Source organism: Longimicrobiales bacterium, from assembly GCA_028823235.1.
In the GTDB taxonomy this organism is placed as follows: domain Bacteria; phylum Gemmatimonadota; class Gemmatimonadetes; order Longimicrobiales; family Gaopeijiaceae; genus UBA2589.
The window spans coordinates 1-192,080 of record JAPKBW010000005.1; the positions used below are offsets into that span (position 1 = coordinate 1).

169 protein-coding genes and 1 pseudogene are annotated in these 192,080 nt (G+C 61.3%); 64 read left to right on the forward strand and 106 right to left on the reverse strand.

Features of this window, described 5'->3' with window-relative positions:
* Positions 1-117: 117 nt before the first annotated feature.
* The 6 genes from trxB to OSA81_03845 form a co-directional block, all read right to left on the reverse strand.
* Entirely contained in the window at positions 118-1,131 is a 1,014-nt protein-coding gene (gene trxB / locus OSA81_03820) for a thioredoxin-disulfide reductase (GenBank protein ID MDE0898121.1), read from the reverse strand.
* Positions 1,132-1,154: 23 nt separating this feature from the next.
* Positions 1,155-2,162 carry an NAD(P)/FAD-dependent oxidoreductase gene (locus OSA81_03825; GenBank protein ID MDE0898122.1) on the reverse strand — a complete coding sequence of 336 codons (1,008 nt, stop codon included), beginning with the start codon at positions 2,160-2,162 and terminating at the stop codon, positions 1,155-1,157.
* A 90-nt stretch (positions 2,163-2,252) separates the two neighbouring features.
* Positions 2,253-3,515, reverse strand: a complete 1,263-nt coding sequence (locus OSA81_03830; GenBank protein ID MDE0898123.1) for an AI-2E family transporter — start codon at positions 3,513-3,515, stop codon at positions 2,253-2,255.
* Between the two features lie 59 nt (positions 3,516-3,574).
* Positions 3,575-4,063: an NUDIX domain-containing protein gene (locus OSA81_03835; protein MDE0898124.1), complete on the reverse strand. Its 489-nt coding sequence runs from the start codon at positions 4,061-4,063 to the stop codon at positions 3,575-3,577.
* A 47-nt stretch (positions 4,064-4,110) separates the two neighbouring features.
* Positions 4,111-4,464: a hypothetical protein gene (locus OSA81_03840; GenBank protein MDE0898125.1), complete on the reverse strand. Its 354-nt coding sequence runs from the start codon at positions 4,462-4,464 to the stop codon at positions 4,111-4,113.
* A gap of 183 nt (positions 4,465-4,647) precedes the next feature.
* Positions 4,648-5,808, reverse strand: coding sequence for a site-2 protease family protein (locus tag OSA81_03845; GenBank protein ID MDE0898126.1), 1,161 nt, complete (start codon positions 5,806-5,808; stop codon positions 4,648-4,650).
* Positions 5,809-5,903: 95 nt separating this feature from the next.
* Here OSA81_03845 and rho point away from each other — a divergent pair, with 95 nt between their 5' ends.
* A complete protein-coding gene (rho, locus tag OSA81_03850) occupies positions 5,904-7,163 on the forward strand; it encodes a transcription termination factor Rho (GenBank protein MDE0898127.1) in 1,260 nt (419 codons plus the stop codon).
* On the opposite strand, the gene OSA81_03855 is transcribed toward rho, so the two are convergent.
* A complete protein-coding gene (locus tag OSA81_03855) occupies positions 7,160-7,318 on the reverse strand; it encodes a hypothetical protein (protein ID MDE0898128.1) in 159 nt (52 codons plus the stop codon). The two genes, rho and OSA81_03855, sit on opposite strands and share 4 nt — an antisense overlap.
* 460 nt (positions 7,319-7,778) lie before the next feature.
* Here OSA81_03855 and OSA81_03860 point away from each other — a divergent pair, with 460 nt between their 5' ends.
* Positions 7,779-8,219: a hypothetical protein gene (locus OSA81_03860; protein ID MDE0898129.1), complete on the forward strand. Its 441-nt coding sequence runs from the start codon at positions 7,779-7,781 to the stop codon at positions 8,217-8,219.
* Between the two features lie 15 nt (positions 8,220-8,234).
* Here the strand turns inward: OSA81_03860 and OSA81_03865 are convergent, their stop codons facing one another.
* Positions 8,235-10,028 carry a DegV family EDD domain-containing protein gene (locus OSA81_03865; protein ID MDE0898130.1) on the reverse strand — a complete coding sequence of 598 codons (1,794 nt, stop codon included), beginning with the start codon at positions 10,026-10,028 and terminating at the stop codon, positions 8,235-8,237.
* 262 nt (positions 10,029-10,290) lie between these two features.
* Between OSA81_03865 and OSA81_03870 the strand changes: the two genes are divergently transcribed.
* Positions 10,291-10,539 carry a hypothetical protein gene (locus tag OSA81_03870; GenBank protein ID MDE0898131.1) on the forward strand — a complete coding sequence of 83 codons (249 nt, stop codon included), beginning with the start codon at positions 10,291-10,293 and terminating at the stop codon, positions 10,537-10,539.
* 52 nt (positions 10,540-10,591) lie between these two features.
* Positions 10,592-12,802: a DUF5916 domain-containing protein gene (locus OSA81_03875; GenBank protein MDE0898132.1), complete on the forward strand. Its 2,211-nt coding sequence runs from the start codon at positions 10,592-10,594 to the stop codon at positions 12,800-12,802.
* Positions 12,803-12,841: 39 nt separating this feature from the next.
* Here the strand turns inward: OSA81_03875 and OSA81_03880 are convergent, their stop codons facing one another.
* The 3 genes from OSA81_03880 to OSA81_03890 are packed head-to-tail and all read right to left on the reverse strand — an operon-like array spanning position 12,842 to position 15,112.
* Positions 12,842-13,336: an asparaginase domain-containing protein gene (locus OSA81_03880; protein ID MDE0898133.1), complete on the reverse strand. Its 495-nt coding sequence runs from the start codon at positions 13,334-13,336 to the stop codon at positions 12,842-12,844.
* Positions 13,337-13,349: 13 nt separating this feature from the next.
* Positions 13,350-14,141 (reverse strand): metallophosphoesterase family protein, encoded by a 792-nt coding sequence (locus OSA81_03885; GenBank protein ID MDE0898134.1) that lies wholly within the window; start codon positions 14,139-14,141, stop codon positions 13,350-13,352.
* Complete coding sequence (locus OSA81_03890; protein ID MDE0898135.1) at positions 14,138-15,112, reverse strand: radical SAM protein; 975 nt, start codon at positions 15,110-15,112, stop codon at positions 14,138-14,140. The genes OSA81_03885 and OSA81_03890 overlap by 4 nt, the downstream gene beginning before the upstream one ends.
* Before the next feature lie 150 nt (positions 15,113-15,262).
* On the opposite strand from OSA81_03890, the gene OSA81_03895 reads away from it, so the two are divergent.
* Complete coding sequence (locus OSA81_03895; protein MDE0898136.1) at positions 15,263-16,630, forward strand: NAD-dependent succinate-semialdehyde dehydrogenase; 1,368 nt, start codon at positions 15,263-15,265, stop codon at positions 16,628-16,630.
* 3 nt (positions 16,631-16,633) lie between these two features.
* Here OSA81_03895 and thyX read toward each other — a convergent pair whose 3' ends face one another.
* The 4 genes from thyX to OSA81_03915 form a co-directional block, all read right to left on the reverse strand.
* Positions 16,634-17,611, reverse strand: coding sequence for an FAD-dependent thymidylate synthase (gene thyX / locus OSA81_03900; GenBank protein ID MDE0898137.1), 978 nt, complete (start codon positions 17,609-17,611; stop codon positions 16,634-16,636).
* Between the two features lie 61 nt (positions 17,612-17,672).
* Positions 17,673-17,939, reverse strand: coding sequence for a hypothetical protein (locus tag OSA81_03905; GenBank protein MDE0898138.1), 267 nt, complete (start codon positions 17,937-17,939; stop codon positions 17,673-17,675).
* 75 nt (positions 17,940-18,014) lie between these two features.
* A complete protein-coding gene (locus OSA81_03910) occupies positions 18,015-18,260 on the reverse strand; it encodes a hypothetical protein (GenBank protein ID MDE0898139.1) in 246 nt (81 codons plus the stop codon).
* Between the two features lie 692 nt (positions 18,261-18,952).
* Positions 18,953-20,737: a hypothetical protein gene (locus OSA81_03915; protein ID MDE0898140.1), complete on the reverse strand. Its 1,785-nt coding sequence runs from the start codon at positions 20,735-20,737 to the stop codon at positions 18,953-18,955.
* A 204-nt stretch (positions 20,738-20,941) separates the two neighbouring features.
* Here OSA81_03915 and OSA81_03920 point away from each other — a divergent pair, with 204 nt between their 5' ends.
* A complete protein-coding gene (locus OSA81_03920; GenBank protein ID MDE0898141.1) occupies positions 20,942-22,429 on the forward strand; it encodes a glycosyltransferase in 1,488 nt (495 codons plus the stop codon).
* Positions 22,430-22,439: 10 nt separating this feature from the next.
* Complete coding sequence (locus tag OSA81_03925) at positions 22,440-23,309, forward strand: hypothetical protein (protein MDE0898142.1); 870 nt, start codon at positions 22,440-22,442, stop codon at positions 23,307-23,309.
* A 53-nt stretch (positions 23,310-23,362) separates the two neighbouring features.
* On the opposite strand, the gene OSA81_03930 is transcribed toward OSA81_03925, so the two are convergent.
* Positions 23,363-26,485, reverse strand: a complete 3,123-nt coding sequence (locus OSA81_03930) for a glycosyltransferase (protein MDE0898143.1) — start codon at positions 26,483-26,485, stop codon at positions 23,363-23,365.
* A gap of 9 nt (positions 26,486-26,494) precedes the next feature.
* A complete protein-coding gene (locus OSA81_03935) occupies positions 26,495-26,617 on the reverse strand; it encodes a hypothetical protein (protein MDE0898144.1) in 123 nt (40 codons plus the stop codon).
* 197 nt (positions 26,618-26,814) lie between these two features.
* Here OSA81_03935 and OSA81_03940 point away from each other — a divergent pair, with 197 nt between their 5' ends.
* The 5 genes from OSA81_03940 to OSA81_03960 all read left to right on the forward strand — a co-directional run bounded on the left by OSA81_03940 (position 26,815) and on the right by OSA81_03960 (position 32,306).
* Complete coding sequence (locus tag OSA81_03940) at positions 26,815-28,317, forward strand: acyl-CoA synthetase (protein MDE0898145.1); 1,503 nt, start codon at positions 26,815-26,817, stop codon at positions 28,315-28,317.
* Positions 28,314-29,792, forward strand: coding sequence for a sodium/solute symporter (locus OSA81_03945; GenBank protein MDE0898146.1), 1,479 nt, complete (start codon positions 28,314-28,316; stop codon positions 29,790-29,792). Before OSA81_03940 ends, OSA81_03945 begins: the two co-directional genes overlap by 4 nt.
* Before the next feature lie 76 nt (positions 29,793-29,868).
* Entirely contained in the window at positions 29,869-31,479 is a 1,611-nt protein-coding gene (locus OSA81_03950) for a hypothetical protein (protein ID MDE0898147.1), read from the forward strand.
* Between the two features lie 66 nt (positions 31,480-31,545).
* Positions 31,546-31,920, forward strand: a complete 375-nt coding sequence (locus tag OSA81_03955; GenBank protein MDE0898148.1) for a hypothetical protein — start codon at positions 31,546-31,548, stop codon at positions 31,918-31,920.
* Complete coding sequence (locus OSA81_03960) at positions 31,920-32,306, forward strand: hypothetical protein (GenBank protein MDE0898149.1); 387 nt, start codon at positions 31,920-31,922, stop codon at positions 32,304-32,306. The genes OSA81_03955 and OSA81_03960 overlap by 1 nt, the downstream gene beginning before the upstream one ends.
* 28 nt (positions 32,307-32,334) lie before the next feature.
* Here OSA81_03960 and OSA81_03965 read toward each other — a convergent pair whose 3' ends face one another.
* From OSA81_03965 to OSA81_03990, 6 genes are all read right to left on the reverse strand, one after another.
* Positions 32,335-33,522, reverse strand: a complete 1,188-nt coding sequence (locus OSA81_03965; protein ID MDE0898150.1) for a DUF1343 domain-containing protein — start codon at positions 33,520-33,522, stop codon at positions 32,335-32,337.
* A complete protein-coding gene (locus tag OSA81_03970; GenBank protein ID MDE0898151.1) occupies positions 33,519-34,115 on the reverse strand; it encodes a peptidylprolyl isomerase in 597 nt (198 codons plus the stop codon). The genes OSA81_03965 and OSA81_03970 overlap by 4 nt, the downstream gene beginning before the upstream one ends.
* Positions 34,112-36,814 (reverse strand): hypothetical protein, encoded by a 2,703-nt coding sequence (locus tag OSA81_03975; GenBank protein MDE0898152.1) that lies wholly within the window; start codon positions 36,812-36,814, stop codon positions 34,112-34,114. The genes OSA81_03970 and OSA81_03975 overlap by 4 nt, the downstream gene beginning before the upstream one ends.
* Positions 36,815-36,938: 124 nt before the next feature.
* Positions 36,939-38,702 (reverse strand): carboxypeptidase-like regulatory domain-containing protein, encoded by a 1,764-nt coding sequence (locus tag OSA81_03980; protein MDE0898153.1) that lies wholly within the window; start codon positions 38,700-38,702, stop codon positions 36,939-36,941.
* A 391-nt stretch (positions 38,703-39,093) separates the two neighbouring features.
* Positions 39,094-40,542, reverse strand: coding sequence for a M20/M25/M40 family metallo-hydrolase (locus tag OSA81_03985; GenBank protein ID MDE0898154.1), 1,449 nt, complete (start codon positions 40,540-40,542; stop codon positions 39,094-39,096).
* A 54-nt stretch (positions 40,543-40,596) separates the two neighbouring features.
* Positions 40,597-41,157, reverse strand: coding sequence for a nitroreductase (locus tag OSA81_03990; protein ID MDE0898155.1), 561 nt, complete (start codon positions 41,155-41,157; stop codon positions 40,597-40,599).
* 123 nt (positions 41,158-41,280) lie between these two features.
* Between OSA81_03990 and OSA81_03995 the strand changes: the two genes are divergently transcribed.
* Positions 41,281-42,633, forward strand: coding sequence for an amino acid permease (locus tag OSA81_03995; protein MDE0898156.1), 1,353 nt, complete (start codon positions 41,281-41,283; stop codon positions 42,631-42,633).
* Positions 42,630-43,736 (forward strand): pyridoxal phosphate-dependent aminotransferase, encoded by a 1,107-nt coding sequence (locus tag OSA81_04000; GenBank protein MDE0898157.1) that lies wholly within the window; start codon positions 42,630-42,632, stop codon positions 43,734-43,736. Before OSA81_03995 ends, OSA81_04000 begins: the two co-directional genes overlap by 4 nt.
* A 5-nt stretch (positions 43,737-43,741) precedes the next feature.
* On the opposite strand, the gene OSA81_04005 is transcribed toward OSA81_04000, so the two are convergent.
* On the reverse strand, positions 43,742-44,083 hold the full coding sequence (locus OSA81_04005; protein MDE0898158.1) for a hypothetical protein: 342 nt from the start codon (positions 44,081-44,083) through the stop codon (positions 43,742-43,744).
* A 267-nt stretch (positions 44,084-44,350) separates the two neighbouring features.
* On the opposite strand from OSA81_04005, the gene OSA81_04010 reads away from it, so the two are divergent.
* A complete protein-coding gene (locus OSA81_04010; protein ID MDE0898159.1) occupies positions 44,351-45,922 on the forward strand; it encodes an amidohydrolase in 1,572 nt (523 codons plus the stop codon).
* On the forward strand, positions 45,919-47,424 hold the full coding sequence (locus OSA81_04015) for a CRTAC1 family protein (protein ID MDE0898160.1): 1,506 nt from the start codon (positions 45,919-45,921) through the stop codon (positions 47,422-47,424). The genes OSA81_04010 and OSA81_04015 overlap by 4 nt, the downstream gene beginning before the upstream one ends.
* Positions 47,425-47,752: 328 nt before the next feature.
* On the opposite strand, the gene OSA81_04020 is transcribed toward OSA81_04015, so the two are convergent.
* A complete protein-coding gene (locus OSA81_04020) occupies positions 47,753-51,262 on the reverse strand; it encodes a UvrD-helicase domain-containing protein (GenBank protein MDE0898161.1) in 3,510 nt (1,169 codons plus the stop codon).
* A 250-nt stretch (positions 51,263-51,512) separates the two neighbouring features.
* On the opposite strand from OSA81_04020, the gene OSA81_04025 reads away from it, so the two are divergent.
* Positions 51,513-52,043, forward strand: a complete 531-nt coding sequence (locus OSA81_04025) for a hypothetical protein (GenBank protein ID MDE0898162.1) — start codon at positions 51,513-51,515, stop codon at positions 52,041-52,043.
* On the opposite strand, the gene OSA81_04030 is transcribed toward OSA81_04025, so the two are convergent.
* Positions 51,997-53,055 (reverse strand): aldo/keto reductase, encoded by a 1,059-nt coding sequence (locus OSA81_04030; protein ID MDE0898163.1) that lies wholly within the window; start codon positions 53,053-53,055, stop codon positions 51,997-51,999. The genes OSA81_04025 and OSA81_04030 overlap by 47 nt on opposite strands.
* Positions 53,052-53,393: a TIGR04076 family protein gene (locus tag OSA81_04035; protein MDE0898164.1), complete on the reverse strand. Its 342-nt coding sequence runs from the start codon at positions 53,391-53,393 to the stop codon at positions 53,052-53,054. The genes OSA81_04030 and OSA81_04035 overlap by 4 nt, the downstream gene beginning before the upstream one ends.
* Before the next feature lie 187 nt (positions 53,394-53,580).
* On the opposite strand from OSA81_04035, the gene OSA81_04040 reads away from it, so the two are divergent.
* On the forward strand, positions 53,581-54,933 hold the full coding sequence (locus OSA81_04040; protein MDE0898165.1) for a hypothetical protein: 1,353 nt from the start codon (positions 53,581-53,583) through the stop codon (positions 54,931-54,933).
* A 56-nt stretch (positions 54,934-54,989) separates the two neighbouring features.
* Here OSA81_04040 and OSA81_04045 read toward each other — a convergent pair whose 3' ends face one another.
* Both OSA81_04045 and OSA81_04050 read right to left on the reverse strand, forming a co-directional pair.
* Positions 54,990-55,406, reverse strand: a complete 417-nt coding sequence (locus OSA81_04045; protein MDE0898166.1) for a DUF126 domain-containing protein — start codon at positions 55,404-55,406, stop codon at positions 54,990-54,992.
* Positions 55,394-56,713, reverse strand: coding sequence for an aconitase X catalytic domain-containing protein (locus OSA81_04050; GenBank protein MDE0898167.1), 1,320 nt, complete (start codon positions 56,711-56,713; stop codon positions 55,394-55,396). The genes OSA81_04045 and OSA81_04050 overlap by 13 nt, the downstream gene beginning before the upstream one ends.
* Positions 56,714-56,812: 99 nt before the next feature.
* On the opposite strand from OSA81_04050, the gene OSA81_04055 reads away from it, so the two are divergent.
* Positions 56,813-57,313, forward strand: a complete 501-nt coding sequence (locus OSA81_04055) for a thioesterase family protein (protein ID MDE0898168.1) — start codon at positions 56,813-56,815, stop codon at positions 57,311-57,313.
* On the opposite strand, the gene OSA81_04060 is transcribed toward OSA81_04055, so the two are convergent.
* Entirely contained in the window at positions 57,310-58,521 is a 1,212-nt protein-coding gene (locus tag OSA81_04060; GenBank protein MDE0898169.1) for a DUF819 family protein, read from the reverse strand. The two genes, OSA81_04055 and OSA81_04060, sit on opposite strands and share 4 nt — an antisense overlap.
* A 60-nt stretch (positions 58,522-58,581) precedes the next feature.
* Here OSA81_04060 and OSA81_04065 point away from each other — a divergent pair, with 60 nt between their 5' ends.
* Positions 58,582-59,601: a pyridoxal-phosphate dependent enzyme gene (locus OSA81_04065; protein MDE0898170.1), complete on the forward strand. Its 1,020-nt coding sequence runs from the start codon at positions 58,582-58,584 to the stop codon at positions 59,599-59,601.
* 40 nt (positions 59,602-59,641) lie between these two features.
* Here the strand turns inward: OSA81_04065 and OSA81_04070 are convergent, their stop codons facing one another.
* On the reverse strand, positions 59,642-62,773 hold the full coding sequence (locus tag OSA81_04070; GenBank protein ID MDE0898171.1) for a PD-(D/E)XK nuclease family protein: 3,132 nt from the start codon (positions 62,771-62,773) through the stop codon (positions 59,642-59,644).
* Positions 62,774-63,239: 466 nt separating this feature from the next.
* Here OSA81_04070 and OSA81_04075 point away from each other — a divergent pair, with 466 nt between their 5' ends.
* Positions 63,240-63,746, forward strand: a complete 507-nt coding sequence (locus tag OSA81_04075) for a YaiI/YqxD family protein (protein ID MDE0898172.1) — start codon at positions 63,240-63,242, stop codon at positions 63,744-63,746.
* A gap of 48 nt (positions 63,747-63,794) precedes the next feature.
* Here the strand turns inward: OSA81_04075 and OSA81_04080 are convergent, their stop codons facing one another.
* Complete coding sequence (locus OSA81_04080) at positions 63,795-65,975, reverse strand: glutamine synthetase III (GenBank protein ID MDE0898173.1); 2,181 nt, start codon at positions 65,973-65,975, stop codon at positions 63,795-63,797.
* A 205-nt stretch (positions 65,976-66,180) separates the two neighbouring features.
* On the opposite strand from OSA81_04080, the gene OSA81_04085 reads away from it, so the two are divergent.
* Positions 66,181-67,524 carry a hypothetical protein gene (locus OSA81_04085; GenBank protein MDE0898174.1) on the forward strand — a complete coding sequence of 448 codons (1,344 nt, stop codon included), beginning with the start codon at positions 66,181-66,183 and terminating at the stop codon, positions 67,522-67,524.
* An 83-nt stretch (positions 67,525-67,607) separates the two neighbouring features.
* Here OSA81_04085 and gyrB read toward each other — a convergent pair whose 3' ends face one another.
* The 4 genes from gyrB to OSA81_04105 all read right to left on the reverse strand — a co-directional run bounded on the left by gyrB (position 67,608) and on the right by OSA81_04105 (position 71,954).
* Positions 67,608-69,539: a DNA topoisomerase (ATP-hydrolyzing) subunit B gene (gyrB, locus tag OSA81_04090; GenBank protein MDE0898175.1), complete on the reverse strand. Its 1,932-nt coding sequence runs from the start codon at positions 69,537-69,539 to the stop codon at positions 67,608-67,610.
* 36 nt (positions 69,540-69,575) lie between these two features.
* Positions 69,576-69,899 (reverse strand): DUF721 domain-containing protein, encoded by a 324-nt coding sequence (locus tag OSA81_04095; protein ID MDE0898176.1) that lies wholly within the window; start codon positions 69,897-69,899, stop codon positions 69,576-69,578.
* Positions 69,899-71,089, reverse strand: a complete 1,191-nt coding sequence (gene recF / locus OSA81_04100) for a DNA replication and repair protein RecF (GenBank protein MDE0898177.1) — start codon at positions 71,087-71,089, stop codon at positions 69,899-69,901. Before recF ends, OSA81_04095 begins: the two co-directional genes overlap by 1 nt.
* Positions 71,090-71,168: 79 nt before the next feature.
* The gene (locus OSA81_04105; GenBank protein MDE0898178.1) at positions 71,169-71,954 is read right to left on the reverse strand and encodes an enoyl-CoA hydratase-related protein; all 786 of its coding nucleotides are present in this window, start codon (positions 71,952-71,954) and stop codon (positions 71,169-71,171) included.
* A gap of 178 nt (positions 71,955-72,132) precedes the next feature.
* Between OSA81_04105 and ssb the strand changes: the two genes are divergently transcribed.
* A complete protein-coding gene (gene ssb, locus OSA81_04110) occupies positions 72,133-72,594 on the forward strand; it encodes a single-stranded DNA-binding protein (protein MDE0898179.1) in 462 nt (153 codons plus the stop codon).
* A gap of 40 nt (positions 72,595-72,634) precedes the next feature.
* Here the strand turns inward: ssb and OSA81_04115 are convergent, their stop codons facing one another.
* The 3 genes from OSA81_04115 to OSA81_04125 form a co-directional block, all read right to left on the reverse strand.
* Complete coding sequence (locus OSA81_04115) at positions 72,635-72,985, reverse strand: hypothetical protein (protein ID MDE0898180.1); 351 nt, start codon at positions 72,983-72,985, stop codon at positions 72,635-72,637.
* Between the two features lie 122 nt (positions 72,986-73,107).
* Positions 73,108-73,293 carry a hypothetical protein gene (locus OSA81_04120; protein ID MDE0898181.1) on the reverse strand — a complete coding sequence of 62 codons (186 nt, stop codon included), beginning with the start codon at positions 73,291-73,293 and terminating at the stop codon, positions 73,108-73,110.
* A 954-nt stretch (positions 73,294-74,247) separates the two neighbouring features.
* Positions 74,248-75,135 (reverse strand): hypothetical protein, encoded by an 888-nt coding sequence (locus OSA81_04125; protein MDE0898182.1) that lies wholly within the window; start codon positions 75,133-75,135, stop codon positions 74,248-74,250.
* Between the two features lie 180 nt (positions 75,136-75,315).
* On the opposite strand from OSA81_04125, the gene OSA81_04130 reads away from it, so the two are divergent.
* Together OSA81_04130 and rpsU are read left to right on the forward strand one after the other, a co-directional pair.
* The gene (locus OSA81_04130) at positions 75,316-75,999 is read left to right on the forward strand and encodes a hypothetical protein (GenBank protein ID MDE0898183.1); all 684 of its coding nucleotides are present in this window, start codon (positions 75,316-75,318) and stop codon (positions 75,997-75,999) included.
* Positions 76,000-76,067: 68 nt separating this feature from the next.
* Entirely contained in the window at positions 76,068-76,283 is a 216-nt protein-coding gene (rpsU, locus tag OSA81_04135; GenBank protein ID MDE0898184.1) for a 30S ribosomal protein S21, read from the forward strand.
* A gap of 53 nt (positions 76,284-76,336) precedes the next feature.
* Here the strand turns inward: rpsU and OSA81_04140 are convergent, their stop codons facing one another.
* From OSA81_04140 to OSA81_04190, 11 genes are all read right to left on the reverse strand, one after another.
* Positions 76,337-76,474, reverse strand: a complete 138-nt coding sequence (locus OSA81_04140; protein MDE0898185.1) for a hypothetical protein — start codon at positions 76,472-76,474, stop codon at positions 76,337-76,339.
* 735 nt (positions 76,475-77,209) lie between these two features.
* A complete protein-coding gene (locus OSA81_04145; protein ID MDE0898186.1) occupies positions 77,210-78,085 on the reverse strand; it encodes a 3-hydroxybutyryl-CoA dehydrogenase in 876 nt (291 codons plus the stop codon).
* A gap of 60 nt (positions 78,086-78,145) precedes the next feature.
* Entirely contained in the window at positions 78,146-78,994 is an 849-nt protein-coding gene (locus OSA81_04150) for a hypothetical protein (GenBank protein MDE0898187.1), read from the reverse strand.
* 21 nt (positions 78,995-79,015) lie between these two features.
* Positions 79,016-80,224, reverse strand: coding sequence for an acetyl-CoA C-acetyltransferase (locus OSA81_04155; GenBank protein MDE0898188.1), 1,209 nt, complete (start codon positions 80,222-80,224; stop codon positions 79,016-79,018).
* 101 nt (positions 80,225-80,325) lie between these two features.
* Positions 80,326-80,475, reverse strand: a complete 150-nt coding sequence (locus tag OSA81_04160) for a hypothetical protein (protein MDE0898189.1) — start codon at positions 80,473-80,475, stop codon at positions 80,326-80,328.
* Positions 80,476-80,489: 14 nt separating this feature from the next.
* Positions 80,490-81,554 (reverse strand): isocitrate/isopropylmalate dehydrogenase family protein, encoded by a 1,065-nt coding sequence (locus OSA81_04165; GenBank protein MDE0898190.1) that lies wholly within the window; start codon positions 81,552-81,554, stop codon positions 80,490-80,492.
* 84 nt (positions 81,555-81,638) lie between these two features.
* Positions 81,639-82,136, reverse strand: a complete 498-nt coding sequence (locus OSA81_04170) for a hypothetical protein (protein MDE0898191.1) — start codon at positions 82,134-82,136, stop codon at positions 81,639-81,641.
* Positions 82,133-82,984 carry a zinc ribbon domain-containing protein gene (locus OSA81_04175; GenBank protein MDE0898192.1) on the reverse strand — a complete coding sequence of 284 codons (852 nt, stop codon included), beginning with the start codon at positions 82,982-82,984 and terminating at the stop codon, positions 82,133-82,135. Before OSA81_04175 ends, OSA81_04170 begins: the two co-directional genes overlap by 4 nt.
* A gap of 4 nt (positions 82,985-82,988) precedes the next feature.
* On the reverse strand, positions 82,989-84,089 hold the full coding sequence (locus OSA81_04180; GenBank protein ID MDE0898193.1) for a tetratricopeptide repeat protein: 1,101 nt from the start codon (positions 84,087-84,089) through the stop codon (positions 82,989-82,991).
* Positions 84,090-84,202: 113 nt separating this feature from the next.
* A complete protein-coding gene (locus OSA81_04185) occupies positions 84,203-84,541 on the reverse strand; it encodes a hypothetical protein (GenBank protein ID MDE0898194.1) in 339 nt (112 codons plus the stop codon).
* Between the two features lie 227 nt (positions 84,542-84,768).
* On the reverse strand, positions 84,769-85,029 hold the full coding sequence (locus OSA81_04190; protein ID MDE0898195.1) for a hypothetical protein: 261 nt from the start codon (positions 85,027-85,029) through the stop codon (positions 84,769-84,771).
* Positions 85,030-85,143: 114 nt separating this feature from the next.
* On the opposite strand from OSA81_04190, the gene OSA81_04195 reads away from it, so the two are divergent.
* Genes OSA81_04195 through OSA81_04210 form a run of 4 tightly spaced genes read left to right on the forward strand, consistent with a single transcriptional unit; the run spans position 85,144 to position 89,113 of the window.
* Entirely contained in the window at positions 85,144-86,748 is a 1,605-nt protein-coding gene (locus tag OSA81_04195; protein ID MDE0898196.1) for a hydantoinase B/oxoprolinase family protein, read from the forward strand.
* A 9-nt stretch (positions 86,749-86,757) separates the two neighbouring features.
* A complete protein-coding gene (locus OSA81_04200; protein MDE0898197.1) occupies positions 86,758-87,171 on the forward strand; it encodes a hypothetical protein in 414 nt (137 codons plus the stop codon).
* Positions 87,171-87,995: a hypothetical protein gene (locus tag OSA81_04205; protein MDE0898198.1), complete on the forward strand. Its 825-nt coding sequence runs from the start codon at positions 87,171-87,173 to the stop codon at positions 87,993-87,995. The genes OSA81_04200 and OSA81_04205 overlap by 1 nt, the downstream gene beginning before the upstream one ends.
* Positions 87,992-89,113, forward strand: a complete 1,122-nt coding sequence (locus tag OSA81_04210) for a glycosyltransferase family 9 protein (GenBank protein MDE0898199.1) — start codon at positions 87,992-87,994, stop codon at positions 89,111-89,113. The genes OSA81_04205 and OSA81_04210 overlap by 4 nt, the downstream gene beginning before the upstream one ends.
* Before the next feature lie 265 nt (positions 89,114-89,378).
* Here OSA81_04210 and OSA81_04215 read toward each other — a convergent pair whose 3' ends face one another.
* The 7 genes from OSA81_04215 to OSA81_04245 are packed head-to-tail and all read right to left on the reverse strand — an operon-like array spanning position 89,379 to position 96,676.
* Positions 89,379-89,930: an isoprenylcysteine carboxylmethyltransferase family protein gene (locus OSA81_04215; protein MDE0898200.1), complete on the reverse strand. Its 552-nt coding sequence runs from the start codon at positions 89,928-89,930 to the stop codon at positions 89,379-89,381.
* Between the two features lie 3 nt (positions 89,931-89,933).
* Positions 89,934-90,893 carry a DUF3108 domain-containing protein gene (locus OSA81_04220; GenBank protein MDE0898201.1) on the reverse strand — a complete coding sequence of 320 codons (960 nt, stop codon included), beginning with the start codon at positions 90,891-90,893 and terminating at the stop codon, positions 89,934-89,936.
* Complete coding sequence (locus OSA81_04225; GenBank protein ID MDE0898202.1) at positions 90,890-91,678, reverse strand: glycosyltransferase family 2 protein; 789 nt, start codon at positions 91,676-91,678, stop codon at positions 90,890-90,892. The genes OSA81_04220 and OSA81_04225 overlap by 4 nt, the downstream gene beginning before the upstream one ends.
* Positions 91,679-91,705: 27 nt before the next feature.
* On the reverse strand, positions 91,706-92,617 hold the full coding sequence (locus tag OSA81_04230; protein MDE0898203.1) for a lysophospholipid acyltransferase family protein: 912 nt from the start codon (positions 92,615-92,617) through the stop codon (positions 91,706-91,708).
* Positions 92,614-94,434 carry an ABC transporter ATP-binding protein gene (locus OSA81_04235; protein ID MDE0898204.1) on the reverse strand — a complete coding sequence of 607 codons (1,821 nt, stop codon included), beginning with the start codon at positions 94,432-94,434 and terminating at the stop codon, positions 92,614-92,616. The genes OSA81_04230 and OSA81_04235 overlap by 4 nt, the downstream gene beginning before the upstream one ends.
* Before the next feature lie 25 nt (positions 94,435-94,459).
* Positions 94,460-96,034, reverse strand: a complete 1,575-nt coding sequence (locus OSA81_04240) for a response regulator (GenBank protein MDE0898205.1) — start codon at positions 96,032-96,034, stop codon at positions 94,460-94,462.
* Between the two features lie 9 nt (positions 96,035-96,043).
* On the reverse strand, positions 96,044-96,676 hold the full coding sequence (locus OSA81_04245) for an arsenate reductase ArsC (GenBank protein ID MDE0898206.1): 633 nt from the start codon (positions 96,674-96,676) through the stop codon (positions 96,044-96,046).
* A 99-nt stretch (positions 96,677-96,775) separates the two neighbouring features.
* Between OSA81_04245 and OSA81_04250 the strand changes: the two genes are divergently transcribed.
* Positions 96,776-97,108, forward strand: coding sequence for a hypothetical protein (locus tag OSA81_04250; protein ID MDE0898207.1), 333 nt, complete (start codon positions 96,776-96,778; stop codon positions 97,106-97,108).
* A 13-nt stretch (positions 97,109-97,121) separates the two neighbouring features.
* Positions 97,122-97,337, forward strand: a complete 216-nt coding sequence (locus OSA81_04255; GenBank protein MDE0898208.1) for a hypothetical protein — start codon at positions 97,122-97,124, stop codon at positions 97,335-97,337.
* 40 nt (positions 97,338-97,377) lie between these two features.
* Here the strand turns inward: OSA81_04255 and OSA81_04260 are convergent, their stop codons facing one another.
* Positions 97,378-98,046, reverse strand: a complete 669-nt coding sequence (locus OSA81_04260) for a hypothetical protein (protein MDE0898209.1) — start codon at positions 98,044-98,046, stop codon at positions 97,378-97,380.
* A 14-nt stretch (positions 98,047-98,060) separates the two neighbouring features.
* On the opposite strand from OSA81_04260, the gene OSA81_04265 reads away from it, so the two are divergent.
* From OSA81_04265 to merB, 4 genes and pseudogenes are all read left to right on the forward strand, one after another.
* Positions 98,061-98,294, forward strand: coding sequence for a hypothetical protein (locus OSA81_04265; protein ID MDE0898210.1), 234 nt, complete (start codon positions 98,061-98,063; stop codon positions 98,292-98,294).
* Positions 98,295-98,390: 96 nt separating this feature from the next.
* The gene (gene cyoE / locus OSA81_04270; GenBank protein MDE0898211.1) at positions 98,391-99,278 is read left to right on the forward strand and encodes a heme o synthase; all 888 of its coding nucleotides are present in this window, start codon (positions 98,391-98,393) and stop codon (positions 99,276-99,278) included.
* A 51-nt stretch (positions 99,279-99,329) separates the two neighbouring features.
* Positions 99,330-100,517: a P1 family peptidase gene (locus OSA81_04275; protein MDE0898212.1), complete on the forward strand. Its 1,188-nt coding sequence runs from the start codon at positions 99,330-99,332 to the stop codon at positions 100,515-100,517.
* Between the two features lie 191 nt (positions 100,518-100,708).
* Positions 100,709-101,185 (forward strand): annotated as a pseudogene (gene merB / locus OSA81_04280) (organomercurial lyase).
* Between the two features lie 23 nt (positions 101,186-101,208).
* On the opposite strand, the gene OSA81_04285 reads toward merB, so the two are convergent.
* The 6 genes from OSA81_04285 to OSA81_04310 are packed head-to-tail and all read right to left on the reverse strand — an operon-like array spanning position 101,209 to position 107,184.
* Entirely contained in the window at positions 101,209-102,414 is a 1,206-nt protein-coding gene (locus OSA81_04285) for a CoA transferase (GenBank protein MDE0898213.1), read from the reverse strand.
* Positions 102,415-102,418: 4 nt separating this feature from the next.
* A complete protein-coding gene (locus OSA81_04290) occupies positions 102,419-103,198 on the reverse strand; it encodes an enoyl-CoA hydratase-related protein (protein ID MDE0898214.1) in 780 nt (259 codons plus the stop codon).
* Positions 103,195-104,481: a TRAP transporter large permease gene (locus tag OSA81_04295; GenBank protein ID MDE0898215.1), complete on the reverse strand. Its 1,287-nt coding sequence runs from the start codon at positions 104,479-104,481 to the stop codon at positions 103,195-103,197. Before OSA81_04295 ends, OSA81_04290 begins: the two co-directional genes overlap by 4 nt.
* Complete coding sequence (locus tag OSA81_04300; GenBank protein MDE0898216.1) at positions 104,478-104,954, reverse strand: TRAP transporter small permease subunit; 477 nt, start codon at positions 104,952-104,954, stop codon at positions 104,478-104,480. The genes OSA81_04295 and OSA81_04300 overlap by 4 nt, the downstream gene beginning before the upstream one ends.
* Positions 104,955-105,010: 56 nt before the next feature.
* Positions 105,011-106,015 (reverse strand): TRAP transporter substrate-binding protein, encoded by a 1,005-nt coding sequence (locus OSA81_04305; protein MDE0898217.1) that lies wholly within the window; start codon positions 106,013-106,015, stop codon positions 105,011-105,013.
* The gene (locus tag OSA81_04310) at positions 106,012-107,184 is read right to left on the reverse strand and encodes an aminotransferase class V-fold PLP-dependent enzyme (GenBank protein MDE0898218.1); all 1,173 of its coding nucleotides are present in this window, start codon (positions 107,182-107,184) and stop codon (positions 106,012-106,014) included. The genes OSA81_04305 and OSA81_04310 overlap by 4 nt, the downstream gene beginning before the upstream one ends.
* 130 nt (positions 107,185-107,314) lie before the next feature.
* On the opposite strand from OSA81_04310, the gene OSA81_04315 reads away from it, so the two are divergent.
* Positions 107,315-110,260: an FAD-binding protein gene (locus OSA81_04315; GenBank protein ID MDE0898219.1), complete on the forward strand. Its 2,946-nt coding sequence runs from the start codon at positions 107,315-107,317 to the stop codon at positions 110,258-110,260.
* 122 nt (positions 110,261-110,382) lie between these two features.
* Here the strand turns inward: OSA81_04315 and OSA81_04320 are convergent, their stop codons facing one another.
* The 6 genes from OSA81_04320 to OSA81_04345 form a co-directional block, all read right to left on the reverse strand.
* Positions 110,383-111,495 carry an alanine--glyoxylate aminotransferase family protein gene (locus OSA81_04320; GenBank protein MDE0898220.1) on the reverse strand — a complete coding sequence of 371 codons (1,113 nt, stop codon included), beginning with the start codon at positions 111,493-111,495 and terminating at the stop codon, positions 110,383-110,385.
* Between the two features lie 104 nt (positions 111,496-111,599).
* On the reverse strand, positions 111,600-112,112 hold the full coding sequence (locus OSA81_04325) for a deaminase (GenBank protein ID MDE0898221.1): 513 nt from the start codon (positions 112,110-112,112) through the stop codon (positions 111,600-111,602).
* A gap of 34 nt (positions 112,113-112,146) precedes the next feature.
* Positions 112,147-113,601 (reverse strand): fused MFS/spermidine synthase, encoded by a 1,455-nt coding sequence (locus OSA81_04330; GenBank protein MDE0898222.1) that lies wholly within the window; start codon positions 113,599-113,601, stop codon positions 112,147-112,149.
* 57 nt (positions 113,602-113,658) lie between these two features.
* The gene (locus OSA81_04335; protein MDE0898223.1) at positions 113,659-114,177 is read right to left on the reverse strand and encodes a thioredoxin family protein; all 519 of its coding nucleotides are present in this window, start codon (positions 114,175-114,177) and stop codon (positions 113,659-113,661) included.
* A gap of 631 nt (positions 114,178-114,808) precedes the next feature.
* Positions 114,809-116,653 (reverse strand): translational GTPase TypA, encoded by a 1,845-nt coding sequence (gene typA / locus OSA81_04340; GenBank protein MDE0898224.1) that lies wholly within the window; start codon positions 116,651-116,653, stop codon positions 114,809-114,811.
* 149 nt (positions 116,654-116,802) lie between these two features.
* Positions 116,803-117,876 (reverse strand): Wzz/FepE/Etk N-terminal domain-containing protein, encoded by a 1,074-nt coding sequence (locus OSA81_04345; GenBank protein MDE0898225.1) that lies wholly within the window; start codon positions 117,874-117,876, stop codon positions 116,803-116,805.
* A 190-nt stretch (positions 117,877-118,066) separates the two neighbouring features.
* Here OSA81_04345 and OSA81_04350 point away from each other — a divergent pair, with 190 nt between their 5' ends.
* Positions 118,067-119,407, forward strand: a complete 1,341-nt coding sequence (locus OSA81_04350; protein ID MDE0898226.1) for a M20/M25/M40 family metallo-hydrolase — start codon at positions 118,067-118,069, stop codon at positions 119,405-119,407.
* A gap of 3 nt (positions 119,408-119,410) precedes the next feature.
* On the opposite strand, the gene OSA81_04355 is transcribed toward OSA81_04350, so the two are convergent.
* The gene (locus OSA81_04355; GenBank protein MDE0898227.1) at positions 119,411-120,385 is read right to left on the reverse strand and encodes a deoxyhypusine synthase family protein; all 975 of its coding nucleotides are present in this window, start codon (positions 120,383-120,385) and stop codon (positions 119,411-119,413) included.
* 112 nt (positions 120,386-120,497) lie between these two features.
* Between OSA81_04355 and OSA81_04360 the strand changes: the two genes are divergently transcribed.
* Positions 120,498-121,265 carry an enoyl-CoA hydratase/isomerase family protein gene (locus tag OSA81_04360; GenBank protein ID MDE0898228.1) on the forward strand — a complete coding sequence of 256 codons (768 nt, stop codon included), beginning with the start codon at positions 120,498-120,500 and terminating at the stop codon, positions 121,263-121,265.
* Between the two features lie 65 nt (positions 121,266-121,330).
* On the opposite strand, the gene OSA81_04365 is transcribed toward OSA81_04360, so the two are convergent.
* A complete protein-coding gene (locus OSA81_04365) occupies positions 121,331-122,905 on the reverse strand; it encodes an amidohydrolase family protein (protein ID MDE0898229.1) in 1,575 nt (524 codons plus the stop codon).
* A 310-nt stretch (positions 122,906-123,215) separates the two neighbouring features.
* Here OSA81_04365 and OSA81_04370 point away from each other — a divergent pair, with 310 nt between their 5' ends.
* Complete coding sequence (locus OSA81_04370; GenBank protein MDE0898230.1) at positions 123,216-125,978, forward strand: pitrilysin family protein; 2,763 nt, start codon at positions 123,216-123,218, stop codon at positions 125,976-125,978.
* Positions 125,975-127,801 (forward strand): hypothetical protein, encoded by a 1,827-nt coding sequence (locus tag OSA81_04375; GenBank protein ID MDE0898231.1) that lies wholly within the window; start codon positions 125,975-125,977, stop codon positions 127,799-127,801. The genes OSA81_04370 and OSA81_04375 overlap by 4 nt, the downstream gene beginning before the upstream one ends.
* 61 nt (positions 127,802-127,862) lie before the next feature.
* On the opposite strand, the gene OSA81_04380 is transcribed toward OSA81_04375, so the two are convergent.
* The 3 genes from OSA81_04380 to OSA81_04390 all read right to left on the reverse strand — a co-directional run bounded on the left by OSA81_04380 (position 127,863) and on the right by OSA81_04390 (position 129,123).
* On the reverse strand, positions 127,863-128,075 hold the full coding sequence (locus OSA81_04380) for a hypothetical protein (protein ID MDE0898232.1): 213 nt from the start codon (positions 128,073-128,075) through the stop codon (positions 127,863-127,865).
* A 93-nt stretch (positions 128,076-128,168) separates the two neighbouring features.
* Positions 128,169-128,609 carry a Co2+/Mg2+ efflux protein ApaG gene (apaG, locus tag OSA81_04385; GenBank protein MDE0898233.1) on the reverse strand — a complete coding sequence of 147 codons (441 nt, stop codon included), beginning with the start codon at positions 128,607-128,609 and terminating at the stop codon, positions 128,169-128,171.
* 205 nt (positions 128,610-128,814) lie between these two features.
* Positions 128,815-129,123 carry a hypothetical protein gene (locus OSA81_04390; protein MDE0898234.1) on the reverse strand — a complete coding sequence of 103 codons (309 nt, stop codon included), beginning with the start codon at positions 129,121-129,123 and terminating at the stop codon, positions 128,815-128,817.
* A 166-nt stretch (positions 129,124-129,289) separates the two neighbouring features.
* On the opposite strand from OSA81_04390, the gene OSA81_04395 reads away from it, so the two are divergent.
* A complete protein-coding gene (locus tag OSA81_04395; GenBank protein ID MDE0898235.1) occupies positions 129,290-129,970 on the forward strand; it encodes a metal-dependent transcriptional regulator in 681 nt (226 codons plus the stop codon).
* Between the two features lie 22 nt (positions 129,971-129,992).
* Here the strand turns inward: OSA81_04395 and OSA81_04400 are convergent, their stop codons facing one another.
* The gene (locus OSA81_04400; protein MDE0898236.1) at positions 129,993-130,934 is read right to left on the reverse strand and encodes a hypothetical protein; all 942 of its coding nucleotides are present in this window, start codon (positions 130,932-130,934) and stop codon (positions 129,993-129,995) included.
* The gene (locus OSA81_04405; GenBank protein MDE0898237.1) at positions 130,931-133,228 is read right to left on the reverse strand and encodes a TonB-dependent receptor; all 2,298 of its coding nucleotides are present in this window, start codon (positions 133,226-133,228) and stop codon (positions 130,931-130,933) included. The genes OSA81_04400 and OSA81_04405 overlap by 4 nt, the downstream gene beginning before the upstream one ends.
* Before the next feature lie 349 nt (positions 133,229-133,577).
* On the opposite strand from OSA81_04405, the gene OSA81_04410 reads away from it, so the two are divergent.
* The 3 genes from OSA81_04410 (at position 133,578) to OSA81_04420 (ending at position 136,695) form a co-directional block, all read left to right on the forward strand.
* Entirely contained in the window at positions 133,578-134,435 is an 858-nt protein-coding gene (locus tag OSA81_04410; GenBank protein MDE0898238.1) for a histone deacetylase, read from the forward strand.
* On the forward strand, positions 134,432-135,424 hold the full coding sequence (locus OSA81_04415; GenBank protein MDE0898239.1) for a pyridoxal-phosphate dependent enzyme: 993 nt from the start codon (positions 134,432-134,434) through the stop codon (positions 135,422-135,424). The genes OSA81_04410 and OSA81_04415 overlap by 4 nt, the downstream gene beginning before the upstream one ends.
* Positions 135,425-135,852: 428 nt before the next feature.
* Positions 135,853-136,695 carry an ion transporter gene (locus tag OSA81_04420; GenBank protein MDE0898240.1) on the forward strand — a complete coding sequence of 281 codons (843 nt, stop codon included), beginning with the start codon at positions 135,853-135,855 and terminating at the stop codon, positions 136,693-136,695.
* Positions 136,696-136,732: 37 nt separating this feature from the next.
* Here OSA81_04420 and OSA81_04425 read toward each other — a convergent pair whose 3' ends face one another.
* Positions 136,733-136,873: a hypothetical protein gene (locus OSA81_04425; protein ID MDE0898241.1), complete on the reverse strand. Its 141-nt coding sequence runs from the start codon at positions 136,871-136,873 to the stop codon at positions 136,733-136,735.
* Between the two features lie 319 nt (positions 136,874-137,192).
* On the opposite strand from OSA81_04425, the gene OSA81_04430 reads away from it, so the two are divergent.
* Positions 137,193-137,459 carry an Lrp/AsnC ligand binding domain-containing protein gene (locus tag OSA81_04430; GenBank protein ID MDE0898242.1) on the forward strand — a complete coding sequence of 89 codons (267 nt, stop codon included), beginning with the start codon at positions 137,193-137,195 and terminating at the stop codon, positions 137,457-137,459.
* Positions 137,456-139,024, forward strand: coding sequence for a benzoate-CoA ligase family protein (locus tag OSA81_04435; GenBank protein ID MDE0898243.1), 1,569 nt, complete (start codon positions 137,456-137,458; stop codon positions 139,022-139,024). Before OSA81_04430 ends, OSA81_04435 begins: the two co-directional genes overlap by 4 nt.
* A gap of 6 nt (positions 139,025-139,030) precedes the next feature.
* Here the strand turns inward: OSA81_04435 and OSA81_04440 are convergent, their stop codons facing one another.
* The 3 genes from OSA81_04440 to OSA81_04450 all read right to left on the reverse strand — a co-directional run bounded on the left by OSA81_04440 (position 139,031) and on the right by OSA81_04450 (position 142,457).
* Positions 139,031-139,537 carry a DinB family protein gene (locus OSA81_04440; GenBank protein ID MDE0898244.1) on the reverse strand — a complete coding sequence of 169 codons (507 nt, stop codon included), beginning with the start codon at positions 139,535-139,537 and terminating at the stop codon, positions 139,031-139,033.
* A 48-nt stretch (positions 139,538-139,585) separates the two neighbouring features.
* Positions 139,586-141,097: a peptide MFS transporter gene (locus OSA81_04445; GenBank protein ID MDE0898245.1), complete on the reverse strand. Its 1,512-nt coding sequence runs from the start codon at positions 141,095-141,097 to the stop codon at positions 139,586-139,588.
* Between the two features lie 148 nt (positions 141,098-141,245).
* Positions 141,246-142,457 (reverse strand): cytochrome P450, encoded by a 1,212-nt coding sequence (locus OSA81_04450; protein ID MDE0898246.1) that lies wholly within the window; start codon positions 142,455-142,457, stop codon positions 141,246-141,248.
* Between the two features lie 125 nt (positions 142,458-142,582).
* Here OSA81_04450 and OSA81_04455 point away from each other — a divergent pair, with 125 nt between their 5' ends.
* Positions 142,583-142,768: a hypothetical protein gene (locus tag OSA81_04455; protein MDE0898247.1), complete on the forward strand. Its 186-nt coding sequence runs from the start codon at positions 142,583-142,585 to the stop codon at positions 142,766-142,768.
* Here the strand turns inward: OSA81_04455 and OSA81_04460 are convergent.
* The 9 genes from OSA81_04460 to OSA81_04500 form a co-directional block, all read right to left on the reverse strand.
* Entirely contained in the window at positions 142,765-143,607 is an 843-nt protein-coding gene (locus OSA81_04460) for a DUF5777 family beta-barrel protein (protein ID MDE0898248.1), read from the reverse strand. The genes OSA81_04455 and OSA81_04460 overlap by 4 nt on opposite strands.
* The gene (locus OSA81_04465; GenBank protein ID MDE0898249.1) at positions 143,607-144,062 is read right to left on the reverse strand and encodes a hypothetical protein; all 456 of its coding nucleotides are present in this window, start codon (positions 144,060-144,062) and stop codon (positions 143,607-143,609) included. The genes OSA81_04460 and OSA81_04465 overlap by 1 nt, the downstream gene beginning before the upstream one ends.
* Positions 144,063-144,258: 196 nt before the next feature.
* On the reverse strand, positions 144,259-145,635 hold the full coding sequence (locus tag OSA81_04470) for an SLC13 family permease (GenBank protein ID MDE0898250.1): 1,377 nt from the start codon (positions 145,633-145,635) through the stop codon (positions 144,259-144,261).
* Between the two features lie 44 nt (positions 145,636-145,679).
* Positions 145,680-146,534, reverse strand: a complete 855-nt coding sequence (locus tag OSA81_04475) for a hypothetical protein (protein MDE0898251.1) — start codon at positions 146,532-146,534, stop codon at positions 145,680-145,682.
* A gap of 13 nt (positions 146,535-146,547) precedes the next feature.
* The gene (locus tag OSA81_04480; protein ID MDE0898252.1) at positions 146,548-148,638 is read right to left on the reverse strand and encodes a S9 family peptidase; all 2,091 of its coding nucleotides are present in this window, start codon (positions 148,636-148,638) and stop codon (positions 146,548-146,550) included.
* A gap of 59 nt (positions 148,639-148,697) precedes the next feature.
* Complete coding sequence (locus tag OSA81_04485) at positions 148,698-150,455, reverse strand: amidohydrolase family protein (GenBank protein ID MDE0898253.1); 1,758 nt, start codon at positions 150,453-150,455, stop codon at positions 148,698-148,700.
* 95 nt (positions 150,456-150,550) lie between these two features.
* Entirely contained in the window at positions 150,551-151,345 is a 795-nt protein-coding gene (locus OSA81_04490; protein MDE0898254.1) for an endonuclease/exonuclease/phosphatase family protein, read from the reverse strand.
* Complete coding sequence (locus tag OSA81_04495) at positions 151,345-151,596, reverse strand: MaoC/PaaZ C-terminal domain-containing protein (GenBank protein MDE0898255.1); 252 nt, start codon at positions 151,594-151,596, stop codon at positions 151,345-151,347. The genes OSA81_04490 and OSA81_04495 overlap by 1 nt, the downstream gene beginning before the upstream one ends.
* Positions 151,597-151,959: 363 nt before the next feature.
* Positions 151,960-152,136, reverse strand: coding sequence for a hypothetical protein (locus OSA81_04500; GenBank protein ID MDE0898256.1), 177 nt, complete (start codon positions 152,134-152,136; stop codon positions 151,960-151,962).
* A 100-nt stretch (positions 152,137-152,236) separates the two neighbouring features.
* Between OSA81_04500 and OSA81_04505 the strand changes: the two genes are divergently transcribed.
* Both OSA81_04505 and OSA81_04510 read left to right on the forward strand, forming a co-directional pair.
* Entirely contained in the window at positions 152,237-153,592 is a 1,356-nt protein-coding gene (locus OSA81_04505) for an aldehyde dehydrogenase family protein (protein ID MDE0898257.1), read from the forward strand.
* Positions 153,592-155,199, forward strand: coding sequence for a beta-N-acetylhexosaminidase (locus OSA81_04510; GenBank protein MDE0898258.1), 1,608 nt, complete (start codon positions 153,592-153,594; stop codon positions 155,197-155,199). Before OSA81_04505 ends, OSA81_04510 begins: the two co-directional genes overlap by 1 nt.
* 9 nt (positions 155,200-155,208) lie before the next feature.
* Here the strand turns inward: OSA81_04510 and OSA81_04515 are convergent, their stop codons facing one another.
* The 3 genes from OSA81_04515 to OSA81_04525 are packed head-to-tail and all read right to left on the reverse strand — an operon-like array spanning position 155,209 to position 157,913.
* Positions 155,209-156,069, reverse strand: a complete 861-nt coding sequence (locus OSA81_04515) for an arginine deiminase family protein (GenBank protein MDE0898259.1) — start codon at positions 156,067-156,069, stop codon at positions 155,209-155,211.
* A gap of 36 nt (positions 156,070-156,105) precedes the next feature.
* Positions 156,106-157,263: an endonuclease/exonuclease/phosphatase family protein gene (locus tag OSA81_04520; GenBank protein MDE0898260.1), complete on the reverse strand. Its 1,158-nt coding sequence runs from the start codon at positions 157,261-157,263 to the stop codon at positions 156,106-156,108.
* Positions 157,260-157,913, reverse strand: coding sequence for a hypothetical protein (locus OSA81_04525; GenBank protein MDE0898261.1), 654 nt, complete (start codon positions 157,911-157,913; stop codon positions 157,260-157,262). Before OSA81_04525 ends, OSA81_04520 begins: the two co-directional genes overlap by 4 nt.
* Before the next feature lie 593 nt (positions 157,914-158,506).
* On the opposite strand from OSA81_04525, the gene OSA81_04530 reads away from it, so the two are divergent.
* The 4 genes from OSA81_04530 (at position 158,507) to OSA81_04545 (ending at position 163,310) form a co-directional block, all read left to right on the forward strand.
* On the forward strand, positions 158,507-158,647 hold the full coding sequence (locus tag OSA81_04530; GenBank protein MDE0898262.1) for a hypothetical protein: 141 nt from the start codon (positions 158,507-158,509) through the stop codon (positions 158,645-158,647).
* Between the two features lie 123 nt (positions 158,648-158,770).
* Complete coding sequence (locus OSA81_04535; protein MDE0898263.1) at positions 158,771-159,520, forward strand: c-type cytochrome; 750 nt, start codon at positions 158,771-158,773, stop codon at positions 159,518-159,520.
* The gene (locus tag OSA81_04540) at positions 159,517-161,805 is read left to right on the forward strand and encodes a tetratricopeptide repeat protein (GenBank protein ID MDE0898264.1); all 2,289 of its coding nucleotides are present in this window, start codon (positions 159,517-159,519) and stop codon (positions 161,803-161,805) included. The genes OSA81_04535 and OSA81_04540 overlap by 4 nt, the downstream gene beginning before the upstream one ends.
* Positions 161,802-163,310: an amidase gene (locus tag OSA81_04545; GenBank protein ID MDE0898265.1), complete on the forward strand. Its 1,509-nt coding sequence runs from the start codon at positions 161,802-161,804 to the stop codon at positions 163,308-163,310. The genes OSA81_04540 and OSA81_04545 overlap by 4 nt, the downstream gene beginning before the upstream one ends.
* 150 nt (positions 163,311-163,460) lie before the next feature.
* Here OSA81_04545 and OSA81_04550 read toward each other — a convergent pair whose 3' ends face one another.
* The 3 genes from OSA81_04550 to OSA81_04560 all read right to left on the reverse strand — a co-directional run bounded on the left by OSA81_04550 (position 163,461) and on the right by OSA81_04560 (position 167,406).
* Entirely contained in the window at positions 163,461-163,859 is a 399-nt protein-coding gene (locus OSA81_04550; GenBank protein MDE0898266.1) for a hypothetical protein, read from the reverse strand.
* A gap of 75 nt (positions 163,860-163,934) precedes the next feature.
* The gene (locus OSA81_04555) at positions 163,935-164,450 is read right to left on the reverse strand and encodes a hypothetical protein (protein MDE0898267.1); all 516 of its coding nucleotides are present in this window, start codon (positions 164,448-164,450) and stop codon (positions 163,935-163,937) included.
* 43 nt (positions 164,451-164,493) lie between these two features.
* Positions 164,494-167,406 carry a prolyl oligopeptidase family serine peptidase gene (locus OSA81_04560; GenBank protein MDE0898268.1) on the reverse strand — a complete coding sequence of 971 codons (2,913 nt, stop codon included), beginning with the start codon at positions 167,404-167,406 and terminating at the stop codon, positions 164,494-164,496.
* A 96-nt stretch (positions 167,407-167,502) separates the two neighbouring features.
* Here OSA81_04560 and OSA81_04565 point away from each other — a divergent pair, with 96 nt between their 5' ends.
* The 3 genes from OSA81_04565 to OSA81_04575 all read left to right on the forward strand — a co-directional run bounded on the left by OSA81_04565 (position 167,503) and on the right by OSA81_04575 (position 169,939).
* On the forward strand, positions 167,503-169,425 hold the full coding sequence (locus OSA81_04565; GenBank protein MDE0898269.1) for a PQQ-binding-like beta-propeller repeat protein: 1,923 nt from the start codon (positions 167,503-167,505) through the stop codon (positions 169,423-169,425).
* 58 nt (positions 169,426-169,483) lie between these two features.
* Positions 169,484-169,639: a hypothetical protein gene (locus tag OSA81_04570; GenBank protein ID MDE0898270.1), complete on the forward strand. Its 156-nt coding sequence runs from the start codon at positions 169,484-169,486 to the stop codon at positions 169,637-169,639.
* Positions 169,640-169,741: 102 nt separating this feature from the next.
* Complete coding sequence (locus OSA81_04575; GenBank protein MDE0898271.1) at positions 169,742-169,939, forward strand: hypothetical protein; 198 nt, start codon at positions 169,742-169,744, stop codon at positions 169,937-169,939.
* Positions 169,940-169,969: 30 nt separating this feature from the next.
* Here the strand turns inward: OSA81_04575 and OSA81_04580 are convergent, their stop codons facing one another.
* Positions 169,970-170,323, reverse strand: a complete 354-nt coding sequence (locus tag OSA81_04580; GenBank protein MDE0898272.1) for a cupin domain-containing protein — start codon at positions 170,321-170,323, stop codon at positions 169,970-169,972.
* 25 nt (positions 170,324-170,348) lie between these two features.
* On the opposite strand from OSA81_04580, the gene OSA81_04585 reads away from it, so the two are divergent.
* Positions 170,349-171,302 (forward strand): alkaline phosphatase family protein, encoded by a 954-nt coding sequence (locus OSA81_04585; protein ID MDE0898273.1) that lies wholly within the window; start codon positions 170,349-170,351, stop codon positions 171,300-171,302.
* A 189-nt stretch (positions 171,303-171,491) separates the two neighbouring features.
* On the opposite strand, the gene OSA81_04590 is transcribed toward OSA81_04585, so the two are convergent.
* A complete protein-coding gene (locus OSA81_04590; protein MDE0898274.1) occupies positions 171,492-171,626 on the reverse strand; it encodes a hypothetical protein in 135 nt (44 codons plus the stop codon).
* A gap of 187 nt (positions 171,627-171,813) precedes the next feature.
* Positions 171,814-173,073 (reverse strand): DEAD/DEAH box helicase, encoded by a 1,260-nt coding sequence (locus OSA81_04595; GenBank protein MDE0898275.1) that lies wholly within the window; start codon positions 173,071-173,073, stop codon positions 171,814-171,816.
* Positions 173,074-173,514: 441 nt separating this feature from the next.
* Between OSA81_04595 and OSA81_04600 the strand changes: the two genes are divergently transcribed.
* Positions 173,515-174,009: a low molecular weight phosphotyrosine protein phosphatase gene (locus tag OSA81_04600; protein ID MDE0898276.1), complete on the forward strand. Its 495-nt coding sequence runs from the start codon at positions 173,515-173,517 to the stop codon at positions 174,007-174,009.
* A 35-nt stretch (positions 174,010-174,044) separates the two neighbouring features.
* On the opposite strand, the gene OSA81_04605 is transcribed toward OSA81_04600, so the two are convergent.
* Entirely contained in the window at positions 174,045-175,244 is a 1,200-nt protein-coding gene (locus OSA81_04605; GenBank protein ID MDE0898277.1) for a pyridoxal phosphate-dependent aminotransferase, read from the reverse strand.
* 119 nt (positions 175,245-175,363) lie between these two features.
* On the opposite strand from OSA81_04605, the gene OSA81_04610 reads away from it, so the two are divergent.
* The 3 genes from OSA81_04610 to OSA81_04620 are packed head-to-tail and all read left to right on the forward strand — an operon-like array spanning position 175,364 to position 177,817.
* Positions 175,364-175,939, forward strand: a complete 576-nt coding sequence (locus tag OSA81_04610; GenBank protein MDE0898278.1) for a DsbA family protein — start codon at positions 175,364-175,366, stop codon at positions 175,937-175,939.
* A gap of 32 nt (positions 175,940-175,971) precedes the next feature.
* Positions 175,972-176,274 carry a hypothetical protein gene (locus OSA81_04615; GenBank protein MDE0898279.1) on the forward strand — a complete coding sequence of 101 codons (303 nt, stop codon included), beginning with the start codon at positions 175,972-175,974 and terminating at the stop codon, positions 176,272-176,274.
* A 10-nt stretch (positions 176,275-176,284) separates the two neighbouring features.
* Positions 176,285-177,817, forward strand: coding sequence for a DbpA RNA binding domain-containing protein (locus OSA81_04620; protein ID MDE0898280.1), 1,533 nt, complete (start codon positions 176,285-176,287; stop codon positions 177,815-177,817).
* Positions 177,818-177,954: 137 nt separating this feature from the next.
* Here the strand turns inward: OSA81_04620 and OSA81_04625 are convergent, their stop codons facing one another.
* The 3 genes from OSA81_04625 to OSA81_04635 form a co-directional block, all read right to left on the reverse strand.
* Positions 177,955-178,239: an HU family DNA-binding protein gene (locus OSA81_04625; protein ID MDE0898281.1), complete on the reverse strand. Its 285-nt coding sequence runs from the start codon at positions 178,237-178,239 to the stop codon at positions 177,955-177,957.
* A 512-nt stretch (positions 178,240-178,751) separates the two neighbouring features.
* Positions 178,752-178,967: a translation initiation factor IF-1 gene (gene infA, locus OSA81_04630; GenBank protein MDE0898282.1), complete on the reverse strand. Its 216-nt coding sequence runs from the start codon at positions 178,965-178,967 to the stop codon at positions 178,752-178,754.
* 130 nt (positions 178,968-179,097) lie between these two features.
* Positions 179,098-181,518, reverse strand: coding sequence for a DUF5916 domain-containing protein (locus OSA81_04635; GenBank protein ID MDE0898283.1), 2,421 nt, complete (start codon positions 181,516-181,518; stop codon positions 179,098-179,100).
* A 324-nt stretch (positions 181,519-181,842) separates the two neighbouring features.
* Here OSA81_04635 and nudC point away from each other — a divergent pair, with 324 nt between their 5' ends.
* Complete coding sequence (gene nudC, locus OSA81_04640) at positions 181,843-182,673, forward strand: NAD(+) diphosphatase (protein MDE0898284.1); 831 nt, start codon at positions 181,843-181,845, stop codon at positions 182,671-182,673.
* Here nudC and OSA81_04645 read toward each other — a convergent pair.
* Both OSA81_04645 and OSA81_04650 read right to left on the reverse strand, forming a co-directional pair.
* Positions 182,670-183,656 carry a hypothetical protein gene (locus OSA81_04645; protein MDE0898285.1) on the reverse strand — a complete coding sequence of 329 codons (987 nt, stop codon included), beginning with the start codon at positions 183,654-183,656 and terminating at the stop codon, positions 182,670-182,672. The genes nudC and OSA81_04645 overlap by 4 nt on opposite strands.
* Positions 183,656-185,611 carry a hypothetical protein gene (locus OSA81_04650; protein MDE0898286.1) on the reverse strand — a complete coding sequence of 652 codons (1,956 nt, stop codon included), beginning with the start codon at positions 185,609-185,611 and terminating at the stop codon, positions 183,656-183,658. Before OSA81_04650 ends, OSA81_04645 begins: the two co-directional genes overlap by 1 nt.
* A 94-nt stretch (positions 185,612-185,705) precedes the next feature.
* Here OSA81_04650 and OSA81_04655 point away from each other — a divergent pair, with 94 nt between their 5' ends.
* The gene (locus tag OSA81_04655; protein ID MDE0898287.1) at positions 185,706-186,179 is read left to right on the forward strand and encodes a peptidylprolyl isomerase; all 474 of its coding nucleotides are present in this window, start codon (positions 185,706-185,708) and stop codon (positions 186,177-186,179) included.
* A 229-nt stretch (positions 186,180-186,408) separates the two neighbouring features.
* On the opposite strand, the gene OSA81_04660 is transcribed toward OSA81_04655, so the two are convergent.
* Entirely contained in the window at positions 186,409-188,715 is a 2,307-nt protein-coding gene (locus OSA81_04660; protein MDE0898288.1) for a DPP IV N-terminal domain-containing protein, read from the reverse strand.
* A 327-nt stretch (positions 188,716-189,042) separates the two neighbouring features.
* Here OSA81_04660 and OSA81_04665 point away from each other — a divergent pair, with 327 nt between their 5' ends.
* A complete protein-coding gene (locus OSA81_04665; protein ID MDE0898289.1) occupies positions 189,043-191,790 on the forward strand; it encodes a prolyl oligopeptidase family serine peptidase in 2,748 nt (915 codons plus the stop codon).
* Positions 191,791-192,080: the final 290 nt, after the last annotated feature.

Consider the following 192,080-nt stretch of genomic DNA (forward strand, 5'->3'; position numbering starts at 1 on the left):
CGCGTCGGCACCCCGGACGATGTCGTGGCCGCCGTGCTCTACCTGATCGAGGCCAACTTCGTCACAGGCCAGATCCTGCCGGTTGCTGGCGGACGTTTGCTGTAACGACCCCGCCCGTCAGTCTGCGGCGGCGACCGTCTCTTCCGCGTGCGCGGCGGCACCACCGTGTGCGAGCCATCGCTCTGCTTCGAGAGCCGCCATACATCCGGTGCCCGCAGCGGTGACCGCCTGACGGTAGTAGTCGTCCATGACGTCGCCGGCGGCAAAGATGCCGGGGACCGAGGTCTCGGTGCGCCAAGAAACGGGCGTTCGCACATATCCGTTGTCCTTCAGGTCGACCACACCCTGAAGAAAACCGGTGTTGGGTGAGTGCCCGATCGCGACGAACAGCCCACCCACATCGAGGTCCCGCTTCTCGCCGGTCGTCGTGTCTTCGAGTTGCAACCCGGTGATCACGTCATCGCCGTAGACATCGGTGACAACGGTGTTCCAGGCGAACGTGATCTTCTCACTCTCCTGAGCCCGCTCGGCCATGATTCGGGAGGCGCGCAGTTCGTCACGACGCACGACGACGACGACCTCTTTGGCAAATTTCGTCAGGTAGAGCGCATCCTCCATAGCGGTATCGCCACCACCGATCACCGCGAGCACCTGCTCTCGGAAGTGAGGTAGAGCTCCGTCACAAACGGCGCATGCGCTCACACCACCACCCGATTGCGCGAGTCGCTCCTCGTTGGGCAGCCCGAGCCAGTTCGCGTTCGCACCCGTCGCGAGGATCACCGTGTCGGCGAGGATCTCGGTGCCCTCGCTCGTGACGAGCCGGAACGGATGCTGGTTCGGATCTACCTCGACCACATCCTCCGTGAGCACGCGTGTGCCGAAACCGAGGGCTTGTTCCTTCATCTCCATCATGAGGGCCTGGCCATCGACACCCTCTCGGAAGCCAGGATAGTTCTCGACCTCTGTCGTGAACATGAGCTGCCCGCCGGGGATCATAGTTCGGCTGATCCCGCCCTCGACAACAAAGGGATCCATTTCCGCACGCGCGGCATAGATCGCTGCCGTCCATCCTGCAGGCCCCGACCCGATAATGACGACTCGCTCGTGCTGAACGGCTCCGTTCTCCGACATGTGATCCCTGTCCCTGTCCGGTGTCAGTCTTCTTTGAACACTTTCATGTTCGTCGAATGCCCCGGGTTCACCCGGGCGCTCGGGTCGACGAAATGCACTGCGTTGTTGACTGCGACCGCAGCCTCAGCAAAACCCGTCGCGATGAGGTCGAGTTTCCCCTCGTAGTTGACCAGGTCACCCGCCCCGAATACACCGGCCACCGAAGTCGCCATCAAGGCACTCACCTGGATGCGGTTCTTCTTGACCTCGAGTCCCCAGTTCTTGATTGGACCGAGGTCAGGCTTGAAGCCCAGACACGAGAGTACCTGGTCACACTCCAGCACGAGGTCCTCGTCCGTCCGGTTGTCAAAGACCGTGAGGCGTTCAACTCGGTCACTGCCGTCAATGGCCCGCACCTCGTAAAAAGTCTTGAGGTCGATCTCTCCAGCGGCAGCCGCTTCCTCGACCTGCGTGACCGTTGCGGCGTGTGCGCGCCAGCCGTCTCGCCGATGCACGAGCGTCATCGACGCGGCCATGTCCTTCAGCATCATTACGAAGTCCATGGCGCTATCTCCACCACCGACGACGACGACGTGCTTGTCACGGAACGCTTCGGGGTCCTTCACGGCGTACTCGACCCCGGCGTGCATGAACTGCTCGTATCCGTCGCACTTCAAGGGCATGGGCTCAAAGGCACCCTTCCCTCCGGCGATCACGACGGTCCGCGTCCGGTAGACCCCTCCGCTGCAACGCAGCTCAAAGTGGTTCCCCATCCATTCGAGATCCTGAACCTGCTCGTCGAGAACGACTTCCGGATCGAACTGGAGGGCTTGCTCAACCAGACTGCTCACGAGGTCCTTGGCGAGAACCTTGGGGAAGCCACCCACGTCATGGATGTACTTCTCCGGATAGAGAGCAGTCAGCTGTCCCCCCAAGTCCGGCAGCGAATCGACGATGCGACACGAGGATCCTCGCATGCCTGCGTAGAACGCGGCGAAGAGGCCCGTCGGGCCCCCGCCGATAATCGTGATATCCCTAATGTCGTCAGCCATTGCGGCCTGCAATCGTGGGTGCGTCGGCCCTAGACATCGGCCGCCGGAAGACCAGAAGTTTAACCGCTCGGAAGGGCCGAGCAACGGGGATCAACCCGACTCGGCCGACCCCTCTCCACGATAGAAGTCCGAGTCCCGGTAGAGCTCGATTGCATAACCCAAAAGCAGTTTCAGGATCGCGGCGGCTGGGACCGCAACCAGCAGTCCCACAACACCGAAAAAATACCCACCGACCGTCATCGCAAGGACCATCCATACCGTGTGAATGCCTACGGAGTCACCCACAACCCTGGGAGAAATCACGGATTGATCCAGGATTTGAATCGTCCCGAAGACGACTCCGACCTTAAGCAAGGACACCAGCACGTTCCCACTGACCAGCGCGATGAAGATCGCGGGGACAAGCGTGAAGACGACGCCGAGATACGGGACCACAGAGAAGACCCCGGCGACGAGACCCAGAGACGCCGCATATGGAAAACTCAGCAGCGCGAAGCCGATTCCAGTCAGGCAACCGATGATCGCAGCCACAGTAAGCTGCCCCCGGAGATATCTCGACACCAGCACGTCACATGCGGACCCGAAGTTCACGACCTGGTCACGGGAGTCGACGGGGATCAGGTCGACCATCCGCTCCTTGAGTCGATCCCAGTCACGAATCAGGTAGTAGGAGAGCACCGGGGTCAGCACGAGGTAGCCGACAACGGTCATGACCGATCCAAGGCCCCGCCCCAAGCCCAGGACGCCTCCCCAGACGTAGGCCGTGAATGCTGACTGACGCTCCTGGAGAAACTCAACCACCGCGTCCGCATCGAGCTGGCGCAACTGGGCTACTACTTCGGCACCATCGAAGAACGGCACGTCCAGTCCCAGCAGTCGCCCCTGGCTCCTTTCGAACCATTCACCAACGCGCTCGATGAGCACCGGAACGGACCCTAGAATCTCCCTGCCATGCTCGAACGCTGCCGGCACAAACACGAAGAGGAGCAGGCAGATAATCCCAATGGACGGCAGGATGAGCGACAACACCGCAATTCCGCGTGCGAGCCCCCGTCGCTCCAGCTTATCGACGAGCGGGTCGAGAACGTATGCGAGCACAACGGAAAGGACGAACGGTGAGAGTGTCGATCCGATGTTCGACAGAATCCAGAACAGCGTGAGGACCGCAGCAATCCCGAGGAGCGCCATGTGGCCCGGACGGCCTCGAAACGGAAGCAGAACCGCCCACAGCAACACAAAAAGGAGGACCGGATTCAGAATCGTCAAAGTCTCAAGCAGGAAGAAGCCCATGACAACCACAACGCCGGTGGCTTGAACCACTCTCCAGACGCTGAACTCCCCTCGCTCAGTCATGACACGCCTTCAATACGCAGTTTCGTCCGAGGTTTCGTCGAATCAGTCATGACACGCTCTCAATCCGCAGTTTCGTCCGAGGTTTCTTCCAACAGGAGCTGATGGGCAATCTGTATGACTTCACTTGCGTTTTCGTATGAGATTCGCTGGTGTGCCATGTGCAGGGGTACCCACTCACATTCCGTGATCCCTTCTCTTGTCTCCGGCACCGGCTCACCCGTGTCCGAGTACATGAGAAAGAAGGTGGTGTACTTGTGAACCTTTCGCCCCCGTGCCCGAAAGTGCCAGTCGATGGTCACCAGCTCTTCCGACGGCCTCAGGTCGGTGAGTCCCGTCTCCTCCGTCACTTCTCGAACCGCCGCCTGTTCAGGGGTCTCCTCGCCTTCCACATGCCCCTTCGGAAGTCCCCATTTCTTGTATGGGTCAAGGATGATCAGGACGTGCCGAACCCCTTCGATCATCCTTATCACAACGCCACCCGCGCTGGTTTCGATGGTCGTGGGTTGCGGCTGTGCGCCACGCTCACGTGCGGATTCGGGTCGGGCCATGGGAGGGAGCGGAGGTAGTTATAGGGAGCCTGTGCGAGTGCCTGCAGCTATTCGTCCGGCACATCCTCACTCTCAAGCGTGAATTCCACTTCTTCGAATCGCCCGGTCTCGCCGAGTACTTCGTACGTGATTCGGATTCGCTTCACGGCAGACCGCTGATCAGTCAGAGCGACTTCAAAGTCGACCGCCTGGTCGGACGAGAGAACGCGCGTGCGAATCCTGTCTCCGCGTGCCGCTTCCGGGCCCGTGGCCGGATTTCGGAACAACGTCTTTGTCGACTGTCTACCCGACTCCAGCTGGCGTGTCACCTTCACACGCTTCAACCAGTCGGGCTGATAGCTGATGCCATACTCGAAGCCACGCTGGTCGGCCCCGGTCCCCTCTCGGTTGTGTCTTGCCACGCCTGTCCCCTTCGAGCAGTGTCTTCATCACCTCGCGAACACTCCGCACAGGAATCGAGAAAAACCTGTGTCTTTGAATGTTTTTATCAGGTATCACAATGTCAAGAATTTTCACCTCACGGGTGGCATAAAAGCTTTTAACACTTAGACAAATCGGAGTCACGCCTGACGCGTTTTCCGTAATTACAGGTCGATTGGGACCAAGACAAAACAGGCTACAAAAACGAGAATTAGCACCCAGGCCAGGCCCGAGCGGACCCGACCCAGTCCTGGCTCGGGCTGCAGAACGGGTGGATGAACCACTTTTCCGCGGTGGAGGAAAAAGACCAGCACCGCCCATGCCCACCATCCCCACCATCCCGTGCCCAGCACGACTAGGATGCCCAGGAAAAGACGAGCCAGTCGCCCGTGTTTCGCCGGCGTCAACGCATACAACACGTGGCCGCCATCGAGTTGACCCAAAGGGAGAAGGTTCAGCGCAGTGACGAACAACCCGAGCCAGCCAGCGAGGGCGAGGGGATGCAAGAGGATCGCGGCCTCACCAACCGGGCCCGGACCAAACCAAGTAGTGAGCACATGCGTCAAGCCTCCGTTACCGAGCCATATGGGCTGTCCGGTAAAACGGACGACGAAGGGACTGGCGATCGAAGCCGGGACAGGCACAGTCCGCGACAGGCCCAACCCTGCGATGAACAAGGGCACCGACACAATGAATGAGGCAAACGGGCCCGACGCACCAATATCGAACAGGATCGATCTTCGAACGCTTGGCCCCCGGAGACGGATAAAAGCTCCGAGACTCCCGATGACCGATAGATACGGCGGGCACGGGATGAAGTACGGGAGGGTCGCCCGAACACCGTGGTATCGAGCGGCGCACCAGTGTCCCATTTCGTGAGCCAGAAGAACCGTGAGGAAAGGGATCGCGAACGCGGCGCCTCTCCAAAGGCGAGAGAGATCAAGACCAGTCGGATAGGGGAGCTGAAACGATCCCAGTTCGAACAAGTGCGTCCGGAAGGGATCGGCACCCGTCATCATAGCCCCGGACCCGAGAGTGGTGATCAGCGTCACGAACAAGAGCAACGCATGAACCCACGGAAATTTCCACGGCTCATTCTTCAACTGATAGACCAGCACGACCTCTGTACCGCCCGCCGTCTTCGAGATATACGCTCGAGCTGGCCACTGTCGTAAGACCTGGGCGACCTCAGGAGAATCGGAGCCAAATCCAGGCTTCAGGCGACCCTCCAGCACGGTGTCGTGCGGGAGCGAAAGCACCCGGTAGTCTTCCAGAAGCGACAGCCAAACCTCGGGATCAGCCTTGACCCCCTTTTCAGCCGCCATTAATCGTTCCTAGCAACGAATTCGTTCATTCTAACGAAGCCCCCCGACCGCGCGATCCCGTCAGCTCGTCCGAGCGACACGTGCGGGAGCCCCTCGTGGACATCGCTGAACTCAAGAGTAAGAACGTCGGAGAGCTGCACGATCTGGCTGAGGAGTTGAACCTCAGCTCGTTCACAGGCCTCCGCAAGCAGGATCTTCTATTGAAGATCGAGCAAGCCATGCTCGATCGCGGAGAGAGGCTCACGGCCGAGGGCGTCCTCCAGCTGTTGCCGGAAGGGTATGGGTTCCTGCGCTCGCAGGCGTGGAACTATATCAACAGCCCGGACGACATCTACGTCAGTCCCTCCCAGATGAAGCGGTTCAATCTGAGAACGGGCGATACGCTGATCGGCGAGGTGCGGCCGCCGAAAAAGGGCGAGCGCTACATCGCCCTGCTTCAGGTCGACTCCATCAACGGTCTCGACCCCGAAAAGACCAGCGACCGTGGGGAGTTCGACAGCCTCAGGCCGATGTACCCGGAGAAGCGACTGAATCTCGAAGTACCCGGTTCCGAAGGGTCGATCCCGATGCGAATGGTCGACCTGATCGCACCCATTGGGGAAGGCCAGCGCGGCCTGATCGTCTCGCCGCCGAAAGCCGGAAAGACAACGATCCTTCGACAGATGGCCAACGCCATCGCTACGAACTCTCCGGACGTCCACCTGATCGTCCTGCTCATCGACGAGCGGCCGGAAGAGGTGACGGAGATGAAAGAGAGCGTGAACGGTGAAGTGATCGCGTCCACCTTCGACGAACCTGCGCAGAGGCACGTACAGGTCGCAGACATGGTCCTCGAAAAGGCCAAGCGACTGGTTGAGCACGGCAAGGATGTAGTGATCCTGCTCGATTCGATCACGCGACTGGCGCGAGCTTACAATTCGATCATCAAGCACTCGGGTCGAATCATGTCCGGCGGCGTCGACGCCAAGGCCATGCAGCGCCCCAAGAAATTCTTCGGCGCTGCGAGGAATATCCAAGACGGGGGGTCACTGACGATCGTTGCGACCGCGCTGATCGACACCGGAAGTCGAATGGACGAGGTGATCTTCGAGGAGTTCAAGGGCACCGGAAACATGGAGCTCGTCCTCGACCGGGAGATATCCGACCGGAGGATCTGGCCAGCGATCAACCTCAACCGTTCGAGCACGCGAAAGGAAGAACTTCTCTTGAGTGACGTTGAGCTCAACCGCGTCTTCCTGCTTCGGAACTTCCTCGCCCACATGGATCCAGTCGAAGCGATGGAGTTCCTGATCGAGCGGATGCAGCTGTCGGAAACGAACGCCGAGTTCCTCGACGACATGACGCGAGGCGTCTAGTCGTCGATTACTCCTTCGTAGCGCGGATTCAAGACCAGATCATCTCCATCGAAGACCTTTCGGTCCCACGGAAGGATGACATTCGCATCCATGGTCAGAGCTGAGTAATCAGGCTGATAACCCGTCGTGCGCACAAACGACGTTGCCGTGCGCACCTCTTCCGGATGGACATCACGCGCGGCTGCCTGGGCCAGCCTAAGGGTATCTCCCGAAGTCGTGATTTCTTCCCAATAAGGAAGCGTCGCCCGCCAGCCTCACGCGGAGCCGCACTCATGATCTCCGGTCGCTCACGAACAATTCCATCGCCGTCTCGGCGGAAAATTCTTAGAAGTAGAAGTCGACGCGCAAAATCGACACAACTACTGCCGCCGGAATCACGCCGGCGCGAGCGATCCCCACGATGATCTCTGGGTCTTAGTCTCGAGGGACTTTCAGCGCGAGAGCCCAGCACAATTCGCTGAACATCGCCCACTCGACCTCGATGCGTTCGTTCGCCGTCACTTCGGCCTAGCCGAAAGCACGTGGATAATCCATGACTCAACCCACCAAGGGATTCCAGCCGGGATACTATGCGGCGCGTTGACGCTCCGTGCATACGTCGCAACTCTTTGAGCCATGCCCGACGACGTAACGAAACAGGCCGACCAGATCCTCCAGGCAGCCCTCGAGGCGACGGGAGCCCGCGATCCCCGCGAATTCTATCGCGACCGGCTCCAGGAGCTCAAGCAAGCGAACCCCGACGGCTACAGGGAGGCAGTCGCCTACTATCGGGAGAGGCTCCTTCCCAGCATCGCCAAGGGCACCGCTCCAGCCTTGGAAGCGTGGACCGAGTACGGTCGGCGACTGGCCGAGGCCGTGACGCCGGGACGGACCGTATCGGTAGACGACACGGGCCTCGCTCACGAATACGAAGATCCCGACCTGGACCGGCTCCACCTGCATATCCCTTCAGGCAAGGGCCGAGCCCTTCTCGTCGGACTCCCACCCAACCTCTCCGCCGCCCAGCGAGCGACGTATGACGTGCTCGTTGCCGGAAAGCAGAAATTTAAGAAGTAGGTCGTTCCAGCGGGGTCAATCCTCGACCATATAAGCGATGCCCCACGCCCCGACTCCGAGGTGCGTGGCGATGACGGGCGTCGCCGGGGCAGAAAGAATCTCCACCCTATCACCGTATTCGGACCGAATCCGGTCCGACATTTCGGCCACGATCTCCGGCATCCCGACGTGAACCACCCCGAACCGCACCTTCTCTGTGCCAGTAGGGATCTTCGTTCGGAGTACGCGTAGCATTTCACCACGCGCACGCCGAACTCCGAAGGCCTTCCCGAACGGGACGACTCGTCCCTCAGCCGACATGCCCATTATCGGCTTCACTCCCAGAAAACGTCCGACGAAGGCCTTACCTCGACCAACCCGACCAGATGCGATCAGGCGCTCGAACGAACGAACCGTGAAGAGAATTCCCGAGTGGGTCCGGATGCGCCCTAGCTCCTCAACGATCTCGTCGAGAGAACGACCCGCCTCCGCCAGTTCCGAGGCCTTCAACACTAGGAGGCCGAGCAGGAGCGAGGCCCCCAGTGAGTCCACGACTCGGAGTGGCACTGCGTCGAAGCGTTCGGCAGCCGCCTCAGCCGAAGTCACGGTACCCGACAGTGTCGAGGAGAGGAAGACGCCAACCACGGCCTCCCCTTCCTCTGCGGCACGGGCCAAGCCTTCGAGAATTGCAGCCGGGGTCGGTTGGCTCGTGGTAGGTAGCGATTCGGCGGACCCGAGGCGGTCATGGAACTCGGTCGCTGAGATGTCGACTCCATCCCGATAGGTCGTATTCCCATCGACGAGGGACATAGGCACGACATTGATACCGTGTGCCCGCACGATCTCCTCGGAAAGGTCACACGCAGAGTCTGTGACCACGGCAACTGGACGGCGAGCGAGTTGTATGTGCCCTGCTCCTGCCCCGATCGCGTCGTGCTGGGCCTTCATATCTTCAGCTTTGTGGGTGACCAACGACCCGACCGTACGGAGGTAGTCGAAGACATCTTCCGGCTCATCCGTATGGATGTGCACCTTCAGAATGTCTTCCGATCGAATCACGATAAGTGAATCACCGAAGTCGCGGAGGATCTCCCGCGCGGCCTTCTGGTCAGGAAGGGCATCGCCACGGACGAGCGCCTCCGTGCAGAACTGATACTGCTCCTCCGCGCTCGGATAATCGACCAGCCCCGCAGCCGCTGCCAACCCTCCGTCCTGCTCTGCATCCGCCGCCCCGGATCCCACCGCAATCGTCACTCCTTCGACGAAAAACAGCACGCCCTCGAGCATGCTGACGAATCCCTTCGCGCCCGCATCCACCACGCCAGCCTTCTTGAGAACCGCGAGTTGATCCGGTGTTCGAGCGAGAGAGTCTCGCGCCTGCTCCACGACATGGCTGACGAGCGGTACGAAGTCGGACTCGGCGTGACCGGACGCCGCAGCTGCATCGCGCATTACGGTGAGAATCGTCCCCTCGACCGGATCCTCAATGGAATCGTAAAGCTTTTCGAATCCAGTCGTCATCGCACTAGCGAACCCAACCGAGTCCACTCGATCCTGGCCTTCGAGACTTTCCGCAAAGCCGAGGAGAAAATGCGAGAGCATCATGCCACAATTCCCACGTGCGCCGAGCACCGCGCCCTGTGCCGCTTCGTGCGCAACGATACCCACGGACCGATCCCTGACAGTGCGCAGGTGGTCGGCCACGGCCCTCACAGTGAGCGCCAGATTAGTGCCTGTGTCTCCGTCTGGAACGGGGAACACGTTGATGCGATTCAGCTCAGCGCGCTGGCGCTGCGCGTGGTCGCACGCGGCGAAAAGAGACCGCCTCAACCGTGGCCCATCAAGGTACCGTATCTGCATCGCGGTAATCTACCAAACCCCGCGGGCCGAGGCACCTGAGAGTCCTATGTTACACCCGCCCCGCGAGCTTATACTTGTGGCCTGTCGCCGCGCAGGACTTGTATTGAGCCTCCCCTAAATGCACCGCTGAACGCCTTGTCGCCTGACGCACTCTTCGGAAACTGGATGGTCGCGGTCGAGAGCCGCCGCCTTCGTCGGTGCGTCGGATCTCGACGACGCCTCGGCGAGCCAAATGACGAAAGCGTGGCGACTGGTCCAAAAGACGGCTGACATATCGCTGGCGCAGCTTACCTCAGACATCGCGGCGGAGTCCCATATTTCCGTCGTGGATCTCGACCAGACGGATCTGCAATCTGCGGTTCTGATCCCTGCAGAGGTCGCCCACAGGCGGAACGTGCTTCCAATATCCTGCACAGAGAAGAACGTCTCGCTCGCGACGGCCAACCCGCTGGGCCAAGAGACCAAGAAACAGTTCGTCTGATTCAGGGCGTATAGTGACTCTCAGTCCATCCACCGGAAAGCGTTCGTCTCTCATGCCAATACGTCTCGTTTTTCTCTGCCTTCTGTTCGTCTTTTTTGGAGGCCTGCCGGCAATCGGCACGGCCCAGGAGTCATCTGACCCACTCTTGGGGGCGAGTGCATCCGGTCAGGTCGCTACGGCGCACCCGATCCAGGTCGCCCCGGATATCGACGGGATGCTCGACGAAGCGTTTTGGGACTCCATCCCGGTCATAAGCGGCTTTCTTCAGCGCGATCCGGTTGATGGAGCCGCCGCCTCGGAGCGAACCGAGGTGCGCATCGCCTACACACCTACCGCGCTGTACTTCGGCATGACGATGTACGACTCCGAGCCCGACCTCGTTCTGGGCAACATTCTCCAGCGCGGTGGATGGATCGACAAGGACGACAACGTCCGGATTGCGATCGATACGTACCACGACGGCCGCAATGCCTACCTCTTTGAAATTGGGGCGCTAGGTGCCCAGGACGACGCCCTCATATCCGACGAAGGCGGCCAGGACTGGAACTGGGATGGGATCTACACGACCGAAGCGAGGATCACCGACGAGGGATGGGTTCTGGAGGCCGAGATCCCTTTCACGACACTGAGGTTCGACGACCCGACTTCGCCCGAGATGGGTATCGCGATGTTTCGGTCGATCCGACGGAAAAATGAGTCCGTGTACTGGCCTCACATCGGCCAGGAGTACCGGGCGGGAATCTCGCAGGTCTCCCGCTACGCCACCCTCACGGGCTTCGAGAATCTCGAGAAGGGTCGGCAGATTCAGGTAAAGCCATTCGGCATCGCGGGAGCGACCAACACCTCGGCAGACGGCACCGACACCGAGGTCGATGCCGGCCTAGACGTGAAAGCGTCGATCACATCGAATTTCACGCTCGACCTGACCTACAACACAGACTTCGCTCAGGTCGAGGTGGACAATGTTCAGATCAATCTGACCCGATTCAACCTGTTCTTTCCCGAGAAGCGAGAGTTCTTCCTGGAGCGGGCAGGGCTATTCCAGTTCGGCGCACCGAAGGAGTCTGAGGTCTTCTTCTCAAGGCAAGTCGGGCTCGACGCCGACATCGTTGGAGGGGGTCGCCTGACAGGCCAGGCAGGCCCCATCTCGATCGGAGCCATGAGCCTGCGGACCGACGACGCTCTCCCGAACGGAAACACCGATCCAAACGACCCGACCGCTGTACCCGCCGCATGGAACTCAGTCGCCCGGCTCCGTGGTGATCTGATGGGGCGAACGACGCTTGGCGGCATCGTAACGAGCAAGGAGACGACGTCCGGTCACAACCGCGTAATCGGTGCCGATATCGAGTCTCGATTTTGGACGAGCAGTTCGTTTTTGCTGTGGGGCGCGAACGTCTCTGACACCAAACACATGGAGGGTGACGGCGAATCCTACGCCGCTCAGGCCGAGCTCATTCTGCAGAACGATCTGTACATCGCAGAGATCACCCGTACAGTGACCGGCGAGGCGTTCAACCCAGCTCTTGGATTCGTGCGCCGACCGGATCAGAAACGATGGGGCGGGCAGCTCGGCTATCGGCCTCGCTTCGAGCAGAGCGAGTGGGCCCGCCAACTCTCTCTGACGGCGGGAGCGAATCACATCACGGGTATCGACGGCGCTAAACAATCTCACCTCGGCCAGTTCGTGACCAACCTTTCGTTGCAGTCCGGCGACAACACCAGCGCCACGGCCCGAGAGCGCTTCGAGAGACTGACCGAGCCGGCCTTTATCAACGGACGTGAGATTCCGGTGGGCGACTACACCTTCCGGACGGTGTCGGCCAACTTTCGTCCGAATCGCGCCCGATCGCTCGGAGTCCGCTTCAGCGGCTCCTACGGCGGCTTCTGGTCCGGGACGCGCGCCGAGATCGGGGGCGGTCTCGTCTGGATCGCAAACAAGCATCTGACTGTGGATACGAACGCGAGCTGGAACAACGTCTCCCTTCCGGTGCCCGACGGTGACTTCTCGACCACGCTCGTCAGCACCCGCCTCGAGGCTGCACTCAATCGACGGCTCTTCGCGTATGCGCTGGTCCAGTGGGACGACGTGTCCAACACACTTCAGTCGAACATCCGGATCGACTGGATTCACACACCGGGAAGCGACCTGTTTCTGGTCTTCGACACCGGGTATATCACCGGCACGCTCGACGATCCACGGGACACGCGTTGGAATCGACGGACCGGGGTGGTGAAGCTGACGTACCTGAAGGCGTTCTAGGGGGACAGACTACGCAGCCGGGGCGACGATAGCTCGAGGCTACGACAGCCCTTCGAAGACCCCCGTGGCGTGGTTCTTCTTTACACCATCCCACGCGAAGACTCGGCCGTTCATGGTGATGTATACACCGGGTGGGAGCACCTGAACGACGGCGAGTGCACCGCCCAGATTGAAGAGGCCATCTGAGCTTCCAAACGCGATAGGAATCATCGCGCCAGTCAGGACCACCGTTTTGTTCGGCACAACCTCTACGAGTGCTCGGGCCGTGTCGACCATGGTGTCGGTCCCGTGCGTGATGACGATATGTGGCTCAGGAGCGTCACGGCAATTGCTCGCGATCAGCGCACGATCCGCATCACTCATGTCGAGCGAGTCCACCATCATGAGCGTCCGAACCCGAACGTCGAGCTTCGAGCGCCCCATCTCGAGCATCTGAGGAAGATGGGTGTCGCGAAACTGTAGAGAGCCATGAATCTCGTCGTACTCTTTGTCGAACGTTCCACCCGTCACGAACAAACGAATGGCTTCGCTCATCGGAGGATCGGCGCTAAAATCGCCCGGCAGCTCGCTCTTTTCCCGGCAAGATTTCCAAACATGTGGTCCACCAACCCGTAAGAATCGTCTCGACGAATTCCTCCGGAAGCTCTTCGTCTCGCATCTCCTTGGCCAGTGCCAGATGGTCATACGCGACGGAGACGAACTCGACGTCCATGTCGCGCGCCTCGGCCTGCAGGATCGCGTACCAAACGGCCGGGCTCCCATCGTTCGCCGGCCGGCCCAGGGCACCGACGTTTACGAAAGTGCGTTGCTCGCCCCAGCTCCGATTCCAGCGCAGACCCGTATGCGTACCCACGACGACATCGGCGGAGTAATCGGTCGCCAGCTTGTCGAGAAAGTGCGTGGGCGTGGTCGACTCCCACAGGAACTCATTTGTCTGCCTGGGGCTCCCGTGGCAGGCCAGGACGTCGAGATCGCCCAGTCGAAATCGGATCTCATAGGGAAGGTTGGACATCCAGACGCGATTTTCAGGTGACGTATTGTCGAACGTGTACCGGTACGAGATCCTCGCGAAGTGATTGTCTCGCGGGTCGGTATACCCGCACTGACAGTCATCGAGGCCTCTCGCGATTGAATCGTCGTAGTTGCCCTTCACCACCTCGATGTCGTGTTCGCGCAGCAGCGGGAAGACCCGATCAGGATGTGGACCAAACGCGCCCAGATCACCCAGGCACATCATTCCGTCGACGTCACGGCCGAGCGCGTCTTCGATGGCAGCCGAGAGTGCCAGATGGTTCGAGTACACACCGCCGAAGAGCGCTATGCGCCGATAGCTTCTCACGTCTGCTCCATCGCGAAGCCAGGCATGTTCGAGCAGATCGCCCCGTTCACCCAGCACGTATAGCAGGCCTGCTCCGCAAGGCGGGCGGGCACCGCGACCGCTTCGTCGAGCGTATCCGCCAGGCGACCCGATGAGTAGTCGAGGAGAATCGGACAAGCCCAGACTCCGGTCGACGTCACCAGTCGTGCGCTCGAACAGAGCAGTAAATCGGAGGGATATTCCGCCATCATGTCGACGGTTACGGCCTCAGCCTCATCATAGGGGCGATCTCGGCTCGCCTCGGACCCGATCCGCAGCGGTGGCAGAACCTTCAAGCGCGGCCGGTCATACCCGACGTCAGCGAGTACCTGGTGGAAGTCCTGGAGCATGGGGTCAGTTTCATGATCAGGCCACGACTGCATCGTAGTGATAATTGGAAGGAAGCCCGCGGCCGCGAGCCTCCCGACGGCTGCCACGGCGCGCTCGAAAGACCCAGGGCCTCGGATCGCGTCGTTCATATCTGCAGTGACGCCATCGATACTCACTCTGAGTTCAAGCGTGTAGCGTGAGGCTCGAGAGAGTTCTGCCAGGCGATCGACGACTCTTTGCGGCAGCAACGTCGCATTGGTCAGGACGGTGGCAGGGCCAATCTGTAGCGTGTCCTCGAGAATCCCCAGCATGTCGCGGTTCATGAACGGCTCCCCACCGGTGAAGTAGTACTCCTTCACCCCCAAGCGCACCGACTCAGCGAGCGACGCAGCGACCTGGTCACGGGACATGAACCAGAACGAGTGGTTCTCGGGGGAGCACGAAATGAAGCAGTGCTGACAGCGGAGGTTGCACACCGTCCCGGACACCTGGAACCAGAGTTGGTCGAGCGCCCGCAGTTCGACTTCCGGTACGATATCGGTACCGTTTCGAGCTGCGGGTCCAGCAGGCAAAACCGCGATCGCATGATCTCCCGGTCTGACCGTCGGTAATGCCTTCGTCATAACACCCCCGTTCGTTGACGGCATCGTACGCACCGCAAGGAATCCTTGCGAGGGCGCTCCGGGTTCCGCGAGGCCACTCCGGGTTCCGCCAAGGCTACCGGGAAGTAGGTTGACCATCTACGGATCGATTCTCCCACCCCGACCGCTCCTATGCACTTCGAATCAGTGAACCCCGCGACGGGAGAGCGCTTCGCCGAGTACGCACAGGCGTCACCACCCGAGATCGAAGCTCAAATCCAGAGGGCTCATGAAGCTCATCTCGAGTGGAGGAACGTGTCCGTCGAAGCCCGCACCGACCCCCTGCGGACCCTGGCCAGGCTCCTTCGAGAGCAAAAGGAGTTACACGGTAAGCTCATGACTCGGGAGATGGGCAAACCAATCACGCAGGCGATCGCCGAGGTCGAGAAGTGTGCCCTCGTGTGTGAGTACTACGCAGACATTGCGTCCTCCGCGTTGGCACCCGTTCCGGTCGAGACTGATGCATCGATGAGCTACTGGACCTATCGGCCGCTCGGCGTCGTTCTCGGCATCATGCCGTGGAACTTTCCTTACTGGCAGGTCATTCGATTCGCCGCCCCGGCACTCACCGCTGGGAACGCTGTCCTTCTAAAGCACGCCCCGAACGTACCAGGGTGCGCGTTCAGTATCGAGCGCCTGCTCTGCGAGGCCGGCTACCCGGAAGGGTTGTTCGTGCAACTCCGGCTCGATGTCGAAAACACTGGAGAGCTCATCGACGACGCTCGCATCCAAGGCGTCAGCCTGACGGGAAGTGTACGAGCCGGACGAGCCGTGGCAGCGAGAGCGGGAGCCGCCATCAAGAAATGCGTTCTAGAGCTGGGCGGAAGCGACCCGTCGATCGTGCTGGCCGACGCGGACCTGGATGCCGCGGCTGCAAGCTGCGCAACCGGACGCTTCATCAATTCGGGTCAGAGTTGCGTCGCAGCGAAACGGTTCGTGGTGGTCGACGCGGTGCGCGAATCCTTCGAGGAGAAACTGCTTCGGGCGATGGACGCTTGGCCACTTGGTGACCCACTCGACCCCTCGACAAGGGTCGGTCCCATGGCGCGGACCGATCTGCGCGACGCGTTGCATGGCCAGGTCGAACGCTCGGTCGAGGCCGGAGCGAGACTGATCGCGGGCGGGGTCGTCCCCGAAAGGCCAGGAGGGTGGTATCCGCCGACCGTGCTCGCAGATGTGGGTCCCGGGATGCCCGCCTACTCAGAGGAGTTGTTCGGACCGGTCGCCTGCATCGTACCGGTGGCGGATGAAGCTGAGGCGATCCGGGTGGCGAATGACACGGTGTTCGGCCTGGGTGCTTCGATCTACACCACGGACGTCGAGCGGGGTGAAGTCATCGCCGCAGATCTGATCGACGCGGGCAGCTGCTTCGTGAACGGAATCGTAAAGTCGGACCCCCGCCTGCCCTTCGGCGGCACGAAGGAGAGCGGCTACGGTCGAGAACTGAGCCCCTTGGGACTCCTCGAGTTCACGAATGTGAAAACGGTCTGGGTGAAGTAACCGCTACTCGAAGCTGTCCGGTACCGCCTCGAACATATCCGCTGCCATCTCATCGGCAGACTTCATCCTGCTCATGTCCAGCTCGAAGTCGGGGTGTCCCGGCGCTTCAAGCTTCTCAAGGAGCTCGCGAATCTCCCGTGCCGACAAACCCGCTGCCTTCATTTCGTCAGTTGAGACCGAAGCGCCATCGACTACCGTGATACCGTCATCGGCTCCCTGCACGAGCTTGGAGAGGACTTCCCGCTCCACTCGAGTTACCGGCTCAGCGCCGAGGTCATAGTCAATCCAGGCTTCGTAAGAAAGCGGCGCGACTCGCTTCACCATTGCTGCAATGACCTGAGCGAACTGCTGGATCTCCCATTGAGCTCTCGTATCCACACGCAGAGACAGGAAGTGGAGGAGATTGTGCAGATCGATTTTCCAGTACCATTGAGTATACGTCGATACAGGCAGGTCGATACGGGCGATCTCACGAGCTACGTCTTCTTCGAGCATCCACCGATACGCATCCCCTGAATCTGCGCGAAGCTTCTCCCAGCGCGCCGAGGCTTCACGATACACCTCTTCGGGCGCCCCACCGTCGCGGCCCTGATTGTTCGACTTGCTCTGCAGCGAGAACTGCTCCTGGTCCGGCATATAGAAGAGAAGCGGCATCAACGAGTAACGAGCGGACAGCTCGTTGACCGAGGCGGTCCGATGCCGAATCCACTGGCGTGCTACGAACATGGGCATGGCGCAGTGGAACTTGAACTCGACCATTTCCGACGGCGTCGTGTGTTTGTGCCGTCGGAGATACCGCACAAGTCCCCGAGTCGCCGAAACCTGTCGGGTACCGAATCCGTAACTCACCCGAGCCGCTCGCTCGACGTCTTCATCGGATCCCATGTAATCCACCAGCGACACGAAGCCGTGGTCGAGAACGGGGAAATATCCGCCGAGAATCTCCTCGGCCGCCGGGCTGGTGGGTCTCTTCGTTTCCATGACTATTCGTTCGAGGGTCTCTGGCTGATGCAGAATATACACACGGTGGCCAGCTCCGCTCTCATGCCGGCTCTAGGCCCCATGCTTGGAGGAAATCCTCCGGCTCGACGCCCAGGCCATCGGCCACTCGGGTGATATAGTTGAAGTAGCCGATGACCTGTGTCGCGTCATGAATCGCGCGGTCATCGAGCCCGAGTGAGCGGAGTTCGTCGATGTCTGGCTGGCCCGCGTCCTGTTGGTGGTGGGTCAGCTTCTCCGCATAGCGGCACAGTGCTTCTTCCGCCGCGCCCAGATCAGCAGTTCGCCAATCGCGAGTGACTGCGTGCACGAAAACATCCCGCTCCGAATCAGTCGCAAACAACTCCTCGACCTCTTCCCGGAGGTCATGCGCATGCGCCTGAGTTCAGTAAAAGCAGTCGTTCGCTTTCGAGGTAACGACCGCGAGCAGCTCTCTCTGCCAGCGCGTGAGCGGCGACGTCCCGAACATGATCGCGGCGTAGAACTTCATCGACGCATCCATCGCCGGGGGGTTCTGGCTCATTATGTGGACGATGTGCCAGATTCGACCCGCGCGTTCGAGCGCCTGATCGAAGAGCTTCTTGAGAAGGCCGGAAGCCTCCCCCACAGGGACCTGTTCGATGTAGGGCATGGCGGAACGTAGGGCGCGGAAAAGGCCGCGCCACCCTGAGAAAGGGTGACTCGGCCTAAGTACTCATGGGCCGTCGTCTGTCAGCCCGCCTGAGCCACATGTGAAGGCTCACGGCTGATTGTTTGGATGCGGGCTCCTGCGCGAGGTTCACGATCGCACGCTCGACGACGACGGCCGCGTCGATGCCACCTTCAGCTAGGGTCACGGGGCTTTCCACTCCGCAGCCTTGCAACCCCGCGGGGACCGCCAGAAGAGTGGGCGCATGATCTACCGAAGAGGGCTTTCTCCCGCATCGGTCCGTTCCGTGAGAGGCGCGTAGCGGTGGGTCCGCCCCTCCCCAGTGTGACCGCCACAACCCTCTCCTCGAGAATCCGGAAGACGGAGATGAGTGCCGCCGATTACAGGCCTCCGCGCGACCACTGAACCGAATGGGTCGTCGACCCGAAGTAAGTCTTAGGAACGCGAGCGGTCGACGGAGCGTGCAACGGAGAGGGCGATCATGGCTCAAAGAGCAAGAAGGGTGAGCAGTGCAAAAGGGACGCGAGCGGATCCGGCTCTTTCTGCACCATCCATCTAGAACAGGAAATTCGCGCTCGAACCGAGCTCACCGGCGACTTGGACAAGGATGCGATCATGAAGGCCGCGATCGGCTTTGTGATCGTGGGCGCACTTTTTCTCTTCCGGTTTCGCCGCTAGAAGTTGGCGGCGCCAAGGTCGAAGCGCCGACTCCTTAGTACGTCGGGCGTGTAGAATCCGGCACGCATCCGATTCAGCTCGAGGGTGACGCGAAAAATCGGACTACCTCCCGTGGGACCGACCGGGAAAGCGATGTCAGTCCGCCAGACATGACGCGTGTTGGCCGGCAGTCCGATCCGGAGACCGAAGCCTACTGCAGCCTTCCAGCCGGACTCGACCCCATACGGCGCATCGCCTTGCCAGACACGTCCCAGATCTCCGAATAGTGTCATGCCGAGATCGGCAGCGCCGCGGCTCGGCCAAGGGAAAAGGATTCGCTCCTCAACCACAAAGCGAGCCATTCGTCCGCCGGGGAACTGGTCCTCGACGAGGGACCGCACCCCTTCCCTGCCGCCTAGATTCAACTGGAAGGGAAGCGTGGTATTCCAGCCGCCTGCTACCGTCGCGCGAAGAAAAAGCGTGTGGCTCCGAAAGTTCTCGGACCGGACATAACCTACCAGGCTCGCATCACCGAGGACGTCCTTCCAGGCACCGTCATCCCGTCGAGTCTCGACGTTCACACCCCCGTGAAAGAACGACGACCCTAGTGGTGCCGTGAAGCTTCCGTAGGCGCGGCCGAAAAAGTCCTCGGTGCCCTGCACGTCGTTCGGGACGAGAAGCGCGAGGCCGGTGCCGATAGAGACGCCCGCGACGAAGCCAAGCCCGATGAGTCCACGATCTCGAAGCCCGTCGATGCCTTCGTACTCCTGAAAGCGCAGGCGAGTGGTACCAACATGCAGCGACACGCGAGTGGCTCCGGACTCCTGAAGATGATCGGAGAGCAGCGATGGAAGCTGGCCGGGGAAGTCCTGAAGCCCCTCGAAATCATCCTCAACTACGACCTGAGGCGTGCCGGGGAAGCGAATCACATCTCGCATTAGCGTGATGCCGGCAATGATGCTCTGTCCAGGTGATCCAAAACGCCGCGCTGCCGAGAGCTCGACGATCTCGCGAAACGAAGGGACGAGGACCTGGCTATAGGTCTCCTGTCCGTCGGTCGAGTACGCGAAGAACCGAGTCCCCTTCGAGTAGCCCTGTCGGATCGAGAACCGACCCGTCTCTCCGATGAACGGATAACGGACGAATTGATCAAAAACCTGGCCGGGTCGATCCCTCCCCCACCGAATACTGGCATCCGCCCGGCCGAAGAAACGTGGAGTCGACAGACGGACCGACTGGGCTCGAGTCTCCCGCCGCTCGCGATGACTGAACTCGGCAACGATGCCCTGGCCAAGGAAGTTCTTCTCGGCAATTGATAATTTTTCAAGATTCAGACTCGCGTCGTCATAGGTGACGCCGACATCGACCTGGGTCGACCATTCATCCTGTGTCTCGACCAGGACGGCCCGTCCGCCGCTGCCATCGTCTTCGCTGGTGATCCGGGCGCCGGCGAGAAAACCGTAGCTGTCGAGGAGCCGTTCGGATTCTCCGACCAGGAACGGATCGAAACAGTCTCCCACCTCGAACAGCAATTCGCTCCGGATGAACCGTGGGGCGGTACGGACGTGGAGCAAATTCATGAACCTGTACGTCCACGCCAGCGCTCCGACCTTAGTGGACTCCGGATCGAAGACGTCAGCCCGAGCCAGGTCGACGGACGTGACAATGCCGTCCATGCACTGCACGGGGGTGGGTTGAAGCTCCTGGGCCGCGGCCGGCTTCGGGAGTGCTAACAGCATCGCGACCACCCACGTACCAGCCAGCCAGGCCGGACGGCGCAAGGCGCGGTATCTCTCGATCAAGTCGGGTGCCTCGATGGATCCTCCAGAAGAGCACGATTCAGAGTTGAAAAGTAGCCGTCTGATTGGGGTTGAAGCGATAGGCCCGTGAGGTGGCTAGGCCAGTCCACATCGTCGCCTGAAAACCAGGGGGTGCCATCAATCTCCGAATTTGCATACCGTTTTTGGCTTCCTGTGTTGTGCCTAGTCACACCCTGCCTCAGCCTGATGCCCCAACTGATTACTGCGCTGTACGGCCTCGCCGCCCTCTTTGGAGCAGCGTTTGCCGCCGTAGAGTTGCGGATGCTCATCCGTTTTCTTCGTAACCGTAATGAGATCCGTGCGGGGACAACTTCCCGCGGAAGCGCTTCAACCTCTAGTGACGACCGCAAGGCCCCGCCAGTCACAATCCAGTTGCCTCTGTACAATGAGCGGACGGCCGCGAGTCGAATTATCCGTGCGGCGGCAGACCAGGACTACCCGAGGGATCGCCTCGACATCCAGGTCCTTGACGACTCCACTGATGAAACGACGGCGATCGTGGCAAAGGTCGTTGAAGAGGTGCGCGCGGAAGGGATCCAGATCGAGCACCTGCATCGCGAAGACCGAGTCGGCTACAAGGCCGGAGCACTCGCAGTGGGGCTTCAGCATTCTGAGGCAGACTTCGTCGCCGTGTTCGACGCAGACTTCGCTCCAGAACCGAGATTCCTGGCACGACTCCTCATCGATGACGCCCCGTTCGATGATCCCAAGGTCGCGTTCGTCCAGGCACGCTGGGCATGGGGGGCGGCAGAAACAGAAGGATGGCTGCCATCTGTCCTCGCGCTACTACTCGATCGACACTTCCAGATCCAGAAGCCAGTCAGGGCCTGGATCGGGAACGTCACGACCTTCAATGGCTCGGGTGGAGTTTGGCGCAGAGCGGCGATCGACGATGCCGGCGGATGGGCGGCAGACACCCTGACCGAAGACCTGGACCTGAGCTACCGAACGGCCCTGGCCGGATGGAAGGGACGTTACCGTCACGACGTGAAGGTCTTCAACGAGCTGCCCGGGCACATGCGTGCCCTAAAGCTGCAGCAGAGACGCTGGTCGAAGGGCAACGCTCAGTGCTTCAGAAAACTGACGCGCCAAGTGATGAGCGCCGGAGATGTCGTCGAGGACAAGTTGGACGAGGCCTTCATGCTGGCAGGGTACGCGATCCATCCCCTGCTGCTGGCCTCGTTGCTCCTGTGGCCCTGGGCCGTGATCCATGTGAACCGGGGGCTGTTCTGGGTGCTCCAGGGAATGATGTCACTGGGAATCGTCGCGGCGGTCTTCAGTTTCCTTCTGACGATTCGCGAACGTGAGCCGGAGTGGCGGTCCGGCGCCCTCTTCGAAGTGTTCATGGGCGTATTGGTGGGAATGGGCCTGATGGTGAACAACACCGTGGGACAGGTTCAGGGCTTCCTTTCAAACGGGGGCGAGTTCGTGCGGACCCCAAAGCTGGCAACCGTGAATGAGGACGAATCCCTCAGCGAACTGGGTGCCGATCTTCCTTATTCAAGTCCGCTCCACTGGACCTTCTTCCTCGAGCTGTTGGTCATGGGATATTGCGTCGCCGGCGCAGTATTTCTCGTCCAGCAGGGCCAGGGATTCTGGTCCGTCGCGATGATTTTCTGGGCGCTTTCGCTCGGACTGATGGTTCAGCAACAGGTCGCGACTCGGTCCGCCTGACCGCCGTCTTATGACGCTACAGCCGCGCGGCTACCTGACGATGGCGACCGGCCCCCGGGGCTTCCTCGAGATGGCCGTGGACATGGCTCTCTCTCTTCGAGAGCACACGACGTACCCGATCGGCCTAGCATGTGACGAGGGCCTCGCGGGCACCGTGAGAGACGAGTACGCCGGGGTCTTCGATGCGGTCACCAAGGTCCACCCACGATTTCTCGCGGGTCGAGTTCGGAAGTACGGTGCCGCGGAGGCGAGTCCATTCGAAGAGACGGTCTTCCTGGACGCCGACTGCATCGTCCTGGGATCGCTCGACCATCTGTTCGATCCTCTCCGGGAACACGGCATGGCGATGCTGGGTGAGCAGCTGACTCGCGATGATGACGAGAACCACCATGGGTTCTCCACGCGTCGCCTCATGACGCAGTTCGGACTCGACCGTTACCTGAAAACGAACAGTGGTATCTTCAGCTTCCGTCGCGAGGTGGCCCTCGACGTCATGGAGGATTGTCGTCGGTGTTTCCTAGAGGAAGCTCAGCCCCGACTGAAATGGTCGATCCTACTCGGGCGTTGGCTTGGGGACGAGATTGCGTTTGGGATCGTCGGTGGCCGGCGGGACCTCGGGACGATCCCGCTCCCCCACCCCATATACTGGCCTCCGGAGTTCGAGGGCATCGACCTCGCCGCACCGACAAAGCCACTCCTCCACTTCATCTGGCCGCCGAGGCCAGATCTGCTGGAGCAGCTCCTCACCGACATGCACACGCGACGAGAATCGGCAGGCATCGCAATTGACCGGTCGGAAGAGGTTTGGCGGGCGGAAGTCGTGAAGCTCGAAGCGATGAAACGGCGCCGTGCGTGGGCTGAGCGGTTGGGGTGGTGGTAGGGGACTGGTCCTAGGCCCACGAGTGGATCATACAGCGGGCCGAGCGTTCTTAATCACGCCCCGCGACCCACCACCTCTCGAAAGCATTCGGCATACTGCGCTGCGATCCGTGAAGGGCCGAGGCTCTCCCTGGCAAAGGAACAGATCCCTGGTCGCCGCTCCTTCCAGGCCGAGGCAGCCTCAGCGATTCCAACCAGCGCGTCCGCGACCGCGGCCTCATTCACCTCTCCTGCCAGAGAGGACGGGTCACGCATGGTGTCCTGTGTCACGTCGAACAACGAGCCGCACGGATTGGGCACGAGAATGCCACGCTCCCCATGCTCACCAACCAGTTCAGCACTTCCGCCCGTCTCGCTAAGGACGAGCGGCAGTCCTGACCACGCCGCCTCGGACGCGGCCACGCTCCAGCCTTCGTAGAAGGAATTGGACACGAAGCCGTCGGCTGCTGACAACACAGTCCCGACATCCTCGACCGGACCGATGTGACGGACAGCGCCTGACGAGAACAGGTCCGGGAACCGGCGCTTGAGTGTGTTAACTCGAGCGCTCTTGTCGTCGGGTCCAACCAAGAGGAGGAGGAGCCCGGGAGATCGTACGACTGCCTGCTCGAAGCCGGCCAGCAAGCCAAATGGATTCTTCTGCTCCGTCACCCGGCCGATCGAGCAAAACACCACGTCGTCCGGCGACAATCCATACCGGCGGCGGGCGAACGCTCGGGGCGCCGAAGCGACTCGCCCTGGATGGATCGCATTGGGGATCACCCGGAGCGATTGACGATCGGTGTGTCGCTGATAGTACTCCGCGACTCCCTCACTCACGGCCACGACTCCTGCGAGCCGATCGATACGACGTCGTTCCTCCTGCCACTCCGAGTCCCGGAACCACGCATAGGTGTTCTGAATAGTCTCGACCACGGGCACGCCTGTGTCCGCTAGGGCGCTGACGGTCTCGAGCGGTGCGAAGTGGCTCGAAACCACATCCAGATTCCTACTCTTCGCCCATTCCGCACACGAGGACGCTCGCCCTCCTCCTATCGTGACATCGACGCCGGCGTTGGTCAGACGATCCGCGATCGGCCCGCCTTCGTGGGAGCAAAGCAACGACGCCGACACCCCCGCCGCCGGCAGGGCCTGGGCTAGTAAGGCGACCACTTCCTCCAGCCCCCCTGTCCCCAAGGAACGCACGACGATGCCCGCCCTAAGTGCAGGCTTGGGTACACTTGCATCCGTGTATCGCGGAAGGCTTAGTAGAGAATTTTTCTCCACTGCCACACCGATGGCTCGAGCGGACGCGCGGCGCCCCACTCGACTCATGATGCCTCGACCCGACTGAGCCACAGCCCGGAACATCTCCCGCCGCTCTTCGTCGCCTCGGGCCTGACTCTCCAAAATCGTGTTCGAAGCATGAACTCGGTAGCGCACGTCGGTCAGCGAGTCTTCGTATACAACTCGCTCGGGGCACAGCTGCATGGCCCGCAGAAGAAAGTCGTAGTCATGCGTGTACCGGTACGCAGCAAAGCCTCCGAGTGCTTCCCAAAGCGCACGATGGAAGAAAAAATTGGAGGTGGTCACTGCCACGTTGTGTTTCTTCAACGCCGCGGCGAATGAAGGGGCGGTCTGCGCGAGCTCCCGGGCCTCGCGGTACCAGCGAGAGATCGGATGGGCCGGATCGACCCCGGCTCCGTCCGCGCCGACGAGACGGACAGAACCACACAACAGAGCCGCACCTGTGGCACGTGTGACTCCCCAGGCATGCTCGAGCCGTTCGGGCTCGAACGCATCGTCGGAGTTCAGGACCGCAATGTAGTCGCCCTTGCTCAGCGCGATCGCACGGTTGAGCGCGAAGTGGGCGCCTCGATTTTCCTGATAAATACTTCGGAGCCCAGTGAATCGATGAGCCTCAAGGACGTCTCGGCTGGAGTCCAGCGAGCCATCGTCCACTACGATCAGCTCGCTGGCCGGCAGTGTCTGATCGCGAACACTGTCGATCGCCTCGCCGATCCATCGCTCATGGTTGTACAGAGGAATCACGGCAGAGAGTGTCGCCCCGGTGTGGACTGCGGGTGCCTCGACGACGCGGTGTTCCGTCATCTCCAGAATCCGTTCGACACGAGCGCCCCAAGAATTTGCGGCCGAGAATCTGTGCATTTTAGTCGCCACGGCAGGGGTCGTCGTCGACCTCCGCACACGACCGACCAAATCGACAAAATCCATCTCATCGGTGGCTCGACGTACCCCCGGGATGCCTCGCAGAGGCTCTATGTCGGGACCTGCGACCGGCAGGCCTGCGGCAACGAATTCGTAGATCTTCAACGGACTCGTAGCTCTCGTGACGTCGCTCACACGCCACGGGAGAAAGGCCAGATCTGCGTGACCGAGGTAGGAAGGGAGATCGGTCTGCGGCTTGAGTCCCAAAAAGTGACAGTTCGCAGGCAAGCCTCGTCCTTCGCGTCTACGGTCTCCGACAAAGACGAAGGCAGTCCTCGGATGCGCCTGGGCCGAGCGTTTGACTAGGTCCCAGTCGAGCCAGCTTCCCCAAAGTGCTCCCACATACAGGGCGATTCGCTCTGCCTCGGGAAGGTCATCCGGGCGCTCGGCACGGAGGGCCTCCTTGGTGAACAGGCGCGCGTTGAAGGCATTGGGAAGCAACTCTGTCTCACGACCACTCAGGCGCTCGATGTGATCGACCAGCTCGTATGCCGAAGCCACCAGGTACTCGGAGTCGCGTGCCAACTCCGCCTCATTCTCAGACTGATACCAGCCCCACCCCAGCTCCGAGTCCCAACGATCAATGCAGTCGTACACCGTGGCCGCGCCCTTCTCCCGAGCCGTAAGAACGAAGGGAGTCCACTCGCGGACGGGGACCTGCGTGATCACCAGTGACCCGGGCTCAGATACGAACGTGTTGAGGGCTGAGACCACATCCGGGTCAAGCGCAGTATCCAGGCTCATCTCGACCAGGCGAGGCTGCTCATAGCAGAGAGCGAGGTCGACCGTCTCTGTGACTCGACCGTGACTGACGAAGACCACAGCGTAGTCTCGGGCCACGAGTTCCAGAGCGAGTTGGGCGCTCCGCTGACCTCCCCCCGTGTCATGCATGGGATTAGCCGAGAGAATCACTGCCCGGCGCCGTGCTCCGCTAGCAGCAGCCGCCAACCTGTCCAGGAGAGTGTTCACGTTAGCTCCCTATCCAACCGGGATGAGACCTTCTCTGCCGAGGTAGATCGACTCGGGGTCGGGAATGAACGAATAGCCATCGCGGACGTGCTCCAGATGTTCACGAACATGCGAAAAGTGCGGAATTTTCATGCAATTCCTTTCTGGGGTCCGCGGCTTAGGCGGGAGCTTCGCTGGTGGGCCCGGTCGAGAATCAGAACACGACCCTAAACCTTGCAGGACTCGGGCCACAAGCCCATTCCCGCTTGCGATCTGATCGGGGACAACGTTTGTTTCCGGTGGCCGCCTGCCGTACGACAACTCTCGACCCCATAGACGCTCCTACGCACGTGATAGAACTCGTCGAGCGAGCCGGACGCTACCCCGACCGTACAGCCCTCCTCGCTCCCGAGGGGGCGTTCTCTTACGACGACTTGCTGAGGGTGTCGGGTGCAGCGGCAACCCGACTGCTCGCTGGAAGGGACGACTTGGCTGGAGCGCGGGTCTGCTACCTGGTTCCCCCGGGCTGGGACCACACAGTCGCGCAGTGGAGCATCTGGCGCGCGGGTGGTCTGGCTGTACCCCTCGCGACTTCACACCCGCCCGCGGAACTGAGACACGTCCTTGACGACGCCGAACCCGAGGCGATGATCGTTCACCCAACGCTGCTCGGCCGCGTGGAGGCCGTGGCCGCCGAGCGACGCCTCCCTGTACTTCAGACGCCGGCCCTGCTCGCGGAAGGAGCCGCGGCCCCCCTACCGCGGGTCGACGAGTCTCGACCCGCGTTGATGCTTTACACATCGGGCACGACAGGCCGACCGAAAGGAGTCGTCCTAAGTCACTCGAATGTTCGTGCTCAGATCGAGTCGCTGAGCGAGGCGTGGGGATGGCAGGAGGACGACCACATCATTCTGCATCTCCCGCTCCATCACGTGCATGGCATCGTGAACGTGCTCTGCTCCGCGCTCTGGAACGGCGCCACGTGTGAGGTGCTGCCCAGGTTCCGGGCGATCGACGTATGGGAGCGCCTGGCTCGGGCAGATGCGACGCTCTACATGGCGGTCCCCACCGTGTACCGACGTCTTATCGACGCATGGGATGCTGCGGACCTCAATACACGGGAGGCCTGGACGGCTGGCGCGCGCGCGTGCCGCTTGATGGTATCGGGATCGGCTGCATTGCCCGTCCCGACGTTTGAACGCTGGGAGACGCTGACGCAACATCGGCTCCTGGAGCGTTACGGAATGACCGAAATCGGGATGGGACTTTCGAACCCACTTGAGGGTGAGCGTCGGCCGGGGTACGTCGGAACGCCGCTTCCGCAGGTCGCGGCTCGACTCGTGGACGATGACGAGCAACCGGTGGAGGACGGCGCCTCCGGCCACATTCAGATCCGTGGCCCGGCCATATTTTCGGAGTACTGGCGTCGTCCAGAAGAAACGAACGATGCCTTCACCGCCGACGGCTGGTTCAGAACCGGCGACCAGGCAGTAGTTGAGGACGGCGCCTGGCGTATTCTGGGACGGAGCAGCGTCGATATCCTGAAAACGGGTGGAGAAAAGATCTCAGCACTTGAGATCGAAGAAGTTCTCCGCTCCCACGATGCGGTGTCCGATTGCGCGGTGGTGGGCATCCCTGACGTAGACTGGGGCGACCGGGTCTGCGTGGCGGTGGTGTTGACCGATCAGGCCACGATCACCCCTGAGGAACTTCGATCATTTGCGAAGAGCCGCCTCGCACCCTACAAAGTGCCCAAGGACGTTCAACTCGTGGACGGCCTCCCACGCAACGCCATGGGGAAAGTGACCAAACCCGCGGTGCGTGACCTCTTTGCTCCGGAAAACGACGAATGATCGAAGCCGTTCTGGCAAACCTGCGTGAGTACTGGATGGTTTACACCCTCCTCGTGCTCTATTCGGTCATGCTCGCGCATCATGCGTGGACCGGGAAAAAAGAAACCAAGAACCTGGCCGACTACTACGTCGGTGGGCGCAACATGGGTGGCTGGACCATCGGTCTCTCGTTCTTCGCCACCTATGCCAGCACAAACTCATTTGTGGGCTTTAGCGGTCGCACCTATGCGTGGGGCCTGCCATGGCTCCTCTTCATTCCCACCGCCGTCGCCTTCAGCCTGTTCTCGTGGATCGTAGTCGCACCACGACTTCGGAGCTTCACTGCGGCGATGGACTCGCTCACGATCCCGGACTTCATTGGCTTCCGCTTCGGGAGCACCCCGGCACGGGTCTTCGCCGCCCTCATCGTGATCGCGGCTTCGTTCTTCTACATGACCGCCGTCTTCAAGGGGATTGGCAACCTTCTCGAGGTCTTTCTCGAGATCCCCTACAAGGTCTCCATCGTCATCGTCTTCTTCGTGGTCATGACCTACACGATGATCGGCGGCTTCATCAGTGTGGTGAAGACAGATGCGGTCCAGGGCGTGGTCATGATATTCGCAGCGCTCCTACTCTTCTTCGGAACTGTGGACGCAGCCGGTGGTTTCGCCTCCGCGCTGGAGGTCAGAAATCAGCCCGGTGGGGAGGAGCTCTTCACTTGGGGAGGCGGCGTCACGATTCCGCTTCTCATTGGCACCATGGTCGCCGGGCTCGTGAAGTTCGCGGTGGAGCCCCGACAGCTGTCGCGCTTCTTCGCCCTGGAAGGGGAGAAAGCCATGCGTACCGGGATGTGGGTCTCGTCACTCACGTTCGCCGGAGTTTTCTCTCTCCTCATTCCCGTTGGCATTTACGCACGAAAAATCTTCCCGACGGGGATCGAGGATACCGATCTGGTGGTGCCCACCCTCCTCTCCGAGGTCTTCGGGCAGGGCACGAGTTCATTCCTTCTCGTCGCTATGGTCGCGGCTGCCATGTCCTCCCTCGACAGCGTTCTGTTGGTCATGGCGTCGACCACCGAGCGCGACGTGGTGTCCGTCGTGCGGCCGGGGCGAACAGAGGCTCAGGAGATGTTCTGGACGAAGGGCTGGGTCGCACTCTTCGCATTCATCACGATGCTGATCTCGCTGAACCCACCGGGAGGCATCGTCGAACTGACAGCCTTCAGCGGCGCTCTCTACGGTGCGTGTTTCTTCCCAGCGCTCGTCCTGGGGCTGCACTGGAAGCGCGGAAACGGGCAGGCCGTGATTGCTTCGTTCATCGTTGGGATCGTTGTACTCCTTGGATGGACGTTCCTTCCGGGTTCGGAGGTGATCCACCAGATCTTCCCGGCCATGCTCCTTTCGACTGCGGCATATGTCGGCCTCTCAATCTCGGGAGAAGACGGCGCGAACGATCAGGTCGCGCAGCTGTTGGATGAAGCTGGAGCTCGACCATGAGGTCCGGGACCCCGAAGCAGTTTTCGCAGGTAGCAGGTAGCTCTGTCGCGACACCGCCGAACTTCCCGGATGCACCGTGAGCACGCTCGCACTCGCTGATCAGCAATCCACGATTCTGGCCTCACTACGACGACTAAAGGGTCGTGGTACCGTAGGCGATGTCATGGCAGATTCCGGCCTCGGCGCTGAACCCGCCCGGGCTGGCCTGAAGGCCCTTCTCGAGACTCATCGAGGGCATCTCGCCGTCGCTGACTCGGGCGAACTCGTATACGAGTTTGACCCCAAACTGATCGAACGCGGCACTGAGCCCGTCCTGTCGCGGATTGCGGGAAGCTTCAAACGGGCTGTGCACGTCGCGTTCAAGGTTTCGATCGTAACGATGCTCGTCGTCTACTTCGTAATTTTTGTGGTCCTCATGATCATGGCGCTTACGAGGGGTGGGGGACGCGGGTCGAACAACCGGGGGAGCGGGGGCTTCGGAGGAGGAGGAGGAGGAGGACACGGCATGGGCTTACACTCCTTCTACTGGATCTGGGGACCCCGCTGGCGGGTCGACAGACCCTATTACGGGCACAGATGGGAGAGCACACTCGACAAGGAAGATAGAGTGCCGTTCTACAAGAAGGTCTTCGCATTTGTCTTTGGGCCCGATCGCCCGACGCCTACCCAGCAGCAGCTCGACCGCGCCAAGCTCAGGCTGATACGTGCACGGCATGGCGTGCTCACGACCGCAGAGTTGGTAGAGCACACGGGTTCGACCTTCGACGAGGCAGAAAGCGATCTGGCCCGGATGGTCGGCGCCTATGACGGTGAGCCGCTCGCGTCACCGAATGGTGAGGTGGTCTACGTCTTCCCGGGCATCATGGCGTCGGTCGACGACCGTCGCCCGGCTCGGGAGCCGAATCCCGCCTGGTTGCGGCTCGAACACCCCCAAGAGCTTACAGGCAACACTGCGAGATCAAATGCTATGGTCGCCGGTATGAACAGCTTCACGCTCGCGGCCGCCGCCAGCGCACCGTTGTTCATATTTCCGCGCTTAGGTATCGGCGGCCCAGAAGCATTCGTCGCCCTAGTCTTGGTTCCTGTCGGCTACAGCTTTCTGTTCTTTGCGGGGCCGCTCATGCGTATGACTGGGGTGGTACTGGAGAACCGGCGACGGCGGCTTCGAAACGTGCGTCGCCTGCTGGTCGGCCTGATCTACGGCAGAGCGCTGGACGGAGACAAGCCGGTTCGTGAGTCCGAGGTGTTCAGTTTCCTCAAGAGTCGCCTGCCGGTTCGGTCCGTTTCCGAGGCCGAAGCCACGTCGGTGCTCCGCTCGATCACAGCAGAAGTGGATGCCAATGTCTCCACGGATGACAAGGGCGCACTCCAATACACATTCGGTGAGATACGTGCCCAATTCGCTGCCAGCGAAGCCCTACGAAGCAAACTACGCCTAGAGCGGAAAAGTATCGGTGACATCGTATTCTCGACCGCTGATACAGAGGAGACCGAGGGACAGCGCGACCTAGCTCTGTTCGACCAAACCCTCCTCGAGCTCGACGTGTCGCTTGATCGCAACCTGCCCAGCTTGGATCGCGTCTCGTTCGAGGACGACTTCTCGCTTGTCGATTTCGACGAGCAATTGAGGAATCGCGATAAAACCCGACTACTAACCGCTGATCAAGCGCAGGACCTCTATGGGTGACATCGTATTCTCGACCGCTGATGCAGAGGAGACCCGGCGATCCTGATGATTCGAGTGCTGGCATTAGTGGCATTTTCATTAGTGTCTCACGCGTGTGGGGTAGGGAACACAGTGCGAAACCCATTCGATGGCCCCGCGGTAGCGGGCTCTAACGCCACCGACAATCCGATTCGCATCGAGGTCCAGAACCGCAATTTCAATGACGTAACGGTCTGGACCAGCCGCACGGGCCGCCGCCTCCGACTTGGCCAAGTGACGGGCAAGACCGATAAGACTTTCACGGTCGGATGGAACGTGGCACTGCCCATTCAGTTCGACATTGATGTCACCGGTGGTCGAGCCTGCACGACCGCCAGCATCCCGGTAGATCGGAACGCAGTGGTGTGGATCGCCATACCAACTGCTGTAGGGAATCAGCCATGCAGGGTCGGGAGGCGATGATGAGGATCCCACAAATTGCTGCGGTTCTTTGCGCGGCGCTCATTGTAACCTTGGCTGCGTGCGCTTCCCCGAAAAGGAGCGATGCACCACGGCCTTTTGTCGAAGCTCGGCCGAGTACGGTCCAACTGCTCGTCCAGAATCGGAATTTCTCCGATGTACGGCTGTATGCGGAGCGCCACGGCACGCGGAAGGCACTGGGGACAGTCACGGGGAAGCAAGATGCCGAATTCACCCTGGACTGGCCGGGACACGACCCGCTTCAGATCGTCATCGACATGGTAGCGGGCCCGAGGTGTACGACCCCCGAGATGCTCGTGGACCCAGGAGACATTCTCGAACTTCAAATCGCGGTTGTCTTTTCAGACACGACCTGTCGACGGGGCTAGGCACTCGCAAGGTCAGTCGTACGACAAGTCAGTCATACAGCAAGTAGGGCTCGACCGAGGCTTCAAACGCCTCGATTTCAGTCTCCACCCCAGCGAAGATGTCGTCGACCGAAGCCCCCGCATCGATTCCGAGTCGCAGCCCATCGTTGCCCCACAAGATATCGATCGGGGGGGTCACTTCTTCGTATTCGTACGGGGGGGACCGCCAGGCAAACGCATCGCCCGCCAGGCGACGGCACGCAGAAAAGAGGGCCACGGTCGCGCGAACCGAACGGAACGAATCGCGATCGGTAACATGGAGCTGGCCTCCTCCACACACTTTGCCTGCGTACTTCTGGAAGGTCGGTTCAAAATGAGCCGGCCGCAGAACGACTCCCGCACCCAAGTGACTGCCAGATTGGTCCTGAAGCTCAGCCGCGAGAGCCTGGGGATTCAGATAAGGTGCTCCGAATAGTTCAAACGGGCGGGTCGTGCCGCGCCCCTCTGACAGATTGGTACCCTCTACCAGAACCATCCCTGGATACACGTCGCAGGAGTCAGGTGTCGGCAAGTTCGGACTCGGAAGCACCCAAGGCAGCCCTGTGTCCGTCCAGTGCATCCATCGACGCCACCCCTCGCACGTCACGACCTCCAGTTCGCAGCCTATGCCACGCTCCTCATTCAACCATCGGGCCAGTTCACCGGCGGTGAGCGCGTGACGCAGTGGAATGGGGTGGAGCCCCACGAACGACTCAAAGCCTGGTCGCAAGATGGCCCCCTCTCGAACGATCCCTCCAATGGGGTTCGGACGATCGAGTACGACGAAGCGCACACCCGCCTCGGCACACGCTTCCATCGCTAGCGCCATGGTCCAGACAAACGTGTACACGCGCACCCCTACGTCCTGCAGATCGAAGATGAGTGCATCGAGTCCGTCCAGCATCTCCGATGACGGCTTACGCACTTTGCTATAGAGAGAGTGCACCGGCAGATCCGTCACTGGATCTCGGTAATGATCGGACTCGATCATATTGTCCTGCTTCTCACCTCGGGCGCCGTGCTGGGGGCCAAATAGTCGGTCGATCTCGAAACCCGACGCCGAAAGTGCATCGACCGAGAAGGCCAACTCCGACGTCACGGACGCCGGATGGAGCACGAGTCCGAGCTTCAGATCGCGCAGGCTCGCTCCGTCGGAGAGAACGCGATCCACGCCGTGGCGCACTTTGGCCCTAGTCACGATAGACGCCGGATCGATTCAATTTGGACCGGCTCGATCAGGCGCTGTCCTTCGATGGCCCCGGCCTGGATTTGTCGAACGATATCCATTCCCTCTGTCACTCGACCGAAGACGGCAAAGCCCTGACCGTCGAGATTTCTGTGACCCGCAAAGTCGAGCGAGGGTTGCTCACCGATACACACAAAGAACTGCGAACGAGCGGTATCAGGGCCGGCACGCGCCATGGAAAGCGCCCCGTCCGTGTGACGGAGCCCGGTGTCACTCGTGCGCTCGAGCGCGATCGGGTCCCGGAGTCGTCCTCGGGTCGCAGGGCCATTCGGCCCACCCTGAATCACCTCGATCCGCACCGAATCGTTGGGCTGATTGTCCATTCTCACCGCGCGGAAGAAGGATCCTCCATCGAACAGCGCGTCATCGACATAGGTGAGGAAATTTTCGACGGTGACCGGGGCGTGATCAGGATACACCTCAGCGTGAATCATTCCGAGAGAGGTCTCGATCTGGACCCTGACGACCGTTCCTTCATTCTGGGCAGCAGCGGGGCTCAACACGCTGGCCCCGGCGACGACGGCCAGGAAGAGGGACCGAATCATTGGATGCTCGCCTCAACAAGGAGCGGTGTGACCATCTCGTGGCCATCGACCCGGAGCACGGCGTTGTAGGTGCCCGCCGGAACGAATGCACGCCGTGAGAAACGACCAGACCCTTGGCCATCACCTCGGTCGAGGGACCATTCGACGCGATTCAGTCCGGCGCGGCCGCTCGCCGCGAGTGTCCTAATGACCTGGCCCGCCGTGTCCCGGATCTCAAGCGAGACCTCAGCTTCGGCTCCCAGCCAGTAGTGAACAAATGCACTCTGTGGCGCACCCCGTCCGAATCCGCCGCGGCCCCCGGAGGGAAGGCGACCTCCCTCTCCTCCGAAGAGATGAACACTCTCGGCCAGCACTTCTGGAGTGAGTTGCTGAAGCTGACGCACATCCAGAGCGAACATGCCCTGACCGTGTGTGGCAGCGATCATCAGGTCCTCTTCGGGATGAATCACCAGGTCGTGCACATACGTGCTGGGCATACCGTTGGAGAGTGCCTGCCAGCTATCTCCTCGATCGAGTGACACGTAGACCCCAACGTCAGTGCCCAGGTAGAGAACGTTGGCGTTCTTCGGGTCCTCTCGCAGAATGTTCACGGGCCCGAAGGGCACTCCGTCCGCCAGGCTTTCCCAGTGCTCGCCATAGTCCTCGGACCGCCAGACGTATGCCGCAAAATCATCATTTCGACGGCCGTTTTGCGTCACGTAAGCGGTCGACTCGCTGTATGCCGACGCGACGATCTCCGATGTGAAGCGATCTGCGTGAAGACCTGATGTGATCTCCTTCCACTCGGTCTCGGGATTCCGCATGACGTGGACGTGACCGTCGTCGGTCCCTGCGTAGAGCAGCCCTCTCGTGAGCGGTGACTCAGCCAGCGCAGTGATCGTCTGGAACTGGATATCCCCCATTCTGTCGACGTCGTTGCTCGACAGATCTGGGGAGAGCCTCTCCCAGTCATCGCCCTGATTCGTCGACCTGAAGACGTAGTTCATCCCGTGGTATAACGTGTTCGGGTCATGCGGGGAGAGAATGAAATGAGCCAGCCACTGACCTCGGAGCGGCGGCTCTCCTGGATCCGGCAGTGGAACGATCGATCGCGTCTCGTTGGTCTCGACGTTTGTGCGACTGAGGCTTCCGTAGAATCCAGTCGAGTAAACGATGGCCGGATCTCGCGGATCGATCGCATGGTGGCTCCCCTCACCGCCCGGGGCGCTCTGCCAGGTGACGGCAGGAATGGCCTGGCGACCGGCGCTGAGGTCGACGACGCCACGATACGACCCGTGGTCCTGAATCGACCCGTACACCCTGAAGGGCGAGCCGAGGTCATGATTCACATTGAAGAAGGTCACCATCGGAAGCTCGACGAAGAACCTCCAGTTCTCGCCTCCGTCATAAGACACATAGGCGCCCCCGTCGTTGTTGTTGACCATGTAATCCGAGTTGTTCGGATCGATGTAGAGGCCGTGATGGTCCACGTGCATTCCTAGGAGACGCCGGTACGTCCGGCCACCGTCCTCGGACACATGGAGCTGCACGCCCATCACGTAGATCTTCTCAGCATCGTTGGGGTCGACCCGAATCTGACCGAAGACCCAGCCGTAGGTCCCGCCGAGTCCCTCCATGTACTGGTTCTGCTCGCTGCGTTGCTGCCATGACTCCCCGCCATCGTCCGAGCGGAACACGGTGGCCCCGCGGATGACCCCACCTCGGGGACGCCCGTACGCATCGGTTGACCCGGCCGGCGCCTCGCGAGCGATCTCATAGTTGTCCACGAACGCATACACCGTCTCGGGCGAGGAACGTGCGATGTCGATTCCGATACGCCCGCGATACCTGGCCGCAGGAAGGCCTTCGTTGACCTCCCTCCAGCTCAACCCGCCATCCGTCGACTTCCACACGCCCGATCCCGTGAAGTCTTCGTCCGAGCCTGTGAACGCCGGTTCGTTCCGCGGATCGTTGAAGGCTGCACGCCGTCGCTGCCATGTCGCAGCATAGAGGGTCTCTGGATCCTGCGGATGGATTACGAGGTCGATACCTCCGGTCATCTCGTCGACGAACAGGACCTTGTCCCAGCTTCGCCCACCATCGGCTGTCCTGTAGATGCCCCGATCCGGACTGTCCCGATACTCGTGCCCACCAGCCGCCACCCAGACGACGTCGGGATTCGTTGGATGCACGACGACCCGGGCAATGGTCTGGGTTTCCGTAAGCCCCATGTGCGCCCAGCTCTCGCCTGCGTCTTCGGACTTGTATATACCAGACCCCGCGTGCGAGCTGCGGAAAATGTTGGCTTCTCCCGTACCGACCCACACCTGCGACGGAGCAGATGGGGCAATCGCGATGTCCCCGATGGAAGCAGTGACCTGGTCATCAAAGACGTTCTCCCATGTGACACCCTCATTGCTCGTCTTCCAGACGCCGCCGGCAGCGCCCCCCACGTACATCGTGTAGGTATCGCCCCGGGGCTCGGCAACGGCGACATCCGTCACCCGCCCGCTGATGTTCGTCGGACCAAGGTGCTGCCAGGGCAGGGTTCCGAATGGAGACGCCTCCGTCAGTGCGCGGTGGGACTCGAAGCGATCCAGCCGCTCGGTCGCAGACATGCGCTCCACTTGGCCGACAGCAGGTGAGGTCACGACGACGAAAAGCGCAGTGACGAGCGAGGCACGGTAAAAGGATGCTTCTCCGGCGGTCGGCCGTCGCATTGATCTCACGAGCTCAGTCCAGTCGAATCGGCCACCTCTGAATGTGTGCTCAGCGGCGACCGGACCTGTTGGTGTGCGTGGACGCCGAAGCTAATGAGCGGCAACACGCTCCGGCCAGAAGGACCTAGTTTCGCCCCACCTCAAGCACTCTGAGCTGCCCGGTTTCGTAGTCGGGGATCTGTACTTCATAGTTCTCTGACTCCGAGTCCGACGTCGCTGCGTAAAGTCGCATGCGAATATTCGCCGGGACGCCGCAAAAGCGGAAGAAGCCGGTCTCACTGGCAGAGGTTTCGAAGCCGTCCGACGTCTCCGTCAAACCCGCGATATCACCATCCCTTGGGTTGATGCCACCTCCACCCATGACATTGTATCCGGTCCAGCTCACGCGCACGGTCGCACCTGGGACGGGGCGGCCTCGCGCGTCAACGACCGTCCCTGCGAGCAGAACCGATCTCTCGTTCCGCTCGATGCCCCGGCACGCTTCAAACAGCACATCCCCAATCGAAGGCATGTGGTATTCCAGTGCGGCGACTTCCCCACGAATGACGTCCTGAGTAACGGGCTCCGGGATGTAGCCGGCCTGCGCAAGGAGCCTGTCGACAAAGCGGACCTGATACCGCCCCTCGGTCAGGCCAATAATGCTGAATTCACCCAAGGCGTTCGAGAAGACCTCCTGGTTCGACCCAACGACACCGATGCGAACACCGGCAAGCACGGCACCGATACTATCCAGAACGACGCCCTCTATACCTCCGGTCTCCGCACGCTGTCCCAGACTGCGGCCGCCGGCTTCACGGACCTCGAGTACAAGTCCACCCGTCTGGTGATACTGCGCGATGTAGGGGCGTGGTCGGCCCTCGAAGTCGGTCTGGGTGGTCATGATGGGCATCCGAATCCACCACTCTGGCACGATCCAGCTCCCGTCAGGCATCCGGCGAAAATCAACCCGGCCACCAACCTCGTCCGATGTCATCTCAGGATCGAGGTACCGGTACTGATATTCGAGCCACCGAAGCTCGGCCGTCTCAGGGTCGAGCCACATGGTCCCCGCGATGTCCGGAACACGCTTGGTCTCGCCAGTCGGCTCGAACCCCAAACCGATCTCGCCCGCCTCACTCCTCCCACTTCTGTGCATCTTAAAGCAGTGAGTGTCGAGGAAGAAGTCCGATAGGAGAACGGTAGCATCCGGGGCGTAGTAGACGAACTCGCGGCCATCGCGCTGGACGAAGCCATTCATGGCCAGGTCCTCAGCCGGCCGACTCTCGAAGGGCGTGCTCATGTACCCATCTCGGCTACTCTGATCTTCGCTAAGTATGACGCCTGATCCTCGGTCGATCCGCCGGTCGTAGCGCATAGTCTCGTAGCGGTACGCGCCTCGTTGGTCCGTCAGAGCCGCGGCTTCCAGCGCCTTTCGGGCCTCATCCCAAACCGTGGCAACGAGCAATCCCTCTCCGTCCGGGCGAATTTCGCAGCGACCGGAATCGAGCTCGACCTCGATTCCTTCGAGCTGAATTGCACTCGATTGGAGACGCAATTCCTCGGTAATCGTCGCTCCAGCTGAAACCGAGAACATTGCGGTTTCAGCTGTAGCCATGCCGATCATCTCAGCCCGGACGATGTAGCTACCCGCTGGTATATTTATAAAGAGGGCCCTGCCCCGTTCATCTGTCAGGGCATTTTTCGCCATCTTGCCAGACCCATCGACCAGGTAAGAGATGGCCCCTACCATCGGCTCCGACCCCTCCGCGTTCATCACCCGGATGAGCACCGTCTGGGCGGAGCCAACGCCCGGTAACATGACGAGCGCCACGGTAAGACTGAGGAGGAGACGAAAAAAATTCATCGGACGTGGATGGTCAGAAACATGGGTGCTTCTTGATACGGACATCAGGGTTCTCGGTTCCGCTGCACCACACAACCCTCTATGCAGGCGCCTCGATTGTCACGCTTAGACTCGGCATTGGAGGCACGATCGCGGTCACCTCACTGGCCATGAAGATCCTGCAGCTTTTCCCTTCCTGGACGCTCAGAATCTGGTTGCGGGGTGGGAAACATGCCAAGGCGTCCGCCGATCGGTCGCGCCGGCGAACTACCTTGCCTGGAATAGAATCCGTTGTGCCGGTGGGTCAGGCCCGCCGGCACAACGGATATTAGTTCAGATCAGCAAATGTCGAAGCCGAGGTGCGCCTGAACCGTGAACGCCCTGTCCCTGTGCTTGAATCGGCGTCGAGAGTGCCGCCGTTAGCGCAACCGCTGCCCCAAGGCGCGCCTCATCGTCTTCATTGTGCAATCCCGCCTCCGCTAAGCGCCTTTACCAAGCGATAGAGGAATTCTTGTCCCTCGTAGAAGTGCTCGATCAAAATGCGTTCATCCTGACCATGAGCTCGGACGTCGTCCATTTCTCCAAAGATGCCACTGACGCCGTACACCGGGATGCCAGCGCGGCGCAGGTAGAGGCCGTCGGTCGCTCCGGTCGACATGATCGGGAGCACCCTGACGCCAGGCCACATCTGCTCCGTAACCCTCTCAATCGGCCCGAGAACCTCAGCCGTCAGCGGCGAGGGGGGGCTCGGCCGGGCCTGCCCCTGCGCAACGACCTCCACATCGAATGGCGCGGCGATCTCCTGCAGACTCGCCTGCACATCTTCCGGGTCGTGGGTCGGGAAGATCCGGCAGTTGACCGTGGCTTCGGCGAGCTGAGGCAGAGCGTTGCCCGCATGCCCACCTGAAAGCAACGTGGCAACGCATGTGGTGCGCAGCCTTGAGTTATATCCAGGCTCCTCGGCCAGAACGGCCAATGCCTGCTGATCTGCCGGATTCTCCACAATGCGTCGCATCGCCTCACCCATCTCACCACCCACGATATCGGCGGAGCCTACGAAAAACGCCTCCGAGATCTCGTGCATCATGACCGGGAATCCGAAGTCCTGCACCGCCAACAATGCGGACGACAGGTCGTAGATCGCATTCTTCCGGACGGGCAGCGATGAGTGTCCTCCGGGGTTCGTCCCACGGAACGTGAACGACTGGAATTTCTTCTCGGCGGCCTGAACGTTGTTCGAGATACGACGTCCGTCCTTCGCCATCCCGCCCCCGCCCTCATTCAGCGCATACGCAGCGTCGATGAGTTCAGGGTGTTCAGCAAGAAGAAATGCAACGCCATTATTGCCACCACCCTCCTCGTCGGCCGTCAGCGCCACGACGATATCGCGATCGGGCACGAAGCCTTCCTGCTTCATGCGAATGAAGTTCGCGGCATAGATGGCGGCTTCGTCCTTATCGTCCGTCACGCCTCGACCGTAGTAGTACCCGTCGCGCTCGGTGAAGGCGAAGGGGTCGAGATTGCTGCTCCAGTCCTCTGGGAGCGCCTCGACCACATCGATGTGAGCCAGAAGCAGAATCGGCTTCAACGAGCTGTCTCGACCCCGGTAGCGCGCCACGAGGTTTCCCTTCGTCGGAGCTTCCGCGGGCCATAGAACGTGAACGTCTTCGTCCGGAAAACCGGCCGCGAGCAGATGACGTTCGAGCGCCTGAGCTGCCAGCGTATTGTTCCCGCGATCGGACGCCGTCGTGTTGATCTCAATGAGTTCGGAAAAGATCTCCCGAGCGAGATCCATATACTCCGAGGGGGGCAGCGTCTGTGATTGAGCGGTGGCAGGTACCACTGCGAGTAGAGCTGAACACAGAGCGATCCACAGAATCGCAAGTTTACTCGTGATCTTGGTCATGAAAGTCGTTCCACTGAAGAAATTCGCTGTTCCCACCCCTTCATGCAGCTCCGCTCACGGCACCCATGTGGTAAAGTCCGCCGCGCTCTGTCGGGATTTCGGCGCCGGCATATCGGCCGGTTCGCCAAGACTGATCGTTGCCACGATACGCTCGCCCTCGCCTGCGCCGACGGCCGATCGACCGTTCGGGTCATCCATGATCGCGCCAGTCTTTACATGTGTTCCAAGGCCCATCGCGCACGCCGCGAGACAGAGGTTCTGAATCGCCATATACGTCGCGGCGTAATCCTCTTCGAGGATCTCCGGATTCTCGTCGCGCATCATGCTGACGGCCAGCATGGCGGGAAGAGCGCAATGCGTCGCCGAGACCTTCTCCACCACGTCCTGAGCAGCTTGAGGATCCTCGACTCGTTTCGCCTTTCGGAGCCCAAGCGCATGGCCGTACGCCGCGCGCGCTTCGGGGCCGAGGACATAGAAACGCCACGGCTCAGTCATGCGGTGGTTCGGCGCCAGGACGGCCATCGACAGCATCTGCTTAATGGACTCTTCGGAAATGGCTCGGTCGGTGAACCTCTTGATCGAGCGACGAGCTGTGATGGCGTCGAAAATATCCATGCAGTCTGAGTCCAGTCATGTTGAGATACGGGAGGGTAAGGTTGCCAATCTGCAGGGAGCGCCCCGACTGGAAAAGTCGCCGACCGTCACCTACTGTCGCCCATCCCGATTCGAGGAGTAACTGTGTCGTTCCGCAAGGAGCTGGGCCGCTTCGATACGGCGATGGTTGTCGTCGGCGGAATTATCGGTGCGGGGATCTTCATCAATCCCTATATCGTCGCGCAGCGACTCGACTCCCCGGCCCTGGTCATGGCCGCGTGGATCGCCGGCGGAGTCGTAGCTCTGGCCGGTGCACTCACCTTCGCGGAACTGGGTACGCTCTTCCCTAAGGCTGGCGGACACTACGCCTACCTGCGGACCGCCTACCACCCACTGGCAGGATTCCTCTATGGATGGGGCCTTCTGCTGATGATCGAAGGTGGAGCCATCGCGGCGGTCGGGATCACCTTCGCGGAGTACACACTCCGCCTCGTCGGCAGGCCTGAAACGGATGGTCGCGTGCTGACCGCATTGGCCATCGCCGTCGTCGCCGCGATCAACTACGTCGGGGTGAAGCCGGGAAGCAGGGTGCTCAACACATTCGTAGTCCTCAAATTGCTCCCACTCGGACTGCTCATTGGAGCGGGCCTGTTCCTCCCGCTCGGCGCGGAGGCACCCGGAGCTGTCGGAGCGGTGACCGGCAGCGGCGCCACGGGCGACCCGCCGCTACTTCTCTTTGCGTTTGGGGCGGCGATGATTCCCGTGATGTTCTCCTATGGTGGATGGCAGAATGCCAACTACGTCGCCGAGGAGATGAAGGACCCGGTCCGGGACCTCCCGATCGGACTACTGGCCGGGACCGGCCTGGTCGTAGTCGTCTACGGCCTCGTGAACGTCGTCTACCTGCGAACGCTGGGGCACGCCGGATTGGCGGCCACTCAGACGCCGGCGTCCGACGCGGCGCGGCTCCTGTTCGGAGACACTGGCGATAATCTGATTACGCTGGGCATCGCCGTATCCACGTTCGGATTCCTCAATCTCACCATGCTTGCACCGACACGAGTGTACTACGCCATGGCGAGGGACGGACTCTTTCCGGAGAGCGTCGCTCGACTCCACCCCAGATTCGCCACGCCGTCCGTGGCAATTGTGATCCAGTCCGTATGGGCAGTCGTGCTGGTCTTCACCGGGACCTACGGCCAGCTCGTCGACTACGTCGTGTCGGCGGACTGGATCTTCTTCGGAGCCGCGGGCGCGAGCCTGTTCGTGTTCCGGCGGAAATTCCCACTGGAGGATCGAGCCGAAGGCGTGTTTGTCACGCCACTCTATCCACTCGTCCCGGGCTTATTCGTTGCGGTGTCCATTCTGATCGTGGCCAGCGTCCTGTGGACGAACCCGGTGCGATCCGGTATCGGACTCGGCCTGCTCGCGGCCGGGGTGCCCGCTTACCTTTTCTGGAGTAGCCGGATCCAGCCCTCTTCGGGACACTCGGAATGAGCGACAGCAGTTGGCCCACCACCTGGGCGCCCTACATGACCTGGTCGAAGCATCATTCGAAGGCATCCTGTGACCTGACCGGATCGAATCTCCTGCCGTGTACACTGGACGAGCTTCCCGGGGCCCGGGAGGCCATGGATCTTTATGGTCGAAACGACGACGGGTGGCCACCGCTCGTGCGTGCGATCGCGACCCGCTACGGCGTCGACGAGGCCCAAGTCGGAACAGGGCCGGGGGCATCGGGCGCGAACTTCTTGGCACTCGCGGCTCTGCTACGCCCGGGCGACACGCTGCTCGCTGAGTGGCCGGGGTACGACCCACACATGGGTGCAGCGCGTTTTCTAGGAGCTCAGGTCAACACCTTCGAGCGCGGATGGGCACAGGACTTCAGCCTCGATCCAGCTCAGGTTGAGGCAGCTCTCACGAGTGATACCAAGGCCATTATTCTGACGAATCTACACAACCCATCGGGCGTGTACGCCGAGCCTGAAGCCTTGAGCGCAGTGGGTGATCTCGCGCGCTCCGTCGGTGCGAAGGTCATCGTCGACGAGGTCTATCTCGACGCCCTCGAGGGTGTAGAGCAGTCACCGGCCGCCACCCGAGATGACGTCTTTATTTCGACGAACAGCCTCACCAAGTCCTACGGCCTCGCCGGAGTTCGCGTTGGATGGATGTTGGCAGATCCTGAGACGACGGAGCGTGCGCTGCGTATCCGCGATGTGGTCGACGCAGTCGGATCGATTCCCTCTGAAACGATCGGGGTCCTGGCCTTTCAGCATCTCGACGCGCTTCTGGATCGAGCACGGGGCATCCTCGGACCGGGAGCGACTCTGTTTCGGACCTTCGTCGAAGGACGCGACGAGCTCGAATGGGTTCCTCCCTTGGGCGGATCGGTCGGGTTTCCAAGACTTAAGGGCGCCACAGATGCTACTCCGTTCGTCGACATGGCCATGTCCGACTTCGATGTGGGGGTGACGCCTGGGAGATTCTTCGGCGCTCGCGAGCACTTCCGTGTTGCCGTCGCCGGGGAGTACGAAGTGCTGGAACGGGGTCTGGTGGCCTTGGGCCAGGCGCTGGACCAATGGAGTGACCGAGGCGCCTGAGGACGCTACCCCGCGGTCGCGTCCGGCGAGCTCTGGATCGCTGCAACGGTGAAGCCAGCCGCGACTGACAATACAGCGCTGTAGAAGCCCCGGCCCAGGAGCATCGGCGCCGCCTTGATGGGCTCATCCATGGTGATGATATCGGGAAACGCCTCGGCGAGACCGTAGTTCCCCCCGTTACAGAGAACACCCCAGAAGACCGTGCCGGCCATGACTGCTCCGATCGTCTTACCCATCCTGTTCTCTCCAACTGCGGAGCCCTTGGGTCCGCGGACGGCTTCTGCAGCCAAGCCTCCTCCGTCGTTGAACGCCTTCAGAGCCCGACCAAGTTCGCGGTCATGCGGCACCTGAAGGTCCTCCCGGAAACCGGCCGGGTCGTCGCTATCCGAGCCAGGATTTCCGTTCCGGACTAGCTGCTGAGTTTGACGCGCTGAGCATGCATGGAATACCGTGGCTCTCCACTGATACAGCGGGACAAGCCCGCGGAGAGGATCATGGACACGTCGGGAAAAACGACCCGCGCTGTCGGACCCTTGGGCGATTCGCGTTGCCTGGGGCTCTGTCTGGGCATCGCCCTTAGCTCGGCCTGCTCAGATTATCGAGAACCCGTCGACTTGATTCTGACCGGCGGCTACGTGGCGGTCGTAGACGACTCGTTCTATGTGGCGGAGACGGTTGTCATCCGCGATGGCCGGGTGCTCGCAGTTGGTGGGAACGAACTCACCAACACGTACGTAGCCGAACGCACGGTAGAGCTGCTCGGACGGCTCGTTGTCCCCGGCTTCAACGACTCCCATACCCACATTCGAGGCAGCGCACCTAGACATATCGACCTCGGTGGTGTCGAGTCCATTGCAGCCATCCAGTCGCTGATCAGGGCAAAAGCCACCGAACTCGGTGAGGGAGAGTGGATCACTGGCTATGGATGGAGCGAGGATGAATTGGTTGAGGACCGGCGACCTCTGCGAGGGGACCTCGATGCGGCGGCACCCGCAAACCCGGTCATCCTCACCCGGGCTGGTGGTCACAGCGGCGTCGCGAATTCTCTCGCCCTGTCTCTCGCGGATATCGACGACAGCACGCCTCAGCCTGAAGGCGGAGTCATCGAGCTCGGCGACGACGGACGACTCAACGGTGTCATTCGAGAGCGGCATGGACTGGTCAGCCGCCACGTACCCGATGCGACGCCCGAGGAGATTCGTGCGAGCCAGATCGAGATGCTGAGGAACCAACTTGAGCTCGGGATCACGAGTTTCATTCAGGCCGGAGAAACGCCCAAGGGATACGCGCGGTGGAAAAGCATCTACGACGAGGTCGGAGAAGGACTCCCGCGTGCTACCGTTCAGATTCGATGGAGCAGTGCTGCCCGCCTCGCAGAGTTCGGTCAGATCACCGGAGACGGCAACGATCGCCTTCGCGTAGGCGCTATCAAAGTGCTCGTCGACGGTGGATTCACGGGACCCGCAGCATACACCCTTGAGCCCTACAAAGGAGAGTCGGAATACCGCGGTCTGCTCAATGTGCCGGAGAGCGAGTTACGGGCGTTGATCAGCGAAGCGCATGCCCTCGGCTGGCAGCTTGGATTCCATGCAATCGGAGATGCGGCGATTGAGCTCACCGTCGATGCCCTTACCGACGCACTCGACGAGAACCCTCGCACAGACCATCGGCACTACCTGAATCACTTCACCGTGCCGCCACCCGTTGAGACCCTGGACCTCATGGCTCAGTACAACATTGCCATCGCCCAGCAACCGAACTTCACCTACACGCTGGAGGGCCGGTACGTCGCGAACCTCGACGGCGACCGCCTGGCCCACAACAACCCGGTCCGCGGCCCCATGGACCATGGCATCTTCATGGCCTTGGGAAGTGACATTCTCCCGATCGATCCGCTTGTCGGCCTTTACGCGGCGGTGACACGAAAGGGAATGTCCGGCGAGGTGTTCGGTCCGGAGGAGGCGATCAGCATCGAGGATGCCATCCGAGGGTATACCGCGAACGGAGCCTGGCTGACCTTCGAGGAGGAATCCAAGGGCACTCTCGAGCCCGGGATGCTCGCCGATGTCGTCGTGCTTTCGGAGAATCTTCTCACCCTCGATCCGGAGAACATCATGGAGGTCGAAGTAGACATGACCATCGTAGGAGGTCGAGTCCTGTTCGAGAGGCCGGACGGCAACCAGTGACGACTTCTCGACTGCTTCTGCTCAGCGTGCTTATGACCGCGTGCGGCGGGGACCGAGAGCCTGAGCCGCTTCACTTTGCGCTTGTTCAGCCAGCGCTCTTCGAAGCAGGCGGTGCCCTGACTGACGCGTGGGCCGACATCGATCTGGACAACGACCCAGATCGTTTCGTCGGCTTCAACGACGCTCCGAGCCGACTCTACCGGAACGACATGATCGGCGGGTTTGCGGATATCGCACCCGAGATCGGACTCGCGATCGACCGCTCGATCCGCACATCGGCGTGGGGGGACTTTGATGCCGACGGGGATCCAGACCTGCTTCTCGGTTTTGCAGGAGACGCGCCGGTGACGGCCCTCTATCGCAACGACCGCGACGATGGATTCGTGAACGTGGCGTCCGAAGTGGGACTTGAGCTTGAAGAAGGCACGACGCGCCAGGCTTCCTGGATCGACTTCGATGAAGATGGAGACCTGGATCTGTTCCTTGGCATGCGTGATCGGGAGAACCATCTGTTCGAGAACAGAGGTGGCGACGGATTCCTGGATGTCGCCGAGGCAGTGGGCGTGGCGGACACTCGACGCACGGTGGGGGCGGTCTGGTTCGATACGGGTGGCGGACGACTCGACCTCATGGTCGCAAACATGAACGGCGACGCAAACGCTCTGTACTTCCAGACTGAGGATGGCTTTGTGGAGGCGCTTCATCTGTCCGGCCTGCGGGAAGGAGGGAGGGCCCTGGGCGACGAAGCTCAAGGGTCGGTTCGTCCCTGTGTCGTCGACTTCGACGGGGACGGCGAGCTCGATCTCTTCTTTGCGAACTATGGCCCGAACGGGCTTCTCGTCCTCCAGACCGATGGGACCTGGCTGAACGTGGCTCCCCGCTTCGGCCTCGCGATCGACTCTCGGTACGACACCTGTGCCTGGGGCGATTTCGACAACGACGGCTCGATCGACCTTTATGTGAACGGCACGGTAGGCGTGGAGCACTATCGGGACTGGCTCATGCGCAGGAACGACGGAGAAGCGTTCGTCGACGTCACTCCCCCGGAGATCCTAAACCTGAACGCGAGTCACGGGGCGACCTGGGTAGACTACGACCTCGATGGTGATCTCGACCTCGCACTCGCCGGAGCGGCCGAAGATGGAATGCATCACTTGGTCCAGAATTTGCTGCGGCCCGAATACTCCTGGCACTCGCTCAAGGTGCGGATTCTCGACGGTGATGGGCACGCGACCCGCGCCGGATCAGAGGTTCGGCTCTATGCGGCCGGGTCCGATCGCGTGCTAGGCACGCGTATCATGGACACCGGCTCGGGCTATGACTCGCAGTCCGATCTTCCGGTTCATTTCGGCGTTCCGGGCGGCCAGCCTGTCGATGTCGAGATCACGATTCTCGTTGCCGGACAACGGCGCTCGATTCGACTCGAGGGCATCGATCCACGTGACTTCAGAGGCGTTCCACTTTCCATCAAGATCGGTCCGAACGGTGTGATCAGCCCGTAGGCGATCACGACGCAGGGTAATCGACTTCCCGCGGCACTAGGCCTAAAAGGATCCCGTGACGCTCATGTGCCTCAGCCTAGCGGCACCGGAGTTCTCTCCCGTGTTCATGAAGAGAGCGGCCAGTCGACCCAAGGGAGTCGGAGGACCTGGCTCCGCGGTACCTACCCAACCGTGTCGGGCGAGTGAGAGCGCCCTGGGTGCGCTCGAGTCCTGGGGGAGGCCACCGCAGACCAGAACTCACGGCATCCGCAGAGGAGCCCGACAGACCTTTCGATACCTAGTCGTTCACTTCCATCCCCACTCCAGATCTCCACCTCTGTAGTCGGCTCTACCAGCTGTCGGTACGCCCCTGTGCCGTATAGAACAGTACCCGTTCCTTGACCGGCTCCCCTGTGAGTCGCGTCCACGCCTCCGCGTACAAGTCCACCTGTCGCCGGTACGACTCCGTCCGTGACGCAAAGTCAGGGTCAGTACCGACATCTGTCTTGTAGTCCGCGATCACCCAGCCACCGCGCTCGCGGAACGCGAGGTCAACGACCCCCTCCAGCACCACCACATGGTCGCCCTCGGCCGGCAACTCATCTGCCCTGGCCTCTTCGGCCAGCAGCTCTTCGCCGTCCTCGAGCCCCCCCTCGGTTGAGCGGCCCTGCTCGTGTGTGGATTCAGTCGGCGCCGCGAACATGTCCAACTGACGCCTACCCAGGCCTCCTCCACCGGCTGTCCCAGGCACGTGTCGCATCACCTGAGACGGCCGATCGACAGAGATGCCCGGTACGGCAAAGGCAACCTCGACCAGCTTGCGATCCGCCGATTCCGAACGGGCCCACAGCTTCGAAGCACGGACCGTCTGCACGAGGTCCAACAACTCCTTAAGCTCGATTGGCTCGCCGTGGTCGTCGAGCGGCCTTTGATGCTCCACTAGCAAATCTCGACACGCGGCGCGCAGTGCAGGGTCACCGGGGTCCGTTGCGGTAACAGCTAAGGCTCCGTGCACTGCAGACCCCCATGCGAATCCCCTGTAGTCACGAGAACGCGGGGCGCCGCTGGCCTCCGGAGTGTCCCCTTTCGAGGAAGCCGTGCCACCCGATTTCGCCAGATGGGTAACCGTGGTGTGCTCGTGCGTCGGAGTTCGTCTGGATTCCAACCGTTGCGTCGCCGCGGAAACCGCTTGTTCGACCGCGGTCGGATCCAGTTGGACTTCCTCTCGCTCCGGGGGAGGCTTCGGGGTCAGCTCCAGCCGCACGGCGTTGTCCAGAAGCCAGGGGTCCAGAGCGGCCCACACCGACCTGCCCTTCCCGTCCGGCCACTGTCCGATCACCAGCTCTTCTCGGGCGCGTGTGACCGCGACATACAGGAGACGAACCTCTTCCGCTCGCTCGAACGCAGCCTCGGTCGCTTCGAAACCAGACCAGCCCAACGGACGCGCCAAGTCGCGCGACCTAAACGCACCGCCCGACTCCGATACGCGGAGAAATCCTTCAGCAACGCCCGCCACGGACCGAGCCATGTGCTCATCGGGCGGGAAGATCCTTCGCTCGGTCGGATTCGCGAGAATCACGACCGTCCCCTCGAGCCCCTTGGCCTGGTGAAGATTCATGAGCCGTACTGCATCAAGCCGCCCCGGCTCGAGAGGGGCTTCGGCCTCCTTCAGTTCGAGCGCAGCGCGAAGGGCCGAGAGAGCTCCGGGCAGGGATGTATCTCCTGCGAACGCCGCCGCTCGGACAGCGTCCAGCGCATATAGAAGAGCGCCCGCACGCAGAGAGCCTAGCTCACCGGCCGCAGCGAAAGGCAACAGACCCAGCTCGCTCACCAGCCTGCCGACGAAGACGTCGGCTGGATCGGACACTGATGCACGCCACCAGGCATGAAGCGTTTTCAAGGCCTCGACCACCTCCGGATATCCCTTTTCCCCAGGCCTCATAACGTCAAAATTCCCATCATCGAGTCGATGGGCCACAAGCTTTTCGTAGTCGAGGCCAAAGAAGAGACCAACGAGTGCCGACACGACCTTCACTGGGTTGGTCGGGTCGATCATGCACTCGAGCAGTACTGCCAGCTCGTGAATCTCAGCTTCGACGCCGATTCCTGCCCCCGTGACCTGCACCGGCAGATCGCGCGCCTCGAGCTCACGGGCATACACATCCAGATTCCCTCGCTGCCGCGTGAGAATCAGGAAGTCCGCAGGCCGACGTTCACCGGCCTCAACCCTGTCCCGAATCCAACTCGCGATCCGCCGCGCGTCGTCCGTCGCCGCAGAGAACTTGTTTTTCTGCTCCGGATCGATGGCATATGTGAAGACGCCCTCGCACGGAACAGGCCCGTCGGGTGGGCGTGTGTCGAGTCGTTCGAAGGCTGCCTGAACCTCGGTCGCTTTCGTTGGGAAAAAGTCGGCGCCCCGAAACAGGCCATTTACCAAGTCGCCGATCGGCGGGCGGGAGCGAAAGTTCGTCGACAAGGTCAGGACTTCGCCGAAGTCCTCGAACCGATCCCGAACGAATCCGTAGAGCTGAATGTCGGCGCGCCTGAAGCGATAGATACTCTGTTTTGGATCTCCGACCACGAACAACGCACCCGGGCGGGGACGCTGGATACGCCAGTCTGCCGCCTCATCGCTGCCCCCCCCTTCTTCAGCGCTCCCTTCGGAACCCGCATCCGGGTCCGCCGAGAGCAACATCATGATCTCGGCCTGAAGCGGGTCCGTGTCCTGAAACTCATCAACGAGGAGCCTGCGATATCGTCCCCCCAGCTGAGTCCTGACCCGAGAATTCTCTCGCAGCAACCGAGCAGCGAGCACGAGGAGGTCCTGGAAATCGAGTTTTCCTATTCGGAGTCTGTGATCTGCAAAAGCGTCAGCTGCTGACTCGCATAGACGAAGCGCCAGCGCATACCGATGCGCGTACCACCGATCTACCAGTCGCCGGGCCGGCGTATCCCCGACGGCAAAGGCGTTCACATCTTCAGCCAGCGATCGAGTGAGCTCCTTCTCGCGCCAACGATTGAAGGTCGTCTTGTGCGGCGGCGGCGACTTGCAGAGAACGGCCAGTGCCTCGAGCAGGTCGGCCGGCTGCTTCCATGCCGTGATCTCACGCTCGAAGTGGAGTCGCCGAAGCTTCTTCTGCAGCGAATCCCATCCCTTCGCGGGGGGCATGTCGTCCATCAACTCCCAAGCGCGACTCACGAGGTCGTCGAGTTTCTCGCGAACAGGTCCGATGTCGCCGCTGACGGGCACGGTAACGGACTCGGCTGGGAAGTCGACATCCGGGTTCTCGACCAAGGTGTGGAACAGCCGATCCAGGCGGGCTGGGCGCAGACCCGCCGCTGACAATTCCTCTAGGATCGGATCACTGTCCCTCGCCAGACGCTCGAGGTAGGACTCCCAGAAGATCCGCCGAAGCACGGCTCGCTCCTCGACCGGCAGCTCCTCGAATCCGGGATCCAGTCCCACGTCGAGCGGGTGCTCTCTCAGCAGGCGTCCACAAAACGAGTGGATCGTGCCAATGAATGCCCGGTCGATCTCGTCGAGGGCCTGACCCAGCCGATCCGTCTCGAGTTCGTCAGCGTCAGGGTCGGCACGGGCTTCCCGCAATCTGGCCTCGAGGACCGCCTGGAAGCGTTCGCGTAGTTCAGCTGCGGCCTTCCGCGTGAATGTGACCGCAGCGATCTCCTCGACGGTCGCCGTGCCCGTGCGGATGAGCGCGACGAGTCGCCCAACGAGCGCAGTCGTCTTTCCCGACCCCGCACCCGCCTCGACGAGGAGGTTGGTATCGAGGTCAGAAGCGATGCGTTCGCGAGCGCCGTCGTCAGGAAGCGGCATTCGGATCACGGCAGATTCGGTCACGCCGCCAATCTGCGTTGGAGAGTTCGTTGAGGGAAGGTGTTCCACCACCGAAAACACCAGTCCCGGAAGCGAACAGTCCACGGTATCCACACAAACGTCATCAAATTGAATACATGCCCCTAAACGGCTTGGTGACAGCTTTTTACGGCCTTTCACTAACCGTGGCATGCGGCGTACTCTTACAGAAAAGAACGACGGGCCCGTCGCGCAGCGAGTCGACGGGATGTGCCGACGAGGTTGAGATCATGACGTGTGGACCCCGACCATCACCGGCCGCTCCACGCGCACGAGCACCCATTCTTCTAAATCCTTGTTCACGGGACTTTCCGAGAAGACTACGAGCAAGGGACGAGGCCGTGCGCCTCCACTTCCCTCATTTTCTAGCCCGATTTTCTATCCCGAGCATGAGTTACCCAAAGAAGCCTTTGTCGCTGACTGGCTCCGACAGATGCATGCCGAGCGCATGTCCTATGGCGCTGGATACACGGAAATCATGACGGGACGCCTCAATCTCTTCATGATGCGGCTCAATACCTCGTTTCTCACCCAAGAGCTGGAGATCGAGGCCAAAGAGATCGTCCTCGAGATGCGTGCCTACGTTGCCTCCTCCGAGCACCTCCGCTCAGAGGCGGCCGCCCCACCGTGGCTTGAGAGCCTTCACGAAATCCTTCACGAGAATTGTTGTGATCCGATTCACGTCTCTGATCAGGCGAACGAAGCGGGCGGGCGACCAGCTAGCCGACCCAGTAATCCTCTTTCTTGTTCAGATCGTATTTCATGATCCGGCCATGAGGCCCGTTGCGATCACGTTCGAGTTCGAAGACGTCGCCGAGGGGACCCGGCGCGGCGTCCACGAGCAAGCGGAGTCGCTCATGATCTTCGGCCGCGAGCTCACACGACAAAGCGGCGGCGTTTCGAGCCATCTGCCCGAACCGCGTCGCCCCGGTGATGACTGCCGCCACCATGGGCTGATCCAGAACAAACCGGACCGCCACCGCCGATGCCTCGACCCCATGTGACGTTCCGATAGCCTCCAGCTCGGCGAGCAGCGCTTGGTAGGCCGCCCACCCCCCGAACTCGTCGATGATGAGACGGTACTTCGTCAGAGATCGATTCTCGTGCTCATTGGGCGCCGAAGACGCCGTCCAGCGATCTGTGAGAAACCCTCCGGCGAGTGTCCCGAAACAGATCAGTCGTGTCTGGCCGTTTCGGCACCAGTCCGCGAGCCCGTGCTCGGGGCGCCGATCGAGCGCTGAATACTGGACCTGATTCGAAACGACCGAGACCCCCGCGTCGACGATGCGTTGAATACGAGGTGCGTCGAGGTTCGTCACTCCGATATGTCGAATCTTACCAGCCGTCTGCAAGTCGGCGAGCCATAGCGCGGCATCCTCCATGCCGGGCACGTCGTCCCGCCACCAGTAGTACTGGACGAGATCGAGGCACTCGACTCCAAGTCGAGTCAGAGACCGGTGGATGATCCCTTCCACGTACGCCCGGTCCACGCTCTCGAGGTCGGCATAGTCCGGAACGAACTTCGTGTGAATCTGAATCGGCGCGGCGATCGCCGTCGAATTCCAGCGCGTGAGAAACCGACCGCACAGCTCCTCAACTCCGGTATAGATGTCGGCACAATCGAAGGTGGTCATACCAGCTTCGGCAGACTCGATCAGAACTTCGACAGCGTCATCGAGTGCCGGCCCGGACATGCGGTGCCCTGCAGAGAATTGCCATCCCCCGTGGATCAGTCGGGAGATCGAATAACCTGGAGCGAGTTCAAATCGATCGCTCACGACGGGTCGAGCGGCACGAGCGTGATATCGGAGTGCCGAAACGTGGTCGTACCCGTGCGCGTGATCCTGAAGCGGGCCCCGCAGAGTGGATCCGGACAGGCAATTTCCATATCGGTGGTCATCCAGTCGTTCGGAGCGGTCTCTCGTTGCTTCGCGGGCAGGACCGGCAGAATCGCAGCGAGCGGATAGAGCGGGAACGTCTGTCCGGCTGGGAAGCTAAGGTTCTCCCCGGAAAGCTCGAAGTAGTCGCCCTCAGCGTGATTGCACACCATCGGGGCATTACTGCGTACGACCTCGACCCGCAGATCGTACAACTGGAACTCGTCTGAATGTGCCACGCGTGGCCTTCCGTTTTCGATGGGGGCGCCTGAGCCGTCTCGACGGATCCAGTTGAGGGAGTCCGTGCGATCAATGAAGGACGAACGTAGGATTGCACCGACTTCAGATCGACCCCTGCACTTCTTTTTCCTAACATCCAAAGGCACCGTCCTGAGCGTCACTTCCAATTCCAACGACCGATCGCCCTTGGCCTTTCATGGAGACTGGATCGGTGCTCTCGTGCCCTTCGTGGTCTTTCTCAGCGGGGTGTCGTGGCTCGGCCTTTCCGGCGCGCCCGACGAGACCGGCTTTGGACCGGTTCTGCTGACTGCGATCGGGGCGGGGCTTCTTCTCTCTCGGGACCGCGCGCGCTACGCGGAGGCCATCGTCGATGGTATGAGCAATCGCATCGTCATGCTGCTCATCCTTGCTTGGCTCCTCGCAGGTGTACTCGGTGCGCTGCTTCAGGCGAGCGGCCTCATCCAGTCGCTGGTGTGGGCGGCTGAGGTGTCAGGCGTCCAGGGCGGCGGATATGTCGTCGGGGTATTCCTGATATGCGCCGTGTTCTCGACGGCGACGGGAACGAGCCTCGGAACCATTCTCGTCTGTGCCCCCCTGCTCTATCCGGCCGCAGGAGCGCTGGGCGGCGACCCCGCTTATACCATCGGCGCAATCCTGGCGGGCGCCACCTTCGGAGACAATGTGTCACCGATCTCCGACACAACGATCGCCTCGGCAACGACTCAGGATGCAGACCTCGGCGGGGTGGTGCGTTCTCGGATGCAATACGCGCTTCCGGCCGCAGCAGTGGCGATCGGGGTCTTTGCCCTGTTCGGAAGGGCGACGGCAGGCACGCCTCTGATCGTGGCGGCCGGAACTCCTGATTCCCTGGGACTGATCATGCTCACCGTCCCCGCGTTCGTGCTCACACTACTCCTGCAGCGGCGCCATCTCATCGTCGGCCTCTTCTCAGGAATCGCTGCCGCGGTAGTGCTCGGCTTCGCCTTGGGCCGTTTTGGCGTTAGCGACCTGCTCTCGATTGATGGCGACAATTTCATCGCGTCCGGCATCCTTCTCGACGGAATGCGCCGAGCCTTCGGAGTGTCGATCTTCACACTGCTTCTCATGGGCCTCGTCGGCGGACTGGAAGCTTCAGGGTTGCTCGACCGACTGATCGAGTGGCTCCGCGGACGAGCCAAGGCGACCAGGGCCGCGGAATGGTGGATCTTCGGATCGATCTCGACCGCAACGATCCTCACAACACACTCGGCCGTCGCGATTCTCGCGGTAGGCCCCGTCGCCAAGAGCGTTGGGTCATCAGCCGGGGTCGGCGCCTATCGCCGGGCCAACATCCTGGACGTGGCTGTGTGCACATACCCCTTCCTGCTTCCGTTCTTCATTCCCACGATTCTCGCCGCGTCGATGACCGCCGGAGTGGAGGGTATGCCGCGTGTCTCCCCATGGGACGCCGGCCTCCACAATATCCACTCGTGGGGCCTGCTCGTCGTCCTGGTCTTGTCGATTGCGTTCCGGCGATCAGGCACAGTGGACACGAGCTGACTCGGACGACCGAATGGTTCTACGCACAGGGCTACAGGATCACCGAGAGTGGTGACTCACCCCACCCGGATCGTGCCGTCTTCCTCGACGCTCGCGGACGCCCCATCGGCCAGTTGTCCGAGGACCTCGGCCGACACTTCCACGATGGGCACGGGGGCATAGCCTAGCTCGATCCCGACCACGACGCCGAGAGCCAGGATAGCGTCGGCCTTCCCCATGAGAATGGCCGATGGAGCACGTCGCTCCCGAAGCAGCTCGAGCATGATCGCACTCGACGAACTCGACCCCACCGCGGATGGAATCACGAGTACCGTGTCAGTTATCGACGCTTCAAACTGAGGGTGACGGGGATCCACGATCCGACCGGCCACCGGATCTACCCCACCCCAGAAACTGATCGGATGGGTGAGGTACAGGAGCGGCCCGCTCGCAGAACCTGGAATCAGAGGTCGACCGGTGACTACCACGCCCATACCTCCTGATTCCGGACTATGTCACCTGATACAGCCGAATCGACGCAATCCTCCAGGCTGCCGTACACCACCTCATACCCAGTATTCGATGGGCCGTAGTGCGCAAACTTCCCGGAGTTCGTCATGAGAACGCCGTCTTTCGCCGGCAGGATCGGCGTTACCACGACACACGTGTCTGCCACGATCTCGACACCAGCTTCTACAAGGCGACTCGTCCATCCGAGGTCGTCGACTTCAGCCAGCGTATCTCGCGCCGTACACACATAGAACGGCACGGAGAGTGTCTTGCCTTCGAGCAGGCGATGGAGGTCGGAAAACTCGTCGACGGAAAAGTGGGGACTCCCCACAGCAACGGCATCAATCCTCTCCGCACGCTCCGCGGTACTGAGCCGCTGAAGCGCGTCCCTCATCGCATCCGCACGGAGCTTGATGGTCCTCGGCAGCTCCACGACCGGCTGGCTCATCCATCCCGGGGGGCCACCCGCCGGCGCACCTTCGCCCACATCGCTCACAAACCCCAGCGCCGCGCCCAGTGTGGGGGCCTCCGGCGTGACTCCAATGACGTGAAATAGCGCGACCGCGCCGGTAGACGCCGCGGCGGCGCCGAGAGCCTTGAGCTGATCGCGGGTCGTCGTGACGGGGAGTCCCTCGATCGCCGCGATCTCCTGCCCCACCTCCAGCCCCAACCATGTGCCGAGTACTGGATAGAACACATCTCGGTGCTTCAGCGCCTCAGGCACTTCGGATGTATCGATCACCACAGTGGCGATCCGGTTCTTCGGAAGGTGTAGCCCGTATAGAGGGGCTCGGCCGGTTATCGCACAGCACGCGTCGAGGAAGTCGCCATAGCGTTCAGTACGCGCACCCAGGACCGAATTCACGAAAGCGATTGCGTTCGATTCACCCCACGCCACCTGCTCACCGAGCCCCGGTTCGTGTCCCACCTGATAGGGAGCACATGTGAAGGTCGGGGCCGCCCCCATGGCCACATAGGCTTCCATCTGACGTCGGGCCATATCGGTCTTGTGAGCATCCGCCTTCACAAGACCTGGGTGGAGAAGATCGAGCGCGCCCACATTCAGGGTGGTCGGTACGGCCATCTGCCCGCCTCCATTCATCAACGACTCGGCAAACTCCACACCCCCATCTCCGTGGTGGAGGCAGCCGTCGATGTGTGCGGACGAGATCTCCACCAACGACTCGGCGCCAAGGAGTTCGCCCGAAGCAACGACGATGCGCATGGCCATCGCAGCGGCTTCGCTTTTTGTGCCCGCGAGGAGGTCTTTGTCGCTGAGGGAGAGATTCATGCGGAGAGGCTACCGAACCAGAGACTAGATGGCGAGAGGCGTCGAGGTGCGCTGACGCCCGATAGCTCGCACTCCCGGGCTCGCTTCAGAGAGGGTAGGATGGACACTCACTCTGTCCGCTGGATTCCTGACTCTCACGAGACCATGCCGAAGCTATTCACCATCGACGAACGAGTACGTTGGTCCTCGGTCGACAAGGCCGGAATCATCTTCTATGGCGCGTATGTCCGCTTCTTCGAACTCGCAGAGATGGAGATGTTCAGGGCCGCGGGCGTGCCGTACAGCGAAGTGTTCGACCGCTGGAACATGTGGCTGCCTCGCGTCCACCTGGAGTCGGACTTCCACTACCCGACACGGCTCGACGATAAACTGCGGGTCGCCGCCTACTTCACGCGATTCGGCACCAGCTCGCTTCAGATCAACTTCGACATTTTGCACCTCGGTGCAGGAGAGCTCGCCGTCACTGGACACGAGGTCCTCGTTTGCACGACGCAGGACACGCTCGAGTCCCGCCCCCTCCCCACCGAGCTCATCGACATCCTCCGGCCCTACCAGCTCACGCCGGAGGAGGCACGCGCACAGCTTGGGGTTGGCGACTAACCCGTGAGACCACGCACGACCTGTGCAACGGCGAGACCCAGATAGTTTCCACCCGCATAGCCGAGTAGCCCGACCGCCACACCCGGAAGCAACCGGTCCGTGTATCCTCGCGCCGTGGCCAAGGCCATTGCCGATGCCGGCCCGCCGACGCACGCCTGTGATGCGACGGCGAGGGTCGGTAGATCGAGTCCGACGAGTCGGCCGACTCCAAAAATGACGACGCCGTGCAAGCCAACCGTGATCGCCGCAAAGTATACGATGGGCGGTCCGATCACGACGATGTTTGCGAGCACGGACATCGCCCCGTTGCCCGCGAGGAAGATCAGGACGATGTAGTTGCCGATCACACCCGCCCCGTGGAGGGCCCGCACTTTCGGAATCTGAGCGAGGCCCAGGGCGATCGTCGTGAGGAAGAGAACGGACGGCATGGGAGCAAGTGTGCTTCCCAACCACGCCGACGCCCAAAGGGTACCCAGTACCACCATCACCATGAAGGCGAGATCCTGAAGCTTGATCGCACCCACGCTCGAGTACAGCATCTCGTGAAGGCCAGGGCCCTCTTCCTCGTCTGCTGTACTAGCCGTGCCTTCTTCCCCGCCACTCGCTCCTACCGGGTCGATCGAGTCCGTCGCCGCTCCGCTCCCATCCACGGCGCCCTTCCTTCCCAATCCATCCGCCACGAACAGCACCGGCACGGCCAGGCATGTCGCCATCCAGATCGCGGTCATCGTGACGTCTGCCGCGATCCCGGCCGCGAACAGGTCGCCACTCGTGTCCAGAGCCGACCCGACCGCAGCGAAATTTACTCCTCCCCCCGTGTACGTCGCCGTATACTGTCCAGCGAGCTTCCACGCCTCGGGGCCGATGGCGTCGGCGAGAATCACCGCAGCGATCGAACTTCCAATCGCAGAGCCGATTCCCCCGAGTGTGAAGGCCGCAAGCATTCTAGGACCTGCCTTCACGACCGAGCGCACATCGACAGTCAGAAGGATGAGGATGATGCCCGCATTCACGGCCGGCCCGCCGAGAAACTCGTAGGCCGGGGACTCACCGGGGATGATACCCGTGTTGGACAGCAACATCCCGAACAGGATGCCGAGAAGGGCGGAACCGAGGGCTCCGAAAATCTTGGTCTTCGCCTCGAGAAAAAGTGCGGCAGCTACGCACGTCGCAAGAAGGAAGAAGACAGCAGTCGGGTTGGTGATCATCGCGCGAAGGTATCACGGGCAGACGCTGGACGCCTGACGACACTCGCACCATCGTCCGACATGGAACCCATTCAGTCGATCCCCCTCTCTGCGATAGAGGCCGCACGCTCGCGCATATCAGGCGCAGCGATCCGCACGCCCCTCCTCCGACTTGATCGACCGGAGTCCACTTCAGAAGCTCGGGACAGATTTTCCGGACGAAGCGCTTCAGACGCGGTCCGCGGAGGCATCTGGCTCAAGCTCGAGTGCCTCCAGCCGATCGGCTCTTTCAAGATTCGAGGGGCGGCCAACGCGATGGCATTGGCTGACCCAGCGGCGTTGAGCAATGGCGTGTACACCGCGAGTGCGGGCAACATGGCCCAGGGAGTCGCATTTGCCGCCCGGCGCCAGGGCATTTCCTGCCGGGTCATCGTCCCAGATTCCGCGCCGAAAGGGAAGCTGGCAGCCCTGGCCCGACTTGGTGGCGTCGCAGTCCCGGTACCCTTCGACGAGTGGTGGGCAGCGATTCTCGATCACGGGCACCCGGACGAATCGGGATTCTTTATCCATCCCGTCAGCGATCCAGCCGTCATCGCGGGCAATGGCACCGCAGGCCTCGAGATCATCGAAGACCTGCCTGACGTCGACACAGTAATCATCCCATATGGTGGCGGAGGCCTGTCCGCCGGGATCACCTCCGCAATCAAGAACGTCAAACCTGATACGCGGGTCTATGCCTCCGAGGTGGAGACGGCGGCACCGTTTCAGGCATCGCTCGAGGCAGGGCGAGCAGTATCTGTCGAGCGGGTCCCGACGTTCGTCGACGGCATCGGTGGTAGCAGCGTGCTCGAGGAAATGTGGCCCCTCACATCATCCCTGCTCGACGGCTCGCACGTTGTTTCGATCCCGGAGATTTGTGATTCGATTCGAATGCTGGCCTCTCAGGCTCAGGTCATCGCCGAAGGAGCTGGCGCGAGCTCAGTTGCAGCCGCGCGTCGAGAGTTCATGTCCGACGAAAAAATCGTCGCGGTGGTGTCGGGCGGGAACATCGACACGGACGTTCTCAGTCGCATTCTCACGGGCGACAATCCGCTCCTGTAGGGTGGTGACGTCACCTCGGTCAGCGCCGGTACCGGTGACTTCACTTCTCGAAAGTGCGGGTTCGCTTCAGGTGCTCGAAATGGGGAGAAGATCCGAGCTTGGTATGCTCCGCTGACCACTCCGCCAGCGGCGAGGAGTGAGCATTGAAGTCGCCCCGGCCGACCCGACAGATTTCGGAGAAGTCGCAAAACTTGCAGTCGTCCTTCGAGTCCGTCGGCACGAAGTGTCCATGGGCGACACCATCGAGCATGATGTCGAGCAGGCCGTTAACGGCGCCGAGGCTCCCCCGATCGTAGCTGAACTTTTGGTTCTCCCCCCGACGAGTCGGAAAGTGATACTGGCCATCGACCACGTCTGTCTTGAGTCGGACCTCCGCGGCGTGTGCGTAGATCGCGTGCTGCAGCCTGCGCCCACCGCGGAATACCTCCTGGTCATACCCGTAGGCAGTCCCGGTCTTATAATCGATAACGTGCAACCCAGAGAGATCTTGGTCGACGCGGTCGATCGCACCGCGAAGCCGAAGCGTTCCCCCATCGAGCTCAAGCAGTATCGGCTCGTCATCGCCGACGCCGAATTTCATTTCAAGGGCAACAGACTCGGGATTCTGCTCCCGTATCATGCGGACGAATGACCGCACGTCCTCCCGCAGGGCCGCGATTTCGCGAACGAGCGTTCCCTCGCCAGGAATAGGCACCTCGCGGCGCAACACCTTGATGCCGCGTGAGAGTGCCTCGAGTGCCAGATCTTCAAAACCACGGTCCTCGGGCTTTATTCCGCGAGTCTTTGCCTCTCTGAGCACGAGGTCGTACACCTCGTGCAGAAGACTGCCCCGCAGCCGAGCGTCCAGCCACGCGTCGGGGTCGAGTTCGGGATCGTCCGGCGCATAGATCCGCAAAACGCTGCTGTGCAGATACCTCAATGGGCACGCCCCAAGTGCCTCGAGCCGGCTGGCTGAGAGAATCGTCTCCTCGTTGCGACGCGGGTCGAGTTCCTCGGGACGAGCTTGAACCACACCGTGCACCGGCCCTGGAGCGCCCGCGTGACGCTCTTCCCTGGCCGCCAGACCGACATGTAAAGGTCCAAACGAACCACGTACGGCGGCGACGCCCCGACGCATGACTGAGCCGGAACCGAGGGCAGTCATCCAGAAGTCATCTCCGTCGAGCGCCGGCCGACCGGGGCCCGGGATCGCACTCACGACCGGCCCCATTCCTGAATGCAGATCTGCGAAGGTCAGGCTAGGATCTCCGACGGAGGCGCGCAGCGCCTGCAACAGAACGGATGAAGGTCCAACGACTCGTGCTTCCGTAGCCTGCCAGGCCCCGTAGCTCATCGTCACTCGTCCCCGGAGACGCGCGAAAAGTGCCGCGAACCCGAAGACTCGCTCCCTGAGTAGCTCTGGCGCGGTCGCCAAATTGTTTCCCAGCACCCGACGATCGCCATCGAGAAGCACCGAATCCTGCACCCCACTCCCCGGGATCCGCTCCGCATCAAGGCCCACCAGAAAAAACGCCTCGCGCCCTGAGAACCCTCCGTGATCCAGATCTGCGAGGTGGAGAGCGCCCCCCATGGAAGACCACGGCGCCCCTACTCCATCTGCCTCGTCGCCGAAGATCTCAGGTCGGACACGCATATCGAGGTGCTGTCTCAGTATCGATACAGCAGATCGGAACTGGGTGCGCCGATGCAGTGTGCCCTTCACCCTCTCGAGTATCCGGGAGACCTCTTCGCGCGCACTACGATCTGGTCCGCGCCCCTTGGGTACGCGGCGCAGGAACGCCTCAAGCCCCCGAGCAAGCTCAGCTGGCGAAACGGGATCAGCGCCCTCGCCCATTCGGTCGGGAACCGCCGGAGTCTGCTTCAGCACTGGAAACAGAATCGACTTCAATGCCTCAAGCTCGGTGATCGACCGCTCGCGCCTCCGAGCGAACGAGGCATCAGGCTCCGGCTTTCGCTGCTCCAGTTGTTCGGCACCAGCCAGCGCCTCACGAATCTGACTCCTGTATCGTCGACGACCCCAGCCGACGCGAAGGCCTCGGAATCTACGCGCCAATGCGGCCGGGGCGTGGTAGCCCTTCGACTTCGGCGCGCGCAGGTCGCCTGCTTCGAGCAACCGGCGAATAACGTGCGCTTGGAATCCCTCCTCGATCCAGTCGAGGTAGGCCTGCACGACTCGGCCAGTCCTCGTCCGGCCGACCGGAAGTCCTACAGCATATGTAATCGGAATCTCGAGGCGTTGGCCCAGCACATGCAGCGCTGACCCATACGCAGCCGGATCGGTCGTGATGATCTCCACCTGATCCCAGGACAGGCCGGCTTCGATCACACGACGTAGCACTTCCCTCAACTCTGCATCGATCGAGGCGGCGCTGAAGAACTCCACTTCGGGTAAGGGGACCCCCTCTACCTGCTCGTCGGATGCGTAGAGGAATGACCCCGGTACCGGCGGCCCGCCCCGCCCCCAGAGGATCTTGCTCGGCACCTCGAGCCCTTGGACAGGATCAGTCTTCAAAAGCTTCGCGCCCCGTGCGCCGAGTTCCGCAACCAGTCGTCCTTGGAGACCGCGTGTCCCGATGCCTGGCATCATGACAACGACATCAGTGTCCAGCGATGCCGGTAACTGGCCGCCGGCCTCGTCCAGAGCCTTCAGTGCAAGTCGCGTGACAGTCGCGACGTCGGCCCGCCTACGCTCCGTGAGGAGTCGTTCGTATCGCTGAAGTACCCGGAGCAGAAAGAGCTTCTTCTCCCACTGCCCGAAGCGGGCCGCATCGAGATCTCGAGGACCGATTCCCGCAGCCCTTAACTCGCCGACGGCCCTGTGCACGTGCTTACGGAAGCCAACGCCTTCCGCGAGGTCACCGAGTGTGCCCCCTTCCGCTCTCAGGGCAAAGTCGAGGGCCTCGTCGACGATCGCTTGCTGCTCGAAATTATCGAGAAGCGAGAGACCTGCCTGCTCCATACCCGCGAGCGCCACACGTTGCGCAAGTCGTTGTGGTGTAGTGACTTCAAAGCCTATCCACCCATCTCCCACAAGAGCGAGACGCCGTAGAAGCTCGCGCCCTGCCGAGAAATTCGGGGCAAGCACAAGCTTGCGGGCAACTCGCTTCTGACGTGCGATGCGAGCGAGCGAGTCGACGAGTCGGGGGACAGCTCCCGTGGTGGTGTCGGTCATGCCCTCGGAGTGTGGGTGTGGCTACCGCGCCGTCGCGTGGAGGATGGTGGCAAGATAGGCGACGCCGGGCCGTCCGGGGAGTGCGTTCGGCTCGGCCGTCACGTACCCTTCCCGGCAGAAATCTGTAGCCAACCGGAGGTTAAGCCGATGCTGCGTGAAAACCAGTGCCACTCTGTGCTGACACGACTCTTTTACATCGCGGCGGCAACAGTCGCGCTCACCGCACCCTCGGTAATCGAGGGTCAGGCCTACTGGCTAGGGCAGCAATTGGACTGGGACCGAAGGGCGCCGGATCGAAGTCCGTCCTGGATCTGTCCTCTATTTAGCGAAAGAGAAGGAGCATCGATTTGTGGACATCACCGAAGACCTGTCACTGCTCATCTTCTTCGCCACGCCCGGCCGTGAAGAAGATGCAGAAGGAGGCAGTTCGGATGCCTAGACGTGGCACTGGAACCAGGGTCAGCCCATGAAGATCTGGATCGATGCGGACGCGGCCCCCAACGACGTGAAGACTATCGTTGCGAAAGCCGCGCTGCGGCTCGAGGTCGAGACCGCGCTGGTCGCAAACCAGCGACTTCAACCCCCCGCGAATAATCCCTTCGTGTCCTCTGTGCGTGTCGAGGGTGGGCCCGACGTAGCCGACGACCACATCGCTGAGCATGCTGAGCCGGGTGACCTCGCCATTACGGCAGATATCCCACTCGCGGCACGACTCGTCGAAAAAGACGTGAGTACGATCGACCCACGTGGGACGGAGTACACACGGGAGAACATCGGCGAGCGCCTCTCCGTCCGGGACTTCATGGATCAACTTCGCTCCACAGGCGTGGAGACAGGGGGGCCGCAGGCATGGAATCCACAGAACAAGCAGGCCTTTGCGTCGACCTTCGACAGGGTGCTGACGAAGCTGATGCGTGCGGCACAGAAGAAGGTGGCAAAAAAGGGGCCGATGGATCTCTCCTCCGGCCCCTGATCACTTCGACGAAGCTGGCGCGCCCACAGTCCCGACTGGCCCCCGTCGTTACTTCACAAAGAGCATGTCGCGGTAGGTCGGCACCGGCCAAAGGTCGTCCGGCACGATCCGCTCGAGCCTGTCGGCCGCGTCACGCACCGACTTCATCGCGGGAATGATGTTGACCCGCATGTGCTCTGCCTTTGACACGACGTCGTCACCACCAAGCTCCTGATTCTGATTCGCCAACACGTCGATCGCGTCGGAAAGCTGGTTCACGAGTTCATTCACGCGGCGCGCAGTTCTGACTACACCCTCGGTATTCAAGTCGACGTCACTCGCCCGTTCTGCCGTGGAAAGTAACTCTCCCAGATAACGGATCGCGGCGGGCAAAATCATGGTCTGAGCCATGTGCTGAGCGGTCTCGCCCTCAATATTGACCGTCATGAAGTACTGCTCGACATAGATCTCGTACCGGGACTCGAGCTCGCGATGCGAGAGAACCCCATACTTCTCAAAGAGAGCTGTATTCTTCTCGTCGACGATCCTCGGGAGCGCATCCATAGTGCTCCGCAGGTTGAGCAAGCCGCGCTCCTCAGCCTCGGTCACCCATTCGCCCGAGTAGTTGTCCCCGTTGAAGACGACATGCTTGAAATCGGGGACCTCGGCGGCCAACAGCTCCCGAAGTGCGTCGTCAAAAGATGCCCCTTTCTCGATCTCGCTCTCGAGCGTCGTGCACAGCTCATCGAGCGACTCGGCTACGATCGTGTTCAGCACCATCGTGGGGAAAGAGACACTCTGGGACGAACCCAGTGCGCGGAACTCCCACTTGTTTCCAGTGAAGGCGAATGGTGAGGTCCGATTCCGATCACCTGCATGCTTTGGCAGGCTCGGAAGCACCTTCACTCCGAGCCCAAGCAGCCCGTCAGGCTTGCTGCTCGTAGCCTCCCCCATCTTTTCGATCTGCTCGAAGATGTCCTGGAGTTGATCGCCACAAAACGCGGAGATGATCGCCGGGGGAGCTTCGTTCGCGCCGAGCCGGTGGTCATTCCCCGCATGGGCGACAGCCGCACGCAGAAGATCCTGATGCCTCGCGACAGCCCGAAGAACGGAGGCCGTGAAGAAGAGAAACTGCATGTTGTCATGCGGTGTCTCGCCTGGCTCGAGCAGGTTCTGCTCGTCCGTACCCATGGACCAGTTGAGATGCTTGCCACTGCCGTTTACACCCTGGAACGGTTTCTCGTGCATCAAGCAGACGAGGCCATACTTCCTCGCCACCCGCCGCAGCGTCGACATCACGAGCTGCTGATGGTCGGCAGCCTGGTTCGCGTCTTCATAGATCGGCGCCATCTCGTACTGACTTGGCGCGACTTCGTTGTGGCGTGTGGTAACGGGCACACCGAGGCGGTAAAGCTCGAACTCGACCTCATTCATATACTCGAGCACGCGATCGGGAATCGATCCGAAATAATGGTCGTCCATCTCCTGACCCTTCGGTGGCTTCGTACCGAACAGAGTCCGCCCTGCCGTCTGCAGGTCGGGTCGACGGAAGTAGAACTCCTCGTCCACCAGGAAGAACTCCTGCTCTGCGCCGCAGGTTGCCCTCACAGCCAGCGGCGGTGAGCCAAAGAGCCGTAGCGCACGCCGAGCCTGCTCGTCGATCGCGTTCATCGACCGGAGGAGCGGCGTCTTCTTGTCGAGGGCGTCACCTGCCCACGATGCGAACGCAGTCGGGATGCAAAGATAGGCACCTCCTGGGCCCTCCATCATGAAGGCCGGAGACGTCGGATCCCACGCGGTATATCCACGGGCCTCGAACGTCGCGCGCAACCCACCTGACGGGAACGATGACGCGTCAGGCTCACCCTGGATGAGCTCCTTGCCGCGGAACTCGGTGATAGCGCGTCCATCACCGGTCGGCTTCAGAAACGAATCGTGCTTCTCAGCAGTACTCCCGGTCAGCGGCTGGAACCAGTGCGTATAGTGGGTGGCGCCCTTTTCAAGAGCCCACTCCTTCATGGCCGATGCGACCGCATCTGCGACCGAGGAGTCGAGTTCGGTGCCGTTCTGCATCGTCGAAAGCAAGGCTTCAAACTGAACGGTCGGGATCCGCGCCTCCATCTGGTGGATGCTGAAGACGTTCTCACCGAAGACGGACTCAAGGTCAGTTCGGTGATGCTTCTCAGCGGAAGGAGTCGAATCGTACTTTGCCGCCGCCAGCGAATCGAAGCGTGGAATCACTCTGCTCATGAAGACGCACTCCGGGGGGGATGATGAACCTTAAGGACGGAAGGTCACCACGCCTGTCTCCTCACTCAAGGCTCGCTCGCCAGTATTGTGGCTAAATGTCCTTACGCTAATATTTCATGACGTACCCTTATTCATGAGGCATTGGCTTATTTTTATTGGTAGATCACGTGAACTCGGCCGGCTACGCGCACTGTTTGATGCGTCGGTGCCAAAGCTGACGTGTGTGTCAGGACTCAGAGGATCCGGAAAGTCCGCACTGGTGCGCCGGGCCGCCGCAGGCTTTCCGAGCGTGGCTCTTACGTTCGCGCCTGAGCCGGATCCCGGACTCCGAGCTGCATTCGCGGACGCGGTCAATCATGCCGGACAGAGGCTCTACAATTGGGACGACATCGTCTCGCGGGACGATGCTTGGTCAGATCTGTTCGAGGCGATCATCCATCTCGCAGCCGCGAGCACTGCTCCGTTCATCGTGATCCTAGACGACGCGGGACGTCTGGCTCAGGCGCGCTCACGCTTTGTCGCCCCATTGGAGACAGCTGCACATCATGCAGCCGAGCGCGGCGTACGGGTCCACTTCGTTCTCGTCGGACCCGAGGCCGAGCTACCGGTGTTCTCAGACGACGCCCGGGGAACCCTAGCGACCCTTCGCCTAGACCCCCTGCCACTCCGTGCCGCGGCACGTTGGCTTCCGGGTCACCGCCCCCATGAACAGGTGAGAGCGTACGGCGTATTTGGAGGGCTGCCCCGTGTGCTCTCAATGCTGGACGCCTCGGTCACTGTAGGTACGAATGTCCGAAGGCTCCTCTTGGCCGACTCCGGAGCGCTGACCGACGCACCGTTTTCCTGGCTCGAGCGAGAAGTCCAAACCCCCTCTCGCTACGTTGCGATTCTCCGAACGCTAGCAATGGGCGAGGCGAACTGGAATACCGTGCACCAAGGCGTCGCAGACCTTACGCGCAGCGGACAGGTCGCACCGTACCTAAATCGTCTCGTGGAGCTCGGAATGGTTGAAATGCGCCGTTCACTTGATGCCGGGCCACGGAGTCGATCGACTCGCTACTCCATCACCGATCCCTTTCTGGCGTTCTGGTTCCGGTTCGTTCTTCCCTGGCGGCTCGAAGAAATTAAAGAAGGGGCCGGGCCCTATTACACGCGTGTGGTACGGCCCGGCATCAACCACCACATGAATTGCATGCTCCCGCGAATCGGCCGACAGCACATGCAGTTCGATGCGCGGGAAAGCATCGGCTCCGCGCCTCGCGAGAACGGAAGTCTTTGGGGACCTGACTACGACATTCCGATGGCAGGGATCCTCAATTCAGGAGCAGCATTCTACGGGACAACTCAATGGAGCGACATCGAGACCGACACCGCGGCGCTGGACCACCTAGACGGTCAGGTTCGTGCGACGAGGTACGGATTCGGGCGGGAGCGACGACTACGCATCATCGTCACAGGAAGGCCCGCGAGTGCAAGCCTCAGGCGCGGGGTCGCCCGCCGACATGACGCCAAGCTCATCGACGCCACCGCCCTGCTGGGGTCGGAATAAGCAGCGAGGTGCGCCGGATCTGAATCCGCCGTGCCCCACTGATGCACCGGTCCGGCGATCTCGCCGCAGCACTTCGCGCGGCGTTACACGTCGAGGTTCTTCACGTACCGGGCGTTCTTCTCGATGAACTGACGGCGCGGCTCAACGTCGTCCCCCATGAGACGATCGAAGAGGTTCGAAGCGAGTGCTCCGTCTTCAATCTGCACCTGGAGGATCGTGCGAGCGTCCGGGTCCATCGTGGTCTTCCACAGCTGATCCGGATTCATCTCGCCCAGCCCTTTGTAGCGCTGGATGTGAATGCCCTTGGCCTCTCCGTCCTTCGCTCCGAGGCGCTTCATGTACTCCTCGCGCTCTTCGTCGTTGTACGCGTATAACTCTTGCTTGCCTTTCTTCACGCGAAAGAGTGGCGGCTGTGCGATGTAGACGTAGCCCGCATCGATCAGTTCGCGCATCTGCCGGAAGAAGAAGGTGAGCAAGAGCGTGCGAATGTGCGCACCGTCGACGTCGGCATCCGTCATGATGACGATCTTGTGATAGCGCGTCTTGCCGAGGTCGAACTCTTCCCGGATCCCTGCACCGATGGCCGTGATCATCGCAGCGATCTCGTCGTTCGCCAGGATCCTGTCGAGCCGGGCGCGCTCGACATTCAGAATCTTCCCCTTCAAGGGGAGAATGGCCTGATAGCCACGATCCCGGCCCTGCTTTGCACTGCCCCCGGCAGAGTCTCCCTCAACCAAGTACAACTCACACAGCGACGGATCGGACATTGAGCAATCCGCGAGCTTACCGGGAAGAACGCCACCTTCAAGTGCGCTCTTCTTTCTTGCCAGATCGCGCGCACGCCGTGCCGCATCGCGGGCGCGGGCGGCCAGTAGCGACTTCTCGATGATTGCTCGCCCGACCTTCGGATTCTCGTCGAGGAACATCCCAAAATGCTCGTTGACCGCAGCCTCGACGGCTCCTCGGACTTCGCTGTTCCCGAGTTTGGTCTTCGTCTGGCCTTCGAACTGCGGCTCCATAACGCGAATACTGAGGACGCATGTCAGACCCTCTCGAACATCGTCTCCGGAGAGCGTTTCGCCCTTTTTGAAGATGTTGTTCTTCTTTGCGTAGTCGTTCACGGTTCGGGTCAGGGCCGCCTTCAGCCCTGTGATGTGCATCCCCCCTTCCTGGGTGTTGATGTTGTTCACGAAGGAGTGCGTGTTCTCACTGAAACCCTGGTCGTACTGCATCGCCAGTTCGATCTCAGCCTCAGGCCTGGACGCTTCGAAGTAGCAGACCTTGTCGTGAAGCGCGGCGCGACTACCGCGGAGAAACGTCACGTATTCGGCGATCCCGCCCTGGAACTCGTACGATTCCTCGACTCTCTCACCCCGCTCGTCCACGAGAACGATCTTCAGCCCCTTATTCAGGAACGCGAGCTCACGGAGGCGATTTGACAGGATCTCGAACGAATAGACCAGTTCGGTAAAGATCTCGTCGTCAGGCTTGAAGGTTACGGTCGTGCCCTGTCCCTCCGCCGCCCCCTTGTCCTCAAGATCCTTCGCCTTGATTCCGCGCTCGTAGCGCTGATGGTACAGCTTGCCATCGCGACGGATTTCAACTTCAAGGAAAAGAGAGAGTGCATTCACGACACTGACACCGACGCCGTGGAGTCCACCAGACACTTTGTAGGTGTCCTTGTCGAATTTTCCACCCGCGTGAAGCGTCGTCATCGCAAGCTCAACGCCCGGAACATTCTCCGTCGGGTGAATATCGACGGGGATTCCGCGACCGTCATCGACCACAGTGATGGAGTCATCCGTGTGGATCGTGACCGTCACCTCCGAACAGTGGCCGGCCATTGCCTCATCGATCGAGTTGTCCACGACCTCATATACGAGGTGGTGAAGACCTCGCGCCGACGTCGACCCGATGTACATACCCGGGCGCTTGCGGACGGCCTCCAGTCCCTTGAGAACCTGGATTTGTCCCGCAGTGTAATCGCTGCCTTTTGACTTTTCGTTCTTCGCCATCTCAGCTCCGAAGCCTGTCCCGCGCGTCGCCGCGCATTAACCCGTCTCCGCGAGTACGAAGACGATCCTCGTCATCGGCGTCTCCGGCATGCGTTCGTTCACGCACGCCAGGAAGTCGCCTTTCATCATGTTCAGTTCCATCAGCCAGGCACTCGTCCGCACTTCTACAATGAGCGTCCGGTCATCCACGCTCCGTGCCCGAGTCACCTCTGCGACCTTCTCCCCGACCAGCCTCGGCCAGAGCTCGAGCAAGTTCATACGCCGCACTTGGTCAGCGACGCCATGCTCTTCCAGTAAATCCGACAGCACTGCGTCGACCCGCACCGGCTTGTTCCCCCCACCTGTATACGGATAGCCCATCAGGTGCTGATCTCCCCGCACCGAATCCGCCACCGTGGCAACGCGTCTTTCCGCATACGCACATCCGCGTCCTTCGGGGCGGTCAACACAACTTGGCCGGTGTCCTCGGCCTCCATGAGGTCCAGGATTCTCTCACTCCTGCCTCCATCGAGCTCGGCGAACACATCGTCCAGCAGGATGAGCGGCCGCTGGCTCCTGCGCTCCCGAATGGTCATCGCCTCTACTAGCCGTAACGCGAGAGCTGCGGTGCGCCGCTGTCCCCCCGAGCCATAATCTCGGAAATCGAGGCCGGCCCGATCGTCTTCGATTTGCAGGCGCATGTCATCCCGATGCGGCCCAACCACGGTCACACCCATGCGACGCTCTCGGTCTGCCGAATCATCCAGCGCCTCGCGAAACGCACCCGTGATCATCTCGAGCGTGGGCACTTCTGGTAAAGTGACATTCGGTCGGTACGTCATGCAGGCCCGAGCATCGTCGCTGACTCTCTGGTAGTAGTCACCGAACGCGCCACACCGGGCTGCAATCCAAGTCGTCCTCTCGAGCATGACCCGAGCACCGGCGTTGATAAGCCCCTGGTCCCAGGCCGCCACGACCGACCCAGCGGCACTCGACTTGAGTGAGGCGTTTCTTCTCCGCAGGACCTTTCGATAGTCCGTCAGGGAGGAGAGGTACCCGGGCTCGTTCAACGAAAGCAGAATATCCAGAAACCTTCGGCGCTCCGATGGGCCACCACTGACCAGCTCGATATCCGACGGAGAAAAAATCACGGCGGAAAGTCGCCCGAGCGCGTCGCTCATGCGGTCCGGCTCACTCCCGTCAACCGAGATCTTCTTCCGCTTGCCCTTCTTCTGAAAGGCAGCCGCGATTTCAGTTCGGTGGCTCCCATGCGTCTCATATGACTCGGTGGTTCCCACCACGCGGAACACCTCCGCGTCGAATCCGACCATCTGCTCGTCACGAGCACCTCGGAAGGATCGAAATGTCTCAAGGTAGTAGATCGCCTCGAGAAAATTCGACTTGCCCTGGGCGTTGTCACCAATCAACGCGACCCCTTCCAGAGGAATCTCCAGATGCTGCGAATGGAGGTTCCGAAAGTGTCGAAGAGCGAGCGTGCTCAGGCGCACGGCCCGCGACTTAGGAGAGTCCCTGAATACATAGACAAATCTAACGATTTGCCGCCGGACCATCTACCGCTTTCGTCCCCGGATTTGTTGGGTTTTCCTATTCCACCTTGAAGGGGCCCCAGGCGCCCCAAGGCGCGGGAAGCTACTCGCCCTTAAAGTCCGGCTTCCGCTTCTCCAGGAACGCCTCCATGCCTTCACGCATGTCGTCGGTCGAGGCCAGTAGGCCGAAAAGGGACGACTCAAAATCCAACGCCTCGGCCGTCGCTGTGTCCAGGCCACGATAGATTGACTCGAGTGCCATCCGAATCGCGACCGGCCCATTTTTCGTAACCCGCCGGAGGAGTGACTTGGCCTCCTCCATCAAAGCATCAGGCTCAACGACGGATATGACGAGGCCAATAGTCTCTGCACGCTCCGCATCGACCATATCTCCCGTCAGCGTCAGCTCAATGGCTCGCCCGAGCCCGATGAGTCTCGCCAACCGGATGGTGCCGCCGTATCCCGGAATGATTCCGAGCCCCACCTCAGGCAGGCCAAAGCGCGCGCTCGAACTGGCAATACGCATGTGGCAGGCTAGCGCGAGTTCACATCCGCCGCCCAGCGCGTAGCCGCCGACGGCCGCGAGAACAGGCTTCGGGAACCGCTCAATTGCCCTGAACACATCCTGTCCGTCTCTGCTCACCCGAACACCGGTTACCGAGTTCATTGTCGCGAGTTCGCCGATATCCGCCCCGGCTACGAATGCCTTCCGTCCGGCCCCGGTGAGGATGACACCACGCACGTTGCCGTCGTCACGGAGACTCGAGAACACCTCCCCGACCTCCCGCACAACTTGGGCATTCAAGGCGTTCAACTTGTCCTGACGATCGATCGATACGATAGCCAGCTCGCCATCCCACTCAACGCGGACATACTCAAGATCTACCATTCGGACCGTGACTCCTACCTGGTTTTCACAAAGACGAAACGCTGCAAGCTAGCGACCTGAACCGTGATGGAAAAACCGACGCACAGCGCTTAACTTCTGGGCCTTCCCAATACTGCGTCACAGCAGGGAAAGCCAACTGCCGCCGTGACGATTCAGCGCCACAGGAGTGAGGTCCGCAATGAGTCGATCGCTTAATAAAGTCATGCTCATCGGAAATGTCGGTAGTGACCCGGAGATCAGGGCAACCGGTTCAGGAAACCGGGTCGCCAAGCTATCGGTAGCAACGAATCGTTCTTGGACCGACCGGACCACAGGCCAGAAGACGGACAAGACCGAGTGGCATCGCCTGACGTTTTTCGGTCGCCTCGTGGACGTGGTCGAGCAGTGGGTGAAGAAGGGAGACCGACTCTACATCGAAGGCAGGATCGAATATTCACAGACCGAGAGCGACAATGGTCCGAAGTACTGGACGGACATCGTCGTGTCTGAAATGGTGATGCTCGGATCGAACAGCGGCGGCGGTGAGGGTGGCAACTACGACGGCGGAAACGCTGGCAGCGGGGGCGACCTCACTGAAGACAGAAAATCGCCAGGTGGCCACTCACCCACAGCCCACGCCGGCGGCGACCTTCCGTTCTAGCTACACGGACCGCCGACAGAGGCGGCCCGGCAGAGCCAGGTCAGCTCGATTCGTCGGGCGGGGCTTCGCCCTGCGGAGGCACATCCGCCTCCCAAAGACCCATGAAGTACTCCTCATACAGATCTGGATGAGCACGGTAGTCCTCGACCCACACTTCGAACGGCGGCAATGCCACTCGATTGCCAATCCAGTCGGTCGCGACTCGGACCATCTCCGCGTAGGAGATATCGACCTCGCCGCCCTCCTCACGGTAGGCGCGATGCGCGAGCAGGTAGATCTCGTCGGGACTCATGTACACAAGCAAGTCCGCGACCTGCGCCGAACAGTAGTCGTGATACTTGGCGCGCAGGACGTGCAACGGCTCGCCCGAGTCCTTCCTGTCTCCGTCCACTGCGATGCCTCCGCCGGACGTGAAGCCCCCGAATCTGTCGGGCGCGACCTTGACAACCTCTCAGCTGGTCGTGCCTACGTTTGAGCCGCAGCGCCTTTAGTGCAAGCCTTTTGGAATGCGCCCTAGGGCTGGGCCGGCAGGCTTTCCCCGGCCGAACCAGCGACCTGGTCGGCATCTCTGAGGTGCTGATAGATCGAACGGCGCGTGAGTCCGTACAGGACGACGCGACTCAGAAACTCAGGATCACTCTCCTGAAATTCCTCGGCCTGCGCTGCGATATCGCTCGGCAGATCAATAGAAATCTGCACGGAACGCGTCTCCCACATAGACACACCCTGCCCACTTAAGATTGCGGAAAAGTTTCAGATTCAGGGATTCCGAATACTCGCCAAAGTATCTCACGAGTTCGGCAGGAGGCGCTAGCAACCTCGAACTGAGGAGAACTTTAAGGGGGCGCCGAGGGGCGCGCAACCCCTCTCGGGGACGGATTTTGCAGAAATATCAATTTCACTAAGCTGTTGTACTGCAACACTTTAGGAAACGGTCCAAATCTAATATCCAACTGTTTCCGCGTCTGTGTGCAGCTTATTCCCCACGGCAGCATTCTTCCGGAAGTCCAAGGAACAGCTGGTCTTGGGAGATCTGCCCAGCGCGACGAATCGGCTTGGTCCGCACAGTATTTTTACGAAAAACTGCTACGGAAGCGGAGACCGTAAAAACGCCTCAAGCGTGGCTGGCTCAAAACTTAGAAAGCGGTCCCTCAATGTGCGGGGTCCTGGCTTACGAAAAATCAGAGACGTGCGGTGCACACGCCCGGACACGACCTCCTCAAACGCGATGAAGCCCCGCCAGGTATCTCGATCGCAGAAACCCCTCAGCCGGGCGGTCCGCGCGCCTAGCGATCGACCAAGGACACGCGCCTCAAGCGTCGTAGGCGCCCGTCGCGGTCGGTACGTCGGTCGCCCCGCAACCAGATCGTCGAGATAGGCCTCGGGATGCGTTCCCATGTCCTCCAGCCAACTGTTGAAAAGAGGCCGCGGGAATAGAGTCTCACAAAATTGAACAAGCACGTGCAGCAGATCTGTGGCAGAAGGCTGGACGCCCAGCTGCAAGGCTCCGACGGTACAGAGGGCGCGGACGGCCTAGCGCGGGATCATCCCAACCAGGGCGCGAGCCTGACGGCGACGACACCCCAGCGTACCGTCGCCGCATGTCTACTTCACTGGCCGGAGCGAGATCGCTCCGCTACGTGCTGCTGGTCCTCAATGGACAACGTGCGATCCCGCGCCGGGAGGCGGTACTTCAACCACCGTCGCCATCGGCTCATGAATCTGAAGCCGGGCGAGGGTCTCGCGCGCGCCGAAGGTCTCCATCACGCGAGCCATCGAGCCGTACCGGTCGGGCTCAAACCGAGCCATCAGGGCACCCAGGCCACGTCTCATGCTTCCAAGAACTGCACGGGCCTCCCAAAGATTCGTTGGCAGCGGGAGGCGGACATGGTACGTCACCGTGTCTGCCGTAGTGAGCGGCTCCACGCGCCTCAGATGAGCTTCAGGAAATGCGTCGGTCAGGGCGTGCTCCAGAGGCGCGTCGGCCTCACTGAACGCTGTCCGGAAGACGAGCGCGCACGCATCGTAGTCAAGGTGAGCGCGTGTCAGACGCCCGGGGCCAAGCAGAAACCGAATCGACGTTCCCTCATGCATGTCGAGGTCGCGGCAGATGTCGCGATAGCCCACCCGCAGAAAGGTCGGGCGAGTCAACGGGCCGAAGCCGGCGCGCTCAAGAACCCGCATACCCAGGCGGCGACTGTATTGGCGCAGCGCGCCATCGTCGCGGGTCGCGGCGGAGGCGGTGATGAGCTCCGATACATGATCGACCGTCGGCTCATAGACCCAGTCAAGCACGACCAGTTCAGAACTGAGGTCTAGCACCTTCACCCTCCCGCTGCCCAGGTCGACGACCTCGGACGTCGAGGCGTAGCGACCCTCGACCACGAGTGCGAGCCCAATGTCTTCGATGCGCCCGCCCAGCATATCCATCTCATGGATATCGCGGTACTGAACAACCGCCCGGGTCAGCGGAAGTTCACAGATGCCGAGCACGTCGCCCATAGCCTCTGGGCGAGCGTCGGCTGTCGTATTGAGATGCATACAGATCACCACAGTGAAACGAGACGGATCAATAGGATAACAATCTGTTTACGGCCACTGCAAGGAAAAAACGCCGCTCGAATAAACGCCTTGCAGCCCCATGCACCCACGGTCATCTTCACCCCGAGAGCTTTATTTTCATGCATATCGGCACCAAGTGCCGGAGGCCCCCACCACCTCGTGACGATTCAGACAGAACGCCGCCGCTCGGTGGCCTTTCTTGAAGACGGCGACGATTCTTGGGCATGCTTCCTCGTGACGTTCCCCGCCACGCAGCGCACTTGGCACGGCTACTTTTCTTTTCGGCCCAGCTACAGCGAACTGCACGACGACGAGGTCCGGACCACGGATATCTTCGTCGAAGCGTCAGAGGCTGAGATCCACGAGAAGGCGAGGAGTCTCGGGCGCCCCCTGCTCCAAGGCCTGCTCGACTCCGCCATACACACCCGTGGCCGGGATGACGACGACGGCGACTCACACCTTCGTGGCCGATTCCGCACAATCCTTTCCGCTAACGCAGTCGACATCGCTGGAGCGTGGACCGAAGCCGAGGTGGACATCGGCGGAGACGAACTGGACCGACTTCGCTCACTTTACGAGTCCTACCGAATCGATCAGGTGTCGCACTTCATCTGTCTGGTTGATCCGGAAGCCTTCGAGTCAGCGGTGGATCAGATCCTGGACGGCGGAAGCATCGACTTCCGAACCAAGGATAAGGTTCAGTTCGCCCGGATGGTCGTTGACTATCTAGAGAAACTGATCCCGCTCCCCGACTTCGAAACATGGGCTGAAGATTTCCTGAACAATCCAGAAGCCTACCGGCTCTACGCGCACACGCTCCATCGCGAGGGCCGGTTGCCATAGGTGAGGTTGTCCAACCTCTCAAGCCCATTTAGCTTTTTGCGCTCTACAGTTTGGTACTACCAAAGGATGTGACCGTCTTGGAAGTCGTCGTACAGGACAACGAAAGTCTCGACCGCGCGCTCCGTCGCTTCAAGCGGAAGGTTCAGCGCTCCGGCCTGTACTCGGAGCTGCGTAAGCGCCGGTTCTATGAGAAGCCGAGTGCACAGCGGAAGCGGAAGAAAGAAGCCGCCATCCGTCGCGAGCGCCGCAGACAGCGTCGCAAGCGCCCCGGCATAGCCGTGTAAGACCTGACGTTCCGGGACGGTCCTCTCCCCTCCCTCAGGGGGAAGGCCGTTTTTTACCCCACAACCCTGCACTCGAACAGGTCGTCCAACGCGGCCCCGCCTTCGAGATCCTCGCCCGAGAGATGTTGCCAGGAGAAATTGATGAGGAGCCGATTCCACCCTGGGAGCGTGCGAGCCTTGGTCGGCGTCATTCCCCGTCACGGTCGTCATCACCCGGCACCACTTTCCGGCAGACTTAAAGCAGAGCCTGCGGGCCGGCTCTGCGCAACTGTAACAGTCCGGTCGGAGAGGAGATCCGCCACTGCCATCAGCTGAAACCGCCTCAAGTAGGTGGATGGCGAAGTCAACTCGTGGAGGCGAAACCGAGCCTTTAGCGCCCCCGGGTACGTGGATGCCGCGCAGGCCAGCGAATGCACAGCCTTGTAGCGAATCGGAAACTCCAACACTCTGCGGCCAAAAGGGGTGGGGGGATAGCGGTAGCCTTGCTCTTGCAGCGCGAGACAAATCGTCGAGAACACGTCCCACCGCAGTCGATGGCGAGGCATAGGTCCTGGACCGCCCCTAAATCGATCTGAGATATAGTCTAGCCGTGCGGGGAACGGCTCCCGCGGTCGGCGGTCGGCGGTCGGCCTCCCAATTTGGTCGACCTCCGGAACAGGGACCAGCCGTCTTGGGCGGGCGTCACGCACCACCAGCCGAGGGAATCCGAAATTGAGCGCCTCGACGGCCAGACGATTTTCAAGAATCACATCCTCTTCGGGATGCGCAGCCTGGACAGCAGCTTTCTTCAGGCTCAGATCGTTGACCTGAACGACGATCGTAACGGCAGCGTTCGCGCGTCAGGTGGCTCTGAATCAGGGTGGACCATGAACGGGACACGCGCCAATGCGTGCCCCGCCCCATGTCCACCTCCCCCTACGGAGCCGTCAGATCGGGAGTGGAACCGGCTTCTCGCCGGACCAGTCGTAGAAACCTTGCCCTGACTTCCGTCCGTAACGACCCATCGCGACGACTCGCTTCAGGAGCGGGGGAGGCGCATAGCGCTCTTCACGATACTCCTCGTACATGATCTCGCTGATCTTGTATAGCGTGTCGATTCCGACGAAATCGCACAGCGTGAATGGGCCCATCGGGTAACCACACCCGAGTGCCATCCCAGTGTCGATGTCCGCGATAGTCGCCACGCCTCTCTCGAGCTGGCGGATCGCGTCAAGCATATACGGGACCAGCAGTAGATTCACAACGAACCCGGAGTTGTCCTTCGCTGCAATTGGAACCTTGCCCAGAGCCTTCGCAAACTCGAACGCTCGATCGAAGGTCTCCTCCGTCGTCGCGATCGTACGCACGACCTCGACCAGCTTCATGACCGGAACCGGATTGAAGAAGTGGAGGCCGACGAAACGATCAGCGCGGCTTGCAGCCGCCATGTCCGTGATCGTCAGAGAGCTCGTGTTCGATGCGAAGATCGTATGCTCGCCACAAAGGCCATCGAGCTCACCAAAGAGCGCGTTCTTCGCTTCTAGTTCCTCGACGATCGCTTCGATCACGATGTCGCAATCAGCGAGATCGGACACCTCGGTAGTGAACGAGAGCCGAGCCCATGCCGCGTCCCGATCCTCTTGCGTGAGCTTTTCTTTCTTCACGGCCCGGTCCATGGATTTGCGAATCCGCTTCTCGCCTGCCGCCAAGAAGTCTCCGTTGACCTCCCGGACGCGCACCTCGAACCCGCTTTTGGCCGCGATCTCCGCGATACCGCTTCCCATGAGCCCGCAACCAACTACTCCGACCTTGCTGATATTCACACCCGCCTCCGTTCTAGTGCTTCTTCGTGAATCCCTGACAACGTCCACGAGGACGTTGATCTATCGTTCTTCCGATCCCCTCAGGTCTCGGGCGACTCCGTGAAAATGCCGCTTGACCCACCGCCTCCAAGAGGCCGGTGGTGGTTCGAGTGACACTCCATACTCGAGCGCATCGAGGACACCCTCAACCTCGACACGGACCTCATCGAACTTCTTCTTATGCCTTCGACCCACGGAGTATCCGATGACCGCCCATAGCGCCGCACCTGCGACAACACCGACTCCAACCGCCGCTCCGACGGGCAGTAGTGCCGTCATGCCAGTGCCCGCCGAAGTTCCGGCGAGACCACCCACGACTCCGCCGCCGATGACAGCCCAACGGATGTCCTCACCGCGCGTGCCGGGATCTACAAGAAACTCGACCAAAGTGTGTTCGTCGTCGACCCGTTCCAGTCTCACTTCCACGGACTTAGCCGAAGCGATGTAGTGCTTTCTGGACGAAAAACTCGCCGCGCGTGCCAGCTGGGACGCCCAGTCCACTGCAGGCCGGTACTGAAGGATGCCGACCCCTCGACGGACCCCTTGAAGCAACTGGCCTGCGACGAGAAAGTCATCGATCTGTGACGTGATCTCTTCCGGGTCGCCCGGGACGACTCTCGACGCCCGGATCGACGCAGGGCCGAAGACTCTGGCGATCGGACCGCCGCCCATCACTCCGCTCCGCACCTCAGCCAATGCTAACCGAACATGCGACTCAGAAAGTCCCACCTCCCTGGCAATCCGAAGAAGCTCCCCTTCCGTCAGTGCCCCATCCGCCCCGTCAGGATCGGAGGTCGCAAGTTCAGCGGCCCGCCGGATGACCGCGTCGAACTCCCACCGGGTCAGGCTTCGGCCTACCTCGTCATTCATTCCGGCGAAGGGTTCACGCGATCAGTACGCCTCAACAATGACAGCGCCTCCCTGCCCACCACCGATGCAAGCAGACCCAAGGCCATACTTCAGGCCGCGCCGACGAAGCTCGTGAACAAGGTGAATCGTGATCCGCGCACCAGACGCCGCGAGAGGATGCGTCAGAGCAATCGCACCCCCATTCACGTTCGTCTTGTCAGGGTCCAGACCGAGTTCCTTTTCGACCGACTTGTACTGCGGCGAGAACGCTTCGTTCACCTCGACCAGATCCATGTCGTCGAGCGTCAGGCCAGCCTTCTCGAGCGCAAGGCGAGCAGCCGGTGCCGGACCAATGCCCATGACCTGCGGCTCTACGCCGACAAAGCCCCACGAAACGATCCGACCAATCGGTGGGACACCGTTGGCCTGCGCCCAGTCGGATCCGGCCAGTACGGCACTCGCCGCGCCATCACCGATGCCGCTCGCGTTTCCAGCGGTAACGAGACCATCCTTACGGAAGTAGGGGCGCAACCCACCGAGCGCCTCCATCGTCGTGTCCGACCGGATGTGTTCGTCTGCAGCGAACGTTGTTTCACCCTTCCGGCTCTTGATCACAACCCCGGCGACCTCGGCGTCGAAGTGGCCGGCGTCCCACGCGGCCCTGGCGCGCTGGTGTGAATTGTAGGCGACTTGATCGGCCTCCTCCCGCGACACCGCATAGCGATCGGCGAGCTCCTCAGCAGTCTGGGCCATCGTGAGATCACAATTGGTATCGAGGAGCGCCTCCCAAAGGAGATCCTCGAAATTCGGACCGGCGGGTCCGAGACGGAGCTGCTTGCCCCACCGCGCGCCGCGCACGACATGCGGTGCTTGGCTCATCGACTCGGCCCCACCCGTCAGGCAGACATCGGCCTCACCGAGGACGATTTCCTTCGCACCCTGAACGATGGCCTCGAATCCCGATCCGCAAAGCCGATTGACGGTGAGAGCACCGGACTCCTGGGGAACGCCACTCCGAAGCGCCACATGCCGCGCTAGGTAGATCGAGTCTGATGACGTCTGGAGGGCGTTACCGATAAACGTGTGATCCACCTTGTCGGCTGTGATACCCGCAGCCTCGATAGCCGCCGTACTCGCGAAGACGCCCAGGTCCGAGGCCGTGAAGCCTTTGAGTGTCCCTCCGAAGGTACCGAATCCAGTCCGTTTTCCAGACAGAATGACGACGTCGCGCGGATGTCCCTGCGTAGCCATGAAGCCTCGACCGAGAAGTGTTGTTGTTGGGGGACAAAGGCTACCCCCAGAAGAGTCACCGGTTCACCCACCCCACAGCCGTAATCTCGCACGATCCGGGGCTAGGTGAACCTGGCCTCAAGCGGCTTGTCGAGGTGCTGCATGAAGGCCTTTTTGTTGTTGGCATTCATGTAGGTTCCCGCGGGCGCAATCTTGCCCGGCATCCGACCGACATTGGTCAGAATCTGACCGATCGTGCGCCCTTCACTCATCGGGTCGGTCGCCGTCAGCCATGAGCGGCGTAGGCCGCCTCAAGATGCTGCAATATCCAGGTGCCGGCCTGCTCGGTCGACAGTTTGCCATCAAGATCGGGCGTGGTATTCCCCGTCGAGAACGCTGCGACGACAGCATCCTCGATCCTTTCCGCTGCGGTGCGGTACCCGAAGTGATCGAACATGAGGCCGATACACCTGATGGCTGCGATCGGATTAGCTTGTCCCATGCCTGCGATATCGGGTGCCGAACCATGGACTGGCTCGAACAGCGCGTTCTGGCCGGGATGAATATTCGCCGACGGCGCCATCCCCAATCCCCCAGTGATCTCTGCAGCGAGATCACTGATGATGTCTCCGAAAAGATTGGACGCGACGATTACCTGGTAACGCTCCGGACGTCGTACGAGATCCATGGCCATCGCATCGACGTACATGGCGTCCGTCTCTATGTCCGGGTACTCGGAGGCGACCTCAGCGAAGACTCGACGCCAGAGTCCACCCACATACCGCATGACGTTCGACTTGTCGACGAGCGTGACCTTGTCCCTGTCCCTCGTCGAGGCAAACTCGAAGGCCGCCCGGACAATCCGCTCGACCCCCTTTCGAGTGGCAATGTTCTCCTCGAGGGCGATCTCGTCAGGACTGTCCATCTTGAAGTTCCCGCCCATTCCCGTGTACTCACCTTCGGTATTCTCACGGAAGATGTCGAGCCTCAGCGACGACGTGTCGCGAAGCGGCGAAAGCTCCGGAGAAAAAAGCACGCACGGTCGATAGTTCACATAAAGATCTAGCCTGAAGCGCATTCCGAGGAGAATGTCCTTGGCGTGCTGATTGCTCGGCACACGCGGGTCACCGAGCGCTCCGAGCAGCACAGCATCGTGATCTTCGTCGAGCGAACGGAATTCCTCATCAGTGATGGTGATGCCATCACGGAGGAAACGGTCAGCACCAAGATCCCAGTCCGTAATCTCGACAGGTAGTGCCTCGGCACTGGCAACGAACTCGAGGATTCGCCGGGCTTCCCGGACGACCTCGATCCCAATGCCATCTCCGGGGATAAGCGCGATGCGGGGCATGTTTCGGCGTGAGGGTCAGCGTGCGAAGGAAGGCAGGAAAGCGTTGGCCAGACTAAGGATAACCGAGATGAGGCGCCAGCAAGCCTACCTTCCCTCGGGCGATGCTACCACGATTTCTCCTAGCCCGTTCGCGCGATTCCCCTGAAGCAGGTATGGGTACCGGCCCACAGGCGCGTTGGCGAAAGAAAGGACGAAGCGACTGCCCTCCTCAAGCAGGGGAGGCGATACGGTCTGGCCTGTCCGCTCGAGGAAGGTGCGAGCGTCCGGGGCCATCGCCTCCACGTCGAATCGGACCTCGTGAACGAACCAGTCCGTGGACACTAGCTGAACGAGTTCACCTGCTGAGACTGTCACTGAGGCTGGATCAGAGCGCTCGCTCACCCCCGTCGAGATCTGAACCGTGTGGATTCGATCATCCTCGGTCAGGCCCAGTTTGGCCTGCAGCTGAGCATCCGGAATTAGGGTGGGGTCAACCGGCTCGCAACCGGTGGTGGAAAGAGAGGCTATCGCAGCGACGACGAGCGCCCTCCACTGCACAGGGCCTCGGGCACTGCGAAGGAGGGCAGATGGACCCTCAGTCAATCGCTCGCCTCAGAACCGCAGGACGCGCAGAAGCGCCATCCGGGCCCGAGTTCTGCTCCACAGGACCCACATGGAACCAACCGAAGATCCGTTCCGCAGAACGGGCAATAGTTGAGGGTGTCCGGGTTGGGAAGGTCGGAGTGGCACCATTTGCAGGCATCACCGTCGGTCGTGGCCGTGGGAGGGACCGAGATCTCCTCGCTCATCGTCGGGGTAGCTGCAGCTTCCTCGACGAACTCCGAGGCAAGCGGCTGACGATGTGCCGAGGAATCCGGTACACTTGCCACGACTTCCGTCGCAGGTGGGTCTGGAGTGGCAGCGACCGGTGACGGGACATTCTCAAGCACGACCTCGGTCGGGTCCGCGAAGATGTCGACCCGGGGGGCCTCGACGCCGAGATCGGATCCGGTAGTAACCCCACCGGCAGGCGCCAGGTCGTTCATCGTGACTGGATCTTCTGCGTCCAGTTGTGTCGCGAGGTCAGGGAGTTGGCCCATTGCCGCTGCCGAAAGGTCCAGGTACGCCTGATTGAGCCGAACCTCCACGGCTGCGAATTCCCGATACAGGCCGGTGTTTGGATTACTGGTCTTGAGCTCAGCCTTCAGAAGCTTGAGCGCAGGCTCCGAGTCAAGGATCAGGTACCCGCCCCTTCCCGCCAATAGACGGATGAGCGCGTCTTCATAGTCGCCGTTCATCGCGACGCCGATCCGGTCTCGATGAGAGCCGTACGGCAACAGATTCTGATAGATCTCCGCTACGGTGAACGCGGAGGTCAGATACTCAGGTCGCTGAGTCTGGATCTCCTCAATGAGAGCGCGGTAAAACCTCTCCAAGACCGCTTCGGACACGGGCCTACTCCTCCACTTCCAGACGAATCAACCCAGCTTCAACCGCGGCACGTAAAAACGTGCGCGGGTCCATAAACGGTACCTCGACGCCATGCTGTTCGTGCCACCGCTCGGCCAGACGCCGCATGTACTGTGGCAGCGTCTCGTGCGAGAAACCGGCCTGGTCTCTCATCTGCCGAACGATGTCTCGCCAGCTACCTCTAAGGACATGGCCGTCGGAGAGTCTGATGACGCGCACACCCTCGCCGTCGGTAGAGCCTTCGAACAGCTCCAGCTGACTGGGATCGTAGTAGTGCACCGGATCCGTCGCACCCATGCTCGCTTCGACGTCGGCGAGAAGACGATCGATTGGGTCCTCGAGCTCTTCAAGTTCTCCTAGCCGCTGCTCCCACGGAGCCAGTCGGGAGTCACCCGACTCGAGGTGCCACAGCGTTCGCTTCAACTCCATGAGCCGCCACACCGCAAGTGGGTCCCAATGCCCTTGGGGCGGTACTCGCTCCAGCTCCCGCAAAGACCCCTCCCAATCGCCGCGGTCATACAGGAGATGACCGAGGTACACACGAGCTTCATGGAGGTCTGCGTCGAGTCGCAGAGCACGGCGGATCTGCCGACCCGCTCCGACATCATCACCAAGCCTGTGGAGCGCATAGCCGAGGGCCGCCGCGGCTTCGGCACTGTCGGGACGCCCAGCCGCCGCCTTCGCAAACACATCCCGGCATTCGCCGTACATGGCTGCCCGATACAGCGCCCGTCCCATGGTCAGCATGAGCTCGATGTCGTCATCGAATCCGAGCGCAGCAACCTCATTGAAGAGGCGCAACGCCTCCGCTCTTTCTCCGAAAAGGAGAAGGGTTTCGCCGAGCCCCACCAGAGCGTCTTCATGCGAGGGATCAAGCACCGCCGCACGCTCGAACGCGTGGCGAGCCCAAGCATATTCCTCCCGGACCAATCGTGCATACCCAAGGCCGACGTAGAGTTCTACGGCGTTAGGATGCGCGCTGAGACCCTCTTTCAACATCTTGAGGGCCCCATCATAGTCGCCGTCATTGTAGAGCTTGTGCGCCTGCTCGTCGTATTCCTCTGAACTGAGGAACCCTTCGGGCATGTGGTTAAGCTCCCTCGTCGACCACAGGGTCGGACTCAATGGTGTGAATGCCTCCCAAGTTAATGCGCGAATTCAGGCGGTACCACCCTGATTCAGACCGGGAGAATGCGCGATCAGACCTTCGCGAAAGGAATCCCGCAGCTTCCGCAAACGATCTCTTTGCCGGCCCGCTTGAGAGACGTTTCAGGGCCATGCCGAGGGCATTCCATCTCCTCGCCAGCGGCGAGAGCATCCTTGACGGTCTTACGCTCGGTACGCGTCGCCTTGGGAATCGGTAATTCGTAGCGCAACGAAGAGACGCTGCACTCAAAAATGCCCATCGCAGAGCCACCCTCGAGCGAACGAACTCCAAGCAAAATCAGAAAGCCCCCGTTTGGAGACTCCATCTGATTACCTGCGTAATACAGCTTAAGCAGCTGCCGCGTGTTCCCCAGCTGCAGTACGTCTCCCAAGTTCACCCCCCCTGTTCACCGTCAGACTGTGGCGTGCGCTACACACACCGAAAAACCCGTGGAACCCCTGATAAAAAGTGGGCGCAATTATAGAGGGATGGATCCCGTTCCGCTACCCACATGCCATGTCGCCTGGCCAACAAAATTCCTGAAGGCAAAATCACAAAAAAACGGAGGCCGGGGCGCTGTGCGCCCCGCCTCCGGTGTGCCTGCCGAAGCATGCCCGATCAAGCGACCGCGGCATCCTCCATCGACTTCGAGGCACTAGCCGAACCGTGTGCGATGGCCGGCTTGCAAAAACGAATGCCGATCTGGTGAAGATTTTTAAGATCCGCATCGCCCAAATCGGGATAACGCTCCCCAATGTAGTCGATGGTCTCGTCCATCCAGTGCTTCTGATCTTCGACTTCCGCCCGAAGAACTCCACAGCGATGCACGTGACTGAACAGCTCGTCACGGGCTCGATCAAGCAGCTTCTCGTGGGACAAATCACCCTCCATTCATCGTATTGGCACAAGCACGCCTTCAGCGCACCGGGTCGTGATCTTAGCTTCAGCGGTATAACGTAACCTTGAATCGAATTCAGATATACTGGAGTCGTGGTGGTACGCTCCGAAGGTCCAGACGCGGTCGAGCTTGAGGTATTCAGACACCTCTTCACAGCCTTGGCGGAGGAGATGGGAGCTGCCCTAAAACGTGCTTCCTTCTCTCCGAACATCAAGGAACGCAGAGACTACTCGTGCGCGCTGTTCAGCCCGACGGGCGAAGCGGTCTCGCTTGGAGATCACATGCCGGTGCACCTGGGGGCGATGCCCATGAGTGTGGAGGCAGCTCTGTCCGAGCTTGGCACGCTCAACCCAGGCGATGTCGTGATTCTGAACGACCCCTTTCGAGGCGGCACACACCTTCCCGACATCACGCTCATTTCGGCGGTCCACGACGATGCCGAGGCATTGCTGGGTTACGTGGCGTCGCGGGCACACCACAGCGACGTCGGCGGATCGACTCCGGGCTCAATGCCGCTCGCCCGAGAGATCTTCGAGGAAGGCCTGCGCATTCCTCCCGTGTTGCTGTACAGGAAACACACCCGAAACGACGCCCTCTGGCTGACCCTCCTCGCAAACGTCCGCACACCGGTTGAGCGGGCCGGAGATCTCGACGCACAGCTCGCCGCACTTCATACCGGCTCGACCCGCCTGCTCGAGATCGCCGCGAGGCGGGGCGCACAAGCGACGCTCGCCGCAATGGATGCACTGATCGCATATGCAGATCGTCTCGTCGCGGCAGGTCTCTCCGAAATTCCAGACGGGGTCTATGTCGGGAAGGACTCCATTGAGGATGACGGATTCGGTTCGGGGCCGGTCCCGATCATTGCCACCATGACACTGAAGGCTGACCGGCTCACGATTGACTTCGCGGGCACCTCACCTCAAGTCCCGGGTGGAGTAAACGCCGTCGCGGCAATCACCTCGTCGGCCACGAGGTACGTGGTGCGCTGCGTCGTAGAGGCACTCCTTGGCGAGCCTCTACCGGCTGGCGGTGGATCGATGTCCGCAGTCGAGCTCGTCCTCCCCGAGCGAAGTCTCGTCAATGCCGGACCGCCTGCCTCGGTGGCTGCTGGAAACGTGGAGACGAGTCAGCGCATAACCGACGTGCTCCTTCGCGCCTTCGGCGAAGCTCTCCCGCATCTGATGCCCGCGCTGTCCCAGGGGACGATGAACAACACAACGGTCGGAGGAACGGACCCGACTACCGACAAGCCCTTCGCCTACTACGAGACGGTAGGTGGTGGCATGGGCGCTGGCCCCTCCGGACATGGCCTCAGCGGCGTTCACGTACACATGTCCAACTCCCTCAACACGCCGATCGAGGCACTGGAGCACGCGTATCCTTTCCGCATCACCGCCTACGGTATTCGTCGCGACTCGGGCGGATCAGGCCTTCACCGGGGTGGCGACGGCCTGAGGCGCGATCTCCAGGTACTCTGCCCGGCGCGAGTGGCCCTGCTTTGCGAACGGCGAATCGTTGGTCCGTCGGGTATGCAGGGCGGCAGCGATGGGGCCACCGGCGAGAACGTCCTGATTCGAGATGGGGTAGAGCAGCATCTCGACGGAAAGACGACCTTTTCTGTCGAAGCCAATGATGTGATCAGTATCCGATCGCCAGGCGGCGGCGGATGGGGCACACCCTCCAGCCCGAACTCATAAAGGACAGGAATGCATCTCCGCTTTTCGGCCGTTTGCGATGACGCTCGGCCCACAACCGAAGGCAAGATCGACATCCACGGCGTGTTCCACGACCTCTCCGCGCCAGGATTCCCCGCGAAACAAGATCGCCTGGTTCTCGTCCTCGTGGTCGAGTGGACTCGTGAGGATCATGGTCGGTACCTCTTCAAGGCAGACCTCGAAGACGATGATGGAGACATCTCGCTAACGGTCGAAGGCGAGACTGAGGTACACCGCCCGGAGGAGGACCAGCCGCCGGCCCGAAGCCAGCTCATCATGCCGATGGAGGGCGTGATCTTTCCGCACGCAGGGCAGTACACCTTTCGGGTAAAGGTGAAGGGCCAGACACTCGAGGGGCCGGGCGTCTATCTGATGGAGGTTCCGGAGGGCCAGGCAACAGCCTGATGTCGGGCAGGGCCTCCCTCGAAGGTCGCATCACAAAGCGTCTGCCCACGGGGTACGAGGACGTACGGTCGGGAACGGGCAGAGCTTGGGTCTGGGGAAATTCCTCCGAATGGTGTACGGCCGTCCTAGCTAAGGGCCGCACGCTGCACGACTGGGCCGTTGATCGGGAAGAGACGATCCCCTACTCCGGCCGGGGGCTAGTCTACTCGGTTCCAGCCGCTGCTTCTGGCCCCACGGCTGCTCCTCGATGGGCCGTCAGGCATTATCGCCGCGGGGGCGCGATGGCCATGCACATGTCGGACCGGTACCTGCGCACTGGCCATCCGCGACCCTTCCGCGAGCTCGAAGCTTCGGTGGTCGCAGGACGCAGAGGGATACCCACGCCGTCCGTCGTGGCCGGAGCAACGTATGCCGACGGCCCCTACTACCGATGCGACCTCGTCACCGAGGTCGTACCTTCAGCCAAAACACTGGCCGACGTGCTTCAGGAAACGGACGGAACGCGGGGATGGCTGGTTGCCATGGCTCGTGCGGGCGGACTGATTCGTCGGCTCGGGAGCGCCGGGATCTTCCACGTTGACCTCAATGCTCGGAACGTCCTGTTGCAAGAGTGGCAAGATAGTTCTCGCCCAGAGGACGACGCAGGCGCCTGGGTGATCGACCTGGACCGTGCCCGCATCTTCTCGCGACAAGCCAAGTCGGCTGCGGAGCGCATGCAGGTTCGGCTCACCCGCTCTATCATAAAAATCGGCACGCCTACCGGGGAGGCGCTTCGGGACTCGGAAATCGAGGCAGCACTCACGACGCGCCTGGAAGAACTGTGAGGGAGTCGGTACCGACCACCACGCTCGGAGATCTGGGACCCGAAGGCTGGACCGGTCCGCCGCCCCGCGAGATCTGTATCGTTATGCTCTCCGCCATCGGAGATGCAGTGCACGTATTGCCGGTTGCCGCTGCGTTGAAACGGCACTGGCCCGACTGCCGGATAACCTGGGTGATACAGCCGATCCCGTACCTGATGGTCCGAGATCACCCAGCGATCGATGATTTCATCGTGTTCAACCGATGCAAGGGGTGGAAAGCCTTGGCTGGCTTCCAGGAGATCCGGCGTGCGATGCGTGGGCGCCACTTCGATCTACTGATCGGACTCCAAGTGTACTTCAAGGCCGGACTGATCACCTGGCTGGCTCCGGCGCGGATCAAGCTCGGATTCGATCGACTCAGGGCGCGAGACGGGCAGTGGCTTTTTACGAATCGTCAAATCTCGGCGAGCGGCCAGCACCACGTGCAGGATCAGTACTTCGAGTTTCTCGAGGCGCTCGGCATCGACCCGCATCCCGTGACCTGGGACATCGACTTCACCACCGAGGAGCGGAACGCGCAGAAAGCGTTCTTCGCTTCGCTGGATCGGCCCGCGTGCGCGGTCGTGGTCGCTACGAGCAAGCTCGAAAAGAACTGGACGGCCGAGGAATACGCGCGCGTACTCGAAGGCATCGAGGATACTCATGGGATGCGACCGGTGATCGTCGGCGGACCTTCGGACTTCGAGCGTCAGATGACGGACGAGGTGATCGCTAGGACCGGCGCCGACGTGAAGGTCGAGCTTGGGAATGACCTCAGGCGACTCATGTGGATCATCGACGGTAGCGCGTTGTTGATCTCACCCGACACAGGCCCCCTGCATATCGGGCGGGCCCTCGGCACACCGACCGTAAGCCTCTTCGGATATACCAACCCGAGACGCTCGGGCCCGTACCGAGCCTTCGAGGACATCGTCGTGGACGGCTATGCCGCATACCCGGGGGAGCCCTATCCACCGATGCCCGAGTACCGCGACGGGATGGAACGGATCACCGTGGACGATGTGTTGGCGAAGGTGTCGTTGGCCATCGACAAATATGTCAGCCCCATGAACATGAAGAGGAACTCCGGCAATGAGTGACACGGCGGGAATTCGCCTCGAGTCCGCCACCCAGACGTTTGCGCAAGCCGCGCCGGACGACAGCCACCGCGCCAGAGTGAACCGCCGCGATTCTGACCGGCGCTGAGGTCATGTCATTGCCCCATGCCGAGAGAGCCGTCTCGTTACCCGCCTCTTTAGCCAAGGCCATCGAAGCAGCTCTCACGGCACGCGGCGCCTAACAGGACGCTGAACCGTACGACCACAAAACCCTCACCTGAACAGCACCGATCCGGAGGGGCCTGAGCTATTCCCAGAACGCTCTCGCTGAGAGGATCGCAAACGCGGCAAGCGCACCCAGGGACGCCTCCCATTCTCGATTGCGCCGATACTGGGGCCACCCGAAGCCCTCCGTCTGCCCTGCCACATCTCCGGGCGGGCAGTAAGGCGTGAACCGTGGGACGAAGCCGGGCACGGCCGATGCGTAGGCGCCGTACTCGGCCGGGAACAGTTCATTAAGGTGCGCCGCCTCACCCGCCATAGTGCGCGTGTAGACCGCCGTGTAGAAGGCGAGAAATATGAGCGGCCAGACCCAGTGACCTCCTGCAACGGCCACTCCGGCGCCAATGAAAAAACTCCCCAGGTAGAGGGGATTCCGCGTGAACGCGTAAGGACCTGACGTGGCCAGTTCCTCGTCTTTGTGGATCGTCCCTGCGGACCAGCCTCGAATGAACAACCCCAGCACGGTTAGTGCTGCCCCGACAACAAGAAGTTCAACCGTCGTCGTCGCAAACAAAAAGAATGGGATGACAATCAGGCGCACCCACTTCAGGCGCATCCGCCGCATGGTTGCGGCCATCTGTTATCGCCGACCCTCTGGCTGTGCCTGAGCCCGCTGCGCCTGGCCATCTGCGGCGGCAGCACGGGAATCCGGGTGCAGCGGCACGCCCTCCTGGACGGACCTTAGGTGCAGCGTCAGCGAACCCGGGAAGTTCGGAATGTCTGACTTCACGTACACGGGAATCCGTCGCTCATCGTCCGTCAGGTGGATCTCCGCACTGCCACCTTCTGCGAAGAGTCCGGAAGACCGGATCTCGGGCGCGACCACGATCGTGTTGTAGCGAACACCTTCCGTTTCCCGCTGGTCTCTCCGGAGGACCCGTACGGTGACCGGGTTCCCGTCGTCTTTGAAGTAGCGGTTGTACGTATACGACTTGCCGACTTCGAGCGGGAGCGTCCGCAAGAAGTAGATGAACGCGATCTCGTCGAGCGGGAGCGCCGAACCGAGGTCACCCGCTTCGTCATTGTCCTGGCGTTCCCACCGCATCCGATCAGGGAAGAACTCCCAGTGTCGGTAGCTCTGGTAGCCCACTTCATCGATGTCGCGGATATACCGCCAGGTCTGGAGCGTGGAGACATCGAACCAGCTCTGGTAGACGTCGTTCACCTTCGCCGGACCCAAGCTTCCCCGAATGGTCATCTCGACCTTATAACTGGGATTGCCGTCGTGGTCCTCGACCCCGGTCACAGCCATGTAACCTTCACCCACACCAAAAATTCCGACCTTCACTTTGTAGACGAGATGCTCACCCGGCCCGAATGGCGCGCGCGCCGCAAAAGGATCCGCTGGCACGTCGGCTTCCGTTGTCACGCCACTCGCGTCACTCAGGCCGTAGGCCGAACGGAGCGAATCAACGACCAGGTCCCGAGGCGTCTGAGCATGCGACGCCATGGGCAGAAAAACGAACCAGGCAGCAGCGACCACAACGGACAGCCCCATCGACGCCAACACGCGGCGGCCGATTAGACCCTGCGGGTTCACGCAGCCTCCGGACCCACTGGCGGCCACTTGGACGCCGGCAACTTGGCCAACTCGAAGAAAGTCTTTAACGGGCGAAAACGGGTCGGGCGCGCCTGTAGATCGTAGCGCCTCCGAAACGGCACCTCTGAGATTCGACGCGCGTAGGGCACAAGCGCCGTGAGGAGCTCGAGGTTGGCAGCCCATCCGTCAGAACGGGTCAACGGATCGGATTCGGTCCGATCCCTCAGGGCCTTCTTCAGCACGATGACACGATACGCGCGCAATCCGCCGAGGGGATCGGCAATCGGGGCACCTGACACAACCTTGTTCAGGAACCGCTTAGAAGCCCAGCGCACAGCGCGCACGGCAGGATCCGGGTCTTCGACACCGGTTCCGTCACCCGCAACGATGTCCACGCCTCCCTCCAGGATCTTCACGAGGGTGACGACATCGTCCGGCGACTCCGAGAAGTCCCCCTGCATGACGACCGCACAGTCACGCTTCGGATACGACGCTTCGTCCCGCACATGGCGGAGAAGCTTTTCGACTGAACGACCGTACCCGATGCGCTTCTCAGAGCTGAGAATCGTGAGCGGGACCGATCGCCGATACCGGTGGAGAACCTCAGCCGTATCATCGCTGGACGCATCGTCATGTACGACGATCCGGTAGTCCCGACCGAATTCGCCGATCGCCTTCCGCGTCTTCCATAGGAGGACGCCGATGGTCTCGGCTTCATTGTGGGTGGGAATGCAGACGTAGATCACGATTCTGGCCGTAGCGTCGAAGAGTGAAGTGTAAAGCATCTTAAACTAGCGCTTCTGTCGCTGTTCCTAAGTCGGACGTGTCTTCCAGCGCTTGTGTTGCCAAAAATATTGCTCGGGAGTCTCGCAAATCGCCTCCTCCAGAACCTCGTGGTAGGCGAGCAACAAGCTCCGTGTATCGGCCTCGAGGTCCCCAGTCACGTCGTACTCCAGCCGCCGAGCCTTGAGGAGATAGGTCTGCCGCCACCCTGGGTCCCGAACCGCGAATCCGACGAAAACAGGAGCCCCCGTCCGAAGCGCGAACACGGCCGGGCCGCGTGCCGTCGCGGCATCGCAGCCGAAGAAGGGAAGGAAGATCCCATCGCGATGCGCGTTCTGATCGCCCAGGAGGGCCGCGACGCGCCCGCGGCCCAAAGATCGCAAGACGCCTTTCGGCGCAGCAGCCATCTCGATCACCCGCATGCCAAGCAACTCACGCGTTGTGAACAGGTCCTGCTCGAAGCGGCGGTTCGCCATCCCTTTTCCGACGACATCGATGGGGAATCCCCTAGCGGCGAGGCCCGCTCCAGCCATCTCCCAGTTCCCCAAGTGGGCGGTCAGAACAATAATGCCCTGCTCTTGGTCAGCCGCCTCCTGGACGACGGACAGGTTGTCGAACCGAATGCGGTCCGCGATCTCCGCACAGGACCACCGGTGCATCCGAAACAGCATGGCGGCCTCGCGGCCGAGGTGCATGTAGCACTGGCGCGCCACCCTCCGGCGCCACGCCAGGGATTCTTCAGGGAACGCAGTTCGCAGATTCTCATCGACCACCCGTCGCCGGATTCGAAGCACCGACCCGGCGAGCCAGCCTGTCACCGCACCGAAGCGGATGGCCATTTCCTCGGGCAGAAACGCCCACTTCGCCCTAAGTAAACGAAAGGCCAGGTGCTCCAATCGATGCCGGAAAGGGACCGTCACCGCGTCAGGAGGCCCGCTCATTCCGCGACTCGCACGTCCTGAAACTGGAGATCATACAACCGCTTGTATCGGCCGCCTTGCGCGATCAGTGTAGCATGATCTCCACGCTCCACGATCTCGCCTCCGTCGAGAAGCAGGATCTGATCGGCCCGCCTCACGGTCGAGAGTCGATGCGCCACGACAAATACGGTGCGCCCCTTGAGAAGGCGTTCGATTGCATCCTGAATCAGCCGTTCCGACTCGGTATCGAGGGCGCTCGTCGCCTCGTCAAAAATGAGGATCGGTGGATCTCGTAGCAGCGCCCGGGCAATCGCGAGCCGTTGGCGTTGCCCTCCCGAGAGCTCGACCCCTCGTTCTCCCACCACGGTCTCGTACCCATCCCCCATCGACGCGATGAATTCGTGTGCGTTGGCGGCACGCGCGGCGGCTTCGACTTGCTCCAGCGTCGCATCCGGTCGGCCGTAAGCGATGTTCGCTCGCACTGTATCGTGAAACAAAATCGTGTCCTGAGATACGATCCCCAACAGACCGCGCAGGTCCGCGACGCGGAGGTCACGAACGTCCCGGCCATCGATGCGAACTGCACCTGACCCGACTTCGAAAAACCGAGCAAGGAGATCGACTATTGTGCTCTTACCCGACCCACTCGGCCCAACCAGCGCGATGACGGACCCTCGCGGCGCAGTGAAGGATACGTCCCTCAGGGCCGGAGCCTCGTCGCGGTACGAGAAGCTCACTGAATCGAACTCGACCGCCTCACCGAATGCTGCGAGCGGGGCGGCATCCACCTTGTCCTGGATCTCGATCGGCGCATCGAGAAATTCAAAGACGCGTTCTGCTGCAACGAGTCCCGGCTGAGCGGTCGCCGGAAACTTCGCAACGTTCTTCACCGGGGCATACAACTTCAGAGATAGGCCAAGGAATCCCACAAAGTGTGCTCCGGAAATTTCTCCACCTACCACTAACCGCGCCCCGTACCAGAGCAGAATCACCGTCCCGGCAGCCGCCAGCATTTCGGTCATCGGTGCGGCAAGCGCGCGGGCAAGCTCGGCCCGCATGAACTGCGAGAAATACTCACGGGTGAGACCGTGGAAGCGCTCCTGCTCTCGCTGCTCAGCAGAGGACGACTTCACCAGACGAATACCCGCCAACGTCTCGAGGATGTGTGAATTCACCTCAGCGCCAAGGTGCAGCACCCGCCGATCTCGACGGCGCAGCACGTTCACGAGCGGGCCCCATACGCCCATCGCAGCGGGGATTACGATGAATGCTGCCACCGTGAGCTTCCACGAGATCAGGAGCATCATGAACAACGCCACGATGAACTCGAAGACGGCGGACACCATCCGAGACATCTCCCGAGTCACCAGCATTCGGAACTGCTCGATTTCCGTCGTGAGGCGACTCACAATCTGCCCCGTCCGGGTGCGGCCAAAAAAAGTCAGGTCGAGTTGCACCATGTGGTCGTACACGGTGTCCCGTAGGTCTCGATTCACCCCCTGCTCCGCTCTAGCAAGCAGGTAGGTGCGACTGAATGCGAAAAGATTTTTGAAAAAAAACACGCCGATGATCAGAACGATAATCTGGCCGATCGCTACGAGCGGGTCGCCCTCGAGATCGACCCACCGATAGACGCTTCCGTCCAGCAGGCGCTGCATCGCGCTTCCGCCTCCTGCCTGGGAGGCGCCGCCACCGATGAAGAGCGCCTCGACGAACGGAATAAGGAGCACATATACGGCCGAGTCGAACACCGCGTAGAGAGCCGCCGCCCCGACCGCGAGCATGACTGTCCGGATCTGGGGCCGCAGAAATGTCAGAATCCGACGGTAGAGCACCACGGCAAGAGTCGTCCGATCGCCGCGGCTACGGCCGCGGTGTAAGGCTGACGACCGGTACAATCATCTCTTCGGGACTGATGCCGCCGTGAAGGAATGAGTTGCGGTACCGCGCTTGGTATTCGCGGAGCTTCGTCGGATACACGAAAAAATAGTCATCCCGCGCCACCAGATAGGACATTCCGAGCCGGCCTGCCGGGAGACGGAGATCCTTCTCGTCACGCGTGGTGAATGCTGTCGCCCCTACCTCGGCGCGAAGGTCCTGTCCGAACTTGTAACGGAGATTGCTGGTCGCGTCCCGTCGCGCGAAGACCGTCGACGGGTGCTGACAAAGAATCGACCCGTGGTCTGTCGTGAGAATGACCTTGTGTCCTCGCCGGGCGGCCTCACGCAACACGTCGAAGGCAGTCGAGCGCTCGAACCAGGCTCTCGTCAGGTCACGCAGCGCGGCTTCGTCGCGGGCGACCTCCATGAGAATCGGAGACTCGGACCGACCATGGGTCATGAGGTCTACGAAGTTGAAGACCAGGGCGATCACGGTGCCCGGTGTCTTGAGCGCAGAGTTCACGCGGCTGCGGACCTGCGCCCCCTGCCGATCAGAAAATATCTTGTCGTAGTGGACGGGCACATCGCGGCCAGTCAGTCGCTTGAGCTGCTCCGTAAGAAGCTCATCCTCGAACGCATTGAGACTCCCTTCATCGTCCGAAGGGTTCCACCACTCGGGGCGCTTCTGCGCGATCTCATCCGGATACTGTCCGCTGAAGATCGCGTTGCGCGCATACGGAGTCGCTGTCGGGAGGATGGAATAGTGATAGGTCTCCTCGATTTCGAAGTACTCCGCGAGGAGCGGTGCCATTGCACGCCACTGATCCAAGCGCATGCAGTCCAGGACGACGAAATAGACAGGGTCCGTGCCGAGACGTGGCACGAGAAATTCACGGACGAGATCGACAGAAAGACGAGGTCGGTCCGCGGAGTCCTGCACCCATTTCGGATACTCCAAAATGACCCACGCTCCAAACTCCCTCCGGAGATCGACGACCATCGAATGAACCGTATCGAGCAGGCCCTGCTCACCAGCCTCCCGCAACCGGAGCTGCCAGTCCACGAGTTCGGTATAAACCTGGGCGAACTCATCTGCGGTCGCCGCGGACTGCGCCTTCTGGGTCAGTGCGCCGAAGCCGGACGCGAAATCCTGCGCCGCGCGTTGCTGACGGATGGAGGAACCTTCGAGAATCCGCGTGACGACTGAGAGGACCTGCCGCGGAGACGTGGGCTTCACGAGATAGTCGTCCACGCGTCGACCGATCGCCTCGGTCATCGTGTGATCCTCTTCCGATTTCGTGACCATTACGACGCGCTGATGCGGGTCCGCGCGGCGCATGATTTGGAGCACCTCAAAACCGCTGCGGCCCGGCATCTGTTCGTCGAGAAGCACGAGGTCGTAGGGCGCTTCGCGGATGAGCTCGAGCGCATCGTCCCCATTCGAGACGGCGTCCACGTGATAGCCGCGCGCCTGAAGGAACAGCAGGTGCGGCTTCAGAAGGTCGATTTCGTCATCGACCCACAGGATGCGCTTCTTTGGACGGACGTTCTGGGGCATGGTGGGAAGCTAAGTGAGGGGTCCCTTGAACAGCACCCGCAGCCGCTTCGACAATTCGTCGCGCACCTCGCGGAACGCCTCGATATCATCGGCTGCACTCCCGACCGCCGCTGCGGGGTCGGGTAGCCTCCAGTGCAGTCGAGAGACCGGTTCCAGCCATACCGGGCAGACTTCCTCTGCGCAAAGTGTGATCACGGCTTCCACGGGGAGCTCGACCTCATCGATCCCAATCGAGCGATGCGAGGAGATGTCGAGTCCGATCTCGGCGAGTGCCTCGATGGCCTGAGGCCGTAGCGCCGTCGGCGCGGATCCCGCCGACGAGATCCGCACGCCCGCCGGGGCGAGTGACCGAGCGAGCCCCTCGGCGAGCTGGCTGCGCGCCGAGTTCGCGACACACAAAAACAGGATATGGCTGGGTGCCAGAGCGCGGAGAAAGGCTGCCTCGAGGAGCCAGGCCGGCGCATCCGGAGAGATCTCAACGTCACCCACGAATCCGCTGTCGACCCCTTGATGGGCCTCCGTCTCTTTCATGACGAGATCGACACCCAGGCGAACCGCAATCTCGCCGATCTCCTCAAGTTGACTCCCATGGCCGACGCTGTCGTGACCAGTCGCAAGCCGCACCTCGACGACTTCGTTCATCTGCCCTCCAATCTGAGTCAAACCATTCTGATCATCGCACCATCACACACCTGCACGCCCACCTAGAATTCTACATGTCGGCCACCTGAGAGGAATCCGATGGGCCAACTCTTCAGCCTGACCTACCCCACCGCCACCGTGCTGATCGCAATCTGCAGCGGTCACCGGTACGGCTTTGACATCATGGACGCCTCGGCGCTTCCCGACGGCACACTGTATCTACTTCTTCCCCGACTGGAACGGCGCGCTGTGTTGGATGCAAAGTGGGACAGCGCGGAGATCGCGATCAAGAAACAGCGTGCGCCAAAGACGGTACTACACGCTGACTCGGCTCGGCGAGGAATCAATTGCCGAGGCGCTCGATCGCCTTCCGACCCTTCCGAGGATCTTCGGCGCCGAAAGTGGGAGGCGGAAGTCACGTACGCGCGGTAATGAATGAGCAGGGTTGCTACTCTCCCTTGGGTGCATGGACGTCGAGTTGGTAGCCGCGGCATTCCTGATGCTGATTCATGACGGCGCTTTTATACAAAATCAGCGCAACTTCTCCGGTCTCCCGTGGACGGTCGCGATCAGCCTCCTACCCGTATCGATTACGGCGTACTGGATTCCAGCAACATTGGCGGCCGGGGTGAATCCATCTTCCGCGCTTCGATCAGAGTAGGTGAAGTCAGGCAGGCTCAGGAAGGTGGCTCGAATCGGCGCTACATCGTGATCCGGTAGGGGAACCACGACGCGACCGGCTTCCCTTCCTGCACCGCAGGACGGAAGATCCATTCTGCGGCCTCGCTGATGAGGCGACGATTGAAGCTCCGATCCCTCGTGGGCGGGTCCAGTCGAGTCGAGTCAGCCACAACTCGTCCAGCCGCGTTCACGAAGACCCACACCTGAACCTCGGTACCACGGAGGCCTCGGTTCGTCGGAGGGATGATCATGCCCCGCGGAGTTGCCGGCTGAAGTCGGAAGAACCCCTCGTCTGTATTCCCGCCATCTCCCTGGCCCGTAGCGTCCCCCAGTCCCGGCTTCTCCAACCGGCCTGGCTGCTCGCCAAGCACCAAGGCCGGGTCAAACTGTTCCTCCTGTTCGAATTCGACAGGATCGATCTCGACCTCCACCGTGATCGGTGCGGGCGGCGGAATGATCGGGCGGACCGGCGGCGTCCGGACATTGATCGCCTGAAGACCCCCGGCTGCAGCACGATTGTCGCCCGTCCGCGGCCCCGCAGCGGCGAAAGGAGAGAGCGGGCTCACGTTCCCTGGCCAGACAAAGAAGATCAGCAAGTGAAATAGAACGGACAGCAGCAGTCCCGCACGCCAGACTTTTCGATCTCGGCGTCGTCGATCTACTGCGCTGATGTCATGCTGAACAATCATGGATCTCCTTGCCCATGATACTACTGAATCGGGGGGCAACGGGTTTCCCTCGAAAGGGCGGCCTCAGGGTTAATTACCTGGGCGGAGCCCTGAGGAGTGCAGGATTTCTTTACGAAGTCAGCTCACTCGACCCCTCGGCCATGCTGACTCCACCGGTGCTGCTCGGTTCTATCGCCAGTCTCAGGACCTATATGCCCACGCGCCGCGCCGCGCTCGTCAATCCGTTCCAAGCACTCCGGGCCGATTAGCGGTTTACTCTCCATGACGGTCCGGTAGATTTCGCAGTACTTTCTCGGCTCGTATCACGCGAGCCGCTGGTTTTTTCTTCCCCGATGCCACACGGCATGGATCACGCCGCAGTCCGCACCCAGCCTAAAGGTTCACGGCCCAGGGCATACTACGAGCTGACAAAGCCGGGTATCGTTGGGTACGTGATGGTCACGGCGGGTGCGAGCGCCTTCGTGGGCACTAACGGTGACCTGAGTCTGGCGACCGCCATTCACACCATTTTCGGCACCGGACTCGCGACAGCGGGCGCACTTTCGCTCAACCAGTACGTAGAGCGGGACGCGGACGCGGTGATGCACCGTACACGCGGCCGGCCCCTGCCGACCGGACGGCTCGAGCCCATGGAAGCGCTCGCGTTCGGCAGCGCCCTGCTGATGGGTGGACTCATCTATCTGGCTCTCTTCCTGGGTGCGCTTCCCGCGCTGCTCACGGCAGCGAGCGCTCTTCTGTATCACGCGGTCTACACGCCGCTCAAGAGCCGGTCCTACATGGCGACGCTGGCCGGCTCGGTGCCGGGCGCGCTCCCGATGCTCATCGGGTGGACAGCCGGAACCGGCACGATCAATCAGGGTGGACTCGCCCTTTTTGCGATCGGATACTTGTGGCAACTACCTCACGTGCTCGGCCTCGCATGGATGCTCCGGGAGGACTACGCGCGCGTCGGCTTTCAGCTCATCCCGCAGGGCGGAGCCCGGTCGATCGGGCTGCAGATGATCGCCGCGACTGGCCTCCTGATCCCTGTAAGCTGGTTGCCGTCTCTGCTCGGCTACACAGGAACTCCATATCTCGTCGGCGCCACGCTGCTCGGAGCAGCCTTTCTGGCGTCCGCGGTGCGGGCGACCATGAACATGACGGAGGAATCGGCGCGGCGCGTCTTCCTGACGTCGCTGCTTTATCATCCGCTCCTGCTCTGCCTGATGGTGTTCGACGCGATGAGGCTGTGACAGTACCGTCTAGCTGACCGCACCATCTGACTCCGCACCAAGAGGATTGATGTGATCTGTCCAAGCGTTCGTCGGCTCTTCATCGCGACACTACTGATCACGGCGTGCGCTGTGACTCCCGGAGCTACCCACGGTCAGGACCTGGACCGGCCCCGAGCACGAGACCTCGGCATCGTCGTAGGGGTCTTCGATCCGGGAACGCACAACGCGATCACCGATGTAGCCGGGGTCCGAGTCGGACACACGACCGTCATCGAAGAGCCAAACGTGCGCACGGGGGTGACCGCCATCCTTCCACACTCGGGCAACGCCTACCTGTCACGCGTTCCCGCAGCAATCCACGTCGGCAACGGGTACGGAAAGCTTCTCGGAGTGACCCAAGTCCGAGAACTCGGAGAAATGGAGACGCCGATTCTGCTCACGTGTACGCTGTGTGTATGGAAGGCAGCGGACGCCATGGTCGAGTGGATGATCGGTCTCGATGGCATGGAAGCGGTCCGTTCTCTGAACGCCCTAGTGGGCGAAACGAACGATGGTGGTCTCAACGACATCCGCCGACGACCCATCACGCCCGAGCATGTTGTCGCAGCGCTCGAGAACGCTTCGGCCGGTCCGGTAGTCGAGGGTGCAATCGGAGCCGGTGCTGGCACGGTCGCGTTCGGCTGGAAAGGTGGGATCGGGACGAGCAGCCGAGTGCTCCCCGAGAGCCTTGGCGGCTATACCATAGGGGTCCTCGTGCAGTCTAATTTCGGCGGCATCCTCCAGATCGATGGAGCGCCGGTCGGTCAGGAACTCGGCCAGTACGCCTTCTCCTCCCAGGTCGGATCTGATGCAGACTATGACCCACGGGCTGATGTGCAGGAGTGGGGTTCGATCATGATGGTCGTAGCCACCGATGCGCCGCTCTCCGACCGCAATCTGGAGCGGGTAGCGCGCAGGGCGGTCATGGGCCTGTCGCGCACCGGCTCTTACGCCAGCAACGGTTCAGGCGACTACGTCATCGCGTTCTCGACCTCCGAAGCCGTCCGAAGGAGTCCTTCCGGGGGAGTGCGGAGCTTCGACTCGGTCTCGAACGGCGGGATGAGCTCTCTCTTTGAAGCGACCATCGAGGCAACGGAAGAAGCGATCTACAACTCGCTCTTCAAGGCGGAGACGGTCACCAGCAACGGGATGACCGTTGAGGCGCTCCCCGTCGAAGCCACCGTTGAGATCCTCAGGCGTTATGGGGTGGTTCGATGAGCCGACCCAGCGACTTCGACTGGTCGGTCCGAGCACACATCTATCGCAGCTTCGCCGAGACGGGTCAGGCACCGGCGATTCCCGAACTCGCCGCGCTGGTCAGTGGCACCGAGCACCAGGTTTATACCTCCCTCGAGGTGCTCTTCGCGGCACACGAAGTCGCGCTAAGACACGATGGCGGAGGCGTCTGGATGGCCAACCCGTTTTCCGGCGTGCCGACGGACTTTGAAGTCGAGACTCCCTCAATGACGTGCTTCTCGCCCTGTGCCTGGGATGCTCTGGGCGTGGGAGCGATTCTCGACACGGACGCCTGGACGCGCACGCACTGCGCCGAGAGCGGGGAGGCCATGGAATTCGGCGTTCGGGAAGGCCAGGTCGCTGGAGACGGAGTGATCCACCTGGTCACCCCGATTGGGCAGGCGTGGAAAGACATCGGCTTCACCTGAAGCCACTACCTCGCCTTCCGGTCGGAAGGGCATGTTGAGCAATGGTTGACCCGCACCGGGCACCCCCGGGGCGCCGTTCTGTCACTCGAGCAGATGTGGGCGCTCGTGCAGCCCTGGTACGCGGGCCGGATATCACCCTCATGGAGAGGCCGCAGCACGGCACACGCGCAGGCGATTCTCGACGGCGTCGGACTCGAAGGGCCCTTCTGGAAGCTCGGATAGTCAGTCCTTTCACCGAATCCACCTCAGGATTCCAGCGCGTACCCCACTCCAGAAGCGAGTACTGACTCGATCTCTTCCCTGGCAAGCCCCGCCTCTTCGAGAACCTCGCGGGTGTGCTCACCGAAGAGCGGCGCGCCACGATCTGAAACGACGGATCGGTCATCGATCTTCACCGGATTCCCGACGGACCGGACCGGACCAAGCCTGCTGTGATCGACCTCCAATACCATGTCACGAGCGAGCGTTTGTGGGTGCTCGAGCATCTCTCCAATCGATGCGATCGGCCCCGCGGGGACTCCGGACTCGGTCAAGCGAGCGAGCCACTCATCAGATTTACGCGCGCGGAATTCCGGCGAAACCTCTTGGATCAGAGCAGGGAGGTTTCGCATCCTGTCCGCGTTGGTGCCGAAGCGTTCGTCCTCGCCGAGGTCAGGGCGGTCGATCGCCGTTGTCAGGCTGCGCCATGTGCCCTCATTGGACGCACCGACATTGATCCAGCCATCGGACGTTTCGAACGCCTGATACGGAGCGGCCAGCGGGTGCGCCGTACCTAACGCACCTGGCGACGTCCCTGACGCGAGCGAAATAGCGCTCTGCCAATACGTGTGCGCGATCCCGGCCTCCAGCAGAGACGTGTCAACAAGGCGCCCCTGCCCCGTCCTTGCACGCTCGAAGAGCGCGGACGCAATTCCAAAGGCAGCAAGAATACCAGCGGTGATGTCCGTGACCGGCGCGCCGACCTTCACGGGGCTCCGCCCACCTCCCTCCCCGGTTACGCTCATCAACCCCGAGTAACCTTGCGCAATCAGGTCGAATCCACCTTGATCGGCCAACGGCCCGGTGCGCCCGAAGCCAGTGATCTGGCCGTAAACGAGCCGTGGATTCGCCGCCGATAGCGTCGCCCAGTCTAGCCCCATCCGCTCCATGGTCCCGACGCGGAAATTCTCGATCACGACATCAGCATCGGCGAGGAGTTTACGGACGATCTCCACGCCCTCCTCGGAGCGCAGATCGAGAGCGATCCCCCGCTTGCCTCGGTTGAGCATCATGAACGCCGCTGACTCTCCGTCCACATCAGGCGGTACGAAACCCCTCGTCCCATCCCCGTTCGGAAGCCGTTCGATCTTGATCACGTCGGCGCCCATGTCGGCGAGCATCAGCCCGCAAACCGGGCCAGCCATGATATGCGCCAGCTCGATGACCCGTACGCCCTGGAGCGGTCCAGTCATCAGATCAATGCCCGCGGAAATCGGGGTCCCGCTTCTCGAGAAAGGCACGCCGCCCTTCGAGGTAATCCTCGGTTTCAAAGGCCTCTTGGGCCTCGTCTCGCTCCGTGTCTCTGACCGGCCGCCGCTCTAGGACCCGGCGAACGAATTTCTTGTGCCAGCGATTCACCAACGGCGCGCCCGTTGCGATGCGAGCGACGAGGCCATATCCGTGCTCGACGACGGCAGCATCAGGATGAACGCGGTTCACCAGACCGCATTGCTGAGCCCGTTCCGCGTTGATGAGATCTCCGGTCAGGAGGATCTCGAGGACGGGAGCCGCTCCGAGGAGTCTCACGAGTGGCTCGAGTTCCTCGTGAGACATCGTGAGCCCGAGGCGATTGATCGGGGCACCAAAAAGGCTGGACTCACCGCAAACGCGAAGATCACAACATGCCGCGATTTCAAGGCCTCCTCCGACGCACAATCCTTCGATGAGCGCGACGGTGGGGTGCCTGCACACCCGAATCGCATACATGGCAGCGGCGATTGCGTCCGAGTAGATCCGTACATCCTCCGGAGTTGAACGCTGTGTATCAAAAGCCCGGATGTCAGAACCGGCCGAAAACGCCCTCCCTCCAGTGCCCCGAACCGCAATGCACCGCACCTCGTCAATCGCCGAGATCTCACGAAAAGCGGCGGCCACAGCTACCCAACCGTCGACGTCAAGAACATTGTGCCGTTCCGGACCATCGAACCGAACGGTCGCGATCGGCGTGTCGACCTCGACGTGAACGAGAGCACTCATCGGTAAAACAGCTCGACCAGCGCCAGCGGGACGATCGGGACGTAGGTGACCAGAAGCAGCATCGCGACGAGTACCGCTACAAAGTACACGTTCACCTTGCTCACCTCCCAGATATCCGCCTTCGCGACCGAACACGCGGTCACAAGAACCGAAGCGACCGGTGGGGTCTGCTGACCAATGCCAAGATTGAGCGTCACGATGAGTCCAAAGTGTACGGGATCGATGCCCGCGGCCTGCACCAGCGGCATCACTATCGGTACTACTAGGATTATCGCTGCGGCCGAGTGAAGAAAGAGTCCGATTACCAGGAAGAAGCCGTTGAGGAGCAACAGAATCGCCCACCGCTCCTGCGTGAACGCCATTATACCCTGCGCGACAGCCTGCGGAACGCGCACTTCGGTCAGGTAATCTCCCAGGAGCGCTGAAGCCGCAACGAGCAGCATGACCACCGCCGTCTGTTGACCACCTTCGAGCATGGCGCGCCGCAGCAGCGGCCAGTCGAGCTCGCGGTACACAAGACCTCCAATTCCGATGCTGGCCACCACTGCCAGACCAGCGCCCTCGGTTGCGGTCACCCAGCCGGAAAAAATCCCACCAAGGATGATGACCGGGAGCAGGAGGGCCCACCCTGCATCTTTGAACGTGTCCCATACCCGCTGAAGCTCGAACGCCTGCTCCCGGGGAAAGTCATGCTTCCGCGCTAGACCGTAGGCGACCAGCATCATGAGTCCACCACCTAGGACACCGGGAACGATTCCCGCAACGAATAGTTCCACGATCGAGGTCCCGGACATCACCCCATAGATGATCATCGGGATCGACGGAGGGATGATGACGGCGAGCGTGGCAGACGACGAAGTCACTGCCGCAGCGAATGCGCGAGAATATCCTTTCTTCTCCATCGCAGGGATCAGAATCGAACCCAGCGCCGCGACGTCGGCGACAGCTGACCCAGAAATTTCAGCAAAGAAAAGTGACGCACTGATCGTCACCATTGCGAGTCCGCCTCGAATGAAGCCAACCATGGCAGAGGCGAACGCGATGAGGCGACGACTGATCCCCGACGCGTTCATGATGGCGCCTGCCAGGATGAAGAGCGGGATCGCGATGAGCGGGAACGACGTCGCACCGTCGAACATCACAAGAGCCGCGTTGGGCAGGGATCCAACTCCGCCTGGACCGGTCAGCATCGCGACGATCGCGACGACCCCTAGAGAGACGGCAATCGGCACTCCGATCAGGACGAGTGCGAAGAGGAGAAGTCCGATCGCGAGAAGGCTCATCGTGCGCCCTCCTCTTCCTCTGCAGTCGGGTCCGTGTGAGCCAGCGCCTCCTCCGGGGAGTCCGCATCAGGCCCCGCAAGCACCTCGGGTAGAGAGAGGAGCTGAGCGATGATGAATAGAATCGCTCCGATCGGGATTACCGACTGAACAAGAGAGGCAGGAACAGCCGGCAGTGACACGAGTGTGGTGCCCCCGAGCACGGAGAGCACTCTCAGGCCGGCCCAAGCCAGAACACCGAAAAAGGCGATAGTGCAGAACTCACCGACGAGGACCAACGCGGTCCGCGCCTTGCCCGAAAGGCGATCCACCAGAGTCGGCATGCCGATATGGGCCCTGTGCAGCGCAGCCAGTGCCGCTCCGTAGTACGTGAGCCACGCGAGCAGAATAGACGCTATCTCGTCATACCAGATGAGAGATGCGCCAGCCTTCCGGAAGACGATTCCGACCACGACGACCACGGCCAGAGTGATCATCAAGGCGAGCACAACGTACTCGAGCCCCGTTTGGAGCCCCGACCGAATGCGACTCCTCAGCGTGAGCCCGCCTGCATCGCGCGTTCGACTCGAGCTTCACCACCCTCGACCGCAGCGGCATACTCGTCGTACATCGAAGCACTGGCCTCAAGGAACGCACCCTGCGGTGGATCATTCACCGCGACACCTGCCTCCCTGATCTGATCGAGCAGCTCGGAGTCGAGCCGTGCAGCAGTCTCATGTACGAACGTCTGCGAGGCTCGCGCCTCTTCTTCTAGAATCGCGCGAATCTCAGGTGGCAGGCCATCCCAGCGAGCAGGAGACGTCACGACATAAGCCGGTGTATACACGTGGCCAGTGAGGGACAGGTACTCCTGCACCTCGTACAGTTTCGAACCCCAGATCTGTGCTAGCGGATTCTCCTGCCCATCGATAACACCGGTCTGCAGCCCGATGAACACCTCGGAAAGCGCCATAGGTGTGGGGTTCGCACCTAGCGCTTGGAAGAGCTTCAGGCGCCATACGCCGCTCGGGGTCCGAAGCTTCACACCGTCCAGATCGGCCGGCGTCTCGATTGGCTGCCTGTTGTTGGTCACATGGCGGAAGCCGTTCTCCCAGATCGAAATGATCCGGTACCCGGCAGCCTCCGCGAGCGGGACGAGATCAGGCCAGACGACATCCTCTTCAATCGCCCGCATGTGGGCCCGGTCGCGCACGAGATAGGGCATTTCAAACAGGCCAAATTCGTCGACCTGTGACGACATGATCGTCGAGGGCAATGCGAAATCGACGGTACCGAGCTTGATCTTCTGCAAGAGAAGTTCGTCCCCACCAAGCTGACTCGAGCCGTAAGTGATGACCTCCCAACCTTCGGGGAGTCTCTCGTTGGCACGGCGCGCGAACTCGTCGGCAGAAAGCGCGAAGAGAGAGCCAGGCTCGCCAACGTGCCCGAACTTCAGCTCTCGCGGAGTTGTCGCGTCCTGGGCACATCCTGTAGTGACCAGCATGGCGGTAAGAGCGAGTGCGGACAATCGGAAGGAGACTTGAGATCTCGTATTCATGATGCTTCCTCGGCAAGGACCGCCATGGCGGCTGCGACACCGCCCGCAGTATGAGGGATTCCAGCAAGTCCGAGTCCCATTTCAACACCAGCGAGTGTGCCCATCAGAGCCAAGGCATTCAGATCACCGAGATGTCCGATCCGGAATACACGCCCTTTCCATTCCCCTAGTCCGGTACCCAAAGACATGTCGAAACGCTCGAGGATGAGCGCGCGCAGAGCATCAGCGTCATGTCCGTCCGGCATGATGACAGCCGTGGCAGCCTGGCTCGCCTCGGACGCTACTGTGGATACAGTGTCGAAGCCCCATGTCGCAACAGCCGCCCGGACGGCTGAGCCGAAGCGCCGATGCCGGGCGAATACGTTGTCCATTCCCTCTTCGCGCAGCATCGCGAAGGCTTCCTCCAGTCCATAGAGGAGGTTCGTCGCCGGGGTATAGGGAAACGAGCCCTTGGCATTGGCTGCCCGTTGGTCATCCCAGTCCCAGTACGATCGCGGGATTGTGGCCGACTCATGCGCCGCTATCGCCCTTGGGCCAGCCGCCATCACTGCCAGGCCGGGCGGGAGCGTGAGTCCCTTCTGCGAACCCGACACGGTGACATCGAGGCCCCACTCGTCGTGACGAAGATCGGTCACCGCGAGGGAGGACACAGCATCAATGAAGAGAAGCGCCGGGTGCCCGGATGCCTGCATCGCTGCTGCGATCGCCTTGATGTTGGTGGTGACTCCGGTCGACGTCTCGTTGTGAACGATCATGACGGCCTTTATCGCTTGATTGCCGTCGTCGGACAGCAACTTCGTCACCGCGTCCGGGGTGACGCCCTGACGTCCGTCCCACGATTGAAGTCTCACGTCCAACCCGAACCGGACCGCCACTTGAGCCCAACTTTGAGCGAAGAAACCCTGCTCGAAGGCGACCACCGTATCCCCGGAGGAGAGCGTGTTCACGATAGCAGCTTCCCAGGCGCCACTCCCCGATGCCGGATAGATGAAGACATCGTCGGTCGTGCCGCAAATCCACCGCAGATCTGCGAGCAATCGATGCGTGAGGGCCTCGAACTCCGGCCCCCGATGATCGATGGTAGGCTTGGACATCGCCCGAAGAACACGCTCGGGTGTATTCGTCGGGCCGGGAAGCTGAAGAAAGTGTCGACCGCTTTGGTAGCTCAAAGTGGTTCTCGTTCGGGTGCGACGGGAGGCGACAAACCATAGATTGGCGCCACGGGGAAGGGGCCAACATAAGTGCTCCGGGACCCCCAGACACCCGCTTAACCCCTGATTCGCTTGAGAGTCTTATAGAATGGCTGATGCGAAGGTAGCTCCGGGAGATCCAGCGCTGGAGCGCGCCCTGAGGACGGCGATCAAAGGGGACGTTTCCTTCGACGCGTTCACCCGGGGCCTCTACTCGACCGACGCCTCTCACTATCAGATCGAGCCTCTCGGAGTTGTCTTTCCCGAGACCACCGCGGATGTGCAGGCGATCCTCGAAATCGCTCGGGAACGGGACGTTCCCGTTCTCCCGAGAGGTGGGGGGACATCGCAATGCGGACAGACTATCGGCCGGGCGGTCATTCTCGACACAAGTCGCCATCTGAGGCACATCAGTGATCTCGAGTTCATGCAGCTCGGCCCCGACCGAGGCGACAACCCCCAGCACATCTGTGTCGAACCAGGCATCACGCTCGATACTCTGAACCAGTCCCTTGAGGCTACAGGCCTCTGGTTTCCAGTGGATCCGTCGACCGGCAGCCGGGCCACCCTCGGTGGAATGGCCGGCAACAACAGTGCGGGGGCACGCTCGCTTCAGTACGGGATGATGGTCGACAACGTCTCGGCGGTCGAGGTCATACTCGCTGACGGTCGAACATTTTGGGTCGGAGAAGGCGGGACCGAAGGCTCCGACATGCCGAGTGAGCTCGCAGTACTTCGCGCGCTGCATACGAGAGAGGCCAAAGAGATCGCGGCACGGGCGCCCCGCACCATGCGGAACGTCGCCGGCTACAATCTCGAAAGGCTGGACCCAGCAGCAGAAAATATCGCCCGCCTCCTCATCGGCTCGGAGGGAACGCTTGGCTTCTTCTCAGAGCTACGCCTGCGACTCGCGAAACAACCGACAGCCCGCGTGTTGGGAATCTGTCATTTTCCCACGCTGGTCACTGCCCTAGATGCCGTCCAACATCTGGTCCAGATCGAGCCGAGCGCCGTCGAGCTGGTCGACAGCAACGTACTCCGACTCGCTGCTGAGCGGCCGGAGTTTCGCGATACCATGTCCACGTTCGTGCGGGGCGAGCCCGGCGCCCTGCTCCTCGTGGAGTTCGCGACGACGGAGGAGGGAGCGGAGTCGACATTTCTGATACCGAAGCTCACCGAGCTGGCTACCCTTTTGGGCGATCTCGGCTTCCCCGACAGCGTCGAGTCCGCAATCACGCCCGAAGGTCAGGGCGCTGTCTGGGCACTCCGAAAAGCCGGCCTCAATATCGTCATGTCGATGGCAGGGCCGAGGAAGCCCATCTCCTTCATCGAGGACTGCGCGGTGCCCTTGGAGCACCTAGCTGCATACGCGGAGCAGGTGAGTGAGATTTTCGCTCGTCATGACACAGACGGGACCTGGTACGCCCATGCCTCGGTCGGATGTCTACACGTACGCCCGGCATTGAACCTCAGGGATCCTGATGACGTGGCCCTCGTGCGACAGATCGCCAACGAGACACACGAAGTCGTCCGCACATTCGGAGGGACCCACTCGGGCGAGCACGGAGACGGCATCCTGCGCTCTGAATTTTTGGAGACGATGCTCGGCCGGCGCATGACCGAGGCCTTCAGGGAAGTGAAAGAGACGTTCGACCCCAACGGGATGATGAACCCTGGCAAGATCGTGGATCCGCCCAGAATGGATGACCGATCGCTCTTCCGTTATCCGCCCGGGTACGCTGCGAAGGAGCTGCCTGTCGTCCTCGACTGGTCAGCGAAGGGGGGGCTTCTTTCCGCGGTCGAAAGCTGCAACAACAACGGTGCGTGCCGAAAATTCGAAGCCGGTGTCATGTGTCCGTCTTTTCGCGCGACGCGCGACGAGCGACACAGCACCAGAGGCAGAGCGAATGCGCTGCGCCTCGCACTGACGAACCAGCTTGGGCCGGAAGGACTCGACTCGCCCGAGATGGCCGAGGCCATGTCGCTCTGCATCTCGTGCAAAGGGTGCAAGCGAGAGTGTCCAACCGGCGTCGATATGGCCCGTATGAAGCTCGAGTGGCAGCACCGCCGGAACGCGCGCGTCGGGATCTCGGCCAGGGATCGCGCGCTGGCATCCCTGCCTCGACTCGCACCGCGCATTCACCGCCTAGGGCCGCTTCTCAACCTTGGAGGACGTGGCCCGTTCAAGCGCCTGGTAGGGCTGGCCGCAAAGCGACCGCTACCCAGGTGGCACAGACGGCCATGGCTGGACGGTGAACTGGGCAGCGGCGAAAAGGTCCACGCAGGCGAGGCCGGGCACACACCCGACGTCGCCGTGTTCGTCGACACTTTTTCGCGCTGGTTTGAGCCGGAGATTCCTAGAGCCGCCTCAGCCGTTCTTGAGGCGGGTTGCTTCAAGGCTACAACTCTAAAGGCCCCTGAGGGCGAGCGACCGCTCTGCTGTGGCCGCACGTACCTCAGCAGCGGGATGCTCGACGAGGCTCGCATCGAAGGCGAACGCCTTCTCGCGGCGGCGCTTCCTTTGGCCGAAGCCGGCGTGCCCATCGTGGGGCTCGAGCCTTCGTGCCTCTACACGCTCCGCGACGAAATTCCGGCACTGATTCCGGGCGCAGCTTCGGACGCAGTCGCCGCAAAAGCAGGATTGCTCGAGGAATTCCTCTCAGAGCAGTGGAGCGCAGGACGAGAGCTGCCACTCGGCGAGAGCACTGAATCCGACATAGCCTTGGTCCACGGGCACTGTCACCAGAAAGCGTTCGGCGGCACTGCAGCCACGATCACGATGCTCGAAAAGATCCCGGGCCTCGATGTACGGAAATTGGACACCGGTTGCTGTGGTATGGCCGGGGCATTCGGCTATCACGCGGAGCATTACGACATGTCGATGCAGATGGGCAGGGAGGGCTTGTTCGGGGAGCTCGACCGCTGGACAGACCACGCCCGGCTCGTCGCGGACGGAACGAGTTGTCGTGCCCAGATCGCGGACGGGACGACCCGCACCGCGGATCACATAGCAGTCGTGCTCGCCGAAGCGCTCGTATCGAGTGATCAGGACTAAGCCCCGTACGATCCGAAGATGAAATCGCCCAGCGACTCGACATCGTCACTCCGGTACAACTCTCGGCAGTGGGCCAGCAGATCATCCCCGGTAACCTCCGCCCATTCCCCCGTGCTCCGCACTCATAGAAGCACCTCGGTCAGCACGTCTAGGACGGCATCGAGTTCACCCATAGTCTTCTCACCCATGTGCCCGATCCGAAACGTCGATGGCTTCAGCTTGCCATAGCCCCCGCCAACGAGCCACCCGCGTTCTACGACGCCACGAGTCACATCAGGGCCAGTGACTCCTTCCGGCGTGCGGATCGTGCTGACCGCAGGCGACCGAAAGGCTGCCGGCGCGACCATCTCGAGACCGACGCCCGCAGTTCTCATCTTGTCGACCCAGGCCGAGGTAGCGTCCGCCATCTCGACATGGCGCGCCCAGCGTGCTGCCATCCCTTCGCTGATCATGCGCGTCAATTGTACCTTGAGCGCATAGAGCACTGAGATGGCAGGCGTCGTAGGTGACTGGTCTTTCCCATGATTTGCGGCGAACAACTCCAGATCGAAGTAGTAGCCACGGTTCGGAGCAACCGCAGCGCGCGCCATCATCCTCTCCGAGGCGACCCCGAAGGAAAGCCCTGGCGGCAATGCGAATGCCTTCTGCGATCCGGTCAGCAGGAAGTCGATACCCCACTCATCCGGTCGGAGCTCAGCCGCACCGAAGCTGGACACGGAGTCGACTAAGACGAGGGTATCGTCGAAGTCACGGACCACTTCCGTCAACGCACGCACGTCGTTGAGCACTCCAGTCGATGTCTCCGAGTGCGCCATGGTCACGGCATCGTAGGATTCGGATTCGAGCGCCGTTCGCACCTGTTCGGGATCGTGCGCCTCCCCCCACGGCACCTCAACGACGCCTACCTCCAAGCCACACGCCCGCGCAATATCCGCAAACCGCTGACTAAACGCTCCGTTCACAAGTGACAGGATCCGGGTCCGTCCGGCATTTCGGACCGCTGCTTCCATGAGTCCAGTCGCCGACGATGTCGAAATGAAGACCGGCCGTTCGGTAACGAAAACAGTCTCCAGTCCCGCCTGAAGGGCACGCATGAAGGCCCGACTCTCGGGCCCTCGGTGGCTCACCATCGGAAGCGTCTGTGCCTGCAGCACGTCTGGATGGACTTCGGTCGGGCCGGGAAGAAAAAAGCGTCCGTACGGTCGTTCGGCGGATCCTGTTGTGGTCTGGCCCAAGTGAGTTTCTCCGGGAGCTTGAGCGATCCCGGAGCCTGATGTCAGGGGGATGCTCCGAGGAACCCCGGAAGTCTAGCAAAAAGTTAGATGTTTCCCAGTGGCGCTCAGTCCCGCCAGGCATCCTTCCAGCGCGTGTAGTGCACAGCCACTACGCCAGCCTTCTCGAGCACGTCGAGCCCCGTAGTGGTCCGATACTTTTCACGGAAGAACACGTGGGAGACGTTCGCCTGAACCATGAGTTTCGCGCACATCACGCAAGGACTCGCCGTAATGAAAGCGACTTTGTCACGGAGTTGACCAGGGGACTTCACGAGGGCGTTCATTTCGGAGTGAATGCAACCACACTTTCCGGCCTCCTCGGAATCACACTGGTTCGGAAAGCCCTTGGCGTTTCCGTTGTAGCCGATCGCCACGACGTTCTCAAGATGCTCGTCGGTAATGACCGTGCCGACCTGAAGTCGCGCACACGTGGAACGCTTCGCCAGCTCTTCGGCCATACGCATGTATACCTCGAACAGAGGCGGCCGATCGATCGTCGATTCGACGTCCACCCCGGCCTCTTGGACCATCAGATTCAGTGGATGTCGATTCTCCGCCACACAATCTTTGGGTATCAACGGTCCTCGCGGGTCTTGCGTGGGATTCCGAAGCTCAGCGCCAACGAAGACCCTGAGCGAACACCTTGGCCTGAAGATACTCCACCGGAGCCCAAGCGTCGGTGAGTGGACGGCCTCCAGACTTGATCGTGGTTTGCCCCCAATCCAGCTCAGGCAGGACTGTGAGGTCGTTCGAAGCCACGACAATGAGATTCTGCGTCGCACCGGGGTCGAGTGCCTCATCGGTCAGGTACAGACGCACGTCGACGAAGGCCTCGTCGAGCGTCGCCCGGAACCGGCTCAGAAATTCCGTGCCCGGGCCCTCCAGCGGCGAGAGGACGTTCGCCATGAAGACACCATCCGGGCTGAGCTCAGCAGACATCGCCTGGAGCGCCTCGCTAGTGACCATGGTCCACGGAACGGTGAGCAGATGATCGAAGACGTCGAGATAGACTAGGCCGTACCCGCCCTCACTCCTACGCAGAAAGACCCGTGCATCTTCGTGTACGACACGTATGCCCTCTGAGACTTCGCCGTACGCGAAGTAGGTGCTGGCAAGTTCGGTCACCGCCGGGTCGATCTCGATGACGTCGACCTTGAGCCGATGATCCCGACTACGAAGAGCGACTGGGAGGGTGAGTGCGGCCCCACCGAGCACCAGCGCTTTGTCTGGGTAAAGAGCCGCTGCATCGAGCAGCAACAGGCTGGCCTGAGCGTAGACATGCGCCGGCGTGCCATCATCATACTCCGCTGACGATGAGCCTCCATTTTGCCAGAGCTCCCGGACGATCTGACCGTCCCCCCAGGGTCTCTCCGTCACGACGACCGAGCTGTATAGCGTCTGCTCGGCGAACAGCGTGTCGGGGGGTGACCCTCCCATCGCGCCCAGGACCGGCATCGCCAACGCCGCGAGTAGAAGTGTCGGGTTCTCCGAGCTACCCAACAGGTGTGCAGTATATAGCGACATGAGGACCAGCGAGCCTGACGTGACGCCGAGAAGCACCGTGAGGGGCATCGCTGGGAGCAATACGAAACCCGTCAGGAATGAGCCGAGAATCGACCCGGCTGTCGCGGCCGCGCTCAGGTCACCGGCCCGTCGACCCACGGCGTCGAGACTCTCCGTGTCTGCCTGAACGAGATACGGCACGACCATGCCAAGGCACAGCACCGATGGGGCGAAAAGCACCAGGGCGCTCGCGACCGCGCCCGGAATGAATCCAAGTAGGTCCCGCGCAACCCACGGTAGCCCTGCCCCAATGATCGGCAGGATCCCCGTAAGGCCAGCTACAACCAGCACTCGGGAAAGTGGGATACGACCCACATCGGCCATACGACCACCCAGATGGCTGCCCACTGCCAACGCCGCGAGGATGACACCGATGACTGCGGTCCAGGGCACGACCGATAGCCCAAACACGGGTGCGATCAGTCGGGCTCCAGCGATCTCGATCGTGAGAACGGCGAAGCCCGACCCGAAGGCGATCGCAAAACTGCCGTAACGCTGCGTCATTGCAGCCCGTATTGGAGGTTCAGTGCTGCGGAGCCGACCGAAGCGACGTGACGAAGATCAGGCCGCGGTCCTGACGATGTCCAGCAGCTCGGTAAGAGTGGTCTTCCCCCGGTCCTTCGCATACCAGCGTCGGATCACCTTGTATCGCTCCGGCGACGGTATCGAAAGTCCTTCGCCCATGGCCCAAGACTGGATCTCGCCCGGTCGCGGACCCCACCACCCAACTTCGTTGAAGTGTTCGTCATATACGATGACGATGGGAATCGACCGGCTGTGTCCGTTCGTCAGATGGGAATCCATCAGATCGAGGTTGTCGTCCCGTCCGAGCACTCGCATGTCCCAACCAGCCTCGGCTGCCAACCTGGCTGCCACGGGCAGCGTGTTCACCGCATCACCGCACCAGTCCTCGGAAAGCGCTGCGAGGTGCCAACCACCGGGCACCAGACGAGCAGCTTGAAGAACGTCCTCGGGGAGGCGTACGCGCTCGGACACTGCATGCCACAGCTCACGGTTCTCGACCACGGTTTCAAGATAACCGTCGAAGGTCAGAGCTCCGTCAAACCTCTCTCTATTCAATGCATTCACCTCATCCGCCGTAGGCCCGACCCACTGACTGAGAGCGCCAGAGCATCGGGATCATGAATATCACTCCTCATCTACCGAATCCGAACGGGTTCCAACGACGCGACCCACACACCACCCGACGGTTATTGGCGGCGGAGACCAGCCTCCCTCCCGGAAATCGAATGAACGAACAGCGAGACCAGACCGAGAAGCGCGTCGTCCACGCGCTCGATTCCACGAACGCAGCCTCCCATATCATGTCTGTGAACTTCGATGAAGACCGGTAGGTCGTCGTCGAAGCAACACGGGGAAAAGTCTCAGAGAAACGCCTGGTCGACATGATCGACAAGAACTGATCGAGGGACCTTGTGGTCGCGTCGGCCGCCGTGACCGGCGTTGGACGGGCTGGGCCCTTCACTCGAATTCGGCAACTCCCAGGAGATGCGCAGCTCTGGCGAAGGAGCTGGATGACCTCGCAGCACGAAAAGACAGATTGCTGGCCGCGGAAAAGAAGACTTTAACACTGATCGAATCAGGAGTTGGATTCAGAGATCGGTGCGTATGACCAACCCCGCCGGGTCGTGCATCAACGGGCGACTCGTAGAGACGGCAATACGAAGGGCTGATACCTCCGCCAATCTCCCTAGGCCGGCTGGTTGGCCTTCTTCGCCGCCTTCCTCCGCTGATTCGGATCGAGGACACGCTTCCGAAGCCGAATACCATCTGGCGTCACCTCGATCAACTCGTCGTCCTGGATGAACTCCAGGGCGAGTTCCATCGTCATCTGGCGGGGCGGCTCCAGCTTGATGTTTTCGTCGGATGACGTGGTCCTCATGTTCGTGAGCTTCTTTTCCTTGCTCACGTTCACATCCATATCGTCAGCACGTGCGTTCTCTCCAACGATCATTCCGCAGTAACAGTCTACCCCGGGCTTCACGAAGAGCGTGGCGCGCTCCTGAAGGCCAAAGAGTCCAAAGCCCACGGCTTTCCCGTGGCGATCGGCGACCAGCACGCCGCGCGACCGCCCCCGCAGTGGGCCAGCCCATGCACCCCACTCCTGGAAATTGTGATGCAAAATGCCTTCGCCACGCGTGTCGGTCATGAACTCTGATCGGTAGCCGAAGAGCCCACGAGCTGGAATCCTGAAGCGCAGGCGGGTCGTACCCGAGTCACCCATCGGCTTCATTTCCGTCATCGCGCCTTTCCGTGGGCCGAGCTTCTCAATGACGATCCCCACCATCTCCGACGGGACTTCAATGACCGCCTGCTCATAGGGCTCCTGAAGGCCGTCCTCGCCCTTCCGCGTGATCACCCTGGGTCGCGATACCTGAAACTCGAACCCCTCCCGACGCATCGTCTCCATGAGGATGGTCAGGTGAAGCTCCCCACGACCACTGACGGTGAAGGTGTCGGGCAGCTCTGTCCCTTCAACGCGCAGAGACACATTCCGCTCGAGTTCTTTAAACAGCCGCTCTCGCACCTGACGAGTTGTGACGAACTTTCCGACCTGGCCCGCGAACGGTGAATTGTTGACCGTGAAGTCGACGGAAAGTGTCGGCTCTTCGACGGCGATACCCCGCAGTCGCTCACGGTGCTCAGGGTCCGTGATCGTCTTGCCGATCTCGATCCCGTCGAGGCCCGCCATGGCCACGATGTCGCCTGCAGCCGCCTCCTCGACTTCGATCCTGTCGAGTCCCTGGAAGGTGTAGAGCTTCGACACCTTCGAACGCTCAGCAGCAGAGAGGTCCTCGACCATTCCTTCGTCGCCGAGGTCCAGCAGCGTCACGGTATCACCCACGCGCACCATACCACGCTCGATGCGCCCAATGGCGATGCGGCCAACGTAGGGAGAAAAGTCCAGCGTCGAGACGAGCATCTGGAACGTGCCGTCCTGATCGACATCCGGTGGCGAAAAGTACGACACGATCTTGTCGAATAGCGGGCCCAGATCTCCACCTGTCGCTTCCGGGTCCTCAGACGCCCAACCATCCCGCCCGACCGCGTAGAGGAACGGGGCGTCGAGCTGCGCATCCGTCGCTTCCAGATCCATAAACAGCTCGAGCACTTCGTCGTGCACTTCGTGGGGCCGGGCGTCGTGCCGGTCGACCTTGTTGATGACCACCAGCGGGAGGATGCCGAGATCGAGTGCCTTCCGCGTAACGAACCTCGTTTGCGGCATCGGACCCTCGGCGGCATCGACCAACAGAACAACTCCGTCGACCATTCGCAGCACCCGTTCGACCTCGCCACCAAAGTCGGCGTGTCCAGGGGTGTCGACGATATTGATCTTCGTGTCTTTCCAGTGCACCGCCGTGTTCTTGGCGAGGATGGTGATTCCGCGCTCTTTCTCGAGTGGATTGGAGTCCATCACCCGCTCTTCGACCTGCTGGTTTTCACGGAATACGCCGGCCTGACCGAACATCTGGTCTACCAGTGTGGTTTTTCCGTGATCGACGTGCGCGATGATCGCGATGTTGCGAATTGGCATTGGAATATCTGAAAACGCCGGCGTGGGCGCAGGGTTCAATAGACAGCCGTTAAAGCTAACGGAGCGGCGTCAGCCGCTGAACCCGGAGAGGGTGCCGGGACCTGTCCTGTCCGCCGGCCCTAGACGCACGTTTGGCGCCCTGCGACTTCCTACGCACCACCCATGAACGGGATCGAGCGCTTGAGACCCTTCCATGTCTTCTGGAAATCCTCACGAGCTGGATCACCTGCGCTGGGACGACGGAACGCCTCGACAAGGAACGCCATCAAGATGCCCAGCATTGCACCGAGGACGATGCCCAGTGCTGCAGTGAGCACTCGCCCACGCGGATCGTGCCGCGGCGGGAGAAATGGTACTTGAAGGACCGTAATCACCGGCGTGTCGCGCACTTCAGAGATTCGCGCCTGCTCATACGCCTGGATGAGTGTCGCCAAAACCGACGACCGACGGGTCACTTCGCGCATGAGCGCCCCGTGTTGGAACTGGAGCAGCGGAGAATTCTGCCACTGCCGATTCGACTCAAGAAACGCACGCTGAGCGTCCTCCGTAACCTTGAGGGTACCCTCTGCTTCCCTCATCCGCCCCTCGATGAACGTCCGCTCGGACTCGGCGGTCGAGCGACGCGTCTCCTGATTGAAGCGAGCCACCTCGGCGAGAAGCGCTTCGGCGATTGCCTTCGAGAGGTCAGGCCACTCGCTGGTGACGGAGACAGTTACCGTACCGGTTTCACGGCCGGTGGAAACGGAGAGGGCTTCTCCCCTCAACCACTCAAGGGTCTCTTCGTCACGGATCGCCTCGGTATCTGCTTCGATTTCAAGAAGGTCCTTGAGCATCACCGGGCCATGGCCTTCGACCGGATACGGTTCGTTGGCGGCTCGGGCCAAAAGCTCCCGAGAAGTAAGAATCTCCTGGTAGAACGCGGGACTCGCTTCGTTCCCACCGGAAGAACCGGGCACATTTACGCCAAACTGCGACGCGAGCGCCATCATCTGTGAGCCGGAACCGCCCTCCGAGGCCTGTGACCGGAAGGAGGCCGCTGTCGTGAACTGCAGGGGCCGGGACTGCGCCACCGCGATCGCAGCCAACGTCACGAGGAGCGTCGTCCAGATGATGATTCCCCGACGGCGGAGCAGAACTGTCAACACCTCCCAGAGGGAGATTTCGTCGTCGACCGGGCGTCGCGGCGCCGTCGAAGGCGATGTGGCGGGACTCAGATCAGTCATCGATTGTATAGCTCGGAGACGGACTGGAAAGACGCGTCGTCCATCCATCGGACGGCACGGAGTATCGCCGTCGCAAAACCATGCAGCAACCCGGATATCCGCCCCACCATGTCCTTCGTACGCGGATCCTCGAGGAGGGTTCGTCGGTATCCTTCCGCTTCAAGCCATCTGACTGAACAGGAGTCCTCGCGTGCTGATCACCCCACGACCGTCCGCCTCTGCACTCGTGCGCCTCATCCGTAGCGGGTCCTCCGCGCTCGTGGTCGCCGTACTCTCCTCCGCTCCGGCAGTCGTCAGCGCGCAGGTCGCAGCCGCGGAGTACACGGAGGAAGCGCAGGCCCTTCTCGCGAACTCGGCCGTCGCATCTGCTCTTCAGCTAGCGGAAGATCACGATGACTGGGCGCTCCAACGCCTGATCGAACTGACTGAGATCCCAGCCCCGCCGTTCATGGAGATGCTTCGTGGCGAGCGGTTCGCCGAGCTCCTTCTCGAGACGGGCGCGGACTCGGTCTGGACGGATGCCGAGGGCAACGTGATCGGCCTTCGTCGGGGCCGGACTGGTGACCGAACGATCGGGTTCGGGGGTCACCTCGACACCGTCTTCCCGGAAGGGACCGATGTCACGGTACGTCAGGTCGGGGACACGATATTCGCTCCCGGTGTCGGTGACGACACACGAGGGCTCGTGGTCGTCCTGTCGGTCCTCCGGGCGCTAGAGGAAGCGGCGGTTGAAACGGCAGACGATGTCTTGTTCGTCGGGGTGGTCGGCGAGGAGGGGCTCGGCGACCTGAGAGGAATGAAATACCTCTACCGAGACGGCGGTTTGCAGCCTGACGTTTGGATCGAAATCGACGGAGGTGGCCTTGGTCGTCTCGTATCCATGGGACTCGGCTCGGTCCGGTACCGCGTGACCTTCGCCGGCCCCGGCGGGCACTCGTGGGGTGCTTTCGGCACGGCCAATCCCGCACACGCGATGAGTCGGGCGGTTCGCTACTTCCAGGATGTCGCAGAAGAACTCACTCGCTCCGGCCCGAAGACCAGCTACAACGTCGGCCGGATCGGGGGAGGCACCTCGGTCAATTCGGTCCCCTTCGAATCGTGGATGGAGGTCGACATGCGCTCAGAGAGCCCCGCGAGCTTGAGCCGTATCGAAGACGCCTTCCTGGCTGCCATGGACCGGGGCGTTCTTGAAGAGAACGACCTTCGCCGCGAGGGCGAAGCGCTGGAGGTCATCAAGGACAGGATCGGAGATCGCCCGTCTGGAGAACTCGACCCCTCCCTTCCCATCATCCAGAGAGCACTTGCTACCACGGCAGCATTCGGAATTGAGGGGACACTCGCTCGCTCGTCGACCGACTCGAACGTGCCGATCGCACTCGGGATTCCGGCAATCACGCTGGGTCGCGGCGGCGACGGATCGAACGGTCACGCTCCGAACGAGTTCTGGGTGAACCGCGAAGCCTACCTGGCAGTGCAGCGTGCGCTGCTGCTCGTCGTTGCGGAAGCCGGCTTCGCCGGACCGATCAGCTGACGCTCAGTCGCCCAGAACCCATGCACAGATGAGGGGCGCCACGATCGCGGCATCCGAGTTGATCTCAAAAGACGGGGTCGACGGCTCGAGCTTTCCCCACGTGATCTTCTCGTTCGCCGGGGCACCCGAGTAGCCCCCGTATGAAGGCTGGGCATCGGTGATCTGGCAGAAGTAACCCCAGCAGGGCACGTCACGACGCAGGTCCTGGGTAATGCTCGGCACCGCACAGATAGCGAAGTCCCCGGCGATACCGCCGCCGATCTGGAAGAAACCAACCGATGGGTGCGCCCCACCCCCGTGGCTCGCTTCATACCACTCGATGAGCGACTGAAACTGCTCCGTGCCCGATTTGGCGCACGAATGATCCGGGAGTTCCCCCTTTATCACATTCGAAGTGAAAATGTTGCCTGTGGTTGAGTCCTCCCATCCGGGCGAATAAACGGGGATCCCAGCTTCCTTCGCTGCGAGCATCCATGAATTCGCCGGGTCGATCTGATAGTGCTCCGCGAGCGACGGATCGTCGAGCACCTCGAAGAGGAACTCGGACGGCATCTTTCGTTCACCGGAAGCAGCGGCGCGTTTCCAGCAGTCCAGTAGGCGCCCTGCAAGATGGCGCATGACCGTCTCAGGGATGCAGGTGTCTGTTACCCGGTTCATACCGCGCTCAAGCAGTGCCTGCTCGTCGTCTGCCGACAGATCCCGCCACGACGGAATGATCTCATAGTCCCGATTCGCGACGAGATTGAATACGTCTTCTTCCAGATTGGCACCGGTGCACGAGATGGCGTGCACCCGGCCCGCCCGGATCATGCGAGCGAGGGTGATTCCAAATTCTCCTGTCGACATCGCACCGGCCATCGCGACCAGCATCTTGCCTCCGGCATTCACGTGCGATTCGTATGCCTTAGCCGCATCCACGACTTCACGCGCATTGAAATGGAGATAGTTCGTCTCCATGAAGTCACGGATCGCGCCCATCGGTCCCCCAGCGTGGTCGGGTTTTGAGAAGGCAAAAGTCTACCCAACTGCGGAAGGAGCGTCGACCGCAACGCGATATGCCTCTCGCGGTCCACGGCGATACACTTACGAGGTGAACACTCCAACAAACAAAGACGGCATCCGAGTCCGGAACGACAACTCCGTTGTTCGTGTGACGATCGATCGACCCGCCCAGCACAACGCACTTGGCGCGGCACAGGTCGACCGACTTCGTAGCGTTTTCGACGAGATCGAGAATGATCCGTCCGCGCGGGCGCTCGTCCTGACCGGCGCAGGAACAAAAACCTTCTCGTCGGGAGCCTCACTCGACGAGATGACCGACGGGACGATGACTGGCGAGCACTTCGATACGCTTACTGGCCGGCTCGCAAGGCTGCGCGTCCCCACGGTCGCCGCCCTAAGTGGCAGCGTATACGGGGGCGGGGCCGAACTGGCCCTATGCTGCGACTTCCGCGTCGGCGTACAGGGCATGGAACTCAGAGTGCCCGCGGCGAAGCTCGGAGTGTGCTACCCCGTTGGCGGACTGACGCGATACGTCCAGCGATTAGGGCTGCACGCCGCGAGTCGAATCCTGCTCGCAGCCGAGCTTCTGGACGGAGACGAGCTGCTGCGAATCGGGTTCCTGACCGCACTCGTGGAACCCGAGCAACTCGTGGGTTCGGTCGACGCACTTGCGGCCCGACTGGCATCACTCGCACCCTTGGCGGTGCAAACGATGAAGAAAATATTGATCGAGATTGCGGCCGGATCACTCGATCCCGTCGAAGCTCAGCGCGGCATCGATGAGTGCAACCGCTCCAAGCATCTAGCGGAAGGACTCCAGGCATGGCGAGAGAAGCGGGACCCGGATTTCCGATGAAGGAAATCACGGAAACCAAAACGCTCTTCGCAGAACACAACGAAACGTCGACACCTTCATTCCCGCTAGCGGCCTTTCAGTAATACGCGGCCGGGACGCTCTCCGGTGAACGCCCCATCCTGGACGACTGCGACACCATTCACGAAGACATACACCATCCCCTCTGAGTAATGGTGGGGATCCGTGTACTCGGCCACGTCACGGACGGATGCGAGATCGAAGACGACGACATCCGCGGCGGCACCAGCGCGCAATACTCCGCGGTCGGTCATTCCAAACACCGACGCGGGGAGACCTGTCATACTCCGGATTGCCTGTGGTAAGCCGACCGTCCCCTTCTCGTTCACATAGAGTCGAATCTTGCGAGCGAAGGCCCCGTATGTCCGCGGGTGAGGGACGCCTTCTCCTTTCGGCACGAGGCCCCCGTCGGATGACGTCATGGTCCAGGGCTGCTGCATAAGCGTCTCTACATCATCGACATGCATGTTGAACGACACGATGCTCACGCTGCCTCGCTTGATCAGATCGACCGCCGTCGCGATGGGATCTTGGCCGCGTTCAGCAGCGAGGTCGCTCAAGAGTCGGCCCTCTATCGACGGGTCCGGCAGGTAGCGCCGGAACTGAATGCGATCGGCGCCTCCTCGTCGCTCGAGTCCTTCGACCATCCCTTCCCGAATCCGCGACATGATGGCCGGATCAGCCATACGTGCCATGAGCGAATCGCGGCCGCCCGCCTGCGACCATCGGGGGAGCAGGGCCGCCTCGAGGCCGGTCGCAGAAGCCATGTATGGATACTGGTCAGCGAACACCTGCACGCCCTCGGTGCGCGCGCTCTCGACGCGCTGAACGATCGCTGCCCCGTATCCCCAGACGAACGGACCGAGGGCTTTCACATGCGTGAGCACGGCAGGAATTTTTGCGACCCTGCCGACATTGATCACCTCGTCGACCGCAGCGATCAGGCCTACGCTGTAGGTGGACTCGTCCCGGTAGTGACTCGTGTAGGCGCCGCCGAAGGGGGCCACTTCCTTGCCGAGTTCCTCAATCTCTTCAGGGGGCGCATAACTCCCCGGCACATAGAACGTCCCCGACGAAAGCCCCCACGCCCCTTCTGACATGCCGGCACGAACAAGTCCCCTCATGGCATCGAGTTCGGAAGTGGACGCATGCCGATCTGCTGTCCCGATGACGGCACGCCTTACCGACCCATGCGGGACGAGCTGCGCGACGTTGAGCCCCAAGCCGTCGCGAAGGAGCTCGCCACGCTGCTCTGCGAGGTCCACCGCGCCTCCCCCATCCGGGTTGATGAATACGGTCGTCAGGCCCATCGCCAGGAGCGGCTCGCCGTGACTGAGCCCCGATGAGGCGAGCCCTGGGCCGGAGTGCGAGTGCACGTCAATGAACCCCGGCGCCACATATAGTCCGGCCGCGTCGATCACCCGGTCGGCTTCGACCTCTCCAAGATGGCCAACCGCTACGACGCGGTCCCCTTGAATGAGGACGTCTCCGTAGATCCAGGGATTTCCCGACCCGTCAAGGAGGCGGCCGCCTCGGATCAGGACGGACGATTCCTGTGCGGGAATCGTGCCAGGCACCAGAAGACATCCGATTACGAACAGCAGAACGTTGCGGAGCGTCATGTCGCTTCCTTGCGAAGACGTATCACTTTGATAGCACGAAAATAGGGTCGACCCACATCGCAACGAAAGCAGAGGCAGGCCTGATGAAGGACCGGCGAAGCGGAATCAAGCATCCCGGATCTCCTCGACACCGTGGACGCAGCGTTGGGCTCTCAAGGGCTAGACTGCCTCGGCGAGAGGAGGACTGGGGACCTGGCTAAGTTTCGCCGCATCGACTTGGCCAATACGCTGAACCGTCTACGAACCCTCCGTGTAGACTAAGACTTCTTGGGCGAGCGAACGCCCGATAGAGCCCATTTCGGGAGGCATCATGCGCCCTCGTATCGTCCAACTCGTTCCGTTCTGCGTCATCGCCACCATGCTCACGCTTCCGGCGCCCGCAGCGGCCCAGGCCGGCATGGATCTCCAGCCTGTCGCATCCGTTGAGGGCATCGCGGAGTATCAACTCGACAACGGCCTGCGCTTCCTGCTATTCCCGGATCCCAGCCAGCCTCAGATCACGGTCAACATTACCTATCTGGTGGGGTCACGGCACGAGGGTTACGGCGAGACCGGAATGGCTCACTTGCTGGAACATCTACTCTTCCAAGGCACGCCAAATCACCCTGAAATCACTCAGGAGTTGAGTGAGCGTGGTGCGCAGCCGAACGGGACGACGAGTGTCGACCGGACGAATTACTTCGAAGTATTTCCTGCGTCCGAGGACAACCTCGACTGGGCACTCGATCTCGAGTCCGACCGGATGGTGAACTCGTTCGTGTCACAGAGCGATCTCACGTCAGAAATGACCGTCGTCCGAAATGAGATGGAGTCCGGTGAGAATAACCCGGTCGGAATTCTATTCGAGCGCATACTCTCGACGAGCTACCTGTGGCACAACTACTCGCACTCGACGATCGGAGCCCGAGCGGACATAGAGAATGTGCCGATCGAGCGGCTTCAGGCCTTCTACCGGAAGTACTACCAGCCGGACAACGCGCTTCTCGTAGTCGCGGGCGACTTCGATCCTGCGCTCGCGCTCGACCTCGTCGTAGAGAAGTTCGGAGCCATCCCGGCGCCAGACCGCGATATCGACAACGTCCTGTGGCCGACCTACACAAGGGAACCGATCCAGGACGGGGAGCGGTCCGTAACTCTCGAGCGCGTCGGTGAGGTGCCCGCAGCCCTCTCCGTATACCACATCCCGCCTGGCGCCCACGAAGACTACGCGCCGACTGACATCCTGACATTCGTTCTCGGTGATGCTCCATCCGGGCGTCTATACCAGGCGATGGTCGAGACAGGCCTGGCGACACAAGCTGGAACACAGTCTCTCCAGAGAGCGGAGGCTGGATCCATGCTCACGTTCTCCATGCTCTCGGCCGGCGCGGATGTCGACGCCGCCCTGCGCACGATGAACGAGACGGTAGAGGGTGTACTGACGTCGCCGGTGACAGGTGATGAGGTCGAACGTGCGAAGGCCTCCCGGATGAATGACATCAACCGCGCCTTCACGTCATCAGCCGGAATCGCGCTGCAACTTTCCGAGTGGGCCGCGCGTGGAGACTGGCGCCTCTTCTTCCTCCACCGGGACCGCATCGAGGCCGTGACCGCCGACGACGTAAACCGTGTGGCGCAAGCCTACATCAAGCCGTCAAACCGGACGGTCGGTCGCTTCATCCCCACTGCCACTCCTGATCGCGCAGAAATTCCCGACGTCCCGGACGTCGCGGCGATGGTCGCGGGTTATACCGGCCGCGAGGCGGTGGCGCCGGGCGAGCCGTTCGATCCCTCTCCGGCGAATATCGACTCGCGAACGGTTACCTACGAACTACCCAACGGAATGGAGGTCGCTCTCCTGCAGAAAGAGACCCGTGGAGATGTGGCGATGATTCGGATGCGGCTCCATTTCGGAGATGCGGAATCCCTTATGGGCCGAGGCACGGCCGGTGGAATGGCGGGTGCGATGCTGATGCGAGGCACTGTGGCGCGGACGCGTCAGGAGATTCAGGATGAGCTGGATCGCTTGCAGGCGACCGGCGGGGTCGGTGGCACCTCGACGATCGCGAATGCTCAGTTCCAGACCGTGCGCGCCAACGTCACCGACGTGATCCGACTCATGGCAGAGCTAGCTCGTCGGCCGTCCTTCCCAACCTCGGAATTCGACATCATTCGCGAGCAACGGATCGCTGGCCTGGAAGAATCAGGGACCGATCCACAGGTCCTAGCACAGCTGGAACTAGCGCGAATCATGGACCCGCGCCCAACTGGCCACCCGAGCTACACCGAAACAATCGAAGAGGCGGTGGCAGCTCTTCAAGCGACAACCCTCGAGGAAGCTCAGGCCTTTTATCATGATTTCTGGGGGCCACAAAACGGGAAGATCGTACTGGTAGGCGATTTCGACGAAGCCGAGGCACGCCAGGTGATCGATGAGGCGTTCTCCGACTGGGAAAGCCCGCACGCCTTCGAGCGCATAGCGACTCCGTTCGTCGATCCCGATGCTCAGAACATCGAGATAGAGACACCCAACAAGGCCAACGCAATGCTATGGGCGCGCCAGAATTTCGAACTTCGAGAGAGTGATCCCGACTATGGTGCGCTGCTCATGGCTGGAGAAATGATCGGCGGAGGAGTCCTCAACTCTCGGCTCGCGAATCGTATTCGTAACCAGGACGGGCTCAGCTATGGTGTCCAGGCCATGATCTCAGGACACCCCGTCGACGCGGCTGGGCAGTTCATCGCAGTCGCGATCTTCGCGCCGGAAAACGTCGACAAGGTCGAGACCGCGCTAATCGAAGAACTCGAGAAGGTCCTGGCGGACGGATTTACCCAAGAGGAGTTCGACGCCGCGCGACAAGGATGGCTTGAAGGGCGCCAGTTGAGTCGATCACAGGACGGCAATCTGGCCGGAGCACTCGCTCAGAACCTCTACTTCGACCGAACGTTTCAATTCGACCAAGAACTCGAAGATCGGGTGCGCACGATTACTCTGAATGAGGTAAACCAGGCCATCCGTGATCGCCTGGACCTCGAAAAAATGACGATCGTTAAAGGCGGGGACTTCGCGAACAAGCGGGTCACCATCGGGTGAGCAAAGGCCACGAGAGTGCCGACGAGATCCTCGCGGCCGCGCCTGACTCGATCGGTACGATCCCGTCATCACTGACCGGTCTCGCCCACGCGGCACCCACCGGGGACGCGCCCTTTCTCGTGGAGGGGTTACGGGCGCACGCCAACGGGCATCAAAAACGCCCGGCCTCGGACATCTCGATAGACGGAAGGGCCGTGGTCCGCCTCGACAGTGGGCTAGCTACAGCCGTGAACCTGCTCCTCTTCCCCGGCGTCGCCCGGAGGGAGTTCATCGGCAGCAGAGGCCTTGAACAGGAGACGCTACTCGTCGCCCCGACCCTGCCACTGGTAGTGGCGCAGTGGGACAGCGATGCGGACGGGGGGCCGATCCAAGTGACAGTGCTCACCGACCCGATGGGAGGGAATCCGACTCCCGACTGTGTCCAGGATGGCCGCATCATCGTGGCCTCGCTCGACCCAATGCGTCCGGACCCACTGGACCCCACATGGATCGTTGTCTCAGTGGCTCCACGCCCACGAAGAATTATTCAGGGTGACAAGAGCTGGACGTTCCTCATCGATCCACAACCTGGCGAGGCCGTGAGTGTGGCCGTATCTGCCGGGACCTCGGGCGAGGTCCGCACCGCCCTCACCGCTGCAGCCCATGCCCCGGGGCATGCGATACGCGCCGCTCGCGGACCCGAGGAAGGTTTGTACCTCGAGACAGGTGTTGAAGAGATCGACGACGGTATCGCCTGGGCTAGGGCGCGACTAAGACAGATACGCCCCGCCAATGACGTATCAGGAGCGGCCGTCGGGCTCGCTTCCGCTGCGGTTGGCGATCGAAGTACACTCGATCGGCTCCGCGACGACATCGCAGAATCGAGTCCCTGGGCAGTCCTTCTAGCAGCCCAGACCGCCACTTCCTTCGGCGATGCGTCTCCCGCCAGTGCTGCCGCAGATCTCATCCTGCGTGAAATAGAGCGGGGTGCTGTGCCTGATTCGACTCCGATCATGAAGCTATCCATTGGACGGCTCGCAGATGCTCTTCGCTACGCGGCCACGGACTCGACAATCGCAACCCTCCGATCCCTCTCAGCGACCAAGAGATCCGCTGCCCCGCCGGCACCGCAAGCCGAGGGCACATCTGTTGGCGGCCGGACCCTGCCAATGGCGGGACCGCGCCCGCCACTCGTGGAGGCGAGTGTGGAGGCGAGGGAAGCCGGCTGGCTCGGGAGCCTGCTCGACGGCACCCCCCTGAGTACGGGCGTCGCGTCCGTTGCTTCGGGGTCAGATCGGATCCGCCGGATCGCCGAGGAGTTCGTTACAAATCCCGACGAAGCCTGGGTCGCGTGGCGACGCATCCTCACGGAAGGTCTGACATCGGGTCCCGCCGGCCCATGTAGCTGGAGCAATTTGCCCTCTGACCTCCGAGGCCCCGGAGCGGACGAAACCACCGAGCTCATTCTGGCGCTGACGCAGGGGCTTCTCGGACTCACGCCCGACGCACCGGTCGGGCGTCTTCGCCTGGCTCCACGCTTCCCAAATCACGTAACGCGATTCACTGTCGGAGGCATCGTCCTGGGCGACTCCGTCGTGCGACTGGAGTACGTGCGCAATGGGACGCGCCTGCGGTACACCCTGATACCGGAACGTGCCTCCGTCCCCCCTCTGATCATCCTGGAGCCCACGCTGCCAACCGGCATCACAGCCGCCCGCGTCGATGGTGAGCCTGCCGACCTCGTTCAGACTCCCGTCGCCGGGCTCGTCATGGTCTCTGTGCAGCTCCCGCTCGATGCATCGCGGACGCTCGAAATCGACCTGGCTTCCGCCGAAGACGCCTGAGCGGCGCGTACGCACGCGCCGAAAGCTGGCCTGGGGAGTATGTCCGCCCTTCCCTGCGGCGTCAGTCCTCTCCGACGACGATGTAACCCTTCTCGATCAGCAAGTCCTGCATCCGACCTTGCCGCTCGGGTAGAATGGTCTTCGCGATCGCGCGCGCGAACTCAATACGATGAGGCTCGGTCACCTTGTCGAGAATGGCAATCGGTGCGCCGTAGCGAAGCAAAATTCGCTTGGCGTCGATGGCGACGGAATCATCCACGGGGTCGTCACTCACAATTCAGGGAGTATCGAAAGCCGCCAAGGATAACCGGAGTACGGGTCGTGATTCTAGTGGAGGCCGTTAGTAGAACCTCCGTGGTGTCCGAAATCAGTGCAGCACTCCGGGAGGATCATCGCCCTCTCCCGACGATTCAGGACCCAGATTCGGCATCACCAAAGGCCCGTTAAGGTGGAACCGCGGGACCTCGACGCGGAACTGCTCGCCGTTCTGTCGAACGAAGGTGTAGTGACCCTCCATATACCCAACCGGAGACCGCAGCACGCAGTAGCTCTGGTACTCGTGAGACTCGCCAGGCTCAAGCATCGGCTGCTCGCCCACGACACCCTCGCCGTCGACCATGGAGTCATCCCCGACCGAATCGTGGATCTTCCAGTGGCGGAAGAGCAACTGAGCAGGCGCATCGCTCTCGTTCGCCATGTTAATGCGATACGAGAACACGAAGCTCCCACCTAGCGGATGGGAGTCCGCAAGGGAGAAGTCAGGCTGCACCTGAACCCGGATGCCTTCTGTGGCTTTCTCGTAGTTCATGACAAGTCGAGACAGGGTGGATTTGACGACATTTTACACCGCCACGATCTGAAAGTCCCGTGGGGGGCACTCCCGCGCTAGCCCTGCCCCGATCAACTACCGTCGATGACGACCGTGTGCGTGTTTCCAGCAGAGAAGACAAACGCCTCCTCACCGACCTTCGCGCTTAACAGATACGTGTCGCCTTGCGCCATGCAGTCGCAATTCACCCCAAGTGGGTCGTTCGCCCTAGCGAGCGTCTCGGGGGGCTCCCCTCACAAACTGCAAAAGCGGCCACCCGTGTGATCGTAATGAAGACCATGTCCTGCGTTCCCTGCACATGCTCCGCAGTCGTCCGGGGATCAATGTTCGGCTTCGCGATCAGGAAGTCCGGCTGTGCGATCAAGAAGCACAGGGTGAACACGCCAAGGTTGGCCATAAGCAGAAACGTCGACTTCGGAAGGCCCTTGCTAGTGGTATTTTTTTCTCGTCTGGTCTCGCTCAGCGGTGTGGCCGAACACATCTGCAACAACATCAACCGCCTCCTGACCGAGGGTGACTTCCTTTGCGTGGCAAAATTTTGACTGACTCTGGTCACTCGCAACTCGGATCTCACTCCACCGACGCCCGTGACTGAAAGACCGTCATTCACAACAGGGCCGGTCGCTCGACGCAACAGAGGCCCCGCGGTAGTTTTGCATATGACCTCACGCGCACTTTCTCGATCGGTCGAGGACTACCTGAAGGCCATCTATGGCCTGTCAGGCAGCAGCGAATCGGTGTCGACATCGGCCATCGCCGACGCACTGGATATTCAGCCCGCATCAGTCACCGGTATGGTCAAGCGAATGGCTGAGTGGGGGCTACTGGAGCATCTACCCTACAAGGGTGTGGTGCTCACTGAACCGGGCACACGTGAGGCACTGCGAGTCCTTCGACGACACCGGATTCTCGAGACCTATTTGTGTGAACGGCTCGGCTTTTCATGGGCCGATGTACACGACGAGGCAGAGCGCCTCGAGCATGCCGCCTCTGATCACCTCATAGAGCAGATGGCGACTGCGCTCGGCTCACCGAGTCACGATCCGCACGGCTCGCCCATACCCACGCCCGCCGGCGACATCGAAAACACTGTGCTCTCGACCCTCGCTGACGCGAGACCAGGAGCACGGCTCGTGATTCGCTCCGTCCGAGACGAAGACGGCGAAGCGCTACGCTCGATGGCCGAAGAAGGGCTGGTCCCAGGTGCGCACGTCACGGTCGCCAAAGGCACGCCGCTGACCGGCTCGGTCGAGTTCGCGGTCGGAAACGGCAGCGCCGGAAAAGGCTCAGTCTCGAGCGAAGTTGCTCGCCATGTCTACGTCTTGCCCGATCCGCGGTAGTCGATCGAATCGCGCTGGCAGGTCAGGGCTGAGGCACGTGTCCACAGTCATAGAATTCCGTCATCGCATCGTCGGTGATGAGCGTCTGGATGGAGTGCCCGTACGTCGACCCGAAGACACCAGTACCATCCCCTCGAACGCTCGGGACCCGGACCTGGCCCGACGGGTTGAAACTTCCCCCGCGGGCCCAGTTGAAGAAGTTTCGGTCAACAGCGCGGATCGTGATCTGACTCGTAGCCTTGTTCGGGAGACCTCGTTGTAGCCGCGCGGCGAGACCTGCCTGCAGGTCGAAACGATTGAAGATTCCAAATTCGGACGGATAGACGATGGTGGTATCCGAATCTGAAATGGAAAGACCAAGCAGGTACAGCGGATCGTCGTTCATTGCGATCCCTTCGGTAGCAAGCAGCTCCGGAAGACCCCGAATGGCAGTCTCGTTCAGGTAGGCCCATGCTCGCTCGGACCGCGTCCACTCGAGTCGCAACTTGGTGTCAGGCGGAATCCGGCATATCCCCTCGACACCTCGGACCGTAAAGGCGCCTGGAATCTGCGTGACCCCCTCGAGAACGCCACCATCCACGAGCTGAATCGTGAGCTCGAGAATATCCCCCGGAAGGAGCTGCTGGACCTCATCCTCATCCGCCTCGAAGCATGCTCCGGGGGCCGCCTCAGGAGAGGTCTCCACGCATTCGTCGATGTCGTCGTTGGTCAGAGCGAAGACCACTCCGTCGGTCCGCCGGATGGTGACCACAGCATCATCGAGGTCATCTATACCCTGATCCACCTGCCCAACAGTACGGTGAAGGAAAGCTCGGATCTCGTTGTTCGTGGAGTCCGGCATCAGGTTCACGTAGACCTCTGCGATCACCACGTCTTCCACTTCGACGAGGGTCACTTCCTCAAGCTCGCAGCCTCCCGCAGCGACAGCGGCAAGAAACCCGAGTATCCACCTGGAGCGCATCATCGGAAAGAAATCTCCAGGCCGATCGTGGGAAGTACGGGGAACATCGAAATCCCCGAGCGAGTTGGCGGATCGAGGTTGTACTCGTAGAAGTAGAACAGGACGTTCCGCTGGTTATAGGCGTTCACCAGGTTCACGTAGGGCGTCATGGATCCCCAGGATTTCGCAAACGTCCTTCGAAAACTCGCGTCTAGCCGGTGGTAGTTCGGGTAGCGAACTCCATTTCGATCTCCCAACACCACCCCGTAGCCGCCTTGGCCCTCGAGGTCGTCCTCGGAGCCGGTCCAGTCGAGCCCCCCGCCCGCCACGTAGCGCGACGTGTAGTAGGAGTACGACCCGAGAGCTCGGGTGTATGGGATCCCACTACCGAAGTTCCAGCGTAGCCCTCCCTCCCAGCCGAATGGGGCGGGGTAGCGGAGCACGAAGTCGACATCGACGCGCCTGTCGAAGATCGGCGCGAAAGTGATCTCCGGAGCCGGCGTGATCGGAGAGAGCGGGTCAGGAAAGGTCCGCTCAGCCTCCAGATAGGAGACGGCCACCCAGCCGGTCACATCGCCGGTTTCCTTGCGCAGCATGAAGTCCGCACCCCATGACGTGCCGCGACCACTCAGGATGTCATCGAGTTCGTCGTTCGGATTGTCAGCCCAATTCAGCGACACAACGCCATCGAATTTCCGATAATAGCTCTCGACAGACCAGAACCAGTCGATGTCGTGATAGCCTTCCACTCCGAACTGGATCTGATCGGAGACGGTGTGGGGAGCTCGCTCACCGGCGATGACCCAGATGTCGAGGCCAAGTGGAAGTTCCTCGTCACGCAGCGAGTGGATGAACTGCGTGTATCGACCCGCCGCGAGCTTGAAGGCGATGTCACCGTTCTTCACGAATCGCTTCACTGCGAGGCGTGGGGACACCTCGAGGATCGCCTCGCCTGAGCTGGGCTGAAATCCGTCGGCCCGGGCCCCGATCTCGAGCAACCACGCTCTGGGCTTCGTCCACCGTGCCTGCGCGTAAGCGCCATAGAGAGAACCGGTCCCAAGAGCGCCGCCGAACTTCGTCCCTCCTGTAATGAAGCTATTCTCATAGGAGAGTCGCTCGGCAGCGCCTCCAACCTGCACCGCCCAATGGGGCGTAGGTCGGGTGTCGAGATCGACGCGGACCTGGGCCTGCTGGATCTGGCTGCGGAAGTCCGTGTCACCGAAGTCAGGGAAGACGAGGCCGGTCTTAAAACGACTGAAGTTCGTTCGCACATCGAGGGAGCCTCCACCTCTGCGAGGTCGAGTCCATCCGAACCCGATCGCGTCGTTCCCCCAGTCCCAGTCGATCCGGAGCGGGAAGCCAGAGTCGACGCTGGCAAGATCAAAGACGTCACGGCCGGTATAACCAGTGAACGTCAGGCGATCCCCTCTCTTGGTCCAACCTTCGACGAACGTCTGTACGTCAGTCAGGTTGTACGGGAAGTCGAAGGCCGGCTTGAAGAGAATGTCGAAGTACGATCGACGAGCCGACACCTTGTAGCGGATGCTCTCCTGACCCAGGGCATTAGCGACGCCCTCCGACACCTTGCCACCCACCGCGACTCGAGTGGAAAGCAGTGACACAGCGGCATCGACGCCGAACTCTCCCCGTCCCGCATCACTCTCGATATCAAGGACCGAAGAGACACGGCCCCCGTGCTCAGCGGGGAAGCCCCCGGACTGCAACTCGACGCGGTCGATCATGTCCGCGTTGAAAACGGAGAAAAGACCGCCCAGATGAAACGGCGAGAACATCGGGATGCCGTCCAGCAGGATCAGATTCTGATCCTGAGAGCCTCCGCGGACGTGGAACGATGCCGAGTAATCAGACGTCGACACCACACCGGGCAAGACCTCGATGGCTCGGACCGGGTCTGGCTCCGCCACCCCTGGGATCAGCCGGACCTGATCAAGATTCAGTTCCCGAACCGTCGCGCCGCCGATCTCCTCGAAGCGCGCGCGCTCCCGGCTCCGTTCTGCCTCGACCGACAGGCCTTCGAGCTGGAGGGCGCGCTGCTCTACCTGAAGATCGAGCTCGATTGTGGCGCTGAGCCCGACGTCGATGGTCTCCTCATACTCGGCATAGGCGAGACCTTGAACTCGCACCTGGTAGGAGCCCGGGCGCACCTCAGAAATCCGAAAAGAGCCGAGACGATCCGTACCCGCCGCATAGCGACGAATCTCGCCCTGATAGAGGGAGACCGTGGCACCATATACGCCGGCGCCATCCTGATCATGAACCCCACCCTGGACAGTTCCGAGCTGACCCTGAATGGACATGGGCGACAAAAGCGCTAGAGCGAGCGGAAACAAAACGCTGACAGCGGGGCTCAATCGCCTTGAGGATAACACCGACAGGTGACAGACGATGAAGACGTTTCTCACGCTAGCACACCAGAAAGGCTGGACGATAGGACTGATGGTAGACGATGATGAGACCTACTACGACAACGGAGTGTTAAAGTCGACGGGTGTGACCCCGCCATCGAACGCGAAACCCCTTCACCACCGCAATTCGTCTGTTTTTTAGATAAATTCCCGTCCAACCAGCCACTCCTGCCACAGATTCGTGCGCGCCTTCTACTGCGACCACTTCGTACTCCCGCTCCCGCAGGAACACCGCTTCCCTATGGAGAAGTATCGCCTACTTCGCGGGCGAGTCGAGGGATTCCAAAATCTCACACTTTCCGTTCCGGACGCTGCCACCGACAAGGCTTTGTGCCGGGTCCATACACAGGACTATGTGAAACGCGTCTCGACCGGAGCCCTCACCCGCGATGAAATCCGGCGTATCGGTTTCCCATGGTCGTCCGAGTTGGTCGAGCGCTCACGGCGCTCTGTGGGTGGGACGATCGCTGCCGCACGAGTTGCACACGTCGAGGGGGCCGCGGCCAACCTGGCCGGTGGCACCCACCACGCTTACCCCGATCGGGGGGAGGGGTTTTGCGTGTTCAACGACGTAGCGGTCGCGATCCGTGAGATGCAGGCCCACCATGCCGTGACGCGGTGCGCCGTTCTCGACCTCGACGTACATCAGGGCAACGGAAATGCAGCGATCTTCGCAAACGATCCGGACGTGTTCACACTCTCCGTGCACGGCGAGAGCAACTATCCGTTCAAGAAGGAAGAGAGCGACTTCGACGTCGCTCTCCAAGACGGCGCGGGCGACGACATGTTTCTAGAGGCGGTCCGAACCGGTGTGGCCCGGGCCCTCTCACCTGCGCCCGACCTCGTATTCTACGTCGCGGGTGCCGACCCTTTCCGGGGAGACAAGTTAGGGCGTCTTGACGTTTCGAAGGCCGCCCTTGGGGAGCGTGACTCGCTCGTGATTGACGCATGCGTTTCGGCGAACCTTCCGCTGGTAGTCGTTATGGCAGGAGGCTACGCAGAAGAAGTCGCGGACACCGTCGATATTCACGCAGCGACCGTAAGGGCAGCAATAGAAGCGACGTATCGTCCGACCTCGACCGGGGTTCACGCAGGATGAGTGATACCGACGCCCTCGCACGACTGGCCGCATGGCCGCGTGTCTCTCTGGCTCACCTCCCAACGAGACTCCTCCCGGTGCCTCGGCTCGCCGAACGAATCGGTTGTCGAAAGCTGTACGTGAAGATGGATGCCGAGTCGGGTTTCGCCCTCGGGGGAAACAAAGTTCGAAAGCTCGAATTCGAGCTCATTCCGGAGCGACTGGAAGGGATCACTCATCTCATTACGGCAGGGGGAGCGCAGTCGAATCACTGTCGCTTGACCGCGGCGTTCGCGGCTCGGGCCGGACTGAAGTGCGTGCTCGTTACCGTCGGACCGGAACCAGAGTCCCCGACAGGAAACGCCTTGCTCCATCGATTGTTCGGAGCAGAGATCCTGACCGTTCCAGAGCGGGAGGATCGTACCCCCGCCATGGACGTGTTGGCGCGTCGGATCGCAGCTGAGGGCGGGCGCGCCCTCATCATCCCCATTGGCGCGTCCACGGGTCTCGGGAGCCTCGGGTACGCGAGTGCCGCGCTTGAGCTTCTGGAGCAACTCGACGCACTCGATGACGGAGCCGACAGCACGCTCCTCTTCGGATCGACGTCTTCGTGCGGAACGTTCGCTGGTCTGCTTCTAGGGCTGACCTTGGCCGGCCGCGCTGATGTCCAGCTCATCGGGGTGAGCGCAGACGCACCTGCTTCGGAGATCACTTCTGCGACGCTCAAACTCGCAGTAGATGGTGCACGACTTCTCGGCACATCACTCGGACTTACTCCCGCGCCACTGCATTCCATGGACAGTCAGATCGGCGCCGGATACGGTATCCCGACCTCGGCATCGATCGAGGCGACTGACATGTTCGGGCGGCTCGCGGGCATCGTCTTGGATCCTACGTACACCTCGAAAGCGGCCGCAGGAATGATCGAGTGGCTGGAACGAAAGGGAGTCGAAAAGGGGCGGAGAGTGGTTTTCCTGCACACCGGCGGCGCGCCGGGGCTATTGAGCTAATCGAACCGTCCGTCCGGCGAAGGAGGAGTCGGGCGGCGCGTCATGACCAAGAGACGGTCCTACCGGCAGAGGGGCATCGAGGAGCCACCACACAGTCTTTGTCCCACACGATCATCGCGAGGCGCTTGTCAGCCTGCGTGCGTATCGTCGCCCATGCGAGCAGAACGCGATCGAGCTCGAGGCACAGGTCCCAGTGGAGGTTCCGGGCCGCAGGCTTATGAACGACGACGATTCTCCCAGGCGCCCAGACCCGCCCTCCGGAAGGCTCCGGCGTGCGCGACGCCTCTCGCCTTTCACAACAGGTAGCGAGGAGGACGTTGCGAATGTAGGTGCGACACCGGGTCCTTCTGCGAAATGGGTGCCCTCTGAATCGTTACTTTGTGAGCTGCCCTCCACATCACAAATCACCTTAGTGAGACGTCTCCACGATGCATACCCTCGGCCCCGCCGCCTCGCCTCACACACTGAGGAGAAAGACGTACAACGTGATCTTCGGTCAGGAGCCGGGTTGGGGCCGCAGGTTCGATGCGATCCTGATCGTGATGATCGTACTCAGCGTCAGCGCGGTGATGCTTGACTCTGTAGAAAGCCTTCGAGTCAGCTATGGCGCAGAGCTTCACGCCATCGAATGGGCTTTCACGGTGCTCTTCACCCTCGAGTACCTAGTCCGTATCTGGTGCGTTCGTAGGGTTCGGACATACACGCTCTCTTTCTTCGGGATAATTGACCTGCTCTCGATCCTCCCTACGTACTTGAGCGCCCTGCTTCCGGGCGGCCAGTTCCTCGCGGTCATTCGAATCCTGCGCGTGATGCGGGTCTTCAGGGTCTTCAAGCTCGTACGATTTCTGGGCGAGGCGAGCGTCTTGTCGACCGCGCTTCGAAACAGTCGCTACAAGATCGCGGTCTTCCTCATCACAGTCGTTTGTGTCGTGATTGTGGTTGGATCCCTCATGTACCTCATCGAGGGTGCCGATGCCGGCTTCACCAGTATTCCTCGGGGCGTGTACTGGGCGGTCGTGACGCTCACGACCGTGGGATACGGAGATATCACCCCGCTCACACCCGTGGGACAGTCTCTCGCGGCCTTCGTGATGATTCTCGGTTACGGCATCATCGCTGTCCCCACTGGCATCGTCACCGCGGAGCTGGCTCAACTCCCAGGCGGCGGGAGCTACCCCGCTTCGTCCTGCCCCGGCTGCGAGTATATCGAAAGTGATCCAGAGGCTCGCTTTTGTCGCTTCTGTGCTGCGCGGCTCTCTAGCAACGCTTGATCGCTTCGGTGTGTGACGGGGTTAACCCCGTCGCTACCTAGCCGAGATGCACCCCTATAAGGTCCGTGACCCCGAACGCCTCGAGCGTCATCCAGATGCGGAAGCCGACGTAGAGGACCATCATCACATGGGCCTCTCGCATCGACAGCGCCATGTCGCGAAGCACGAACACCAGCATCGCAATCGTGCCAAGACAAGGAATGCCGTCACCGGCACGATCTGCGTGAAATTGACGACGATCGCCCCGGTAAGCATGACCCCGAGCAGCACAGCGACAAGTAGATCAAAGACGTTGCTACCGATCATGTTCGAGACACTCGACTCGGTGCGCCCCATCACGGATGCTCGCCCGCATATCTGGACTCTGTTCGCCTCGACCGCGATGTGGCGGTCGCGGTACCGCTGGCGCCTAACCGGGCACCGCGCTCATGATAAGGGCCGTGCACAAGTCGGTCTCGACAATCACCGTCGAGGCCCCACCCTAGGAGCCAGGCATCATGGTCAACGCAGTCGTTCTCATCGAAGCAGAGTCCGACAAAGTCACTCAACTGGCGGAGGACCTGGTTGAAATCAACGGGGTGCCGGAGGTCTTCTCCGTCGCCGGACGGTACGATCTCGTAGCTATACTTCGCGTGCCGGAAAATCAGGACGTCGCCGACGTGGTCAGCAACAAGATCCGCCAGCTGAAGGGAGTAAAAAAGACCGAAACTCTCATCGCGTTTCGTGTCTATTCGAAGGAGGACATCGAGGGAGCGTTCGGTTGAGTCTCGGACCGACTCGGCGAGCAGCAGACCTCCCGCTTCGCTATAACGCAGTTGAGATTCTTGAGCGGAATCTGGAGAAACGCTCCCATCACACTGCCCTTCTCTCCGATGGGCGGGAAATGACGTTCGGCGAGGTCTCTGCGGAAGTGAATCAGGCAGGCCATGCCCTGAAAAGCATTGGGGTGCGTGAGGGAGACGCGGTAGGATTCCTCTCTCTCGACACGGCTGAGTGGGCCATCTCGTTCTTCGGATGCCTCAAGGTCGGAGCCGTCACGGTCGCCATGAACACGCTGCTCACTCCGAAAGAGCTCGCGTACATCCTCATCGATGCCGGAGCCCGAGTCCTGCTCGTGCATACTGCGTTGATGGACGTAGCGAAGGAAGCGCTTGAACTGACCAACCACGTCGGGCACGTGGTGGTCATTGGCGGCGATGGTGACTTGCCCGAGGGTTGGGCACACTACGTCGACTGGATCGCCGGACGGCCGACAGAACTCACCGCAGCAGATACGCACCGCGCTGACTTCAGTACGCTCAACTACTCCAGTGGTACGACGGGTGCACCGAAAGGGATCTACCACGCGCACCAGGACTGTCCGCTCACGGCTCAGCTGTGGGGCGAAGACGTCCTCGGCATGACATCGGAAGACCGCACCTTTTCGGTCGCGAAGCTCTTCTTCACGTTCGGCCTCGGTGGAAATCTGCTCTTCCCTTGGTCGGTGGGCGCCTCGGTCGTCCTGTATGCAGGAAGTCCGAGAAAGGCGACTGATGTCCTCGGAATGATCGACCGGTTCAAGCCAACCATCCTGCTCAATGCGCCGACCGGGTACGCATCAATGCTTGCCATCGATGGCTTCACCGACCATTGGAACATTACGTCACTTCGGGCAGGCGTATCGGCTGGGGAGTCGCTCCCGGCACCGGTCTGGCAAGGAATAAAGGACGCGACCGGGCTTAAGCTCATCGACGGGATCGGCTCCACGGAGATGTTTCACATCTTCGTCTCAAATCGCCCCGGTGACATTCGACCCGGAAGCAGCGGGAAACCCGTGCCGGGCTATGAATGCCGAATCGTCGACACCGATGGTGCACCAGTACCCGGCGGAGAGGTCGGGAATCTCCACGTAAAGGGTGAGACCGCGGCACTGTTCTATCTGCACGAGCCCGAGCGCTCACGCACGACATTTCTCGGAGAGTGGGTCAACACTGGTGACAAGTATCGCGTCGACGAGGACGGCTATTACTGGCACGCGGGTCGGTCCGACGACATGCTCAAAGTCGGGGGTATCTGGGTCTCACCGGTCGAGGTCGAGAGTACACTGATCGAGCATGGCGCGGTGCTCGAATGTGCGGTCGTGGGAGTGGCCGACGCGGTGGACCTAATCAAACCGAAAGCCTATGTCGTTCTGACTAAAGGGCACCTCGCGGGAGATGCACTCACCGAGGACCTGGTAAGTCACTGCGTCGAGCGCATGGCCGCATACAAGCGGCCACGGTGGATCGAGTACGTCGATGAGCTGCCGAAGACCGCGACCGGAAAGATCCAGCGGTACCGTTTACGCTGAAGCTTCCTACGCCTCAGTCCTGAGAGCCCTCACCCGTTCGGCAGGTCCCATCAATCCCAATTCCTTCCGGATCTGCCCGATCGCGCCCATGTGATATCCCTCGTGCCAAGCGAAGAAGACGACCTGGTCTCTAAGGACCTGCTCCTCGTGCCGGCCGTCCTCCAGCTGGCCTCCCAGTTGCTCCTCCGTAAGGTCGTCGAGCGCGGACATGAATTCTGCGCCCACGGCGTTCCATGCGACACGGAAATCGTCCAGTGATGGATACCCTGACCCATCGGTCGCGGGGACATTTCCAAAGCGCGCCTCCCACGGATTCGACCATTCCACACCGAACCGATTCAGCATGAAGACCCGGTAGTTCAGGAGGTGTCCGATCGACCACGCGATCGACGGCCCGCCATCCCCACGGGGACGGGCATATGCCTGCTGATCCGTGAGATCATCGAGAACCATCGGAAACATGAACTCCGTCATCCCAAACAGGCCCGACAGGGCCTTCGCACTACCTGACATCACAGCCTCACAACTCGTATCCCGGATCCGACCGAACTGCTGAACAATCTACTTTGTGTCCCCCATCATCTTCGTAAAGAAGGGGCTCACAAAGAGGGCGACGATCCCCACGCTTCCGATGATCATGGCAACGGTACGGAAGAGGTCCATCGGGAGCATGGTATCGAGTTGACCTGCCACCAGGCCGGCGAACAAGTTCCCGAGTGCCGCTCCGACGAACCAGATCCCCATCATCTGCCCGACACGACTCTTCGGCGAAAGCTTGGTGATCGCAGAGAGGCCAATCGGGGAGATGCACAGTTCTCCAACGGTGTGCAGGAAGTATGTAACGACCAGCCACGACGGTGAGACCAGGCTCTCGGGCGAAGCGTTCGCCGCACCCCAGGCGAGCACGAAGAAGCCGGCGGACAGACCCAACAACCCGAGCCCCGCCTTAACGGGAATCGATGGGTTTTTCTGACGAGAGTCGAGCCAGACCCACAACATGCCGAACACCGGCGCGAGCAGGATGATGAAGCCCGCATTGATGGACTGAAGCGTTGAAGCGGGGATCTCCAACCCGAAAACCGACCGATCCGTGAGGTCGCGCGCAAACAGGTTCAGCGACGTACCTGCCTGCTCGAAGCCAGACCAGAACACTGCAATCATGAGGAAGAGCCAGAAAATCACACCGATCTTCTTGTTCTCTTCCGGAGAGTGGCCACCCATGGTGAAGACGTAGACGAAGTACGCCACCACCATCGCGAGCACGCCCTTGCCCAGCATCTCGGCGATTTCGGTCACCGACATCGCGATCGCGCCACTGTTCACCATGAAGGCGAACAGCGCGATGGCCGCAACAACACCGCCAAACGTGCCAAAGAACTTCCGTGACATCGCGGCGACTTCTTCGGGAGTTTTGTCGGTATCGAGCAGGCCAGCATCTCCGAGGTGCTTTTGACCGAAGTGGAACTGAATCAGTCCGAGCACCATGCCGACGCCCGCCGCACCGAAGCCCCAGTGCCAGTGGTAACCCTCGCCGAGAAACCCGGTGATGAGCGGGCCGAAAAAGGCACCCAGGTTGATGCCCATGTAGAAAACAGAGAATCCAGCGTCCCTCCGGGCACCACCCTCTGGATATAGGTCAGCAACCACCGTCGATACGTTCGGCTTCAGGAGGCCTGTACCGCAGATGATCAGAGCCAGTCCGCCAAAGAACGTCGGCGTACCCGGAACCGCCATCGTGAAGTGACCCGCAGCGATAATCCAGCCGCCCACCCAGATCGCCTTTCTTTGACCCCACAGGTTATCTGCGATCCAACCGCCCGGCAGCGCCGTGATGTACACGAGTGCGGTATACATCCCGTAGATCGCACCCGCAGTAGCGACATCGAATCCGAGCCCAGGGTTCGTCTCGATCGTAGCGGTCGTCATGAAGAGTGTGAGGAGCGCCCGCATACCGTAGTAGGAGAAGCGCTCCCACATCTCGGTAAAGAAGAGCGTGGACAGGCCCCAAGGGTGACCAAAGAAAGTCTTGCCGTCCTGTCCTGGTCCGGCCGCTGCCGCCGCTGAATTAGTCACGATGTTCTCAGCACTCCGCTACGATGATGCACGCCACTTCCTTGCGTACGCAACACTCGTAATCGGGAATCGGTGACGGTAACGCAAGTATTTTCAGGTGTTTCGCAGAACACATTTCGCCCGACAAGCGTCCAGGAACCTTACGTGGCTACCCGTGAACGCGAAGCTCGGTGGGCCTGCGGAACTCATATCCGGCGAGAGGAGGCACCCCCGCATCTTCGAACGTGAGGGCCGGCGCCCGCTGAGCCAGCCCATCGAGGACAGCCGCGACTTCGATCCGGGCCAAGAGCGCACCGAGGCACAGATGGCGTCCAGTCCCGAACGACAGATGGTCTCCGGCGTTGGTCCGCTCCGGGTCGAAGTCGTCCGGGTCGCTGAAGTGCGACGGGTCACGGTTCGCACCGCCGATCATACACTGCACGACGTCACCCTTGGAGATGCTCACGCCCTCCAGCTCCATATCACACCTGGTGTGGCGCGTGATCGACTGCACCGCTGGCTGCCATCGAAGTGACTCCTCGATCACGCCAGAGAGACGCGCCCGATCTTCATCCAGCCACTGCCACAGCTCATTGGCCAGAACGCTCCAGACGGTGTTGCCGATCATTGAAGCGGTCGTTTCGATACCTCCGAAGAGCATGATGAGCGCATTGGAGATGATCTCCTCGTCTTCCAGCCGATCCTCTCCTCGCGTCGCGAGGTGAGCGAGCAGGCCTCGGTCTTCGATCGAGGCCGAACGAATCTGCGGCACGACCGCCTCGGCGAATGCCTCGGCGGCAGCCTTACCACGCATGCGTGCGTCCGGGTCGCCGGAAAAGTTTGCCAACGCCACTGCGAAATCGGCGAACCATTCCGTGATTCGGTCGGCGAGCTCGAGCGGCAAGCCGAGTACATAGAGCGCGCTATCCACAGCGAGAGGAGTCGCTACATCAGCCATAATCTCCCATTCCGTAGGGCCCGTCCAAGTGTGTCGACCTGACGCATCGAGCAACGCGACTGCTCGCTTCTCAACCCATGGCGCCATTTCGCGAGCGAGCACATCTGCCCGAAACGCATGGAGGCAGCTGCGCTTGTACCGCAGCGCCTCGTCACCGTCCGTGGTCATCATGTGCCGTCCGAAGATGTCTCGAATCGTCGACCGGTCCGCGTCGGTCGTAAATCGCTCACCATCTCGGAGGATTGCGACCTGGTCGGCCCTGCGAGTGACGAACCACATCTGTGTCTCGGGCACCCATGTCACGGGTTCACTCTCGCGCAGTCGAGCGAGGACCCGGTACGGATCCGCATCGAGTGCGTCGAGCGTCACCGCGGCGCCAAGCGGAAATCGCACGGCTCGTTCATCGATATGCGATGTGGTCACGCGGCCCACCATCCTGTGAATGGCACGATTCGAACCACCCCATCGTAGGGGAGCAGAAAGATGGTGGACACCACCGCATGTCCACGCTTCCTTTGCCAGACGTATAGTCAACCCCAGGGGCGAAAATGGAAGAAGTCACCGACGCTGCGCTGTTTTTGCTTGCCAACCCGCTGTACCTGATTCCGGCACTGCTGTTGGCAGGTGTCATGGTCTACGCCATCCTGAAGAAGCTCATCAAGATGGCCGCGATCATTGCGATCGCAGGCGGGCTGTATGTGGTGATGGTGGAGTACTTCGGAGCCGGCTTCTAGAACGGCAGAACGCGCGTCAGATTGAAGCCCAAGCGCAGTTCGTCCCAGGTGAACGCATGCCGTGAGCCCGCGAGGAACTGGGTCGGCTGCATTCGATCCTGGTTCGTCACCACGATCTTGAAGAAGTGACCTCGCGTCTCAAGTTCGATCCCAAACGTCCCGCTGTCATGGGGCGTGTCCGCGATCTCTTCACTGAAGATCCATTCTCCCAGCAGACTCATCGCAGCAGTCAGATACCACTGACCATGCAACCCGACGGCGACCGCCGAAAACGTCTCCAGGTCCCGCAGTCGAGGGTTATGTATCCAGGCCGGAGCCACACCGATCGCAACGCGTTCATCGAGTGTGAGAACGTCCGCAATGAGCTGTACGTAGCCCTGGAATTCGTTATCGGTCGCTCCATCGACAGGCACCACGTCCATGTTCCATGCGGCCCCGCCCATCGCCGCGATCGCGAGTCGTGAGGTGCCTATCGCGCCTTCATGGAATCGCCCCTTCGCATTGAACTCGAGGTTGTCGTCGAGGTTCGACCGGATGACACTGAGCAACAAGCCATCCGCAGGGGCGAACGAGAGGCCGAGTCGATTGTAGACCGGACCATCCAGCCCCCAGAGGGCACCGACCCCTTCCGAGATCCGCGGGGAGAATCGGTGCGAGATTTCAAATAGCCAGTTACCGCCGCGTAGCGTCTCGGTCGTCGGGAGGTTCGCCGACTGCGTCGAGTGAAAAACGCGCTGGCCCGCGAGGGAGGGCGGTGCGATGAGCGCCAGGCACAGCATGATCATGGTCACCCGCGGTGTAGCTGCCGTCCCAGATTCTTTCCAATGGTGCTGCATCATCAATTGTTCGGTGCGCCGTTCGATATCCAGTTCCGCAGGTTGGTCAGATCAATGTTGTCGAGCGCCCCGGAGCCTAGCGGCATGCGCTGCCCAATCGTCTGCCGCCCTTCAACCTTGATGATGATGTAGCTGTTGGCGGGGTCACCGGGGTCTACCTGCAGGAAATCTTCGGACGATGCCTGAACACCCAAGATGGCGGCGTAATTCCCCGAGGCACCCGTCCCGAGCGTCATACCACTCGCGCCGTTCCCGTGACAAGATCCACTGGAGCAACCACGGCGCTGGAAAATTTCGTTGATGTTGGTGACGAACGATGGCGCGGCCAGGATTTCTCGCTGCGAACTCACCGGACTCTCATCACCAGGATCCGTAACAAGATCAGTGGGGCTGTCACTGCATCCTGTCAGGCCAAAAACGAGGGCGCATCCAAGAAACACCGGACGATGAAGGTTCATGTTTTGTGCTCGATGCTCCATGCCGCGGCGACGCGTACAGTTTCACTTTGAGGTGTGCGGGCGTGCCCCAGCTATCGTACTATGTATAAGTCTTGTGAAAAGATAAGTTATACAAAGATAATATTTGTATATGATTTGTACAGGTGATGTCTATCGTGTGGATCCGTGCATACGAATGAGAAACTCAGCTATTCGGTCACAAGATCCAAAGTACGTAGACCACCGCAATGGCGATCTGGACGAGTGCAAATGGTGCGGCCTTCTTCACGAATCCCATGAATGAAAGGCGTAACCCCTGTCGGTGGATGATCGTGACTGCAACCAGGGTCGAGGCGGATCCGATCGGAGTCAGGTTGCCACCAAGGTTGGCGCCGAAGATGACGGCCCACCACAGCGGATCCGTCGGAGGTCGGACCAGACCGTCAGCCATCGGAATCCCAGCAATGATCTTCGACAACATCGCCGCCAGCGGGATGTTATCCGTCACCGCGCTGAAAGCGGACGTGGCCACCATCACAGTGCCGGTCCCGAGCATCGGGCCCAGAGCGATCATCCGCTCGAGTCCAATGCCGATCAGGGCCAGAACCTGAGCATGCTCCATCACGTTGATTACGACAAAGAGAGCCCCGAAGAAGCCCAGTAGATCCCAGTCGACCGTTCGATAGAACTGGTCGACGTCATGCTTGTACCGCACGAGCATGATCAGCGCGAAGCCTATCGCCACGAACCCCATGCCGAGATCGGATACATACGGAAGGACCGATGTCGTTGCGATTGCCACAATGAACAGGATCAGCATCGCTGCCGCGAACCAGAAGAATCCCGGACTCTCGATGCCGTCATTCTCATCGAACCCCGACACCAGTTCGACCGCCGCAGCCCGGGCTTCTGCATCAGGCAGCCCGCGGATGTCGAACAGCCTCATCCCCATCACGATCGTGATCACCGTTGCGACGAGGACGAAGGGGCTCGATCTCATGAAGAACGACACGAAACTGATATCCGCCGCGGTGCCCACGATAATGTTCGGCACGGAGCTGATCAGCGTGAGCAGCCCCCCGATGTTCGTGAGCAGTCCCTCGGTCAGGAGAAACCCGAGGAGCATCTCACGCCGTCCGAGTCGATCGAGTGAGACTGCGGTGAGAGAACCCACGATGATCATCGCGGTCACGTTGTTCAGGACCGCGCTGAAAACCACCGTCATCACGCCATAGGCCCACAGGAGCCGCACCGGGTCACCGCTCGACGCCTTCGTCAATCGGATCGCGATCCATGTGAACAGCCCCGACCGTGATGTCACGTCGACGAACAGAGACGCGCCAAGAATGATCGTGATCACGCCCCAGTCGACCGCCGGTATATAGACAGGCATCGCGATGTCGTGCCCGCCGATCGAATAGGGCCCGAACGGCATTGGCAGAAGGATCGCTCCGAGCAGGAGCGAGACCATCGCGAAGAGGCCAACGATCAGAGACTTCTTCGCGTGCAGTTTCTCCTCGAGAGCCAAAGACATGATCATCGCGGCGAGAATTGCCGCGAAGAGCATCGTCGTCCCAAAAGGCACGTGAGGCACTATGTGCTCGAGGGCTTGTGCCCCACCTCCCTGCGCAATCCGCATCACAGGAGCAGCAGAGGGATCGACCGAACCTCAACGGCGAGCGGATAGGCCAGTCCATGCATCGCGAGTTGATCGTCGTCCTTGGTGTTCATAACGAGCAGATCGGCATCGCGCTCGTCGACGATTCGGCGGTACTCTGACAAGTGGTGCCCCTGTGTCACGATCTCTTCGACATTAAGCGGAAGGCCCGCCTTCGCGAGAGCCCTCACACAGCTCCCCATGTAATCCTTGGCATCGCGCAGCAACCGGCCCTCGATCTGCTCCCGCACGTCGTCGGTGGAGATGCTTGGGATCTTGCCGACGACCTCCATGAATCGCTCGAAAGCGAGTACGTCTTCGACGTTCGCCAGCACAAGTCGACCATCATCAGCGGTGAAGCGCGCAGCCCAGTTCACGAGCGCATCATCACCCACCATATGGTCCGTCATCCCCACAACCATATCGGTGTCAGTAATCGCCCGCTCAGACGGGCGTTTGGGGTGAGGGAGAACGAGCACCGGCGTGGAGGTCGCCTGCGTGAGGACGTCGACGTACTCACCCAGCGTGTAGGGCCACTGCCACGAATCACTGTGGAGATGCCGGAAGGTGCAGATCAGGCCCGGACGATCCCGCTCGATGAGTTCGAGCAGCTCCGGCACAGTGCTGAACTGCCCCCCATGAACGGTATTCCATCGGATGTTCTCACCGCGTTCCAGAACCGAAAGAAAGCTCCGCACACGACCGGCAAAGTCACCCGCCTCCACCTCAGGCTGGTCCGTTACGACCAGGACCGAGCCAATTTGAACCGGGTCGTAGTGAAACGGCGTCTTCGACGCTGCGCGAAAGACTGATGCGAACTGATCGACCTTTGTCATCTGACCCGTCCACTCATTCGCTGACGGGGCGTGATGGTGTCTTGTATCGCTCGAACCACTCCAGGACATTCGCGATCTTCGCGATCAGATTCGACGGGCTGCTCCCGGCGATTCCGTGTCCGGAGTTCTGGATGCGGACCATCTGAGTCGGCACTCCCCGCAGCTTGAGCGCCTGGTAGTACTGTTCAGTCTCAGCCATGGGCGTTCTCAGATCGTCTTCTCCGGTCATGAGCATGGTTGGTGTCTGCACGTTCCCGACCAATGACAGCGGCGAGCGCGACCAGTAATGCTCGAGATTCCCTTCCTCCCAGACCGGACCGGGGAGCCAGTACTGGTAGTAGTTCGCGTAGCCATCGGATGTCAGTGAGAAACTGATCCAGTTGATGACCGGCTTCACCGAGACCGCGGCCCTGAAGCGATCGGTCTTCCCGACAATCCAAGAAGTGAGCACTCCGCCACCGCTCCCTCCCGTCACCATCAAGTTGCTCTCGTCCACGTAGCCGCGCGCGATGACGGCATCGACGCCGGACATCAGGTCGTCGTAGTCATTCCCCGGGTAGGCGTGATGGATCAGGTTGCCGAAATCCGCCCCGTAACTCGTGCTGCCGCGAGGGTTCGTATAGAGAACCACATAGCCCGCCGCGGAGAGCAGTTGGACCTCAGGCGAGAAGCGCGGCCCATAGTTCGAAAATGGACCACCGTGGATCTCGAGCATGAGTGGATACTTCTGACTCGGGTCAAAGTCAGGTGGCGTGGCGATCCACCCCTGGACTCTTTGGCCGTCGAACGAGGACTTCCACCAAATCTCCTCGACCTCCGACAGTTTCTTGTGAGCAAGAAGGTCATCGTTGAGGTGCGTGAGCTGACGCCAGCCCTCCCCACGCCGCGCGACGGCGACATCTGAAGGGCGACTCGTGGAGTTGTGCGTGTATGCGATGCGGCCGTTCTCCGACACGCTATAGGCACCATCGGCGTACGGCCGACCGAGCCCCATGCCCCCCAGGTCCGAAGCAAGCGTCTCCACTTCACCATTCAGCCCGACATATCCGACCTTCGTCACCCCTTCGTCGTCGAACTGAAAAAACAGTCCGCGCCCGTCGGGCGACCAGTTGAGATTGCCGATGTCCCGATCGAGATCGGTAACCTGTCGGCTACCACTTCCGTCGCGATTCATGACGTACAGGTGGGTGACCTGGTAGCCCTGGTAATCGTCGTCGAGTCCGGTGTACGCGATCTGCTGCCCGTCCGGAGAAACGGCGGGTGATCCGTCCGGACCGAAGCGGTCGGTCAGCTGCGAAAGAGCTCCCGTAGCGACGTCGATTTCGAAGACCTCGCTGTTGCGAACGTCGAAGTCGGGATTGTCACGGTTTGCACTGAATGCGATGGAACGCGAATCCGGAGCCCACGAAAGCGACCCATCGTGATTGTACGAACCGCTCGTCAGTCGCCTCGGCGTACCACCGTCCGCAGGCATCACGAAGATGTGTGAATAACCGCGCGGGAGATAACCGCGGCCGTCTCCTCGGTACTGCAGGCGATCGATCACGATCGGTGCCTCGTTCCACTGCGCTCCCTCCGGCCTCGCCGGCATCTTCGCGAAGGTGGGCTGAGCCTCGGGGACGAACATCGTCATCGCGACCCAGTTCCCATCGGGGGACCAAGTGATGCTGCCGGGCGACTCCGTGACGTTCGTAAGCTCGGCAACCTGCCCGGTGTCCATCCACCGCACGAAGAGCTGTGAAGAACCGCCCTCCGAGGAGACGTACAGGAGACGGTTTCCGTCAGGAGACCAGCTCGGCGATCCGACACCGCTGTTCCCGTCCGTGAGGGCTCGGTGATTCGTGCCGTCAGACGCGAGGGTCCAGAGAGCGGTCCGACTCTGATCCGTCATGATGTCGAAGCCCCGACGCACATAGACAATCTGAGAACCATCCGGTGAGATCTGCGGGTCGGCCGCGACTTCCATTTCGAACACGTCGAGATACTGGAGGCGATCAGAATCGGCCGCTGCTTCGTTCACCTGGGCGGACATACCCGCCGGGACCATCAAGGCTAACGTGATGGATGCGGTCAGGGCCTGCAGAGCTCGTGGAGTACTGCTCATTGGAATCTCATGTTTCGTTGGGGTGATGCGGGCGAGTGTAGCCATTAGCGATGCGGCACTCAACGCGGGCGAACCTCATGTCGTTTCAGGGAGACGCCGGGCAGGGCCCCCGTCACGACTCCGGCATCGACGACCGCGACACCGTTCACGAACACGAACTCGATACCGTCGTTGTGCCCCCCGGGATTCAGGATCGTCGCGTGGTCCTGGACGCGGTCATAGTCGAACAACACCAGATCCGCCGCCTGCCCTGGGCGTATCAGTCCACGATCCGGCAGGCCGACAATCTGGGCGGGGAGTCCCGTCGATGAGCGGACGAAAAACGGAAGCGTGATCAGCCCCTTCTCTCGAACGTACGTGGCGATCTTGTGTGGATACGTGCCGTAGTACCGAGGGTGCTGTCCCGCCCGAGCCACCGGCACGATGCCTCCATCAGTCGAAGTCGCTGTGTATTCTTGAGACATGTAGCGCTCGACATCGTCCGCAGACCCCGCACGGCCCCTGTACCGCACACCTGACCGAAGCTCAGGTGTGCCGAGATCGAGCGCGAGCCGGATGACCTGCTCAAGGGGGCTGAGTCCGTTCTCCACGGCCACCTCGGCCAGGGTGCGCCCCACCAACAACTGATCTCTCGGAGAAATGACGATGATGTGTCGATCGGCCCCGCCCTGCAGGTCCAAAATGAACTCCGTGTCCTCAACCAGCTCTTCGTTCAGGGCGGGATCGGCGAGATGAGCACGCAGGTTCTCGGTCGCATTCGCCATGAGGCCCGGACGCCCCCAGTCGGGGTCGTCGAGCCCCCCGCTTCGATCGGTGCCCACCGGCGCGTAATACCAACGCGGAATGATCTCGACCGAGCCGCCACCGAACGTCTCATATGGATATTGATCGAGGTAAACCTGGACGCCTTCGGCACGCGCCCGGTCGATCGCCATGACGTCGACGGCCGACTGCCCCCACGTGGTCGGACCCTTCGCCTTGATATGCGTGCCCACGACCCGGATGCCTGATTCGCGTCCGATTCGAATCGTCTCGGCCATCCCATCGGTGGCTGTCAATCTCCAGCCTGCCGGCCACGTCGGTGGCGGAGTGTACTCGTCGACGATGCTCGGGGTCAGCCAGAGCGGAAGCGGAGACTGGCTGCGCTGATGTGAATAGTAGAAGCCGTCGTAGTCAGCTACCACGTGTGCGAGCGCGATGATCTCCTCGGTCGACGAGAACCGCCCGGGCCGATACTCCGGCCCAGCGCCCAGGCCCCAAGCGCCCTCTTCCATGCCATGTCGCACGAGAACAGCCATCTGTCTGATCTCGTCCTCGGTGGCATGGCGCTCGTTGTCCTCTCCCATAACCTGCGTGCGTACCGTGCCGTGGCCCACCATGGGAACGACGTTGAGCCCGGTGCCGCCGGCATCGTATCCAGCGATCTCTGCCGAGATCGGCCATGTCGGATTCCGGCCATCCGGTCCGACAACGATGGTGGTGATACCTTGCGCGACCAGGTTCTCGGCAGCTCGCGTCTCGGCGTCGCCGCTAAACAGTGATCCGTCGGCATGGGAATGCATGTCGATGAACCCGGGAGACAAGACCAGCGCCTCTGCATTGATGATCCAGTCCGCCGTGGCGCCGGCCAACGCCCCAACAGCAGCGATTACACTGCCCTGTACGGCGATACTGGTTCGGACTCCAGGGGCGCCGGTTCCGTCGAGTACCCAGGCATCCTGGATGATCAGGTCGTACGCCTGCGCATGTGCGGCGGGCGGCGGCACGATCAACACGGCAATCGCAGAGATCGCCAGAAGGGGAAATGGGTGTGACATGCAAAGCCTCTCCGGAAGGTGGGACGGGGAGGATGGGCCCTGTCGCGCAGGAAAGTCCAGTGCACCTAGGGCCCGAACGTAATTCTCGAGCCGTGCTACCAGATCCGGAGCACGACCAGCATGGGACGATGGTCTGACGCAACCGACTCTTCGATGACCCGATGCTCCACGACCTCGAAAGCAGACCCGGGTCTCAGCATGACGAAATCGATCTCGCGGGCCGGACTGTCGGACGGGAAGGTGTTCGCCGGCCCATCCTTGTCGACGACGAACCAGTTAGCCTGGAGCAGCGACTGCAGGACAACATCACCTCTGCGTGAGTTGAAGTCGCCCGCGAGAACGACCGGATGCTCGAGGTCTGCGAGAAACTCCGAGAGCATTTCAGCCTGAGCCAGTCGCTCTTCGGGCGTCCGGTAAAAGTGAATCCCCACCACCGACACCGGATCCCCGTCCGGTCCGGCAGCCACCTTGACCTCGAGAGCAGTCCGCGGTTCCTCTCCGTCCGGGAGGCGATGGTTCGTCACCGAACTGACCGGCAGCCTTGTAAGGATCGCCATCCCGTACTCACCGCCCTGGTACGGCATGAAGTCGCCGAAGTGGGCGGACATTCCGAGAAGGGTGCCCAACTCGGTAGCCTGCCGAACCCGGTCGCTTCTTTCGACTCCCTCGTCGATCTCCTGAAGCGTGATCACGTCGGCATCCAGTGGTCGGAGTACCGATGCGATCCGTTCCAGATCGATCACGCTGTCCATCCCCAGCCCGTGCCTCACGTTGTAGGCAGCGACACGCAAGGTCGTCTGTGCCGGCAACGGTGCGGTAGCGGTGAGCAGACAGGCGAGCATGAGGAACAGATGACACGTCGCTCGCATGGTCAGGCGATCCCCGCGCATCAGCCCTCGCCCTCGACCATGAACCGATAACACCAGGCCTCACCTTCGAGGACCGTCTCTTGGCTCTCTCGCTCGACGCCGACCTTGAGCTCACAAACCGGCTTCGATGCATGAACGCTCGCGAAGTCCTCATCAAAGTGGAGCGGATTTCGGTCGCCCGAGATCTCCGCGTACATCCGGATGTGCTCGGACGTCACATGCATCGATCGACTGGCGACCTCACCTGCGGTCAAATCAAGCGGCTGCGGCATTAGTGTCTTCTCGCGTGTTCATCGTTGAAGATCGTCGAGTCGCTCCGCTAGCGACTCGTGTCCACATTCCCGCCCCCAGTGCAGCGCGGTAGCTCCGAAATAACCAACCGCAGCCACTTCTGCACCTCGGTCCAATAGCAGACGAGCGACCTCGTGTTCCCCGTTGCGACAGGCAATGTAGAACGCGCCAGACACGCGATCACCAAGACGAAACGCACAGTCCGCAGGCCAGCCCGTCGGATCAGTGTCAGGACGAGGCGTCACACCCGAGGCGTTCTTAGGCGTGGTGCCCCCCGCACCAGGAGCCGCCGGTCCGCCTCAATCGGCGATTCGACGAGATCAAGCAGCACGGCAGAAGACCGCTCAGCGTTCATGTTGGCGGCCCATTCGAAGGCCGCCTGCAGCCAGGTCCTGCTCGACGACGGCGTGCACCAGAGTCATGCCCTGGTCACCTCGCTCTGAAACCCCGCTGGGGGCCTCCTCGAGAAGTGTCGCGAGCGTATCCGTGTCTCGCCTCTCCCACGCTCGCGAAGGCCGCATGCAGACACCCCCCACTCACCTTGCCCTCCTCCTTCGCGTTTCGGCATCTTCGCCCCGGAACCTGCGATTCCACCTACCCAAGCGTGAGGCAGCACCTGACATGGAGATACTTGAGTCCATCAACCCGGCAACCGGCGAGGTCGTCGGAGAAGTATCGGTGACACCGGGCGTCGACATTCAGGCCGCCGTCGACCGGGCCCGCGAGGCACAGCCCGGTTGGGAGGCCCTCGGAAGCGACGGACGCGCAGAGGTACTGAAACGAGCCGCAGTGATCCTCCTGGAACGAGCCGAGGCTCACGGCGAGCTGATGACTCGCGAGCAAGGCAAGCCGCTCAAGGAAGCCGTCGGAGAAGCGATGTCCCTTGGTGCGGGCTTGGCTCACGAGATCGACGAAATCGTCGACGCGCTCGCCCCAGACGTCCTGAAGGATGATCGGTTCCGCTCGACGGTGTACCACGATCCGCTCGGGGTCGTCGGTGCCATCACGCCATGGAATTTTCCGATGTCCATGCCGCACTGGATGATCCTTCCCTCACTCGCCGCAGGTAACACGGTAGTCTTCAAGCCCTCAGAGGAAACGCCTCTGTGCGCACAGGCCTACGCCGACGTACTCAACGAGGTGCTTCCCGAGAACGTTCTCGTCGTCGTCCACGGTGCGGACGATCAAGGCAAGGCGCTGGTCCAGTCTGATGTCGACATGATCGCATTTACCGGCTCGCGCGAAGTCGGAAAGCATATCATGCGTGAAGCGAGCGGCACCCTAAAACGTGTCTTACTGGAGCTTGGCGGAAAGGATCCGATGATTGTCCTGGAAGACGCGGACCTGCAAAAAGCCGCAGAATTTGCTGCCTTCAACTCCTTCAGAAATTGCGGCCAGGTCTGCGTATCAACAGAGAGGATCTTTGTGATGGAGGAGATCGCCGACGAATTCGAGGCCACCGTCAAAGAACTGGCAGGCGCATTCTCGGTGGGCAACGGTCTGGAAGGATCAGACATCGGGCCCATGGTAAATTCCGGCCAGCGGGATCACGTGCTGGCGCAGGTCGAGTCAGCCGTATCCGCCGGAGCGACGGTCCTCGTCGGAGGTGAGGGGCACCATGACAACTTCGTAACGCCAACCGTACTCACTGGCGTGACCGAGGAGATGGATATCGGCACAGTCGAAACGTTCGGTCCGGTCGCCTGTATCTCACGTGTGTCATCCGTGGACGAAGCGGTAGAACGCGCAAATGACACGAAGTTCGGGTTGGGGGCCGTGGTATTCGGTGGTGACCCCGACAATACGGAAGCGGTCGCCAGACGACTGACCGCAGGGATGATCGGCGTGAACCGGGCCGCGGGCGGGGTATCCGGAACCCCGTGGGTCGGAGCACGAGAAAGTGGCTTCGGTTTTCACAAGTCGAAGGACGGTCACCGCCAATTCACGCAGACACGCGTTCTTACGAGGGCCTTGTAATGGGTCGCCCCACCCTAGACCACGCGGCGCTCCTGCTCATGACTGTAGCCGGCCTCACCGCCTGCGAGCAGCCGCGTCACGACATCGTCCCGACCCCAGTTCAGGCTGAGTTGACGCACGGGTCCTTCGAGATCACCGCTGCGACGGGCATCACGGTGGCTGACGGTAGTGATGGGGCCATGCGGGCCGTGGATACCTGGGCGGAACCATATCGCGCTCAAGGCATCACTCTCTCGACTGATGGCGTGTCGGCCCCGGGGATCCTGGTCACGATTAGCGACGGACTCGCGACCGAAGCGTATGAACTGAGTGTCACGCCCGAGGGGATCACAGTCACCGGCGGGGACGCGGCGGGAGTTTTCTACGGTCTGCAGACGCTCAGTCAGCTCATGAGCGCGGACGCAGCGACTGGAAAAGGAGCGAGTATCTCGGTCCAGGCGGCTGAGATATTTGATTCGCCACGCTTCGAGTATCGGGGCATGCATCTCGACGTCGCGCGTCACTTCCAAGGGCCAGAGTTCGTGAAGCACTACATCGATCTCCTGGCGATGTACAAAATCAACCGCTTCCACTGGCACCTTACCGAAGACCAGGGGTGGCGCATCGAGATCGACGCCTACCCGAAGTTGACCGAAATCTCTGCCTGGCGTGAGCAGACCCAGATCGGGCACGGTAGCGACGAATTAAACGGCGACGGGCAGCGGTACGGTGGCTTCTACACCAAGGACGAGATCCGAGAGATCGTGGCGTACGCCGGAGATCGATTCGTCACGATCATCCCCGAGATCGAAATGCCGGGTCACGCGCAGGCGGCACTCGCAGCGTACCCAGAGTTCGCGTGCACCGAGGGACCGTTCGAGGTCGCGATGACGTGGGGCGTGTTCGAAGACATCTACTGCCCCTACGACGAGACGTTCGAGTTCCTGGAAACGGTCCTCGCAGAAGTGATCGAGCTCTTCCCTGGTGAGTACGTGCATATCGGAGGCGACGAGGCACCCAAGACACGATGGGAAGAAAGTCCCTTCGTGCGCGACCTCATGCAGCGCGAAGGCATGACTGACGTCGATCGGGTCCAGAGCTACTTCATTCGCCGCATAGAGCGTTTCCTCAATGACAACGGCAAGCGGATGATCGGCTGGGACGAGATTCTGGAGGGCGGCCTCGCGCCAAACGCGACGGTCATGTCGTGGAGGGGCACGCTTGGTGGCATCGAGGCCTCTCGCATGGGCCATGACGTGGTCATGACACCCTACAGCAATCTCTACTTCGATTACTACCAATCCGAAGACCAGGGGAATGAGCCGTTTGCCATCGGTGGCTTCCTGCCGCTCGATTCGGTCTACGCGTACGAGCCGGTCCCGCAGCAGATGCGAGCGGAGGACGCAGCCCACATCATAGGAGCACAGGCCAACGTGTGGACGGAATACATGAAGACTCCAGAGCACATTGAGTACATGATCTTCCCGCGGATGTTCGCCTTGGCTGAGCTAGCATGGTCACCAATGGAAGCCAAGGACTTTGCCGACTTCCGTCAGCGGATCGAGTGGCATGTGGCGCGACTGGACGCTCTCGGCGTGAACTACCGTCCGCTCGACCCCATCAACTAGGGTCGACGGCTAACTGCCTCGCTCCAGCGGGCGTGTGAGGCAGGTCGGTCCGCCGCATCCCTTGAGACTAATTTCAGCACCTTGGTAGCTGTGCACCTCGACCCCAGCAGCCTCCATCCGGCGCCGAGTCTCCGGATTTCCCTTCAGCGCGACGGCAAGGGACGGCCCTGCCGCGAGGACATTGCAGCCCTGAGAGTCGAATTCTTCCTCAGGGACCTCGACCAGACGAAACCCACGCTTGACCACCATCTGCCGAAACACCACGGGCAGCAGGGGTGAGTAGACGAGAAGCAGGTCCTCGTCGAGCGGGGATAAAATCGACATGAGGTGAAACACATCCTTGGGACCCTTCCAGTGTGGAAGATCAACGGTGACGACCTTCACCTCCGGAAGCAGGTCTCGTACCTGCGCGACCCCAGCCTCGTTCGTCCGATAGCCACGGCCGATGACCAGAGTCTCTGAGTCCAGCCAGGTGGTGTCGCCACCTTCGAGCGTACCCGCCCCGGAGATCGATCCGGCCACGCGGAGACCCGCTTCCTCGAACCACGCCTGCTGTCGATCGGGCTCGTTCGAACGAGAGCCCTTCCCCATGTGACAGAGCACAACTCCTTGTTCGCTGACGATCGATGCGTCCCGCACGTACATGGAATCGAGCCCGACGTCCTCCCTGGGCATCCACTCGATTGATACGCCGAGTTCTTCGAGCACCCTCACGAACGCATCGTATTCGCGGCATGCGACATCGTAGCTCGGCTCAGACAGATAATTGAGGGCGCGCCACTGCTCCCCGGTTCGTTCGGCCGACACGAAGGCATCTCGGGCATGCTTCAGGAGCACTCGCTTAAGTGAAGCGGTCTCACTTTGGTACATCGGGAACCTCCATTACTTGCCCATGGCGAACGGATCTCAGCCGGCGGGCGCCGTATAGCGCAGCGTCACGCCGCGCCCTGTGTGATCAGATCCATATGAATCCTCGAGTCGGCGGTAGCCGTCCACGGAGTACATCGTGAACGACTTTCGGCGGAAGAAGATGTGGTCCGGCGGGAAGCCGCCTCGAGTATCAAGGCCGTCCCACTCCGGGGACTCCGGGAACGCCTGACGCATCAGCTTGAGTGAGGACTCGGTGCTCGTCCACGTATTGAAGTCCCCGCCGATCAGGTTGACGGCGGTCAGGGGACCGTCGTCCTCCGCCCGGTCGATGGCGTCGATCAGGCCGTTCGTCTGGCGCGCGCGCGTCTGATTCCCGCTCAGGAGCGTACGAACGAGTGTGGAGACGACATCGAGCTGAGCCGACATCACGCGAACCCGCTGGCCGCCCGGGCCATATACCGTTGCGGCGACTGCCACCTTGCGACCGCCCTCGAGCGGAAGATCCATTGCGATCGGTGTGGACAGCGGAAGAGTCGACAGGATTGCGTTTCCCTTGTCCTCGTCCGGGCGGTCGCTGTCATCCACACCGTTCTGGACGGAGGGCACATAGACTAGGGCTAGACCGCAGGCCTTGGCTGCCACAACGATGTCGATGTCAGGGGTTGGCTCAGTCTTCCGTTCGGGATCGATCACCCTCGGAACGACGGAACTACCCTCGACCTGGCGCAGACTTGCCGAAGAACGCCAGACCTCTTGGAGCAGTACGACGAACGGTGGGCGGCCGCTCCGAACAGACGGACTGGCAGCAGAGCAGTCGAGTCCGAACTCCGCACGGAGCATGCGGTACAGATTTTTTCCGCCGATATTCATATTCCAGCTGATGATCTCCAGCCCTTGGTTCGGCTCCCAAGATGAAAACGTCGAGGCCGGGGTGAGCTGAATCACCGGCTCGCCGACCGTGGCACACCGCTGTGACGCCAGCGACACGTCCCGTTCGTTTGCCGCTCGGTACCACTGCAACTGCGTCGTATCCGGTGCCTCCACCGCACTCCCGAGACTCTCCCCCGGGCAGGCAGGGGTCGCTGGAGCTGCCCTTTCCATCTCAGGACTCATGCTGCACGCGGAGCCCGCCAGAACCGCGAGAGCCAGAATGAACGACTCGCAGGCCGGGGCTCGGTGGATGACTCTATTCATCGAATTGGGATCGAAAACGCGGGCGAAAATGTCGCTTCCATCAGCCGGTTCGCATTAGCAGCCCCAAGGGCCCAGTCATAAATCCCTCCCACCGCGAGACCGGCCAGCGTGAACATCACGAAGTCATCCAACCCTCCGTTGGGCATGACGAGCCAGTATGCCCCGCCAGTGGCCAGTCCGATGCCAGCCCCGATGCCGGACCCGCGCGGCGCCGCGCCCACGGCTCCGCCGATCGCCGCCACAGCCGCCACGTCAGTCCAGTCGTACTTTCTCACGCCGTACCGCAGTCCGGCACCTACCGCCGCCCCGACCAGAGTCCCAATGCCAGCGCTCGTGAGCCTGCCGTTCAGGTCCGTCGGATTCTGGGCTCCAACGAGGCCACCCATGGCGAGCGCGACTGCGCCACCTGCGCTGGCCCCAGAAGCTGCACATTTACCTCCCTGCAGCGTCTGGTTACACGGAATCATCGTGCCTAGGAGGCCGAGTACGGATCCCGAGTACGCACCAAGCAACAACCCACCCGCAGTACTCCCCGTGCTCCCCTCGAAACTTTGCCCCGCAACGTGGTCGAGTCGAAGCACCGATGCTCCCAACACAAAAAGTGCCAGCACGACGGCAGGGCAGCGGATCATGTTCACAGATGCATTCATGCTTAGGGCGGATTCACGGGCACGGCCCCGACGGGACAGTTCGCTGAGCGCCTCACAAGTAGTGGCCGGGGAAGAGGTAACATACGACTCCGGGCCCACTGAGGACCAACGAACGTTTCCGCGCCACAGCCGCTGTGCCATTGATCTCAGCATCTGGTCCTCAATACCGACGAGTTGATCGCGCCTATGCACCGTTCCCAGGAATCGTAGAACCGCGGTGACCAGGCATTTCTTGACGGGGCTGCTCGGGGTCTGCCCCCTGATGCCGTTCGCTGCCGGAGCTCATGCCCAGGACAGTCACTACTGGGCGGAGCAGTTCGGGGCACGGGCGTCGCTACTCGGTAGTGTCCTGATCGGGAGCCTTCGCTTGGACGAGCTCGGTGACCACCAGCTCACGTACTCGCTCCTCCTTCGCCAGCAGTTTGACACAACGGTGACCGTGCAAGGAGTGGTCGAGCGGCCAGCCATGGGCGGAGGTACCGAAGATGCCACCGCCAGCTACTCGAGGGACGCGACCAAAAGAGTGAGCAGGTTCGGACTCTCCTGGGCCTTTCCGATCGGGGAGAGCATGGCGCTCGGAATGACGCAACACGGTGCTGTTCGCGAGCACGCTGAAAGAGCTCGACGCGCAGGTCATGAACGGTCCGATGGAGGTCCTGGGCGGCGACTTGGTCGCCCAGTGCATGGACCCGAAGGACACCATGCTCGTGGCACACTCGGTGGTCGCTGGGTAGCACCCTGCAGACCCTGAACGCCGTGGCAGCCCTCGTACCAAAAGCTGTGCACTCCGGACATGGCTCGGGGCGCACAGTCGTTTTCGGGTTGACACGTCCACGCGGTCGCCAGACGCTTCGGCCATGATTCCTTCCCTGCCAAACCTTCGGGCCTCCCGAGTCGTGCTCGCGATCGCCGTCGGCATGGCCGGGCACTCACTTCCGGGGAGGGCGCCTGTTGTTGCCGGGCAGGCGACTGGCGAGCAGAGCCTATCATCGCTCGAGACCGCCCGAGTGGAGCGAATGCTTGAAAGCCGGGTGGCCTGCCTCGGGTGTCATCAGATCGATGGTGCTGGCGGCCGTATCGGGCCATCTCTCGACGGATTGTCCGCTCGGTCGGACTTCGCTTATGTGCTGAGAGTCATACAGGATCCTTTGGGTCTCGGGCCGGCCACGACGATGCCTCATCAGGCGATGCCTCGCATGGAAGCGGAGCGCCTGGCCCATTTCCTCCTGTCGCTGGAGCCGAACACATCCACACCCGGACCGACGCCTGAGGCTCCCCCGCTTCTCGCCCCCTCGGACCGCCTGGATGGTAGCGCACTCTACGCACGACACTGCGCGGCCTGTCATGGTGATCAGGGAGGCGGGGACGGCTGGAACGCTCCTGCGCTGCCAATCTCTCCGACCACCCATGACGACCCCACACTCATGGGGCGCCGTCCAGACGACACCCTGTTCGACGCCATCTATCGCGGTGGATATGTACTCGACAAAAGTGCGCGCATGCCCGCCTTCGGGGCGATGCTCGAGCCAGGCCAGATCCGTGCCCTCGTAGGGTACATCCGCAAGTTGTGCGGATGCGCTCAGCCCGCCTGGGCTGGCGGCTCATGAGCAGGCGACTTCGCAACGCGGCCCTCGTGCTTGGCCTCACACTCGCCGCGTGCGATGCCAACGATTCCAACACTGCGACAACCGCTTTCCTCGACTTCCCTGCACCCACTGCCGCGCCAGCGCGTACCGTATCAATAGGCGACTTTGCAGGCGCGGAGGCATGTGCCAGCTGCCACTCCGATCAGTACGATGCGTGGGCAACATCGACGCACGGACAGGCCGGCGGCGTTCCTGGACCCGACATCGTCGTCGCTCCATTCACCGGCCGCTCCATCCAGTTCGCTGACGCGACGGTTACACCTCAAGTTCGCGGTGGCACGTATGAGTTCGTGGTGCAGCAGGGGGGCTTTGAAGAGTCGACGTTCGAAGTCAGCGGGGTGATCGGTGGGGCACATATGATCGGAGGCGGCACACAGGGCTTTATCACCGGCCGAACCGATGGGACCGAGCGTTTCCTGCCGTGGGACTGGTCGGGTGCCTCATCAGAGTGGTTCTGCAACACCGGCTCAAGAACCGATCAGGGCTGGGAACCCATAACCTCCGACATGCGCCTCGCCGACTGTGGCGACTGGCCGCCTGTGCGCCCGATCGGCACCATCGATCGGTTCGCGAACTGCCAGGAGTGCCACGGCAGTCAGGTCCTGACCGAGCTCGATCCAGGATCCGGATATACAACCCAGTACACGACCCTTCAGGTCAACTGCGAATCGTGTCACGGGCCAGCTCAGCGTCACGTCGATCTCGCGAGCTCCGGCGTCATTTCTGCGGACGGTGACATGGGTATCGAGAGCCTCGTATATCGGGACAAAGACGAGTCGCTGTCGGTCTGCTTCCAATGCCACGCTCTCAAGGATGTCCTCCAGGAAGGCTACCTGCCGGGCGAATCCCTCGAGGCCTTCTACGCGCTCAAGTATCCAGTTCTGGGCGACCAGCCCTACGCTCCCGACGGTCGAGTTCGGAGCTTCGCGTATCAGGCGAATCATCTCGCCAGCGCGTGTTACCTGCTCGGCCCGATGGACTGTGCGAGCTGCCACGAGCCACACGCTCAGGGGTATTGGGACATCGACCGCAGGCCGCTGGCAGATCCGCTTGACGACGGGCAATGCACGTCATGCCATGTTAGCAAGATGCTCGACGTCGAGGAGCACACCTTCCACCCTGCTGAATCGGATGGATCTCAGTGTGTCTCATGTCACATGCCCTATCTGCAGCATTCGGAGGTCGGTGCCGGCATTGAGTTCGCACGTTCGGACCACACGATCGCGATACCGCGCCCAGTCTTCGACGGAGACATCGGTCTCGAGGGGGCATGCGTCCAGTGCCACACCGACCAGACTCCGCGGCAGCTTCAGTCTCAGATGCGGACGTGGTGGGGTGAGCTAAAGCCTCATCGCCCACTCGTAACCGGAATTGCGACCGAGTTCCGGGCCAGGAACGTCTCCGAGGCAGCAGATCTGCTCCTGCACCCGGAGGAAAACGATCCGTTCATTCAGTTCCAGGCGTTAAGTCGACTGCTGACGGCCTACCTGCAGGCGGACGTCGCAGCAATGCCGGAGAACGTCGAACAAGGCTTGCTCGCTCTGACGGCAAGCGAAGACCTGGACGTTCAGTCGCTCGCACTCGCGGCCCTTCACTGGACCCGCGGTGACGATCCGGCGGTCCGTGCCCGCCTGGTGGAGGCCCTGTCCAGCGCGGCCACAGACGGTCCGCTCCGTGGACGCTGGATCCTGGCGCTTGGATTCCTGGGCGACCGCGCGCGGGACGACGCGGACTACGCGACGGGTGCCATCGCATACCGAAAAGCGCTGGAACTGAGTCCCAATGACCCCCGGGTGCTTCACGCCCTAGGACAGCTACACAATCGATCGGGCTCATGGCCGCTGGCGATCCAGGCGATCGGGCAGAGCTTGGTCGCAGACCCTGATCAGCCCCTCGCGTGGGTGAATCTGGGTATCGCCCAGGCTGGAAATGGTGACCCCGAAGCCGCCCGGACCTCTTACGAGTCGGCGCTTCAGCTCAACCCGCATGAGCCACTCGCCCACTTCAACCTCGGCAACGCGCATCAGAGGGCTCAGCGCCACGAGGAGGCAGCAATCGCTTACGCACGGGCCGTCGACGCCGATCCGGGACTCGGGCTCGCGCACTTCGAGCTGGGCCGCACTTACATTCGTCTGGAACGATTCGAGGACGCGCTCAGACATGCCCGACGGGCCGTCGAGTTCTTGCCAGACCATCAAAGTTCACGCCAGATGCTCGCCGACCTCGAACGCGCGCTCGGCGAATGAACCACGACGAGTACCTCCAGCACGACGCGACAGCGCTCGCCAGGCGCGTCCAGGCCGGTGACCTAAAGGCCGACGAACTGGTCGAGATAGCTCTGGCGCGCATCGAAGCCTTCAATCCGAGGCTCAATGCCGTGGTCCGACTGATGACGGATGACGCCCGTCGGAGCGCAGCGAACCCCCTGTCTGGACCCTTCACCGGCGTGCCGTTTCTCGCGAAGGACCTGGGCAGCATGTACGCCGGGCATCCGACCTCATCCGGGTCGCGCTACCTGGCCAACACGGTCGTCGGCTGGGACAGCGAACTCGCCAGCCGAGTGAAATCCACCGGAGTCTCCGTGGTGGGGAAGACGAACACGCCCGAGTGGGGACTGCTGCCGGTTACCGAGTCAGCCCTCTTCGGACCATGTCGGAATCCTTGGGACAGAGATCTGTCTCCGGGTGGGTCAAGCGGTGGGGCCGGTGCAGCAGTCGCTACGGGCATCGTGCCTATGGCGGGGGGAGGCGACGGCGGCGGCTCCATTCGTATTCCCGCGTCCTGCTGCGGCCTTTTTGGCCTGAAGCCGACCCGAGGACGCACCCCGACCGGCCCGAATCGGGGTCAGTTGTGGCGAGGAGCAACCATCGAGCATGTCCTCACGCGGTCGGTGCGCGATTCGGCCGCAATGCTGGACGCGACGGAGGGGCCGGACGTTGGCTCAGCGTTTGAGATTGCGCCTCCCACCCGCGCCTACACGGAAGAGGTCGGTGCTCCGGCCGGCCGGCTCAAGGTCGCCTGGACGACGACCCCGTGCGTACCAACCGACGTACACCCGGACTGCATCGCCGCGGTCGAGGACGCTGCCCGACTCCTTGAGGAGCTCGGGCACGACGTTGTCGAGGACGACGTCCCGATCAATGGTCAAGAATTCTCCCAGAACTTTCTGACCGTGGTCGCGGGGGAACTCGGAGCGGATCTCCGTGATGCCGAACGCTTCGTCGGCCGACCGCCCGGCCGTGGCGACCTTGAACCGAGCACGCGCGCGCTCGGGTTGATCTCGGAAGCTCTGTCCGCACAAGAATTCGCCGGAGCGCTGCGAGGTCTGGAACTCCTCGGTCGACAGGTCGGCACCTTCTTCGAGGACTACGACATCATCCTCACTCCCACGCTCTCCAAGCCTCCACCACCCATCGGCACGATCGGGTCGACCGCGGCCGAGCAGGCGCAACTCCGTTTCCTCGGACTATTTGGGTCGGGCCGCCTCATGAAGGCGGCGGGACTTATCGAGAAGGCGGCCCAGAGTGCGCTCGACTTCATTCCGTGGACGCCCATCTACAATGTGACCGGACACCCCGCAATGTCCGTTCCGCTCTTCTGGAACAGCGCCGGCCTTCCTGTAGGTGTGCACTTCGTAGGCCGTTTCGGTCGCGAAGATGTCCTCTTCCGGCTGGCCGCCCAACTCGAAGAGGCGCGACCGTGGTTCGACAGGCTCCCCCCGATCGCGAGAGAACCGGCCGGCGCAACGTAGCCGCTATCAGTTCGCGCGGAACCCGATCGGGCTCGACACCAGCACAGAAACGTGGCGATCCGAGTTCAAGGCGGGCCGAGCTCGACCAACTGAGTGAAGAGTTGGTCATGCCTGGCCGGCGCAGCACCCTCAGCGGACACCGACATCCTCTTAAGTCAGGATCGCTCGCAGAAAGTCTGCAATAACGCCATGCACGGCATCATTCGAGGCAGGAGAGAGTATGTCACCCGCAGGCACATGCCCCGACGGGTCCTCGCTTAGCAGGTCGGTGAGCTGCGTTACAATGGCAGGCGGCATCCGCTCGACGACTCGCGCCGTCTCCGTCGGGTCCACGACCTGATCATCCGTCGAGTAAACCACTAGGGTCGGGGTGGTGATCCCCGAGACGTCGAGAGGGCGCACGAACTCGACGAGTCCCATCATGGTTGCGATTGCAGAGATCGGATAACACGTAGTCCAGTGACACGCCTGCTCACCGTTCTCAGCGGTGGAGCACCGCTCCGTACCAGCTACGAGCCGAGCGACGAGCGCTCGCCAGGATAGCAACATGATCCGCGCCTGACTGTCGCTGGCTGGTAGTTCGGCGACAGCATAACGACGGCGCCGAGTCGATCCTGTGCTTCCTCACGGGTAGCGGCCCACATGGCGAGCGTGCCCCCTGTGGAGGTCCCGATGAGTACCACGGTCTCTCCCAATCCTGCCACCGACGCCGACAGCCTCCGCGGCATCAGACAACCAGCCCTCAACGGTCGCCTCGGCCATCGCCGGGCCGGGCCGTCCGTGCCCCATCAGTCTCGTGAAATGGACGTTCGCAACGAATGTCGAGGCCAGATCCGATACCACTGGCTCGATCTCGTGTCGGTCAGCGGAGAAGCTGTGCAGGTATACGATAGAGATCGGTGTGCGTGCGCGAGACTCCGTGTCGTGCCAGACGCTTCCTCTCGCGTCCCCGGTTCGAATCTCGGGGATACCACCTTCTTCGCTCGCAATCCAGCGATCCAGATCGTCCGTAGGGGAGGCTTCTCGCCACTCAACCTCGAAGCGCACCCGAGGACCCATGACCACGGCAAGCACCAGCCCAACACCCACCGCGACGCCACCGAGCCGCCGCCTTGAGGACCGTGGTTTCCGCGTCGTCATCACTGTCCACGCTGCCGGCGCACTCTTCTGGTTGCCTTAAATCCTACCCCTGCTCAGAGATCACTTTCTTGCTCGTCAACTTGAGGCCCAGTGTCTCTCCCTTGAGGATGGCCGGTACGCCCTCATCCATCCACACCGGCGCCGGTGCATCCATGAGGTAATGGTCGAAGAACTGCTGCATGCGTACCGCCCAGTCTCGCTGATTGTGCTCCTGTCGCAGCCCGTGTGCCTCGCCATTGTAGTTGAGCATCCAGACCGGCTGGGCCAGCCGGCGCAGCGCCACGAAGAACTCGATGCCCTGGTACCACGGCACGGCCCCGTCGGCGTCGTTGTGCATCATCAGGAGCGGGGTGCTGATCTTGTCAGCCGTGAAGATCGGCGAGTTCTCGATGTAGCGAAGAGGAGTGTCCCAGAGGGATCCACCAATTCGACTCTGCGTTCGCTCGTACTGAAACGCCCGGCTCATTCCCGTCTGCCAGCGGATACCGCCGTAGGCGCTGACCATATTCACTACGGGAGCACCCGCCTCAGCGGCCGCGAAGAGGTCTGTTCGAGTAACCATGTACGAGATCTGATAGCCGCCCCACGAATGCCCTTGGACACCAATCTTGTCGCGGTCGACGAAGCCTCGGTCGACCAGACCGAGAACGCCGGGCACTACAGCATCAACAGAACTCTCGCCGGGGTACCCGATCTTGTAGGGGATGTCGGGCACGAACAGCAGGTAGCCACGGCTCACATAGAAGCTACGGTCGATCGAAGAGCTTCCGGCGGCGGGAACGAAGTACTGGTGCAGGCCGTCCGAGGACCTCTCGTAGAAGTACACCATCATCGGGTACTTCTCAGTGGGGTCGAACCCGTCTGGCTTGTAAAGAATTCCTTGCAGCGGAGCCCCGTCGCTCGACGTCCATTCCACGATCGCCGCACTCCCCCAACGGTACTCTGATTGCTGCGGGTTCGCGTCCGTCACCTTCCGGGGGTCCTCGAGCGCGGAGTTGGTCACCCAGATGTCTGGGAATTCCTCAAAGGTCGAGCGCGTGAACGTCACGATGTCCGCGTCCTCCGCCCTTCGCACTCCGGCAAACCGTGCACCAGCCTCTATCATCGCCTCGGGGGCATCGCTCCCCTCGAATCGGTCGGTGTAGATGCCGGCGTCCTTCGTGTACAGGTGGAAGGAGGAGAGCATCACGTCGTCGTCCGCAGGCACCACAGGGTCATCCCGATCCAGATCGAGGTACCGGAAACGGGTATCCGTGGCCCGGCCAACGCCTTCGGTGAGGTTACGCGGTGCGTCTCCACCCGTTGGGTCGATGGCCCAGATGTCGAACTGATCGTACACCACGAACGCTTCATCATCCGCAGTCCAGCCGGCGGACCCGTACGAACGCAGCGCATCAGGATGGTCATCGAGCAGGTCGTGGAAAGGCACGGCCATGTCGCCCGTGAGATTGATCGTCTCACCGGTCTCGACGTCGACCCCGAACCACGCTTTCTCGAATCCGTCCCACCGTGTCACATAGCGCTCGGACGGCGAAAGGGTGCCATCCCCGCGGATCATCTCAGCCGCGAGTCGACGGGAGCCGTCTGTCACATCGACTAGGTAGAGATCCGAATAGAAGCCGTCCCACGAGATCAACTGCCGATAGGGCACATCACTCGACCCCAGCGCCACATCTCCGTCTCCGTCGGAGCCAACCTCGACGTCCGGCATGTCCGGGGTCGCCAGCTGCAGCGTCCGGCCACTCTCCAGGTCGAGCATCGCTTGGTAGGTGCGCTCCCGCTCTCGCTCAGCCTGGACCAGCTGCATTGGCTGAAGCAGCGGGTCCTTCCAGTTCCAGATGTCTACCTCAACTCGATCCCCCTCTGGCGTCTCGTTTTCGGCGTCGGGGCGCGGGGCGATGGCGGTCCCGAAAAACACTCGATTTCCCGAGTCCGAAAAAGAGATGTCACCGTTCTCGCTCGGGGCCCATCCCGCAGTCAAACCCGATCCACCCGGCGCTACCCGAGCCGTCGCCGCGCCATCCTCCGCGACATACAGCGCGAACGCAGGAGCTTCGTTCGTCCGGTCATCCCGATCTGTCAGAAACGCAGCTTCACCTTCGTCGGAGACAGCAAGCTGCACGTAGCGGCCCTCTCCGAACGCTACGGCATCTGCGGATTCAGTCGTCCCTATGCGGAACACACCATCCGCGCTCCCATCGAGGCCTGAAGCCGTGTAGAACATCGCCGAGCCACCCGAGGCGAACTGGTAGTCGACGACGTGGTCGAAGCGGCGCTCCGATCCGGATTCGAACGTACGGACGACCAACGTGGCACCGTCATCCAGGCGAGGCGCCGAATCCTCATCGTCATCCTCTGCCGCTTCGTCGTCCGAGTCGGCGGCATCGTCCGAGACATCGTCACCGGCGGACTTGCGCAGATACGCGAACCAGTCGGCATCCTCCTCTGGCATTCTGAAAGACTGCACGTCCGCGACACGGGTCACAGAAAAGTTGGACAGGTCGACGATGGCGAGAGAGTCCCCGGGCAGGTCGTCCCCACCCTGTCCATCCTCACGAGCAGCATCGACCGCACCTTCCATCGGTGCGACGAGCGAGACGAGATAGCGGGAATCCGAAGTAAAGCGGGGAGAGGCGCCACGCTCCACCGTCACGCTTCGGTCACCGGCGAGGCTCTGAATCACGAGGGAGGCGTCTCCGCCCCCCGGCACCAGCCGGTAGGCAAGCCATGACCCATCGGCCGACATCAAATCATTCTGGATGCGATTCCAGAGATCGTAGTCCGTGTGCTCAAGCACACGGGGCTCCTGAGCTGCGAGCGGGCCGGCGATCAGAAGCAGCGGAAGAAGTCGCAGAAAGGCAGGGATGATCTTCATAGCGAAGCCAGTTTCGATGTCGGGAATCCGAAGCCTACGGTACCTGCCGTCCACGGCCCCGGCAACGGAACCCGTGGGCATCTCACCCTTCATGCAACTGGCGACAGGACTTCGTCCAGACCACGTTATCCGCCGCTCTGCACCTCCCTTATGAAACCGATGACGGCTACCTCGACGATGATACGATCCTCAACCCTCCTCCTCTCCTGCATGTTCGCCCTCGCGGCATCAGCAGCCGCTCAGTCAGGTACTGAGCGCGGGGAGTGGGCAGTGTACGGGGGCGATGCCGGGCACACGCGGTACGCACCTCTCGATCAGATCGACGCAGAGAACGCGGGCACCCTCGAGATCGCCTGGCGCTGGAGCGCACGGAACTTCGGGCCGAACCCGTTCGTCCGGTCGTCGACGACGCCGCTAGTGGTGGACGGGGTGATGTACGCGACAGCCGGCATGCGTCGAGCCGTAGTTGCGATTGATCCTGGGACAGGAGAGACGCTCTGGACCTGGAGCATGAACGAAGGCGAGCGCCTGGCCAGGGCACCGAGACCGAACCCTGGTCGTGGAGTGAGCTACTGGTCTGACGGGGCTGGGGACGACCGCATCCTCTCGGTTACGCCGGGATACCACATGGTGGCCCTCGACGCCGACACCGGATATCCGGTCGAAGAATTCGGGGATGGCGGAACGCTCGATCTCATGGAGAACCACCGGTCCCGCGATGGAATTCCACTGGTCGGGACGATCGGCTCAAGCTCACCTCCCACCGTCGTCGGTAATGTCATCGTCGTCGGATCGGCTCACCACGTCGGCCTCCGTCCGCCGTCGCGTGTGAACACTCCCGGGGATATCCGAGGCTTCGACGCCCGCACCGGAGACCTCCTGTGGACATTCAAGACGATCCCGGAGCCAGGAGAGGAAGGCCACGACACCTGGCTGAACGAGTCTGCGAGCTACACTGGCAACGCAGCGTCCTGGCCACCCATCTCTTATGATGCCGAGACCGGCTACGTCTACGTCCCGACCGAGGCAGCGACAGGCGACTACTACGGGGGACACCGGCCCGGGAACAACCTGTTCTCGACGTCGCTGCTCTGCATCGACTCCAGGACCGGCAAGAAGATCTGGCACTACCAGATCATCCATCACGACATCTGGGACTGGGACAACCCGACTTTCCCGATCTTGGCCGACATCGACATCGACGGCGTGCCACGGAAGATCGTCGCTCAGCTCACCAAGCAAGGCTTCACGTATGTGTTCGACCGCCTCACGGGCGAGCCCGTATGGCCGATCGAGGAGCGTGAGGTCCCGCAGACGGACGCGCCGGGTGAATGGACATCACCCACCCAGCCCTTTCCTACGAAGCCACCGCCGTTTGAGCGTCAGGGCTTCACCGAGGACGATCTGATCGACTTCACGCCGGAGATCAAGGCACGGGCGCTGGAAGCGGTCGCGGATTATCGAATGGGTCCGATATTTTCGCCGCCGTCCATAATTGACGCGCCGGACGGAACCATGGGGACACTGTCCCTGCCTAGCACGATCGGCGGCGCCAACTGGGAGGGCGGGGCGCTCGATCCCGAGACGGGAATGCTGTACGTCGGCTCCCAGACGAACGCTTCGATTCTCCAGTTGATCCCTGGCGGGGATCAATCGGACATGGATTACATCTTCGGTTTCGCGCGCGCCTCGATCGCGCGCGGCGTACCGATCGTAAAGCCGCCCTGGGGCCGGATCACCGCTCTCGACCTTTCGTCAGGGGATATGGCATGGATGGTCCCCAACGGCGACACCCCGGAGGGAGTAGCCGAGAGTCTCGGCATCGATGAGTCGCTGGTACCCCGGACTGGAAAGGTCTCACGGGCCAGCGTGCTGGTGACCCGGACGCTGCTGCTCTCAGGTGAAGGGGCTTCCGGGGCGCCCACGTTCCGTGCACTCGACAAGGCAACCGGAGCCACGATCGCCGAAATCGAGCTTCCCAACGCACAGATCGGCCTGCCCATGACCTACATGCACGAAGGCCGGCAGTACATCGTGATTTCGGTCGGAGGCGGCGGCGAGCCGGCCGAACTGATCGCGCTGGCGCTTCCATCAGACTGAACTGAGTAGGTGCCAGGGTCTAAAACGGCCCCCAAACTGCGTTACGATGGAGCATATAATGCCAGGCATCGACCACGCTCGTTCGCATCCTGCGCTGACCGACGCGCAGACGGGGCTGGCAAATCGACTACGCTTCGATCTGGTGTACAACTACCTGTTCCTTGCCAGGAACCCTGGGTTTTCGTTCACGGTCCTGCTGGTGTCGGCCGAATAAGAGGAACGTGCGTCGACGCCTGAGATCCGAGCGATGGGGCAAGCGATTGAATTCCACGACCCGAGACTCTGACCTCGTCTCTCACATCGGGCGGGGGCCGCTATGTCGTCCTGGTACTTGGGACAAACCTACAGGGCCGATCGTATCGAGGCTGCGCTGATGGACCTCGCTCCGGGCAATATCTGCTTCGTCCTAGCTGTGTACTCCGACGAAATTCAGAGCTCCCTGGCCTTGCTTTGCTCAGCTGATACGGCACTCCTGGCTCCTGAAGCCTCCGGCGGCGGAATGGAATTCGCCTAGCCGACTACTCCACTCGGCCGACGGTCGGCCTCAGCAGTCGACGAGCTCGATCGCGTCGGGCTGATTGGGCACCACACACAGGAACGAGAACCCGTTCTCCTCAGCCTCGTAGTTGTGCTGCACCCCGCCGGGGATATACACCACGTCACCCGCCTTCACGTGGTGGACATCGTCACCGATCTGCACCTTAGCACTACCACTCAACACGTACTGTTCGTGCTCGACCTTGTTCGTATGAAGCGGCATGCCTCCACCGGGCTCCATGATGAAGCGCCGGAGTGCGAAATTCGGGCCCTGATCGGGACCGATGAGGATTTGAATCTTCGTGTCCTTGCCAGCCTTCACTTCTTCGGCGGGCAAAGTATCGACATGTCGTACCGACATCGCTGAAAACCTCCGGGAATCACACATGAGACGTAGCAAGAACAGGAGCAAAAGTCTGCTCGGTGCGCAACTCACGGCCCTGTTCGTCATCGGCGGCTGTCAGTCGAACGACGCGGAACCGTCACTCATTCCAGTAGAACAGCGTACGCCCAAGGTTCTGCTCATCGGCATCGACGGTGTCCGCGCTGACGTCCTCGCCGAGGTGCTCACCCCGAACATAGACGCGCTCGCCGCGGTCGGATCCTTCACGGCCCGGACCCGAACCACGACGCCGTCCGTGAGCGGCCCGGCGTGGTCCTCCATGCTGACGGGCGTCTGGCCGGAGAAACATGGAGTGACAAGCAACGATTTCACGGGCCGGAGTTACGGGGAGTATCCAGATTTCCTAACTCGCATTGAGCAGGACAACCCGAATATGGCCACGTTCGCCGCGGGCGACTGGATTCCACTCTTGGAAATCGAAGGTGGCAATCCCACGCTCTCACACGAGATCGACGTGAGGTTTCCACTGGACGGCTATGATCTGGGCTGGGCCGAGGGGGATGCAGAGGCCACATCGCTTGCGGTGCGTCATCTCAACGAGGCGGACCCTGACGCGATGTTCGTCTACCTCGGGAATCCCGATGAAACCAGTCATGAAACGGGCTCGATCGGATCAGAGTATCGTGCAGCGATAGCCCTTTCCGATCAGCACGTCGGGGCACTCGTCGCGGCCGTCCGTTCGCGGCCGAGCTTCAGGGCAGAGAACTGGCTGATTCTGATCAGTACCGATCACGGGCGCACCAGCGACGGTGACCACGGCGGTGACTCGCCAGTGGAAATGACGACCTTCATCCTGGCCAGTGGCCCTGGAACTGCGATCGGAACCCCCTCCGAGGAAACGTTCATCGTCGACGTCGCAGTGACCGCACTGGACCACCTCGGCATCGCCATCGACCCAACCTGGGGTCTCGACGGGAATCCAGTAGGAGTGCGCTGACCCGGGAGCCAGTCCGTTTGTCGAGCGAAACGATGGGGGCGGCGTAGGAGCTTCCCCACACTTCCTGATTCACCCCAAGATCGATTCCCGTGTCAGCCCTTCAGCCGATACCGCGAGATTCGAGGCGGTGGATCGATGTAATAATTGAAGTGCATTTATTCTCGCCTTGGACGATCGAGTTACTGATTTTCAGGCGTGACTTTGGCTGATCCCGGCACCCTCATTTTCGACGATGGCAATGCCATCAGCAGGGAGGCTCTCAACTGCCACCTGCGCCTTCTCAAGGAGACGGTCGAGCAGGAGTTGGTCGGTCTCCGACTGCACAGCGCCTTCAGCCTCCTAGGTCAACTTGACGGTCTAGATCAAGTCATATTCACTCTCGAAGTCATCGACCGGAATGGACGTCTCACGGGTTTGACGAAAGCCGACTTCGTTGAGTGCATTGCCTTAGGATTCAAAGCTGACGCTCTGATATGCCGAACCGTAGCGGCGGAAGACTCTGCTGCTCAAGTCAGGAACCTGGGGTTAGCAGTGCGGCCAGTTCTTCCGGTGTGAGGTCCAAGGCAGACTTGGCGCCCATGCCTCCAGCGATACGCTTCTTGGGGCCCTTGAACTTCGACTTGCCCTCAGTGGGAGGTGCGCCCGCATAATCGAACTCGTCGAGGTGGATCTTGTCCACACCGCGACCGAGGCGGTGCTCCAGACTCTTGATCGCCCCCAGATCGCCAGCGGTGACAAATGTGATCGCTGTTCCAGTCGCGCCTGCGCGACCGGTTCGTCCGATGCGGTGAACGTAGTCTTCCGGATCAAGCGGGACATCGTAGTTCACGACATGGGTAATTCCATCGACGTCGAGCCCGCGCTGGGCGACGTCGGTGGCGACCAGCACGCGAACTTCACCCTGGGCGAACCGCTCCAGGGCACGCGTCCGAGCCTTCATGTGCTTGTTGGAGTGCATCGCATCGACCTTGATGCCTTCGCGGCTGAGCATCCCTTCCAGGACGTCGGCGCCGGCCTTCGTCCTCGTGAAGATCAACACATGATCCCATCCCGGCTCCTTGATAAGACTGCGAAGCAGATCGTTCTTCTTGTCGGGCTTCACCGAGTAGAAGCGCTCGTCGATGCCGTCTGCGGTCGTGCCCGGAGGCGTCGCCTCGATCCAGAGGGCTTCGTTCGTCAGGCGCAAAGCGAGGTCGTGAACGCCGTTTGGCATCGTCGCGCTGAAGAGCATCGTCTGACGCTTCTTCGGCATGCCTCGAAAGACATCCTCAATCTGAGGCCGGAAGCCCATGTCGAGCATCCGATCAGCCTCGTCGAGTACGAGGTAGTTCACCTTGCTCAGGTCAACACGCTTCGACTGCATGTGGTCGATGAAGCGCCCAGGGGTAGCGACAATCACCTCGTAGCCCTGCTCGAGAGCTTTGATTTGATGGGTGTAGCTGACGCCCCCGAAGATCGCCTCAGAGCGAATGCTCGTGCCCTTAGAAAGCTCCACGGTGTCATCCGAGACCTGCTGAGCCAACTCACGGGTCGGACAGAGCACGAGTACCTGCAGGCCTCCTCCGATGTTGATCCGTTCCAGAGCTGGAATCATGAAGGCCGCGGTCTTCCCGGTCCCGGTCTGAGCGATGCCGACGACGTCGGATCCGGTCAGTCCGGCAGGAATTCCCTGGGCCTGAATAGGAGTGGGGACTTCCCAGCCAAGCGCCTCGACGGCAGCCAGGCGTTCGGGTGATAGCCCAAGATCAGAAAAGCGTTTTGTATCCGGCACGAAGCTATCCTTCCAACGAGAGCTCCGACCGTTACGAAATCGAGGGCGAAGCAGGAACGGGGGAAAGCTAACGAGCTTCAAGTGCGCGTCCCAGACAAAACGGTGGCCGCGCCCCGGAGACACCTCCGAGAAAGCGAACAATGCCCGGCCCACGCATGCAAAAGTGAAGCCCGGACAGTGGCCGCGTGGAACAACTGACTCAGAGGGATGTCGGCTTAGGTCAACCTATCTCTTATCCCAATTCACGAGCGAGAAAATGGAAACTGGCGACCCTCTTTGAGGATGTTGTTCAGGCCCACCGGAAGAAGACAGTCACCTGCCCCACCATGTCCCGGAGGGAAATTCCTTGCGAAGGGGGTGATGCTCAAACAAATTGGCCGCCGAGTGAACCAAACACCCGCGCGGCTCAAGTGAGCGCCCAACCAATCTGGCACTCGGACGATGGACACGAACAATTCCGACTCCCCTCGCACGTCGGTTCTTTTCGTCTGCCTCGGCAACATCTGCCGATCGCCTCTCGCCGAGGGGATCTTTCATCATCTCGTCGATGAGGCCGGACTCTCGGAGCGCTTCGACGTCGACTCGGCCGGCACCGGATCCTGGCACCTAGGCGAGCTACCCGACGCCAGAGCCAGCATGGTCGCCAGTCAGCATGGCGTCGAGCTCACCACGCGCGCTCGACAACTGACGCCGGAAGACATGCAGCGCTTCGACGTCGTGATTGCAATGGATCATGAGAACCTGCGCAACATCGAGCGTATGGCTGACGCTGCAGGATCCGAAGCCCGGATCAAACTACTGCGGGCCTACGACTCGGACGGTGACGGGGAAGAAGTGCCGGACCCGTACTACGGTGGTGCCAGTGGATTCGAAAACGTCTACGAGATGGTCCGGCGCTCCTGTCAGGTACTACTCGAGGAACTGCGCGCGGCGTAGTTGTCCACGTGGTCGTCCAACGGCCACCGAATTTGTCAGGCGGTCGAGTCGACACCGACCATCGCCCCGATTCGTCCGAATCCCTCTTCAAGAATTTCGTCTGAGGTCGCAAAGCTGAGTCGAACCCACCGGTCGTCACCGAAAGCGGCACCCGGAACCAGGGCGACCCCCTGTTGCTCAAGGAGATCGGAGCACCACGCCGTGGCGCTCTGGACCTCCCCATCGAAAAATCCGTCGACGCGGAAGTAAAGATAGAACGCTCCACCCGGCTCGACATAGGCGACACCGGGGAGAAGGTCCTTAAGTCGTGCTACTACGAGGTCCCGGCGTCGACGAAAGGCGGCACCCATCTCGTCGAGGGAGGCATTGGCCGAGTCCTCGTCGGAGTAGGCCGCCAGCGCCGCGACCTGTGAGGGCGTCGCTGCATTCGAAGTGATCTGACTCTGAAGCGCGGTGAACTTCTTGGCGACCTCCGGATCCGTCCACGAATACCCGATGCGCCAACCAGTCATCGCATAGCTCTTCGATGCTCCATCGATGAGAACGAATGGCCCGAGACTTCCCTCGGGGAGATCGAGAATCCCCGGCGCGGCACCGTCGCCATCGTGGTAAATGTTTCGATAGATCTCATCGCTCAAGAGCCACACACGGCGGTCTCTGCACCACTCCGCGATCGCCTGCAGTTCGGCCGTGGAGTAGATGGCACCCGTGGGATTGCTTGGGCTGTTGATCACCAGGCCTCGAGTAGCGTCTGTGACCGCCGCATCGAGTTCGGCTGGCGTAATCTTGAAGTCCCTCGACTCTTCGCCGAAGACGGCCTTCGGCTCAGCACGGGCGATTGTGACGAGGTCTGGATAGGTGGTCCAGTAGGGCGCGGCGATCAGCACTTCATCGCCGGGGCCGAACAGCGTAAAGATTGCGTTGAAAAGGCACTGCTTCGCTCCCGCAGTGACGACGACGCCCTCCCACGACATCTCACGATTCGCCCGTTTTGAGAGATGACTGCCAATGGCTTTCCGTAGATCCTGGATTCCGGCAGGCGGCGTGTATCTTGTTTTTCCCGCTCGGATTCCGTCGATGGCAGCCTCCGAAATGAACGCAGGGGTGTCGAAGTCCGGTTCGCCCGCACTCAAATTGATGATGTCCCGACCTTCTGCGGCCAGCTTCTTCGCGAGAGTACTGACTGCGATCGTGGCGGATGGCTTGAGCTTTTCGACGTTGGAGCTGAACTGCATCGGTACCTCGGCCTAAATTCTGCAGGGGGGTGAATATGGCGGTAGCCCATTCCGCATGAAAGCGCAGACGCACGCCGCCACTGGACCGAGCTACAGGCACCGATCACCTTCCGCCCCCCATGAACACACCAATTCCTCACCTGCATTTCGACTTCGTCGACCCGCGCTCGTGGTTCGTATCGCAGTTGATCGAAGCAGACGAAGCGCTCACACCTGCTACGATCGTTTGGTCCGGCTTCGAGACACGGCCGCCGCCGACCGTGATGGTCAGCCGAGACGACCCGGCCCTGGATGACCTCTGGTCGGAAGCCCACGCGATCGCGGCGGAACTGGAGATCACGCTCAATCCGCCCCCGCTAGTGCCGTGGACAAGGAAGGCACACGAACTGGTCTTGCACGCCGAGAGGTCAGGCTCAGGGCCCCAGCTGCGGCGTTCGATCTTCGAGGGATACTTCATGGAGGGGCTCGACATCGGACGCGTCGACGTGCTCGTGGAGCTCGCCCGGGCGACGGGACTCGACCCCACCGAGGCCAAGGCGGTCCTCGATGTGGACCGATTCCAGGCCGAGGTTATCCAGAGACAGGCCGAGGCGATGCAGCGTGGGATCACCCAAGTGCCGGTCCTGGAGTTAGGCGACGCCCGGCTCACGGGCTTCCACAACGCCGCTGTCCTCCGCACCTTTCTCAGCATCTGATCTTCATCCCCCGACACCCATCGCAACGAATCATGGCCGGTTACCAACGCAAGACGGCATTCTCGCCCCAGGAAATTCTGGAGAGAGCACAGGGATTTCTCCCTGACATGCTCGGATTGAGCCGTTCGAAGGAGTCCTCGCACAGCGCTACGTACAACGGCGCCGAGGGCACCGTCACAGTATCTGCGCATCGCCACGGCCCCTACACAGATGTAGTTGCGAACACCGACCGACTGCGTACGTCGAGGCTCGATTACGAAGTGCAGCGATTCCTTAATCAGCTGCCGTACGAGCCCGGAGACGCAGGTGGTCCCGGCTCAGGCGCGCCGAGCTGAAGAGAACAACGTGGAAAACTTTGAAGACCTCGGCGTCGCACCCGAGCTAGCCGAGGCACTCGCTGCCGAAGGCATCGAAACCCCTACCCCCCTCCAGAGAGATGCCATTCCGATCATTCGGAAAGGCAACAACCTCGTCCTGGAGGCGGGCCCAGGCAGTGGTCTCCTCGTCGGATGGGCGACTGGTCTGATTGAGCGGATCGAGGCGGCCGGTGAGGGCCCCCGGGTCTTGGTTCTAAATTCAACGGACGAAGCCGCCGATCAGTTGGCCGAGGCCATGGCTCGCCTGACGGTCGGTACCGACCACCGTGTGGCGGCCCTTGGCGGAGCCTGGGTGCGGCCCGAGAAGGCCGACATCGTCTTTGGGACGCCCACGAGCATCCTGCAAGTCGTGGCCGAGAACAATCTATCGCTCGCACTCGTTGATGCAGTTGTTGTCGATCAGGCACAGCTCCTCGAGTCAGTCGGGCGTCTTCCGGGGGTTGAGCAGGTCTTCGATTACCTGCCCGAGGGTACACAGCGTGTACTGTCTGCCTTGCCCATAACGCCGGCAGTTGCTGATCTGGTGGATCGGGCTTTCAAACGAACGGTGACAATTCCGTCGACAATGAACGAGGTCACCGCAAGCCGGGGCACCGTTCGCTTTCGGATCACACCTGAGCCGCGTGAAGCGGCTGCCCTGAATGTCATCGAATCGCTTCTGGGTGACGGAGCCCGGCACGCGCTGGTCTACTGCCGGACAGAGGACCGAGCGGCTGATATCGGCGATTACCTCACGCTGCACGGATTTACCGCAGGGGCACCGGGTGACGAGTCTGTGCCGGTCTGGCTGGGCGTGGACGCGCTCGAGGCCCGTGCCCAGGCTAAGGATGTCGAAGGTGTGGTTGTCGTGAGCTGCGACTGCCCCGCTGATGACGACACATTGGATCGCCGTCATTCGATGGGCGCCGACAACGTCGTGGTGCTGCTTCCGCGAGAAGTTGCGCATCTCAAACGACTCGGGCGACGCACCGGCTATGAGACAGTCCCGTTTCCACCGAAGTCCGGGCCGAACGACAGTGTCGCTCAGCTGCGTGAGTCGATCGATCGCGCTATGGAGACGGAGGACATCACCCCCTACTTGGTGGCGCTCGAGCCTCTACTGGCCCGCTACGATGCGGCCGAGATCGCGGCAGCGGCCCTCGCGCTGCTCAGGAAGAAGACAGCGCCCGCAGCTCCGGCATCGCCAGCTCAGCCACACCGTGCTGCGGCACAAGCAACCGGGACGCCCTCCTGGGCGAAGCTCTTCATCACCGTGGGTGAACGCGATGGTCTCGAGAAAGGCGACCTGCTCGGAGCGATTACCGGCGAAGCCGGAATCGATGGCGCTGCGGTCGGGCGCATCGACATCAAGGAGAGCCACTCGGTCGTCGAAGTTCACGACGCGGTCGCCCGGAATGTGATCCAGGCACTCAACGGGACGTCGATCAAAGGGCGTTCGGCCCGCGTTGACTTCGACCGGCCCCGGAAGACACCAGCACGGCATCCCAAGTCTCGTAACTGACCGCCGGGCAGACCGTCCAAAAAAAGAGACCGTGTCGCTTTCGCGACACGGTCTCTTTTTTCTCGGTCAGCAAGGGCAGTACAACGTGCACCCTCACTAGCCTGACATCAGGCTCTCACACCCCGATCGGGCAAGAACTACTGGATCGCGTCTTTCAGACCCTTACCAGCCCGGAACGCCGGCGTGTTCGTGGCCGAGATCTGAATCGTCTCGCCCGTGCGCGGGTTACGGCCCTGACGAGCCTTCCGGTGCTTCGACTCAAAGGTGCCGAAGCCAGTGATCTGAACGCGCTGCTTGTTTTTGAGGGCTGCGGAGATGATCCCATCAGCCGGAGCGAACATGGCATCAACTGCACGAGCGGCGTCAGCTTTGGTCATACCCGTGGCGTCGGCGAGGGCATCTACGAGGTCGGACTTGTTCATTTGGCGGCTCCCTACGTTAGAAACAGAGTGAAGAGTGTGCGGCCGGAGCCGCTCTGATTTGCAGGTCCGGAAAGCCTCTCGAAAGAGAGGGTCAAACACTCGAAAATCCGCATGGGATCAAGTGTTTCCGAACCCATGGCTCCTGTACCAAGGTACGGTACAGGAGCCGCGAGCGGCCGTCAAGGGAAGAGGGTGCCAAAAACCGCATAAGGCCTAGTTTTTCTGCCCATTGCGACACATTCGCAATGATTCGACCTCGAACAGAGAAATTCAACACGAGCGCCGAGCTCGACCGGGCGGGAGTCGCCGTATCGGAGGAGGGTTGCTACTCCTCGACGGTCACGTCGACCAGACGAAAAACCCGACCGTACAGACCAAGGCGAGCTACACGGTCAGCATGAGGCCGGACAAACCGACGGCTGAGACTTTGAAGAACGACTTCATGGGGTTCCCCAAAAGACGTTGTGCTTCCTGAATCGTCCTGCGGAGCGCAGCGAGCCCGGGTTTCGGTACTACTTGTAGCGGTACGTCACGCGACCACGCGATAGGTCGTACGGGGACATCTCGATCTTCACCCGGTCGCCCGCGAGCACCCGGATATAGTTCTGCCTCATCTTGCCCGACAGATAGGCCAGAACCTTGTGGTCATTCTCGAGGGTTACGCGGAACGTCGCATTGGGGAGAACCTCGGTAATGGTCCCTTCGATTTCGATCGCGTCTTTCGCCACTACGTGTCGACTTCCGTTGAATCGTGAAGGCCCTGAAGGGGCCGCATACCTTACACTGACGCTCCGGCTAGGGCAACGAGCAAAGAACACCCCCACCGGGAAAGAAATCCCAACTCAAGGCCACGGATGTCTACAAACGGAACCGATAGCTCAGCTTCACGAAAAGTCCGTCCTGTGTCGCCTGGACATCCTCGAAGCCGAACGCGGTCGCGTCCTGCATCTTGCGTGTGTACCCGAAAAAGAAGACGGTCCCTGGGGACGGCTCATAACCAATGAGTCCCTCAACCCGGAAGTCATGACCCTCTGAGCCGGAGCGAGCCACGCAGCGCCCCTCGAAGCAACCGTAGAGCGGGAGGCCTGTCTCCGGGTCTCTGAGGTCTGTGCTCACCTGAGAGCCGTACTCAAAGATCCCGCGCAGGAAGAGTGCTCGGGAGAACTGATACTGAGTCCGGATCCGCGGGATGATGGCCTCGGAATGCTCGACGCCGTCCTGCTCACGATTAAGCCGGCTGTACGTCACTCCGATCTCAGCAAGCAACGCGCTCGTCGGGTAGAGATTCATACTCACTCGGCTGGACATCGATTTTGCGATCTCCACAGCGACGCCGTACCTGCGATCAAAAATCGGCGTGTCGCTCCAGGTCAGCATAGCGTTCCCGCGGACGCGTTCCCATTTGTTGATCCAAAGGCCCGTCGTGACGCTCTTCAGCTGACCAAAATTGTCTTGACCAGGCCGGAATGCATCGAACGATCCGTCCGGATTCCCGACGAACATTCCCTCGTACTGCTCCGGCTGGAATTCGAACATCTTCAGCTTGTAGTTTGCCCAGACGGTGATGTTGTCCTTGAAACTGAAGCGGCTGTTGAGCTGGATCTCCCCCTCCCCCATGCCCTGCCCGTCCCAGAATCGGTCGTGGTCCCAGTAGCTCTTCACTTCAAGCGTGGGATTGATTTGCTCCAGGAACGCGCCGCGACCGCCGAACCACGTGTACGATGCGCGCCCATTCGCCTGCGTCGTTCCAATGCGCTGAAAGAAACCACTGCCCGGGTCAAACAGCGGTTGCGTGTCCTCAAGTTCCGCGTTCATCGAGAACGTCCGACCCGCACGCTCGAATCGGAACGAACCCATCCGACCCTCAGACCGCTCGGCCAGATTCTCGTTGTTGGTAAAACTCTGCGCGCCCATCAACGTGAACGTGTAGCGCCCGCCAAGTTGAATCCGAGCGTCCGCACCACCGACACGATTGAAATCGGCCGACGAAATCGTGCGGTCGGTGTAAACGGCACCCATGGTAGACGACGCTCCAATGTCGGCCCGCGCGCGCACGAGGTTCACATAGACGTCCGGTCCATCGGCAGAGAAAGTCTCATCAATGGCGCCGAGGTAGCCCATGTTCAGACCGCCCACTTTCCCTGTCAGTTTTCCGCCGGCGATCGGGTTCTCTACCGTCCGGGTGTAAACCAGCTGCTTGGGCATCCCGAATATCTCTGTCCCTTCGAGAAAGAAGGGACGCTTCTCTGGATAAAACAGAGCGAAGCGTTCGTTGACCTGCACCTGCCCGGCATCGGCCTCGATCTGGCTGAAGTCAGGGTTGTAGGTCGCATCGAGCGTGAGGTTGGAGGTCAGGCCATATGTGGCGTTGAAGCCGAACTCACCTTCGGGGTCCTGATGATTGAAGTCGCCGAGCTCGTCGATCTTGCCGCCCCTCGAGCCTGTCAGGAACGGATTGATCTCCATGAACAGGCCCATGTCCAAGTTACGAAGCCCCGTCAGCTTGCCAGCCTGCGTGAGCTTGTTCGCCACGTCTCCGGTGATGGGCGCCCAAGAGCTCTTGTAACCGTTCCGCTGGATGTTGCGCTCGACCTGAAGTCCCCAGACCTGCTCGTCCAGCTCCGGAAAACGAAGGCTCTTGAACGGGATCCTTATCTCCGCCTCGTAGCCCCACTCCGTCAGGTGCGCGCCGGAATCCCAGAGGAAGTCGGGGTTCTGGTCGATCGGCGACCCGAAACTGCCGTGGCCGCGACGGCCAGTCCCACCGCCACTTTCGTTCCAGAGGCCGTCGTGCTGAACGCCGAGCGGGTTCACCGTGAAGACATAGGCACGCCGCTGATCGTCGAAAGTGTCGAGCACGAAGCGGATATAGTCATCAGAAAACGTGAACGAATCGCGCTCCGACAATGTGGCCCGAATCTCGCTCGGATTCTCGTCGTAGGCCCGGACAGCGAAGTAGATCGCGTCCGAATCAACCAACACCAGCACCTCGGTGCGCTGTGAGGCCGCGGACCCTTCGATGGGATCGTACTGGGTGAAGCCGTCCAGGAGAGCAGCCTGCTCCCAAGACACGTCATCGAGTCGGCCGTCAATGTCGATGTCGGCAGATTCGACTGAGGGCGTCGCTACTTCGATCTGTGCGGCGGCCCCGGTATAGCGTGCGGCCGCGGTCGGCTCGGGCTCGGTGCCCGCGACGGGGCCACGTGGCCGAGCAGGGTCATCTCCGCCCGATGTGAGTATGGCGGCCGCGACGGCCACCTGAAAAAAGGACTGGATCATCTATATCATCTTGTTAGTGGTGCGTCTTTCATAAGCTTGTGATATCGACCTAAATCATCTGGGCGAGACAAGTCTGCAGCCCAAGCCTGTTGTATAGTGTCGGCTGAGAAATGACACGCCGTACATCTTCCGTGCTGAGAGCCACTCTCAAATGACTCGTAGAGAACGTTTCACCAATGACGAGGCTCAACTTCTGCGGTCCGCGTTCCGGGACGGCGAATCACTCGCCTGTCCTCGATGCAAAAGTCCTCTCGACCGCCGAGCAGTTCCGCCCCGCCCCGACGTCTCTTACGTGAGAGACCGAGTCTGGGTTTCGTGTGCCGTATGTCACGCAACGATGGTGCTGGACAGGCGACAGCCCGAATGACAGGAGAACTGCGCGTCATCGCTTTCGCGGGCACGAGACTGATTATGAAAGTCGAGGGTGACACGCTTCGGTTCCCGCAGTTCGACGAACTTGAGGCCGCAATCGGCGGGGATATGCTGTCGGCTGCAGGCCTGCCCGCAGCCGACGGAGGCTTGACCAGCGAGTCGCTCATCTCTCTCCCGGAGAACTTAGAGTTGCCTGGGAACTTTCGAATCGACGGGCTTCGCGCCGCGTATCACGCGCTCAACAAGGCCGACTTCCGGGCGGCGGGCCGGGCTCGCCAGATCATCGAGTGGCACAGAACGCACCGATTCTGCTCGCGATGCGGCACCGCAACCGAGCGCGAGCTGCGGCAGGATTCGATGACCTGCCCGTCCTGTGGGCAGAGGCACTTTCCGCGCGTCGCGCCAGCAGTGATCGTACTCGTGCAGCGAGGGCGCCAGGCGCTCCTCGGGCGCTCACCCCACTTCACGGAGGGCGTCTACTCGACCCTGGCGGGCTTCGTCGAACCCGGCGAGTCGCTCGAGGAATGCGTCCACCGCGAGATCGCCGAAGAAGTCGGTGTCCGAGTCGGCAATCTTCGATATTTCGCTAGTCAGCCGCACTCCTTTCCTAACTCACTCATGGTCGGCTTCGTCGCTGACTGGATCGAGGGTGGGATTCAGATCGATGCGCAGGAAATTGAGGACGCGCGCTGGTTCGACCGGGATCGGCTACCGACCCTGCCCCACCCGATGTCGATCGCCCACGCCTTGATTAAGGACTTCGTGGAGCGAACTGCACCCTAGCGCCATCGCAGTCCGAAGCGATGGGAACCGCCCTCATACGCATTAGGGGACTCCGGATCGCCGGTGTATTCCTTAAAGGGACGGAACGCCCACTCGATCGTGATCTCATCGCCCCAGAACGCAAGTCCGGTCGTAAACGGCTTGGCCTCACTACCGCCGGGGACACTCTGGAATCCTGCCCGCACGACGAACGTGCGACCCTGCACCGGCCAGTACCCGATCTCGACGCCCCCGCCGTAGGTCACCTCGTCATCGGCGAAGCCGAGGTTTGCGGCATAGCCCAAGTCGAAGATCCCGACCTGCTGACCATACCCACCCGCACCAAGCACGACCTTCGCTAGTCCGGCCCCCGAATCGACAATCGGCTTTTTTCCGAGATCATGGACTGTCAGTCCGATTGCCAGAGGCCCTACGTCCCGAGCCACCCCGATATCGAACAGAACGACGCTCTGCCGATCGCTATCGACCCTCTGGTCCACGAGATCGACCCCGATGCCGAGATCGATGTCGAAGAAAGTTTTTCGGGCATATCCGATCGTGGCTACCCTCTCGGAGACCGGAACGGATCCGAAACCGAAGAGGTGATCCTGACCCGCCGGCGCGGCGAGCACGCCAGCCCCGAACGCACTGTACTGCAGCGTCCGCACACCGATGCCGACGCCTCCGCCAAGCCACTGAACCGCCGCCGACACCGTGGCCGAACTGCTGTTGGCACCCCACCGCTGGATCTCGAAGCCGACGCCCGACGCTCCAGCAAGCAGGGCGGGATGGTAGAAGAGAGCGTCCGCATGGCCCGCATTCATAATGTATGAGTCACCGAGGGCCATCGCTCTCGTCGAAGCAGGCAACTGGGTGGTCTTCGGCAGTACACCAGCCGTCTGCGCACTGACTTCAGTGGCTGTGACTCCAAGCATCAGGGCGAGAACCGAGAGCAGGCCCGAGCAGCAGAGGTCGAACGTCTGCGTCCGCGTAGAGGAGATCATCAGCTGCCCTCCACACGCGCGCCGAGGAATCCCGGATCCAGGTCACTGAAGCCAACCTGATCGATAATGACCTCTCCCGCGTGCACTTGGTCGAAGACGAAGCTGATCTGGGTGATCTGCCGCACATCGAGTGATCGATTGTCCGCCAGGAAATCCCGCAACGGAATTGAGTAGGTCTGTAAAATCATCTCCCAATGCGTCTGGAATCGGGCCGCCTCGCGGTCTCCTCTCCGCATTACGTACGTATCCAGAGGGCGTCGCACTGCGCCATACTCACTCAGCGTTACGCGAGCCATTCGCCCGGACGAGTCGAGCAACTCAATGGAGAGATCCACATCTGGGTCTTCCTCCTCTTCGTCGTCATCCCCTCCACGACCAGCGGCGTCCGTCTCATCGTCCTCGTTGTCCTCCTCTTCTTCCTCGTCATCCTCCGAGGTCGGCGCTTTCCGCGGTCCCGGGACGTCGTTTGTCGGGGCAAGCATGAAGTCCAGCGTCGAGCCCGCCGAGAGTCGCCAGTCCGCCGCGAGTCCAGCGGGCAGGCCTAGCGTGTATCGTGCGGTCGGGCCGTGGGCCGTGGTATCTGGGCCCGCCATCCGGTTGTTCCAGCCGACCGTAACTCCCTGATTGTCCTGGGAAGCTGAGGTATTGGCCCGATTACTGGAACGGAGGAGCAGGTTCGCCTCTTTCCATGTGGCGAGGGAGTCACCAGCAATCGTCACGCCGTGCTCACTTCCACTGGTGACGTCGATGTCTTCCTCGAAATCAGCGAGCGGCCGAAACGCGCTGGTCTCGAAGCGGGTGATGTACATCGTTTCCGGAAGCCACTCGCCAATGACCCGATGATCGCGAAAGATCGGTAGGTAGCTCTTGTCCCCTCGCGTCACGACCTCGAGAAAAGCCGAGACATAGATCTCGGCGAACCGGCGCTGGTCCTCCTCTGGAATCAGGCCACGGAGGTCGAGGATCCGTGCGCTGCGAGGGCCACTGTCGTGTGAGCCCCAGACGCTGTTCCACTGACCATGGTTCGCGCGATAGACGTACACCGCGGACTTGAAGTTGAACGTATCAGGGTCATTGAACTTCATTCGATCGTAGATGCGGAGACCGTGGAAGCTGGTCACGTCCCCGTCGTGCGACCCATGGAAGGTCAGGTAGCTCATGTCCTCAACGACCACGGGACGGCCGGTCGGGAGATACTGCCCGTCGACCGGTGCAATCGAGATGATCCCCTTGATGTCGTATCCGAAATCGAACTTGAGGGAGGCGTCGTCCGGGTAGTGTGTCAGGTCGTTGAACGCAGCCGCGTTCGCCACCGCTTCTCCACCCCGGGAGTGACCCATGAGCACAATATTGCTCATGTCGACCTTGCCCTCGAACGGATTTCCAGCCTCGGCGTTGAACTCCTCGAATAGCTGCACATGGCGCAGGAGGAACCACCCGCGCGCGTCATTCTCACCGCGAATGCCGCCGTTGATGAAGTTCTCATCCACGCTCACCAAGATGTATCCACGACTCGCCAGCAACTCTCCGAAGTAGTCGTACCCGGGGTCGGAAAAGTCCCGCATGTCGTGGTTTCCGTGGACGACCAGAACCAACGGGAAAGGCCCTTCACCATCGGGATACCACACCCGCGCGTTGAGGGGCATCTCCTTCGGCGTGAAGTCCCAGTAGTCGTTCCGTTCGGACGCCGAGGCTCCCAGGCTCACCATCTTCGACACGTCCACAGTCGGCGTCGTGATCGCAACCGAATCCCTATACTCGGGACGGTTCTTGTCCGTACCAGAGCCGTAGTAGAGCGCCTGCACTCCGAACGAGCCGGGCTGGCCGGGGTCGGGCGCCTCGAGGATCTGCCGAGCGAGCACCACATCGGCATCGCTCGGCGTCAGCTTGAGTGCAGGCGTGCACGCTGTCACGCCCAAGATCGCCACCGCGGACCACTGAATCACTTTCGTCATGGAAACCATCATGGCGTCCCCTTCGGAGGCTGGCAATCAGATGTCGGGTTGTTTAGCCTTGGCATCTGAAATTGCCCAGCACATGGAGTAAAGAATGGCCAACCCAACGGTCACAATTGAGACGAATCACGGCACCATCGTTGCCGAGATGTTCATGGACGTCGCGCCGAAAACCGCCGGCAACTTCATTGACCTCGCAAAAAAGGGGTATTACGACGACCTCGTCTTCCATCGCGTGATCAGGGATTTCATGATCCAAGGTGGTTGCCCGGACGGAAGGGGAACTGGTGGTCCCGGCTATAGCATCCCGGATGAATTCGCGCCTGGCCTCACGCACGACGTCGCGGGCTACTTCTCGATGGCGAACTCGGGCCCGAACACGGGCGGATCGCAGTTCTTCATCACTCTTGCCCCGACCACGTGGCTGGATGGCAAGCACGCGATCTTCGGCAAGGTCACCGCTGGCATGGACGTGGTCGAGGCGATTGGCGTCACAGAGACCGGTATGGGTGACCGCCCTGCCGACGACGTCGTAATGAAGAGCGTAACGGTCAGCGAGAGCGAGTAGGCCGATCGCCCGCCAGTGACACGACTGCGCAAGACGCGGTTCTCTTGCGATACTGAGGCCGGACTCCGAAAAGGGTCCGGCCTCTCGTGTTGGCGGCATCGCTGCGAGCGCGTCGTTTTATCCACAATCCGCAGCTAATGCGAATCACACTGCCTGCCGTGTAGTACGCACCGACGATTCCTGACACGTATCGGGTGTCGGTCGCGATCGTCCTTCGACTCGCTTCTTCTCAGCCAATCGGCCGATCCATCTGGCCGATTTTGTATCCCTGCGGAGGTTCTGCGCCAAGAAGGTGCCGTACGAAGTAATCCCAGCGCCTCCTCATCATGTACGGCTCATTGCCAAAACCATGTCTGCGATTGGGCAACAGGAGCATGTCGAAGTCCTTGTTCGCCTCAATCAATGCATCCACCACGAGCATCGTGTTGGACGGGGGCACGTTGTCGTCGACGGTCCCGTGAGCGATCAGCAACTTCCCACGCAGGTTCTCGACAAGAAGCTGGTTCGCCTGATTGTCGTAATTCGTAGTCCCGTCGGGATACTCTTCGAGCAGGCCCTGCCACTTCTCGCCCCAGTCGTCTTCGTAGTTGCGGTTGTCATGATTCCCTGCCTGGGACACGGCTACCGAGTAGAAATCCGGGTAGCGCATGATTGCGTCAGCGGCGGCGAAGCCACCTCCCGAGTGCCCGAAGATCCCGACCTTGGACACGTCGATCCATTCGTGCCTCGCGGCGAGCTGCTCGATTCCACCCATCTGATCCGGCAGTCCGTTGTCGCCCATGTTTCCGTAGTAGGCCTCATGAAAAGCCTTCGAGCGCATCGGGGTGCCCATCGCATCGAGCTCGATGACGACGAAACCAAGCTCCGCGATCGACTGGAGGTCCCGGTGCGAGGCACGAAAACTTCGTGAGCCCACTGAACCGCTCTGGGGGCCAGGATAGAGGTAGTTCACGACCGGATACTTCTCGTTCGGATCGAAGTCGAGTGGACGGAACATCAGTCCATACAGGTCCGTCTCACCGTCTCTCGCCTTCACGCTGAACGGCATTGGCGGCTGCCAGCCTGAGGAAACCAGCCGCGATGCATCCGCTTCTTCGAGCGTCATGACCTCGTCACCATCACGGTCTCGGAGGACCGTCACGGTGGGGATCACCGGCGTGGAGTAGGAGTCCACGAAGTACGCCCCGTCCGGCGAAATCGACACCGCGTGATTCGCGCTGTCGGGGGTGAGGAGAGAAACATCGCCATTGTCCAGCCCGACCCGGTACAGGTACTGGAAGTACGGGTCGCCTGGCTCTCTCTCATTCCCCATAAAGGTGACCGTACGGTCTTCTGCGTTGACCTCCCGCAGGTCGAGCGCGTTCCAGTCGCCCTCTGTGACCTTCCGCTTCAGCGCACCAGTCCGGGAGTCGTACAAGAAGAGGTTGCCCCAGTTGTCGCGCTGCGAGAACCAGAGGATCTCGTTCGACGCCGAGAGATAGCGCCAGCCGCTTTGCGACTCGTAGAACGTCTCCTCGACCTCCTCGAACAGGTCGCGGACGTCGCCTGTGACAGCATCAGCTGTGCGAACGCTCGCGACCTTGTGGTCACGGGAGGACGACACGAAAACGAAGTGTGACCCATCGGCACTCCATTCGAGATCACCGATTCGGCCGCCACATTCGATGTGGTCGCTGCACGTCGAACGATGCTGGTCAGGGTCCATATCCAGCCGAACCATGTGGTCCCCAGCCGGGCGATCAAGATCGAGTACGACCCGAGACACTCGAAAAATGACCGTGTCTTCGGGCATCGGATAACGCCACGCATCGAGCTCCGGATGTCCGACACCCGTAGTCGTCAAATACATCATCCCGACACCGCGGGAGTCGTGCTGGAACGTCGCGATCTTCCGCGAATCAGGTGACCATGTCATGACGGGCCGGTCACGACGTACCCAGCCAGCGTTGTTGGTCCCGTAACCGAAGTCCTCGATACCGTCCGTGGTCAGCTGCTCCTCCTCTCCATTGTCGCGGTCACGGACCCACATGTTGTGCTCGCGGATGAAGGCAGCGTAGCGGCCATCGGGTGACGCGATCTCATTCGCTGTTGTCGGTGTCCGGGTCGGTTGCTCCGAAGCACATTCATATTCGGCGAGATCGCACCGGAAGGTCCCCTGTCCCCGGAGCTCAAGGGTCACATCGTGACCTTCGAAAGTCATCGACGTAATCGGAAGGGCGAGTGGCTCAAGAGACACTCCTCCCGCAGCCGTCAGCGCCGCCGAAATCCGGTCGTGATCGAATGCTCGACCTTTCTCCTCAGACTCCGGTTCGACGATGACAAACTCACCGCCGCCGGGGATGGTGTTCTGATACCAGAAGCGACCATCGGGCAGCCAGTGGGCGCGCACGGCGGCGCCATACAAGAGGGGGTTCGTCTGCGCACCGAGAAATCGCTCCGCGCGGGCATAATCGTCGGCCGTCAGCTGCGTCTGCGCCCGAGCCAAGCCAGGGACAGCAACGAAGAACAAGACAGAAAAAGCGACACTGCGCCGCATGGCATCCTCCAGGAGATTCCGTACCACACAAAAAATGGCGAGCCGACTGAGAGCCGCGCTCCCATCCGGCCCGCCTCCTTCCGAATCTGACGCCGCTCCGTTGGGCCGGCAACGCGCGGGTCGGGGACTCAGCTTACCGGTGAACGGCCTTCCGCCAAGACCACCGGCGATCACCCCACTCATTGTGTTCTCCAATGACTAAGAGCGAGGTTCGTCTTTTCGGTACAGAAAAACCGCGACTCTGATCCGTTAGGCGGACGCACTGGACCCACGCGGGCGCGGCCGGTACGGTTTCTCCCTGAGATACGTCCACTCCGGAGTCCCGTCATGACCCGCACAGTTCGCGTAGCGTACATGTTTGTCCTCACCGCGGTAGTCGGTGCACCCTCTCTGTTCGCCCAGGCCGTGGACAAGCGCCCGCTCGAGATCGCCGACTACAGGCTGTGGCGTACCATTGAGGGAGTCGCAATTTCGGACGACGGTCGCTGGACGGCTTGGACGTACAGCAAGGTGCGGGGCGACGACACGCTGGCAGTCCGGAGCCTCGACACCGACGCCCGCCACGACATTCCGCGAGCATCGGACGGGATGCTTTCCTCTGATGGCGCATGGGTCGCGTACTCGCTGGCTCCCGACTTCCGCGAGATCGAGACGCTCGAACGTGACGGTGACCCAGTGCCCCGTCAGGCCGGCCTTATGAACCTGCTGACGGGCGAGTCGCTCACCTGGGACGACGCGGACTCCTTCGGCTTCTCTGAGACCGGCAGCCATTTCTTTGTGAAGAAGCGTCAGACGAACGACGACGCAGACCACGACGGCACCGATCTGATCCTCCGGAATCTCAGAGAAGGATATCAAGAGCTCGTTGGCAGCGTGGCCGACCTCGCGTTCAACGACGCCGGCACCCACCTCGCGTTTACTGTCGACACCGAAGGCGGAGACGGGAACGGGCTCTACCTGGTCGATCTCGCCACAGGTGCCCGGCGTGGTCTGGACAACAGCAAGGACCGCTACGCCCGCCTGACCTGGTCCGAAGACGGATCCTCGCTCGCAGTACTGCGCGGAACGACCCCCGACGGAATGGTCGAGCGGGAGAACACCGTCGTGGCATTCGCGGGCGTCCGGCTTCCCTCCCCTGCCCGTTTCGACTTCTCGCCAGATGTACCGGGCCTGAACGAGGGATGGGTTATCAGCGAGAAAGGCGGCGTGGTCTTCGACGAAGACGCGAAGATGATTTTCGTAGGGACCAAGCCGCAGGAGACCGAATTGGATGAGTGGTCAGACGAAGACCTGCCGCTCGCAGACGTCAACATCTGGCACTGGGAGGACGACCGGATTCAGGCGCAGCAGCAGCAGCAGCTTCGGCAAGACCGGAATCGCACCTACGTGGCGTCTTTGCGCCTCTCAGCCAGTCAGCTTGTCCACCTCGCGGACGAGCAGATGCGCTCCGTCGAGATCAGCCGGAACGGGCGTTGGGGGATGGGCCGTGACGACCGAGCATACGTCTCTGACTGGGAGCCTCGAATCGCGGATTACTACCGCGTCGACCTGGCTACTGGTAACCGCACTCCTGCCCTGACTGCCCATCTCTCGACGCTCGGCATGTCACCGGATAGCGAGCACTACCTCTACTGGAAAGACGGGCAGGTCTGGGACTACCAATTCGATGACAACCGGCACGTGAACCTGACCCTGCAGGGTGGCGTCGACTTCACGAACCAGCAGTTCGACCGTTTTGGCGAAAAGCCTCCTCACGGCATCGCGGGCTGGGCGGACGAGGGTGAAGGAGTGCTGCTGCATGACCGGTTCGACGTCTGGCTACAACCGTATGACGGGAGCCCGGCGCGGAATCTGACCAACGGCTTCGGCACGGAGGAGGAGATCCGGCTCCGGTACGTCCAGACCGATCCGGACGAGCGCGAGATCGACCTGGATGAGCCGCTCCTCTTGGAGGCCTACGGTGAGTGGACCAAGAGGGAAGGCTTCTTCGAGCTCGATGGAGACGACCTTGAGGAGCTGACCTGGGAGGATTATCGCTTCGGCAATCCGGAGAAGGCGGAGGACGCTGACCGGTACCTGTTCACCGTTCAGAGCTGGGAGGAATTTCCCGATCTGTGGGTCAGCGATGGCGATTTCGGAGACCGCGACCGGGTATCCGTAGCGAACCCTCAGCAGGACGAATTCCTGTGGGGCAGCCGAATTCTCTTCGACTACACGACGGATGATGGCATTCCGCTCCAGGGGACGCTCGCGATTCCGGAGACGTACCAGGAGGGTGACAAGCTGCCGATGGTCGTGCGCTTCTACGAGAAATACTCCCAGGACCTGCACGCCTATCCAACCCCGATCTACCGGCATCAGCCGAACTTCGCCGGACTGGTCAGCAGCGGCTTCCTGCTGATGCAGCCCGACGTGCACTTCCGCCTCGGGAGTTCACACTCCGACATGCTCGAAGCAGTCGAAGCGGCCACGCGAAAGGTCATCGAGATGGGCTATGCCGATCCCGAGGCCGTCGGACTGAGTGGCCATTCCTACAGCGGTGGTGGCAGCGCATACATCGCGACGCGCTCTACCATGTTCTCAGCCATCGCCCACGGTGCTGCCCCGATCAACCTGGTGAGCGAGTTCAATCAGCTCTTCGTGGGAAGTGGCCAGAACAACCACAGCTACGACATCTACGGACAGGGCCGGTACGCATCGAATCCTTATGACGACTTCGATCTCTACTGGAGCGAATCGCCGATTTCAGGCGTCGAAACCATGGATACACCCGTGCTCTATCTGCACGGTGAAGAGGACCCGACCGTAAACTGGGAGCAGGGACTGGAGTGGTACAACGCGCTCCGCTTCCTGAAGAAGCCGATCATCTGGCTCTCGTATCCCGATGAAGGGCACGGCCTCCGCAAGCTCCAGAACCGCATCGACTTCCAATACCGACTCCAAGACTTCTACAACCATCATCTGAAAGGGATGGCGGCGCCGTCATGGATGACCGACGGGGTGCCACAGGTCGACAAGGACCAGCACTTGAGGGAGTACGCTCCCAGAATTTTCAGGCCGAGGTTGATCGGATAGGGGGCCGATGACGCAGCCGAACGCACATACCGCTGCGACACCTGAACGACATCTCGGTGTGGGGGGCTCTTCTGCTGCTGGATTGGTGCAGCAGCGATCCCACCACACCGCCGGAGCCCGACACTCTGCCGAAGTACCGAACTGCGGGGACCTGACGATAGATCTGACGGTCGGCTGACCTTCCGACTCAGTTCGCGGTCGAATCTCCCGGTCCTTTCGGACCTGGCTTCCCACACAACTCGTCGGCACCCGCCCTCAGTCGACGCAACGCCTCTTCCCGTCCGAGCGCG

Excerpts from the sequence above, each read along its gene's own strand:
- OSA81_04250 (MDE0898207.1), top strand. The coding sequence starts at position 96,776 with ATGGGCCAACTCTTCAGCCTGACCTACCCCACCGCCACCGTGCTGATC.
- OSA81_04525 (MDE0898261.1), bottom strand. The coding sequence starts at position 157,913 with ATGAATGCATCTGTGAACATGATCCGCTGCCCTGCCGTCGTGCTGGCA.
- OSA81_04615 (MDE0898279.1), top strand. The coding sequence starts at position 175,972 with ATGGCCGGTTACCAACGCAAGACGGCATTCTCGCCCCAGGAAATTCTG.
- OSA81_04555 (MDE0898267.1), bottom strand. The coding sequence starts at position 164,450 with ATGACGACGCGGAAACCACGGTCCTCAAGGCGGCGGCTCGGTGGCGTC.
- OSA81_04400 (MDE0898236.1), bottom strand. The coding sequence starts at position 130,934 with ATGATGCGCTCCAGGTGGATACTCGGGTTTCTTGCCGCTGTCGCTGCG.
- OSA81_04155 (MDE0898188.1), bottom strand. The coding sequence starts at position 80,224 with ATGGCTACGCAGGGACATCCGCGCGACGTCGTCATTCTGTCTGGAAAA.
- OSA81_04560 (MDE0898268.1), bottom strand. The coding sequence starts at position 167,406 with ATGCCCACGGGTTCCGTTGCCGGGGCCGTGGACGGCAGGTACCGTAGG.
- OSA81_04655 (MDE0898287.1), top strand. The coding sequence starts at position 185,706 with ATGGCCAACCCAACGGTCACAATTGAGACGAATCACGGCACCATCGTT.
- OSA81_03835 (MDE0898124.1), bottom strand. The coding sequence starts at position 4,063 with ATGGCCCGACCCGAATCCGCACGTGAGCGTGGCGCACAGCCGCAACCC.
- OSA81_04570 (MDE0898270.1), top strand. The coding sequence starts at position 169,484 with ATGCCAGGCATCGACCACGCTCGTTCGCATCCTGCGCTGACCGACGCG.
- OSA81_03880 (MDE0898133.1), bottom strand. The coding sequence starts at position 13,336 with ATGAGCGAAGCCATTCGTTTGTTCGTGACGGGTGGAACGTTCGACAAA.
- OSA81_04370 (MDE0898230.1), top strand. The coding sequence starts at position 123,216 with ATGCGCCCTCGTATCGTCCAACTCGTTCCGTTCTGCGTCATCGCCACC.
- OSA81_04510 (MDE0898258.1), top strand. The coding sequence starts at position 153,592 with ATGGGTCGCCCCACCCTAGACCACGCGGCGCTCCTGCTCATGACTGTA.
- thyX (MDE0898137.1), bottom strand. The coding sequence starts at position 17,611 with ATGGAAACGAAGAGACCCACCAGCCCGGCGGCCGAGGAGATTCTCGGC.
- trxB (MDE0898121.1), bottom strand. The coding sequence starts at position 1,131 with ATGTCGGAGAACGGAGCCGTTCAGCACGAGCGAGTCGTCATTATCGGG.
- OSA81_04580 (MDE0898272.1), bottom strand. The coding sequence starts at position 170,323 with ATGTCGGTACGACATGTCGATACTTTGCCCGCCGAAGAAGTGAAGGCT.
- OSA81_03945 (MDE0898146.1), top strand. The coding sequence starts at position 28,314 with ATGATCGAAGCCGTTCTGGCAAACCTGCGTGAGTACTGGATGGTTTAC.
- gyrB (MDE0898175.1), bottom strand. The coding sequence starts at position 69,539 with ATGGCGAAGAACGAAAAGTCAAAAGGCAGCGATTACACTGCGGGACAA.
- OSA81_04455 (MDE0898247.1), top strand. The coding sequence starts at position 142,583 with ATGGAAGAAGTCACCGACGCTGCGCTGTTTTTGCTTGCCAACCCGCTG.
- OSA81_04070 (MDE0898171.1), bottom strand. The coding sequence starts at position 62,773 with ATGACCGACACCACCACGGGAGCTGTCCCCCGACTCGTCGACTCGCTC.
- OSA81_04505 (MDE0898257.1), top strand. The coding sequence starts at position 152,237 with ATGGAGATACTTGAGTCCATCAACCCGGCAACCGGCGAGGTCGTCGGA.
- OSA81_04055 (MDE0898168.1), top strand. The coding sequence starts at position 56,813 with ATGGACACTCACTCTGTCCGCTGGATTCCTGACTCTCACGAGACCATG.
- OSA81_04245 (MDE0898206.1), bottom strand. The coding sequence starts at position 96,676 with ATGAACGAAGTCGTCGAGGTGCGGCTTGCGACTGGTCACGACAGCGTC.
- OSA81_04410 (MDE0898238.1), top strand. The coding sequence starts at position 133,578 with ATGGAGAAGTATCGCCTACTTCGCGGGCGAGTCGAGGGATTCCAAAAT.
- OSA81_04490 (MDE0898254.1), bottom strand. The coding sequence starts at position 151,345 with ATGCGCGGGGATCGCCTGACCATGCGAGCGACGTGTCATCTGTTCCTC.
- OSA81_04315 (MDE0898219.1), top strand. The coding sequence starts at position 107,315 with ATGGCTGATGCGAAGGTAGCTCCGGGAGATCCAGCGCTGGAGCGCGCC.
- OSA81_04295 (MDE0898215.1), bottom strand. The coding sequence starts at position 104,481 with ATGAGCCTTCTCGCGATCGGACTTCTCCTCTTCGCACTCGTCCTGATC.
- OSA81_04205 (MDE0898198.1), top strand. The coding sequence starts at position 87,171 with ATGTCGGGCAGGGCCTCCCTCGAAGGTCGCATCACAAAGCGTCTGCCC.
- OSA81_04540 (MDE0898264.1), top strand. The coding sequence starts at position 159,517 with ATGAGCAGGCGACTTCGCAACGCGGCCCTCGTGCTTGGCCTCACACTC.
- OSA81_04585 (MDE0898273.1), top strand. The coding sequence starts at position 170,349 with ATGAGACGTAGCAAGAACAGGAGCAAAAGTCTGCTCGGTGCGCAACTC.
- apaG (MDE0898233.1), bottom strand. The coding sequence starts at position 128,609 with ATGAACTACGAGAAAGCCACAGAAGGCATCCGGGTTCAGGTGCAGCCT.
- OSA81_03990 (MDE0898155.1), bottom strand. The coding sequence starts at position 41,157 with ATGGATATTTTCGACGCCATCACAGCTCGTCGCTCGATCAAGAGGTTC.
- OSA81_04660 (MDE0898288.1), bottom strand. The coding sequence starts at position 188,715 with ATGCGGCGCAGTGTCGCTTTTTCTGTCTTGTTCTTCGTTGCTGTCCCT.
- OSA81_03830 (MDE0898123.1), bottom strand. The coding sequence starts at position 3,515 with ATGACTGAGCGAGGGGAGTTCAGCGTCTGGAGAGTGGTTCAAGCCACC.
- OSA81_04440 (MDE0898244.1), bottom strand. The coding sequence starts at position 139,537 with ATGTCAGGTAGTGCGAAGGCCCTGTCGGGCCTGTTTGGGATGACGGAG.
- ssb (MDE0898179.1), top strand. The coding sequence starts at position 72,133 with ATGAGTCGATCGCTTAATAAAGTCATGCTCATCGGAAATGTCGGTAGT.
- OSA81_04160 (MDE0898189.1), bottom strand. The coding sequence starts at position 80,475 with ATGAGTGAAGGGCGCACGATCGGTCAGATTCTGACCAATGTCGGTCGG.
- OSA81_04365 (MDE0898229.1), bottom strand. The coding sequence starts at position 122,905 with ATGACGCTCCGCAACGTTCTGCTGTTCGTAATCGGATGTCTTCTGGTG.
- OSA81_04300 (MDE0898216.1), bottom strand. The coding sequence starts at position 104,954 with ATGATCACTCTGGCCGTGGTCGTCGTGGTCGGAATCGTCTTCCGGAAG.
- OSA81_04565 (MDE0898269.1), top strand. The coding sequence starts at position 167,503 with ATGATACGATCCTCAACCCTCCTCCTCTCCTGCATGTTCGCCCTCGCG.
- OSA81_04605 (MDE0898277.1), bottom strand. The coding sequence starts at position 175,244 with ATGCAGTTCAGCTCCAACGTCGAAAAGCTCAAGCCATCCGCCACGATC.
- OSA81_04240 (MDE0898205.1), bottom strand. The coding sequence starts at position 96,034 with ATGCCCCAGAACGTCCGTCCAAAGAAGCGCATCCTGTGGGTCGATGAC.
- OSA81_04080 (MDE0898173.1), bottom strand. The coding sequence starts at position 65,975 with ATGAGCAGAGTGATTCCACGCTTCGATTCGCTGGCGGCGGCAAAGTAC.
- OSA81_04330 (MDE0898222.1), bottom strand. The coding sequence starts at position 113,601 with ATGACGCAGCGTTACGGCAGTTTTGCGATCGCCTTCGGGTCGGGCTTC.
- OSA81_04625 (MDE0898281.1), bottom strand. The coding sequence starts at position 178,239 with ATGAACAAGTCCGACCTCGTAGATGCCCTCGCCGACGCCACGGGTATG.
- OSA81_04000 (MDE0898157.1), top strand. The coding sequence starts at position 42,630 with ATGAGCGACAGCAGTTGGCCCACCACCTGGGCGCCCTACATGACCTGG.
- OSA81_04545 (MDE0898265.1), top strand. The coding sequence starts at position 161,802 with ATGAACCACGACGAGTACCTCCAGCACGACGCGACAGCGCTCGCCAGG.
- OSA81_03860 (MDE0898129.1), top strand. The coding sequence starts at position 7,779 with ATGCCCGACGACGTAACGAAACAGGCCGACCAGATCCTCCAGGCAGCC.
- OSA81_03925 (MDE0898142.1), top strand. The coding sequence starts at position 22,440 with ATGACGCTACAGCCGCGCGGCTACCTGACGATGGCGACCGGCCCCCGG.
- OSA81_04475 (MDE0898251.1), bottom strand. The coding sequence starts at position 146,534 with ATGACAAAGGTCGATCAGTTCGCATCAGTCTTTCGCGCAGCGTCGAAG.
- OSA81_04345 (MDE0898225.1), bottom strand. The coding sequence starts at position 117,876 with ATGACTGATCTGAGTCCCGCCACATCGCCTTCGACGGCGCCGCGACGC.
- OSA81_04395 (MDE0898235.1), top strand. The coding sequence starts at position 129,290 with ATGACCTCACGCGCACTTTCTCGATCGGTCGAGGACTACCTGAAGGCC.
- OSA81_04200 (MDE0898197.1), top strand. The coding sequence starts at position 86,758 with ATGCATCTCCGCTTTTCGGCCGTTTGCGATGACGCTCGGCCCACAACC.
- OSA81_04290 (MDE0898214.1), bottom strand. The coding sequence starts at position 103,198 with ATGAGTGCTCTCGTTCACGTCGAGGTCGACACGCCGATCGCGACCGTT.
- OSA81_04610 (MDE0898278.1), top strand. The coding sequence starts at position 175,364 with ATGAACACACCAATTCCTCACCTGCATTTCGACTTCGTCGACCCGCGC.
- cyoE (MDE0898211.1), top strand. The coding sequence starts at position 98,391 with ATGGATCACGCCGCAGTCCGCACCCAGCCTAAAGGTTCACGGCCCAGG.
- OSA81_04180 (MDE0898193.1), bottom strand. The coding sequence starts at position 84,089 with ATGCCCGAAGGGTTCCTCAGTTCAGAGGAATACGACGAGCAGGCGCAC.
- typA (MDE0898224.1), bottom strand. The coding sequence starts at position 116,653 with ATGCCAATTCGCAACATCGCGATCATCGCGCACGTCGATCACGGAAAA.
- OSA81_03975 (MDE0898152.1), bottom strand. The coding sequence starts at position 36,814 with ATGCGACGGCCGACCGCCGGAGAAGCATCCTTTTACCGTGCCTCGCTC.
- OSA81_04460 (MDE0898248.1), bottom strand. The coding sequence starts at position 143,607 with ATGATGCAGCACCATTGGAAAGAATCTGGGACGGCAGCTACACCGCGG.
- OSA81_03870 (MDE0898131.1), top strand. The coding sequence starts at position 10,291 with ATGACGAAAGCGTGGCGACTGGTCCAAAAGACGGCTGACATATCGCTG.
- OSA81_03920 (MDE0898141.1), top strand. The coding sequence starts at position 20,942 with ATGCCCCAACTGATTACTGCGCTGTACGGCCTCGCCGCCCTCTTTGGA.
- OSA81_04485 (MDE0898253.1), bottom strand. The coding sequence starts at position 150,455 with ATGTCACACCCATTTCCCCTTCTGGCGATCTCTGCGATTGCCGTGTTG.
- OSA81_03825 (MDE0898122.1), bottom strand. The coding sequence starts at position 2,162 with ATGGCTGACGACATTAGGGATATCACGATTATCGGCGGGGGCCCGACG.
- OSA81_03875 (MDE0898132.1), top strand. The coding sequence starts at position 10,592 with ATGCCAATACGTCTCGTTTTTCTCTGCCTTCTGTTCGTCTTTTTTGGA.
- OSA81_04150 (MDE0898187.1), bottom strand. The coding sequence starts at position 78,994 with ATGAATGACGAGGTAGGCCGAAGCCTGACCCGGTGGGAGTTCGACGCG.
- OSA81_04515 (MDE0898259.1), bottom strand. The coding sequence starts at position 156,069 with ATGTACCAAAGTGAGACCGCTTCACTTAAGCGAGTGCTCCTGAAGCAT.
- OSA81_03910 (MDE0898139.1), bottom strand. The coding sequence starts at position 18,260 with ATGCCCTACATCGAACAGGTCCCTGTGGGGGAGGCTTCCGGCCTTCTC.
- OSA81_04140 (MDE0898185.1), bottom strand. The coding sequence starts at position 76,474 with ATGACGCCGACCAAGGCTCGCACGCTCCCAGGGTGGAATCGGCTCCTC.
- OSA81_04535 (MDE0898263.1), top strand. The coding sequence starts at position 158,771 with ATGATTCCTTCCCTGCCAAACCTTCGGGCCTCCCGAGTCGTGCTCGCG.
- recF (MDE0898177.1), bottom strand. The coding sequence starts at position 71,089 with ATGGTCCGGCGGCAAATCGTTAGATTTGTCTATGTATTCAGGGACTCT.
- OSA81_04285 (MDE0898213.1), bottom strand. The coding sequence starts at position 102,414 with ATGACTGGACCGCTCCAGGGCGTACGGGTCATCGAGCTGGCGCATATC.
- OSA81_03980 (MDE0898153.1), bottom strand. The coding sequence starts at position 38,702 with ATGTCCGTATCAAGAAGCACCCATGTTTCTGACCATCCACGTCCGATG.
- OSA81_04635 (MDE0898283.1), bottom strand. The coding sequence starts at position 181,518 with ATGATCCAGTCCTTTTTTCAGGTGGCCGTCGCGGCCGCCATACTCACA.
- OSA81_04665 (MDE0898289.1), top strand. The coding sequence starts at position 189,043 with ATGACCCGCACAGTTCGCGTAGCGTACATGTTTGTCCTCACCGCGGTA.
- OSA81_04390 (MDE0898234.1), bottom strand. The coding sequence starts at position 129,123 with ATGTTGTTGCAGATGTGTTCGGCCACACCGCTGAGCGAGACCAGACGA.
- OSA81_04095 (MDE0898176.1), bottom strand. The coding sequence starts at position 69,899 with ATGGGCTATCCGTATACAGGTGGGGGGAACAAGCCGGTGCGGGTCGAC.
- OSA81_04420 (MDE0898240.1), top strand. The coding sequence starts at position 135,853 with ATGCATACCCTCGGCCCCGCCGCCTCGCCTCACACACTGAGGAGAAAG.
- OSA81_04520 (MDE0898260.1), bottom strand. The coding sequence starts at position 157,263 with ATGAATAGAGTCATCCACCGAGCCCCGGCCTGCGAGTCGTTCATTCTG.
- OSA81_04480 (MDE0898252.1), bottom strand. The coding sequence starts at position 148,638 with ATGAGCAGTACTCCACGAGCTCTGCAGGCCCTGACCGCATCCATCACG.
- OSA81_04225 (MDE0898202.1), bottom strand. The coding sequence starts at position 91,678 with ATGCTTTACACTTCACTCTTCGACGCTACGGCCAGAATCGTGATCTAC.
- OSA81_04550 (MDE0898266.1), bottom strand. The coding sequence starts at position 163,859 with ATGTTGCTATCCTGGCGAGCGCTCGTCGCTCGGCTCGTAGCTGGTACG.
- OSA81_04230 (MDE0898203.1), bottom strand. The coding sequence starts at position 92,617 with ATGAGCGGGCCTCCTGACGCGGTGACGGTCCCTTTCCGGCATCGATTG.
- OSA81_04305 (MDE0898217.1), bottom strand. The coding sequence starts at position 106,015 with ATGAATACGAGATCTCAAGTCTCCTTCCGATTGTCCGCACTCGCTCTT.
- OSA81_04050 (MDE0898167.1), bottom strand. The coding sequence starts at position 56,713 with ATGAATCTCTCCCTCAGCGACAAAGACCTCCTCGCGGGCACAAAAAGC.
- OSA81_04495 (MDE0898255.1), bottom strand. The coding sequence starts at position 151,596 with ATGCCGCAGCCGCTTGATTTGACCGCAGGTGAGGTCGCCAGTCGATCG.
- OSA81_04500 (MDE0898256.1), bottom strand. The coding sequence starts at position 152,136 with ATGCGGCCTTCGCGAGCGTGGGAGAGGCGAGACACGGATACGCTCGCG.
- OSA81_03985 (MDE0898154.1), bottom strand. The coding sequence starts at position 40,542 with ATGACCAAGATCACGAGTAAACTTGCGATTCTGTGGATCGCTCTGTGT.
- OSA81_04060 (MDE0898169.1), bottom strand. The coding sequence starts at position 58,521 with ATGATCACCAACCCGACTGCTGTCTTCTTCCTTCTTGCGACGTGCGTA.
- OSA81_03895 (MDE0898136.1), top strand. The coding sequence starts at position 15,263 with ATGCACTTCGAATCAGTGAACCCCGCGACGGGAGAGCGCTTCGCCGAG.
- OSA81_04465 (MDE0898249.1), bottom strand. The coding sequence starts at position 144,062 with ATGAACCTTCATCGTCCGGTGTTTCTTGGATGCGCCCTCGTTTTTGGC.
- nudC (MDE0898284.1), top strand. The coding sequence starts at position 181,843 with ATGTCACGCAACGATGGTGCTGGACAGGCGACAGCCCGAATGACAGGA.
- OSA81_04415 (MDE0898239.1), top strand. The coding sequence starts at position 134,432 with ATGAGTGATACCGACGCCCTCGCACGACTGGCCGCATGGCCGCGTGTC.
- OSA81_03935 (MDE0898144.1), bottom strand. The coding sequence starts at position 26,617 with ATGAAAATTCCGCACTTTTCGCATGTTCGTGAACATCTGGAGCACGTC.
- OSA81_04075 (MDE0898172.1), top strand. The coding sequence starts at position 63,240 with ATGAAGATCTGGATCGATGCGGACGCGGCCCCCAACGACGTGAAGACT.
- OSA81_04575 (MDE0898271.1), top strand. The coding sequence starts at position 169,742 with ATGTCGTCCTGGTACTTGGGACAAACCTACAGGGCCGATCGTATCGAG.
- OSA81_04355 (MDE0898227.1), bottom strand. The coding sequence starts at position 120,385 with ATGGGCGCGATCCGTGACTTCATGGAGACGAACTATCTCCATTTCAAT.
- OSA81_04645 (MDE0898285.1), bottom strand. The coding sequence starts at position 183,656 with ATGATCTCCTCTACGCGGACGCAGACGTTCGACCTCTGCTGCTCGGGC.
- OSA81_04165 (MDE0898190.1), bottom strand. The coding sequence starts at position 81,554 with ATGCCCCGCATCGCGCTTATCCCCGGAGATGGCATTGGGATCGAGGTC.
- OSA81_03960 (MDE0898149.1), top strand. The coding sequence starts at position 31,920 with ATGAGGATCCCACAAATTGCTGCGGTTCTTTGCGCGGCGCTCATTGTA.
- OSA81_04600 (MDE0898276.1), top strand. The coding sequence starts at position 173,515 with ATGGACACGAACAATTCCGACTCCCCTCGCACGTCGGTTCTTTTCGTC.
- OSA81_04265 (MDE0898210.1), top strand. The coding sequence starts at position 98,061 with ATGATACTACTGAATCGGGGGGCAACGGGTTTCCCTCGAAAGGGCGGC.
- OSA81_04405 (MDE0898237.1), bottom strand. The coding sequence starts at position 133,228 with ATGTCCATTCAGGGTCAGCTCGGAACTGTCCAGGGTGGGGTTCATGAT.
- OSA81_04650 (MDE0898286.1), bottom strand. The coding sequence starts at position 185,611 with ATGACGAAAGTGATTCAGTGGTCCGCGGTGGCGATCTTGGGCGTGACA.
- OSA81_04045 (MDE0898166.1), bottom strand. The coding sequence starts at position 55,406 with ATGGGCGTGGTAGTCACCGGTCGACCTCTGATTCCAGGTTCTGCGAGC.
- OSA81_04105 (MDE0898178.1), bottom strand. The coding sequence starts at position 71,954 with ATGGTAGATCTTGAGTATGTCCGCGTTGAGTGGGATGGCGAGCTGGCT.
- OSA81_03845 (MDE0898126.1), bottom strand. The coding sequence starts at position 5,808 with ATGGCGGCTGAAAAGGGGGTCAAGGCTGATCCCGAGGTTTGGCTGTCG.
- OSA81_04065 (MDE0898170.1), top strand. The coding sequence starts at position 58,582 with ATGGAACCCATTCAGTCGATCCCCCTCTCTGCGATAGAGGCCGCACGC.
- OSA81_03890 (MDE0898135.1), bottom strand. The coding sequence starts at position 15,112 with ATGACGAAGGCATTACCGACGGTCAGACCGGGAGATCATGCGATCGCG.
- OSA81_04260 (MDE0898209.1), bottom strand. The coding sequence starts at position 98,046 with ATGATTGTTCAGCATGACATCAGCGCAGTAGATCGACGACGCCGAGAT.
- OSA81_03970 (MDE0898151.1), bottom strand. The coding sequence starts at position 34,115 with ATGATTCGGTCCCTCTTCCTGGCCGTCGTCGCCGGGGCCAGCGTGTTG.
- OSA81_04425 (MDE0898241.1), bottom strand. The coding sequence starts at position 136,873 with ATGCTGGTGTTCGTGCTTCGCGACATGGCGCTGTCGATGCGAGAGGCC.
- OSA81_04215 (MDE0898200.1), bottom strand. The coding sequence starts at position 89,930 with ATGGCCGCAACCATGCGGCGGATGCGCCTGAAGTGGGTGCGCCTGATT.
- OSA81_04430 (MDE0898242.1), top strand. The coding sequence starts at position 137,193 with ATGGTCAACGCAGTCGTTCTCATCGAAGCAGAGTCCGACAAAGTCACT.
- OSA81_04125 (MDE0898182.1), bottom strand. The coding sequence starts at position 75,135 with ATGCATCTCAATACGACAGCCGACGCTCGCCCAGAGGCTATGGGCGAC.